The sequence below is a fragment of the Paenibacillus sp. NPDC093718 genome (assembly GCF_050279985.1).
Taxonomy (GTDB): Bacteria; Bacillota; Bacilli; order Paenibacillales; family Paenibacillaceae; genus Paenibacillus_AQ.
On the sequence record NZ_JBNNUS010000006.1, the window covers coordinates 1 to 230,686 of the forward strand.

The window sequence follows — 230,686 nt, forward strand, 5'->3', positions numbered from 1 at the left end:
CAAGTGGCATCGGGCGAGCAGTTTGGATGGGGGATTGAGATCCGGCCGATCAATTACTTTGAATCGAGAGACTAGAATCAACTGTTTTACGGAAAAGATCGTTCAATATATGAAAGTAAGGGCCATTCCGCAAGGAGTGGCCTTAAAAAGTTGCCGTTACAGTCAGTGCGGAGATCCCTTCCATAAATGACAGGTGAGGTCATTACGCTAACGGGAAACGTTAGTTGAAAAATCAATGAGCAATCTGTAGTTTTGTAGACTGCTCATTTTTCGTTGAGTTATCCATTTGTGTGTAAAGATACCAAGATCATACTGAAGTGCTCATCACGTATTGGAAGCATAAGTTTGCCATGAGTTTTTGGAAGCATAAGTTTACCAAATGGCAAACTTATGGGTTAAGTCGCACACAGTTTCTGGTAATATTCGGACAAGAGTCGCCGAAAATGTTGATTGTGATGCTATCGATCGCCATATTAAGAAGTTAAAAGGTATCGAATGGTCCTGCGATGGTCCATGAAGTATGTTAAGGGGTTGAACGGTTCAAAATCCCTTGCCTCAGAATTAAAGGAGCAAATATTGAGCTAAGTAGGGGCTGTCCCACAGTCATGTAAATGACGTAGGGCCAGCGCCATAATGTTGATTTCTTGGTAAAGGATAATTGATCGTTAAATCTGTTTGGAGAACCCCGCTTTTCAGATGGATGTTGATAAATAAAATATGTAATTGTCTAAGTTAATTTCAACCAATTAAATCAAAAAAACGAGAAATTTTAATACAGACTTAGTTATTACTATAAATAATATTTTTTCTCAAAAAAAACCTTGCATATAACAAGGAGATTCGATCCTGGTAACAACACCTGAGGGCAAGCATATTCTCATTGACGGTGGTGGGACGGTGAATTTTCGTAAGGAAAAGGATGCTTGGAAGGAAAGGAGGGCCCCGTATGAGGTGGGAGCGAAGGTGGTGGTTCCGTTGTTGAAAAAACGGGGCGTGCACCAGCTTGAGGCTGTCATCATGTCCCATGGAGACCAGGATCATATAGGCGGACTTCAGGCTGTCTTGCAGGAAATCCCGGTAAAATCAGTTGTGTTCAACGGGACCTTGACCAACTCCGCTTCCTTCCGGAAGTTGATGTTAACCGCCGTACAGCAGCGCATTCCCATATACGAGGCTGGAGTGGATCGGGAAGTATGGAAGTTTGACAGTCATACGGAAATCCAATTTTTAGCGCCTATTTTCCCAGAAAGTGGGGAAATCATAAAACCATTACCGTTGATTAAGGAGCAGAATCATGCTTCACTAGTATTTGTCCTTCAAATGAACGGCAGCCGGATTTTATTTACGGGTGACACAGACCAAGCTGCCGAACATAAAATATTGCTGTATCTGGAGGAACGTTCTTCACAAGATGATATCATTTCACGGATTGCTGCTGCCGGTGACCGCATCGATGTCATGAAGGTTGCCCATCACGGTAGCAAAACCTCGACATCCGCGCTATGGCTGAATGCATGGAAGCCGAAGGCAGCGGTTATTTCCGCTGGCGTCAACAATATGTACGGCCACCCTCATCCGGATGTGGTAGGACGGCTGGAACGTTCCTCGAATCTCATCTATCAGACCAATCTTCACGGTGAAATACAGATGAGGATCAAGGATGGACATATTGACACGCGTACGAAGCTACCTTGAATAAACAGCCCGTCCTTGGGACATCGATTCGTAGTATGATCTTTTATAGGAAAATGCAGCGGTGACTATCATCTTTATATTTGGTATAGTTAGATGAAGTTTCTAAAAAAATAATAGGTTACATACTGCAACATTTTTTTTATTCTATCCGTCTGTATGTATGCAGGGAGAGGGGGATCCACTGTGGTGGAGCAGGGACTCATAAGAGCCGCTCAATCGGGCGATCGCGACGCTCTAATCACCCTATTGCGAGAAATTGAGCAACATGTTTACCGAACTGCTTATTACATTTTAAACAATGAACAGGATGCCATGGATGCAGCCCAGGAAGCACTTATACGTGTGTATACGAAGATTAACTCCTATGAGGAGAAGGCTCAGTTCAAAACTTGGGTCCAGCGGATTGTCACCAACATATGCATTGATAAATTCCGCAGGACAAAGCCGACGGTTTCCATCGATGAACATGATCTGGTGTTTCGGGATAATCTCGATGTAGAGCGGGAAGTGATGTCGGGATATCTGGCTCAGGATATTCAGGAAGCCATTAATCAACTGCCGGACCATCATCGCACGGTCATTGTCTTAAGGTATTTGCAGGATCTATCCTACAACGAAATCGCTGATTGTCTGAACCTCCCGCTCAATACGGTGAAATCCTATTTGTTCAGGGCTAGGCAGCAGCTGCAGAATATGCTCCAAGAGCATCAGAAAGGTGGTGTATCAGGATGAATTGCCAAGAGGTGGTGGAACGTATGCACCGGTATTTGGACCGGGATCTCACGTCGGAGGAGACGGCCCAAATGTATCAGCATATTGCCATATGCCCCATGTGTGCGGAGACCTTTAATATATTGAAGTCATTGAACAGAGAGCTTGAGGATCTTCCGGCCGTAACCCCGCCTGTCAGTCTGGTAGACGCTATCATGCCTAGACTGGATGCCATTGACCGTGATCGCCAGAACCTTGTCGTACCTCCAGCACTGAAAAGCCAGGAGCCAGCCGAAATGATGCCGGAAATGCGGCGTCCGCGACGTGCGGGCAGTTGGTGGAGCACGATTGGCGGTAGAACTGCTATCGGGGCCGCCGCGGCTGTACTTATTCTTGGTGTAGCGATCTTTAATAATGAACCGAAGATGTTATCCGATGCGGAGATTCCATACGAAGAGGCTAGCACGACCAGTGCCGGGGCGAATGACGAATCGGCTGCGACGCAGAGTCAGGAAATGGCTCAGCCGTTTGCCGCCGAAGGCGGCACGGAGACGGGTGGCGAATCGAATGAGGGAAACGATGCTTCCGCAAGTCCGCGGAGTTCGCCATCGGAATCGTCATCGGAAGCCAATTCCGACACTGCCCCGGATGATACGAAGGCAACACAAGAGCCATCGGATGCGGCTAACGGTACTAAAAAAGATGTCACAGCACCCGATACTTCGGTCCAAAGGAAAGATGATGGGGAGCCTCAAGCGTTAGACAAACCTGCAACGAGCAACAATGAGGTGCCAAAAAACAATACCGCAAGTCCGTCTGACCCTCCCGCCAGTGAACCTGAGCAGGGCTCTGAGACCATGGATGCCCAGACTTCGCCTACGGAATCGGCAGATACCACGTCAGAGATGCTGCCTCCAACCAGCGATCCTTCCGGCGATGCAGGCACGGGAAGCACCGAATCATCCGACAGGTCAACCGGATCGTACCAAGGACTGGCGATGGTACCGGAACAGTGGTCGTCCCCGGACGGACTCTACCGAGCTTCGCTTGAAGCTGATCATCTGATTATCTATCGCCTGCCAACGGGAAGCCAAACTTCGCCTGAGGAGGTTGAAACGGTTGAGACGATCCCGCTCGGCGGAAGCTGGGTATCCGGTCAATGGTCAGAGGACGGCTTAACGTTTAAGTACAAGGTGCAGACCCATAACGAACTGGTTGAATCCGTTTATTCCATTGAGAAGTCTCAGTCACCTGCGTCTACGGAGCAGAAGCAACCTAAACAATAGAAATGTTCAGAGATATATATACAATCGGTGCACCAATGCCGGGAGATATGAATACACTATATATTAGAGAGAGCATGATACCAACTACCGTCGTATGACCGGCGGCGAGGTGTTTCTAGAGCATACTTGCCGGCGTTTATATAGATGTGTTGGGACGAAGGGACCTTGCCGCTGCCAAAAGCCGAGGTCTCTTTGTTTTCGTGTGGGCGATTTTATTTTTATGCTTGTCGTCTATCGCATTCAGGCACTCTTTTTTGGTATAGTGTACAGAGTAGAAAGGGGGGACGCCGATGGATGCCAAAGCGGCGGCCAAGGCGGTTAAGCAGGGAGATGTGTCTGCCGTTTATTTGTTGTATGGCAGCGAGAAATTTCAAATGAAGGAATTCGCTGAATTTCTGGAAGCCCAGCTGATCCCGAAAGAAGACCGTGATTTTGCCCTTGTTCATATGGATTTAGGGGAAGTTCCGATTCAAACCGTTGTTGAAGAAGCGGAGACGGTTCCTTTTATGGTTCAAAAAAAACTGATCATGGTCAGGGATACGGCTTTTTTTACCGCAGCAAAAGATAACGGGAAAGTGGATCATCGTCCAGAGGCTCTGCTGGACTATTTGACCAATCCTGCTGATTATAGTGTGATTGTCTTTATGGTTGGACAAGAAAAGCTGGATGAACGCAAAAAGGTAGTCAAGGCAGTCAAGAAATCGGGGGTTGCTTTGTCCTTCATGCCTTTGGGCGGGGAGGATTTGCTTCGCTGGGTGGACAAGCAGGTAAAGAAAGGCGACTGCACGCTGCGTGAAGGTGCGGCGGAGGCGATCGTGCGAAATGCGGGAACCAGCCTTCAGGCATTATCAGGTGAGATCGAAAAGCTGTGCTTATATGCTGGCGCTGGCGGAGTGATTGATGTCGCAACCGTGGATATGCTGGTGGCGCGCAGCACGGAACAGAATGTATTTGCACTTGTAGAGGATATTGCGAATCTCCGATTGGACAAGGCGCTTGGAATCTATTACGAACTGCTGAAACAGCGCGAGGAGCCGATCAAGATTGCGGCGCTGATTACCAGACAGTTCCGGATTATTCTGCAGGTGAAGACTCTATCCACCCAGAGCTACTCGCAGCAGCAAATTGCTTCCCAGATCGGATTGCATCCCTATGCGGTGAAGATTGCGGGCGAGCAGGCCCGCAAGTTTGAAACGGCGCGCCTTGAAGGCATACTGAACCATCTGGCGAATCTGGATTACCAGATGAAGACCGGGGCCGTGGATAAGGTGCTGGGCATTGAATTGTTTTTGCTGCGGCTTGGGGCTTAAGCTATCCGCAACTAGTTAAGAGCGTACGGCTGCGGGAGCAGTCGTACGCTCTTTTTCTTTAGAGATCAGAAAGCATGGATAACAGAGGCTCGCCAACCTGATCTCGCAAGAATATCCGCTATATGAGGTTGTCTACCGAGAGAGCATGCCGATCAACGTACCACAAAAAGCCCTGAGCAGCGTGAACTGTTCAGGGCTTTTTCCATGTCGTATTCAACAAACGTTACTTACGCTTGGGACGTAAGAGCGTTCAGTCTTTTCGCCAGACGGGACTTTTTGCGGGCAGCTGCGTTCTTATGGATCAGGCCCTTCGTAACGGCTTTATCAAGCTTCTTGGAAGCAGCTTGGAAAGCAACTTTAGCAGCTTCGATTTCTGTACCGTTCAACGCTACGTCAGCAGTTTTAACAGCTGTGCGAAGCGCGGATTTTTGAGAAATGTTAAGCGCGTGGCGTTTGTCACTTGTCTTTACACGTTTAATCGCGGATTTGATGTTTGGCATTACATTCACCTCCTGTAAGGCATTTCAATAGAGCGAAATGATTCACAACTTAAAATATTTTAGCATGGGGGTGGACAAAAAGCAATACTCATTCGGACTTCTGCATAATCTCTCCCGTACTCTCGCACACTACTAGCAATATGAGGAGGAGTGTGAATTTAGATGGATCTGGATCTGCAAAAATATTCGGTCCGAACGGACCTGGCGGTGGAATCAAGAGAACTGGCGGGAGGAAAAGGCAGTGCGCCCATTCCTGGAGTAATGGAGGATGTGGTGCAGGAGGACGGAATCAAGATTACAAGGCTGGACGTGGAGAACGAAGCAGCCTCTACGCAAATCGGCAGAGTGAAGGGCCATTACGTCACGTTGGAGGTGCCCGATCTTCGCAAGGGGGATACGGAGCTTCAAGATCAGGTGTCCGTTGTCTTCGCCCGTGAGTTCGAGGCATTCATGTCCCGGATCGGGATCGGACCCAAGGCAAGCGTGCTCATTGTCGGGCTTGGCAACTGGAATGTGACGCCGGATTCGCTGGGACCGCTTGTGGTGGAGAACGTGATGGTGACCCGTCAGTATTTCGAGCTTATGCCGGATCGGGTCGCGCCAGGTTATCGTCAGGTTAGTGCCGTAGCGCCAGGCGTGCTCGGTCTGACAGGGATTGAATCAAGCGAAACGGTTCAAGGGATCGTGGAACAAATCCGTCCAGACCTGATCATCGCCATTGACGCTCTGGCTTCGCGTTCGCTGGAGCGGGTGAATACGACCATCCAGATTGCGGATATCGGAATCCACCCGGGCTCTGGCGTCGGCAATAAACGCAAGGGATTGACACAGGAGATTCTTGGGGTTCCCTGCATTGCGATCGGCGTTCCAACCGTCTGCTATGCTTCTACCATCGTTAATAATGCGATTGAGCTCATGAAGTCCCATTTTGGCGAAGGTGCGCCGGAGACGGGCAAGATTATGGGCATGCTCCATGATATACCCGAAGGTGAGCGTCTTGCGTTGGTGAAGGAGGTTCTGGAGCCGCTGGGCCATGACCTTATCGTAACGCCCAAGGAGATTGACGAATTTATAGAGGACATCGCCAATATCGTGGCAACCGGCCTGAACGCAGCGCTGCATGAGGCTGTGGATCCCGGCAATGTAGGTGCGTACACGCACTAACCCGGTATAAAAGCTCCGAATCTATCGGAGCTTTTATATTTTTCATGGATCTAGTTCTATCGATTCTCCCCGGTTCATAGATTTGAAATATAAGAGATTACAGAGTCGCGGGAACGGCGGAATGATAGCCGGATAGGTCCCGGCGAACCGAGGAGGACATCGTTATGAACAATCGCAAGTTTCGCATCTGGAATATTGCCAGACTGAAACGGAAGGTCATGGAAGGTCTGAGCATGGGTCGAACGCTCATTATACTGATGCTAGGCTCTCTTATATTTTTTATTTTACTAGGGCTTGGAGGGATGGCGGAACAGCGGATGAATTCCTCGCCCGTGTCGTCAATGAAAGGATTGGCCGCTTCGTTATCCAGCCATTTTTTCATCGATATGATCGGCATGGAAATGCCGCATATGACGGCTTCCAAAGAGACCTCAAGCTTCTCCGGAGAGAAAATGTCGACCTTTGTCTTTGAACTGCTTACGAGCGTGAACCCGAGGGACCCGAAAAGCCTGCTTGCGGGCGAATTGCCCGGCATGAAGGCAAATCAACCGGTACAGCTGTCACATGGCTCCGGTAATGAGGATGGGGAAGCACCGGCGGATTACCGGCCGGATCCCGCCGAGGGGCAGGCGGAAGGCGACCCTGCCGATGCCGGGGAAGAGCCGCCGCAAGGCGGTCGGGGAAATATCGGCAATGAAGGCAATGGCGAGGATGTCCCGGATCAGGGCGCGGAGGACGAGCCTGGCAGTAAGAATGACCCTGGAAGCACCTCCAAGGATGGAAAGTCTACGAATGGAAAGAAAGCCGTGCTCATCTATCATTCGCACCCGCAGGAAGCATATAACCCGCTGCTCACGCATCCTTCCGATAATCCGGGGGCGGTATCCCCGAGCAAGAACGTCATGCTGGTGGGCAGCTTCCTGAGTAAAAGACTTGAGGCCAACGGAATTGGCACCCTGCATGATAAAAGTGACTATCAATCTACCATTGAAGGATACAATTACAACTTTTCTTATAAATACTCGCGCCAGATGGTCATGGAGGCCATGTCCCAGAACGACGGCATTAATTACCTGATTGATATCCATCGGGATTCGCAGCGTTATAACAAAACGACGGCCACCGTAAACGGCGTTAACTACGCCAAGGTTTACTTCATCATCGGACATGCGAACGAGAATTGGAGACAGAACGAGGCGTTTGCAAGCAAAATCAATGCCAAGCTGGAACAGTCCTATCCCGGGGTATCTCGGGGCGTGTGGGGCAAATCGGCGGATCAAGGGAACGGGGAATATAATCAATCCCTGTCACCGAACAGCATCCTGATTGAAATCGGCGGCATTGATAATACGAAGGAAGAATTGCAGCGGACGGCTGAAGCGTTGGCGGACATCATTGCAGATGTGTACTGGCAGGAACAAGAGGCGGAAAAAGCCAGCGTGAAAAAAGACGATGATCAAACGAAGAAGCAGTCCGTTTCGGCGGCACCCAAGAGTGGAAACAAAAAAGGTACGGAGGATCAAGCAGCCAAAGCAGGTTAACACGGCGGCAACTGCGGAGCAAGAGTGAACGGGTAAATCGGGGAGGGACTCAGTGATGTCAAGGATGGGAAAACGGATTGTGGCTCTTATCATATGGACAGGCATCGGCATATTGGTCGGCATGCAGCTTGGCGGGGCAAAGGCGCCAGTACCGGGAGACGGTACCGGAGCCGCGCAAACTGTGCAGCAAGACCATATTCAGGATCCGCAAGGCGGGGCTGCCCAAGGGAACGGATGGGGAGGGACACGCAAGAACCCTCCCGTATCAGAGTCCGCTGTTCTAGAACAAGACGCTCGTAAGACACTGTCCGAATATGAGCCTACGCCTAGCGACATCCTGCTTCCCGAACGCTCGCAGCCGCCTGCCGATGTGCTTGCCGATAAGACGGCAGGACTGCTCCAGCAGCTGTCTGACAAAAGCATACGCTGGGTCGTGTCGATGTTCGGATCAATCACGGAATAAATTCACCTTTATTCTCAGCATTGCTGTGCATCCCCTCAACTGGTATAATAAGTTGATTCAAACATCTGGTGGTTGTTGGGGGTAAGGCATGACAGACGCACAAGTTAGACAACAAAAAATTCGTAATTTCTGTATTATTGCACATATAGACCATGGGAAATCGACGCTTGCTGACCGAATCTTGGAATTTACGGGTGCATTAACTACGCGTGAAATGCAAGAGCAGGTACTGGATCAGATGGATCTGGAGAGAGAGCGCGGGATTACCATCAAGCTGCAGGCCGTTCGCCTGAATTACAAATCCGATGACGGCGAGGAGTATATATTGAACCTGATTGATACTCCAGGGCACGTCGACTTTACTTATGAGGTATCCCGAAGCCTGGCCGCTTGTGAAGGCGCGCTGCTCGTAGTGGATGCTGCACAGGGAATTGAAGCGCAGACATTGGCCAACGTATATTTGGCACTGGATAACAATCTTGAAATTCTGCCCGTCATTAACAAAATTGACCTGCCAAGCGCCGATCCCGAGCGGGTGAAGCAGGAAGTTGAGGATGTCATCGGACTGGATGCCAGCGATGCCGTATTAGCTTCTGCCAAGGCGGGAATCGGAATCAAGGAAATTCTGGAGCAGGTGGTTCAGAAAGTTCCTGCGCCAACAGGCGATTCGGAAGAACCGTTGAAAGCGCTGATTTTCGACTCCCATTATGATCCTTATAAAGGTGTCATCGTATATGTCCGCGTTATTGACGGAAGTATCAAAGCCGGCTCCAAGATCAAGATGATGGCCACCGGCAAAACCTTCGAGGTCATTGAGGTGGGGGCGTTTAAGCCGCGCATGTCCATCGTGGACGAGCTTAACGTCGGAGATGTCGGTTTCATCGTGGCTGGCATCAAGAGCGTTGGCGATACGCAGGTCGGTGATACGGTAACGGATGCCAAGCGTCCGACGGCCCAGCCGCTCCCGGGTTACCGCAAAATCAACCCGATGGTATTCTGCGGTCTGTATCCAATCGAAACGTCAGACTACAATGATCTGCGCGAGGCGCTCGAGAAGCTGCAGCTTAATGATGCATCGCTAAGCTTTGAGCCGGAGACATCCAGCGCGCTCGGATTCGGTTTCCGTTGCGGATTCCTGGGCCTGCTGCACATGGATGTCATCCAGGAGCGGATTGAACGAGAGTTTAACATACCGCTGATTACGACTGCGCCTAGCGTTATTTACCGCATTACGCTGACGAACGGAGAGCAGATCCAGATCGATAATCCGTCTCATTATCCTGAGGTGGGCAAGGTCGATTATGTCGAAGAGCCTTATGTTAAAGCAGGTATTATCGTTCCGAACGATTATGTCGGAGCGATCATGGAACTCTGCCAGAATAAACGCGGCGAATTCGTAAACATGGAATACCTGGACACAACGCGCGTCACCATTACCTATGAAATTCCGCTGTCGGAAATCGTGTATGATTTCTTCGACCAGTTGAAATCGAGCACCAAAGGATATGCTTCATTCGATTACGAGCTGTCCGGGTACCGTCGATCCAACCTGGTCAAAATGGACATTTTGCTCAATGCAGAGCAAGTGGATGCCTTGTCCTTTATCGTGCATAAGGACCGTGCATATCACCGCGGGCGGGCGATTTGCGAGAAGCTGCGCGAGCTGATTCCTCGTCAAATGTTCGAAGTGCCGATTCAAGCTTCAGTCGGTACCAAGGTTGTGGCCCGTGAAACGGTTAAAGCGATGCGCAAAAACGTTCTTGCCAAGTGTTACGGCGGTGACATCTCCCGTAAACGGAAACTCCTTGAGAAGCAGAAGGAAGGTAAGAAACGGATGAAGCAAGTCGGCAGCGTTGAAGTGCCGCAGGAAGCCTTTATGGCAGTGCTGAAAATCGACGACAAGTAATTTTGCATAGGAACGTCGGGCCCAAGAGTTAACGGACTAGGCTGTCCTACGTATATAGTCTTATGGAGTAAATGATGGGAAAGCCGATTCTCGGCTTTCCTTTCTTTCATTCCAAGAGGCATAGCGTTATAGTATAGAAGGAACTTCCGAGAAGTTACTTAAAGTAAGTCATGCCAGAGGTGTGCTTGAGGGGGCAAGAAAAGAATGACGGCAAACGATCAACGGACGGAAGCGGTGTACATCCACATTCCGTTTTGTACCAATAAATGTTTTTACTGCGACTTCAATTCCTACGTGTTGAAGGATCAGCCGGTAATGGATTATCTGCGCGCGCTGGATAAGGAAATGGAGCTGACCGTTCAGGCCAACCCGCCTGGACGAATCAAAAGCATATTTGTAGGCGGCGGGACTCCAACGGTGCTGAAGCCGAATGAAATGGAATACTTCTTGCAGAGCGTGAAACGCCATTTTCCGGAATGGTCCGATGACATTGAATTTTCGATGGAAGCGAATCCCGGCACCACGGATTTGGAGAAGCTGTCCGTCATGCGCGAAGGCGGCGTTAACCGCATCAGCTTCGGGGTGCAGGCCTTCCAGAACAGCTTGCTGACCGGCATCGGCCGGATTCATGATACGGATGATGTGTATCGAAGTCTAGAGAACGCCAGAAGAGCAGGCTTTGATAACATGTCCATCGATTTGATGTTCGGGCTTCCGAACCAAACCTTGGACATGCTTGCGGAAAGCGTGGATAAGGCGCTGGAGCTTGGACTCCCCCATTATTCAATCTACAGCCTGAAGGTTGAAGAAAATACGCTGTTCCATACGATGTACCAGCGAAACCAGCTGCCGCTTCCGGATGAGGAGGACGAGCTGAATATGTATCTTCTATTAATGGAGCGGATGCAGGCTGCCGGATATAAACAGTATGAGATCAGTAATTTTGCCAAACCCGGCTTTGAGAGCCGGCATAATATGACGTATTGGCGCAACGAGGATTATTATGGCTTGGGCGCGGGAGCGCACGGATACATCGGTCGTCAGCGACATGTGAACATTAAAGGCGTCAACCCATATAATGAAGCAGCGAATAAGGGACTTCCGCGATTGGATAGCTTTGAGGTATCAAGGGAAGAAGCGATGGAGGATTTCCTCATGGTCGGGCTCCGAGTCCTGGATGGCGTTTCGCGCAGCCGGTTCCGGCAGCAATTCGGGATTTCCATGGAAGAGGTATTCGCCGGCCCGCTGAATAAAATGGTAGGTGCGGGTCTTCTCGATTCCACGGATGACGGATATAAACTGAGCAGTAAAGGCATTCTGTTCGGCAACGATGTGTTTGCCGAATTTATAGGCAGCTTGTCAACAAATTAATCTATTGAACTTATATGCGCTCTGTTGTATATTTATTCATAACATGACGGAGCGTGTAAAGGGGAGACGGACAACAATGTCGGCGGTATGCAGAAAGGCGAAGTTAGAAGATGTCGAGCCGCTGTATCAGATGATTCAGGGTTATGCGGAGAAGGGGATTATGCTGCCCCGGTCCAAAAAAGTGCTGGAGAAACAAATCGGGGAATTCGTTGTGGCCGAATCCGAAGGGAACGTGATCGGCTGCGGTTCCTTGTGCCAGCTGGGAAATGATCTTGTGGAGATTCGTTCACTCGGCATCTCCGATGGTTATAAAGGGCAAGGAATCGGCTCCATGCTGGTGGATTCCCTTTTGGAAGAAGCGAAACGCCGCGAGCTTCCGAAAGTGATGGCCTTGACGTACGAGGTATCCTTTTTCATCAAAAACGGCTTTGCCGTCGTGGATAAGGAGATTTTCCCGGAGAAAGTGTGGACCGACTGCATTCACTGCAAGAAGCAGCATGCTTGTGACGAAATAGCTGTTCTTAAAGTACTGAACTGACTTGACAATCCTCAGGTCGGTTTGGTATTTTTGTTATATCGGTTAGCACTCGATGGCGATGAGTGCTAACGACAGTAAAATTAAGCAGTCAGCAAGGAGGGGAGCGACATGTTAACAGATCGTCAACGCATGATTTTGAATGCCATTGTGGATGACTATATCCGTTCTGCCGAGCCGGTTGGTTCTAGAAGCATTTCCAAACGCGGGGATGTCGGATACAGTCCGGCGACCATTCGTAACGAGATGGCTGATCTGGAGGAACTCGGATTTCTGGAGCAGCCTCATACATCAGCTGGACGAATTCCGTCACATAAAGGATATCGTTATTATGTTGATCATCTCACGTCGTCGTTTTCCTTGAACCCTGCGGAACTGCATATGATGAAATCCTTTTTTGCAGAAAAGCTGAACGTGATGGAGCAGATGATACAGCATACAGCCGGCATTCTGTCTCAGATGACTAATTACACTTCCATCCTGCTGGGACCGGAAGTTTTTCATACGTCTTTGCGTCATTTCCAGCTTCTTCCTCTCCATGAGGATCAAGCGGTAGCCATCATCGTAACCAGCACAGGGCAAGTCGAGAACAAGATTGTTTCGATTCCGCAGGGTGTGTCCGTTTCCGATCTGGAGCAAGTGGTAAATCTTCTGAACAAGAAGCTGGTCAACGTGCCTCTATATAAACTCAAGACCCGTTTGTATACGGAGATTGGCGAGGAAATGCAGCGGCATATTTCACATTATGAAGACCTCATGAGTATGCTGGATATCGCCCTTAACAATGAACCGGACCATCGCGGCGTATATCTTAGCGGCACGACCCACATGCTGAATCAGCCGGAGTTCAAGGATGTGGATAAGGTAAGGGAGATTTTCGAGCTTCTGGAACAGACACCCGCACTGTTGAAACTCATGGCTCCTGCTCCCGGTGAGCATGGCGTCCAAGTGAAGATCGGTACGGAAAATACGCATGAAGCGATTTCCAATTGCAGTTTGATCACTGCAACTTATTCGATAGATGGAAAAGCGCTCGGTTCGATTGGTATTCTCGGTCCTACAAGAATGGAATATGCACGGGTGATCGGCATCTTGAATGTGTTATCCCATGATCTGACGAAGCTGCTGTCACACTGGTACAAATAAAGGAGTGAGACAGATGAGCCAAGGACAACATAGCCAAGTGGACGGAGATGAACGTTATTCTACGCTATTAAACAACAGTAATGCCGTCCGGGCCGTCACGTCCGCTGTAGAAGGCACGCTTGGTCCCAAGGGGCTCGACGTGATGCTGGTAGGTCCCCGCGGCGAAGTGGTCATTACCAATGACGGGGTAACCATTCTGGATAAAATGGATGTTACCCACCCGGCAGCCCGCCTTCTTATTCAGGTGGCAAGAGCGCAGCAGGAGAAAATCGGCGACGGAACCACAACGGCTACCGTGCTTGCAGGCGCACTCGTGCAGGAAGGGGTTTCCCGCATCACCCGCGGGGTGCCTGCATCCAAGGTGGTGGAGGGGCTGCGTCAGGGAATCGAGAAGTCGATGGAGCTCTTAACAAAGCGGGTTCGGCTGATCGACGGATTGGATGATCCGCTGCTGGAACGGACGGTGTACGTTGCGGGGCGTGAACGGAAGGACATCGTGGAGCTGATAATGCAAGCTGCGCGAAAAGCGGGAATCACCCGTCTTCAGGATCCTTCCTACTCGCTGGCAGACAGTATAATTGCCCTGGAGAATGCCGAGAATGAAGTGTTTGAGGGAGTCCTGCTCCGGCAGCGGCCGATCTTCGCCCGCGAGTCCAAGTCTTATGACAATGCAAAGGTGTTGGTGCTGTTTGATTCTCTGGAGCCGGATGAGATCGATGAAGAGGCCCTCACAACCGAAGCCGGATTTGCGCAATATATGGATCTCCGAAAACTGTTCGCTTCAGATTTGGAGAGATTGTCCGAGCTGTCCGTAAAACTCATCCTGCTTGAAAAAGGCATCCACCCGGATGCGGAGCAGTTTTGCCTGGATCACGGCATGATGGTTGTGCCGCGCGTGTCCCGTGCGGATCTTCGCCGGGTAAGTGACATGACGGGAGCTACTCCCCTACGCCGCAAGGCGTTACATAAAGACTCGAAGGAGCTTGCGGTCCTTCTGGGTGATACCCCGCGTGTCGCTTATGATGAAGGCATCGAGAAAATCCGGCTGTCCTGCGGCAGCCAAGACAAGGACCGTATTGTGACGGTCATTGTTGGGGCAAGCACTTCGGAGGTCGTAGGCGAGGCGGCCAGAATCGCGGGAGATGCGGCCTCGGCACTGCAGGCTGCCGTTTCCGGAGGGGTGCTTCCGGGCGGCGGGACAAGCGAACTCGCGGTGTCCTACGAGTTGGAACGGATCCGGGAGGCTCAAAAAGGCATGGAAGCCTTCGGCATGGAAGCCGTTTCGGCGGCTCTGCGCAAGCCGATGTCGCAGATACTGCTCAATGCCGGTTACAATCCACTCGAGAAGATGGAAGAAGTGCGCGCAGCGCAAATCCGTGCCGACTCTGATTGCATGGGTATTGATTGCGACAGCGGCCGGGTTGTTGATTATGAGGAGCTGGGCGTGCTGGATCCCGCACCGGTTAAACTTCACGGCCTGCGGGCAGCCGGTGAAGTCGCAGCAGCCGTGCTGCGGATTCATCACGTCATCAAGATGAAAGAAATAGGCGAATAACGCTTAGGGTATAGAACAAATCACGGATAGACTGTTTTAGAATATGAAGGAGGTGAAGGCGTCTTGAATAATGAGCATAAGGATGCCGTTCAAGATACAGTTACAGAAGAAACGATGGAAGAAACTTTGGAGAACACGCCAAACACGGGTGAGAGCGGATCTGCGGAGGAAGCCGTAAATCCCGAACAGGAGATTCCTGTAACGGAATCGGCTGATGAAGCAGGTTCAGCAGAGCTTGAGAAGCTTCAGGCTGAGGTGCTGGAGCACCAGCAGCGTACCCTGCGAGTACAAGCGGATTTTGACAACTTCCGTCGTCGCACCCAGAAGGAGAAAGAAGATCTGGGCAAATATGCTTCTTCCAAACTGATTACGGAGCTTCTGCCCGTCATCGACAATTTTGAGCGTGCCCTTCAGGCATCCGAGGAGAACCCGGAGTTTGAATCCTTCTCCAAGGGAGTCAGCATGATTTTCCGCCAGTTGGAATCGGTCCTTGCTACCGAAGGCTTGACCGCGATGAAGAGTGTAGGCGAGCCGTTCAATCCGGAGTATCACCAAGCGATCATGCAGGTGGAAAGCGATGAATACGAGGAAGGCATCGTGGTTGAGGAAGTGCAGAAGGGGTACATGCTTAAAGATAAAGTGTTAAGACCTGCGATGGTTAAAGTGAGCATGTAAGCGACTTTCGATAGTCGTTTATCATATAAAAAATTTGATGAAGATCATGCGAGGATTCGTGTGAATGAATAAGGAGGAAATTTTTACATGAGCAAAGTTATTGGTATCGACTTAGGAACAACCAACTCCTGCGTAGCCGTAATGGAGGGTGGGGAAGCAGTAGTTATTCCGAATCCGGAGGGTGCTCGTACGACTCCATCCGTTGTCGGATTTAAGAAAGACGGCGAGCGTATCGTTGGGGATACAGCAAAACGTCAAGCGATCACCAACCCGGATCGTACCATTATCTCTATTAAGCGTCATATGGGTACAAATCACAAAGAATCCATCGACGGCAAAGACTACACGCCGCAAGAAATCTCTGCTATCATTCTGCAGAAGCTGAAATCCGATGCGGAAGCCTATCTGGGCCAACCAGTAACCCAGGCGGTTATTACGGTTCCCGCATACTTTAATGACAGCCAGCGTCAAGCGACCAAGGATGCCGGTAAAATCGCGGGTCTTGAGGTGCTGCGTATCGTCAACGAGCCGACAGCTGCAGCATTGGCTTATGGCATGGAGAAATCCGAAGACCAAACCATCCTGGTATATGACCTTGGCGGCGGTACATTCGACGTTTCCATTCTTGAACTGGGCGATGGCTTCTTCGAAGTAAAAGCAACCAGCGGGGACAACCAGCTTGGCGGCGACGACTTTGACCAAGTGATCATTGACTACCTGGTAGCCGAATTCAAGAAAGAGCAAGGCATCGATCTCAGCAAAGACAAAGCTGCTGTTCAACGTCTGAAAGACGCTGCGGAAAAAGCGAAAAAAGAATTGTCCGGCGTACTGACAACCACGATTTCGCTGCCGTTCATCACCGTTGCTGACGGCGTGCCTCAGCATCTTGAGATCAACCTGACTCGTGCTAAATTCGAAGAATTGTCTGCTTCCCTGGTAGAGCGTACGCTTGGCCCTACTCGTCAAGCGCTTAGCGATGCGGGTTTGACCGCTAACGATATTCACAAAATCGTTCTTGTCGGCGGTTCCACTCGTATTCCTGCCGTACAGGAAGCGATTAAGAAATTGACAGGCAAAGAGCCTCACAAAGGCGTCAACCCTGACGAAGTGGTTGCGCTTGGAGCAGCCGTTCAAGCCGGCGTATTGACAGGTGACGTTAAAGACGTCGTGTTGCTCGACGTAACTCCGTTGTCCCTCGGTATCGAAACCGCAGGCGGCGTATTCACCAAAATGATCGACCGCAACACGACGATTCCAACAAGCAAATCCCAAGTATTCTCCACGTATGCCGATAATCAGCCGAGCGTTGAAATTCACGTGCTGCAAGGTGAGCGTGAAATGGCTGCAGGCAACAAAACGCTGGGACGCTTCATGCTTGGAGACATTCCTCCAGCACCGCGCGGCGTGCCGCAAATCGAAGTTACCTTCGACATCGATGCGAACGGGATCGTAAACGTGTCGGCGACGGATAAAGGTACTGGCAAGAGCCAGAAGATCACGATCACGTCCTCCAGCGGCTTGAGCGATGCTGAAGTTGAGCAAATGATGAAGGACGCTGAACTTCATGCCGAAGAAGACCGTAAACGCAAAGAGCTGGTAGAAGCTCGCAACAATGCGGACCAACTCGTATACACGACCGAGAAAACACTCAAGGATCTGGGCGACAAAGTCGACGCTTCCGAAGTGGAAAAAGCGAACGAAGCGAAAGACAAAGTGAAGAAGGCCCTTGAATCCGATAACCTCGAAGAGATTAACGCTTCGGTAGAGGAGTTGACTCAAATCGTACAGCAGCTGTCCGTTAAGCTGTATGAGCAAGCAGCACAACAAGAACAGCAAGGTGCTGAAGGTGCTGACTCCGGCGCTCCTAAGAAAGACAATGTCGTAGATGCAGATTACGAGGTTGTTGACGAAGATAAAAACAAAGGTTAATCTGAATAGATTGTATGGGAAGGTCAAAGCTGCGCATCTTCGCACTTTGGCTTTCCTTATGTAAAAGAGTAATAAAGAGATTGGGGTGAAACCGTGGCTGATAAGCGTGATTATTATGAGGTGCTCGGTGTCGGCAAGGATGCATCGGACGATGAGATCAAGAAGGCGTACCGCAAAATGGCTCGCCAATATCATCCGGACGTGAACAAAGCGGCTGACGCGGAAGCCAAATTCAAGGAAGTGAAAGAGGCTTACGATGTATTGAGCGATGGTCAGAAGCGTGCGCAATATGACCAGTATGGTCATATCGATCCGAACCAAGGCATGGGCGGAGGCGGTTTCTCCGGTGATTTCGGCGGTTTTGGAGATATATTCGATATGTTCTTTGGCGGTAATGGTCGCCGTGATCCGAGTGCGCCTCAGCGGGGGAACGATCTGCAATATACGATGACGGTTGAATTTAAGGAAGCGGTATTCGGTAAGGAAACGGATATTACCATCCCGAGAACGGAGACATGCGATACATGTCACGGCTCCGGTGCGAAGCCGGGCACGCAGCCGCATACATGTTCGGTGTGTAACGGCAGCGGGCAGCAAGAAGTCGTGCAAAATACGCCGTTTGGACGTATGGTAAACCGTCGCGCTTGCTCTAACTGTAACGGAACGGGGAAAATCATCAAGGACCGCTGCTCGACTTGTAACGGTAACGGTAAAGTGAAGAAGCAGCGCAAGATTCATGTTCGCGTGCCTGCCGGTGTGGACGACGGAGCTCAACTTCGCATGACAGGTGAAGGCGAAGGCGGTTTCCGCGGCGGCCCGGCCGGTGACTTGTATATCGTCATCCGCGTGAAGCCGCATGACTTCTTCGAACGCGAAGGGGACGACATTTATTGCGAAGTGCCGCTTACCTTCGCTCAGGCTGCGCTTGGCGACGAGATTGAGATCCCGACGTTGACGGAGAGAGTGAAGCTGAAGATCCCGGCCGGTACGCAGACGGGAACCTTCTTCCGCCTGAAAGGCAAAGGGGTGCCTCGGCTTCGCGGCATGGGACAGGGTGACCAGCACGTCAAGGTTGTGGTCGTTACGCCAAGCAAGCTGAGTGATGAACAGAAAGAGCTGCTTCGTCAGTTTGCTTCCTTAGATGGCGAACAGACCCATGAGCAGGAACAGTCTTTCTTTGACCGTGTAAAAAAAGCATTCCGCGGTGACTAATACAAACTTAAGGGGTTAACCCCCCCTCATAGCTTAAAGACAGCAGCAGGCTTAAGGTGATCAACCTTCGGCCTGCTGTTTTTTTTTATTTCTGGGGACGGAAGGGAGCTTTAGGTGGTCTGCCAGCTTAAACAGCCCGGTTCCTCAAGAATAAAACACTAGACGATGAAGCAACCTAGGGGAGTTCCATCTAGGAAGTTGCAATCTTGAATAGGAAATGCAGGTGAAATGAAGTGGCAGAGAAAAATATATTGGCGTATTTTAAAAGCCCGGAAGAAGCCCAGCATGCAGCCCGCAAATTGCAGTCGCTGCGCGTTGCCGATATGTCCATCGACCGGTTTAGCGCCGATCCCGGCGGGGAGCTCAACAATCCGATGAATCCGTTGACAGGCAACATTGCAAGCTTAACAACACTGACTTTAAATGCGGAAATTTCGGGCCCGGGAGCCGGAATTCTCGGGGCGGCGGATCCGTCCGCTAGCGGGATGAGCAGCGGCGGGGAGGACGGAACCGAAGGCCGGGATATTTTGCTGACGGTTGTACTGGACGAAGATGTATTCCCGCAAGCCATGCGGTTAATCGAAGAATCCGGCGGGATGATTTAAGGTAAGTATGGCTCTGATCTTATATTTTGGAAAGGAGAACGGCATCATGATGAGACGGGTAAAAAAAGGGAAAATCTCGAGCAAAACCGAGAAAATGATTGCGCTTCAATCCGCTAAGGCGGAGGATATTGAATTTTCGGCCATGGAAGCCGATCATGATGATGTGGAAGCGCTGCGCAGAAGCGAGGCGGCGGATGAACGCCAATTGAAGAAAATTCTCGATGAAACCAGTAAAAATGTAGATTAATCGTTATAGCTGCAGCGTATGGAAGAGCCCTCTTACCTTTCTAGATACATAGGTGGTAAGCAGGGCTTTTTGTTGAAGATATAAGATAGTATAAACTTCGGAGGATAACCATCCTTATTCCGCAAGTAAAACTTCCGCCATATGAGGACTGTCTTCTGAGAAAGTACGCTGATAGACTTATTCCGCATTTGACCGATTTGTAAGTAAAGTCCTCATGGTATTTTAGTACAAACTTTGTATCCGGGGTCCTCAATATAGTACAATAATATCTATGTATGAATGAGGAGGAACAGTAGCACATGTTATGGCATGAATTAACGATACATACCACGGAGGAAGCCGTGGAGATGATTACGAATTTCCTGCATGAGGCGGGAGCCGGAGGCGTTTCGATCGAAGAATCCGGTACGACAAACAAGAAGCGGGACACATCCCTTGGACAGTGGTTTGATGAGATCGTTCCGTTTAACGATATTCCTGAAGGGCAAGCCGTTATCAAAGGGTACTTTGATGAGACGGTTACCCTGGAAGCGATCCGTGATGAGATAGCGCCGCGCGTGAATGAACTGAAGGAATTCGGAATTGATACAGGTGAAGTCAGGTATGAGATGAAGACGGTCGATGAGAATGAATGGGCAACGGCCTGGAAGCAGTATTTCAAACCGATCCGTGTATCCGAGCGATTGACGATCAAGCCGACCTGGGAAGAGTACACGCCGGAATCCGATCAAGAATCGATTATTGAGCTGGACCCGGGCATGGCATTCGGCACAGGAACGCATCCGACGACTTCGTTATGCTTGCGCACACTCGAGATGGTGATCAAGGGCGGAGAGGAAGTCATAGATGTCGGGACAGGCTCTGGCATTCTCTCCATCGGCGCCGCGCATTTGGGAGCTTCGCGGATACTGGCTCTCGATCTGGACCCGGTTGCTGTATCCAGCGCAATGGAGAATACCCGTCTTAACGGCTTGGAAGATCGGATTACGGTCAAGGAAAGCGATCTGCTCTCTGTAATCACCAATCAATCCGATCCATCGGATCTGGGCGTGACGCTGCCGGTGCAAGTTGTAGTGGCTAACATTTTGGCTGAGGTCATCCTGTTGTTTGTAGACGATGTATACCAGGCTCTTCAGCCGGGAGGCGCTTATATCGCCTCGGGCATTTACAAGAACAAAGAAGAGATCGTAGAGAAGGCGCTGATTGCCTCCGGTTTCGAAATTGCCGACATCTGCCGCGAGGATGATTGGGTTGCGTTCGTGGCGAGGAAAAACTGATTATGGAGTTTTTGGACCAACTGTTATTTTATCCGCTGGAACAACTTCCTTTTTATCTGATTGCTTTAATTATTGCCTTTACCGTGCATGAATTCTCGCATGCCTATTTTGCGAATAAATTCGGAGACCCAACGGCCAAGCTGCTGGGAAGGGTTACACTGAATCCGGCGGTGCATTTTGATTTTCTGGGGATTATTCTCTTGCTGATTGCAGGATTCGGCTGGGCACGGCCGGTACCGATCAATCGTGGGAACTTTAGCAACCCGCGCCGAATGAGCATCATTGTGGCGGCGGTGGGTCCGCTGAGCAACCTTTTGCTGGGGATACTGGGGGCGCTCATTTATGCTGTTCTGTATCAAACAGGAATGATTCCTCCAGTCGGATTAACCAAGTCGGATCAAGCGGTGCATTTGTTCTTTAATATATTCATATTGCTCAACTTCTTTCTATGTCTGTTCAATCTTGTTCCATTGCCTCCGCTGGACGGCTACCGTATTCTGGAGAACGCGCTGCCTCCGCGTCTCAGTGCGAGGATTCAGAAGTTTGAGCAATGGTCGATCCTTTTCTTCCTGCTGATCATATTGTTGCCCGTGTTCCAGGATTATACGATCAAGCCCCTGTATGATGCGGCACATGCGCTGTCTTCCAAATTTTTGGACATGTTCATTATGATGACCGGCGGTTACCGGCTCTGATTTACTCTAGTCAGTTTGCACGAAAAGTTGTATGATGGGGTTTGGCGATTTTGGAGTTAGGTGAGGTTAAAGATGCAGCGATATTTTGTGACTCCCGCACAATTCGAGGGAGACCGTGTTGAGATTACGGGCGATGACGCCCGTCATATTACCAAGGTCATGCGTGGCAGGCTTGGTGATAAATTGATTGTAAGCGACGGGGCATCCCGCGAAGCCATGGTGGAGATTGAAAGCATCGAGGCGGCCAGTGTCGTTGCCGTTGTAATTGAACCCATGGAGATGACCCAGGAACCGCGTCTGCAAGTTAGCATCGCTCAAAGCTTGCCGAAAGGCGATAAGATGGAGACCGTCATCCAAAAGTGCACCGAGATTGGCGCGGTGTCCTTTGTGCCTTTTCTATCGGACCGAACGATTGTTCAGTACGATGCCAAGAAGGAAGGGAAGCGGCTGGAGCGCTGGCGCAAGATTGCGAAGGAGGCGGCTGAACAGGCGCATCGTAACCGGATACCGTCTGTTGAACAGCCTTTGTCGTGGAAAAATCTGCTTGCAGCGTTTTCCGGCTATGATGCCGTATATTTTTGTTATGAAAAAGAGCATGGCTCCCAGCTGAGGGACGTGCTGAAGCCTTTTGTAGAGCAGGCGCTGCCGAAATCGGCCGAGAAGGCCAGCCTGCTGCTGGTCGTTGGACCCGAGGGTGGCTTTACGGAAGAGGAATGCCGAGCGGCCGAAGATGCAGGAGCCGTATCCGTTGGACTTGGAAGGCGGATCCTACGCTGCGAGACTGCCGGCATGACGGCGCTTGCCTGCGCACTATATGAATCTGGAGAAATGGGGGGCGTTTGAACATGCCATCCGTAGCGTTTTATACGTTGGGTTGCAAAGTCAATTTTTACGATACCGAGGCCATCTGGCAATACTTCAAAAATGAAGGCTACGACCAGGTGGACTTCGAACAAACCGCAGATGTTTATTTGATTAACACCTGCCACGTTACCAATACAGGGGATAAGAAGAGCCGTCAGATGATCAGACGCGCGGTTCGCCGCAATCCCGAGGCCATCGTGGCTGTAACGGGCTGCTACGCCCAAACCTCGCCTGCAGAAATTCTGGATATACCGGGTGTGGATCTTGTGATCGGGAACCAGGATCGCGATAAAATCATGGATTTCATCCATGATATTGAAAAGACGCGTCAGCCGATTAATGCTGTTCGCAATATTATGAAGACCCGGGTATTTGAGGAAATGGACGTTCCGGATTTCGCGGAGCGCACTCGCGCATTTCTAAAAATCCAGGACGGCTGCAACAACTTCTGTACGTTCTGCATTATCCCTTGGTCCCGCGGTTTATCACGCAGCCGTGATCCGAAAAGCATCATCAAACAGGCGCATCAGCTGGTTGGAGCGGGTTATAAGGAAATCGTACTGACCGGTATTCACACAGGTGGATACGGAGATGATCTTGAAGATTACAGATTGTCCGATTTGCTGTGGGATCTTGACCGTGTAGACGGCTTGGAACGAATCCGCATCAGCTCCATCGAAGCAAGCCAGATCGATGAGAAGATGCTGGATGTGCTGAACCGTTCCAGTAAAATGTGCCGCCATCTTCATATTCCGCTGCAAGCGGGGGATGATACGGTACTGAAACGGATGCGCCGTAAATATACAACCGAAGAGTTCTATAACAAGATGGGCTTGATTCGTCAAGCGATGCCCGATGTAGGCATTACGACGGACGTTATCGTTGGCTTCCCTGGCGAAACCGATGAGATGTTCCGTAACGGCTATGACCTGATGAAGGCGATTCAGTTCTCCGAGATGCATGTATTCCCGTATTCGAAGCGTACCGGCACGCCGGCGGCACGGATGGAGGATCAGGTGGACGAGGAAGTGAAGAATGCACGTGTGCATGATTTGATTGACTTGTCGGAGCAGCTGCAGCTTGCTTATGCTGAACGTTTTGTGGGTCAGATTCTGGAAGTGATACCGGAGCGAGAGTACAAGGGTGCTCCTAACGGCGGAAAGATGCAGGGGTACAGCGATAATTACCTGCAGCTTGTATTCAACGGATCGCCTGATCTCGAAGGCAAACTGTGCCGCGTAAAAGTAACCAAAGCCGGTGTAAATGAATGCGAGGGTGAACTCCTCAGCGTCATGGATCATGGACTAAAGGCAGCTGCCCAGTAATTCCAATAGCGGCCATACCAGACAAGGATTTCATTTCCTGGCTACCGGAAGTGGAATCCTTGTTGTACATGAAGGAGGAATAGGACATGACATATACACAGATTTCCGCAGGCGGCGTGGTATACCGTCATCATGAAGGGGCGCTTCAGATCCAGCTTATTTTGGACCGTTATGGAAAAACCTCGCTTCCCAAAGGCAAGATGGAAGCCGGTGAAACCGTCGAGCAAACGGCACTTCGAGAGATTTGCGAGGAGACAGGTATAGTCGGATCCATCACCTCTCCAGTGGATATTATTGCATATAAATACCATCATCCCGAGTTCGGCCAGGTGGACAAGGAAGTTCATTACTATCTGGTTAAGGCAGAAAAAGGCAGCTTAAAACCCCAAATCGAGGAAATCAACGGGGTGGACTGGTTCGAGCCTTTGGCCGCATGGAGGAAGCAGCGCAGCAACGGATATAACAACAATGATATCATCCTGCGTAAAGCGCTAACGCTGCTTGAGGTTAGCATTCCTGCGGATGAAGATATGAAACTTTAGGTCTGTGCCCGCTTGTTCCAGAAGGGCAGATAGCATAGTGGGAGCGCGATAAGCGAGCATACGATATTAAACAAGGTTTGCGCATGGGCGATTTGCCCGGCCGGATCCGCCGCTAACCATCCGGATACGGCAGTTAAGCCCGATATGAACGGAGTAAAGAGCAGGACTCCGCCGATATTCAGCCCCATATGGGACCATGCCACGAATCGCCCTGCTCGGGTACTGCCGATGGCTGCTATAAGCGCTGTGGCGCAGGTGCCGACATTGGAGCCCAGAACGATGGCAACGCCGATCTCCGGAGGCAGCGCACCGCTGGCTGCAAGCCCCATAGCCATAGCGATGACAGCGGCGCTGCTGTGCATCAGAGCAGTCAATATCGTTCCGGCTGCAATTCCCCAGAGGACGCTCCGCGAAGCGTGGTCCAGGAACCACTGGAACAAACCGAGGCTTTGAAGGGTCGGGCCGATGGATTGCATGAATTGTATAGCAAGCAGCACCAGCGAGAATCCGGCGACAGCAAGGCATAAAAACTGGCTGCGGATCAAATTGTTTTTTAACTTGTCGTAGCTCGAAGGCACGCGCTCGCTGACGAGTACGGCCCCGACCCATAGCATTAGCGAGAGGACAAGCAGGGGCATGGCGGCTTGTCCGATCTGCAGGCTGATGAGCTCAGTGGTTACCGTTGTACCGATGTTCGTGCCGAGAATAACGCCCAGAGTACCGGCGAGACTTAACAATCCGGCATTGGCGAAACCTATGGCCAGCACGGTTACGGCGGTACTGCTTTGCAGCAGAGCCGTAACCGCCGTGCTGGCGATCATGCCTTTAAGGGGTGTGGATGTCGCTTTATGGAGCCACTTATGCAGCAGCGGACCGGCCCAGCGTTGGAGGGCAACCTCCATGACCTTCATGCCGAACAGGAACAGGACAAGACCATAACAGATGGGAAACCAGAGTGAGGATAGCATGATGTTCTCCTTTTTGTGAAATAAAATGGGGATATGAAGCATCCGCTGCTGTGAAAGTCCGGCGATAAACTTTTTTTCTTAATTACGTATATGACCCTTGGCGGACATGCATGCCTATGGAAATGGCCAGGGATAACTTAAGGAGTGAAATACAGTGCCATCGGTAATTTTGGAGCGCAGTCGAAAAAAGAGACTGGAGCAGGGGCATCCCTGGGTTTATAAAAGCGAGATTGCCTCTGTCGAGGGTGAACCCAAGCCGGGGGATATCGTATCGGTACTAAACCATCAAGGCCGTTTTCTCGCCTCCGGTTATTACAACCCGCAATCGCAAATCACCGTACGCACCGTTTCGTACGAGCCCGTTGAGACGATGGACAAGGCTTTTTTCGCCGCCAGGTTTCAGGAATGCCTGAAACACCGGGAACGGTTTATCGGAGATGAGAACGCCTACCGGCTGGTATATGGTGAGGCGGATTTTCTGCCGGGGCTGATTGTGGACCGTTTTGATGACGTACTGGTCATACAGCTGCTGACGCTGGGCATGGATCGCTGCCGTGAGGACATCGTGAACGCGCTTGTCGAGGTGGTCCAGCCGAAAGGAATCTATGAACGAAGCGACGTATCGATCCGGGAACTTGAAGGGCTGGAGCAGCGTACGGGTATTCTATACGGAGAATGTCCTCGCCACGTAACGGTGACGGAGAACGGCCTGAAGATCAAGGTGGATATCGAAGAAGGCCAAAAGACGGGATATTTCTTTGATCAGCGCGAGAACCGGGCATCCATTAAACCGTTAATGAACGGTTGGGGAAGCCGCAGCGGGATCACGCTCCAGACGGTGGAACGGGACGGTGAGATGAAGTCCTTGCCGGTGAACAAAAGCGGAAAGGAAGTCACTTTTCCTTATTGGGATGGAGCCACGGTGCTGGAATGCTTTTCGCATACGGGCAGTTTCACGCTGCATGCCTGCCTTTATGGCGCCAAGAAAGTGACCTGCCTCGACATATCCGAGCATGCCATTGAAAGCGCCAAAGAGAACGTGGAATTGAACGGATTCCAGGATCGCGTGGAGTTTGTAGTGGACGATGCCTTCCAATATTTGCGCAATCAGGTAAAAGGGTTGGAGGAACGCGAGCTGCGTGCACAAGGGGATCAGAAAGTGGATACCTCCAAACCGCTGACCGCGGGAGGCGGACGTTCCTGGGACGTGGTCATTCTGGACCCGCCGGCGTTCGCCAAAACCAGGTCTGCCGTCAAAGGGGCTTGCCGCGGATATAAGGACATCAACCTTCATGGCATGAAACTGGTGAATGAGGGCGGTTATTTGGTTACGGCAAGCTGCTCGTACCATATGCGGCCGGATTTGTTCCTGGAGACCATTCAGGATGCGGCAAAAGACGCCGGAAAAATTCTAAGACTCGTGGAATGGCGTGCGGCTGGCAAGGATCATCCGCAAATTCTCGGGGTCGACGAGGGGCATTATTTAAAATTTGCCGTGTTTGAAGTGCGCAGCAAATCGAAACTTTAAAGTGCAGCAGCTGCGCGGTAGATGCGAAGGATCTTGACATGGTGGGTGAACCACGATGGCAGGGTCCTTTTTTGGTTGCCCGCAATAATTTGGAATGGGAATGAAATCCAAACGTATGTTCCATCAAACGTTACTTATGCTATACTAGTAATCAGCATCTTTTTTGATAGAGAACGAATCAAGTCAGGGATTTTATATGAATTTTGATACATTTGACTAATAGTACGTGTTCAAAAAGGTCGATTTTCAGCACCGAGAAGGTTGGATAAAGCTAGGGACGTCAGGAGCGGAGCGTACGATTTGGGTACGTGAGCACCGGAAGGCCCGGCTGAATTCAAGATTCGATGCCGAGCTGCTTCCTGATTCGCTTCGTGATCAAAAGCGGACTTTTTGAACAACCTCTAATAGATTCAAGGGCATGATTTCACCGGACACGCAGCTTGTTTTGGAAGGTGAAGGGGTCCTTTTCGGAGACGATGTAAAGGAGGCGTAGCATGAGCGTTCAATTTGTTATCGGCAGGTCGGGCAGCGGCAAGAGCACGTCGATCCGCCAAGAGATGATCGAGCGATTGGAGCAAGATCCCAAGGGGAATCCGATGATACTGATCGTTCCCGAGCAAGGGTCCTATGAAGCGGAGCATGCACTCGTTAATGCGGGAGGCATTCGCGGGATGATGCGCGCGCAAGTGCTCAGTTTCCGTCGACTGGCATACCGTGTCATGCAGGAAACCGGCGGGGCCGCGAAGGTGGCGATCAGCGAAGAAGGCAAGCGCATGCTGCTGTACAAAATTTTACGGAGGCGCAAAGAAGAGCTCCAATTGTTCGGTGCTTCGGGAGAGCAGCATGGTTTTGTCGGTAAGCTGAGCGAGCTTTATACGGAAATGAAGCGCTATTGCATTGACGCTGCCTGCGTGGAGGAGCAGCTGGGACAGATGCTGTCAGGCTCTGGGAATTCTCCGATGCTTCAGCGCAAGCTGGAGGACATCGTAACGGTCTTTCGCGATTTTGAGCTTGAGATTTCAAGGTTCTACATGGATGAGGAAGATACGCTGGCCTCACTGGCAGAGGGCGTGACCCATTCGGAGTATATCAAACGCGCAGACATATGGATCGATGGTTTCCATGGCTTTACGCCGCAGGAGTACCGGGTGCTCCGGGAAATTATGGCGCATGCCAACCGCGTGACGATTGCGTTGACACTGGACAAGCCTTATACGAACGGGAATGTTCCGCATGAGCTGGATCTCTTTCATCCTACCGCGGTGACGTACATAAAGCTTGAAGGCATTGCCGATGAGATGGGGCTGGATATGGAGCATCGTATTCTGCAACCCGATGTTCTTCCGCGGTTTCAAGAATCCCCTCTGCTTGCCCATCTCGAGCGCGGTTATGATCGGAAGAAGCGTTGGACGGAAGCTGCCCGGGACGGAGTTACAGTGAGCAATCAAGGCGGCAGCAGGGCAGGTCTTCTTCTGCATGCTGCCAGTCACCGCCGGGCTGAAATAGAAGGGGCTTTACGCGAAATGGTGCGTCTCGCCCGGGAAGAAGGAGCAAGATACCGGGAAATGGCCGTGTTTGTCCGGAATATGGGAGAATATGAGCATCTGATAGGTCCTTTGTTCAGGGAACACGGCGTTCCTTATTTTCTGGATCAGAAGCGAAGCGAGCTCCATCATCCGCTGGTCGAATTTATTCGCGCTGCCCTGGATATCATCGGACGCCGCTGGCGTTATGAGGACGTATTCCGCTGCGTGAAGACGGATCTGCTGCTGCCGCTGGACGGATCGCTTACCCGTGAGGACATGGACCGTCTGGAGAACCATGTGCTGGCTTCCGGAATCCAGGGCACGCGCTGGACGGATGGACGTCCCTGGAAGGGAATTCCAAGTCTCTCCTTAGAAGACGGGGAGAGTGAGGTACGCAATCCGGATGGGATGCAGGCGATTGAGTATGCCAGAAAGGTGATTACGGAGCCGCTGCATGCGTTTGAGAAGCGAATGAAGAAGGCAACGAGTGCAATGGATCAGAGCACGGCAGTCTACCGGCTTCTGGAGGAAACCGCTGTTCCCGAGAAGCTCGAGCTGTTAAGCCGCGCTGCTCTGGATGCCGGACGTCCTGAGGAAGCCAGGGAGCATCGACAGGTATGGGGGGCCGTGCTTGACCTGCTCGATCAGATTGTGGAGATGATGGGTACGGAGAAGTTGAGTACCGAATTGTTCACGGGCGTGCTGGGTACGGGACTTACGGAGATGAAAATGGCTCTGGTGCCTCCTTCTCTGGATCAAGTGCTGATCGGCAGCATGGATCGGACACGGACGGGCGGGGTGAAATATGCTTTTCTGCTCGGCATTAACGATGGTGTTCTCCCAGCCCAGTTCCAGGACGATGGGATCCTGACAGAACCGGAGCGTGTACAGCTCGAAGACCGCGGCTTGGAGCTTGCTCCAAGCATATCCCGCAGACTGCTGGATGAACGGTTCCTGATTTATAATGCTCTGACTTCGGCCAGCAAGCAGCTGTGGGTCAGCTATCCTGCGGCGGACGATGAAGGCAAGACGTTGCTGCCATCCGAGGTCATACGCCATTTGAAGCTGATGTTTCAGATGGAAGAGGTCCCTTTGTTTCCAAGACCGCATGCCGGGCAATCGGCCAGCGAGCAGGAGCATTATGCAGCCCGTCCGGATAAGACGCTTGCTTATTTAACGGGTCGGCTTCGTGACTGGAGGAATGGAGAGGAGATTCCGGAATTTTGGTGGCATGTGTACAACTGGTATGTTGAACAGCAGGAATTAAGGCCGCGTCTTTCTTCGATGCTCTCGTCCTTGTCCTACCGGAATGAAGCCCGGCCGCTTAAGCAGGAAACCAGCAGGCAGTTGTACGGAACGAAGCTGCGGACAAGCGTATCCCGGATGGAACGCTTTGTTGCGTGTCCGTTTTCCCATTTTGCCTCCCATGGTTTGAAGCTGAGAGAACGGCAGTTGTACCGTCTTCAAGCTCCTGACATCGGGCAGCTGTTTCATGCTGCCTTAAGCAGCATGGCCGTGAAGTTTCAATCACAGCATCGAAGCTGGGGAGACTTGACCGCGGAGGAATGCCTGCGCGAGGCGGAAGCAACGGTCGATCGGCTTGCTCCCATGCTGCAGGGTGAAATTCTACTGAGCTCCAAGCGATACGGATATATTTCGCGTAAGCTGAAAAACATCGTGGGCAGAGCGTCCGTAATTTTGGGTGAACAAGCAAGGCGCGGCAAATTTGAGCCGATCGGTCTCGAGCTCGATTTCGGTCCCGGGAAGCCGCTGCCGCCGCTGACGTTTGAATTGCCAAACGGGGTCAAGATGGAGATTGTCGGGCGCATTGACCGGGTCGACATGGCACGCGGAGAGCATGGGATTATGCTTCGGGTCATTGATTATAAATCCAGCCAGAAGGATCTGCGATTGCATGAGGTCTATTACGGGTTATCCTTGCAGATGCTGACCTATCTGGACGTGCTGCTGACGTTTGCGGAGGACTGGCTCGGCGAGCAGGCATTGCCTGCGGGTACCTTGTATTTCCACGTTCATGATCCTATTTTGCAATCCGCAAACGGCATGACGCCGGAGCAGGCGGCAGAAGAGCTGCTCAAACGATACAAAATGAAGGGCCTGCTGCTGGCAGACCGCGAAGCGGTTTCCCTCATGGATTCATTCCTTGAAAAAGGGCACTCGACCATTCTGCCCGTCGCCGTCAAAACGGACGGCAGCTTCTACAGCAGCGCGGCCGTGGCAACGCCTGACCAGTGGAAGACCTTGTTGTCCGCCGTGCGGGAGAACATGCTGAATATAGGCTCCAGAATTACGGGAGGCGATGTCGCAATTGTGCCATACCGGATTCAGCAGGAGACGGCCTGCACGTACTGTTCCTTCCGGCCTGTATGCCAGTTCGACGACGCAATTGAGGGCAGCGAATATCAGCTGCTCGGTAAACCGGGTAAAGATCAGGTTTGGGATATGCTTGGACATCCGAAGGGAGGAGAGAGCCGGTGAGAGAGATGATAGCAAAACCCGAGGGCAGCATGTGGAGTGACGACCAGTGGAAAGCCATCGCGCTCTCGGGCGATGACATGCTGGTTGCAGCTGCGGCTGGTTCAGGAAAGACCGCGGTGCTGGTTGAACGGATCATTCGCAAAATCCTCGACGATTCCGCGGGGTTCAGCGTTGACCGGCTTCTTGTGGCTACGTTTACCAAGGCAGCGGCTGCCGAAATGCGTGGACGGATTCGGGAAGCGCTCGACCGTGAGCTGGACCGGGATCCGGACAATGAGCATATCCGGCGCCAGCTCGCTTTGCTTGGCAGGGCGTCGATTACAACGCTGCACTCCTTTTGCATGGAAGTCATTCGGCGATATTATCAGTTAATACCTCTGGATCCGGGATTCCGCATTCTGAATGAACATGAAGCGGATTTAATGCGGCAGGATTTGCTGGAGGAGCTGTTCGAAGAGAAATACGGCGAGGCCGAGGGCGATTCGGAGAGCCGTTTTGTGCGATTGGCGGACTGGTTCAGCGGCGAGCGCACGGATGACGCGCTGTACCGTCTCGTGCAGCGTCTCTACGATTTCTCCCGGAGCCATTCGTGGCCGGCACACTGGCTTAGGGAAACGGCTGCCGGCTTCCAGGTGCAAGATACGGAGTCTCTTGGGCAAACGCCATGGGTTCAAAGCATATTGGCGGATGCTCGGTTGGCCTTGAATGGTGCAGCCGGGTTGCTGCAGCAAGCCAGGGCGATCGCCATGCAGCCGGGAGGACCTGCGCCGTATGTGGACAATCTGGATGACGACTTGCAGCTGGTCGCCTCCCTGCTTGAGGCCATCGATATTTCGCCGTGGGAATCGTTGTACGGCATTTTCCGCGAGGCGTCTTTCGGCAAACTCAAATCCGTTCGGAAGGATGAGGTGCTGCCGGAGCTTCAGGAACAGGTTAAGGAACTGCGCGATAACGTGAAGAAAATTGTCAACGAGCTGAAAAGTGCATTGTTTGGCCGTCCGGCATCGGAGTTTTTACAGGAACTTCACACGGCGGCGCCGCTGATGATGGAGCTGGCCGAGACGGTTATCGCTTTTGGCGAACGATACCGGGAGGCCAAGGCAGCCAAAGGCATGGTCGACTTTAACGACCTTGAGCATTATTGCCTCCATATTCTTCGCCACCCCGATTCCTTGCCGGGCCATATGATGCCTTCCGATGCGGCGATGGAATATCGCGAGCAGTTTGATGAAGTGCTGCTCGACGAATATCAGGATACGAATAGCGTACAGGAAGACATTGTTCGATTGATCTCCCGGGAAATGCCGGGCAACCGGTTTATGGTCGGAGATGTGAAGCAGAGTATTTATCGGTTCCGGTTGGCGGAGCCGGGACTGTTTCTCGATAAATATAAGACGTTCTCTTCCGACGCAAGCACGGTTCAAGCCGGTATCCGGATTGATCTGGCCCGTAATTTCCGCAGCCGGATGGAAGTGGTGGATGCCGTCAATTTGCTGTTCCGGCAGATCATGAATGAATCCGTAGCCGAGATTGCCTATGATGCCCGGGCGGAGCTTGTATGCGGCGCTTCCTTTCCGGAGCAGGAGATTCAGGGGGGCACGAATCCTTACATCCCTGAATTGCTCCTGATTGACCGCCTTGGAAAAGGGACGGAGGAGCAGTCCGAAGACTCGGCTTCCGAAGAAGACGGGGCTCACCTTGAGGTTGAGGCGATTGAAATGGAAACCGCCCAACTGGAGGCCCGCGCCATTGCCCGCAGAATCCGTGAGATGACAGGCGAAAGCGGGAAGCCGCTCATGGTGTACGATAAGGGACTGAAATCGATGCGGCCCGCGGGGTACGGGGACATGGTTATTTTACTGCGCTCAGCCATGGTATGGGCACCGTTAATTATAGAGGAGCTGCGTCAGGAAGGAATTCCGGCGTTTGGCGAGCAGAACAAAGGATATTTTCAGGCGACGGAAGTGGAGATCATCTTATCGCTGCTGCAGGTGATTGATAATCCTCGGCAGGATATTCCCCTGGCTTCCGTATTGCGCTCGCCCATCCTCGGATTATCCGAGGAAGAGATGGCACAGGTGCGCCTGTGTGCCAAAGGGACTTATTACGATGCGCTTAAAGCGGCAGTCGCGTTAAGTAGCGCCCCGTCGGTCATGGATTCGGCGCGCCCTGTGGGCTTCGTGGATGGCAAATGGACCCCGGGCGTAGAACTGGAAGGCTTGGCCGAAGCAGCAGCAGGTCATGAGCTCGTGGTTGGCAGCCTTCTTTCGAATGCTCCGCCATCAGCGGAAGGTCCGAATATCGAAATATCCCCGGAGCTTAGCTCAAAACTCGGATTTTTTATGGATCGGCTTCAGGGCTGGAGGCAGGAAGCCCGCCAAGGAAGTTTGAGCGATCTGATCTGGCGAATTTACAGTGAAACCGGCTATTTGGATTGGGTTGGCGGTCTGCCCGGCGGCAAGCAGCGTCAGGGCAATCTGACTGCTTTGTATGACCGGGCTGTGCAGTATGAACAGGATACAGCCTCCAGAGGCCTCTTCCGCTTCCTGACCTTTATCTCCCGGCTCCGGGAGCGAGGAGGGGATCTCGGCACGGCCGGCGGTACGGAAAGTCAGGGCAACGCGGTGCGCCTGATGACCATCCACAAGAGCAAGGGGCTGGAATTCCCGGTTGTTTTTGTAGCGGGACTATCCAAGAATTTCAACCAGCAGGATTTGAATTCTCCTTTCCTGATGCATAAGGAGCTAGGCTTTGGACCGAAGTTTGTGGATGAAGGCATGCGCGTTAGCTACCCGACGCTGCCTAATCTGGCCATCCGGCGCAGGTCACAGCTGGAGCTGTTGGCTGAGGAGATGCGTGTGCTTTACGTTGCCCTTACCCGGCCTAAAGAGAAAATGATTCTAGTCGGCACGGTGAAGGATTTGCCGAAGAAGGTAACTGCTTGGGCACAAGCCGACTTTAACCCGGAGCTTCTTCTGCCGGATTACGTCCTTGCCCGGGGCCGGAGTTACTTGGATTGGATCGGCCCGGCCGTGATACGCCATCCATCCGCGGGTGTGCTCCGCGAAAAGGCGGGATTATCCGGGGAGACGAGCTCACGCGTGTTGGGGGAAGATCGATCGCAATGGATATTTTCGATCGAGACGCCGGAATCCTTGGCGCAGGGCATGACCGGCATTAAGGATGACGTGCAGGCGGATAGCGACGATCGGATGAATAAGCTGAATGCCCTGCGCAAGCTCGAACCGATTGTTCCGGTGGCTGGTATCGCCGAAGCGGAAGACAAGGGTGGAGACGGTCAACGGGCAGGCATCTATGAGCGTTTGTCTTGGAATTATCGTTATGAAACGGTCAGCCAAATTTCCGCCAAAACGTCCGTAACGGAGATGAAGAAGCTGCTTGCCTTGCAGGACAGCCCCTCCCTGGATCTGCTTCAGGAGCAGGCTGTAAAACGTCAGAGCAAGGAAAATATCGGGGGAGACGCTTCCTTCACACTGAACTTGCGGCGGCCGAAATTTATGGAGTCAACGAAGCTGACACCCGCGGAACGGGGAACCGTGTATCATACGATCATGCAGCATGTGCCTCTTCAACGACTGGAGGGAGCTGCGGAACCGACGCCGGAGATCGAAGACACGATCCGATACCTTGTAGAAAAAGAAATCATAAACGGTGAGCAGGCAGCCGCGGTGGAAGCTCAGGAGATCAGCGGCCTTTTTGATTGCGAGGTAGGGAAGCAGCTGCTGACTGCAGAGGATGTCTGGCGCGAGATGCCGTTTTCATATGCACTCCCTGCAGCTGAAGCTTATCAAGGGCTCGCTTTCATGGACCAAATCTCGGACCAAGCGGGCCAAGCAGCCCCGGATGTGCAGCTCCTTCAGGACGAAACCGTCCTGATCCAAGGGGTTGTGGACTGCCTGTTCAGGCATAACGGACGACTTGTGCTGCTGGATTATAAAACAGACCGGGTGCTTGAGCATCGCGGCGGCGTTTTTGCCTTGGCCGAGCAGTACCGCTTTCAGCTGGATCTATATGCGAAGGCCTTGGAGGATATTTTAGGCGAGCCCGTTCATGAAAAATGGCTGTACTTTTTTGATGGGGGACATGCCGTTCAACTATAGTCATTTTATTGGTTTGATATGGAAGTTTGAAGCGGGAGAGGAGATTAACGATGCGTATTTTGCATACCGGAGACTGGCATCTGGGGCGCACGCTCGAAGGGCGGAGCAGGCTTGCAGAGCAGGAGCGCTTTCTGGATGAGCTGGTTAAGCTCGCAGATGAAGAGCAGGCCGATCTGATCCTCATGGCGGGGGACGTCTATGATTCGGTGAACCCGCCAGCGGCGGCAGAGCAGTTGTTTTACGATGCGGCCGCCAGGCTTACGGAGGGGGGCCGCCCTATGGTGGTCATTGCAGGCAACCATGATCAGCCGGAGCGGGTTGCATCGGTCACGCCGCTGGTTGCAACCAGGGGCATAACGCTGATCGGGACTCCTGTTGCCGATGCGGTCACGGTTGCAGCGGCGCGTACCGGAGAAACGGCCAAGATTGCGGCACTTCCTTATCCATCGGAGGCCAGGCTCAACGAACTGCTGTCGATCGATGGAGATGAGGATCAGCTCCGCCGTGCCTATAGCGAGAGAGTCGGACAACTGATGAGGAAGATGGCGAGGGATTTTTCTCCGCAGACGGTCAATCTGGCCATGAGCCATATCTATGTGCTTGGCGGCGTCGAGAGCGATTCCGAGCGACCGATTCAGGTCGGTGGAGCGTACACGGTTGACCCGTTGGCACTTTCTGTAGGTGCATCCTACACGGCGCTTGGCCACCTGCATCGTTCTCAGGCAGTAAAAGGGGAGGGGATCATCCGCTACAGCGGTTCACCGCTGGCCTATAGCTTCTCGGAAGCGGGACAGGCCAAATCGGTGACCCTGGTTGACGTATCGCCAGGAGGAGCCCCCGTGATCGAGGAGCTGTTTCTTAGCAGCGGCCGCCCGCTTGTTCGCTGGAAGGCCAAAGGCGGCCTGGAAGAAGTGTATCGGTGGCTGGATGAGGGGCGTGATCCTGAAGCATTCATCGATTTAGAGGTATCCCTAACGGAGGCCATGGGGCTTGCCGACATTCAGCGACTTCGAAAGAGCAGGGACGGCATTGTTCACATTCGTCCGGTTTACCCGGAGATGGAGGCGCTGGAGCTGGAAAGCGAGCGCTCCCGGCTGCCGCTGCCGGACCTGTTCCGAAAGTTCTACCAGCGGCAAACCGGCGGGGCGGAGCCCGAGGATCATCTGGTCGATTTGTTTCTGGAGCTTGTAGAAGAAGAGGAGCCTGACGGGACGGAGGTGAAGTCGTAGATGAAACCGATCTTGTTGAAGTTATCCGGACTGCAGAGTTATCGAGATACGCAGGAGATTGATTTTGAGACGTTGTGCGAAACCGGACTCTTCGGTATTTTCGGACCGACGGGAAGCGGGAAATCCACACTGCTGGATGCGATTACTTTAGCCATGTACGGAAAGGTGGAGCGTGCGGTTAACGGAACCCAGGGCATCATGAACCATTCGGAGGACAGCTTGTCCGTCTCTTTTACGTTTGAGTTGTCATCCGCTGCCGGACTGGAGCGATACCGGGTAGAGCGCCGATTCAAACGGGTCAATGAGCTCTCCATCAGCAATACGGTGAGTCGATTTATCCACGTTACCCCCGATGGGGATCAGGTGATGGCGGATAAACTGGCCGAAGTCACCCGCTGCGTAGAAGAGAAAATCGGACTTAAAATGGATGATTTTACCCGTGCGGTCGTTCTTCCTCAAGGTAAGTTTGCTGAATTCCTCTCCCTGAAGGGGAGTGAGCGGCGGCAGATGCTTCAGCGGCTGTTTCATTTGGAACGGTACGGAGATCAGCTTGCGATCAAGCTCAGCCGCCGCGTGAAGGATACAGAGGGTTCGCTGAAATCCGTCGAAGCTGAACAGCAAGGGCTGGGCAGTGCAGGCAAAGAAGCTCTGGCGGAAGCGACTACGGTGCTGGAAGATGCCAAGAAACATGCTGCGTCATCCCGGAATCTTCTCCAGGCCGCCATCGAAGCCCATGAAGCTATGGGGAAAATCCGTGAGCTGGATATGGAAAAACGGCGGCTCCAAGGGAAGCTGGATGAACTTGCCCTTCATGAGGAAGAGATGAAGTTGCTGGAACGACGGCTTGAGCTGACAGGGGCGGCAGCCGCTGTTCTTCCTGCGCTTGAAGTTTGGCGCGAATCCGGCAAGGTCTGGGATCATCGGAGGCAGATTGCCGAAGAACTCACCGCGCAAGCCGCATCCGCTCAGAACGCGGCGGAGCAAGCCGTCAAGGCGGATGAAGCTGCCCAGGCAGCCCTTCGGGCCGAGGAGCCGAAGCTGGTGCTTCGGGAGCAGCAGCTGGAGCAGGCTGTTTTATTGCAGCGGGAACGCGACGGATTACGCGAAGAACTGATTCGGCTGGATGCGCAGCGAGTGGACGCACGCAAAGAGCTTGATGGAGTAACGGCCCAACTGCAGAAGGAACAGGAGCTGCTCGAACGAGGGCAAAAGCGGCAGGAGGAGCTGCAGACCAAGCTGAAAGGGCTTGAGATCCGCTCTGGTGAGCGCCAGGCGCTTCATATGGCGATGCAGAAGGTCCAAGCCCTTGAGTCAGCCGGCAGACGGAAGCAAAAGGCTGAGCTCGAGTTAAAATCGCAGGAGAGAAAGCTGAAGGAGCAAGAAGCAAGCTTTATTGCCCTGCAGAAGCAGGAGCAAGAATTGCAGCGGCACTACATACAGCTCTCCGTGCAAGCTGACAGCTTGCAGCGTGATGCAGCCGAAGCCTCGTCGTTTGCCGATCGGATGGCGGCCGCGGCAGCTCAGGTAAACCAGGCGATGAACGACTCGCATCGCAACAAGCAGCTTCAAGCGCTGTCCCTTTCGCTCGCCGCCGAGCTTCGGGAGGGGGCTCCTTGTCCGGTTTGCGGAAGTGAACATCATCCTCAGCCAGCTGCCTCATCAGGGCACCCTGAAGATCATCTCGATGAGACCATGAATCAGCTGGCACAGATCACTCATCAGATCCAGGAGACCAGATTAACCCTGCGGGGGCAGCTTAACGAAGCGGAATCGCTGGCAAGCCAAACGCGTTCGCTGATTGAGCCGTATGCAGATGACGAGCTGCTTGCCGTCAAATGGGGCGGGCAGGAGCAACAAGGATGGATGGAGGCAGCAGTGTCAGCCATACCTGCAGATGATCAACCGTACGATGTAGAAAAGCTTGCTTCGGATACGGCATGGCTCATAAAAGCAGCCGAAACCCAGGCTGCAGCCATCGGGCAATGCCGTACGGAAGCGTCCAAGGTACAGCAGAGCCTCTTCACATGCCAGCAGGAGCTTATGAAACAGAGCGCCGCGCTTGAGAATGGTCAAATGACTTGGAACCAACTGCGGGATCAGCTAGCAGGGCTGGAAGCTGAAGCTGAAGGCATTTTAACCTCCTGGCAGGAAGTTAAGCCGGATTTCTCTCTGGAGGAGGCAGCCGGCCGTTTTCAGCTCATGCAAGAGAAGGATGCGGAAGCCGAGTCCATAAAGGAAGGGCTGGAGCGCAGCATTCCATTTATTGAGGAGAAGCAGCGGGCCGTCCTTCGCTTGGAGCAGCAGCTCCGTGAGCTGGAGAAGCAGCTGATTCAATGGGATGCTCAGCGAGAAGGAAAGGCGGATGGACTGAAGGATAAAGAAGAGCGTCTTCGGGCATGGATCGGCGATCGGTCGGCTGAAGAGCTGCTCGGGGAATGCCGGACCAGAATGACCATGCTGAAGGAATCCGCTGAACAAGCCCGAAGCGAGTGCAGGAAGGCAGAAGAGAAGGCTCAGCATGCAGCCAAGGAAGCGGCTCTTGCAGAACAGGCTGAGAGAGCTGCGCAGGAGCAGCACCAAGCTGCCAAGCTTGCCTGGGAGAACCAGCTGGCTGCCTCACCGTTTGCTACGGAGCTTGCCGTCCTGGAAGCCTGTTTAACCGCGGAAGAAATTGAACGATGCGCACAGTTAGTGAAAGCCCATCGGGATGGGCAGCGGGAATGGACGCTGAGGCTTCGCGACGTCGAACAGAAGCTTGGTGCCAGCCCTTTTCATGAAGAGGAGTGGGAACGGTGCACAGCCGAGCTGCAGGCGGCCCGTACAGCCGATGAGGAGGCCCTTCAGGCGAGAGCCCGAGCCGAGCGTGACTTGGAGGACCTGAACAAGCGTCACATCCGGTTTATGGAATTGGAAGAGCAGCGTCTTAGCCTTCAACGAGAGAGCGAGCGCTTGTCCAAACTGCAGTCCTGCTTGCGTGGAAACGCATTTGTTGAATATATTGCGGAAGAACAGCTGATGCAGGTGAGTCAGTCGGCTTCCCAGCGTCTTCGTTATTTGACCAAGCAGCGCTATTCGCTTGAGGTGGATTCCGGTGGAGGCTTCGTCATTCGGGACGATGCCAACGGCGGCGTCCGGCGTCCGGTATCCACACTATCGGGCGGCGAGACATTTCTGACCTCATTGGCCTTGGCTTTGGCACTCTCGGCGCAGATTCAGCTTCGCGGGCAATATCCGCTGCAGTTCTTTTTCCTCGACGAAGGGTTCGGCACGCTGGATCCGGAGCTGCTGGAAACGGTTATCACCGCCCTTGAGCGGCTCCATACCGATAAGCTGACCGTTGGCATCATCAGTCATGTGCCCGAGCTTCGGGCGCGTCTGCCGCGCAAGCTGGTCGTACGGCCGGCGGAGCAAGCGGGATCCGGATCGCAGCTTGCAATCGAATCGATGTAGCATGGTTGATGTGATTTAAATCACGGAAACAGCTACATGGCGCTGTTATAGTACAGATAAGCCGACATATAGAAGAAGCACCGGGCAGGCGCTTGATCATGAGAGATTCCAATCTTTTCCCTTGCTCTCGTGATGAAGCGCCTCCTTACTGGACAGCTGCGTTCCAGGGGTGCTTCTCTTTTTTTTTGTGTATGCCTCACTGTCATCTATTGGACGCACTGCCTAATTTCTTATATGATAAAAGCATGTAAAACGTATGAAAGGGGTAACCGTGATGGATTGTCTTTTTTGTAAAATCGTAGAAGGGGAGCTTCCTTCCACGAAAGTACTCGAGAACGATAAGGTGCTTGTATTTCAAAACATTAACCCGGAGGCGCCGGTTCATGTTCTGATTATTCCCAAGAAGCATATCGCATCCATGAACGATATTCAGGACGATGATTTGCTGCTGATCGGCGAGATGCACAAAGCGGCGAAAGAAGCCGCTGCCAAGCTGGGCATCGCGGAGAGCGGTTATCGATTAATTAACAACTGCGGACCTGACGGGGAACAATCGGTGTTTCATGTGCACTATCATCTGATGGGAGGTCGCCGTTTAGGCGCATTAACAGGCATTTCGCCCGCGCATACATAACATCAGGCCAATGAAGAAATAGATCAGCCTCGCAGCGGAACGTCGCGGCGGGGTTGTTCCAATTTCTGCGACTATTGTAAAATAGACGCCTAAGGTTGACACCTTATTTCCGTTTGCCCTATAATGAAGTTTGATGAACCGTGTTAATGCTCTTGGACGGTCTGGTCGGAGGGAGGGAAAACTGGTGTCTGAAACTAAAGTTCGCAAAAACGAGACAATTGATGCTGCACTTCGTCGCTTCAAGCGTTCCATTGCTAAAGATGGCGTATTGGCTGAAGTGAAGAAACGCAAGCATTATGAAAAGCCAAGCGTAAAGCGCAAGAAAAAGTCCGAGGCTGCTCGTAAGAGAAAGTTTTAGGAGGATCTGAACTAGCATGAATCTTAGCGAACGATTGAACGAAGATATGAAGCAAGCGATGAAGAGTAAGGACAAGTTCAAACTCTCAACGATTCGAATGGTTCGTTCGACGATAAAAAATCTTGAAATAGATTTGAAACGAAGTTTGGATGACAACGAAGTGCTTGATATTTTTAGTCGTGAAATCAAACAGCGCAAAGATGCCCTCCAAGAATTTGAAAAAGCGGGACGCGACGATCTTGCCGCCGATGCAAAAGCAGAAATTGAGCTCCTAAGCGCCTACCTCCCGGAACAGCTTACTGAAGAAGAAATTAAAGTCATTGTACAGCAGACCATCCAGGAAACCGGTGCTTCTTCAAAAGCCGAGATGGGTAAAGTAATGAGCGCTCTCATGCCGAAAGTTAAAGGGCGTGCAGATGGAAAGCTTGTCAATCAAGTTGTTCAACAATTTCTGTAACAACATAAGTGAAACACCCCTTGTTTTCTCAAGGGGTGTTTTTTCTTTTTATCCGCTGGGATATATTCCGCCTCTTGGCTATGGTTTTTTCCAAGGAAGGGCATACTTTTTGAAACGAAATCGTTTCTGATTCGTAGTAACTACCATATGAGGGCAAGTAGATACATATGCTTATGCAAAAGGCAGGTCGCTGAACCCTTATTGTCGAAGTATAGGGTACAGATGGCTTAATACGTCGAAAAGGAGGGGAACAGATGAGCAGACCGTTTTGGATCCGTAAATTCCTGACATTCACGGCAGCCGTCGTTATGGTGCTGATATCAATCGGGATGTATGTAGGTCCGATGAAATCCGCGGTGGCTGCTAATATCGGATCGGTGTATGTCATTCCGGTTAAGCAGCAGATCGAGCGCGGCTTAACCAGCTTCATGGAGCGTGGATTTAAGGAAGCCGAGAAGATGGCGGCTGGACTGATCATCCTGGAAATTGATACGCCTGGAGGTCTGGTCGACCAAGCTGGTGAAATTGCAGCCTTGATGAAGGCCAGCGATATTCCGATTGTGGCTTACATCACGGGTGATGCCGCATCGGCTGGGAGTTATATTGCGCTGAACGCAGACAAGATTGCCATGTCGGACGGCAGCATGATTGGCGCGGCTTATATGGTGGATGCCAGGGGTAATCCGATCGAGGACGCCAAGATGGTTTCCTGGTGGAAAACAAGCATGGCTAGTGCCGCTGAAGCTTCAGGTCGAAATCCGGAGATTGCCAAGGGGATGGCTGATCTCAAGATGAAGCTTGACCTACCTGAAATCGGATTGACGAAGCAACCCGGGGAGATCATATCGTTGACACATGATGAAGCGCTGAAGACGGGTTATGCGGATACGATTGTAAGCAGCACAGAAGAAGTCATCACGTGGATGGACTACTCCACGCAGGACGTATTTCGGATGGAGCAGACCTTCTCAGAGAAGCTGGCTACCTTCCTCACGCATCCCGGTGTCATGGCGCTCCTGCTCTTCATCGGTATTGCAGGTGTCATTATCGAAGTAATAGTTCCGGGCTTTGGTGTGCCGGGAATTCTTGGTGTGGTTGCATTCGTACTGTATTTCTTCGGTAACCAGGTAGCCGGATTTGCCGGCTGGGAGAATTGGCTGCTGTTTGTGATCGGTATCTTGATGCTGGCGATGGAGCTGTTTGTGCCAAGCTTCGGGATACTGGGCATCATTGGTTCAGCCAGCTTGATTGCCGGCGTTGTTATGGCGGCCTACAGCACGTCTCATGTGGCACTATCCCTAGGTATTGGGGCGGCATGTGCTCTGGTGGCTATCATCGTGGTCGCTCTCGTATTTAAGGAACGGGGAATATGGCGGAAGTTTATTCTCAGTGACAGCTTATCCAAAGAGCAGGGGTACATTCCGAATGAAGACCGGGATGTACTTATCGGGCTGGTCGGCACTTCGATCACGCCGCTGCGACCGGCTGGAACGATGGAGCTTGAGGGACGACGTCTTGATGTAGTTACCCTTGGAGGTTTTATCGATTCCGGTCGGCCGGTCCGTGTCATCAAGACGGACGGCACCAGAATTGTGGTAGAGGAAGAAAAAGGGTGAACCTCGTCACAGAATTGTGTAGTATTAAAAGGGCTAGTATTTAAACGTTCAAGTGAGAAGCGTAAATATTTTAAAAATGGAGGGTGAAGTAAATATGGATGGTTCTTTGATACCAGTACTACTAATCGGGGTTGTCGCGATCATTGTGCTTAGCGTGTTTTTCAGTTTCTTCCCGTTAATGCTCTGGATCTCGGCGATCGCTTCGGGGGTTCGCGTCGGGATTATTACGTTGGTGGCCATGCGACTTCGGCGCGTAACGCCAAGCCGGATTGTGAATCCGCTCATCAAGGCGACAAAAGCAGGCCTAGGCCTGAACATTAACCAGCTCGAGAGTCACTATCTCGCAGGCGGTAACGTAGACCGGGTGGTCAATGCCTTGATTGCAGCCCAGCGTGCGAATATCCCGCTCGAATTCGAAAGAGCTGCCGCGATTGACCTTGCGGGACGCGATGTGCTGCAAGCCGTTCAGATGAGCGTTAACCCGCGTGTCATCGAGACACCAATCGTAGCGGCTGTTGCCAGAGACGGTATTGAAGTGAAGGTTAAAGCGCGTGTTACCGTTCGAGCCAACATTGACCGCTTGGTCGGTGGTGCCGGGGAAGAAACGATTATCGCCCGTGTCGGCGAGGGTATCGTTACGACGGTAGGTTCCAGTAATTCGCATAAAGATGTCCTTGAAAATCCGGACCTGATCTCAAGAACGGTGCTTTCTAAGGGACTGGATGCGGGAACAGCATTTGAAATCCTATCCATCGATATCGCGGACGTGGATGTAGGCAAAAACATCGGTGCTTACTTGCAGACCGAACAGGCGGAAGCCGACAAGCGCATTGCCCAAGCGAAGGCGGAAGAACGCCGCGCGATGGCGGTTGCCCAAGAGCAAGAGATGAAGGCTCGCGTCGTAGAGATGAGAGCACGCGTTGTGGAATCGGAATCCCAAGTTCCGCTGGCTATGGCTGAAGCGCTTCGCAGCGGCCAACTGGGCGTGATGGATTATATGAACCTGAAGAATATCGAAGCCGACACGCAAATGAGGGGTTCCTTCGGTAAGATGGGTGAGAATAATGACAATTCCGGAGACAACAAAACCAAGTAACGATGAGGTGAGCCTATAGTGAGCTGGTTAATCGAAAATTTTTACATTGTAGCTGTTATAGGCTTCTTCATCATCTCCGCCCTCGGAAGACGCGGCAAGAACCCTGAGGAGGGGAAAAAACCCCGTATGCCGTCCTTTGGCGGCGAAGGGGATCGTCCTGCAAGACCGGGGCAGCAGCGGCCACAGCGGCCTGAAGTTAGACGGGTACAGACGACTCCGCAAGTCTCCCGTCCGGCACCTGTTCAGGAGAGCACCCGGATCGAGCGGATGGATGAAGAAGAAATGGGTACCGGCAACGGATACTCTCTGGAACATCAAGAGATTGATCGAGCCAGACGTGAGGAAGAGATGAGATCTCACTCTGATAGCATAGATCATAGAATCGAGATGATGGAGAGGGATTTGAACCGAATTCACTCGAATTTGAACCGGATGACCATCGCATTACCTGAAACGGTTGTCGAAAGCCGTGATGAAGATCGTGAACAGTCCAGGGGGAGTGGATCGTTTCTTGCAGAGCAAGCTCGAAACGGCATTGTTTGGGCCGAAATTCTGGGAACTCCGCGTGCCAAGCGTCCCATGAATCCTCGTCGTTAACTTGGCGGATTCTTAAAGGACATTCAACCCGATTACTTGAATAAAATATATGTAAAAAGATTCGATTCATAGATTCATAGAAGCGGGAGACCGCCTCGTCAGATTTTATTGACGGGGCGGTCTTTTTACTTTTGATCTCATAAAACGGCTTCTTGGGGCATAAGGTGTACAGTACAGGAAGGGGGAAAGTCTCCATATGTCCCGCATCAGCCGCAAGCTGCAGAAATGGACCCAAGAAATGCTTGATTTGCCACAGGACCTGTTATTTGATTTGCCGCGGTTGACCCTGATTGGCAATAAAGAGCTGCATATCGAAAATCATCGCGGAGTCCGGCATTTTTCCGAGGAACGACTTGTGTTGTCTTTAACGCAGGGCTCTTTGGAGATTTCGGGGGCCGGACTGGCGATTCAGGCTATTCAAAGCCATGAAGTGACCATCATTGGCACCATTCATCATATTCAATACATAGGAACGGGGGAGAAACCGTGAAGATTCCGACGATGATCCATCTTCGAGGATATTTGAAGCTCGCTGTTCGCGGTGAGCATGTGGAAGCATTCATCAATTCATTGGCGGAGGCGGGGATTCCGGTTTGGGATGTAACACCGACAGGGGCCCACTCAGCAGAGCTTAAGCTGCTGCTGAAGGATTTCAAAGGGCTCCGTCCGCTGTTAAAACGGACAGGCTGCCGTACGCGGATCAAGGGGCGTTACGGATCCCCCTTCAAAGCTCGCCGCCTGTTGAAACGCAAAGCGTTTGTGATCGGCGTTGTTGCGTTTTTTATGATCCTGCTTACGCTTTCCTCGATGGTGTGGAACGTGGAAGTCGAGGGGAATGAAACGATCGCTTCGGAAGATGTGCTTGATGCGGCCAAGTTGGAAGGCATTTATCCGTTTCAATGGATATTCAAGCTGCAATCGATGGACAAGCTGTCCGGGAATATGACCGCCCGCCTCCCGGGGACTTCATGGGTAGGGGTGGAACGCAACGGGACGCGTATTCGCATCCAGATCGTAGAGGCGGCTGTACCGGAGAAACCGCCGCTCCAGAGCCCGAGGCATCTAATCAGTACGCAGGACGCTGTCATCACCCATATTTACGCTGAGAAGGGGGTCCCTAAAGTAGGGATTAACAGCCGGGTGAAGAAAGGCGACATTCTGATTTCCGGTGTCCTTGGGGACGAGGAAAATTCGGAACGAATTGTAGCCAAAGGGGAAGTGAAGGGCCTTGTATGGCATGAATACGATATCGAAATCCCATTGGTGAAGACCCATAAGGTGTATACGGGGGAAGGAAAGAAGCGTTCGTATATCGTATTTGGCGATCGGGCCGTCCAGTTGTGGGGCTACGGGGATATCCCGTTTTCGCAGCAGGAGACCTTGACCTTCTATGATCCGCTTACGTGGAGGACGCGGGTGCTTCCGCTGGGCTGGATGACGGAAAAGATCATGGAGGTTACCGAGGTCCAGCAGACCATTAGCGAGGATGAAGCGAAAAAAGAGGGAATCGAGGGGGCTCGCCGGGATATTTTGGCGAAATATGGGACGGATTCGAGATTTGTAAGCCAAAAAATTTTGCATGATAAGAAAGAGAATGGTAAAGTTTATATGAAAGTGCTTTTTGAGGTGGAAGAGACCATCGCGAAAGAACTTCCCATAGTATACGATCAAGGAGAATGAGGCTATTTGTCACAGCAAACGACCAGCATTCAAATTTTACTTCAAAGCGCGTCAGAAGGTCTGTCGTTATTCGGACCACAAGATACATTTCTTAAATTAATCGAAAAAGAAATTCCTGCGACAATAGATTCACGGGAAGCGGTCATCACGATTCGTGGACAACATCGAAATGTGGAGAGTCTTCAGCAGCTGTTTGAAGTGCTGCTCCAGCTTGTGCGCAACGGCTACATTTTGACCGAGCGTGATATCCTTTATGCTGTAGAACTCGCCAAGGATCTGAGAGCTGATCAATTGCTGGATCTGTACAAGGGCGAAATCACGACAACCTTCAAGGGCAAGCCTATTCGTGTAAAAACCATCGGTCAGAAGCATTATGTGACCACCATCAAAAAGCGGGATGTTGTATTCGGTATCGGTCCTGCCGGAACAGGGAAAACCTACTTGGCCGTCGTTCTGGCTGTTGCCGCGCTGAAGGAAGGATCCGTCAAACGGATCATTCTGACAAGGCCGGCAGTAGAGGCTGGAGAGAGCCTGGGCTTTCTGCCGGGTGATCTGCAGGAGAAGGTTGATCCTTACCTCAGACCGCTGTACGATGCCCTATACGATGTTATGGGCCCGGATCAAACGGCCAAGGCGCTGGAGCGTGGGTTGATTGAAATTGCGCCGCTTGCTTACATGCGCGGGCGGACGCTGGATGATTCATTTATTATTTTGGACGAAGCACAGAACACCACGCCGGAACAGATGAAGATGTTTCTGACACGGCTTGGATTCGGCTCGAAGATGGTCATAACCGGGGACGTGACCCAGATTGACCTGCCGCGGGGCAAGAAATCAGGACTTATCGAAGCTAAAACGATATTAAGCGGAATTGAGGAAGTCGGATTCGTCTATTTTGCCGAACAGGATGTTGTACGTCACTCTTTAGTACAAAAAATCATCGTCGCTTACGATAAAGCAGCAGAAAACCAAGATTAAAGGGGATTGTCGCAATGGCCTCCAATGAACCATCGACGGACAAGTCCATATGGGGTAAAAACAGCGGATGGAAATATAGCGTGGCAACACGCTATATTCTGTTTTTGCTGCTTGCTTTACTCTTTTATATCAGTCTAGCATCCAAGCTTTTGCCGGAACGCTATGACATACAGGTCAATACGAAAAGCGAAAAGAATATCGTGGCGCCCGTGCAGATTGAGGATAGCAAGGCAACGCTAAAGGCACAGGAGGCGGCGGCGGAGAACGTCCAGCCGATTTACCCTCACGTTCCTCTGAAGAATGACGTTCTGGTCACGCAAATACTTGACCGCATTGAACGTTTGAATCAGGACGTCGATATCAGCTCTGGCGAAAAGGTCGAAATTTATCGTAATGAAATTCCGAGGATGGCTCGAGAATTCGTGCAAAACTTCGTGTCGGCCAACAGCACGAATGAAGCTTATTCCAAAGAGCTGCTTCAAGAAATGCAGCGGGTCATCGAAGAACAAACCTATCGGATCCCCGAGGAAACGTTCATTAAGATACCGAGGTTGAACTCGGAAGATATTATTCAGATGAAGCCTGTAGCTCGCGAGATTGTATCCAGGCTGATGCTGAATGAAATTGTGGATGCCGATACCGCCCGTACCCGCGTGGCGGAGAGAGTGAACACAAGCTCGTTGAATGATCGGACCGCCAGGGAAGTCGTTCAGGAGTTGGCAAGTTTAACAATAACGGCCAATAAATTCTATGACGAGGTTGCCACCAAGAATGCAAAGGTTGAGGCCCGGGAGAATACCCCGCCTGTATTTATCAAACAAGGGGATATCCTCGTGGCGAAGGGCGAGCTGATCACACCGGAGCTGTACGAGCTGCTTGGCAAAAATGGTCTGCTGAAGGACGACATTAACTACTGGCCGGAGCTGGGAGTTCTTCTCCTGTCTGTCCTGCTTTCTCTGGGCATACTGACTTTCATAAGGCAGTCGGAACCTGGGAAATTTAAATACAACAACTCGCAGTTGTTGATGCTGGTCCTGGTGTATGTAATCACGCTGATCCCCATGCATTTGACCGCATTTCTGCAAAGCGATTCCCAGATGTATGTTGGATATCTTGCGCCTGTTGCGATTGGAGCGATTCTGGTTACCCTGCTGCTGGAAACCTCGCTGGCCTATTTCAGCGTCATCATTTTCAGCATCATGGCAAGCGTCATATTGAATGTCCAGGGAGAATTGTTTGACTTCAAATTCGGGTTATTCGCAGCCGTCACTTCTTGCGTGGCGATCTTCTCGATTCACCGCGCGAGCCAGCGGTCGACGATGCTGAAGGGCGGCATTATGGCTTCTCTCTTTGGCGCATTGATCGTGTTTATCATGCTGCTGCTTAATAACGATACGTGGACTACGAGTGAAACGCTGTATTCAATCGGTTTTGCTATCGCTGGCGGGTTGTTAACGGCCATCCTGGTCATCGGGTTAATGCCGTTCTTCGAAGTCACCTTCGGTATTCTGTCGGCACTGAAGCTGGTGGAATTATCGAACCCGAACCATCCGCTGCTCCGTAAACTGTTGACGGAGACGCCGGGCACTTATCATCACAGTGTCATGGTCGGAAACTTGTCCGAAGCTGCGGCGGAAGCGATTGGCGCCAACGGACTGCTGTGCCGCGTTGGATCCTACTATCATGATATCGGAAAAACCAAGCGTCCGATCTATTTTATCGAGAATCAGAACAATATGGAGAACCCGCATGATTCCATTGAACCGAAGCTGAGCAAATCCATTATCGTTGCTCACGCAAGGGATGGCGTGGAAATGCTCAAGGAGTACAAGCTGCCTAAACCGATACGAGATATCGCAGAGCAGCATCATGGCACAACGTTTTTACACTATTTTTATCATAAAGCGGTTCGCCAGGCGGAGGAGCAGGGCATTGAACTGGATTTCACCGAAGATGATTTCCGTTATCCAGGGCCGAAGGCACAATCCAAGGAATCTGCGATTGTCGGCATAGCCGACAGCGTAGAAGCGGCTGTTCGTTCATTGCGTAAACCGACGGTGGAACAGGTTGAATCGATGATCGAGAAGATCATCAAAGGCCGCCTGGATGACCATCAGTTTAATGATTGCGATTTAACGATGAAGGAACTGGACATTATCGCCAAGACGTTAAAGGAGACGGTGATGGGGATTTTCCATTCCCGGATCGAGTATCCTGAAGATGTGAAGCGTCCCAAGCCGGCAGCGCCAAATGGTGATAACCCGACCGCTTCCGAGACATCGGCAACGAGTGAGGAACAGAGAAGGAGCGTATAAGAATGAGCCTGCAGCTGGCATGGAATAATGAACAAGAGGATTTTCAGATTAGCGAGGATTTGATCGCCTTGCTTGAAGCGATTCTTCAGAAGGCCGGAGAGGCTGAAGGCGTTACCGATGGCGAGGTTGATCTGACCTTTGTCGATGATGAACAGATCCATGAATTGAACCGGGAGTACAGGGGAATCGATCGTCCGACCGACGTCCTCTCCTTTGCGATGAATGAAATTACGAACGATGAGCTCGAGATCATTTATGAGCTTGAAGAAGGAGAAGAGCTGGAGAGCGTGCCGGATGTTCTGGGTGATATCATTATCTCGGTCCCACGGGCGAAGCTGCAAAGCGAAGAATACGGTCATTCCTTGGAACGGGAACTCGGTTTTCTGTTTGTTCACGGATTTCTGCATTTGCTCGGATATGATCATCAGGATGAGGCGAGCGAAGCGGAAATGATGGGCAAGCAGGAGGCTGTACTTGCAGAAGTAGGATTGACAAGATAGTGAAGCCGCACAGACAATCGTTATACAGGGCATTTGGGTGCGCGATCCGCGGCATCTTGACGGCTGTACAAACGGAACGCAATATGAAAATCCACATTGCTGCTGCCTTGATTGTATTCATCGCAGCAGCTTTGCTGCAATTGGACCGAATGAGTTGGTTGTTTTTGGTATTGGCGATTGCCCTTGTATTTATCGCGGAGCTGGTGAATACTGCGGTAGAGGCCATTATCGACCTAGTTTCGCCAGAAGAACATGTTTTAGCTCGGGTGGCTAAGGACACAGCAGCCGGTGCAGCGTTAGTTGCAGCGGTGTTTGCCGTCGTAATCGGCATTCTGGTCTTCTATAAACCGGTATGGGCATGGATACAATCAATGACAAGTTGAACATTAGGAGGAACTGGATATGGATGCAGGATTGTTAATGCAGGAAGCGATTAAAGCACGTACGCGGGCTTACATACCCTATTCAACATTTGGTGTAGGGGCAGCTCTGCTCGATTCGCGCGGAGAGGTGCATCTTGGGTGTAATGTAGAGAATGCCGCATACGGCCCTACCAATTGCGCTGAACGCACGGCATTGTTCCGTGCGATTGCCGATGGTCATGAACCAGGGAGCTTCCAGGCGATTGCCATCGTTGCCGATACAGATGGCCCGTGCACGCCGTGTGGGGTATGCCGGCAAGTGCTGGTGGAGCTGTGCAAACCGGATATGAAGGTGATCATGGGGAATATGAAGGGTGACATCAAGGAAACGACCGTCAGTGAACTCCTGCCGGGCGCGTTTGGTCCTTGGGATTTAAACAAACAGTAAGTTTGCAATTGAATAGGATTAAACCAAGGCTTTAGATCAACAACATGTAGATACAGGAACAGTAGCGGAGGAATGGTATGCAAAAAAAACAATTTAAGTCCGGGTTTGTGGCTATTATCGGAAGACCGAATGTAGGGAAATCAACGCTGATGAACCAGGTGATCGGTCAAAAGATTGCCATCATGTCGGACAAACCGCAAACAACAAGAAATAAAATTCATGGCGTCTATACGACCAACGAATCCCAAGTGGTTTTCCTGGATACGCCGGGCATTCATAAACGCCAATCCAAGCTTGGGGATTACATGAACCAGACCGCTTTAAGCACGCTGGGTGAGGTTGAAGCCGCCTTGTTTCTGGTAGACGCTTCCGAGGGCATCGGCGGGGGAGACCGTTACATCGCCGAGCAGCTGCAGAAGATCAAGACTCCGATCATTCTGGTCATGAACAAAATCGATAAAATTGAGCCGCCCGCTCTGCTCCCTCTGATTGAGCAGTATCGGAAGCTGCATGATTTTGCAGAGATCGTCCCGATTTCCGCCAAGCTCGGCAACAATGTCGACACGCTGCTTGAACAGATACAGAAATACTTGCCGCCTGGCCCGCAGTATTATCCTGAAGACCAAGTGACGGATCATCCGGAGCAGTTCGTGTGCGCAGAGCTGATTCGCGAGAAAATTTTGCACATGACAAGAGAGGAAGTTCCTCATTCCATTGCGGTTACGATTGAGGATATGCGGGTGGAGGAGAACGGAACCGTATATATTTCAGCCGTGATTTTTGTAGAACGCGACTCCCAAAAGGGTATCATTATAGGCAAGCAGGGTGCTCTGCTAAAAGAAGTTGGCAGACAAGCCCGTCAGGACATTCAAAGACTGCTCGGGTCCAAGATTTTCTTGGAGCTCTGGGTTAAAGTTAAAAAAGATTGGCGTAACCAAGAACGCGTTCTTCGCGATCTCGGATTTCACCGCGGGGAATAATAGAACCGCTGTGCAAATCGGAGGCAAATCATACACGGCAGCCGTCTGCCAACAATTGCATTTCATAAATCTGCTCTAGGCGCACATCCTAATTTTCGTAGATGCGAAACGCCATTTCCGAAGAGAGGATGAATACGATTGCGAGATTTTTCGTGGAAGTATTTTGCGATGACTGGAGATGTCGATGCGTATTTGCTGTATAAGGAAACCGAGGGTGAGTCGGTTCTTACAGCTGCATCCGTTGAAGATGAGGCGGCCCCGCATGAAGAAGACGAGTAATCATTGGTTGTTCCAGGAATGGTTGGGGGAAAGCGCATGCTATATCGGGCGGAAGGGATTGTCATCCGCAGCATGGACTACGGTGAAGGGAACAAAATCATTACACTTTGCACCAAAGAATCGGGCAAGGTAGGCGTGCTGGTCAGAGGAGCAAAGAAGGTGAAAAGCCGTCATGCTGCTCTGACGCAGCTGTTTACTTATGGAGAATATGTGTTCTTCCGGAATGGTACCGGGCTCGGCAACTTGAACGCCGGTGAGATTATGGAATCTCACCACGGGCTCAGGGAGGATCTTATCAAAGCCGCCTATGCTTCTTATGCCTGCGAGCTCTTGGATCGGGTGCTGCAGGATGAGGAGACGGGCGCTTTTTGGTTTCATCAGCTCAAGGCCTGCTTGGAAGCCCTTCAGGAGGATAAGGATCCCCAAATCATCATCAATCTGTATGAGATGAAAATTTTGCAGGCGGCAGGGTACGGGCCGGAGCTGGATGTTTGCATTTCATGCAATCAATCCCGAAAAGACGAGGATATGCTGGTGAGCCCCCGCCTTGGCGGCGTCCTGTGCCGTTACTGCAAACATCTGGATCCACCGGCAATGGCGATCTCGCCCAGAACGCTGAAGCTGCTGCGCCTGTTTGGACGCCTCGACCTGAGGCGGCTGGGCAACGTGGATGTGAAGGACGAAACGAAGGCCGAGCTCAAAAAGGTCATGCGAGCTTTGATGGATATGCAGCTTGGGCTGCGCTTGAAATCGCAAAATTTTTTGGATCAAATGGACAAGTACAACATTTGACGTAAGATATAGAATAAGGTATTATATTTATCAGTTTATTAGTTTTTTGAATACTGACATGCATTGAACGGGAAAGTAGTGAATGATCGATCCGCGAAATAGCGAGCCGGGGGTGGTGGAAGCCTGGTGGGAGATATTCATGAACAGGCACCCGGGAGCATGATGAAACGATAAAGTGGGTTTTGCTGATCGCTGAAGACTAAGATTGTGTCGGCGACGCAGCAGGGCCAAGTAGGGTGGAACCGCGGGAAGCTACAGCTCTCGTCCCTATGTCTGTACAACAGGCGTAGGGCGAGAGCTTTTTGTTGTACAGAGAATGGATATGCATGGTGGAATGAATTTGAAAAAGAATGTAAAGGAGCTAAAAATCATGAATTTCCAGCAGATGATTTTGACGCTGCAGCAATTTTGGGCGGAACAGAATTGTATCATCGTGCAGCCGTACGACACGGAAAAGGGTGCGGGTACAATGAACCCGATGACGTATTTGCGTTCGATCGGCCCCGAGCCCTGGAATGTGGCTTATGTGGAGCCTTCCCGTCGCCCGGCTGACGGCCGTTATGGGGAGAACCCGAACCGTCTGTATCAGCATCACCAATTTCAGGTCATTTTGAAACCTTCACCGGACAATATTCAAGAGCTGTATTTGGAGAGCTTGAAGGGCCTTGGCATCAATCCGCTCGATCATGACATCCGTTTTGTTGAGGACAATTGGGAAGCGCCGACGCTTGGTGCATGGGGCCTGGGCTGGGAAGTTTGGCTGGATGGAATGGAAATTACGCAGTTTACGTACTTCCAGCAGGTTGGCGGCATCGACGCAAGTCCAGTTGCTGTAGAGATTACCTATGGTATGGAGCGACTTGCATCCTATATCCAGGATAAAGAGAATGTGTTTGATCTGGAGTGGGTAGACGGCATCACCTATGGAGACGTATTCCATCAGCCGGAATTCGAGCATTCGAAGTACACTTTTGAAGTGTCCGACGTTAAAATGCTGTTTACGCTGTTTAACATGTATGAAGAAGAAGCGAACAAAGCGATGAATCAAAATTTAGTATTCCCGGCGTACGACTATGTTCTAAAATGCTCCCACACGTTTAACCTGCTGGATGCCAGAGGCGCGATCAGCGTAACGGAGAGAACGGGATACATTATGCGCGTGCGAAACCTGGCTCGTCAGGTTGCAGCCACGTATTTGGAAGAGCGCGAGAAGCTGGGCTTCCCGCTGATTAAGAAAGGGGGCGCAGACCATGTCTAAGGATTTATTGTTTGAAATCGGTCTGGAAGAAGTCCCGGCGAGATTTCTGCGCGCCGCGATGGAACAGCTTCAGGACAAATTGGTCAAATGGCTGGATGCTTCCAGAATCGGGCATGGCGAAGTAACGGCATATGCTACGCCGCGCCGCTTGGCGGTATGGGTACAGAACGTTGCGGATAAACAAGAAGACGTCAGCGAGGAAGTGAAGGGGCCTTCCCGCAAGATCGCGTTGGATGATAGCGGACAGTGGAGCAAGGCAGCGCTTGGTTTTGCAAAAAGCCAGGGCGTTGATCCCGAGAGTTTTACCTTTAAAGAGCTCGGCGGGGTAGAGTATATCTATGTGACGAAGAACAGCGTCGGCGTGGATACGATGTCGATCCTGCCCGAAGGACTTCTTGGCATTTTGACTTCAATGACCTTCCCGAAAAATATGCGCTGGGGCGCGCACGAATTTAAATTCGTTCGTCCGATTAAGTGGATGGTCGCTCTGCTCGGAAATGAGACGATAGATCTGGAAATTACGGGCGTGAAGGCTGGAAACGTGACCCGTGGACATCGTTTCCTTGGCGGAGAAGCCGTTATTCCTGAGGCATCGGCTTATCGTGACGTATTGCGCGAGCAGCATGTCATCGTGGACGTGAATGAACGCCAAGAAATGATTGTATCGCAGATCCAGGCATTGGCCCAAGAGAAAGATTGGAATATCGCAATCAAGGATGATTTGCTTGAAGAGGTATTGTTCCTGGTTGAGACGCCAACCGTGCTGTACGGATCATTCGACTCCTCATTCCTTCATATTCCGCAGGAAGTATTGATTACTTCCATGCGTGAGCATCAGCGGTACTTCCCTGTGCTGGATAAGCAGGGACAATTGCTTCCGTTCTTCGTCACGGTGCGCAGCGGGGACAGCCGTTCCCTGGACGTTATCGCAAGAGGGAATGAGAAGGTGCTGCGAGCCCGTTTATCGGATGCGAAATTCTTCTATGAGGAAGACCAGAAGCTTCAGATCAAAGACGCTTTATCGAAGCTGGAGAGCATCGTGTTCCATGAGGAACTGGGGACCATCGGCGATAAAGTCCGCAGAATCCGCCGGATTTCCGATCAGTTGTCTGCGAAGCTTAGCATTTCGGCGGACGAAGCAGATTCCGTGAGCCGTGCAGCCGATATTTGCAAATTCGATCTGGTGACCCAGATGGTTTACGAATTCCCTGAACTGCAGGGTGTTATGGGAGAGGATTATGCAAGAAAAGCCGGTGAGAAGGAGCAGGTAGCCAAAGCAGTGTTTGAGCATTACCAGCCTCGTTTCGCCGGTGACGCATTGCCTTCCACCTCGGTCGGATCCATCGTAAGCATCGCGGATAAAATCGACACGATCGTGGGCTGCTTCTCCATCGGCATCATTCCGACAGGCTCCCAAGATCCTTACGCGCTCCGCCGTCAGGCGGCGGGCATCGTTCAGATCATCCTGGAGCACAAACTCCCGGTGACGTTATCGGATGTCTTCGATGTGGCCCTGGAGGTTCACGAGAACATTCGCGTATTGAAACGCTCGACGGACGAAATCCGTAAGGACCTTAAAGAGTTCTTCGGACTTCGCGTGAAGAAGCTTCTGTCCGAAGATCAGCGTTATGATGTGGTGGATGCCGTAATTACCGCAGGATTTGATCACGTGGTGTCGGTTGTATCCCGCGGTCATGCCCTGATGAATGCTGTCGATAATGTCCAAGACTTCAAAACGACGGTAGAATCCTTCAACCGGGTCAGCAATTTGGCTGCCAAGGCCGGCAAGGCTGCTGTCAATCCTGAATTGTTTACGGAAACGGAAGAAGGCAAGCTTTACGAAGCTTGGAAGGCAATTCGCGAAGATTATCATGCCGCGCTGCAAGCTGCTGACGGCGAACGTTCATTGTCCTTGCTGGGTGGACTCAAAGAACCGATTACCGGATTCTTCGACTCCGTTATGGTCATGGCTGAGGACGAAGCGGTTCGGGCCAATCGTCTCGCACTGCTCTCCGGCATCGATGGAGATTTGAAGCGATACGCCGATTTCACGAAATTGGTGTGGTAGTAGTGACAGCATGATTTTACTAATGTTATAATGCATTGTTCAGTGAAAGCGACAGCCCGCGGTTATGCACGGGATGGCGCTTTCGCTATGAACGGCCTGAATCAAGCAAGTGCTGGGTCATTGTTTATTTGAAGAGATAAGAAAGTATAAGCTTCAGAGGCTTCCCATCCTTATCTCGCAAGAAAAACTTCCGCTATACGCGGTCTGTCTTCTGTGAAAGTACGTCGATAGACGTTTTTCTTAGAAGAAGGATTTTAATCTGCCAAAGACGTATATAATAATATACAGCATAAAGATGAATCCAAGATTAACGATAAGAGCCGGTGATGCGAATGAACGAAAGCAACTCCATTTCGATTGTAGTTGACGGTGATGCATGTCCAGTCAAGAAGGAAATCGCAGAGACAGCTCGTACATTTCGTGTGCCGGTACTGCTTGTTTCTTCCTATGATCATCTGCAGCAGGCAGAAGAGGGGGTTACGACGGTCCAGGTGGATCGGAGTGATCAAAGTGCGGACCTCTACATCGCTAACCACATATCCAGGGGGGATATCGTGGTAACGCAGGATTATGGACTGGCTGCACTTGCGCTTGCCAAATCATGCCATGTGATATCCTTTCGTGGTCGCATTTTCCATAATACGGATATCGATTTCATGCTGGATTCCCGTCACCATCAGGCGAAGGCGAGGAAGCAAGGAAAGTATGGCAAAGGGCCCAAAAAGCTGCTTGACGAAGACCGGAGTTTTTTTCAACATAAACTGACAAAACTTTTGCATGAATTGCAGGAGAATGTCCACCCGTAGCGAATACTATTTACGTGCCAAAAGAGATGAAGGTGGTTTGGATGAGTACCGGACAAGGTAATATTCCGGATGATGTCATTGAGGAAGTACTGGCCAAGAGCGATATTGTGGACACGGTCAGCAAATACGTGCATCTTACCAAACAGGGGAAATACCTGAAGGGCCTGTGCCCGTTTCACTCAGAGAAGACTCCTTCCTTTACGGTTACACCGGAACGCCAAATCTTTTACTGCTATGGCTGCGGTAAGGGCGGAAACGCCATTAAATTTAGAATGGAAATCGAAGGATTTTCTTTTCCCGAAGCCGTCAAGACAATGGCAGAAGAGAATGATATCTCGTTGCCGGAAGGTCAAGGAGTTCCCGTAATTCCTCGTAATCCGGAAAAAGAACGTTTGATTGAAGCCTATGAGCTTAGCGCCAAGCTGTACCATTTCCTGCTTAAGAACACGGAGCATGGTACGGAAGCCATGAAGTATTTACGATCCCGCGGAATGAGCGACAAAATGATTGACCAGTTCCAAATCGGTTATGCTCCAGATCGTTGGGACACGCTTGTACAGTTCCTCACGAAACGATCCTTTGACTTGAAAGAGATGGAAAAGGGCGGTTTATTATCCGCAAGAAATGAACAGGAAGGCTATCTCGACCGTTTTCGCGGACGCATCATGTTTCCAATACATGACCGCAGCGGCAAGGTCATCGCGTTTGCTGGCAGAATATTGGGGGACGGTCAACCGAAGTACCTGAATTCCCCGGAGACACTTCTATTTAATAAGAGCCGCACATTGTACAACCTGCACCAGGCAAAAACATCCATACGCAAATTGCGTCAAGTTCTGTTATTCGAAGGTTACGGCGATGTGATTTCGTCATGGGAAGCAGGACTTCACAATGGTGTGGCAACCATGGGAACCTCTCTAACGGAAAACCAAGTGGCAATCATGAAATCGGTGGCTGAAGAAGTTGTTGTTGTCTATGACGGCGATAAAGCCGGTATGGCTGCTGCGTTAAAAGTCATTCCAATGCTGGAAGGCGTTGGTCTCAGGGTACGAATTGCTTTGGTGAACGAAGGAATGGACCCGGATGATTACATCCGCAAATTCGGTGCCGAGCGTTTCAGGCATGTAGTAGAAACAGCTGTTTCAACAACAAAATTTAAACTTATATATCTGAAGAAAAACCATATACTGCTAGAAGAAGATGGTAAGATTGCGTACGCCAAAGAGGCATTGCCCATTATCGCCGTACTGAATTCCTCGACTGAGCGAGAAGTTTACTTGAGGGAATTGTCCTCCGAGCTTCATCTTTCCTACGAGAGTCTAAAGCAGGATTGCAATCTGCTACGGCAATCGATGCAAAAAAAGATGGGCGATGGGGATAATAAGGAAAAAAGGTGGAATAATGGTAGGCATAAAAAAGGGCGCCAGCCCGCCCCGGTTCTTTTGCCTGCTTACCATGCGGCAGAGCGGCGGCTGCTGTCGCTGATGCTGCAGGATGCGGAGGCCGCGCGATACGTTGGCGATCGCCTGGGAGAAGCGTTTAATATTGAAGATCATGCGGCAATTGCTGCTTATCTATATGCTTTTTACGCACAGGGTAAATCTCCGGATATCAGCCGTTTCATGTCATCGCTCCACGACGATCGTTTGGAAATGACGGTCAGCTCGATCATGATGATGGAAGCACCAGCCGAGTGGAATGTTCAAGTGCTCGATGATTGCATACGTGAGGTGCTGAAATTTCCGCAGCAGAGAGAGATCGACCAGAAAAAAGAAGAGATGATTAAAGCGGAGCGCTCAGGTGATTTTTTGCGAGCCGCACAAATTGCAAGTGAGATTATCGCCCTAGAAAGACAATGAGGCCCCGCACATTGCTGTTTCTAGGGAGGAGGGAGTCGAATGATGGCGAATGATCAGCATACTGAAATAGAAACGGAATTTACGCTGGATCAAGTCAAGGATCAGTTGATTGAACAGGGTAAAAAGAGATCCGTATTGAGCTATAAAGATATTATGGAGAAATTATCGCCATTTGATCAGGACACGGAGCAGATGGAAGAGTTCTATGAGCAGCTGGCCGACCTGGGTATCGATGTAGTTAATGAGAATGATGAAGAGGGTACTCACCGGCAATCGGGAGATTCCGAATCCCATGATAATGAGGATTTTGGGTTTGATGACGATCTTTCGCTGCCTCCTGGGATCAAGATTAATGACCCGGTACGGATGTACCTGAAGGAAATTGGCCGGGTTCCGCTGTTGTCAGCTGATGATGAGATTGAACTTGCCAACCGGATTGAACAGGGAGATGAGGAAGCCAAGCGCCGTCTGGCCGAAGCCAACCTGCGTCTCGTTGTAAGTATCGCGAAGCGTTACGTCGGACGAGGAATGCTGTTCCTGGATTTGATTCAGGAGGGCAACATGGGTTTGATCAAAGCCGTGGAGAAGTTCGATTACAAAAAGGGTTTCAAATTCAGTACGTATGCGACTTGGTGGATTCGCCAAGCAATCACGCGCGCTATTGCTGACCAGGCCCGTACCATCCGAATTCCCGTGCATATGGTCGAGACCATCAACAAACTGATTCGTGTATCCAGACAGCTTCTTCAGGAGCTCGGACGTGAGCCTTCGCCGGAGGAAATTGCTGCCGAGATGGAACTCAGTGTTGAGAAAGTCCGGGAGATTATGAAAATTGCCCAGGAGCCGGTTTCGCTGGAAACGCCGATCGGTGAGGAAGATGATTCCCATCTCGGAGATTTCATCGAGGATCAGGAAGCACTCGCTCCTGCTGATGCGGCTGCTTACGAGCTTCTGAAGGAACAGCTCGAGGATGTGCTCGATACGCTGACAGAGCGCGAGGAGAACGTGCTTCGTCTTCGGTTCGGACTCGATGATGGCCGCACGAGAACACTGGAAGAGGTCGGCAAAGTGTTCGGTGTTACACGCGAACGGATTCGACAGATTGAAGCGAAAGCGCTCCGTAAGCTTCGTCACCCGAGCCGCAGCAAGCGGTTAAAGGATTTTCTCGAATAGCTTAATCCACGGACCTTCTGCAGTAACGGCAGCAGGTCCTTTTTTTCGAATTTATTCATGGCATGTATGAGTTTCTTGGTTATGGCATTTCTTCCTGCATTTGTTTTATTGGTCTTTATTTTAGCTCTTTTCCAGACCCATTGCAAATGAACAGGCACAACGTTTTTCACCGGATTTACCGGTTTGCAGTTTGGTATCGTCTCTGTTAGGGTAAGGTATAGATCGTGATTTGGACGAAAATATGGAATGGTAAGGTGTATCAACCGTGAAATTATCAAGAAGATTAACGCAAATACTGGAGAAGATTCCACGCGGCAGCCGACTTGCTGATATCGGTTCCGACCATGCACTGCTGCCTGTGGCTGCCGTAGAGAGCGGAGCAGCCATTCAAGCGATCGCCGGTGAAGTCAATCCCGGCCCTTATGATGCTGCCGTCAAGCAGGTCATCGAATCAGGGATGACTGAGGTCATCAGCGTGCGAAGAGGAGACGGTTTGAACGTACTCTCAGCCGGCGAGGCCGACGTCATTACGATTGCCGGTATGGGCGGCAGCTTGATTGCAGCGATTTTGGACCGCGGCATCGATAAGCTGACAGGCGTGCGCAGGCTGGTCCTGCAGCCGAATGTGGGGGAAGATATCTTGCGCAAGTGGCTGTACTCCCATGGATGGGTGCTAATCGAGGAATGGATCCTGGAGGAAGACGGCAAAATTTACGAAGTGCTGGTCGCCGAGCCTTCGCATACAACAGACCTGACGAATGAGCAGGTTTACACGGAAAGGGCGATTGGGGACGGTCTCCGTTTATCTAGGGACTGGCTTTTCCGTATGGGACCTTGGCTCACGCAGTCCCCGAATCCGGTTTTCTATGATAAATGGAAATCGGAGATGGAGAAGATGGAGTATATTCTTCAATCGCTTTCGCATTCAGATCTCACCACGGCAGCCGACAAGGCGAGTGAGATTCGTTCAGATATCGAGTTTATTCAGGAGGTGCTGGCATGCTTGCCAAAGGACAAACCGTAATTCAATATATGGAGCAATTGGCCCCGAAGCACGTGGCCGAACCCGATGACCGGATCGGACTCCAGCTTGGAACATTGCAAAAGGACATTCGCACGGTGCTGATTGCTCTGGATGTCAATGATGAAGTGGTGGATGAAGCCATTGAACTTGGGGCCGATCTGATTATCGCGCATCATGCGATTATATATCGACCGCTGAAGCAGCTGCAGACGGATACAGCGATGGGCAAGGTATATGAAAAGCTGATCAAACACGATATCGCGGTATATATAAGTCACACCAATCTCGATGTAACCGAAGGCGGAATGAACGATTGGATGGCGGAGGCCTTGGGAATCGAGAATACGTCGCCTATCCATGACATGCATAATGAACAGTTATCTAAACTGGTGGTTTTTGTGCCGAAGAGTCATCATCAAGAGGTGCTGGACGCCGTGCTCGGCGCAGGTGCAGGCTGGATCGGAAATTACAGCCACTGCAGCTTCAACATTGAGGGCTTTGGCACTTACGTCCCGCGAGAAGGCAGCAACCCATTTCTAGGTGAGGAAGGCAAGATGGAACGTGCTAATGAGGTTCGGATCGAGACGATTGTTCCTCATACCATCCGCAACAAAGTGATTCAGGCGATGCTGAAGGCGCATCCTTATGAAGAGGTTGCCTATGATCTGTATGCTATGGACCTTAAGGGGAGATCCCTCGGTCTTGGCCGTGTTGGCAAGCTGAAAGAGCCTATGACGTTGGCTGAGCTGGTAGACGTGGTAAAAGAGAAGCTGGAGGTTCCTTATGTTCGTGTTGTAGGAGAGCTCGACCGCACCATCCGCAAGGCGGCCGTCATTGGGGGATCCGGAGGACGCTACATGATGAAGGCACTGTTCCGTGGAGCGGATGTGCTGGTAACGGGAGATGTCGATTATCATACGGCACAGGATGCGCTCGCAGCAGGACTTACCATCATTGATCCGGGTCATAATGCCGAGAAGATTATGAAGGTCAAAGTCGCCGAGTGGATGGAACAGAAACTGCAGGAACATAAGTATGAAACCCGAGTTGTTGCTTCCCGTATCAATACGGAGCCGTTCCAGTTCTTGTAGGAACAGAAATGTAAGGCAAGAAAAAGAGACTCATTCCGACACCGCCCGACCATGAAGAGTGCTTCGGCCAAGCTGGGAAATTAATCAGCTATTGTTAATGTTTAATGGGTTGTGTACCGCTTCAAATCACTGTATAATATATAATGTTGTCCGGAAAGTTTGACAGACAATCGCTGGCGGCTTTAAGCCGCGAGAGGAAAGTCCGGGCTCCATAGGGCAGGGTGCTGGATAACGTCCAGTCAGCGCGAGTTGAAGGATAGTGCCACAGAAATGGACCGCCGATGGCCGCCTTAGGGTGGCACAGGCAAGGATGGAACCGAGGTGTAAGAGACCCCGAGGAACGCTGGTGACTTCGTTCCTGGTAAACCCCACCTGGAGCAAGACCTAATGGGACGCAGTCTCTTTCGAGGAGACAGCCTTAGCCCGAGGCGCGTCCGGGTTGGTCGCTTGAGTCGATTAGTAATGATCGGCCTAGATAGATGATTGTCGCTCATGGTGGCAGGGTAGTTCCCGTCATGACCACGAAGAGCACAGAACCCGGCTTACGGAAAGCTTTCCCAACTGAACAACATTTAGCTTTACTAATACCGCTATGGTACAAACGCGTATTTTCTTTGGACTCCTCGTGAGGGGTGTACAGAAAATGCGCGTTTTTTAATGGTTTCGTGAAAATATTGGGAGATCATGTGCCCTGTACGGATAATCGTCCATACCAAATAGCCCTTGGGATAATAAGCTATAATCATCAACGGAAAGGAGATGCAAAAACATGTCTTGTCATAAAGAAAATCCATGTCCTCCTGTGTCACCGATTGTGTGCGAGCCGATCGTTGTCGTTAGAGACCATTATGTACCGCAAATCGTACCCGTCATTCATCCGATTAAAGTGGTGGATAAGATCCACTGCGTACCTGTAGAAAAACATATATACACGTACAGCGAAGAAGAAGTCGTGAGCGACAATGTAGGCTATGGTGGGGTTACGGTCTCCGGTAAGCGATCGAAGAAAGCTGCAGTACGTACTAGCCGTTCCCGCCGGAAGAAATAAATTGTAAGTGCTCTTTGCCTCCGATATGAAATAAAGCAGCTAACGCGATCGGGGCGGAAGCTGCTTTATTTCGTGTATTTTATTCGTTGGAGCCGTTTAATTTGCGCAGCTCCTGCTCCAGATTCTGAAGCGTTTGACCCGGCCACATTTGAAGAGGGACTTCGGGTGCGCCAACTGCTTTCAAGGATTGGAAAATATCAATCTGACCATGACCGTAATATTTATCTTTTCCTTTATCGCCAAGATCGACCGTTTGGTTTATCATGACGTCCATGACTTCCTGATTGGTCAGGTCAGGGTTAAGGGAACGAATGAGACCCGCCATGGCGGCTGCATGAGGGCTGGCCATGGAGGTTCCGGATAAAGCCGCATATTGATTCCCTGGAAACGTGCTTGCAATATTGGTCCCGGGAGCAGCCACATCGATATAATCGCCGTAGTTGGAGTATTCCGCCCGCTTCTGATTGGAATCCGTTGCGGCGACAGCCAGCACTTCCGGATAGGCGGCAGGATAACCAGGCCGCTCTGTGTTGTCATTGCCTGATGCAGCAACAAGAACAACGTCGCGATCATAAGCATATTTCACGGCATCGTGCAGGAATTGGGAGTCCGCATAGTTGCCGAGACTCATATTGATCACCTTGGCTCCGTGATCCGTGGCCCAAATAATGCCTTCCGCGACGGCATAGGTTGTTCCTGAGCCGGATCCGTCAAGCGCCTTGACCGGCATGATTTTGTTGTACCAGCTAACTCCCGCAACGCCTTCACCGTTGTTGACAAGGGCACCGATGATCCCGGCTACATGCGTCCCGTGCCCCACATCATCCAGCGGCTGCTTGTCTTTCTCAACGATGTTGTATCCTTCCACCAACTGTCCATCCAAATCGGAATGCTGAAGATCCACCCCAGTGTCAATTACGGCGATGATGACATCTTCACTGCCTTTGGACAGATCCCAGCCCCGGTTCGTCTCAATGACGGGCAGATTCCACTGATATTGGGAAAACAGCAAATCATTCGGGATATTGACTTGCGCGTTGGCTCCATCCGGTAAGGAATCCGAGTTTACCCTGGATTGAGGGGGGCGGTCATTGGTTAAATAGATGTAGTGAGGCTCGGTATATTTGGTTTTCCACTTCTGCTCGAAATAGGAGCGGAGTTTAAGATAATCCTTATCTTTGGAACGAAAAACATAGGCATAACCAAGTTTCCTCGGAGTGTCACATGATATCTCCTTAGAGATGTTGAGAAGCTGCTGCTTAGACGGCTCATTTTGAAAGGACACCACAATTTCATTTTCGTAAAAGTGACTGGCCTTTTCATTATCATGTCCCGTTTTGACGGTGATGTCGGAGAGGGTATCCGCATGAATGGATTCGACCTTGAATTTACCTTCCTTCGGGTAAGGAATTAAGCGAAGATTCCGCTTCTGGTGATTGCTTACTTCATGCAGTACGCCTTGATTAACCAACGCGGCTGCGCCATATTTGCCATCCTTGGATGGCTCGGAAACAACAAAATAAGGCTGCCCCGCGACATTGAACTTGGGTGAATCGTAAGATTCTCCCCGTTTCAGCTTCTGCTGTGCCATTTGGAAATGATGAGTGATCAGATTTTTATCTTTTTTGTTCAGTTTGGGAAGCAGACCCTGTACATCCGTCATTTTGTTTTGCTTAAGGTTATACCACCGTACTTGCTGAAAATGCTTGTGCAGCTTTTGTTCTTTTTGCGTATAGGCTTTTATTTGACCCGGGCTGCGCAGAGCGTTATTGTTCAGCATTTTGCGCAGGTGACCTTTTGCATCAATACGGTTGAGTTGATCCGTCGCATGGAGATCGCTTAGCATGGTAAAGTGCTTAGCCTTGTTCTCCTGCTGGGGCCTTAAGGGCTGTGTTGGTTCAGCCGTGGGAGCCGGCTGTTTCGAACCGGGGATGAACAGTAAGATCAGAAGCGCGCCAAGAACTGACGCTGCACCTAGGATGCTCCACAGGGTACGAGATTTCACAAGTTTTCCTCCTCGCCGCATTCATGATTGAAGTAGTCTTAGCGTGGGGAGAGTGAATCCTTTTTATGCGTTCCATATTCATGAGTAAAACGGATGGGAGCGCGCAAAATGAAATGTGCTAAAAATAACCTTGTAAGTGTATTCATGATAGGGATTTCGTTATCCCAAAATTTGTGTTAGGATAGTACATATTATAACGACCGTCAGGCTATATGACCTGTAGGGTCACGACCATTTAAGGGGGATCTATCGTAATGCCAGCAGACAATCTTCAGAATTTATGCTCGGAGTCCAGAGAAAAGTTGAAATCTGCCATTTCGATTATGGAAACGTTTTTGAATGAACATGCTTTATCTCAATTGGTAACGGAACAGGACGAGGAAACCGTTCATTTTTACAAAGGATTTCTGTCGGATGTTCGCCATTTGCTTGTGTTTTCTGAAGTTTCCTATGAGAAGCTGGGTGTTGTACAGCGTCGCCCTAATTTTGATATCGATTTTGCCGAGAAGGCTTTGTATAATTTGTATCACCGCTGTGTCAACAGTTTCTTCTATCCCAAAAATGAAAGTTATTCCGAAGATGGTCGTTACGCCTATACCGGACAGGATGCGATTCGTTTCCGGAAGAAGCCGGTTCGTCCTGCACGTGATGTCATTATGAACATTACCAAGATTTATGAAGAGCTCCGCGATGATCTTGCTTACTACGAAAGCGACTATTTGACGGAACGCCGTATGCAGTCAGAGAAAAGGCACGCATAGCATAATAAGGAACATTCAAGAGATGCCAACCATTGGCATCTCTTTTTGCGTTTTGCTGCTTAGGCACCAACTGACAATCGTTCTTGTGCATACCGGCAGTAAACTAAGGAAAAAATGTTGACGAGGTGATGCTAAAATGGCCAACGAAGCCAAACCATTAGTGAAGTGCAGTGTCAGCAATTGCCATTACTGGGGAGAACAAAACCTATGTCATGCCGAGATGATCATGATTGAAATTGACCGTCATGCGAATGTAAAACTCAATGAAGAGTATGGAGCAGAGCCTTATGTAGACGACCATCAGGATGTTGCTGACAAGTCTTCCGAGACCTGCTGTTTAACCTTCAAGCCGAAGGGCTGACGGGAAATAAGCCGGATAAAGTCCGGGTGCCGGGCACTTTAGGATGATGGAAATGGAGGAAGCTAGTTTATGGATAAAAAACATCGCAAGCATAAAATGAAGGTTGTTGAAGGCAAGCGAAACAGGGTAGACTTCCCGCGCAAGGATCACCGTGAAGAATATGCAGCCGAGGTGGCTCCCCCTGTGAATACTTCGGCACGAAGAGTGGACGAGGATAAGGCGGACGTCTCTACCGGTCGTACCGTCGGATATGTAGGCTTGGTATTAGGCATCGCCTCCTTGTTCATGTGGTCGGTAATCCTGGGACCCATCGCAGCGGTTGTTGGATATTACGCCTACAGCAAAGGCAGCAAAACGACAGGCGCCTGGTCGATCGGTCTCGGCATATTGGCAACGCTCAGTTATTTTATCTTGATTCCTTTCAGTAGATAATTCATTTTATTATGGTGAACATCGGGCGGGTCAACCAGAAAGGTTGATTCGCTTATTTTTTTGCCGAATAGGTATAGCAGATTGTTCCAGTTCCATGATAAAATAAAGGACAAGTTTGAAATTTTGCTGCAGAAAGTGAGTTAAACGATGCAAATAGATCCGATATCATGGAAGCAAATGACGGATATACCACAGATGAATACGAATTCCACCGAGTCGGCAACCGGATTTGTCAATGTGCTTAGCAGCCTGCTTACCGAAGATGCCACCTCCAAGCCGGTCGAACGTTCGATTACACAGCTTGCGCCTGGCGTAACCTTTAAGGATGGGCTGTTATGGCAGCAGCTAGGAGCTGTTGATGAATCTGCCTCGTCTCTACCAATGGAGGGGGTCGTGCATGACACAGGAGCAACAAAGCCAACGACTTTTGAGGATTTAATTACGGCGGCCGGGGAACGCTATGGCGTGCCGGTATCGCTGATCAAAGCGGTCATCGATGCGGAATCTTCCTTTAATCCAAACGCGGTGTCCTCTGCAGGTGCCAAGGGGCTGATGCAGCTGATGGATGGCACAGCAAGGGGACTTGGGGTAAGCAACCCTTTTGATCCGGCTCAGAATATCGAAGGCGGTACTAAATATCTGTCCAATCTGATTCAGCGGTTTGGCGGAGAAATGGCTATGGTACTTGCAGCGTATAATGCAGGTCCAACCCGTATCGCGAATATGGGTGTATCCAGTGATGAAGAGCTGATGTCCGTTGCTCATGAATTACCCGAGGAAACCCAGGCATACATCGGTAAAGTCATGAATGCACAATCAAAATACACTTTATAAACCCGCATGGGGATAAATAGGAAGTTGATAGAAGATCAAACGATAAGCGCCGCTTTCCGATCTAAAGATGGAGTGCGGCTTTACCGTTTGGTCTTTTTGTGTAAATATAAAGGTCTGGAATAATAAGTTTTACAACGTCCGATGCGTATGATGGAAAGGGGAAATTACCTTGATATATTGGGATCACGCTGCTACGACCCCTCCCTATGATGAAGTAGTGGACACGTTGGCAGAAGTCATGAAGATGCATTATGCGAATCCGTCAGCACTTCATCGTTCAGGCGAGGCTGCCGCTAAACTGCTGAAAAAGGCAAGAGAGGTGTGTGCAGCCGCGCTGGACGTTCAGCCGACGGAGATCGTATTCACTTCTGGGGCAACCGAAGGCAATAACATGGCGATTAAAGGGGCTGCGATGCAGTACAGCAGCCGTGGCCGGCATATCATCACGACGGGAACTGAGCATCCTTCCGTATATGAATGCTGCAAACAGCTGGAAACGCTTGGGTGGGAAGTGACTTATCTGCCGGTAGATGCCGCCGGCGTGGTGGATCTGGCTGCCTTGACGGAAGCTGTGCGCAAAGATACCGTGCTCGTCAGCATCATGCATGTGAATAATGAGACCGGGGCCGTCCAGCCGCTGACTGAAGTGGGGCGTATCGTTAAGGAGCGAAATTCACGAACGCTGCTGCATATCGATGGGGTACAGGGATTTGGCAAATTGCCGGTGACACTTTCCCAGTGGCAGGCCGACTTATACAGCCTGTCTGCCCATAAATTCAACGGTCCGAGAGGAATGGGCGTGCTGTATATTAAGCAAGGCGTGCAATTGTTCCCGTTGGTATCGGGCGGATCGCAGGAGAATGGACACCGGGCAGGAACGGAGAATGTTGCCGGAGCGGTCGCGATGTCCAAGGCCATGCGATTATCCAGAGAACGACAGACCGAGTTTTATGCAAAAATGACGGAATTAAGGGAGCTTCTGGTTCAGGGCATCCGCAAAATCCCGGGATTGGTGTTAAACAGCAGCGAGCAGAATGCCCCTCATATCATTCATTTTTCGTATCCGGGATTAAAACCCGAGGTGATGGTCCATGCTCTGGAAGAGATGGGCATGCTGGTATCGACCAAATCCGCTTGCTCCTCTAAATTAAGCGAGCCCAGCCGGGTCCTGTTAGCGATGGGGAAGGACATGAACGTAGCTTCCTCCGGAATTCGTATCAGTCTCGGCAAAGAGCATCAGCTCAGCGATGCAGCGCGGCTAGTCGAAGTCTTGGCTAAAGTTTGCGGGAACCTGCGTCCCATTATAGAAAGAGAGGGTAACCGGAGATGACTTACGATAAACTGCTGCTACGCTTTGGCGAATTTACCCTAAAAGGCAAAAACCGCAACCGATTCGAGAGATCGGTCTTGAATCATATTCGAAGCGTGCTCAAACCGTTTCCGGGAGCGAAAATCGTTAAGGAATACGGCCGCTTGTACGTCGAGCTTAACGGAGAATCTCCCGAGGCCTTGATCCATGTCCTTAAAAAAGTATTTGGCCTTGTTTCCATCAGTCCAGTTCGTGTATGTCCATCCGAACTTGACCGCATTATCGAAACCGCGGTTGATTTTGTGGGACAGAAGGAACTAGCTGACCCGTCGACCTTCAAAGTCAATGCGAGAAGGGTGTGGAAACAATTCCCTCATTCCTCACAAGAGATGAATCATTTAGTCGGATCGCCCTTGCTGCGAACCTATCCTCAGCTTAAAGTAAAGGTAAAGCAGCCCGATATGGAGCTTCGTGTGGAAATTCGGGAGAACGAGACGTATCTGTATTATGAAGTGATACCCGGCGCCGGGGGGTACCCGATTGGCACGAATGGGAAGGCCATGCTGCTCCTCTCGGGCGGGATTGACAGTCCTGTAGCGGGCTGGTCGGCAATGCGCAGAGGCCTTGAAATTGAGTGCGTACACTTCTACAGCTTCCCTTACACCAGCCAACTAGCGAAGGAAAAGGTAATGGAGTTAACAAGGCTGTTATCAGGCTACACCGGCAAAATCAAGCTGCACCTCGTTCCGTTTACCGATGTTCAGACTTCATTTGTCGGCATCGGACAGGATAATCTGATCATTACGTTTATGCGCAGAGCGATGTTGCGGATTGCTTCCTCGCTTGCTGAGCGGGAAGGGGCATTGGCGATCGTGACGGGTGACAGTCTCGGACAAGTTGCCAGTCAGACACTGCCTAGCATGAATGTGATCGGCAGAGCCACCGAGCTGCCGCTGCTGCGGCCGCTCGTTATGATGGATAAAAACGATATCATCAATATCGCGATGGACATCGGCACATTTGAGACATCGATATTGCCATATGAGGATTGCTGTACGTTGTTTGTGCCTAAATCGCCCACCACCAATCCGAATTTGAAGATTATCGAGAAGGTGGAGGCTTCCATCCCCGAGCTGCCTGCACGGATTCAAGCAGCCATTGAAGGTACGGAGACGGTGGTTATTACCCCGGACAGTAACATCGGCGAACTTGAAGAAAAGCACGCGGAGCCCGTGGTAAACGAAGACTGGTTTTAATCGAGTATCAAGCGAAGGTCAGCATCGTGTTGCGGCGAAGCGAACGAGTGTGCACCGTTCGGTTATCTGTTAACATAAAACACCCCATGGCTTCTGGGAGCCTTGGGGTGTTTTGTCGTACTTATAGATTTGGATTATGACTGGCTGGATGACTGACGGCGCCCAGCGGATCTTTTTTTCAGATGTCCTGCAGTCAGAACACCGACAATGATGGCAGCAATGAAGAGATACTTAATGATCTGGTGCGCTTCGAAATATCCCAGAAAGTGCTTTTCCTCGGTAATCATGGAGGACGCCGTGTACGCAAGTACCGCAGAACCTACATAGATAATCCATGGGAAACGGTTGATCAGTTTGATAAACAGCGTGCTGCCCCATACCACGATAGGTACGCTGATGAGCAGGCCCAGCGTTACAAGGATCATATTGTGTTTGGCTGCGCCGGCCACGGCAATGACATTGTCCAGGCCCATAGCGGCATCCGCTACAATGATGGTACGAATGGCAGCACCGAGGCTCTTGCCGGCCTTTATATTGCCGTGATCTTCATTGTCGTCGGTCATCAGCTTGTAGGCAATGCCGATCAGGAGTACGCCTCCCACAAGCAGCAGCCAAGGGATGTTTAGCAGCCAGACAACGAGGATGGTGGCAATGATACGAAGAATAACAGCTCCGGCAGTGCCGTAGATAATTGCTTTTTTCTGGGTTTCCTTCGGAAGATTGCGTGCTGCAAGACCGATTACAATGGCGTTGTCCCCGGCCAGGATCAAATCCAAGAATACAATGTTGATTAATGCAAGAAAAAATTCAGCGGTTGTGGTTTCCATGAATGTCACTCCTCTTAGAATACGGTTCCACCACTTAAACAAAGTGGATTTATTATAGGCCTATTTTTCCCGATGTGCAAGCATAGCCTGGACAATTACCACATATGTGTAGAGTGGGGGTGTTGTTCTGGTGGAGACGATTTTTTTGTTGGGACAGATCTTGATGATCAATCTTGTACTCAGTGGCGACAATGCCTTGGTCATCGCGATGGCCAGCAAAGACCTTCCCGAAATACACCGCAGACGGGCGGTCTGGATCGGGACTGCAGGGGCTGTTCTCTTACGGTGTATTCTGACTTTTTTGGCGGTTTTGCTGCTGAAAATCCCATTCCTGCAGGCTGGCGGCGCCTTACTGTTGATCTGGATCGCAGTCAAACTCATGATGCAAAAGGAGCATGACCATGCAAGCCTGGCCAAAGCTTCAACGATATGGGCCGCAGTCAATACGATATTGATTGCCGATTTCGTGATGAGCCTGGATAATGTCTTGGCCATCGCGGGGCTGGCAAAAGGCGATCTCGCCTTAATTGTCATCGGAATATTATTAAGCATTCCCATCGTTGTATGGGGAAGCGGCATGATCTCCAGCCTGCTTCACAAGTTTCCCGTGCTGCTTTACATAGGTGCCGGTATTCTAGCTTTTACAGCAGGCGAAATGCTCATACAGGATTCCCGCGTAGGGCTGCTTCTGGCTTACTGGATGCCTTATGCCCACAGTCTGCTGCCGATTGTCATTGCAGGTGCTGTCGTTCTCATTGGCGGATTACAGACGGTAAGACGGCCCCTGTAACGGGAGTTTATTTTAACAACTCTTTGGCAGAAGAGGAATGCTTAGGGAAAATGGATGACTGTCTCGTGCAGTCGTCCATTTTTTGTTGGGGGCCATACAGGTATATGGGACGGGGCAAGGTTATTTCAAGTGGAACAAGCTCGGGATATGGTTTTTTTTGTCGGTTTGGGCTAAAATTAACGTAACTGCTTCTTTTAGAAACCGCTATTTTTGGTGATACATATATTGAAGAGAGGGTGATCAAATGTCCTCCAGAAAAGATTTGGCGTTGGGTATTTTCATCGTTGTTGCTGGAGTCGTTATTTTGCTCGGTAAGCTTGGTGTATTTGGATTTTTGGGAAGAACGTTATGGCCGCTCGTCCTGCTGCTGCCGGGTATTTTTTTGCATATCATGTTTATTGGTCGCCGTGCCACTGCCGCGGTTCTGATTCCGGGCGGTATTCTTACGGTATATGGCCTTCTGTTCTTCATATGCATCATTGGGGGATGGGGACTGATGGCTTCATTATGGCCTGTGTTAATTCTCGGCGTGGCTGTCGGCTTGTATGAATATTATCTGTACGAGAGCCCGCGACCAGGCGCTGCGCTGCCGATTGCGCTTGGACTGACGGTGCTTTCCGTTTTGATTTTCTTCTTCACCTGGCTTGAGACTGGAGCATTCTACATTATTGCCCTGATCTTGATTGCAGCGGGCGTTTGGATGATCTTCGGGCGCAATCGTTCCGGGCGCAATAATAAATGGAGCAGAGGCTGGTAATTGGTAAGAGGTAAAAGTTGCTGGAAGTTTTCTGAAAAGACTTGATTTTCCCGCTCGTTTACCTATATTATAGGATGTATGTTGAAGCGTCGGCATGTCGTCCGGCGCTTTCTTTGTGGCTCATTCGAACAGAAGGGATTTGAGATATATTTATGCAATCAAGAGATCAGATTCGCAACATTGCCATTATTGCTCACGTTGACCATGGCAAAACAACACTTGTAGACCAACTGCTGCAGCAGTCCGGTATTTTCCGGGAACATGAGACCCTGCAGGAACGCGCGATGGATTCCAATGATTTGGAGCGCGAACGCGGAATTACCATCCTAGCCAAGAATACGGCTATTACGTATAAAGATTTCTTGATCAACATTGTGGATACACCAGGACACGCCGATTTCGGTGGTGAAGTTGAGCGTATTATGAAAATGGTTGACGGCGTTCTGCTCGTTGTTGACGCTTATGAAGGATGTATGCCTCAGACCAAGTTTGTGTTAGGTAAAGCTCTTGCACATAACTTGACTCCAATCGTCGTTGTGAACAAGATTGACCGTCCGGCCGCCCGCCCAGCTGAAGTGATCGATGAAGTGCTAGATCTGTTCATTGAGCTTGGAGCGAATGACGACCAATTGGACTTCCCCGTTGTATATGCATCTGCCTTAAACGGTACTTCCAGTATGGATCCTGAGAAGCAAGATGATAACATGCTTGCACTTTACGAGACCATTATTGACCATATCCCTTCCCCTACAGAGAAAGTGGACGAGCCTCTCCAGTTCCTCGTTACCTTGATGGATTACAATGAATATCTTGGACGTATCGCCGTCGGCCGCGTGAACCGCGGTGTCATTAAGCAAGGCCAACCGGTTACCGTTATGCTTCGTGACGGCTCGACCAAGAATGCTCGTATCGAGAAGCTGTTCGGCTTCCAGGGATTGAAGCGGATCGAGGTTGCCGAAGCAGGCGCTGGCGACATCGTGGCGATTGCAGGGATCAAAGACATTAACATTGGAGAGACCATTGCTGATCCACAGCATCCGGAGGCATTGCCTGTCCTTAAAATTGATGAACCAACCCTGCAAATGACGTTCCTTGTTAACAACAGTCCTTTTGCCGGGCGCGAAGGCAAATGGGTAACATCCCGTAAGCTCCGTGACCGCCTCTTTAAAGAACTGGAAACGGACGTAAGTTTGCGAGTGGATGAGACGGACAGCCCTGATGCTTATATCGTATCGGGACGCGGTGAGCTTCACCTCAGTATTTTGATTGAGAATATGCGCCGTGAAGGTTATGAGCTTCAAGTTTCCAAGCCTGAAGTTATCGTTAGAGAAATTGATGGCGTCAAAATGGAGCCGATCGAACGTCTTTTGATCGATGTACCAGAAGAAAGCATGGGTTCAGTGATGGAAAGTCTTGGAACGCGTAAGGCTGAAATGGTGAACATGGTGAATAACGGAAATGGCCAAGTGCGTCTGGAATTCCTGATTCCTGCTCGCGGACTTATCGGTTACCGTACCCATTTCCTGACTCTCACACGCGGTTATGGCATTATGAACCACGCATTCGACAGCTACGGTCCGCTTATCGGCGGTCAAGTGGGTGGACGTCACCAAGGCGTGCTGGTTTCCACGGAGAACGGATCTTCAACGTTCTATGGCATGATGTCGGTGGAAGATCGCGGAACCCTGTTCCTGGAACCGGGGACTGAGATTTATGAAGGTATGATCGTTGGCGAACATACCCGCGATAATGATATCGTCGTTAATATTTGTAAAGAGAAGCAATTGACCAACGTTCGTTCGGCAACGAAGGACGATACGGTTAAATTGAAAACACCGGTTATTTTCTCACTGGAGCAAGCCCTTGAATACTTGAACGACGACGAATATTGCGAGATTACGCCGAAGTCCGTTCGTCTTCGCAAGAAGATTTTGAACAAGAGTGAGCGCGAACGTGCAGAAAAACATCGTAAAATGGCACAAGCAAATCTATAATAGATAGAGATCTACTTGTCCAAAAGGAGTGAACCTATCATGCAAGAATGGTTTGCCTCGCACCCACTCATCTCTTATATCGTGATTTTTGTGCTGATCACCTACGTTTACAACAAGGTATTCCGGGTGAAGCAGAAGCTCCCTCTGTTGAAGGAGATTCTCCTGTATATTTTAATGGCCTTGGGTTCGGCGATACTGCTTGTATTTCAGATTGATAAGCTGCCGATTATCCAGTGCTTGTTAGTAGCAGTGGCATTGATGCTGATGGTGCGTATTCGATATTTTGTTGAAGATCGTCAGAAGAAGAAGGCTCAGACCGAGCCGAAGTCATAAGTTGATGTAGATTTTAAAAAAAGTGCCTGTATTTTGAATCCGGCAACTTTTTGTCAATCCCCTTCGTTTATAAGAGAGAGAAGTTAACCATGGTCCGGTAAATGCTTCGTAATTTGAAGCGTTTATCGGACATTCATCTAATTTGAATGAAATCAGGTGTTATGATATGAATCCTACTCATACCAATCTCCCTCCGAGAGCCAAAAGTGGGGGGAAGGGCAAGAAACAGCCAGTTCCAAAAAAGAAAAAAAGCGCATGGAAATCATTTTTTAAACTCATTCTTATCGTCTTGTTAATCGCAGTTCTGGCTGCAGCAGGTTATGCCGGCTACTTGTTCTTCAAAGGCAATGAGATCATTGAAAAAAGCGGGATCGACAAACCTGTAGCTCCAGGCCAATCTGCAAAAGAAAAACCGATCACGGTGCTTCTCTTGGGAACGGATCATCGCCCGGAAACGGGGACATACTTGACGGATGTGGTCATGGTCGCCACCATGCATCCGGAGACCAATACGTCGACGCTGGTTTCTTTGCCCCGGGATACACTCATTGAACTCGATGGATATAAAGCGACGAAGCTGAACGCCTATTACCCAAGGTTTAAAGCGGCTTACAATGCTGCGGAGAAAAAGGAACCGGGCAGCGGCATTCCGGCTGAAGAAGAAATGAAAGTCATGATGAGCAAGTATCTTGGCGTTAATATCGACTATGTAACGGTTATCGACTTCCAGGGATTCCGTGATGTGGTGGATACCTTTGGCGGCGTAGATGTCAACGTTCAATACAATATGTGTTACCGCGATACTGCCGACGGGACCGACATTAACCTCACTGTGGGTCCTCAGAAGCTGGATGGCAAGAAGGCGCTGGATTATGTTCGTTACCGTAAATCCAGTGATAGCTGTTCGCCGAGAACGAAGGAGTCAAGCGATTTTGAGCGTAATGCCCGCCAAAGCGAAGTATTACATTCCCTGCTCGATAAGATGAAATCGCTCGGAGGCGTTGCGAAGGTGGGCAATGCTCTGGATGCGGTCAGCGATAACATGACCACCGATTTCGAGCAGGAGCAGATCCGAAATTTGATTGCGACTTATTATGATATTGGAAAAGATGATGTGAAATTCATGCCGGTTACAGGCAATTGGAATAGTCCTTATGTGTATATAAGCAGCAGCGAGCTGGATGCAGCCAGACAAGCGCTGCAAGACGAGCTCGCCGGCAAGCATAATGCTGGCGCTGGCGAGCAGGGGACAGAAGCGGATTCTGCAACTCCGTGACAATTGAAGGCAAGTTTTATTGTATGCTATAATACAATGTATCAGATGGAGATCATTGTACAGGAGGCCGAAGGCATGTCCTACCTTATGATGCATACGACACACCCATTGATCTGTACTCGGCAGACGGATTACCCTGCCCATGGATTTGTGCGAGCAGATTCCATGTGGGCATGGGAGCCTTTCAGATGTCATCCTTCTGATGCCATGTCTTCTCAGGCGTGTTCATTCGACATGGGTGTCAATTCCACACCGAACAGGCAACAAAACTCTGAATATGATACGGGTCACGACGTCACTGGCGAAGCAGAAATGCTCGCTAATGGCGTTGTTATGACCTTAAAAAAAGCCCAGTGAGCTTCACTGGGCTTTTTTGTATGAAATTTGGAGACGGGTGACGGACAAACTCGGGTTATGACAGGATTTGTCTTCTTGCCTATCTATTACGGTGCGGGTTGGCTGGTGCATTACCCCGATTATTCGGATTTACCGTTTGTGCACCGTTATCTTGTGCATTACGATCACGAGGTGTTACATCTTTAGGCAGCTGAGGAATGATGCGGCCTACGATGTCAGCGAGTTCGCTGGCCAGTCCTGAAACCGGATTTCCCTCCTGAATATGTCGACCAAGATCGGCAATCCGGTTTGTAACGTCTAAATCAGCGGTAACAAGCGCATTGGCACCTGCCGGATCGGATTGAAGGGCTTCCGCGACTGTGTATTTAATGGTTCCGACTTCTGCCCGATCTAAATTTCCATCTACATTAAGTCCAACAACAGCCGTATTTCCCATGACAACACAGTTTGCGTTTTTAACACCGGGCACACTCTCTGCTAGTGATTTTAGGTGATTTGCGGTTGTAGCGTCAACTTGTCCGTTGTTATCATTTGCGTTGCCAACTTGTCCCGTATTCGTGTTATCCGGAGTCCAGCCGTCTACATTGTTAGTGGTATAACCTCTGTTCTCATTCATATTCTGAACATTGTTAGCAGTGGTTCCATTGGTTTGATTACGAGGAGAGGGTGATGCATTGTTATTGGCGGTCCCGCAGCCTGCGAGCAACAACACCGCTAGCATGATGGATAGAGCAGCTCTCATGGATTGATCTGTCCTTTCGTAGTAGAGTTCGCTAAATTACTCCAGTCGCTACGCTTATTATGTCCGGGACGGAAAGGTTTATGTGTGTACCTGATGAAGAAGCAGTGGAGGGATAAGATGAAAAAAATATTTGTGCTGGATACAAACGTATTGCTGCATGATCCTCAGTCGATCTATGCATTCGAGGAGCATGAAGTCATCATTCCTGCGGTGGTTCTTGAAGAGATTGATTCGAAGAAGCGAAATGCGGATGAAATCGGCCGCAATGCCCGCACGGTCTCCCGATTGCTCGATGGGCTAAGAGAACAAGGTCATCTTCATGACGGAGTTCTTCTGGAGAACGGCGGGACGTTGAAGGTTGAGCTGAATCATCGCAGCTTCGTCAAGGTACAGGAGTTATTTAGCGAAGCATCCAACGACAACCGAATTTTGGCTGTCGCGTTAAATTATAAATTGGAGGAGGAGCCGAAGGAGGACGGAAGACCCGTCGTTCTGGTCAGCAAGGATGTGCTTGTTCGAATTAAAGCGGATGTGCTCGGACTCACGACACAGGATTATTTATCGGACCGTACAGCCGATCCAAGTGAATTGTATCCTGGATTCTCTACCTTAAAGGTACATCCTTCGGTGATCGATGAATTCTACAGCTATCGTTATTTGCCGATTAAACCTCTTCAATTGTCTTATCCGCTTTATCCGCATGAATTTGTTATTCTGAAGGATGAGATGGGGACAGGAAAGTCAGCTCTCCTTCATGTGAATGAGGATGCAACCAGATTGGAGCCGCTCCATTTAAGCAATGAACCTGTATGGGGCATCAGCGCCCGTAACGCCCAACAGCGGATGGCGATTGAGCTTCTTCTAAACGACGATATTCCGCTAGTCACCATTACCGGGAAAGCCGGAACGGGAAAAACCTTGTTGGCGTTGGCAGCAGGCCTATCCAAGGTAGAGGATGAGCATAAATACAAGAAACTGCTCATTGCGCGTCCGGTCGTTCCGATGGGGAAGGATATCGGTTATTTGCCTGGCGAAAAAGAAGAGAAACTAAGACCATGGATGCAGCCGATATATGACAATCTGGAATATTTGTTTGACACCAAAAAATCGGGTGATATCGATAAAATATTGATGGGGCTCGGCAGCATTCAGGTGGAAGCACTGACTTATATCCGGGGCCGCTCGATACCAGGCCAGTTCATCATTGTGGATGAAGCCCAAAACTTATCCCGTCATGAAGTCAAAACGATTGTTTCCCGGGCGGGAGAAGGAAGTAAGGTGATTCTCATGGGAGATCCGGAGCAGATTGATCACCCCTACCTGGATGCTGTGAGTAATGGGTTGACCTATGTGGTTGAACGATTCAAGCAAGAAAATCTGAGCGGGCATATTACGCTGACTAAAGGGGAACGCTCCAAGCTGGCTCAGCTGGCTGCCGACTTGTTATAACCATATATTTCCCGAGAAATGATTCCTTAAAATAACTTGTAGGTTTAAGACTGTTCAGATTCATAGGACAGTCTTTTTTTCCTTCCATATCGTTACTAGTAAAATCTGGACTAGATAATTAACAAAAAAGATAGGACAAGAGTACTAGAAGTTTGGTAAAATAAGGGCATGCGACTTTTGAAGGAGTGAAGATGGGATATGAAGCGGAAGAAATATTGGTTCTTATTTGCCATTTTACTGTTGTCATTATCCAGTTTATCTCCCAGCTTTGACTTCACTCATCACACTAGACGGGAGCCCCCGGGGGATGAGCCTAATCCTCCGCAGCAGAGGCCGGAGATACCGGAGACCGATCTGGGTCCGATCAAGGTCGGTGTTCAGGTAAAGCCGGATGAACTGAGACAACTAAAAGCTCTTAATGAGCGTTTTATGGACGAGACCGGTGCTGAGGTTGAAATCTCGCTCCTGGAAACGAGTGAAACACACAAAGAGTTGTTTCTGCTCGAGATGTCCCTTGGTGAAGGACCTGATATTGTATTAACGGATTCACACTTTATTAAAGCGCTTGCAATGAGCGGATGCTTACTGCCTGTTGATGCTTCTCAGGGCACGCTGCCGGGCGAAGATATCTTGAATGGCCTTCTGCCATCGCTGCAGTGGAACGGGTATCAATGGGGAATGCCGTTTGATATAGACCCCTATATTATGACCTGGCAGACCAAGGGGAAGGGCGGCGAACCTTTTAAAGTGCCACAGGGCCGTCAGGCATGGCAGGAATATTCGGAGCTGCATAAAGCAAGCCCTGTCCTCTTATTTGATTCGAATGATCCTTACGCTTTCGGAGCGGCGGTTCATTTGCTCGAAGGTGATCCCTCCAAGCCGGATCAAGAGGTGCTTCATATGCTGATTCGCAATCTGGGAAGATGGGCAGAATCAGAGCAAGGCGCCATGGAAGCAGAGGTTAATGACCAAGAGTTGACCACCACCGATAAGACGGAAGCAGCCGTGGTCATCAAGCCGTATTCGAGCTTATCAGATCAAGATGACAACGGAATGTCGCATGCATTGGCAATGGGGAAGGCCCGTCTGGATACGCCGGTTGTCCGAACCCGAAGTTTTGCTGTAGCCGCACACACGGAATCATCGGCACTTGCCATGAAATGGATTACGTATATGACCGGCAAAGAGATGCAGCGTGAATGGAGCAGAGCGGCGGGAACGCTCCCCGTTATTTCGGAGCTGTATGTCACGGGTACGAACCTAAGTGATCGTGGCATTTGGCAAAAGGCGGCCGTTCCAGCCCAGGTGCTGCTCTCCAGGAATGAGCCGGCTGCTTTGGATTTTGGAGAGTCGGAAGGTTTCCAAACGTATAGCGAAGCAGCCAATCGATTGCTGCTTGGCGAAATCACCATAGAAGAATATATGGAAATGTACATGCCTGTTCAACCATAAAAAAGCTGCCCCAGCGAAGGGCAGCTTTTTTCTATAAATCCAGCTCCATTTTGACTACTAATCGTTGATCTTGGCTGGATACCTGCGTTGCTTTTAAGAAAGACACCAGCTGCTTGGGATAAAAGTTCATGTCAAATTCTTCCTGCAGCGCTCTGCGCGTGGTGTCAGGCAATTCCAGGCGATTGAACACAAGTTTGTCGACTTGGAACATGATGGCATTCTCCGGTTCGTTAATCACGGTGTATTTTCCTTCAATCAGAAGCGAGAGATTTCCGCTCTCACCCGAAGCTATTACTTTTCCATCGTCAAAATGGAAAGCAAAGCTGTTAAAGATTTCATCTTCGGATCTTAAAAATGTGTTGAGATCATCCTCATGGATATCTATGGTGTACTCTTTGCCGTTTGTTTTCAACATATTCTTGCTTCCCTGAACAAATTGCGGCAAATTCTCCATGGCGCTGGCTAAAGCCTGGAAGTGGCGCTTTACCTCATATAGGCCCACGTTCTCCCAATAAAGGGTGAACTCCTCAATCAATTTCTTCATGGCATCCGGGTTGCCGCTGGCTGTCAGTGCTCCGTCAACCTGCTGTTCAAGCGCCAGCACCCGTTCACGCTGCTTGACAAGGCTGTCCTTTACTTCGACGAGCTGAGAAGCATTGCGTGCGGCTTCAGTCTGGGCGGAGGCAAGGGAGCGGTACTGAAGGTTATATTCCGCAAGTGTATCCCGATCATTTTGAATAATCATATCGTAAAAGTCCATGATCCGGAAAAAACCGGCTAAGTCTTTTGCAGACAACAGCATGAAGAATAAGTTATCCCGCTCACCCATGTAATATGACCGAAGGACGGCAGCCGCCCGATCTCGCCGGTCTTCGATTCGCAAGCCCATATCCTGAATTTTAGTTTGCAGTTCGCTCTGGAGCTGCTGCAATTCGGCGATACGTTTGGTTATCCGTTCGATTTCATGATCGATCTCCACAATGGAGAGGCTGTCCTCCAGAAGTTTGCGCGCCTCTTCCGAATCAGGCATAACCGGGCTTGCATCCTGCTCGGAATATACGGAAGCGGGAGCCCCTATGAAGCAGAACAACAGGGTTATACACAGCATGACCGGGAGGAGAGGTTGTTTTATTCGTACATTCAAACGGGAGTCCTCCTTGAATGGTTGTTAGTCGAAAGGAATCCAACCGCTGTTTGTCCCTTCATTTTAACCAATATATGACGTATACGACTCAATTATCAACCTTTGGGCATTAAAAAAGCGATCCGGCAGCTAAAGCACCTGATCGCTCTTTTAAGTACTCTCATTCTCTAATTGCAAGGAAAATCCACCAGCGTGCCCCAGTTTGTCCAGGTTGAGCGCCGGCGGATCACAAACATCGCTTGCATGGTTTACCTATTAGAGTGGTTTGCCCATAATGAAGACCGTCCAATAGCTAAAGCCTGTGAAGGTCACGATCATATAAGCCCAGAAGAGAAGAATATAGGTTCTCTCCGTGAATTTCAAATATCCCAGGATCACGAAAAATGCAGTCTGCAGGAAGAAAAGCAGTGCCATTTCAATATGATCTCCGGCAAAGGCCATCAACCCGATAGTCAGGGTGAAAAAGCCAAGGACTCGAAACATCCGTGCCACGATTATATCCTCCTCTCGTATGTACGCACATAATGCTGCTATGAACATTATAGCGTTATGGGAAAAACGTGTAAACGCCTAACTCAAGAAAACCCTTTATTTTTTATTATTAACCAGAAGCAGGACATTGAATTCGTGAATAATTTGGACGAATCTTCCCTTTTGCCTTCGCAAGAGTATGATCTGTAATCAAAATGGAAATACATTTTAGTATCAAATAGATTCTATGAACTCTATGAGAGGCATAGAAATGAATTAAGCAGTTTTTATACCCTATTCAGCAGCCGATTTACGGTATTGAAGACGGTTATTTTAGGATGTCGTTAGGAGGGTTTTATGGTATGTCAGCAGTGAGACAGGATGCATGGAGTGCAGAGGACGACCTAATATTGGCGGAGGTGACCCTTCGTCATATTCGTGAGGGCAGCACCCAATTGGCTGCCTTTGAGGAAGTGGGAGAAAGAATCGGCCGGACATCGGCGGCTTGTGGATTTCGTTGGAACAGCTGCGTTCGCAAGAAATATGAGGATGCTATCAGCTTGGCGAAATCTCAGCGTCAAAAGAGAAGTTATTATAAAAAACAGCCTTCGGTAAGCGGACCGCAGGTTGCCGGTTTGGCTGCTCCGGAACTGGAGCACGATGTCTATAAGAATGATGGTGCAAGCGAAGAAACACTGTCCATCGATGCCGTTATCCGTTTCCTTCGTCAGTGGAAGGGCGGGCTTCAGGAAAGTTCACGTCAGTATAAATTGCTTGAGAAGAACTTGCGTGAAAAAGAGGAAGAGCTTTCAAGACTCCGCAGTGAGAATCAAAGGTTATTGAAGGAAGTCAGCGAAGTGAAAACGGACTATCATGTGGTCAATGACGATTATAAGGCACTGATTCAGATTATGGATCGGGCACGCAGACTTGCTTTCTTAAATGAGGAAGACGAGGAACTTAAGACACGCTTTAAAATGGACGCTAACGGTAACCTGGAACGAATCGAATAGGTAAAGATTATCTTGCTCCAGCCGTAACCCGCATTAGTGCATTTCATGCGCTTGGCGGGTTATTTGTGCGTATAGGAGATTATTCTGATATATACTAGGACTAGTACTTTGTGGTTGATTACAATAATGGGGGATTATCATGAATATCCATATTATCGGAGCTGGTTCATTAGGGCTATTATATGCGGGCAAACTTGCGGATTCAGGCTGCCGTGTCACGCTATGGTGCCGCAGCGAGGAGCAGGCGGACAAGCTTCGGGCTTCCGGCATAACCATCGAGGAGACGGGTCAGCACCAAGTCATTGACGCCCATGCATTCTCGGTCTGCCCATGGTCATCCTTTGCCGAGTCGGGTGGCGCGGCTGATGCGGATTATCTTTTCCTCATGTTGAAGCAGCAAGGGATCGAAGAGATGGCAACGGAGATGCTGGCTCTCTTTGGGCAAGATCACCGCAGACTCCTATGTTTTCAGAACGGTACAGGCCATTTGGAGCGGCTTCAGGACCTGCTGCCAATGTGGACGCTCTACGCTGCCATTACGACGGAAGGGGCCAAGCGTACAGGCAGCGTCTCCGTTTTGCACGCCGGTCACGGAACGACGACAATCGGCAAAATGAAACCTGCAGGGAGCCCATTAGATGCTTTCTCTCAGGAAGATCATGAAAATAAGCTTGTTAAACAGCTGAATAGAGCAGGATTTGAAGCTTTTTTGTCGAATGAAATGGATGAGATGATTTATCGTAAACTGCTGATAAACGCGGTCATTAATCCTTTGACAGCATTGTGGCGGATTCCTAATGGAGAGCTGTTAACTTCCCCAGAACGAGTCAGGCTTATGAAGCAGTTATATAATGAAGGGATCGCCGTATATGAAGCGGCTGGAATTCCTTATGGAAGCGGGCTTTGGGAATGGATCCTATCCGTCTGCCAATCAACTTCAGGTAACACGTCTTCCATGCTTAAGGATGTAATGGACGGTAAAACGACGGAGGTTGCCTGGATTAACGGTAGCATTGTTCGTTTGGGTCAAAAATATGGCATTTCTGTGCCAAAACACGAGCTGATCACACAGCTCATCGAGGGGATGAATACATAGGGGGTCTTTAGCATGGGGTTCTTGCAGGGGCTGTTTCACACATTAAGTCTTTTTCCGTTCATTCCGTTTTTACTGGTGTATTTCATTGTCTTGCAAAGAAATAAAAATCGAAAGCAAGCGCTGGAGCTGGCCATGGATGTAACCACATTTTTCATGCTGTTTTCGGTCTCCGCCTTGTTTAATAATACATTCCAGTCCAAATTCGGTTTCTATCTTATTCTCCTCATGCTGCTCATTGCAGCGGGGCTGATCGGAAGTGCGCAGAACCGCTGGAAAGGCAAGGTTAACGGTAAGAGGCTGCTTCGCGCCGTGTGGCGTCTGGGTTTTGTCAGCATGAGTTTTGGTTATATAGTTTTTACATTTTTTGGTCTCCTCTCCTACATAATTAAGATGATGTAAGTACAATCTAATAACTAGTATTATATGATAAATCTGTTTGATCTCTGGGTCAGGCAGATTTTTCAATTTATTGATTTCTGGATTTTTTTGACCACTGGTTGTATAATCGATAAGCATATACCTAAAATCTATGAGGGGGATACCGCAAGATGAAGAAACAAAAGAAATTACTGCTTCTCATGACGCTAGTTCTTGCTTTCAGCTCGGTTTTGGCAGCGTGTGGAGCTGACAAGAACGAAGGCGCTAATAACGGCGGAACGGCGGACAAGCCTAAAGAGCAAGTCTTCCGTATGAACCTTGCTTCCGACCCTCCTACATTGGATCCGGGCTTGGCTCAGGATAACACGTCGAATACGGTAATCAGTGCTGTATTTGAAGGTTTGGTTCGCAAGGGTGCAGATGGTTCTGAAGAGCCTGGTGTAGCCGAAAAATGGGATATTTCTGAAGATGGATTGAAATATGTCTTCACCCTTCGCAAAGATGCCAAATGGAGTAACGGCGATTCAGTAACAGCCAAAGATTTTGAGTATGCATGGAAACGCGTACTTGATCCGAACTTTACTCCTGCATCACCATATGCGTATCAGCTCTATTACATCAAAAACGCTGAAGCTTACAATCTTGGAGAGATCAAAGACGCCAATGAAGTCGGTGTAAAAGCAACCGATGATTATACGCTCGAAGTTACGCTGGCAAACCCAACGCCATACTTCCTCAGCTTGATGTCATTCCAAACCTACTTCCCGATTCACAGCTCTGTTGAAGGTAATGCTTCTTGGGCAACCAAACCGGAAACATTGATCGGTAATGGTCCGTTCAAAGTTTCACAAATGACCAAAGGTCAAAAGATCGAGCTTGTGAAGAACGACCAATATTGGGACAAGGATGGAATCAAACTTGAAAAAGTTCAAATGAGTATCGTGAACAGCTCGGCAACTGAACTTTCAAGCTATCGTAACGATGAATTGGATTATGCAGGACATCCAACAGGAAATATTCCGACGGATCAGCTCAATGCGATCAAGAAGGAATTGGGCGATGAACTGATGATCAAAGGGATTTCATCAACGTATTTCTATATCTTTAACACAACAGAAGAGCCATTTGACAACGTGAACATCCGTAAAGCATTTGCCATGGCGATTGATCGTCAGGCGATCGTAGAGAAAATCACGCAAGGTGGACAACTTCCTGCACACGGCTTTGTTCCTCCTGGTATCAAAGGTGAGTCCGACGAGTACCGCAAAGAGGTGCCGGATACTTACTTCGATGAAAATCTTGAAGAAGCTAAGAAACTGCTCGAGCAAGGTATGAAGGAAAAAAGCTACACCACATTACCGGAAGTTACTCTGATCCATAACTCCGATGACAACCACAAGAAAATTGCGCTTGCTATTGCAGATATGTGGAAGAATAACCTCGGTGTTACTGTGAAGGTACAAAACCAAGAGTGGGGCGTATTCCTGAAGAACCGTACGGATTTGAACTATCAAGTTGCCCGTTCCGGTTGGGGAGCAGATTATAACGACCCGATGACTTATATCGATATGTGGACATCCAACGGTGGTAACAACGATACTGGCTTCAAAAACGAAGAATATGACAAACTTGTGAAGGATGCTTATGCAACTAGCGATAACGCTAAACGCATGGAGCTGATGTCCAAGGCTGAGAAAATTCTCGTTGAAGAAAACCAAGTTGTAATGCCGATCTACTATTACTCCAGCGTGTCCCTGGTTAAACCATGGGTGAAGAATCTGCATCTGGATTATAAGGGTGATATCGATTTCACACGTGCATATATCGAGTAGTCTTTTGTAAAACCATTTATAAAAGGTTACGGTTCGGGATATATATGTGGGGCATTTAAACCTCATATATATCCCGATTTTTTTGTATGAGCACAAGGTTTCCAAATCTTGTGTCCGTTGGTGAAAGTTAAGGGATGCTCATTCCGTTCTAGAATAATACAATTATATAGACGGCTTGGTTTAGAACAACTGATCAGGAGGCTAGCGAAATGCTGAGGTATGTGGCGAGTAAGTTTTTTTATATGCTTGTATCGTTGTTCATACTGATCTCAGCCACTTTTTTTCTTATGAAAGCCATACCGGGCGATCCGTTTATGGGAGAGAAAAAGCCATCGCCTGAAATTTTGGCGAGGCTGATGGAGCAGTATGATTTAGATAAACCGGTATTTCAGCAATATACGAAATACTTGGGTAATATCGTTCAAGGTGACTTTGGTTTGTCTATGAAGAAACAGGGACAGTCGGTCACTGATATTATTGTTGACACATTTGGCCCTTCACTCCGATTGGGTCTTATCGCGATCGTAGTATCCGTTATCGTGGGTGTGCTGCTAGGGATGCTTGCAGCTCTGTATCACCGCAAGCTGATTGACAACATCGCCATGATCATCTCGGTTCTCGGCATCGCAGTACCGAGTTTCGTACTTGCGTCATTGTTGCAATACGTTCTCGCAGAGAAAGCGGGCATTTTCAATGTTATGGGCTTTGAAGGACCACTTGACTACGTGCTCCCTGTTATGGCCCTATCAGCTCAACCGATTGCATTTATCGCACGATTAACGCGATCCAGCATGCTGGAAGTGCTGCATTCGGATTATATCAAGACGGCGAAGGCCAAGGGTCTCAACTGGTTCGCCATTATGTTCCGTCACGTCATCCGTAACGGCATCTTGCCAGTCGTAACGTACGTCGGCCCAATGACAGCGAACATTATTACCGGTTCGGTCGTCATTGAACAGATTTTCGGTATTGGCGGCATTGGCAAGCAGTTTGTTGAAAGTATAACAAATCGCGATTATACAGTCATTATGGGGATTACCATATTCTACGGCATCTTGCTGATGCTGGCGCGTTTCGTTACAGATATCGTATATGTATTTGTGGATCCACGCATTAAATTGACCGGCGGAAAGGAGAGGTAGACATGGAGAAAGAACAAAGTATGCCTCATCCTGCGGCACTAAACTTAAAGCCTGAAGATTTTCAGAAAATTGGTCCTGATGAGAAACAATCCGAGGTAATACAGCGTGAAAGTTTGTCCTCCTGGAGAGATTCCTGGGAAAGATTGCGCAAGAACAAGCTTGCTATGACGGGCTTGGTTATTATGATCCTGATTGTCATCATGGCCATTATCGGCCCGATGATCTCGAACTATGATTATGAAACGAATGATTTGATGAATACGAATATGCCGCCTTCATCAGAACATTGGTTTGGAACCGACGATCTGGGCCGCGACGTTTTTGTTCGTACCTGGATGGGAGCTCGGATATCCTTGACCGTTGGTCTTGCAGCAGCTGCGATTGACTTGATGATTGGTGTAATATATGGCGGCATCATGGGTTATTTCGGTGGCCGTGTCGATGAGTTCATGAATAAGTTTGCAGAAATTTTGTATTCCATTCCGTATCTGCTCGTTACGATTTTGCTGCTGGTTGTATTTGAACCAAGTTTAGGAACGATCATACTAGCCTTAACCATCACCGGGTGGATTAACATGTCCTGGATTGTGCGGGGCGAGATTATGCAGCTGAAGAGCAGAGAATATGTCCTCGCTTCACGTTCGATGGGTGCGGGAACCGCGCGCCTGTTGTTCCGGCATTTGATTCCGAATGCGATGGGTCCGATTATCGTTACCTTGACCCTGTCGGTTCCAAGCGCGATCTTTGCCGAGGCATTCCTGAGCTTCCTAGGTCTTGGAGTTCAAGCACCGGTTGCTTCATGGGGCTCCATGATTAATGATGCCCTGTCCGGATGGATGTACTATCCATGGCGGATGTTGTTCCCTGCTCTATTTATCAGCTTGACGATGTTAGCATTTAACATTTTCGGTGATGGATTGCGTGATGCGCTTGATCCGAAATTGAAAAAATAGGAGGTGGGAAGGTATGGAACCGATCTTGCAGGTAAAGGACCTCAACGTATCGTTTCGTGTTCGCGGCGGTGAAGTAAAGGCAGTCCGCGGCATGAATTTTGAAGTCGGCAAGGGGGAGACGGTTGCCATCGTCGGTGAGTCCGGAAGCGGTAAAAGTGTTACCGCCCAGACCATTATGCGATTGATTCCGTCCCCGCCCTCAGAAATAAAAAAGGGTGAGGTCATTTTCCAAGGACAAGACCTTCTCAAAAAAACGAATAAACAGATGGAAGCGATTCGCGGCAAGGACATTGGAATGATCTTTCAGGATCCGATGACATCGCTGAATCCGACCATTAGAATAGGCAAACAAATCACAGAGGTGCTGATCAAGCACCAGGGGATGTCTTTCTCCGAAGCCAAAAAACACGCCATAGAAATGCTGAAGCTGGTGGGCATCAAAAATGCGGAGGAGCGCTTCAATCAGTATCCGCATGAGTTCTCCGGCGGTATGCGTCAGCGTGCGATGATCGCCATTGCGCTTGCATGTAAGCCGACCCTGCTGATTGCGGACGAACCGACAACGGCACTCGACGTGACCATTCAGGCACAGATTATGGACGTTATGAAGGAAATGCAGGAACGTTTGGGCACATCGATCATTCTGATCACGCATGACCTCGGCGTTGTTGCCGGCATGTGTGACCGTGTTATCGTCATGTATGCAGGTGAAGTGGTGGAAACGGGAACGAAATGGGAGATTTTCAAAAATCCGCAGCACCCTTACACCAAAGGTTTGCTTCGATCCATGCCGCGTCTGGATCAGAAGAAAGACGAACCGCTCATTCCGATTATCGGTACACCACCGGATCTGATTAAACCACCTGTAGGCTGTCCATTCGCCGCTCGCTGTGATGAAGCTATGCGAATTTGCGAAAGGGTGGATCCGGGCGCAACGGAATTCAGCGACACGCATATGGCGCGCTGCTGGAATCTGCATCCGATGGCGAAGGAGGCGCAAGGTTCATGAAGGATAACCACTTGATTGAGGTAAAAGGCCTGAAGAAGTATTTTAACGTGGGCAAAGGCCAGGTTCTTAAAGCGGTTGACGATCTGAATTTCTTTATTCGTGAAGGCGAAACGCTTGGTATGGTGGGAGAGTCGGGTTGCGGTAAATCCACTGCAGGACGGACGATTCTCCGCCTCTATGAGCCTACGGCCGGCAGCGTTAATTTTAACGGAACGGATATTTACAAGCTGTCTCCGGGCAAGATGAAGGCGATGCGCCGCGATATGCAGATGATCTTCCAGGATCCGTATGCCTCGCTGAACCCAAGATTCACGGTGTCGGATATTATCGGGGAAGCTCTGGATATTCACGGTATGGCCGGCAGCCGCGCCGAACGCAAGAAGCGTATTGAGGAGCTGCTGGATATGGTCGGCTTGAATAGTGACCACTCGACGCGCTACCCTCATGAATTCTCGGGCGGTCAGCGTCAACGGATCGGGATTGCCCGTGCTCTTGCGGTAAACCCTAAATTTATCATCTGTGACGAGCCGATCTCGGCGCTTGACGTTTCGATTCAGGCGCAGGTTGTTAACCTGCTGAAGGACTTGCAGGACCGACTTGGCCTGACCTATCTCTTCATTGCGCATGACCTGTCCATGGTTAAGCATATCAGTGACCGGGTAGCGGTTATGTATTTGGGTAAAATGGTGGAGCTGGCAGACAGTGAAGAGCTGTATGCAAATCCGATCCATCCTTACACCAAAACCTTGCTGTCCGCGATTCCGATTCCGGATCCGGAAATTGAGGCAAACAAAAAGCGTCTGAAGCTGGAAGATGATATGCAGGGGCCGATCTCAGCTGCCAAAGGCGAAGACGGAACGGTTCAACTGGACGTGAAGGATTCGGAATTGGTTGAAGTGTCCAAGGGACACTGGGTTGCAAAAGCATACGCTTGAATAAACGGACCTCAGTATGAGGAAGCAGCTTCAAGAATAGCCGCTGGCATCGTGCCGGCGGCTATTCTTTTCCTTTGACGCAGAATGCCAACATTCGGTACAATCAAGAAAGGCAAAATAATATAGAAGAAAATTAAATTTCAAGCACAATCTAGATTTGGTTGCGACGTAGAATAGGAGGCATACCTCATGAATATCGTTCCGGAACCATTATCCCTCGCTTCGCGTCTCGCTCAGGATTATATTCATCATTTCGACCGGGTAAGCGGGTTCTACGGTGAAGATTACCGCGGTGAGCACAGCTTTGCAGAGCGGGTACAATGGCTGGATCTTTCAGAAGACAAACGAATTCAGCGTAAAGCGCTGGCGGATTGTCTTCGGACGTACAATAAGAAACACAATGATCATCCCGCTGTACATAAATCACTCCAGCTTCTGGAGCAGCCAGGAACGGTTACGATGGTTGGTGGACAACAAAGCGGTTTGTTCACTGGACCTCTGCTTGTCATATATAAAGCAATTACCGTTATTCAAGCGGCCCGCGAGGCGGAAGAGCGCTTGAAACGTCCTGTCGTGCCTGTATTTTGGATCGCCGGGGAGGATCATGATTGGGATGAAGTAAATCATACGTACTTCCTGAATCAGGATCTGCAGCTTTCCAAGATCAAGCTTGATGCCAAGGACGGACTCAGGACGTCGGTTAGTTATACTGACGTTGCTGAGGAAGATTGGAATGCGATGCTGGCAGAGCTTCAGATTCAATTGGCAGACAGCGAATATAAGGCAGATCTGCTGAAGATGGCGAGGGAATCGCTGAACGGTTCGGCCGGGCTCAGCGAGGCATTCGCTAAACTGATCAGCTATATGTTCGGCAAATATGGGCTGATACTCCTGGATTCCGCAGACCCGGGACTTCGGGCGTTGGAAGTACCCATATTCGAATCTTTGATTACCCGCAACGAACAAACGGGACTTTCGTACCAGCAGGCTGCGAGGGATATCGCGGGTCAGGGTTATGAAGTCCAGGCTGATGTATCCGAGAATGGGGCTAACTTGTTCTACTTGCATGAAGGCAGACGCTTGCTGCTTTACCGAGAAGGGCGTGTATTCTCAGACCGGAAAGGCATCGTTTCGCTGACGGAAGATGAACTGCTTCGGGATTTGCATCAGCACCCTGAACGCTTCAGCAACAATGTGTTGACCCGTCCAATCATGCAGGATTCGCTGCTGCCCGTGCTCGGGACGATACTCGGTCCAGGCGAGATTTCCTATTGGGCGATTACGCGTTATGCATTCTCCGACTTGGGTTTGCAGATGCCGCTGATCATCCCGAGAATGTCATTCTCCATTGTAGATGGAACCGTCCATAAGCTGATGGAGAAATACGGATTGTCCTTCGAGGATGTCCAGCTTCGCTTGTCGGAGAAGCGTGAGGCTTGGCTTGCCAGCAAGGACGAGCTGAATTTGGAAGCGCGATTCAGTCAAACCCGGGAACAATTTGAAGCATTATATCAGCCTTTAATAGAAGATCTTGGCAAAATGCAAAGTGGACTGTTAAAATTAGGTCTAACCAATAAAGATAAAATATTGGAGCAGATGGATTACCTGTTAAGTAAATCCCGGAATGCATTGGAACAGCAGCATGAGGCCGCACTGGCACAGTGGAAGCGTATTGAACAGACGTTGTTGCCGGAAGGGAAACCTCAGGAGAGGGTATACAACATTCTGGAATACATGAATCGTTATGGATTGAATCTGGTGGATCGCCTGATGGATATCCCATACGCTGCTTCGGGCATTCACAGGGTCGTTTACGTATAACGATCAGGAATTCAAACATCAGATCATAGGAGGCCGTTAAATGAGCTCATCATCCATACAAACCAGCAATATTACCGACTTGAAACTGGCACCGGAAGGTCATTTGAAAATTGATTGGGTCCAGGCGCATATGCCGGTACTGAACCGGGTGCGTGAACAATTCGAGAAAGAACAGCCATTCAAAGGGTTGAAAGTCGCCATCTCCTTGCATTTGGAAGCCAAGACCGCTTATCTGGCCAAAGTCATTCAGGCCGGCGGCGCTGAAGTGACGATTACGGGAAGTAATCCGCTGTCAACTCAAGATGATGTATGTGCCGCATTGGTAGAAGACGGGATCACGGTGTTTGCCAAGTATAACCCGGATCCTAAGGAATACAAGCAGCATCTCATTTCAACACTGGAGACCAGACCGGATCTGATCATCGACGATGGCGGGGATCTCGTTACGATCCTGCACTCCGAACGTACCGATCTGCTTGAAGGAATTCGGGGCGGAGCGGAAGAGACAACGACAGGCATCCTGCGCCTGAAATCTTTGGAGAAAGAAGGCTCTCTGAAATTTCCGATGGTTGCCGTGAACGATGCATATTGCAAATACTTGTTTGATAACCGTTACGGTACCGGACAATCGGTCTGGGACGGAATTAACCGGACGACCAACCTGGTGGTTGCAGGCAAGACGGTTGTTGTTGTAGGGTATGGCTGGTGCGGCAAGGGTGTGGCCATGCGTGCCAAAGGTCTGGGTGCCAACGTTATTGTGACCGAGATTGATGCGATTAAGGCCGTTGAGGCTTATATGGACGGCTTCCGCGTCATGCCAATGCGCGAAGCGGCCAAATTGGGAGACTTCTTTGTAACCGTCACGGGTAACCGCGATGTCATCAGCGGGGAAGACTTTGATGTCATGAAGGACGGTGCCATTTTATCTAATGCCGGTCACTTCGATGTGGAAGTCAATAAACCGGATTTGTCAGAACGGTCTCAATCGGTTCGGACGGTTCGGCGCAATATCGAAGAATATCACCTGAAAGATGGCCGTAAGATTTATTTGCTTGCCGAAGGCCGTTTGGTGAATCTGGCGGCAGGTGACGGACATCCGGCGGAAATTATGGATATGACGTTTGCGCTTCAGGCACTGTCGCTCAAACACGTGAATGATCAGTATAAGAACATCGGTAACCGCGTTGTAAATGTTCCTTACGAATTGGATGAACAGGTTGCCTTATATAAACTGGAAAGTCTAGGTATTACAATCGACAGCCTGAGCGCTGAGCAGAAGTCTTACTTGGACAGCTGGGCTCAGCACTAAACAGCAGCAGCTTTAGATCATTTGCAAACCTCCTTTCCATCCCCAAGCGGGATGAAAGGAGGTTTTTTGTGCGAATGTTCTGAGAGAAAGTTCCAAAAAAACAAATGCTCGTTAGAAGGTATTTGATTCTTGACGCCGAATCTATTATCCTAAAGTGGTGGAAAGTGGTGCAAAGTGGGGAATCGGGGTTAAGGGGTGGAGTGCCTGATGTTCATGGGGGAGTTTCAACATAGCATCGACGATAAAGGGAGAATCATTATTCCTGCTAAGTTTCGTGACCTCCTGGGCACCTCGTTTATCGTAACCCGCGGATTGGACAATTGCCTCTTTGTATACCCCAAAGATGAATGGGCCATCATGGAACAGAAGCTCAAATCCCTGCCGCTCATGAAGTCGGATGCACGTGCATTCACCCGGTTTTTTTTCTCCGGGGCGACGGAATGTGAATGGGATAAACAGGGAAGGGTAAATTTGCCGGGCAATTTGCGCGAGTTCGCCAAGCTCGAGAAGGAATGCGTCGTCATCGGCGTATCGAGCCGAGTGGAGATCTGGAGCAAGGAGCAGTGGCAGAGTTACTATCAGCAGTCGGAGGAAGCATTCAATGACATTGCTGAGAAGCTGGTGGATTTTGATTTTGATTTATAACCAGCTGGGAACATCGTATTGAAATGGACAAGTTACACTTAAAATCATGAATGAGACACAATGGAGGGCTGCAGCTTTGTTCCATCACATCACAGTGCTTAAGCAAGAAGCGACAGAAGGGCTGCGCATCAAACCAGACGGTATATATGTTGACTGTACGCTCGGGGGAGCAGGGCACAGCTCGCTGATTGCTTCCCAACTAAGTTCGAAAGGTCGGTTAATCGCATTGGATCAGGATGACTGGGCATTGAATAACGCCCGGGAAGTCATGAAGCCGTATGTGGACCGGATCACGCTCGTCAAAACCAATTTTCGTGATTTGGAGGAGGTGCTCCGAAACGAAGTGAAGGTTGACGAGAACGGGCAGCCGCAAGTTGACGGTATACTGTTCGATTTGGGCGTATCTTCTCCGCAGTTCGATGAAGGGGAGAGAGGGTTTAGTTACAATCATGATGCCCCGCTGGATATGCGGATGGATCAATCCGCCGAGCTTACCGCAGCCAAGATTGTAAACGAATGGCCGGAACAGGAAATCGCGCGAATATTGTATGAATACGGCGAAGAGAAATTTTCAAGGCGAATTGCCAAGGTCATTGTTGAAAGAAGGGCACAGGGTCCTATTCAGACAACCGGCGAGCTTGTCGAAATGATTAAGGAAGGGATTCCGGCCGCAGCTCGGAGAACGGGCGGCCACCCGGCCAAACGAAGCTTTCAAGCGTTTCGGATTGCGGTAAATGATGAGCTTGGCGCATTCAAAGACGCGCTTCACCAAGCCGTGAGATGTCTTGCACCGGGAGGAAGAGTGTCGGTCATCACGTTTCACTCGCTCGAAGACCGGATATGCAAACAGATTTTTAACAGTTACATTCCCAAGTGTACGTGCCCTCCAGATTTTCCGATGTGTGTATGCGGAGGCGGCCAAGGTGAGCTGAAGTTGGTGAACCGCAAACCGCTTATCCCCTCTGCGGAGGAGATTGAGAGTAATCCAAGGGCGCGTTCGGCGAAGCTGCGGATTGCGGAGAAACTGTAGAAACATAAAATCCCTGAAGAAGGAGAATCAGCCATGGCTTACACGCGCGGCAATTTAGCCGTACAGGAGAGACAGAAGGAAACGCAGCAGTCCGCTTATCTCGAGAAGACAAAAGTCGTCAAACGTCGTTCCCAGCTTCCGCAAAAAGAAAAGCTGTTGTATTTGCTGTCCGTGGTATTTGTGGTTGCCGTCATGGGTGTCATTGGCATGAGTCATGTTCATTCCTATGACTTGAACCGGCAGATCCAGTCGACGGAAAATAAGACACTCGAAGCTAAACGAAATATCAATCAGCTTCAGGTTGAAAAGCAAACACTGGAGACGCAAATATTGGACAAGGCGAAAGAGCTGGGTTATGTCCCTATTGATGATAATAATACAATCCATCTATCACCGGTCTCGGGGTCATCCGAGACACAGAATTCGGACTCGGGACAAAATGATTGAAGTGTGAGGTTTTGACCGATGATAAAAAAAATCAAACTGCGTACCGTGCTAATAGGGGGATGTATAACCCTCTTTTTTGCTTTATTGATTGGTCGGGTGTTTTGGCTGCAGGTGATCGATAACGACTTCTGGAAGGAACAAGCTTTATCGAAATGGTCGCGTAAACAGGATCTTCCGGCCACGCGAGGAACGATCACGGATCGGGACGGCGATATTCTTGCCATGGATGCGCCTGCCTTTACGGTTATTGTGAATCCTGCGGTCATTCAGGCTAACGGCATGGAGAATGAGGTCGTTAAAGGACTGCACGAAACTCTCGGCAAGGATGAGGACAAGCTTCGTGAAATGGTTCAAGCCAAAGGCAAGGATGGGGAATACCTTAAGGGCGTGGAAGTCCGCAATGAAGGATGGAAGATTGACAAGGAGAAGATGGAAGAGGTCAAAGCGTTCAGCGAAAGCTTAAATGATAAATTGAAGGCCGCAGGCAAAGTTCCCGATTCGGGCATCGGCTTTCAGCGAGAGTCAAAACGATATTATCCACAAAAAACAGTAGCTGCACATATCTTGGGCTATACCGATCGTCAGGGTAAGGGGATCGGAGGCATTGAGCAATATTATGACGACACGCTGAAGGGAACCGATGGATTCGCTTCTTACAAGAGTGACAAGAAAGGGGTCAAGCTTCCGAGCGAGGACGATTTATACCAGCCTGCAATAAATGGGAAAAATTTAGTACTGACGACAGACGATACAATCCAGTATTATATCGAGGAAGCGATGCGCGACACTTATAACCAATATAAACCAATCAGTATGACGGTAATCGCTGCGGATCCGAACACGATGGAAATACTGGGGATGGCCAATATGCCGACTTTTGATCCCAATACATATTCGAAATGGAATCAAAAGAATTTTATCAATCATGCCGTGCGGTCCATTTATGAGCCGGGATCGACCTTCAAAATTGTTACGCTGGCCAGCGCAGTGCAGGAGAAGCTGTTTAACCCGGGCGCTATTTATCAATCCGGATCCATAAGAGCGGGTGGAAGAACCCACGAGGACATTAACAGCGTAGGCTGGGGCCCTATCACCTACCTGGAAGGTGTGAAAAGGTCGAGTAACGTGGCATTTGTAAAATTGGGCTACGAAATGCTCGGCAAGGAGCGATTTACCAACTACATTCGGGATTTTGGGTTTACGCAGAAAACGGAAATAGACCTTCCGGGGGAAATTCTAGGCACCTTAAATATGACGTATGATTACGATATTTCAACCATGACCTATGGTTACGCCGTATCCGTAACGCCTATTCAACAGATTGCGGCCATTTCAGCCGTCGCCAACGGCGGCAAGCTCATGAAGCCTCACATGGTGAAGCAGATTGAGGACCCTAACACCGGCAAGGTTGAGAAAATCGAGCCGGAAGTCGTGCGTCAGGTCATTTCTCCTGAAGCAGCAAGAGAAACCGGGACTTACCTTGAGCAGGTTGTAGCCGACCAATTAAATGGTACAGGTAAGCTAGCATATATTGACGGCTACCGTGTTGCGGGCAAAACCGGTACCGCGATTAAATCAGGCGGCGGCTATAAAGACCGTTCGAAACAAGTGGTTTCGTTCATCGGGTACGCTCCTGTCGAGAATCCGAAGATTGCCGTGCTGGTCATTATCGACGAACCGAATGTGGAACAAGGCGGCGGTAAGCTGGCAGCACCTATATTCAAAGAAATTGTATCCAAGACATTGAATTATTGGGGCGTTCCCAAATCGAATGCAAAGCAGGATAAAGAACAATCGAATTCAGGATCGACGCTGAAGGATTCCCTGAAAGCACTGGATTTTACGGGGTTGAAGCTAAGCGACGTAAAAGCCAAGCTGCTGAAGGATGGGGTGGCATTTGAGACCTTGGGCAATGGAAGCACGGTGAAGGAACAATACCCGCCTGCCAATGCGATCATTAGTGCAGGTCAAAGGATCTATCTTCTTACAGAGGATAGTCCAACGATGAAAATCCCGAATTTAGAGGGTGAATCGCTTAGGGACGCCATGGAAGTGCTCACCTTGATGAAAGTAAAGGTTAACGTTCAGGGTGAGGGCTACGTTGTTTCGCAATTGGAAGCCAAGGAGAATGGTCAGCGAATCGTGCAGTTAACGCTCAAATCGGCTCAAGAGTTGATAACGGGAAGCAGCAGTTCCGATGAAACTTCCTCCGTTGGCAGCGAAAATGCGAACGGGGAAGAAACCGATGGAAAAGAGTCGGAAGGAACTGCCGATAACGATGCCGAGGCAACCGACCAAGGACAAGGCAAGACAGAAGGGAAATAGCTTGTTCTAACCCGGGTTTGTCCCGAATACTCATGTGAAGAACGCATATCATGAGCTTTCGGGTTCAAACAGGGAGGGAAGCTTAGGTGAAAGTATCCAAGGTATCGCAGCGGAGAAGGCTGCTCTGGAGCCTGCTGCTGCTGCTCCTGCTGTTCTCAGCACTGATCATCAGACTGGCTTATGTGCAGATTGGGAAAGGCGCGGAGCTGTCGGCGAAGGCGGAGGATCTCTGGCGCCGCGACATTCCTTTTGCGGCACAACGTGGTGAAATTTTGGATCGTAACGGAACCGCATTGGTTACGAATATAACGACACCGACCATTTGGGCGATTCCTGTACAAATCAAAGATCCGGACCATACGGCCGAAACCTTGGCCGGGCTTATCAACATGAACAAAGCCGATATCAAGAAAATTATTACGAAACGTTCGAGGTTGGAACGGATAAATCCCGGTGGACGAAAAATTACGATGGAGCTGGCTCAGGAAATTCGTGATTTGAAGCTGCCGGGTATCGTTGTTGCTGAGGATAACAAACGGTATTATCCATATGGCGATCTGGCAGCCCATATTTTGGGGTTCACGGGGGCCTACAGTCAGGGACTTACCGGCTTGGAGGCCATGCATGACGACAAGCTGAAAGGCTTCGAAGGCGGAATATCCTATCTGTCCGATGCAGGCGGGAGAATAATGCCGGGCTCCTCGGAGAAGTATGTCGAGCCTCGTGATGGTCTGAATCTGGAGCTAACGATCGATAAATCGATTCAATCCATTATGGAGCGGGAGCTTGATCAAGCCATGGTGAAGTATCAGGCGAATGGGGCTTGGTCGATCGCCATGAATCCCAAGACTGGCGAGATTTTGGCGATGGCCAGCAGGCCAGGGTATTCTCCTGCCAATTACCAGGAGTTTTCAGCCGAGACGTACAACCGCAACCTGCCGATCTGGATGACCTATGAACCAGGCTCGACATTCAAGATTATTACGCTTGCCGCTGCCCTTGAAGAGGACAAGGTTGACCTGAAGAACGACCACTTCTTTGACAGTGGGGCGGTAGAGGTCGGTGGAGCGAGACTGCGCTGCTGGAAAAAAGGCGGCCATGGAAGCCAGACCTTCATGGAGGTTGTCCAGAACTCCTGCAACCCGGGGTTCGTGGCGTTAGGTCAGAAGCTGGGCAAGGAAAGCCTGTTTCAGTATATCCGCGATTTTGGCTTCGGTGCAAAGACGGGCATCGATTTGAATGGGGAAGAGAATGGGATCCTGTTCAAACTCGACAACGTCGGTCCTGTTGAGCTGGCGACAACGGCATTTGGGCAAGGAGTATCGGTTACGCCGATCCAGCAGGTTGCTGCAGTGTCCGCCGCCATTAACGGCGGCAAATTGTTTAAGCCGCATGTGGCCAAGGCGTGGGTTAATCCGGAAACGGGAGAGACGGTCGAGGAAATCAAGCCGGAGCTTGTCAGACAAGTGATCTCGGAGGAAACATCCAAGCAAGTGCGCGAGGCGCTCGAGAGCGTCGTCGCCAAAGGGACCGGACGCCCGGCCTTCATCGATGGCTATCGAGTCGGAGGGAAGACGGGAACCGCCCAGAAGGTTATTAACGGCCGGTACTCATCGACCGAGCATATCGTATCGTTCATCGGATTCGCGCCTGCCGATGATCCTGAGATTGTGGTGTACACGGCGGTAGATAATCCGAAGGGCATTCAATTCGGTGGTGTCGTGGCTGCTCCAATCGTGCAGAACATCCTGGAGGATGCGCTGCATTATATGAATGTTCCGCCGCGTAAAGACCAGCTTGCCCGTGAATACAAGTATGGAGAGACACCAACCGTGACTGTACCGAACCTGGTCGGAGCTACGGTTCAGGATCTGTATGAGGATCTGAATATGAATTTCATGCTGGCCAAGTCGGGGACCGGCAACACAGTTATTTCCCAGGCTCCGAAGCCGGGAAGCCGGGTGGAGCGTGGGTCTACCATTCGCATTTATATGGGCGAAGACCCGGAGGAATCCAAGCATGAACATTAAGGCATCATCCGGTTCACAAGCGAGGACGGATGATGCAGATATATAGAGAGAGGGATAACAATGAAATTGAAGCAATTATCATCCGTATTGGCTGCTGCTGTTATCGAAGGATCCGGAGAAGTTGAAATCACGGGGCTTGAAACAGACTCGAGACAAGTGAAAGCGGGGGATTTGTTCATTTGTCTGCCGGGCCATACGGTAGATGGACACCAGTTTGCAGCCCAGGCCGCTGACCAAGGCGCTACGGCATTGGTCGTTGAGCGAAAGCTTGAGGTCGACCTTCCGCAAGTCATCGTGAGGGACAGCCGCTTTGCGATGGCGGGTTTGGCGAACGCCTTTTATAATCAGCCGAGCTCCCGCATGAAGATGATTGGCGTAACCGGAACGAACGGCAAGACTACGACAACGTATTTGATCGAGACGATCATGAATGATTACGGTTTGAAGACCGGCTTGATCGGCACGATTCAGATGAAATACGACGGCCAGTCATTCCCGATGCCAAGAACGACGCCAGAGGCGCTGGAGCTCCAGCGTTATTTGAACGATATGGCGAACGCAGGCACCGAGTGCTGCGTGATGGAGGTATCCTCGCATGCGCTCGAACAGGGGCGGGTGAAGGGAACGGACTTCCGAACGGCTATATTCACAAACCTGACGCAGGATCATCTGGACTACCATCATACGATGGAAGAATATCGCGGGGCAAAAGGGTTATTTTTCTCCCGGCTGGGCAACGCTTTTGCCAAGGATGAACCATCACGCAAATATGCCGTCCTGAATGCGGATGATGAGGCTTCGGCTTATTTTGCCAAGCAGACGGCGGCGGAAGTGATTACCTATGGTTTGGGAAAAGATGCGGATATACGGGCAAGCAACATCTCGATCACCGCTCAAGGCACCTCGTTCCATGTGGATACCTTCCGCGGCAGTGCGGATATTTCGATTCGAATGGTAGGGAAGTTCAACGTGTATAATGCCATGGCCGCGATCGCTGCCGCGCTTCTTGAGGGAGTCCCACTCGATAATATCAAGAACAGCCTGGAGTCCGTGCCCGGCGTTGACGGCCGCGTGGAGGTCGTGGATGAAGGTCAGCCGTATGCCGTGATTGTGGATTATGCGCATACGCCCGACGGACTCGAAAATGTACTGCGCACCGTTAATGAATTCGCTGAAGGCCGGGTGCTCACGGTATTCGGCTGCGGCGGCGACCGGGATCGGACCAAACGGCCAATCATGGGTAAAATTGCCGCGAAATATAGCGATATTGTATTGGTGACTTCCGATAATCCCCGCACGGAAGATCCGGATTTGATCCTGAAGGATATCGAAGCCGGCTTGATTGAGGACGGAGTGTCAACAGAAAGCTACAAGCTCATCGTTGATCGCCGGAAAGCGATTGAAAAGGCTATTGAAATGGCAAGCCCGGGCGATGTAGTATTGATTGCGGGGAAAGGTCATGAGACCTACCAGCTGATTGCGGGCGAAGTGCTAGATTTTGACGACCGCATCGTAGCCAAAGACGCGATAAGGGGCAGACAATAGTGATCCATAAATCATTAAAGAGCATCGCCGACATGTGCGGCGGGACGCTCTCACGTAACCAAGATGACAATATTATCATTCAAGGGGTCGGTACCGACTCCCGAACCGTACAGCCGGGAAATTTGTTTGTTCCGATTGTTGGCGAGAAATTTGACGGGCATGCGTTCGCGCAGAGCGTGCTCGCCAGCGGAGCCGGCGCAGTGCTCTGGCAGAGAGATCATCAACCGATTCCCGACCTGCCGCTCATTCTCGTGGACGATACGTTAACGGCGCTCCAGTCGCTTGCGGCTTCCTATTTGTCCGAGAGCAGCGCCAAGGTGGTGGGCATAACCGGCAGCAACGGGAAAACCACCGTGAAGGACATGGTGTCAGCACTACTTGAAACCACGTTTAACGTTCACAAGACGCAAGGCAATTACAACAATCATATCGGTCTTCCGTTAACCGTACTCGCGATGAAGGAAGATACCGATATTGTCGTGCTTGAGATGGGCATGAGCGGACGTCATGAGATTGAACTTCTTTCGACCATTGCTCGTCCGGATATAACGGTGATTACCAATGTAGGGGAAGCGCATATGCTTCAGCTCGGTTCGCGCGAAGAAATCGCCCGCGCCAAGCTTGAAATTATTAGCGGCATGAAGCCGGGCGGCTTGCTGATCTACCATGGGGACGAACCGTTGATCCGCCAGGTGCTTGCTGAAGAAACTACGGTGAAGCCAGAAGGGCTTCGGACATTTACGTTTGGCAATCAAGAAACCAATGACGATTATCCGACGGGACTTATGTTCCATGCAAGAGGAATCATCTTCACTTCGAACCGGCATGCGGGTGAAGGCTTTAGCTTGCCGCTTCTCGGGCGTCATAACGTAGTCAACGCGCTTGCGGCGATGGCTGTAGCGGCCCATTTGGGAATCGGCGATGAAGCTATTCGCAGCGGGTTTGCCAATCTGAAACTGTCGAGCATGCGGATCGAAGCCGTGGAGACTGCGTTTGGAGTCACCGTGCTGAACGATGCTTACAATTCGAGTCCTACCGCGGCCAAGGCTGCATTGGACGTGCTTGGGGATATGAAAGGCTACCACCGGCGAATTGCCGTTCTCGGGGACATGCTGGAACTTGGTCAGCGTGAAGAGGAATTCCATGCCGAGATTGGAGATTGCTTATCTCCGGACAACGCGGATCTTGTGTTCACCTACGGCCCATTGTCGCTTCACACGGCGAATAAAGCGAAAGATCGCTTCCCTGAAGGGGCAGTGCTTCCGTTTACGGATAAAGAAAAACTGATCGAAGCCTTGCTGGAGCGGGTAACGGAGAAGGATATCGTATTGGTGAAAGCCTCGCGCGGCATGAGGCTGGAACACGTGGTTGACGCCTTGAAGGCCCTGCCTGGCGGCAACAACGGAGTGAGGGGGTGAGCTGATGGACTTTCAATTGCTGTTGTTGACAATCGGTGTAGCGTTTGTGCTTGCGGTGATATCGGCTCCGCTGCTCATTCCGCTGCTGCGGCGGATGAAGTTCGGCCAGCAGGTTAGGAACGACGGTCCGCAGAGCCACTTGAAAAAAGCAGGAACGCCAACGATGGGCGGCGTTGTGATTTTGCTTGCTTTTACACTGACTTATATTAAATTTTCTCCAGTCGATACTGATTTCTATGTGATGATCGTAGCGACGCTCGGCTTCGGTTTGATCGGCTTTCTTGACGACTATATTAAGATCGTATTTCGCAGATCATTAGGACTCACGGCCAGGCAGAAGCTGTTTGGACAGCTTCTGTTTTCCGGTATTATGTGCTGGCTGTTGATCTCCAACGGTCATAGCACGGCGATAAGCGTTCCAGGAATGGATTGGTCCTTTGATTGGGGGCCGTGGTTCTATTATCCGTTCATCGTGGTCATGATGCTTGCCATCAGCAACGCGGTTAATTTCACCGATGGAGTGGATGGTCTTTTGTCCGGTGTCAGCGCGATTGCCTTTGGTGCTTATGCCATTGTGGCGATCCAGTCTACTTCGTTCGCGGCGGCATTCTGCGCAGCGGCGATGATCGGTGCGGTTCTCGGTTTCCTGGTATTTAACGCTCACCCTGCCAAAGTGTTCATGGGAGATACAGGGTCTTTAGGAATCGGGGGCGCTATTGGCGCCATAGCGATCGTAACCAAGAGCGAGCTGCTGTTCCTCATTATTGGCGGGGTATTCGTCATAGAGATGTTATCCGTTGTGCTTCAGGTGGTTTCCTTCAAAACCCGAGGCAAGCGAATATTCAAAATGAGCCCGATCCATCACCATTATGAATTATCCGGGTGGTCGGAGTGGCGCGTCGTCTTTACATTTTGGGCCGTGGGACTGATACTTGCGGGACTCGGACTTTATATCAACAAGGGGTTGTAACATATGAAGCAGCTAGAAGATTATCGGGATAAGCTTATCGTCGTACTGGGACTGGCCAAAAGCGGAGTACAGGTAGCTAAAGTGCTCCATGAAGCCGGAGCTTCCGTCATTGTGAACGATAGAAAGGAAAGAGAACAGTGTCCTGAAGCTTCGGAGCTCGAGGCTTTGGGTATTTCTGTTATTTGCGGTGGACATCCCGATGATCTTATTCATCCCGGTGTGACGCTTCTTGTCAAAAATCCCGGAATTCCGTATTCCGCCCCGCCTGTTCAAAAAGCGCTGGAGCTTAAGATTCCTGTCGTGACCGAAGTTGAAATCGCCTATCACTTGTGTGAAGCACCGATCATCGGCATTACAGGCTCGAATGGCAAAACAACAACGACAACCTGGGTAGGCAAGCTGCTGGAAAGCGCTGGTCTTTCCCCGATTGTAGCCGGTAATATCGGCACGCCTCTATCCGAGGCTGCAGCAGAAGCAACTGAAAACAATTGGATGGTTGTTGAACTGAGCAGCTTTCAATTAAAAGGAACAGAGGAGTTCAGGCCGCGTATTGCCTGCCTTCTCAACATTGCGGAAACGCATCTTGATTACCATGGCGGGATGGATGATTATGTTGCATCCAAAGCCAAGCTGTTCGCCAACCAGACTGCGGATGATACCGCTGTGCTCAATTGGGATGATCCCGTGTGCAGAAACCTTGTTCCGTATATCAAGGCGCGCATCGTGCCTTTTTCGATGAGTGAGAGCCTTCGTGAAGGGGTTCACGTGATGCCGCCATATGTTGCCGGTACCCAGGACCCGGACGACGGCGATCAGGGGCGTATGCTGATCTATACAGATGGCGAAGGGTTTACGCATGAGATCATCCGTGTGGAGAACATCGGACTGCCCGGAAGATTTAATGTAGGGAATGCATTGGCTGCCTGTGCGATCGCCATAGCGGCCGGCGTTGCCCCCGATAAGCTGGAAGAAGCTTTATCCAGCTTCCGCGGTGTTGAGCATCGCCTGGAATACGTTGCCAAGCTTCAGGGCGTATCCTATTACAATAACTCGAAGGCAACGAACTCCAAGGCGACGCACATGGCATTGACTTCGTTCAAGGAGCCTATCGTATTAATCGCAGGCGGGCTTGACCGCGGGTCGGATTATGAGGAATTGATTCCTTCCTTGCAAGGACGGGTGAAAGCCGTCGTGCTTCTTGGCGAAACGAAGGAGAAAATCGCGAAGGCTGCTGCCAAAGCCGGATTAAAGGACATCTTCCTCGTCGATAATGGGAAGGACGCCGCCGCGACTTTGACCTCGGCTGTCCAGAAGGCTGCCGGGCTCGCAGAGAGCGGGGATATTGTTCTACTATCTCCCGCATGTGCGAGCTGGGACATGTTTCCTTCCTTCGAGGATCGAGGACGCATTTTTAAAGAGGCGGTGCATAACCTTTAAGTAGGGGGGTGGATAAGCCCCTACTAAGGATGTACGAGGTGGCCTTTCCATGAACAAGAACCGCCAGGCGCCCGATCTGTGGCTGCTTATCTGTATTTTGGCCCTGCTGGCCATCGGAATCGTCATGGTATACAGCGCAGGATCTGTCCTCGCATTTCATGACTATGGCGATAAGTTTTATTTTGTGAAGCGTCAGCTGTTTTTTGCCTGTTTGGGGCTTGCTGCCATGTACTTCACATCGAGGACCGACTTTCGGGTTTGGAAGAAATACAGCAAGCTTGCATTGCTGGTCTGCTTTTTTATGCTGATTATCGTACTTATTCCAGGCATCGGCGTTGTTCGCGGCGGAGCCAGAAGCTGGCTTGGCATCAGCTCGTTCGGGATCCAACCCTCCGAGTTTATGAAGCTGGGCATGATTTTGTTTCTATCACGCTGGCTCAGTAAGCAAGATTATGATATTACGTCTTTTACCAGGGGGCTTCTGCCGCCGCTTGGTTTAATCGGACTGGCATTCGGATTGATTATGCTGCAGCCTGATTTGGGTACGGGTGCCGTTATGCTTGGAGCTGCGATGATGATTGTTTTTACCGCAGGGGCACAGATGAAGCATCTGGGCTTTCTCGCATTAGGCGGGGTTGCCGGTTTCATTGGCTTGATTCTGACAGCCCCTTACCGGCTGAAGCGGATAACCGGGTTTCTCGATCCATGGTCCGATCCCCTTGGCGCAGGCTATCAGATCATCCAATCTCTCTATGCGATAGGGCCGGGCGGACTCGGCGGGCTCGGGCTTGGCATGAGTCGTCAGAAGTACGCTTATGTGCCTGAACCGCAGACTGATTTTATTTTTTCGATCTTGGCCGAAGAGCTTGGATTCATTGGCGGTTTGATTGTACTGCTCTTGTTCGCTGCCTTGGTGTGGCGGGGCATGAGGGTGGCCATCACGGTATCCGACGGCTTTGGAAGTCTGCTGGCTGTTGGGATCGTGGGCATGGTCGCCATACAGGTCGTTATCAATATCGGTGTCGTGATCGGTTTAATGCCGGTGACAGGGATTACGCTGCCGCTCATCAGTTACGGAGGCAGCTCACTGACGCTGATGCTGACGGCGCTGGGCATTCTATTAAATATTTCCCGTTATGCGAGGTGAAGGGTATGCGTGTCGTATTGACCGGCGGCGGAACGGGGGGGCATATTTACCCCGCCGTTGCCATTGCAAGACAATGTGAAAAGGAAGATCCGAAAACGGAGTTTTTATATATCGGAGGTAAGCGGGGTCTCGAAAGCAAGCTGGTACCCCAGGAGAAGCTGCCGTTTGAGAGCATCGATATCACGGGGTTCCGGCGCAAGCTGTCGCTGGATAACGTGAAGACGATCATGCGTTTTTTCAAAGGCGTGAAGCGATCGAAGGCCCTGCTGAAGGAATTTAAACCCGATGTCGTGATCGGTACCGGAGGTTATGTGTGCGGTCCGGTGGTTTATGCAGCGGCCAAGCTCGGTATACCGACCATGATTCATGAGCAGAATGCGATTCCGGGCCTCACCAACCAGTTCCTCAGCCGCTATGCGGATACGGTTGCGGTCAGCTTTGAGGGATCGGAGTCTTCTTTTCCTAAAGCCAAAAGAACGGTATATACAGGAAATCCACGTGCGACAACGGTATTATCCGCCAATCGTGAACGTGGATTTGCTACGCTCGGCATTCCGGTGGACAGCCAGGTCGTACTGATCGTCGGCGGAAGCCGGGGAGCCAAGGCGATCAATAACGCGATGATCGGGATGGCGCCGCTCATTCAAAAGCTGCCGGGCGTACATTTCGTGTTTGTTACGGGCGAAACTTATTTTGAGAACACGCGGGAATCCATTCTGTCCCAGCTCGGTACCATGCCGAATCAACTTCATATCGTGCCATACGTTCATAATATGCCGGAAGTACTTGCGGCTACTTCGCTGATTGTAAACCGTGCAGGAGCTTCATTCCTGGCGGAGATTACATCGCTTGGCATTCCATCCGTACTTATCCCTTCACCTAACGTCACCAATAACCATCAGGAGGCGAATGCGAGGCAATTGGAGGAAGCGGGTGCGTCCAGCATGATTCTTGAAAAGGATTTGACGGCGGAATCGCTGTTCGCAAAGCTTGAGGAGATCATGCCCAGTCGCGCTACCAGAGAGGCGATGTCCGCGGCTGCGAAAAAGCTCGGCAAACCGGATTCGGCTTCCGTCATGGTTCAAGAAATCCGCCGGTTAACCGGCAAACGCTAAATCGGCTGGGCGATTGTCACACACCTATGGAGCCTGACATAAGATACTCTATAATCGTGACACACCCATGAGGCCGGCATTACTGACAGCGGCCATCTCTTCATCCAGTTGAAGGAATGGCCTTTTGGTTTTGAAAGTCAAGGGGAGGTTTATTTAAAATGCAGCAGTGGAAATCGCTACTATCAGAGGCCAATATCGGAACAGTGTTATGGAATGAACCGCTGGCAAAATATACGACGTGGAAAATAGGCGGACCAGCCGATTGCCTGATTATACCTGAGAACAAGGAACAGCTCAGGGAACTGGTCACCCTTCTCCATGCCCATCACATACCTTGGACACAATTGGGCCGCGGTTCAAACATGTTGGTTGCCGATAAAGGCATTCGGGGAGCGGTCATCAAGCTGGGCCAGGGATTTGAGGGGCTTCATTTTGACGGAGAGACGGTAACTGCAGGCGGCAGTCTGTCTTTTGTCAAGCTCAGTGTTCTGGCCGGAAAAGAAGGATTATCCGGTCTTGAATTTGCCGGAGGCATTCCTGGATCGGTCGGAGGGGCCGTCTACATGAATGCAGGTGCCCATGGGTCTGACGTGTCACGCATATTCAAGTCCGCTGACATTGTACTGGAAACAGGGGAATTGGTTACGTATGCTGCGAAAGATATGGCGTTTGATTACCGACACTCCATTCTGCATGAACGAAAAGGGATTGTGACTGAAGCGGTATTTGGGCTCCGTCAAGGAGACCGCAAAGAAATTTCAGCTGTTATGGCCTCCTACAAGGACCGTCGCCGGCGTACACAGCCGCTCCAATCCGCAACGGCAGGCAGTGTTTTTCGCAACCCGCCCGGTGATCATGCCGCGAGGTTGATCGAGGCTGCCGGTCTTAAGGGCCTGCGGATCGGGGGCGCAGAAGTTTCTTTACAGCATGCCAATTTCATTGAGAATACCGGTCAAGCGACAGCAGAGGACGTGCTCGCTTTGATGGAACGTATAAAGGAAACCATCTCGGAAAAGAACGGAATTCATATGGTGCCTGAGGTGTACGTTCTGGGCGAGCGGTAAACTCGGAGGTGATACATTGGACAAATTGGTGATTGAGGGTGGAAGGCCCCTATCTGGAACCATTCGTATCCATGGAGCAAAAAATGCAGCTTTACCTATTCTAGCAGCTAGTCTTCTGGCAGAAGGGACTGTAAGATTAAGCAATGTCCCGCACCTGCTGGATATTGAAGTGATGCTCAGCATTCTCAGCCGTCTTGGCTCCAAATGCAAGCATGAGCTGGAGACGGTAACCGTGGATACCTCGTCTGCCAATTCGTTTCATGTCCCGGAAGATTTAATGAAGCAGATGCGATCCTCCATCTTTTTGATGGGACCTCTGCTGGCCCGTTTTGGTGAAGTGACGATCTATCAGCCCGGGGGCTGCGCGATCGGAGAACGCAAGATCGACCTCCATCTTCAGGGATTGCAGGCGCTTGGAGCGGAAATCGAGGAGTGTAACGATAAGATCCATTGCAGGGCAAGCCGGCTGGTCGGAACGGATATTCATCTGGATTTTGCCAGCGTAGGGGCAACGGAGAATATCATGATGGCAGCAGCAACAGCGCTTGGCACAACGGTGCTCACCAATGCCGCCAGAGAGCCTGAAATTCAGGACCTTCAGCATTTCCTGAACAAGATGGGAGCGAACATTATCGGCGCAGGAACGGATACCATTACGATCCATGGCGTGGAGCGTCTGGAGCCTTGCGAGTACGAGATTATACCCGACCGGATCGTAGCCGGCACCGTCATGATCGCAGCAGCCGTCACCCGCGGTAGTGTAACGCTTACAAAGACCAATCCATCTCATTTAACTTCCCTTATACATGTGCTAAAGCGCGCCGGTGTTCAAACCAGTATATGCAATGATATAATAAACATAAGCTGTATGAGCCGTCCTAAAGCGGTGGAACGTATCGTGACTTCACCGTATCCTTCGTTCCCGACTGATTTGCAATCCCAGGTTATGGTCCTGCTGTCCTTGGCGGACGGATTTAGCGTGATGAAAGAGACGGTATTCGAAGGACGGTTCAAGCACGTGGAGGAACTCTCTCGTATGGGAGCGGACATTTCCACGGATCTGAACTACGCGTTTATACGCGGTGTTCAGAGAATTTATGGAGCTACGGTGGAGGCAACCGATCTTCGGGCTGGAGCGGCGCTTGTCATTGCCGGTTTGGCCGCGCAGGGAACGACCGTGGTGGAGCAAGTTCACCATATTGATCGCGGTTATGATCGTATTGAAAACATGTTCCAAGGTTTAGGCGCTCGGATCTATCGTCAATCTCCGGTGCCAAAACCGCTTGATTTAGCCAATTGAGGTCCTGGGCTTCCCCTCCGAACAAGGAGGGGATAACAGGTCTTTATGGAGAGAGTGGATATGTCCAAGACACATATGCCTGTCCTGAAGCAGGACAAGCCTAAACCGAAAACAGCCAAAAAAATCATATGGATACTTTTGCTGCTGTTCGTAGCCCTGCTGACGATTCTGTTTTTCCGGTCGTCAGTCAGCCAAGTTACCGAGATTCATTTTACAGGCAATACGTTTAATACCAATGAGCAGCTTATCAAGCAAAGCGGACTCCACATCGGAGACCAGTACTTTGGCGTTGAGCCGAAAGATGTGCAGGAACGCCTGATGAAGCTCGGAACGATTAAGTCGGCTGAAGTGGTCAAAAACTTTCCGGGCGAAATCAGCATCGTGGTGACGGAACATCCTACGGTGGCCTACGAGCTGTCCGACAGCGGGGAACTTCAAGCCATACTGGCCAGCGGCACCTCGGTTCCGGTTACAGCGAGCGGTATTGCCGTTGAGAAGCCTATTTTGACCAATTGGGATCCGGGCGACCCCAACAAGGCTGTGCTTAGCGAAGTGCTTGCGGAGATTTCGGGCAGCCTGACCTCCGATATCTCGGAAATCATGCCGTCACCGACGCTATCTTTTCCGGATCGGATCAAGATGTATACACGTTCCAAATTCGAAGTTATCACTTCGGTCTCCTTGCTCCGTGACAAAGTAGAATATCTGAATCAGGTTACCGAAATGGAGCGGCCGGGTGTGATTACGATGCTGGAGGCAGACTCTTACGTGCCGTTTGTAGAAGAAGTTGGAGAAGACGCGGAAGAAGGGCAATAACCCCCTACTCAGGGATTGGAATAAATGATACAATTGAAAGTATTGACAACTTGTTTCGGCTCTTCTTTTTTGAATGACTTTTACGGCCTGTTATAGCAAATGTTGGCAGTAAAAAAAATGTTGAAAAAAGAGGGAAAGACCTGCGAGTGTTGAATAAGTAGAAATGTATTCTTTATAATCAAAATTAATTTGCTAAAAACAGGAGGTGCCAGGGCTTGAGCAACAATGACATCATTGTTAGTTTGGACATCGGTACATCCAAAGTTCGTGCTATTATTGGGGAAGTTAATAATGGAACCTTTAATATTATTGGAGTTGGATCTGCCGACTCGGAGGGAATTCGCAAAGGTGCAATTGTAGATATCGACCAGACCGTACAATCCATTCGCAGCGCTGTTGATCATGCGGAGCGTATGGTCGGTATTCAAATATCCGAAGTATATGTCGGCATTTCTGGAAATCATATCGGACTTCAATCCAGCCATGGAGTTGTGGCAGTATCGAACGAGGATCGCGAAATTGGTGAAGAGGACATCGACCGCGTGCTGAAAGCAGCGGAAGTCGTGGCGCTTCCTCCGGATCGTGAAATTATCGATGTGGTTGCTAAACAGTTTGTAGTTGACGGTTTGGAAGGAATCTCAGATCCGCGAGGAATGATCGGCGTAAGACTAGAAGTCGAAGCGACGATTATTACTGGCGCCAAAACGGCAATACATAACCTGTTACGTTGTGTGGAGAAATCAGGTCTGAAAGTGAAGGATCTGGTGCTGATTCCGCTTGGTGCCGGACAGCTGGCCTTGTCCAAGGATGAGAAAACGATGGGTTCGGTGCTAGTTGACGTCGGGGCGGGCTCAACCACGTTGGCTGTGTTCGAGGGAGGCAGCATTGCCGCTACTTCGACGCTTCCGGTTGGTGGAGATTTCGTTACGAATGACATTGCATATGGCCTGCGAACGCTGACGGATCAAGCAGAGAAGGTTAAACTGAAGTACGGGTGCGCGCTGATCGAGAGTGCCGCACAAGAAGTAACGTTTAAGGTAACAAGAATTGGAAGCAATGTGGACAAGGAGTTCACTCAGGAAGATCTGGCAGCTATCATAGAACCTCGCGTTCAGGAAATTTTCCAATTGGTGCGCCAAGAAATTAAACGCTTGGGTTACAGCGAGCTTCCTGGTGGTTATATACTTACTGGGGGCACTATGTCCATGCCTGGTGTGCTGCAGGTGGCACAAAATGAGCTGGCGACTTCCGTACGGATTGCGGTTCCCGATTTCATCGGTGTTCGTGATCCGGGATACTGCAGCGGAGTCGGCATCCTCCATAATGCAATCCGGAACGTACGTGTACGCAATACAGGAGGAAGCAACAACAGCAGCGGAAATAGCAAGAAACCGGTGAACCGCGCTAAGCAGCAAAGTCCTGTCGCAGCAACTCAGGAGACCAGCCAGAAGCCGGGATTTATTGAACGCCTGAAAAAGATGTTCAGCGAGTTTATATAGCGGATTCATTCGACTGTGGACGTGCCATCCACGCACATTGAGGGGGAGATGGATTAGATGTTGGAATTTGATTTTGAAATGGAGAGCTTAGCTCAAATAAAAGTAATCGGAGTAGGTGGCGGCGGAAGCAACGCTGTTAACCGAATGATTGAAAATGGTGTGCAGGGTGTTGAATTCATTACGGTTAATACGGATGCTCAGGCACTCCATCTTGCAAAATCCGAACATAAACTGCAAATCGGGGACAAGCTCACTCGCGGTCTTGGTGCCGGCGCCAATCCGGACGTAGGCAAGAAGGCTGCGGAAGAATCCCGGGATTTGATCATGAACACCCTGAAGGGTGCTGATATGGTATTCGTTACAGCCGGTATGGGTGGTGGAACCGGAACGGGTGCTGCTCCTGTCATTGCTGAAATCGCCAAGGAATGCGGCGCACTGACCGTAGGCGTGGTAACTCGACCATTTACCTTTGAAGGACGCAAGCGCTCTTCTCAGGCAGAGCTAGGCATTGAAGCACTGAAAGAGAAGGTTGATACGCTGATTGTCATCCCGAATGATCGACTTCTCGAAATTGTCGACAAGAAGACACCGATGCTTGAAGCCTTCCGTGAAGCGGATAATGTACTTCGCCAGGCAGTCCAAGGCATCTCTGATCTGATTGCTGTACCGGGTCTGATCAACCTTGACTTTGCCGACGTGAAAACGATCATGACAGAACGCGGCTCAGCCCTGATGGGTATTGGACTGGCTACTGGTGAGAACCGTGCCTCCGAGGCTGCCCGCAAGGCCATCATGAGCCCGCTGCTTGAAACCTCTATCGAAGGTGCGCGCGGTGTGATCATGAACATTACGGGAGGAACCAATCTTTCCTTGTATGAAGTGAATGAAGCGGCCGAGATCGTAACTTCAGCTTCCGATCCGGAAGTGAACATGATCTTCGGTGCGATTATTGAGGAAAACATGAAGGATGAAATCAAAGTAACGGTTATCGCTACAGGCTTTGAAGGCAAGCCTGCTCCAATCCCTCCTGGACGTCGTCCTGTGCCTCAAGGGGAACAGCAGCAACAACAGCAGTCGGCAACGGACAAGAGTAATGTGAATCTGAAGCCGTTTGGCAATCAGAACAGCAATGATCAGCTTGATATTCCTACTTTCCTCCGCAATCGTTCCCGCAATAATGATTAATAACGGTAAGCCTGTGCTTCGTCATCATGATGAAGACAGGCTTATTTTTGTATCGAAACTTCGTCATCTTCCTTTTATCTCATTTACAAAACCAACACCTGATGCTGTCACACTTTCACGAATAAGAGCCCAATGAGTAATTACTGTGGAATTAAAGGATATTCCCCGAGCTTTCCTTCCAAGATAGAGATCGCTGATTAAGCCAAGAGTCTGCTTTTGGTTCGGGTCTTTTAAAAACTGCCCTTCATCGACAAAAAAAGTCTGTAATCCGCCCACAGGTTTAGACAGACTTTGAATTCTATTCTTCTTATACTAGTAACATCTCCCGTTGCCCAGAAAAAAACAGAAGGATAACCGAAGTGATTCTTCGACTAGGCAGGTGAACAACCTGGTTGTTTATATTGATCTCATATTTTTGGCAAACCTCGTCATTGACGGCATGTTGCTGGCTTTGACCGCCTGGATGCGCAGGGTCAAGCCAAGGTGGTGGAGACTTGTATTATCCTCTGTGGTAGGCGCACTGTATGTCGTCATGATGTTTGTCCCGCAACTCTCATTTTTGTTTACTTTTCTCATCAAATTTGGACTTTCGTTGATCATGTTATGGATTGCTTTCGGCTTTGCAAGCTTACAGAGTTATCTGCGAAATTTGGGAGCATTTTATATGGTGAATTTTGCGGCGGCCGGAGGCATTATCGGTGTTCATTACTTGGTCCAAAATTCGGGGGAACTGTTTAGCGGGATATGGTATACGACATCGGGAGGGCTATCGTTTGAATTGAAGGTGGGATTCTGGTTTGCGTGCATTACCTTTTTTGTAGTTGTATTCGCATTTAAAGCCGTTCAGACCACGAAACGTAAAACCGAGAACCGGGAGGCCTTATTGGGAGAGGTGTCGGTATGGATCGGCAGCGCCAAAATATCCTGTGTGGGGCTGCTCGATACAGGTAACCAATTGAGTGATCCCTTAACCCGCACGCCGGTTATGGTGATGGAAGCAGCACTGTGGGAAGCCCACCTGCCCCAGGGATGGAGCAAACAGTTGATGGAGGGGGAACCGGACAAATTAATCATGGGGCTGGCGGCAGAGGAATTTGAATGGCAAGACCGTCTGCGGCTTGTTCCCTATCGCGGTGTCAACCGGGGGGCTGCTTTCATGCTTGCGTTAAAGCCCGACATGGTACGGATCGAACTGGGAGGATTTGAATATTCGGCATCCAAGGTGTTAATTGGTCTTGATGGCGGGACGCTCTCGGGTGACAGGGCATACAGGGCCATTATCCATCCGGCATTAACGGAAGGAGAAGGTACGCCGAAGATGAATGCCAATTCAAACAAGCCGGTGTCCGATGGAAGCTGCAAATCCGAGGTGGACGCTTCATCGCTCAATGGGGGAACCGGTCCGGAATCAGGTGCAGCCAAGAACGCAGGATGAGAACCATGATGCCATTTTCATAGTGTTCGAGTTTGCCATCCATACGGCGGACTCATGGATAAGTCTTTGAAAACCTTTATGACATTTCCAGTACATGCCGGACTAGAAGAATTGAAATTACGTTTATGAAGCCAGTTATCCCTACGGGAAAACGTTTAGGAGGATAAGAGATGCCCGTTAAATGGAGATTAGCATTGCAGCTGCAGTATTATCGCGTACTTTTTTTGCTAGGCCTGAAGAGTCAGGAAATCTACTATATCGGAGGAAGCGAGGCGCTCCCGCCGCCGCTTACGAAAGAGGAAGAGGAGTTCTTGCTCAAGAAGCTGCCTACCGGGGATGCAGCCACCCGTGCCATGCTTATCGAACGTAACCTGCGTTTGGTCGTTTACATTGCCCGCAAATTCGAGAACACCGGCATTAACATCGAGGATTTGGTTTCCATTGGTGCGATCGGTTTGATTAAGGCGGTGAATACGTTTGACCCGGAGAAAAAAATCAAGCTGGCTACATACGCCTCGCGCTGTATTGAGAACGAAATTTTGATGTATTTGCGCCGGAATAACAAAACGCGCAGCGAGGTTTCTTTTGACGAACCGCTGAATATCGATTGGGACGGCAATGAATTGCTCTTGTCCGACGTGTTGGGTACTGAGAATGACACCATCTACCGTAATATCGAGGAGCAGGTCGACCGGAAGCTGCTGCAAAAAGCGCTGGATAAATTAAGCGACCGGGAACGCATGATTATGGAGCTTCGTTTTGGTCTTCAGGACGGTGAGGAAAAGACGCAAAAAGACGTGGCAGATCTGCTTGGAATCTCGCAATCCTACATTTCCCGATTGGAGAAGAGAATTATAAAGAGGCTCCGCAAAGAATTCAACAAGATGGTGTAACTGGAAATCGTAAGGAATAAAATAGCCCCCCTCGGAGATAATGTACAGTAATGTTTCTCCTTGGGAGGTTAGTCATCATGACGCGAAACAAAGTTGAAATTTGTGGTGTGGATACGTCAAAACTGCCTGTTCTGACGAATGTGGAAATGAGGGAACTGTTTCATAATCTGCAGCAGAACAATGAACGATCGGCTCGAGAAAAACTGGTGAACGGCAACCTGAGACTGGTGCTCAGCGTCATCCAAAGGTTTAACAATCGGGGAGAGTTTGTTGATGATCTGTTTCAGGTGGGCTGCATCGGATTGATGAAAGCCATCGACAATTTTGATTTATCGCAAAATGTTAAATTTTCCACTTATGCCGTACCGATGATTATCGGAGAAATACGTCGATACTTAAGGGACAATAACCCGATTCGCGTCTCCCGATCACTGCGTGATATTGCTTACAAAGCACTTCAGGTCAGGGATCAGCTGACAAATGCGAACTCGCGTGAACCGACGATTTATGAAATTTCCGAAGCGCTGAACGTGCCCAAGGAAGACGTTGTTTTTGCACTAGATGCTATTCAAGATCCCGTTTCGCTGTTTGAGCCGATTTATCATGACGGTGGCGATCCGATATATGTGATGGATCAAATCAGTGATGATAAGAACAAAGATGTGTCCTGGATTGAGGAAATTGCACTCCGGGAAGCGATGCACAAGCTCGGACAACGCGAGAAAATGATTTTATCCATGCGGTTTTATGAAGGCAAGACCCAGATGGAAGTTGCGGATGAAATCGGCATCTCCCAAGCTCAAGTGTCCCGCCTGGAGAAGTCAGCGATCAAGCAGATGCAGAAGCACGTCAAAACGTAAGAAGACCAGCAATCAATCGAACAGATAACGATCCCGTTTATGGGATCGTTTTTTTAATTTTAGATAAGCTATTTTACCTAAGCGGCTCATATATTGAACAGAGGGATATGGATTGAAGATGGATGGACGGCTAACCTTCAAATACATCTAAGGTGTGATGCTCATGATACCTGATAATCAAATGGTGGGGAAAAAGATGAAAATTTCCGATTTTCAAACGAAGGATGTTATCAATATCATTGATGGCAAGCGGCTCGGACAGATCAGCGATCTGGAGCTGGACTTGCGGCAGGGCCGGATCGAAGCGATTGTGGTGCCAAGTTACGGTAAATTTATGGGGCTGTTCGGCGGCGGGAGCGACCTGATCATTCCGTGGCGAAATATCGTCAAGATTGGCTCGGATGTCGTCCTTGTCAAAATGGAGGAATTGCGAAGAACGCCCGATGAGCAGGAATCGGTGGAATACCTGGACCGGCCGGACCGGCGATCCTTCTGAACAGACGGAACCGGTTAATGTGTCTCCGGCGTGGGTTTTCTGTTACACTGGTCATAGAGGTGGGATGCGCATGGAACCGTTTGTTAGGCAAGATCAGCAGACACCGAGTCTGTTTGTGCTCGAAAAATGGAGTGGGGGATCTGGAAGCGCCGCACTCACGGCCGGTTTCACAGGCCGGCAAGGCGGCGTAAGCCGAGCCCCCTATGATAGTTTGAATTTAGCCTTTCATGTCGGAGACGAGCCGGGTGACATTGTAGAGAACCGGAAACGAACCGCTGCGGCATTGGGTTTTTCTCTGGAAGATTGGACTTGCGGTGAACAGGTCCATGATGTTCAGATTGGCGTGGTTCATGATAAGGACAGGGGCAGAGGGAGTTTGGATCGAGCCTCGGCTTTTCAAAATACGGATGGACTTGTAACCAATGTTCCCGGCGTTTTATTGACGTCCTTCTACGCGGACTGCGTGCCGCTTTATTTTTGGGATCCGGTTACGGGTGCTGTCGGTTTGGCACACGCTGGCTGGAAGGGGACCGTGGGAAGCATCGCCGAGAAAATGGTCAACAGGATGGTTGTGGAATACGGAAGTTTGCCTCAGCACATTCACGCTGCGATTGGTCCATCCATAAGCGAGTGCTGTTACGAGGTGGATGATCGGGTCATGGATCGTGTCCGCGATATCGGAATCGAGGGATTCACATCCGAGAAAGTTACAAATTCAGCTTTTTATATCGACAAGGGACACGGGAAATACATGCTGAACTTGAAAGAAATAAACAGACACATTATGATTAAAGCAGGAATATTGGCGGAACATATCGAATGTACATCATGGTGTACAAGCTGCAATCATGATCTGTTCTTCTCTTATCGCAAAGATGGAGGAACTACGGGTCGGATGGCGAGCTGGATCGGGATGAGAAAGAGGTGAGTCGTCCCTTGAGTTTGAAGGAACGTATCGATCAAGTGGAACAGCGAATAACGGAGGCTTGCGCAAGAAGCGGCAGGGACCGGAGTGACGTGAATATGATTGCGGTCACGAAATATGTCTCCTTGGATATGACAGCTTCGGTACTGGATCACGGACTTTTGCATATCGGCGAGAACCGCTGGCAGGATGCCCAGGCGAAGTGGAATGCACTCGGCAACCGCGGCACATGGCATTTCATCGGCCATCTTCAGACCAATAAGGTCCGGGATGTCATTGATAAATTTCAATATATTCATTCGCTCGACCGCTTGTCTCTGGCCCATGAGCTGGAGAAGAGGGCTGCTGCGCTGAATCTGCAGGTATCCGCCTTGATGCAGGTCAACATCTCGGGCGAGGAATCCAAGTACGGTTTGCCTCCCGAGCAAGCAGCCGAGTTTTTGAAGGAAATCAACAGTCTTTCACACGTAAAGGTGACCGGACTCATGACCATGGCTCCATACGAATCGTCGGCGGAGCAGACGCGTCCTGTATTTCGTGGTTTAAGACAACTAAGAGATGAGCTGAACAAGCAGGCGCTTACGGCGGAGCCATTGAGCGAATTGTCCATGGGCATGTCCAATGACTTTGAAGTAGCCATAGAGGAAGGGGCGACCTGGGTGCGTCTCGGCTCGATTTTAGTAGGGAAAGAGGAGGATTGACGATGGGCGTGATGAACCGGTTTATGAATTTCTTGGGACTGCAAGAGGAAGAAGAGGTTGTGGAACGCGAGGTCCTGGCCTCGCAGGAAGAGCCGGTGGAGGCAACGCCGTTTGATCATCGAAAGAACCAAAAGAGCGGCAATATCGTTAGCATTCATTCACAGAAGAACGTGAAGGTTGTATTAGTGGAGCCTCGTTCATATGATGAAGCACAGGAGATTGCAGATCATCTGCGGTCATTCCGAACGGTTGTGGTCAACCTGCAGCGTGTGAGGAATGATCAGGCGCTGCGCATTATCGATTTTCTTAGCGGTACCGTTTATGCGCTTAGCGGCGGAATCTCGAAGGTGGGCGGGAACATCTTTCTATGCACGCCGGACACCGTGGAGATCCAAGGTTCGATCTCGGAGATTCTAGCAGACGAGCATGAATATAACAGAATGAGGTGATTTAGGCTTTGACCTACGAAATTATTAGCGTTGTTACCACGCTATTCCGTATTTACTTCTACATGATTTTAGTTTATGTTTTGATGTCATGGCTTCCGAATGTGAGGGAAAGCTTTGTCGGGGAGCTGCTTGGCAAGCTGGTAGAGCCGTATCTAGCACCATTTCGCCGGTTTATCCCACCGATTATGGGCATGATCGACATTTCACCAATTGTAGCATTGTTTGTGCTCCAGTTAGCGGAGCAAGGCGTATACGCGATTCTCGGCTATCTTCTGGGGTGAATGAGCGATGAAACTGGACATCTACGATCATTTTCACAAGGATGAACGAGAGTTTGTGGACCGGGCTTGGGAGTGGGTTGTCAATGCCGGACAATATCATGAAGCGAAACTGACGGATTTTCTGGATCCTCGCCAGCGATTCATTCTGGAATCGCTCGTGAATCGTCATCCGGATGTGCATGCCATGTTTGATGGTGGACATGCTGATGCAGAACGTGTCCGGGCGTTGATCGCTCCGGATTACCGAGCGCTTGAAGGCGAGGATTTCAAAATGAAGGTGCTCAGCATTTCTTCCGGAGATCAGAAGTTTCTGGAGCTGGAGCATGGCGACTACATGGGTTCGATTTTGGGTCTTGGCATTAAGAGATCGAAGATTGGTGACATCCATGTACTCGCGGACGGCTGCCATGCGGTCGTTGCAGACGACATCAGCGCGTTTCTCCATCTGAATCTCAGCCAGGTCCACCGGGTGCATGTGATGACGGAACTGCTGCCGCTGGACAAGCTTGAGGTTGCCCGCACGAATTTTGAAACGATGGATATTACGGTATCTTCCATGAGACTGGACGGAATCGCCAGCGATGCATATCGAATCAGCCGTACGAAAATCGTGGTGCCGATCAAGGCTGGCCGATGCCGCGTGAATTGGAAAGTGGAAGAGGACCCCTCAACGAATTTAAAAGAAGGCGATGTCGTTTCCATCCAAGGCTTTGGACGGTTTAAAGTTTTGGAGACAGGAAGCCTGACGAAAAAAGGGCGGTACCGTATCAAGGTTGGGAAATATGCCTGACCTTTGAAGGAATTGCCGTTTTTTTGTCGAATGAGTACAAAGTGTCATTCAAAATAACAATGGATTTACCGATAAATCGTAAATGACCGCTATTGTCTTCACGGACGGGTGGTTTGGCTATCACAGCGGATGAACCGTCCTGTAAGGCCCATATATTTAGGAGGTGCACACCATGCCATTGACGCCGCTTGATATACATAACAAGGAATTTGCTCGTCGAATTCGGGGTTATGATGAGGACGAGGTCAACGAGTTTTTGGATCAGATTATCAAGGATTATGAAAGTGTGATCCGGGAGAACAAAGAGTTGGGCAACCAGCTGATTGCGATGCAAGAAAGACTGGATCATTTTTCGAATATTGAGGAAACCTTGTCTAAGACCATCATTGTCGCTCAGGAGGCGGCGGATGAGCTGAAGAACAACGCGAAGAAGGAAGCTCAGCTGATCATAAAGGAATCCGAGAAGAATGCGGACCGGATCATTAATGATGCGCTCGGTAAATCCCGCAAAATCGCGCTTGAGGTTGAAGAGCTGAAGAAGCAGGCTTCCATCTACCGCACTCGCTTCCGTTCCCTGGTTGAGGCGCAGCTGGAGCTGTTGAAACAAGAAGGCTGGGAGACACTCGAGAACCGGGAACCGAGTCTTGAACCAAAAGAAGTATACTAGGCGGGTATCCGGTTGACTTTTTCCGCGAAAAAGTCTATAACTAATAACATATTGTTGATTCATACAACCATTCGTTGATGGGAATAGTACGCGAAGGATCTGTCCCTCAGAGAGCCGGCAGTTGCTGAAAGCCCGGCGTTCAGTCCAAGCAGAAGATCATCCCGGAGAAGTGAAGCTGAAGCGTTTAACCGCGTGCGTAAGCTGAACCGTCAGCCGAACGTTATATCGGACCTTGCCTATTACGAACAGGCATGGACATTGAGGTGTCGCTTGGGCAGACTTCCATATTTGAAGTCGGCCGTGCGAAATTAGGGTGGTATCGCGAGAACAGGTTCTCGTCCCTTGGGGGATGAGGCCTTTTTTTATTTTCACAGAACATTTACGAAAAAGGGTGAGTTCAAAAAGGTCGGTTTTCAGCACCGAAGCTTATGCTTCCGATGTGCGTTTTTTCAAACGCTTCAGTTGGATGAAGCTAGGGAGTGAGGAGCGGAGCGTACGTAGTTTGTACGTGAGCACCGGAAGGCCCGGCTGAATTCAAGATTCGATGCCGAGTTGCTTCTTGATTCACTTCGTGTTAGATATAGAATTTATTAGTTATCAGCGGAGGCTGATGAAATTCTATATCGCAAGAAAACCTACCTATCATCGCGGTCGCTCATCCTTGAAGTGGCATCGATTAGGTTTTCTTATCAAAATCGGACTTTTTGAACAACCTCGAAAAAGGGTGAAAGGAAGATCTGTATGAACAGAGTAGACGTCAAGGAGAAGGCGCGGGCAAGAGAACTGCGCATCTTGAACAAATGGAACGAGGAGAATACGTTCAAGAAATCAATCGAGCTGCGGGCCGGCAAGCCGAATTATGTATTCTACGAAGGTCCGCCGACCGCTAACGGTGCGCCACACATCGGTCACGTGCTTGGCCGTGTCATTAAGGATTTTGTGGGTCGTTATCAGACGATGAAGGGCTACCATGTCGTTCGGAAAGCGGGCTGGGATACGCACGGGCTTCCGGTTGAGCTTGGTGTAGAGAAGCAGCTTGGCATCTCCGGCAAGCAGGAGATCGAGAATTATGGCGTTGAAGCTTTTATCAAAAAATGCAAAGCCAGCGTATTTGAATATGAGCACAAGTGGCGCGAGTTGACCGAGGCGATTGCTTATTGGACCGATCTGGATCATCCGTACATCACGCTCGAGAACAACTACATCGAGAGTGTATGGAACATTTTGGCGACGATTCATGATAAAGGCCTTCTCTACCGCGGTCATCGCGTGAGTCCATACTGTCCTTGCTGTCAGACCACGCTCAGCTCCCACGAGGTGGCACAGGGTTATGAGGATGTTAAGGACCTGAGTGCAACAGCGAAGTTTAAGCTGCATGACAGCGGTGAGTATGTGCTGGCATGGACGACTACGCCTTGGACGCTTCCATCCCACGTGGCGCTGGCCGTTAATCCGGATATGGATTACGCACGCGTCGAGCAGGAGGACGGCATCTATATCGTAGCTAAAAATCTGGTAGAGGATGTCATGAAAGGCGACTTTACCGTTCTATCGACGCTGAAAGGTGCCGAGCTGGTCGGAAAGACTTACGACCCTCCGTTCCCGTTTGTAAAAGCGGAAAAATCGAACATCGTTGTCGGCGCATCCTTTGTTACCGATGCAAGCGGTACGGGGATTGTGCATATGGCTCCTGCGCACGGTGAAGACGACTATCGCGTATGCCGCGAGAATGGCATCAGCTTCGTGAGTGTCGTGAACGGTCAAGGCCGTTATACCGATGAAGTGACGGATTTTGCCGGACGGTTCGTGAAGGATTGCGATCTGGACATCGTGAAGGCATTGTCTGAAAAAGGACTTCTGTACAGCAAGGAGAAATACGAGCACAGCTATCCATTCTGCTGGCGCTGTAAATCTCCGCTGCTCTATTATGCGATGGAGAGCTGGTTTATCGAAACAACAGCGGTTAAGGATCAGCTGATCGCGAACAACAATGAGGTAACCTGGTATCCGGGCCATGTGCGCGAAGGCCGCTTCGGCAAGTTCCTTGAAGATCTGGTCGATTGGAATATCAGCCGGAACCGTTATTGGGGAACACCGCTTAACGTATGGGTCTGCGATTCTTGTGAAGGGCAATTCTCGCCGCACAGCATTGCGGAGCTTCGCGCCAACGCAGTAGGTGAGGTTGCGGAGGATCTGGAGCTGCATAAGCCTTATGTGGATGAAGTGAAAGTGAAATGCCCTCACTGTGAAGGCGGCGTGATGGAACGGACCTCGGAAGTCATCGACGTATGGTTTGACAGCGGATCGATGCCGTATGCGCAATACCATTATCCATTCGAGGACAAGGAGAAATTCGAACAGCAGTATCCTGCCGATATGATCTGCGAAGGGATCGACCAGACGCGCGGATGGTTCTACAGCTTGCTTGCCGTATCGACTCTCTTCACGGGTAAAGCGCCTTATAAAGCGGTTATGGCCACAGGTCATATTCTTGATGAAAACGGACAGAAAATGTCCAAATCCAAGGGCAACGTCATCGATCCTTGGGAAATCATCGAGGAGTACGGCACGGATGCGTTCCGTTGGGCGCTGCTCGCTGACAGTGCGCCATGGAACAGCAAACGCTTCTCGAAAGGAATCGTCGGCGAAGCCAAATCCAAGGTTGTGGACACGCTGGTGAACACCCATGCGTTCCTGACATTGTATGCCGGCATCGACGGCTATGATCCGAAGGAGCATGACTTCAAGGGATCGGACCACAAGCTGGACCGCTGGATTCTGTCCCGACTGAACAGCTTGATTCAAGTAGTTGACAAGGGATTGGCCGTCAATGATTTCCTTAACGCGGCCAAAGCAATCGAAGCTTACGTGGATGAGCTGAGCAACTGGTATATCCGCCGTTCGCGCGACCGTTTCTGGGGCAGCGGACTCGGAGAAGATAAGCTGGCCGCTTACGGCACACTTACACATGTGCTGCTGACCCTCTCCAAACTGATGGCACCATTCACGCCGATGTTGTCCGAAGATATCTTCGTCAACTTGGGCGGCGGTGAGAGCGTGCATCTGGCCGACTTCCCGCAAGCCGACGAGGCATTGATCGACAAGGCGCTTGAGCAGGACATGGAGACGGCCAGACAGATCGTGGAGCTTGCGCGTAACGTCCGCAACGAAACCGGGATCAAAACGCGTCAGCCGTTGTCCGAGCTCATTGTGTCCATGGATCGTGAGTTTGATCTCTCCGGGTATGAAGATATCATCAAGGATGAGATCAACGTCAAAGTGATTGAGGTGGAGACCAGCGACAGTGGTTTCGTTGATTTCACGCTGAAAATGAACCTGAAGGTTGCAGGCAAGAAATACGGTAAAAATATCGGCTTCCTGCAAGGATTCCTGAAAGGCATGAGCAGTGACGAGACCCGCAAGGTGGTCCAAACGGGCGGCGTGAACGTGACATCGCCGGAAGGTGAAGAATTACAGATCACGTCCGAAGAGCTGCTGGTGGAGAAGAAGGCGAAGGAAGGCTTCGCATCCGCTTCAGGTTATGGTTTAACCGTTGCGCTTAATACGGATATCACGCCGGAGCTCGAGCAAGAAGGCTGGGTTCGCGAAGTGGTGCGTGCCGTACAGGATACGCGGAAGAAGCTGGACCTGCCGATCGAGAAGCGGGTAAACCTGACCCTCGATACGGATGAAGAGCTTAAAGTTGCGATCACCGCATTTGAAGATGTGCTGCGCGAGAATGTCCTTGTGAACGATTTGCAATTCGGGCAAAGCGAAGACATGGAGCGGGTTGAGCTTGGCGGCAAAACCATCGGCATCCACATCGCCTAAAGTCATAAATTGTAATAAAACACTGCTCTTATCTACAAGGGCAGTGTTTTTTTGTATTCTAAAAAATATCGAAATTTTTAAGGGCGTTCTCACGAAGGAATGGAATGGTTCCAATAGATGCATAATAATCAGCGAATTGAAATGTAATGTTAAGCAGATTACGAGCATACAGGGTAATGTAGCTGCTCTGGGTCTATTGTTTGACGTCGATTAGTTTAGGCAAAGGGGCGGTAGATATGGCGGAGAAGCCGGATGCTGGGGTGCCAACTGAACAAAAAAAATCACTTGAGGAAGAGCGGGATCAATTGAGCGCCATACACCGCATGACCACGGACATAGCACAGCAGCTCGAGAAGGCTCGGATCGCGGAGTATACCCAGCTGCTGAACCGCCCATGGAAGTTGATTTGGACCAATTTGCTGGCTGGGTCGGCCCGCGGCGTGGGAATCGCGATTGGCTTTACCTTTTTTGCGGCGACCATTATTTATGTCCTTCAGGCGCTTGGTGCGTTGAATTTGCCTATTATCGGCGACTACATTGCAGATATTGTCCGGATCGTTCAGCGTCAGCTTGAACTGACGTGAGTTTATCTATATGAATATGTAATGCCCGGCAGCCGCTGCATTTCATAATATGCTGCCGGTCGTAAACGCTTATTTAGCTGAAGGATTCATCATCATTATCAGGATCGCCATGGGGATCAAGCAGGTAACTTCCTTCGCCCCGGTTTAGGTAATCGACATATTGCGGGCTTCGTACGATAAACACTTCGGAGCCATCGATATTGGTTGCAACGAAATTTTCATACACTTCAACAAATCCGCCTTGATCATCGCCATTCTCGATATCCATCTCGTTATAGCTGTCAATTTCGTTGCCTTCCGCCAGCGCAGGGGAGTTGGAGTTCCCCCAGCTTTCAACGATCTGCCAAGCATCCTCGCCGTCAAACGCAGCATATTCGTGCTCATCCATACTGGATTTTCCAAAAGCGGGAGCAAGGACTTCCTCCTCAACCGGACGATCGCGGGAGACTCGTTCACGAGGCGTGTCGTTTACACAATATTGCGTATCCGGGAGAACCTCCAACCGCTCGTATGGAATCGGCTGGCCGCAGGTAAGACACACGCCGTAACGGCCATGATGAATCGCTTCAAGTGAAAAAATAACCCGCTGCAGCTCCTGATCCACCCTATCCTGAAGGGCAAGATCTTTTTCGCGTTCAAACATCTCACTTGCCAAGTCCCCGGGATGGTTATCAATATGGGACAGCTCGCCGGTCATATCTCGCTCTGATTCCCCCAGCCCATGCTGGTCGTTATATACCATGCGCCGTTCAAGCTCAACCTTTCGATCCATCAGCTTTTGTTGTAAATTATTGAGTTGCTCCTGAGTTAGATGCGACATGTCAGGCTCCTTTCATGGTCCGAAGTTGACCTTCTGGTTCATGTGTATAGAGTGCACCCATTGAGACGGTTTTACTGACGGAAAATGTTCTCGCCACTGGACAGGAATGGACGATTTCTGAGCCGCTGTGCTACAATAAGACGAGTTACTGACCGATCAGCGAGATGATCGCCTGATTGGAGAAGACAAGAACGGAGTGACATAAACAAGTGGTGTATTATTTGATTGCATTTGTTTTATTTCTTATCGACCAGGGAACCAAGTTCTTGATTGCCAAGAACCTGGAGCTTTATGAACAGATTCCTGTGATTGGAGACTTCTTCCTGATTACGTCCAGCCGAAACCGGGGAGCCGCGTTTGGCATACTTCAGGACCAATTATGGTTCTTCATTATTGTGACGCTAATCGTTGTGGGCGGGATTATCTGGTACCTGCGGAAGGTATCGAAGGAAGGACGAAAGCTGCTGCCTACCGCTCTTGCGCTTGTGCTTGGCGGGGCACTCGGAAACTTCATCGATCGCTTGTTGATGGGGGAGGTTGTCGATTTCCTGCAATTTAATTTTGGCAGCTACACATTCCCGATTTTTAATATTGCCGATTCTTGTATCGTCATCGGTGTGGGATTGATCATATTGGACACGCTTCTGGAAGGAAGACGCGAGAAGATAAAGACAACAAGTGAAGTTTCTGGCACAGAAGGGAATGAATAATGTTGCAAGAAGGCATGGATACAGGTTCGGAATGGACAGATGAAACGGGGCACGAATCGGACGCTTTCGAATGGACGGTGGATGCCGAATCTGCCAAAACCCGTATAGATAAATACATAACGGAGAACCTCGGTGAGGATGTCTCGCGCTCACAGGTGCAGTTATGGATTACGGATGGACATGTTATCGTGAATGAAGGTCCGGTTAAGTCCAATTACAAGGTGAGTCAGGGTGACCGCATCCTGCTGAAAATTCCAGAGCCATTGGCAGTAGAGATTATTCCGGAGGATATCCCGCTTGAGATCGCGTATGAAGATGCGGATGTCATTGTTGTGAATAAGCCTCGAGGGATGGTGGTCCATCCGGCTCCGGGACATTCGTCAGGGACGCTTGTGAATGCGTTGATGTTTCACTGCAAAGACTTATCGGGAATTAATGGGGAGCTCCGTCCTGGCATCGTCCATCGGATTGACAAGGATACGACCGGTCTGATCATGGCAGCGAAGAATGATAAAGCTCATGCTTCTCTTGCCGCTCAGCTGAAGGATCATAGCGTGAACCGCCGTTACTTGGCCTTGGTCCACGGCAACATCAGTCATGATCAAGGCACCATTGACGCTCCTATCGGCCGTGACGTTCAGGATCGTAAACTGTATACCGTCACAGACCGGAACAGCAAACATGCGGTGACTCATTTTACCGTAGTGGAACGGTTCGGGGATTACAGTCTTCTCGAGCTGAAGCTGGAGACGGGACGTACGCATCAAATCCGCGTGCATATGAAGTATATCGGCCATCCGCTCGTAGGTGATCCTGTATACGGCAAGAGCAAGGGAATTAAATTAAACGGTCAGGCGCTTCACGCCGCTATTTTGGGTTTTGTCCATCCTTCGACCGGGGAGTATATGGAGTTTTCGGCACCGATGCCGGATGATATGGAAGAACTGTTGACGATTTTAAGGGGCCGCTAGCGGTCCCTTTTTGCATTTACATGTTTTGGGGTCCCCGCAAAGCATTTGGAATAAGCATCGAAGCATAGGCTCCATTTTGTGGGGGTATTTCTCTTGCCATCCAAACCATGGATATGTTATAGTGACGATAACTTTGATGAAGGAGGTGAGCAGGATGAATATCGAGATGGTTAACAACCGTATAAGCCAGCTGCCTATAGCTATGGCTGGCATTGTTCATGCATTTCTCTACAACGGGAGAGGTCTGTCCAATTTTAATGATACGGTTTGTACCATCGCGAGAAGTCACCTGCCTGCCTACACGGAGTAAGCTATTTAAGGCTTACTATTCTTAAGGGTCTGCGGAGCTCGCTCTGTAGGCCCTTTTTGCGTTTGCAGTCCGGGTCTTCTCCTTAATTTATACGTTCTTCGAACAAGTTGAAATTGTTCGCAGCATACAGGAGGAAACCTAGAATGAATATGATCAATGTACAGAAACTGACGCAATACCACGGTGCTCATCTGGTACTGGACCAGATATCGTTTGAAATACAGGAAGGCGAGAAGGTCGCGCTTATCGGTAGGAACGGCAGCGGAAAGTCGACGCTGATGCGCCTGCTTGCGGGTCTGGATCAGCCTAACGAAGGGCTGCTGGCCATCAAGAAGGGGGCGAAAATCGGATATTTGGAGCAGATTCCGAGCCATATGGATACCTGGACGGTGCAGGATGTACTGGCACAGGGGTTGCGTCATTTGAAGGTTTACCGAGCGGAGATGACGGAACTTGAGGATAAAATGAGTGACCCGGACATCGCCGGAAATACAGAGCTGCTCGATCGAGTGCTGCGGAAATACTCAGCGCTTCAGGAACGGTTTGAAACAGAGGGAGGCTATGAGCTGGAAGCGACCATCGATAAAATCGCTACCGGGCTGCAAATACCCAAGAGTGAGTACGGAATGACTTTTGGTTCGTTGTCGGGTGGAGAACAGACACGTGTCGTGCTCGCATCGCAGCTGATTGTACAACCGGATTTGCTCCTGCTCGATGAACCAACCAACCATCTGGATTTAGCGCGCACGGAATGGTTGGAGGAATTCTTACGCGAATATCCGGGAACTTGCGTCATGATCTCTCACGACCGATATTTTCTGGACCGGGTTGTGTCCAAAACGATAGAGATTGAAGATGGAGAGGTTTTCACTGCTTATGGCGGCTATACCGCGTTCATGAAAGATAAGGAAGAGCGATTGCTGCAGCAGTTTGCCGAATATCAAGAGCAGCAGAAAGTAATTAAGAAAATGAAGGAATCCATCAAGCAGCTGGAGGAATTCGGCCGGATCGGCGGCAACGAGAAGTTTTTCAAACGCGCGGCTTCCATGAGGCGGGCGCTGGAGCGGATGGAGCGGGTCAAGCGACCCGTACTGGAACGAAGACAGGCTGATTTTGAACTGAACCCTCAGGATCGTTCAGGCCGCCGCGTGGCATACTTTGAACAAGTTGAGGTTTCCTATGGGAATCAGGCGGTGCTGAGGGGGGCATCCGGTCTAATCGAATTCGGCGAGAAAATTGCGCTGATGGGCTCGAACGGCAGCGGGAAAACAACGCTTTTTAAAGTGCTGTTGGGTGAGCTGAAACCCGATTCCGGTTCGCTTGAATGGGGGGCGCGGGTCGGTGTCGGTTACTTGGCTCAGCAGGAGGAACCGGACAATCCGAAGGCGACGGTGCTCGAATATTTCCGGGAGAAGGCCGGAGTTGAGGAAGGAGAAGCTCGAGGGATATTGGCAAGGTATCTGTTCTATGGCGCGGCCGTATTCAGATCGGTGGGGCAGCTGTCCGGAGGGGAGTGGACACGATTGAGACTCGCGCTGCTCATCCATCAGAAGCCGAACCTGCTGCTTCTGGATGAACCCACGAACCATCTGGATATTGCTTCCCGTGAAGCGTTGGAGGATGCACTGCAGGGATATGCGGGGACCGTTCTTGCCATTTCCCATGACCGTTATTTCGTGAATCAAGTGTCTCGCAAAGTGTGGGATTTGAATCAAGGGAAGCTGACTGTCTATCATGGAAATTATGATGATTTCCGGGATAAGAAAGAACGGCTTGAAGCTGAATTTCAGGCAAGGGATCTATCAGCGGGGAGAGAGGGTATCCCCAAACAGAAGGCGGGGCAGCAGCCCCAAGCGAAGGATAGCCCTGCTCTGCTTGCCAAACGCGTAAACCCGGATCACTCTTCCGCCGAAAGGGCCAAATGGTTGGAGGAAGAGATTGCTCGTCTAGAGACCCGCATCTGCCAGCTTGACGGCTGTCTTGAGAGAGAAGGCAACGATGAACACGAGGATACGGATCTGTCGCTGCTCGAGCAGCGCTGGAACGAGCGAGAGCTGTTATCCGCGAGTCGTGACGAACTTCTTGCGGAATGGCTGGAGCTAACTTAAGTGTGTTTTTAAATAGGAACACCATAGGATCTACCAGCTCCGCCCAGCCGAAAAAGTACAAATCATTTGATATATAATGCATGGCTCCCGTTGTGATTTTCCTGCATATTTAGGATGAGTATGAAAGCTAGAGTAGGAGATGAATACAAATCATGAGTATGGATAAATATCAGGAGTCGTACATTCAACAGAACTTTGCCAACCGGATCGGGGGCGCTAATTATGGCAAAGATACAGCCATTTATAAATTCGAGAAGATCAAAAGAGCGAAGGCAGCGGCGAAGCAGGAGCATCCTGGCACGGAGCTGATTGATATGGGTGTTGGCGAGCCGGATGAGATGGCGGATGCTGGCATCGTGGCGAAGCTGGCAGAAGAAGCGGCGAAGCGGGAAAACCGGGGCTATGCGGATAACGGCATTCCGGAGTTCAAGGAAGCAGCCGTTCGCTACTTGAAGAATGTATTTGGTGTAGAAGGCATTGATGCCGCTACAGAAGTTCTGCACTCCATCGGTTCCAAGCCGGCACTGGCGATGCTGCCGTCCTGCTTCATCAATCCTGGGGACATCACCATCATGACGGTTCCCGGATATCCTGTACTCGGTACACATACCAAGTACTTGGGCGGTGAAGTTTACAATGTGGAACTGAAAAAAGAGAACGGATTTCTGCCGGATCTCAGCTCGATCCCTGAGGACATTGCCCGCCGTGCCAAACTGCTCTACTTGAACTATCCGAACAACCCGACGGGTGCCAGCGCAACGGTCGAGTTTTTCACCGAGGTTGTCGAGTGGGCCCGCAAGTATGGTGTTGTTGTTGTCCATGACGCTCCTTATGCAGCGCTGACTTACGACGGCTTGAAGCCGCTCAGCTTTCTCTCCGTCCCCGGCGCGAAGGATGTTGGCGTGGAGCTTCATTCTCTGTCCAAATCTTACAACATGACGGGATGGCGCATTGGTTTCATCGCCGGTAACCCGCTAGTAGTTAAAGCGTTTGGCGATGTGAAGGACAACAACGATTCGGGACAATTCATCGCCATTCAAAAGGCTGCCGCATACGGTCTGGACAATCCGCAAATTACGGAGAAGATTGCTGAGAAGTATTCCCGCCGCCACAATATGCTGGTTGACGTGTTAAACGGACTTGGTTTTACGGCCGAGAAGCCGAAGGGCTCCTTCTTCCTCTATGTTGAAGCTCCAAAAGGCGTTAAAGGCGGGCGTCGTTTTGAATCCGGCGAAGATTTCTCCCAGTATCTGATTCGCGAAAAATTGATCTCCACCGTACCTTGGGATGATGCGGGACATTTCGTACGCTTCTCCGTTACCTTCATTGCTGACGGTGAGGAAGAAGAGAAACGCGTCATTTCCGAAATTCGCAGAAGACTTAGCGATGTTGAATTTGAATTTTAGTGACATGTGATAACTCCGCTTGGTACGCGACAATATTCGACTTGAATGCTGTTGACATCTCCTGTAGGGTCTGTCATAATGAATTCAATCGAATAGCACCTTTAAATCAGTCCCGTGAGGCTGGCAAGGTAACGTGAACCGAGGTTCATTAACAGAAGGCATAGCTCTGTCTGCGGATAGCTGCTGCGCTTTCCACACTATCTCTATGAGATCAACTCCTTGTCCAGCCGGGCAAGGAGTTTTTTTGTGTGTAATGAACTCACGGATCGTCTGAACTACAAAGGGCTAATCAAACGTTTAGAAGGAGGACTTAAGGATGAGCAACGAACAGCATGTGATTATGGACGAGACGGCCATCCGCCGCGCCCTAACGAGAATTGCCCATGAAATATTGGAAAAGAATAAAGGGATTGAGGACTGCGTCCTGGTCGGCATTCGCACACGCGGCGTGTTCCTGGCACAGAGAATCGCTGAGCGAATGAATGAGATTGAAGGCACGCCGATTCCATGGGGAGAGATCGATGTGACTTCCTACCGCGATGACCGAGACAGCAAAGAAGCCGCCGCAGAACGGGGAGGAGGAGCGAAGCTCAGCCTGGAACATCTGAACATTCATGACAAGAAGGTTATTTTGTTTGATGACGTGTTGTACACCGGACGGACGATTCGGGCTGCGATGGACGCCCTGATGGACTGCGGACGGCCTAGAATGATACAGCTGGCGGTTCTGGCAGACCGTGGGCATCGCGAACTGCCGATCCGGCCGGATTATATCGGCAAGAACGTTCCTACCTCCAAACATGAGGAAATTACGGTTGCATTAACCGAAATCGACGGCAAGGATGAAGTGACCATTAGCCAAAGAGAGGAACGATAATCATGACAACAGCCATTTCATTGAAAGAACGTAGCCTCTTAGGTTTGAAGGATATTAGCAGAGATGAGATTGGATCGATCCTGAGTCGGGCGTCATATTGGGAAGCACAGTCCGAGAAAGTGGTCCCGGTACTTAAATCGAAATTTGCGGTTAATATGTTCTTCGAGAACAGCACCAGAACGAGATTTTCGTTTGAAATGGCTGAGAAAAGACTCGGCGCCGAGGTGATGAACTTTGCAGCGGCAGCCTCCAGTGTCGAGAAGGGCGAGTCCATCTACGATACCGTGAGGACACTGGAATCCATGGGGATCGATGCGGGCGTCATCCGGCTGAAACCCTCCGGAGTGCTGCAGGAGCTGGCCGAGCGGATCTCGATCCCGCTGGTCAATGCGGGGGACGGCAACAACGAACATCCTACCCAGGCGCTCCTGGATCTGTACACAATGAAGAAATGCTTCGGAGAGCTTAAAGGATTGACGGTATCCATAATCGGGGACATCAAGCATAGTCGGGTTGCACGATCAGACCTGTGGGCACTGCAGAAGTTCGGAGCTCATGTGCAATTCTGCGCACCGGAATCGATGCAGGCACCAGAGCTAGCCCGGTATGCAACCTATGTCTCGATGGAGAAGGCACTGAAGGCAGATGTGGTGATGATGCTGAGGGTTCAGCTCGAACGCCATAACGAAGGTGTATTCAAATCCAGCGTGGAATACCGGCAGCAGTATGGTTTGACGGAAGAACGGGCGGCCAAGCTGCCCGGGCATACGGTGATTATGCACCCGGCACCGGTGAACCGGAACGTTGAAATCGACGATGCGGTCGTGGAAAGTCCCAAATCGATGATATTCAAGCAGATGGCAAACGGTGTGCCGATTCGCATGGCGGTTATGGAACGGGCAATGAGCTGATTCGAAATGCGAAATACGGTGTACAGGATGAATGAATATTAATATTAATATTTATACACAAATTTGAATTTTTATTATACAATATACAAAGAAGCGAACGGTGCTTCTACTGCGGAGGGGACCAAGATGCAAATGCAAGTGATAAAGAATGCCAAAGTGATCAATGAACAAGGACAGCTCGAAGATAAACATATCGTCATTGCAGACGGATTGATTCAGTCGGTTACAAGTGATCTCGCAGCTTTGCCGGAACTTGGCGATAACGTTCAGATCATCGATGCCGAGGGCAAACTGGTCACACCGGGATTCATCGATATGCATGTGCACTTGAGAGAGCCGGGTTATGAGCACAAGGAAACGATCGAGAGCGGCAGCCGCTCGGCAGTTAAAGGCGGATTTACAACCATCGCCTGCATGCCGAACACAAGACCGGTGACCGATTCGCCGGAAACCGTGAAGCTTGTGCTGGATAAGGCTAGCGAAGCGGGGCTGGCCAAGGTGCTGCCTTACGCAGCCATTACGAAAAACGAGCTGGGCCGCGAACTGACGGATTTTGAGGCCTTGAAGGCAGCAGGTGCGATCGGGTTTACGGATGACGGCGTTGGTGTACAGAACGCACAGATGATGAAAGATGCCATGAACCAAGCAAAAGCGCTGGGCATGCCGGTCATTGCACATTGTGAGGATGACTCGCTGGTAAAAGGGGCTTGCGTGACTGAAGGCAAGTTCGCTCAGAAGCACGGCCTGAAAGGAATACCCAACGAGTCGGAAGCAATCCATGTCGGACGGGACATACTGCTGACAGAAGCCACCGGCGTACATTACCATGTATGCCATGTGAGCACAGAGCAGTCCGTGCGCTTGATCCGCCAGGCAAAAGCGATTGGCATCTCGGTAACGGCCGAGGTATGTCCGCACCATCTGGTTCTCTCTGACGAGGATATTCCCGGCCTGGATGCCAACTGGAAAATGAACCCGCCGTTGCGCACCCCGCGTGATGTGGAGGCTTGTATAGAAGGTCTACTGGATGGAACGCTCGATATGATCGTAACGGATCATGCGCCGCACAGCGCGGAAGAGAAGGCGAAAGGCATGGAGCTTGCACCATTCGGTATCGTGGGATTCGAAACAGCATTTCCGCTGCTCTATACCAAGTTTGTTGTAACAGGAAAATGGGATCTAGGCTTGCTGGTGAAGCGAATGACAAGCGATCCGGCAAGAGTATTCGGTCTTGAATCTGGCGTGCTGGAAGCCGGTAGAGCCGCGGACCTGACGATGATTGATCTCGAAGCCGAGAAAGAAGTAAACCCGGAAGAGTTCGCCACGAAAGGCCGCAACACGCCGTTTACTGGCTGGAAGCTGAAAGGCTGGCCGGTGATGACTTGGGTGGATGGCGAAGTGAAATGGTCAGAAAAGAGCGGGTTCTAAGTAACACTTAGGCAATTGACTAATAAAATAAATTACACATAGATGACAGGAGTGATCGGGATGCAGGCAAGATTGTTACTGGAGGACGGAACGCTGTTCAGCGGAAAATCCTTCGGCGCGGATGCTGAAATGACCGGAGAGGTTGTTTTCAATACAGGGATTACAGGATATCAAGAGGTGCTGAGCGACCCGTCTTACTGTGGACAGATCGTGACCATGACGTACCCTTTGATCGGGAACTACGGCATCACGCGTGATGACTTTGAATCCATTCGACCATTTGTCCACGGATTCGTTGTTCGTCGTCATGAGCCTGTTCCTAGCAACTGGCGTGCAGAGTACAGTGTTGACAGCTTATTAAAGGAATACGGTATTCCAGGGATCAGCGAGATTGATACGCGGATGCTCACCCGGATTATTCGTCACTACGGTACGATGAAAGGGATTCTGACCACTTCAAACAAACCTGTGGAAGAGCTCAAGGAAATGCTCGGCGATACAACGATCGCTGAACTCCGCAACCAGGTGGCAAAAACCTCTACACCGCAAATGTTTACAAGTCCCGGCTCCAAGGAGCGGATCGTTCTGGTTGACTTCGGTGCAAAAAGCGGAATCCTGCGCGAACTGACTTCCCGCGGCTGCGATGTGATGGTCGTTCCGCATGACACGACAGCTGATGAAATCCGCAGACTTCACCCGGACGGCATTCAGTTGTCCAACGGCCCTGGGGACCCAAAAGACGTTCCGTACGCGGTCGACATGGTTAAAGAACTGCTAGGCGAATATCCGATCTTCGGCATCTGCCTTGGCCACCAATTGTTTGCACTGGCTGCGGGCGCCGATACCGAGAAGCTGAAATTCGGCCACCGCGGCGGGAACCATCCGGTAAAAGAGCTTGCCAGCGGACGCTGCTACATCACTTCCCAAAATCATGGATATACCGTAAACGAAGAATCCGTCAAAGGGACGGATCTGGAAGTTACGCATATCAACAATAACGATAAAACGATCGAAGGCTTGAAGCACTCGAAATTCCCGGCCTTCTCCGTGCAATATCATCCTGAAGCTGCGCCTGGCCCGCACGACAGCAGCTATCTGTTCGATCAATTCCTTGAGATGATAAGAGACCATAAACAGAATGAAATCCGGAAACCGCGCCAGGCGGTTCTGGCCGCAGCCGTGAAAGGAGCTCATTAATATGCCTAAAAATGATACATTGAAAAAAATCCTCGTCATCGGCTCCGGTCCGATTGTCATCGGGCAAGCAGCGGAATTCGACTACGCTGGAACACAGGCTTGCCAAGCATTGAAAGAAGAAGGTATCGAGGTTGTGCTGATCAACAGCAACCCGGCGACCATCATGACCGACACCAACATGGCGGATAAAGTATATATCGAGCCGATTACGCTCGACTTTGTTACACAGATCATCCGTCAAGAGCGTCCGGACGGATTGCTCCCGACGCTTGGAGGGCAAACGGGCCTGAACATGGCAGTTGAGCTTGCACGCGCCGGTATTCTGGAGCAGGAGAATGTGAAGCTGCTCGGAACGCAGCTGGAGTCCATCGAGAAAGCCGAAGACCGCGATCTGTTCCGTGATCTGATGCGCGAACTCGATCAGCCCGTACCGGAAAGCACGATTGTAACGACTCTGGAAGAGGCGCTTGATTTCGCGAATGAGATTGGTTATCCAGTGATCGTGCGTCCGGCATACACGCTCGGAGGCACCGGCGGCGGTATTTGCGCAACCGAAGAGGAACTGCGCGAAACGGTCAGCTCCGGACTTCGCTACAGCCCGATCACGCAGTGTTTGATCGAGAAGAGCATCGCGGGAATGAAAGAAGTCGAGTATGAGGTTATGCGCGACGCGAACGATAACTGCATCGTCGTATGTAACATGGAGAACTTTGATCCGGTCGGCGTTCATACCGGCGACAGCATCGTCGTGGCGCCAAGTCAAACGCTGTCCGATCGCGAGTATCAAATGCTGAGATCGGCATCGCTGAAAATCATTCGCGCCCTGAACATCGAGGGCGGATGTAATGTGCAATTCGCGCTGGATCCAAACAGCTATCAATATTATGTCATCGAGGTAAACCCTCGGGTCAGCCGTTCTTCTGCCCTTGCTTCCAAGGCAACGGGCTACCCGATCGCGAAGATGGCAGCAAAAATCGCGATGGGTTACACCCTGGACGAGATCGTCAACCCGGTTACGGGACAGACCTATGCTTGCTTTGAGCCTACGCTGGACTATATCGTCAGCAAAATTCCACGCTGGCCATTCGACAAGTTCATCCATGCAAACCGCAAGCTGGGAACTCAGATGAAGGCAACCGGCGAAGTGATGGCGATTGGCCGGACATTCGAAGAATCAATCCATAAAGCGGTACGTTCTCTGGAGATCGGTGTGCACCGTCTTTACTTGAAAGGCGCGAATGAACTGAGCGATGAAGTGCTCCAGCAGCGTCTGATCAAAGCCGACGATGAGCGGATATTCCTGATCGCGGAAGCATTCCGCCGGGGGTATGGACTTCAGCAGATTCAGGACCTGACGAAGATCGACTGGTGGTTCCTGGACAAAATCGAACGCCTGATCAAGTATGAAGATCATATTCGCACCGAGGCGGCACTGACTTACGAAACGCTGTACGAAGCGAAGCGACTCGGCTTTACAGATCGCGCGATAGCCGAGCTGCGCACGGAAGGCAATGCCAGCACGCACACAACCGAGGAGTCGATCGGATTCCTGCGTCGCGAGCATGGATTGCGCCCGGTTTACAAAATGGTCGATACTTGCGCAGCAGAGTTTGAAGCAACGACTCCGTATTACTACTCCACGTATGAAACGGAGAATGAAGTGATCGAATCGGCCAAGGAGAAGGTCATCGTACTGGGCTCCGGACCGATCCGGATCGGTCAAGGGATCGAGTTCGACTACTCCACGGTGCACGCTGTATGGGCGATCCAGAAGGCGGGATACGAAGCGGTTATCATCAACAACAACCCGGAGACCGTATCCACTGACTTTAATACGTCGGACCGACTCTACTTCGAACCGCTCTTCCTCGAAGATGTCATGAACGTCATCGAACAGGAGAAGCCGATCGGTGTCATCGTGCAGTTTGGCGGACAGACGGCAATTAACCTCGCTGAGCCGCTTAGCAAAGCGGGCGTGAAGATTCTGGGTACCAGCTTGGAAAGCATTGACGAAGCCGAGGACCGTAAAAAATTCGAAGCGCTTCTGTCCAGACTGGAGATTGCTCAACCGAAAGGAAAAACGGTAACCTCGGTTGATGATGCTGTAGAAACCGCGCAATCGCTGGGATATCCTGTACTGGTAAGACCATCGTATGTACTCGGTGGACGCGCCATGGAGATTGTTTACTCCGACAGCGAGCTGCTGAGTTACATGACAGAGGCGGTTAAGATCAACCCGGATCATCCGGTTCTGATCGACCGTTACATGATGGGTAAAGAAGTGGAAGTAGACGCGATCTGCGATGGCGATACGGTGCTGATTCCAGGCATTATGGAACATGTGGAGCGCGCAGGCGTTCACTCCGGTGACTCGATTGCAGTATATCCTCCTCAGTATTTGTCCCAGGATCTGAAGGACAAGATTGCGGAAATTACGATCAAGATTGCCAAAGAGCTGAATACACGCGGACTTGTTAACATCCAGTTCGTTATCTATAAAAATGAAGTGTACGTAATCGAAGTGAATCCGCGTTCTTCCCGGACGGTTCCGTTCCTGAGCAAGGTTACAGGCATCCCGATGGCCAACCTGGCAACACAGGCGATCTTGGGCGGCAAGCTGAAGGAGCTTGGATACGAGGAAGGCATGTGGCCGGAAAGCGAACATGTATCGGTTAAAGTACCCGTGTTCTCCTTTGCTAAACTACGCCGCGTTGAGCCTACCCTTGGACCGGAAATGAAGTCTACCGGTGAGGTTATGGGCCGAGACGTGAAGTATGCTAAAGCGCTGTACAAAGGTCTGATCGGTGCAGGCATGAAAATCCCTTCAACAGGAGCGATCATCGCTACCATCGCAGATAAAGACAAAGCCGAAGCTGCAGCACTGCTAAAAGGCTTCCATAAGCTTGGCTATAAAATCATCGCAACTGGCGGAACGGCAGCAGCATTGAAGGAAGCGGGTCTTGATGTGACCACCATTCATAAGCTGTCCGAGGGAACGCCGAACATTCTGGATATGATCCGCACAGGTGAAGCGAACTTCGTCTTTAACACATTGACCAAAGGTAAAACGCCGCAGCGTGACGGATTCCGAATTCGCCGTGAAGCGGTTGAAAACGGTGTGGTATGTATGACCTCGCTCGATACGGTTCGTGAGCTTCTGACGATGCTGGAGACCATCAACTTCTCCTCTGAAGCAATGCCGGTTGTTTAATCGAGAAGGAGGGGTATAGATGAGCGCCAGCTACAATGAAATGGCGGGCCGCCTGATGGTGGCCCTGGATTACCCGGATGCGAAGCGCGCAAAAGCATTGGTGCAGCAGCTGGAGGGCATCCCGTGTTATTTGAAGGTCGGCATGCAGCTGTTCTACGCGGCCGGTCCTGATTTTGTCAAAGAATTGAAAGCAAAAGGCTATTCCGTGTTCCTGGATGTGAAGATGCATGATATTCCGAACACGGTAAAGGGCGGAGCAGACAGTGTATCGCGGCTGGGTGTGGACATGTTTAATGTCCATGCCGGCGGCGGCGCTCTCATGATGCAGGCGGCAAAAGCCGGGGCGGAGGCCGCAGTGGCGGACACCCCGGGTCTTGTCATGCCTACCATCATTGCGGTAACCCAATTGACCAGTACCAGTCAGGATATGATGAATAACGAAATCGGTATCCCGGGTTCGGTAGAAGATGCGGTCGTACGATATGCGAAGCTGGCTCAGCAAGCGGGGCTTCATGGCGTTGTCGCTTCATCGCTTGAAGTGGGGGCCATAACATCCGCATGTGGACAAGCGTTTAAGACCGTTATACCGGGTATTCGTCCGGCCGGTGCGGATATCGGAGACCAGGCTCGGGTTCTTACACCAGGGGAAGCCATCCGCAAGGGCAGTCATTATCTGGTTGTTGGTCGCCCAATTACGGAATCCCCGAGCCCGAGACAAGCAGCAGAACAGATTATTGAGGAGATGATTCAAGCATGAGTACACTCGCGAATATTCCACATCAGATCGCATCTTATTTGCTGAAGATTGAGGCCGTTTCCCTTAGGCCCCATCAGCCGTTTACATGGACGTCGGGAATGAAGTCCCCGATTTACTGTGATAACCGCCTGACGATGTCTTATCCCGAGATTCGCGACTACATTGCTGAATCGTTCGCAGCCGTCATCCGGGAGCAATATCCGGAAGCCGAGGCCATTGCGGGAACGGCCACAGCCGGGATTCCGCATGCGGCCTTTGTATCCCAGAAGATGAACCTGCCGATGTCTTATATTCGGGACAAAGCAAAGGGTCATGGCAAAGAAAACCTAATCGAAGGTTTGATCAAGCCCGGTCAAAAGGTGGTTGTGATCGAGGATCTGATCTCCACGGGCGGCAGCTCGCTAAAAGCGGCGCAAGCGGTCAAGGATGCAGGGGCGGAGCCGCTCGCGGTATTGGCTATTTTCAGCTATCAGCTGGATAAAGCAGTGCAAGCCTTCGCCGAAGCTGGGATTCCGCTGCAGAGCTTGTCCAACTACGGAGCGCTGATTGAAGTTGCGCTTTCCGAGAATCGGATTCAGGAACAGGATGTGGAGCTTCTTCAATCCTGGAGATCGAATCCTGCTTCCTTTGGCGTGTAAACAACTTATACAAGCTAGGATTATTCGGCTGTCGCCTTTGTGAGTTATCGCAGAGCGGCAGCTTTTTATATTCTGTGGCCAAAGATAATCCGCGGAGGGTGCCGGGTTGACAGCGGATGGCTGGATCGTTACATTAGGACTGTACGCGGCTGCAGCCAGCCATCGGTGTCCTTATGCTGATATAGAAGGGATATAGTCTAACAGATGAATGCCAAGAAAGAAGCAGTGCTTGAAGCCGGGAAGCGGTTATTCATGGAGCAGGGGATATTGCAGACGAGCATGGAGCAGATTGCCGAAGCGGTTCCCGTTTCCAAGATGACGATTTATAACTACTATCAGAGCAAAGAGGGCTTATTGGACCATGTGGTGGACCGGATGGTCGAGGAGCTCATGGCGCTGTACCGTGATATTATGGATCAGGCAAAAGATCCGCTTGAGGCGTTAACGGTCTTCTACAGGGATCAGGACAAATTTTCGGCGTTGGTATCCCAGAAATTTGTGGCGGATCTGGCCAAATTCCCGGAGCAGATGGACAAGCTGCTTCAATTCAACCAGAAATTCGTTGTTCCGGAATTCGAAATGCTGATCTTTAAAGGCCAGCAGCTTGGACAGATACGGAAAGACATCTCTCCCCAGGTATTGGTCGCGTTCCTTACGTTTATCAAGGAATTTACGGCGCAGAACGAATGGTACCATGGTTTGGGAAGCCTGAACGCGGTCAGTGAACAGCTGATGACGATTCTGTATCACGGAATTATCCAGCAGGAAGATCCGTCTAATCTAATATGAGTATAAGAACATTCCAGAGGTGATTTCGACCCGGGAATGTTTTTTTTTGAAATTTTATTGCTGAATCGTTTGAAGATCGGCTGATTTGGGTATATGTTCCTATAAATTTAGGGCCACGACTTGGTAGAGGGGAAGGAGACGTCTCACCTATAATAGTAATGATAACCTCAGATTTAAACACAAAATAGGCGGGACTGACCGTAAGGAGGAGAGATCTTTGGAGGTTCCATCCAGGATCAAACTGACCGGCAAACAATTCTTTGTACTAACCGGCATCGTCGGTGCGCGGGCTGTCATTGGGTTAGAGGACCCTTTTCGCGGAACGCTGGCCGAGGAGATGCCTGCAGAAGTGGCCAAGATTGAGCAGGAGCTGCAGGAGATAGGCTTAATTGATACGGCGGATAACGAGCCGGTTCTTGTGCAGGAACTGCTGGAATACATAGAAGTATGCAGCCGGACCCTGTTAACGATACATATGAGGGTGTCCGGTTCCGACGAAGGGCAGAAGGAGTGTTTCATTTATTACAGTTCAAGTCTGGTTGTAAAGGCCGATATTGAAAACGGGCCTGACGGTGCGAGAATATATGTGCTGGAAGCGCTGGGAACCCCCTCTGAGGCATGGCTTAAAATCATCAGCCACCTGCAGCTGGAGGATAGGAAGAACCGGGATACAGCTCCATTGGCTATGCCTAAGGGCTGGTTCCAGCAATGGATGAGTGCCGAGCAAGGGGAGCAGGAGCCTCGGAAGTATTTGCTCGCACAGGGCTACCCGGAATCCGTTGTCTCCGCCTTGGCCGATAGCGTCAGCCATCCGGAGAGATACGCAACCTTCACAGCATACTATTGCCCGGATCTCAACTGCAGAATACAGGGAATCGAACTGTTGAGAGGACAGCATTCCAACTGGTTGATTCGCAATGAAGGCGAACAGGATCAAATTAGGGGCGTCACGGTAACGGAAATTATTCGGGAGCTTGGCGCAGTCATTGAGCGCATTAAGTGAGATAGGGCAGCATCATGATCCTGCACTCTCAAGTTTTTACCTTCTCGATCAACGATATGGAGGATTGTTAGATATGACTAAAATACGTGTGGTACCTGACATGCTGAACCAGCAAGGAGCAGCGGTATCTGATATTGCACGGGAAGTCCAGCAGCTTCAGGAGCGCATGCAGCAGCGTATCCAGAGCATGTCCTGGGAGTCGCGTCATCGTGCCCAGGTCGAACAGCGCCTGGCCCAATGCAGGGCCGCTTGCCAGTCGGTGGTTAGCCGTCTGGAGCAAAATCGAGGGCAGCTGGTGAAAAAGGCGGGTGATTTTTCGCAGACGGATCAATCGCTCGGCAGCAATCTAAACTTCGGCAAACAATCGGTTGCCCAGGTTAGTCCGCATCTGCTCCTTCAGGCCAGTCTGGCACAGAACGGGAACAAGAACACGCACCCGCCCGTGACGGCCGCGGGTGTTGAATTCAATGCGCTTGCGCCTTTTGGCGGAACGGCGGATCAATGGAAGAGTAATCCGCTAACGGCCGCAGGGGTATTGTTCGGAACGGCAACGGCATCGGGGACGATGTATAAATACTGGGATATGTACCGAAACGGCTTCGGGATCTGGCTTGAAAAAGACAGACGCGGCAATATGCGAGCCAATGTGACGAACGGGATGCTGGCTAATATCCGCAAAAAATCCTATGCTGAATACAACTGGCGGAATCACCCCCGAATCCCGAAATACGTCCTACCCGGCGCGGCTGTTAAAGACTCGCTAAGCTGGAAAGGCGGTAAGCTTGGTTATGCAGGCATCGCCATGCAAACGGTCGGAAATCTGGTGACGAATATTAACGAGAACAAAAGCGGGGCAAAAATAGCCGGAGATGCGGTGGTTGATGTGGGTGTCGGTGTGGGTACCGTCGTGGCATCCGCTGCGGCTGGCGCTAAGGCAGGCGCGCTGATCGGGACAGCAGTGGGCGGTCCGATTGGCACCCTTGCGGGTGCGGCCATCGGCTTCGGCGTATCGGTAGGCGCTTCCTATGTTATGGACGGCATCAAGTTTACGGATTTTGACGGGGACGGGAAGAAAGATACCGTAACCGAAGGATTAAAAATGGGGGCGGAGAAGATAGGTTCAACGATTGCCGGATGGTTCAAATAAAGGGAGTGTCATTGATGAGCGCAAAGATTTCAGAGGAAGAACAGTTTCATTTCCGGCTAATCCCCGCCGAGCAGATACGGGGCGGCATCGTATGTTTTTTATTCATTATGCTGATCCCTGCGCTAGTCACGCTGGCAGCGCCCATGATGTCGGTATATATGTATGTGGCTGCGGCGGTGTGGGTGGTTATGCTGCTGTGGGGAATTGGCCTGAGTGTAAATCCGTACCGGTCTGAGGTTGGTTTTGTGCTGTATTTGGGAATATACGGACTGGCGCTGGCGGTCACTTGTCAGATCGCTATACTCAAAATGATGTATGACATGGCCGGAGTTGAATCGATTCTATATGGGCTTAGCTCGGCAGCGGTGATGCTTCTGCTTCTCCTTGTGTTTTATGTGCTGCATTTTAGAGCGCTGCAGCGAGGGACCTACCAGTCTATGGAGCGCAATGGCAGCGTCGGTAAAGCGGGCAAAGCGGCCTTACTGTTTGCGGCTATAGGTTATGCGGCTTATTACTTCGTGGTGTCGATAACCGGCGGTCTCGGCGGATTTGTAATGGGCATGGCGGCTTTTTCCGTGTTGTTGATTCTCGGTCTGTACATGGCCGTTGTTTTCATTCATCGGTATATGTTCATCCAGAACAACATGGATCAGCTAAAAGCTCATTATCCCGTATTGGGATTGCCGAAAGAGCAGCGAAACGCAGCGTTTCTGAATAAAATGAATCAGGGTCGTACGCCTGCGCCGCCGCACCGGAAGAGCAAGAAAAGGAGAGGGTAGTTATGACGCAGCAACTGCTGCCGAACGGATCAATTGTCATTTTGAAAGAAGGCGAGAAGAAGCTTGTGATTTATGGTCGAAAGCAAATTCTGGCGCTTGAGCAGCCGCAAATGTTCGACTATTTGGCTTGTCCATATCCGGAAGGTTATGTCAGTCCGGAGTTTGCCTACGTCTTTAATCATGAGGACATCCAGGAGATTATATTTACCGGTTACCAGGACGAAGAGGAAGAACAGTTTCAGGCTGTATTGGCTGAGACGAAGCCTACATAACAAACGAGAAGATAATCATAAAGGGAGGAGTGAGGTAAATCCATGTCAGGACGTATAGAGGTATCCCCCGAGGAGCTGCGCCGCGCTGCGGCAGACATTCGAAGCGGGAGTGACTACGGCGGGGAACTGGTCGCCCGATTGTCCCAGGTCATTGAAACGTTGAATGCCGAATGGGAGGGCGTTTCCCAGCAGCGATTTCGTACTGAGGCTGAGGAGACGAAGGCGCAGCTGATGAATTTCATCCAGATGATGAATTCGATGGAGCAGGAGCTTATGAGCATAGCCGCCCGGTTTGCGGAGGCTGACGGCCAATAGGCGCGTTTTACCTATGATGACAATCAATTATATCCGTATCACGATGTGGTAAGGGTATGGCTGATTGTTTTTTTATCGGGAGATCAGAAGAAGTTAGTTGGTCTGTGTTTTTTTTGTGGAAGAATGGACATAATATGACAGCACTACATTATCATTCGGGTAAGGAGTCGCATAGGATGAATTGGGTATATTACGGAAAGCTGTATACTAGCAAATTTCAGGCAGGGTGCTTTGCTAAACGTTTGGAGCAGGATGGCTGGCTGTTCGGGTACCATGATCCGCGGATGGTGGAGGTTTACCGTTCCAAAAAGGGCCGCTATGGTGTGCGGTTTATGCCTTGAGGAAATTCCATTAAAACAGTACTTGACTTGATGTAGGGTTATGGTGTATATTTATTCTTGTCGCTGTTTGATACAGCATTGACGCGGGGTGGAGCAGTTCGGTAGCTCGTCGGGCTCATAACCCGAAGGCCGCAGGTTCAAATCCTGCCCCCGCAACCAATTTTTAAACGATGTATGTATGACGTCCTTATGTTTATGTGTACATGTATGTTCAGGGCCCTTAGCTCAGTTGGTTAGAGCGGTCGGCTCATAACCGACTGGTCGGGGGTTCGAGTCCCTCAGGGCCCACTTTATCGAAAACCCTTGCGCTGCAAGGGTTTTTTGCTGTTTACAGGGCTGTATAGTTCCGACCAAAACTATGGTGAAGAGAGCGTTTCTATAAATCTGGGCGACCAATTGAATTCAAGACTTGCGCTAGGACTAAAGAACAAGCACCAATTATCAGCAAAATAAGAACCATAATAATAACAAACTTCTTTCCGTTCATCATTTTCACCTCGGAAGGATTATATCAAATATTCAACTCAATTTTAAATAAGTTACGCCCTTATTTCTACAGACGGGTGCTTCTCTAAAACCTCCTTGTGCATGGTCCTCATGTACTGGTTGGTCAAAAAATCGTTATTCAAAATGGGTTCATTGTGTCCGGGACATCGATGATTCTGCCAAGCGAGATTTGTAATTGGGGGCGGCTTACGGTACATTTTAATGGAGTCGTAGGAGAACACGCTTATTTATACGGCTGCTGCTGGTTGGATGCAGCTCATTTTAGCAAATAGGATGGGGGATGAAGGTGTCAGAGTGGGTATTAAATCAGTCCTGGGGACTTCCGGTGTTGCTCGCCTTCTTGGTGATCGTATTTGTATTTGAATCAAGGAAAGCATTCAAGGCATATAAAGAGAAGAGACGGTTTGAATTGGGATGGTCTCTATTGTTTGCCTTGGTGGCTTTATTGGCGATGATTGTCCTGGTGGCCTATTAAAAATACATAATTAAAAACAAGACCCTGCCAGAAGCTTCCGGCGGGGTCTTGTTCAATGATTAGCTGTAAACGGTATGGAAGTCGTTACCTTTCGTTACCGCTCATTCATGACGGCCTCCGTAGCGGTCCAGGCTTTGCCTGCTCGCATGGCCAGGAAGAAGCAGAGGATGAGAACGATGGATGCGGAGATGTAAGGAAAGTTGATGTCCAAATCAAACAGATATCCTGCCACCAGCGGTCCCGCAATATTTCCCAGACTGGTGTACGCCGAGTTCAGGCCGGCCACGTAGCCTTGCTGATCCTTCGCCAACTTAGACATCTGCGTACCGATAGCGGGACGCAAGATGTCGATCGACAGGAATACCAAGAAGGTTACAAGGAATATGAGCCAGTATTTATGCACAAACAGGGTTAACAGGATACAGATTCCCGCGGTAAGCAAACTGAGCGTAATGACTCTTTTCTCACCGAAGCGGTTCAGGATCCAACCGAATATCGTCGCTTGGACGACGGCACCCGCAATCGACCCGAACGTGATGATCATGGCAATATCTTTAGGGGTGAACCCGAATTTATGATCCACAAACAGGCCGAACACCGTTTCATAATTGGCAAGCCCGAACGAGAGCACAAATACAATGATCAAACTTAGGAAGTAAGGTTCCTTGAAAGAACGCACCAGTTGAACGGCCAGGCTCTCCTTTTTCCGTCCCAGCACGGTAGGTGCTTCCTGCTTGGCTGATGATTCGGGAAGCAGCAGCAGCGTTACCAGCGCGGCAATACCTCCCGCAACGGCCGCGGCGTAGAAAGGAACGCGAATGCCAAACTCGGCGATAAATCCTCCGATGCCCGGTCCGATGATGAAGCCTGTCGTAATGGCAGCATTAATGAACCCCATGCCTCTGGCGCGTTCCTCATTCGAAGTCACGTCAGCCGTGTAGGCCATAACAGCGGGCATAATGAGTGCAGCGCCGATACCGCCCAGCATTCTTGAGGCAAACAGGAGCGGAGGTGTGCTGGCAGCTCCGAACAACCATTCCGATACGGCAAACACAATCATGCCGGTGATGATAATTCTTTTACGACCCATGGTGTCGGACAATCTTCCCGCAAGTGGGGAGAATAACAGCTGTGTTAATGAAAAGGCGGCAACGAGCATGCCTACCGTGCTTCCGCTGATATGCAGTTCCGTCATGTAGGTTGGCATAATAGGTATGACAAGCCCGATTCCGGTGAAGACTAGAAATATATTGAACATGAGGAGCAGAATGGCTCCATTGTTTCGCATCAGTAATGACATGATGATTCCTCCAAAACTAAAAGACGATTTAATAAAGATATGATGAAAATGATTGTAATTCGGTTATTTATATACTGAACGTTCGGTTTGTGATAGTCCATGAAAAAAGTTTTCATTGTTCATGATTTCTTTTCAATGCCATGCAGAAATATTTTGATGGCGGCATGATAAAGGGCAAGCGCATTTTCCACCTTCGTTATACGCGACATCTGGCTTAAGCCAACAATGAGGCTCTCAAAGATAATGGACAGCTGCTCCACATTATGATTCTCAAACTCCCCGCGATCCATCCCTTGCTGCAGCAATTTCTGATTGAATTCCAAATGGCTCCTAATAATCTGGACGATTCTTTGTTCTGCTTCTTCGCTGACATCACCATTGCTGTTTATAAATTCATCAAGCGCCTTAGAGAAGGGGTGGTTCAGATCATCAAACACCAATTGATCGGCTATTCCGTACAGCTTGTCAACGGTGGTGGTGTAATGCTGCTCTTTGCTGTTCCATTTCTGTTCCCACTCGAGGTCCCATTCCTCAATCAGATACAGAAACAGCCCTTCCTTGCTCTTGAAATGATAATAGATATTCCCTTTGCTGCTGCCCGTGGCTTCAACGATTTCCTCTATTGACGTTGATTTGTAACCCTTCTGCATAAAAAGCGCCTTGGCGGCTTCGGCTATTCGTCGCTTGGTATCTTCGGTTTGTTGTTGTTTTTTATTCACGCATGCACCCCCTTCTAACCCTTGAAAGCTATTCAAAATTCATATACTGAACGTTCGTTCTGTATCTTATCAAATGGAATTGATATATTCAAGAGGAAATTGGACTCTGGATTTTTCCGATCCAAGCGTCTTCAAAAAAATAACCGTTACCATCAGAAGGCAGCGGTTATTCCAGAACGTTGTACTTAACCCAATACACTAATGGTTTACTTCAATAAACTTACGCGTTTTTTCATGGTAGGAGAGCAGCTCCGAAACGGTCACAAACTCGTAGCCTCTCTTTTGCAGCTCCGGTAAAATCACTTTGAGAGCCTCTACCGTCTGAGTACTGCTTGGCACAAAGTCGTGCATCAGTACGATGTCTCCATTATGGGCATTATCCAGCACTTTTTTAACAATCCGGTTAACGCCGGGCTTTCGCCAGTCGAGCGTATCCTGATGCCATGACCATAATACGGTCAGCATACCGAAATCCTTGCTCGTGCGGACAATTGCTTCATTATAGCTGCCTCCCGGTGGACGAAACAGGACGGTTCGAATGCCGGTTGCCTGAAAGATCGCATCTTGCGTCTGGTTTAACTCACTCGTTAACTTGCTGACATTAATATTGTGAAAAGGAGGATGGGAATAAGAGTGGTTGCCGATTTCATGTCCTTCATGCAGCTCCCGCGCTACGATCTCGGGGTGTTTCTCCACCCGGCTGCCAACAACGAAGAAGGTGGCCTTTGCGTCATATTGCTTAAGCAGATCCAGAATTTGAACGGTGTTCTGCTCGTCCGGACCATCATCAAAGGTAAGAGCAATTACTTTGTTGTGAGTGGGGACTTCCCATACAATCTCGCCGCGTTCCTCATAATACCCCCTGCCCTTGGAAGCGGATGGCGCTTGGTTGGCGTTGACAACATGATGATGGCAAAGGGAGATGGAGAGAGCGATCCATAAGACGCTTGAGAGTTTTTTCATGGTGAGCGGTATCCTTTTCTCTGTTGTTCTAGTCTTCGCATATGACATTGCAAGCATATTTATCATTTGGTGATAACGGTAAAATTATTCTTTACGGAAAACAGAAGGATTCGAACGGATGAGTTAGAGCAGAGGCTCGAAGCTATCGAGAATGAGGCTTTGGATAGGGTGATGCGAAAAATTATGAGTTTCATATATTGACATCATATGGTTGGACATGGTATTATCAATTTTGTCGCTAAGACGAAATGTGCACACCTAGATATCGGAATGAGATCGCAACATATTGCGAATTCCACGCGTACCTTCGGTTATGCAAGTGAACGTGAACGACGCTAGGAACATGCGCGGATAAATATGCCGGGGTGGCGGAATTGGCAGACGCACAGGACTTAAAATCCTGCGGTAGGTGACTACCGTACGGGTTCGACCCCCGTCCTCGGCATTATAACAGCGTCTGGTAAGATGCAAAATAAGTCGGCCCCCGTATGGGTGCCGGCTTATTTTTTAAATCGACACAAGGTCAACTCATGATGCGTGTTGTTATTTGATTCAAATTGAACGGAAGATGTTGGTGTTCCGATTATAGAAATCGCATTCTTTTATGATTCCATGCTGGCCTGTGTGAGGAGGAGAGAGGAGACATGCGGATGTTTAACAATGATTGGGACCTTATTCTGCAGGGAGAAATGGATAAGCCTTATTTTCAAGCGTTGATGGAACGGGTGGACGAGGAATACCGGCGTTGCACGGTGTATCCCCCCAAGGAAGATATATTTCGGGCTCTTCAGCAAACATCGTACCAATCGACGAAAGTCGTTATTTTGGGACAAGACCCTTATCACGGTCGTAGACAGGCGCAGGGGCTGAGCTTTTCCGTCTCGCCCGGGGTTGCGATTCCTCCATCTTTACGAAATATACATAAGGAGCTTGCTTCGGATCTGGGAATCTCGATTCCCAATCACGGTTCCTTGCAATCGTGGGCGGATCAAGGGGTACTGCTGCTTAACGCAGTGCTTACGGTTCGCGAAGGCGAGCCGAACTCACACAAAGGAATCGGGTGGGAGAAATTCACCGATACGGTCATTACGAAATTGAATGAACGCGATCAGCCAATGGTTTTTATATTATGGGGAAGTTACGCACAGAAGAAAGGTTCCTTCATAGACCGAAGCCGGCATAAGGTGGTTGAGTCCAGTCATCCGAGTCCGTTTGCAGCGCATAAAGGATTCTTCGGTAGTCGTCCATTTTCAGCATCGAATGCTTTTTTAATGCAAAAGGGTATGGATCCGGTGAATTGGGACATCCCGAGCACGCCGGGCGATGGAGATGAATAATCCGCGAGAGGTGACCTTCATGAAACATTGGATTGGTCGTCATGTTGTCATTCAGCGTTTAGACGGGGCAAAAAGCACGGTTGAAGGTGTGTTGAAAGGATGGGATCCCGTTCAGGAAAAAGTGATTCTTGGCCCGGGTGAGCTTGTTATACCGTTTCGCGCCATTCATAGAATTATGCCGAGAAACGCATACCCGGCCTTGAACTCCATCGGTTATGTCGTGAACCATACCATTCAGTTCGATAATGCGGTCTATTTTGGATCTTCCGTCATGATATGGAGGGGCAATCGACTGGTGTCATCACAGGCCATCCTGACTTCACACGATGAGGATACCGTTACCCTGTCAAATGGCATGATATTGCGCAAGGACGAGCATTATTTTGTGGTTCGATCCTTGCGCGGCAATGCGTGATTCTTTAAATAAAGGATGTCCCCAGCAGCCATCGTCAAGTTGGCGGGGACATCCTTTTTTGTGCAGATGGTAATGTATGTCTCCAGTAAGCCGTGTTCATTATGCGTCTTCAACTTTTTCGGCAAGGAACAGTTCGTAAATTCGTACCACGATAATTTTGATGATCATATATGCCGGGATGGCGAGCAGGATGCCCAGCAGCCCGAAGAAATCGCCGCCTACAAGGATGAGGGCAATCGTGGTCAACGGGTGAATATCAAGCTGTTTCCCGTAGATGACCGGTGTCAGAATATTATCTTGGATCTGCTGTGCGATGACAATAACGACAACGGACCATATCGCAATGGAAGGAGATTCGATAAATCCGATAATGACGGCGGGAATGGTCGCCAGCAGCGCTCCAATATACGGGATGAAATTCAAGAAGAAGGAAATCACCGTCAAGAGCAAAGAATAGGGCAGCCCGATGATCAGAAATCCGATATAAATCATAATGCTAAGTATAAGATTCAGGATCACTTTGCCGATAATAAAATTGCTGAGTGCCGTATCGATCTCACCCAGCACCTCCTGGCCATCGCGGCGGTATCGTCTTGGCAGGACACTGAGCAGCCTGGGCGGAAGCTTGCCGCCTTCCTTCAGCATGTAGTACAGAATAATCGGAATCGTAGCAATAATAACGACAACGCTCGATACAACGGTAATCAGGTTGTTGATGGAGTTGCTGATCCAGGTAATGATCCGATTCATATACTCCGTCAGTGAGGTGGACAGCTCGGATTCCGTTGGTACATAGCGTGACCAGAATCGATTCTGCTGCAGCTGGTCAATCTGTTCCTGCACACCCTCTACCAAAAAGGGGGTATTGCTGATAAAATTTTCGATTTGTTCTCGCAGTGTCGGCCATACCACAATGCCGAAGATGGCGCAGAGACCGGCAAACACGAAATACAGCATCAGGACGCCAATGGACCGTTTGATCTTCCGCCGCTCCAGGTAGTCCACGATCGGCCTGAGCAGATAATAGAAGAAGCCGGCCATCGCGACGGGAACGATCAGCATATTGAACATGGAGACGATTGGCCGGAACAAAAAGCTGATTTCGGAACCGAGATAAATGATCAAGAGCAGTGCGATTATGCCAAAGCATGTCCTGAAATATTTGCTCTGCATCATGGGCAATCCCTCCATATACAACGATTAGTAAATACATAGTTACTATGTAACATTTGTATTTAACCAATTTGGAGGGATTTGAAATCACCAGTTTATGTTATCAGTTTCGTATGGTGACCCGGGTATGGATGGGCACGAGGGAAGCCAGCTCCGTCACATCCTCGTTGTACATCCGAATACATCCAAGGGAAACGGAGCGCCCGATGGATGAAGGGTCGTTCGTACCATGGATGCCGTAATGAGGTTTGGACAACCCTAACCAATAGGCTCCGAACGGTCCCCCGGGATTTGGCTGCTTGTTGATGATAGTGTAATTGCCTGGAGGCGTCTGTGTAGCCATTTTGCCGATGGCAACCGGGAACGTACGTACCACGATGTTGCCATCCAGCAGGTGCAGCTGATAATCGGATAAATCGACAATAATGCGGTATTGGGGCATTTTAAACCCTCTCCTTCCTGATTCATGCTATGAACCAGGGGGAATACCGGCCCCTAAATTAACCTAAAATAGGCAAATTACACCTTCATGACTTGGTAGAAATTTCATCCAATGATGACGGTCTGCCGATGTTATATTTAATATGCTACGCAGTAACAACGTTACCATCAGGAAGGGGAAACCGATGTCTCCTGCTAGGTTTTATCAAAAATATATCAAAAATAATATGTTTACCAAGATGCTGCTGTTAATCTCCCTGATTGCGGTGGTTACCATTGTCACCTTATCGTTTCTTATGTATTACTTCTTGTTTCAATCGGCCGTTCGCAGTGAACTGGACATTCAGCGAAGTGCGGTTGAGCGGGTGGAACGGCATGTGAATCAAAAATATGAGAATGCGCAGTCCTATGTGAATGAACTGTATCGCAATACCTCTCTAGGCATTGACACTTCCTATTTCCTCATGAACTCGTTTAATGAGTACATGGCCAAGCGAATGAACCGGATTGCGGGCGGCGGGCAGTCCAATTCAGACAGCGTGGTCGCTTACTTTAAGCAGAGGCTGGACGATGATCCGGATATCGAGAATATTATGCTGTACAGTGCCGAGAAGCAGTATGTGTATGTTTACAAGCAGGGCAGCATGACGAGGCTCTATCAGGCGAATGCCACGCATTCTTACATCCCCGACGTGATGGCGCTCGAAAGCCAGAGTGTCACATTGCCGAATCTATGGGTGCGTAAGCTGGCCGGAGACGTGACATTACCGTTATTCTCGATCCGGAGCCCGATTAATGATATGACTACCTACAAAAATCTGGGGCAGCTGGTTATTTTGTATCGTACGGAAGCGCTGGATGCCGTCCTGAACAGTGGCAAAGATCCATCGAAGGGATCCGTACTGGTTTTATCCGGCGATGGCCGCGTGATGTTTGATTCCTCAGGCAAATATTACGGTGAGAAATATCCTTATGCCGACCGGCTGCTGAATTCCAAAGAAACCGTGAACCTTGACGAGGAATCGTATATTACAACGGCGGCGCACAATCAGGCGGGTTATACGGTGGTCGGCATTACGCCTAAACGTGAGATCGCTGAATCTTTCCATGGCGTGCAGAGCACCATCATGATTGCTGCCCTGCTGTGCATCGTGATTGCTGTGTCCATTCCATCGCTGATGATCGTGAATTACTCCAAGCGGACAGATAACATTATCCGTTTTATGCGTAAGGTTGAGAAGGGAGAGTTCGTGGCTCGGATGCAGGATACCAAGGATGATCAGCTTGGGCAAATTGCGGGCAGCTTTAATGAAATGCTGGACGAGCTTTCCCGGTATATCGACAAGGTGTATAAGGCAGAAATTAACCAGAAGAACGCGGAGCTGTCTGCATTGCAAGCCAGAATTAATCCGCATTTTCTTTACAATACACTCGAAGTGATTCGAATGAGAGCTCTCTCGCAAGGGGCGCAGGATGTTGGCGATATGATCTACAGCTTATCGATGCTGTTCAAGAATATCGTTCAGCACAAGTCCCACTATACGCTGAAGGATGAGCTAGAGGCGTGCAGGCTCTATCTGGAACTGTTTCGCATTCGCTATAAGGACAAGTATATTTACAAAATGCACTGTGAGGAACAAATCAAGCATGTGCCGATGATGAAAATGTCACTGCAGCCACTGATTGAGAATTACATCGTTCATGGGCTGCGCAGCGACCAGGATGATAACTGGCTGACGATAAACGCGACGCAGCAGGATGGAGATGTCGTGATCGAGATCAAGGATAACGGGAAAGGGATCGAGCCGGAGCAGCTTGAGGAGATCAAATCCCGGCTGGAGATGGCCGAGTCGAGTGAAGAATCGTTTGGTCTGCGGAGTGTGAATGAGCGGTTAAAGCTGACGTTTGGAAGTTCATACGGAATGGACATCCAGAGTGAGCCGGGTAACGGTACGACGGTGACAGTCAAATTTCCGGTGGCAGAAGGGAAGCTGAATAACGATGTATAAAGTGTTTATCGTGGATGATGAGCCGTTCATTATAGAGGGATTGGTTGACGTTGTGGATTGGTCGAAGTATGGCATCGAGGTGGTCGGTCATGCGGAGAATGGTCGCCAGGCATTTGAGAAGATGGCGGTCATTCCGGTTGATATTCTCATTACGGATATATCGATGCCTGTCATGACGGGACTTGAATTGATTGAAGGCGCGCGTAAATTAAACCGTAATCTGAAGGTGATCATCCTGAGCGGTTTCGACGATTTTGCGTATTTGAAGGAAGGCATGCGTCTGGGGATCGAGAATTATTTGCTCAAGCCGATCAATCTGAAGGAACTGGAAGAAACGATTGCCAGCACAACGGATAAAATGAACAAATCCAGACGGGAAATGAGACTGGACGAGTACGACATTAACATTTTGCGGAGCAATATCCTGTACCGCTGGATCACGGACCGGATTGAGCCGGAGGAGCTGGAGGAACGGGCGACCCTTCTGGGGCTGAATCTGAATTTGCCTTACGTCATGGCGTCTATCCTGAGAGCGGATTTCACGCCGTTGGAGAGCTGTCTGTATCAATTAATGGATCAGGAGCCGGGTGTTCTGTATTTCCGGGACAATGACGGCGATCACGTGGTGATTTTTATGATGAAAGACCCGGACACGGAAAAAGCGAGAGCCATCCGGCTCCTGCAGCAGGTGCGCGAGTACTGCTATGAAGAAGAGTTGTCCATCTCGCTTGGCAGCGTGGAAAGTCTCGGCGGTAATTATAAGGACAGTTATCTCCACGCCAAGGAGGCACAGGAATACTATCTCGTTCTGGAGCAGCCCTCCTATGTGGATTATGTGGATGTTCAAGCCAAGAAGGGAGAAGCTGCGGAATCCTATTCCGTACAGTGGCCCGAATATGCCAAAGGCATCGCCGGAAGGGACAAGCAGGTGCTGTTTGATTTGATCGACAGTGATTTTGATCGGCTTCGTCATACGCAGGGCATGATCCCAACGACACTCAAGAGCATTGCGGTCGAGATGGTCATTCGCCTGAAGCTGGAGCTGAACGATATCCAATACACGGCAGCCCCTGATTTTGTGAAAAACACAATTACCGATATTATGGATTCCGTATCGATCGACGATCTGATTACGGCCGTGAAGGAAGGAGTTGGCGGGCTGGTCGATTCGCTCAACAATGACGTGAAGAGCCCTGTCATCCAGCAAATTCTGCATCATATCCAGCATCATTATAACGAGGATTTGTCACTGAAGGTGTTAGGCGCCCAATATCATATTCATCCCGTCTACCTGGGGCATTTGTTCCATAAAGAGACGGGAGAGAACTTTACGGAGTATATTAACCGATACCGGATAGAGCGAGCCAAGGAGCTGCTTCGAAACACTTCGACGAAAGTGCAGGATATCGCAAAAAATGTAGGTTATTGGGAAACCGGTTATTTCTATAAACAGTTCAAAAAATTCGTCGGCGTATCGCCGAGGGATTTTCGAGGAATGCTCTGATTAATTTAATCAGAGTTTTTTTCTTTATTTTCACCATAATACCTTTAATTTTTCGCCTATGTGAAACTGCTTTCATGGGATAACCTTATAAGTGTAGAGACACAAAGGATTCAAAAGGGAGGATAAACATGAGTAAATCGAAAAAGAAATGGCTCCTGCCGCTAACGTTGCTATTGTCTGCATCCATGCTGTTGTCGGCATGCGGAGGCAACAAAGAAGAGAGTGCAGGAAACGGTGGGGGATCTGCCGAGAAACCGGTTGAGCTGATCTGGTACACCATCGGAACACCTCAAAAGGATGTCGACAAGGTAGAGGAAGAAATCAATAAATACACTGCTGAGAAGATTGGTGTAACCGTTGACATGAAAATGATTGACTTTGGTGATTACAACCAGAAGATGCAAGTCATGGCAGCTTCCGGCGAACCGATGGATATTCTGTTCACCAGCTCATGGGCGTTTGACTATGTGCAAAATGCACGTAAAGGCGCATTCATGGAATTGGACGAGCTGATTGAAAGCCATGGAAAAGGCATTAAAGACGCGATTGACCCTGCGTTCCTGGAAGGTTCCAAGGTTGATGGTCACAACTATGCAATTCCGGCAAACAAAGAACTTCCTGCTCAAGAAGCATGGCGCTTTAACAAAACGTTGCTTGATAAATACAACCTCGATATTTCGAACGTGAAATCGATGGAAAGCTTGGAGCCACTGCTGAAAACGATTAAGGAAAAAGAACCGAACGTCGTTCCTTTGGCTATCAACAAAGACTTCGGTCCATTGCTTCCGTTTGACTACATCATCGAAAAAATGCCAATGGCCGTTTACCTGGATGACAAGGAAGAGCTGAAAGTTGTGAACTTCCTCGAAATGCCGGAAACGATGGACATGCTGAAATTGATGAACAAGTACTACAAAGCGGGATACATTTCCCCAGAAGCAGCGACAACAACTTCAACGCAAGATCTGATGACATCCGGCAACTGGTTCGCGGACCGTGCGGCTACGCAGCCGTTCGCAGACAATCTGTGGAGCCAAAGCTACGGCTATCCGGTCGTATCCACTCCGGCTGGCGACGCAACGATCTTCAACTGGTCGGTAATGGGTTCGATGCAAGCGATTTCCGCTAACTCGAAATACCCTGAGAAAGCCATGGAGTTCTTGAATCTCCTGAACACTGACGTATATCTTCGCAACCTGGTTGACTCCGGTATCGAAGGCGTGCACTACAAAAAGCTTAGCGAGAACGTAATGGAAAACTTGCCAGAATCGAAAAACTACGACATGCCTACCTTCGCGCTTGGTAATGTCATGCTGACTTACTTGAATCCTGAGGATCCTGAGAACAAATGGGAAGAGTTCAAGAAGTTTAACGAGTCCGGCCAGCCTGCTCCGCTTCTCGGTTTCAACTTCGATCCAACCAAAGTATCCACAGAGCTCGCAGCAGTCAACAACGTAAAAGAAGAGTTCTGGGCGCCGCTGATGACAGGTACCGTGAATCCTGAAGAGTTCCTGCCAAAAGCGAATGAAAAGCTGAAAGCTGCTGGTCTGGACAAGATCATCGCTGAAGCACAAAGCCAAATTGATGCTTGGAAAGCAAGCAAGTAATAACAATGCATGAAGCGGCTTGCCTGTCCTAAGGGACAGCAGTACCGCTGCAGCATGAACAAGGACGGGGCGGCGGATGTTCACCCGCCCTTCTTTTGTTCATTTCATGCACATCACGAGGAGGGGTAAGCGTGAGAGCGATCGGACAGTTTTTCAAAAATATTATGACGAATAAGGCCATGCTGTTCATGGTTTTGCCGGGGACCTTATGGTTTCTCTTATTCTCATATTTGCCCATGTTCGGGACCATTATTGCATTTAAGGAATACCGCTTTAGCCGTGACGGGTTCTGGGCAAGTATCGTTAATAGTGAATGGGTAGGATTCCAGAACTTTAAGTTCCTGTTCAGTACCAACGATGCTTACATCATTACGCGCAACACCGTTCTATATAATTTCGTGTTCATTATACTAGGTCTCATTCTATCCGTAGCACTGGCTATCGTATTGTCTGAAATCGTGAACAAGAAATTGGCGAAAGTCTATCAAACCGGTATGTTCCTGCCGTATTTCCTGTCCTGGGTTATCGTAGGTTACTTCGCATTCAGTTTCCTGAGCATGGATAAAGGGATGCTGAATCAGATTCTGGGCTGGTTCGGCATGGAGCCGGTTCAATGGTACTCCGAGGCCAAGTACTGGCCGATATTCCTGACGTTAATCAGTTTGTGGAAATCCGTTGGTTATAACAGCGTCGTTTATTTGGCGGCGATTATGGGGATCGATAAATCCTTGTACGAAGCGGCCATGATTGACGGAGCGAACAAATGGCAGCAGATCAAAGCCATTACGCTTCCGATGTTGAAACCGCTGATGACCATTTTGACTCTTCTTGCGATCGGTAAAATCTTCTATGCTGACTTTGGTCTCTTCTATCAAGTGCCAAGGGATTCGGGAACCTTGTATTCCGTAACGAACGTCATTGATACCTATGTATATCGTGGTCTGAAGACAACGGGCGAGATCGGAATGAGTACCGCTGCGGGTCTGTACCAGTCGGTAGTCGGATTTATTCTGGTTATGGTATCGAACTATATCGTTCGTAAATATGACAAGGATAATGCATTGTTTTAATCGATCAATCTACCAAGAAGGGGGTATGTGATGTGTTCAAATCTAAAAGCAAGATGAAAGATTTTCATCAGCTTTCATCCGGGTGGAATGTCGTATTCAACCTGATTGCCGGTATTTTCTCGTTCTTATGTGTATTTCCGTTCCTGTTCGTCATGATCATTTCATTTACAGATGAAGGCTCACTGGCCCGCAACGGTTACCAAATCTGGCCGGAGAAATGGAGTCTTGAAGCTTACAAATATGTATTCCAGACAGGCGATACGCTACTTCGTTCTTACGGTGTTACGATCTTTGTAACGGTAGTGGGAACGTTGATCAGTTTGTTTATCATCTCGTTATATGCCTATGCAATCTCTCGCAAGGGTTTCAGATATCGGAATTTCTTCGCATTCTTTGCATTTTTCACGATGCTGTTTAACGGGGGTCTGGTACCGACTTATATCGTTGCCACACAATTGCTCGGTTTGAAAGATTCCATCTGGGCATTGATCCTGCCATTGGCGCTCAACGCCTTCTATATTATGATTCTTCGTACGTTCTACAGCACCAGCGTTCCGGATGCCATCATTGAATCCGGTAAAATCGACGGTGCGAGCGAGTTTAAAATTTTCTACAAGCTGGTATTGCCGCTATCCCTGCCGGGTCTGGCAACCATCGGGTTGTTCAGCACCCTGGGTTATTGGAACGACTGGTTCAACGCATTGCTCTACATTGATGATCCGAACCTGGTTCCGCTGCAATCCATGCTCATGCGAATTGAGACCAGCATGCAGTTCATCCTGCAGAACTCTCAGAATTCATCCCTTAGCATGGCCGCTCTGCAGAGCATGCCGCAGGATACTTCGCGGATGGCGATGGTTGTTCTGGCAACCGGGCCGATTATTCTGGCTTATCCGTTCTTCCAGCGCTATTTCATTCAAGGTCTGACCATCGGCGCGGTTAAAGAATAAATTCTTCATGTACCGGAGGGTATGAGATGACTTATAAAGATTCCAGTAAACCCATTACGGAAAGAGTTGAACATCTTCTTGGCCTGATGAACCTGAAGGAAAAGGTTGGGCAGCTGATCCAGCCGTTCGGCTGGAAGACCTATGAAGTAAATGAAGGTCGAATTTCATTAACGGATTCATTTAAAGAGCAAGTGAAAAATGGCGGCGTCGGCTCCCTTTACGGGACCCTTCGCGCCGATCCATGGACCGGTGTAACACTTGAGACCGGTCTTTCTCCGCGTGAAGGAGCTGAAGCCGTCAACTACATCCAGCGCTACGCCATTGAGGAATCGCGTCTGGGCATCCCGATCCTGATCGGGGAGGAATGCTCGCATGGGCATATGGCTATCGGCGGCACGGTCTTTCCGGTGCCGCTGTCCATCGGGAGTACATGGAACGTGGATTTGTACCGGGAAATGTGCCGTGCCGTGGCGCTCGAAACGCGCAGCCAAGGCGGTGCCGTCACCTATTCCCCGGTCCTAGACGTCGTGCGCGACCCAAGATGGGGCCGTACCGAGGAATGCTTCGGCGAAGATCCATACCTGATCAGCGAATATGCGGTCGCATCGGTAGAAGGCCTTCAGGGCGAGTCCCTGGACAGCCCGAGCAGTGTTGCGGCGACGTTGAAGCATTTTGTAGGTTATGGCAGTTCCGAGGGCGGGAGAAATGCGGGGCCCGTGCATATGGGAACACGTGAATTGATGGAAGTGGACATGTTGCCGTTCAAGAAAGCCGTGGAGGCAGGAGCTGCATCCATTATGCCGGCTTATAACGAGATTGACGGTGTGCCGTGCACCGTGAATACCGAGCTGCTTGACGGAATTCTTCGCAAGGAGTGGGGCTTTGACGGCATGGTAATCACTGACTGCGGCGCTATCGATATGCTGGCCAGCGGCCATGATACCGCTGAAGACGGAATGGATGCTGCAGTTGAGGCGCTTCGTGCCGGGATCGATATGGAGATGTCAGGCGAGATGTTCGGCAAGCATCTTCTGAACGCGATCGAGCTAAACAAGCTTGAGGTTGCCGTACTGGATGAGGCCGTTCGCCGCGTATTGACCTTGAAGTTCAAGCTCGGACTATTCGAGAATCCTTACGTGGATCCGCAGGTAGCGGAGGAAGTTATTGGCAGCGAGCAGCATGTTGAACTTGCCAGACAGCTTGCGGCGGAAGGCATCGTCCTGCTCAAGAATGAAGGCAAGGCGCTCCCGTTATCCAAAGAAAGAGGCGTGATTGCCGTCATTGGACCTAACGCCAATCAAGGATACAATCAGCTTGGGGACTATACTTCTCCTCAGCCGCCGGCAAGCGTGACCACCGTACTGGATGGAATTCGTGCGAAACTGGGGGATGAAGCGAAGCGTGTATTATATGCTCCGGGCTGCCGCATTAAGGACGATTCCAAAGAAGGCTTTGAATTGGCATTAGCTTGTGCGGATCAAGCCGATACCGTAGTCATAGTACTGGGCGGTTCCAGCGCACGCGACTTTGGCGAAGGCACGATCGATTTGCGCACAGGGGCATCGAAGGTTACGGACGACGCTTTAAGTGACATGGATTGCGGCGAAGGCATCGACCGGATGACGCTCCAGTTATCCGGCGTTCAATTGGAATTGGCCCAGGAGATTCATAAGCTTGGCAAGCGGATGATCGTTGTGTATATCAACGGCCGGCCGATTGCGGAGCCGTGGATCGACGAGCACGCCGATGCCATCCTGGAAGCATGGTATCCGGGTCAGGAGGGCGGACATGCGGTAGCGGATATTTTGTTCGGGGATGTGAATCCGTCCGGCAAGCTCACGATGTCGATACCGAAGCATGTCGGACAGCTGCCGGTTTACTATAACGGCAAGCGGTCGCGCGGTAAGCGTTACCTCGAAGAAGATTCTCAGCCGCGTTATCCGTTCGGATACGGGCTTAGCTATACCGAATTCAGTTATTCGGATATTCAAATGACTCCAGAAGTGATCGGAACAGACGGTACAGCCGTTGTTTCCGTGAACGTTACAAATAGCGGTGACCGCGAAGGCTCCGAGGTTGTACAATTATACGTAAGCGATGCTGCCAGCAAGTATACGAGACCGGAGCGTGAGCTGAAGGGCTTCCAGAAAATTACTCTGCAGCCTGGAGAGCGGCGCAAGGTGGAATTTACCGTCGGTCCGGAACAGCTTCAATATATCGGTCACGATTACCAGCAGGTGGTTGAGCCCGGGCTGTTCCGTGTGATGATAGGCAGACACGTGAACGATACGCTGAGTGCAGATCTGATTGTACAGGAGGGTTAATGAATGGAACGCATTCGACGCTTTATACGCGAACTTTCGGAGCGGCAGTGGCTCGAGTCGACGGAGCTTCGAGATTGGAACATTGCCCGGGCCACTTACATGGTTCCGGGTGTGTATGAGGATAAGGCCCCTTATACGGAGGGGCACGACTTCAACAGGTCTCCGAGCACGCAGGGGACAACCTATTTCTTTCGGAGGAATCTTGAATTGCCTCCTCACTGGGTGAATGGATCGATCGGACTTGTGTTCCACTCCGGGGGCGAGGGCTTACTGCGCATAAACGGAGCATCTTATCAGGGCTTGGATCGTAATCATACCTTCGTCAAGCTTGATTCGAAACGCACCGGCATGAAGATGGAGCTTGAGATCGAGTTGTACGATCCGATTCCGGAGCCAGTGGACCCGCTGAATCAGCAGGCTGTCATACAGCCTCCGATTACTAGGGTGCAAAGTCTGCTGGTTAACGTGAACGTGCCCGTTCAGAGTCTGATGTACACCGCAACCGTGGTCCGGGATTCGCTTATCCTGCTCCCGGAGAGCGATATGCGGCGCATCCGCTTGATCGAGGCGCTGTATCAGGCGATGGACCGCTTCGTTAGTCTGGATGAAGCTGCGATCAAGGATGGTGCCCAGATAACCGCGATCGAGCATGATCTGAAACAGGCGGTCACAGCCATTGGCGGCCATGCCGAAGGCACCGAGCATATGGTAGGGCAATCGCATATCGACATCGCCTGGTTGTGGCCCGTCCGGGAAACGGTGCGAAAAACAAGCCGGACCTTCTCCACCATGGATGCGCTGATGAACGAATATCCCGAATTTAAGTACGCGCAGAGCCAACCTCTGCTGTACCAATTCCTGAAGGATCACGATCCCGAGCTGTACGAGAGAGTGAAGGCCAGAATCAAGGAAGGACGCTGGGAGCTGGTCGGCGGGATGTGGGTCGAACCGGACCTGAACATTCCAAGCGGGGAGTCCCTCATGCGTCAAATGCTGTACGGGCAGCGCTTCTATCAAGAAGAGTTTGGCCTGACATCTCATATTGAATGGCTGCCGGATACGTTCGGATACTGTGCATCCCTGCCTCAGATCCTGAAGCATGGCGGCATTCGTTATTTCATGACAACCAAGCTTGGGTGGAACGATACGAATGTCTTCCCTTACGACCTGTTCCATTGGGTTGGGATCGATGGAACACCGATGTTATCCTATCTTAATCACGGCGTGAACGAGAACACGCTGCCTAAAGATGTTCACGAGCATTGGCAGTCATACCGCCAGAGAGCCGTTCATCCGGAGCAGATGCTGCTGTATGGGCATGGTGACGGCGGAGGCGGCGTAACCCGCGAAATGCTGGAATATATCGACCGGGCCGAGCTGATGGTCGGTCAACCGGCCAGTAAGTACAGCACGGCGGCCGAGTTTTTCGGCGGGATCGAGGAAACACAGACGAAGCTGCCGAAATGGCTCGGGGATTTGTATCTTGAGCTTCATCGCGGCACCTATACAACGCATGCGCGGAACAAGCGTCATAACCGGAAAGCGGAAATCCTGTACCGCGAGGCGGAGCTATGGAACTCGGTGGCATTCCCGTATATGGACACCGAGAAGAAGCAGGACATCGTCAGTGAGCTGCATGACGGCTGGAAGCTGATTTTACTGAATCAATTTCACGATATTATCCCGGGCTCTGCCATTACGGAGTCTTACGTTACCTCTGAGAAGGAGTACGCAGAGGTGTTCCAAAAAGGAAATCATAGCCTTCATCTTGGGCTTCAGGTATTGGCAGATCAGGCCGATACAGAAGGGGAAGGCATTCCGTATGTCATTTTCAACGGACTTGGATGGAGCAGAGATGCCGTCATTTCGATTGAAGGAGAGCAGGGCCTTGCGCCGTATGATTCGGACGGAGAGCTGCTGCAATACGATGCCCAAACGGGAGAGAAGGGTAAAACCTCTCACCGCTTGAATGTTCATGTTCAAGGCATCCCGGCTTTGGGATACAAGACCATTTGGTTGAAGCCGCTAGCAGGAAACCAGGCGGTGGCGGAGAATTCTACTACAGTGTTCGCAGATTCCTGGGAAACGGCTTTTTATAAGGTCAGCTTTAATGAGCGCGGCGAAATCACGAGCCTGTGGGATAAAGAGGCTCATCGGGAAGTGGTCAAGCCTGGCGAAGCCGCGAACCGCTTCCACTTCTTCCATGACCGTCCAACGCTGTGGGACGCATGGGATATCGATACCCGTTACGAGGAGCAATTAGCCGGAAAGGCGGAGCTGATCGAGAAGAAGCTGGTGCATGCGGGTGAGGTACAGGATGTGCTGCGTTTCCGCTGGCGCATCCATAACTCGGAGATCATGCAGGACATGATTTTTTATCATCATGACCGGCGGATCGACTTCAAGACGTTTGTCAGCTGGAATGAATCACATAAACTGCTGAAAGTCGGCTTCCCGATTGGGGTCGTTGCCGATAAGGCTACTTATGAGATTCCGTTCGGAACCATCGAGAGACCGACCCATCGTAATACAAGCTGGGAGCAGGCGCAATATGAAGTCTGTGGTCACCGTTTCGCGGATGTGTCGGAGCATGGATACGGCGTCAGTCTCATCAACGACTGCAAGTACGGGTATGACATTCAGGACAGCACGATCCGGTTGTCCCTGCTGCGCGCGCCGAAGTGGCCCGATGTCACGGCAGACTTGGGTGAGCATGAGTTCACGTATTCCTTGTACCCGCATGAAGGAGACTGGAGAAGCGCTGGAATCGTCCGTAAAGCTGCCGAGCTCAACCATGAGCTTCCGTGCATAAGAACAACTTCGAATAAGGGTCCTCGGCCTGCTGTTCATTCGTTTATTCCGTTCGAGAGCCACCATGTAATCCTGGATACCGTTAAACCAGCAGAAGACGGTTCAGGGTATATCCTTCGGATGTATGAATCCGCGGGAGGCCGAGATGAAGCAGCACTGAGCTGGCCTTATCCTTATAAAAGCGTTCATTTATCCAACGCCTTGGAAGAAGAACTCGAACAACTGGATACCGCTGAAGGAAGGTTAACCCTTCCATTCTTGCCGTATGAGATCAAAACCATCAAATTGACTACACATCATACTTAATCAAAGGAGCCAGAACAACCATGGAACAATTCAGACTCCCCAAAATACCAATGCCGGAGCTTGAGCTGCCGCAATCGATTCAGGCGGTTCTGCAAGAGGCTGAAGAAAAGCTCGCGCACCGTCCAAAACTGCTTCAGCTGTTCAAGAACACGTTCCCGAACACGCTGGAGACAACAACCAAACTGATGGAGGATGGCACGACATTTGTGATTACCGGTGATATTCCGGCCATGTGGCTTCGTGATTCGGTAGAACAGGTGATCCATTACATTCCGTTTGCGAAGAATGATCCGCAGCTGCAGCGGATTTTAAGCGGATTGATCAAACGCCATTTTCAATATATTCATATCGATCCTTATGCCAATGCCTTTAATGAATCGGCGAATGACTGGCATTGGAACACAACCGACGAAACCGAAATGTCCCCATGGGTATGGGAGCGCAAGTTTGAGATTGATTCGCTATGCTTCTCCGTTCGTTTGGCCTACCTGTACTGGAAGGAAACCGGACTTACGGATGTGTTCGACGCCAACTTCAAGTCGGCTATGATCAAAATCATCGAGCTGTTCAAAACCGAACAGCACCATTTCGAGAAATCGCCTTACCGTTTCACGCGGGATAACGGAATTCCAACGGATTCCTTGCGCAACAATGGGCTCGGCATGCCGGTGAATTATACGGGCATGATCTGGTCCGGCTTCCGTTCAAGCGATGATGCTTGCGATTTCCACTACAATATTCCAGGCAACATGTTCGCCGTTGTCGCCCTGCGTCAAATGCAGGAATTCGCGGAATGGGTGTTCCGGGATATGAAGCTGCTCGATGAGCTGAAACGACTCGAAGCCGACGTGGATCACGGGATTCAGTTGTACGGCATCTACCGCCATCCGGAGTTTGGACCGATCTACGCCTATGAAACAGACGGTTACGGGAATTACTGCTTGATGGATGATGCGGGAACCCCTGGTTTGATGTCCATCCCTTATCTGGGGTATTGCTCTGCAGATGATCCGATCTATCAAAACACCAGACGGTTTGCGCTCAGCAAAGAGAATCCTTTCTACTACGAGGGCGCTGTTGCCAAAGGAATCGGCAGTCCGCATACACCGCCGGATTATATCTGGCATATGGCCTTGTCCATGCAGGGAATTACGGCACAGACGGCAGAAGAGAAGCTGGAGATGATTGCGCTGCTGGAAGCGACCGATGCCGATACCGGCTTTATGCATGAAGGCTTCCATGCCGACGATCCAAAAGTCTTTACTAGATCTTGGTTTGCCTGGTCCAACAGCCTTTTCTCGCAATTGGTGTATCAGGCGATGAAAGCAGGGATTCTATGAGCGGGCGTCTGATTGTATTCTATGATCCGTCCTTTCCGGCAGCAGAAGCTGCCGGTTTGCCGGCTAGCGCGGCTGCGCTGAATGCATTCGATGTGGTGTGCGGCGCAGACAATTTGGCTGAAGCGCTGGCATCAGCAAGAGGACAAGGCGCAAGCTTTGTCAATTTGCATGCGCCTTATTTCCCGAAATCAGCCTGGAGGGCGATTTTGGATTTTCTGAGAAATGGCGGCGGCCTGGTCAGCGTTGGTGGCGCACCCTTCAAGCGTCCTGTCCGTATGGAGGATGGCGCCTGGGTGGTGGAGCATGAACAGACGGCATACCACCAGCAGCTCCACATTCATGAAGTGCTGCCAGTAGACAGCGGACGCGTCGACCATTTGACTGCAAGTGACGTTATTCCGGTTATGGAGAGCTGCCGTGAGCGGTTATCCGTCCGCGATACGTGGAACCTGGTTCCGCATGTCACCAAAAGCAGTGACCTGCCGCATCAGATGGGATCAGCCGGGCCGATGGATACACGGATTTATCCGCTCCTTAAGGGAACCACGGCGAAGGGAAGAGAAGTCGCTGCTCCTGCCGTTCTGTGGGAAAACGTCGGCGGACCTTTCTTGGGCGGACGCTGGATGTTTGTGAATCAGCCTCTCTCGACCTCTTTCTGGGAACAGGATGGAGGAGAAGAGGTGCGGCGCTGGGCGGCATTCTGCGCAAAAGGAATTACCGAGCTGTGGATCAAGCCGAATTATGCGGCCTACGAGTCCGGCGAGCGTGCGATTCTGACCCTGCAGGCACAGCGTCTTGGCCGGAGCTTACCCGTACAAGAGCCGCAGAGCTGGACATTCCGCATCTCCGTCAAGCACGACCAAGATGAGTCCTTATCATGGCATCATTCCGAGACGGTGGATGTGACCGGACAATTTTATGTACAGCGTATTCCGGTTATGCTGGATATCAAACCGGGATCCTATCGGGTCGTATGTGAAGCTGAAGGACCGGATGGGGAAATCCGCCGGTTGAGACAAGGATTCTGGGGAACAGATTCCGAGCTTTTGCAGGCGGGAACGCCTGTAACCTGCAATCGGGATTACTTCATCAAGGATGGCCGCCCGCTGCCCGTTGTCGGGATGACATACATGACGTCCGATGTAGCGCGTAAGTTCCTGTTCCTTCCGAACACGGATGTATGGGACCGCGATATGGCACAGATGCGCAATGCGGGCATCAACTGGATTCGTACCGGTATCTGGACCGCATACCGCAATATTATGCAGGTGGACGGTCATGCATCCGAAGAGGTTTTGCGTTCGATTGACGCCTTCCTGTTAACGGCGAAGAAGCATGATTTGCAGGTAACATTTACGTTCTTCTCCTTCACGCCGGAGACTTGGGAGGGCCAAAATCCTTACCTCGATCCTCGAAGCGTGGAAGCGCAGAAGCGTTTCATACGTTCCATTATTACTAGACATAAAGATACGAAGAATGTGGACTGGGATCTGATCAACGAGCCATCCATGTTTGATCCGCCGCAGATTTTCTCGGATGGACCGCGTTCCGCGAAGGATCCATTCGAGAAACAAGCTTATATCGACTGGCTGAAAAAGCGCCATGGTTCGATTGAGCGTTTGCAGGAACGCTGGAATATGACAGCTGATCAGCTGCCTGGTTTTGACTCCGTGGTTCCGCCGGAGCCACAAGTCATCAATTTTGACGTTCAAGACATGCATCAAGGGAAAAAAGGCACGCAATGGCTTGATTACGTACTGTTCTCCATGGACATGCATAACCGCTGGGCCAAGGAATTATATGACGATATTAAAGAAGTATGCCCGGATCATATGGTTACCGTCGGACAGGACGAGGCACTTGGCGCACAGCGTCCATCTCCGTTCTTCTATGCCGAAGCCGTAGACTATACGACGGTCCACTCCTGGTGGTTCAACGACTATTTGATCTGGGACGGCATCTTTGCCAAAACGCCGGATAAACCGAACCTGATTCAGGAAACGGGCATCATGTATGTAGAGACACCGGATGGCCGGGCGAAGCGGAGCGAAGCCGAGCTGCGGAATCTGCTGGAGCGCAAATATGCTTACGCCTTCTCCACAGGGGGCGCAGGAGCCATTCATTGGATCTGGAACACGAATTTCTACATGGATAATGCCAATGAGTCGCATATCGGAGCCGTCCGCGCTGACGGCACGGAGAAACCGGAAGCGGATGTGTCGTATGATTTCGGCGCTTTCATGGAAGGCATCCGGGACATGTTTAAAGGCCGGAAGCTGGAAGAGACCGCGGTCATCTTCCCTTATTCGAACGATTTCTCGAACCGGAAGCTCGCTTTTGAAGCAACGACCAAGGCGACGCGCGCGCTTGCTTACGAGCTGAACGTGCCATTCCGCGCTGTCGGGGAATATGATTTAAGCTCGCTGCGTAACCATCCGGTGAAGTTCATCATTTTGCCGAGCGCGCACAATATCGACGACCAGGCGTTTGCCGAGTTGATGGATATCGTGAAGGAAACAGGAGCTACGCTGCTTCTGACAGGTCCTATCGGTCTGGATGCATATTGGCATCAGGTCGATCGAATGACGGAAGAGCTTGGCGAGCTGAAGCTGGCGAATGTGCGCCGGGAAGAAAGCTTGCGCATTGGGGATCGTATATGGTCTGCATCGTATGGCCATCGGAAGATTGCCGAGCTGAGCAAAGAAATTCCGGCAGGCAGCGGGGCGAAACCGGCCGATGTGGCCGGCGACTCTATCGTGGACGTGAAACTTGGAGCAGGGCGTCTCCTCTGGAGCCCGCTTCCCGTAGAATTGAATGATCGAATCGACACCATTTCGGCTTTATATCGGTATGCGTTGGAGCTGTCCGCTGCCGACACTGGGCTGATCTGGAATCAAGGCGGAGAACATTCCGGCGTATATGGACGCAAGGTAACGTTTGAAGAAGGAGCTCTCTTCGTATTCGGCTCGGAGCAATCGTGGGACACGAACGTTGAGGTAAAGGATCCTTCCACAGGCCTCATCTATTCATTCGTGCTGGAAGCGGATCGTTCGGTCTTGTTTGCAGTAGATGCGAGCGGTGACCTGTTATCGGTGTACCGTCCGGATGAGGTCGAAATCACGGTATCGAAGGGCTAACATAAGGGGGACTAAGCAAACGATGGATCAATCCAGAAAAGCACATATTATTTCGCATACTCACTGGGACCGCGAGTGGTATTTACCGTATGAAAAGCACCATGTGCGGCTGATCGAGCTCATGGACAGCTTGCTCGAAACGATGGGGAAGGACTCGGAGTACCGCAGCTTTTTCCTTGATGGCCAGACGATTATTATCGAAGATTATTTGCAGGTGAGACCCGAAAAGAAAGAGCAGCTTGAGAAGCTGATCACGGATGGACGCATTATTATCGGTCCGTGGTACATTCTGCAGGATGCCTATCTGACAAGCAGTGAAGCCAACGTGAGAAATATGCAAATCGGGCACCAGGATGCCGAACGTTATGGCACGGTTGCCAAAATCGGTTATTTCCCGGATACATTTGGACTTACGGGCCAAATTCCGCAGTTGATGCTGCAGTCTGGCATTGATAATGCCTTCTTCGGCCGGGGCGTGAAGCCAACGGGCTTTAACAATACCGTCTCCGACAGCGGCTATGAGTCCTCATTCTCAGAGCTGATGTGGGAAGGTCCGGACGGCTCCAAGGTGCTGGGCATCCTGTTTGCCAACTGGTACAGTAACGGTAACGAGGTTCCCGTTGATGAAGCGGAAGCGAAGGCATTCTGGGACCGCAAGCTGGCGGATGCCGAGAAGTATGCTTCCACGCCTGAGCTGCTCTATATGAACGGGTGTGACCATCAGCCGATACAGACCGATCTTCCGGAAGGCATCCGTACAGCGAAGAAGCTGTATCCGGATACGGAGTTTATTCACTCTAATTTTGACGATTACCTGACAGCGGTTCGGGAGAAGCTGCCGCAAGATCTTTCCTCCGTCAAAGGAGAGCTGCGCAGTCAGCGTACCGATGGATGGGGAACGCTCGTAAATACCGCTTCGGCACGCGTGTACCTGAAGCAGATGAACCAGCGCGGCCAGACCTTGCTTGAAAAAGTGGCCGAACCGCTTGCATCCTACGCCAGCCTGCTGGGCAAGGATTATCCGCATCATCTGTTCACCTACGCATGGAAGACGCTGATGCAGAATCATCCGCATGACAGCATCTGCGGCTGCAGCGTGGACGAAGTTCACCGCGAGATGGTTACCCGCTTTGAGAAAAGCGCACACGTGGCCGAAAATATCGTGGACGACAGCGTTCGCGTCATAGCTGATGCCGTTGACACGAGCGCCTTCGAGCAATGGGGATCCGATCCGCTGCCGCTTGTTGTATTCAATACGACGGGGTGGAGCCGCAGCGGTACGGTCAACATCGAGCTGGACGCGAAACGGCTCTATTTCCGGGAAGGTTACTCTTTGGAGGAAACCAGCCGCCGGATGAAGGAAATCGACTTGTCCGGCCGTGTGCTGGTTAACGCTCAAGGTCAAGCTGTACCTTGCACCGTTGAGGATCTGGGTCTTCAGTTCGGGTACGATCTGCCGGACGACCGTTTCCGCCAGCCGTATATGTGCCGCCGTGTGAGACTTACCTTCGAGGCAAGTGCAATTCCTGCAATGGGATTGACTACTTATGCTTGGGTGAAGAGTGAAGTGAAGCCTGCCGAGGTTGAATCCTTGATCAGCAATGCCAATGTGATGGAGAATGAGCTGATCAAGGTTGAGATCCAAGAGGACGGTTCCTTCTCCTTGACAGATAAAAAGAACGGACAAGTATACCGCGATCTGGGCGTCTATGAAAATACCGGAGATATCGGTAACGAATATATGTACAAACAGCCGGATGGCGAAGCGGCATTGACTACGAAAGGCCAAACCGCCCAAATTTCGGTTCTGGAAGATACGCCTTACCGCGCATCCATTGAAATCGTTCATAACTGGTCCATTCCGGCTATGGCTGACAGCAAGCTGGATGAAGAGCAGCATGAGCTTGTATATTATCCAAACCGCAAAGCGCAAAGATCGAGCGATATGGTGCCGATGCGCATTCGTACCGTGGTCAGCTTGAACCGCAGCGGCAAAGGCGTGGAGATCGAAGCAACGATGGATAATCAGGCGAAGGATCATCGGGTGCGTGCATTGTTCCCGACGGACCTGCAGGCATCGTCCCATAACGTGGATTCCATGTTTGAAGTGGCGACACGGGATAACGAACCTGCTGCCGAATGGGAGAACCCGAGCTATACGGCTCATCAACAGGCTTTCGTTGACGTTACGACGGCTACCGCAGGGTTGACGGTAGCTAACCAGGGCTTGAATGAATACGAAGTCCTGCGTGACGGCCGGAATACCATCGCCGTTACATTGCTTCGTTCCGTAGGCGAGCTCGGTGATTGGGGGTACTTCCCTACACCTGAGGCTCAGTGCATCGGCGTTCATACCGTACGTATGGAGGTCATTCCGCATCAGGGAGACGGCATGAAGTCAGGCGCATACGCTGAGGCTTACCAGTTCCAAATCCCATGGACGGTTGCACAGACCGGAGTCCATGCAGGCGCCGTCGCATCGACTTCTGCACCGCTTGAATGGAGCCATGAAGAACTTGCGTTCTCTTCCCTGAAAGTAAATCCGAAGACCGGTGATCTGATGCTGCGCTGGTTCAATATGGCAGGCACGGATACAGAGCTGAAGCTGAAATCTTCTCTGCCTTCCCAGGGCGTTTATAAGAGCTCTATTCTGGAAGTAGAGGGAGCGGTTCAAAGCTTTGATGATCAAGAAACCTTCACGCTTCCGGTTAAGCCTCACGAAATCGTGACACTGGGCGTTAAAGTTTCGGTCAAGTAAGCATTTATTATATAGCACTGGGAATGATGTACGTCCCAGCCCAGTAAAGCCCGATTCCGAAATTACAGGGATCGGGCTTTACTGTCTTCTATAATGATAGGCAGCATCTCAAAAATGGGGTAATGGAGGAATGACATGAAGATTCATTTTGATAACCTGGAGGGGAAATTGCTTGAAGGCATCAGCGAACTCTCGGAAATATTGGACATCCGAATCACAGAGAGAGAGGGCTTAAAGATGCGGGCCATTCAAGCGCAAGGACCGATTCAGCTGTCACTGAAGGATGGGCAGGGGACGATCCGTTACCAAGAAACCATACACTTTTTCCGTGCTATGGGTGTGTTTCTGGAACAGGCCAGGGAGCTAGCTAGCGCAATTCGAACTAACGGAGGAACCGAAGTTCGACGTTAACGCCACGATGCTCGACGTTTCGCGCAATGGCGTTCTCAAGGTCCCGGTGATCAAGCAGTTTATCCGCTACATGGCCCTGATGGGGCTGAACGGGCTGATGATGTATACGGGGGATACCTTATGGATGAGGTTCCCGGCGTATCGGAGGGAAATCACTGGATGGCCAATCCCTCGAAGTATTTGCTGTGGCAGGATCCTTTGCTGGGACTGCTGGACAAGCATGTTGAAGGTGAAGCGGAATCTGTGCTGCCTGGAGATTATGCCGAGCTGGAGAAGAGATGGAGGCACTGTAAGGAGCAGTTTCCGGCACCGTTTAGCCGTTTGTATGATTTTTATGAAAAATTGGCGTCGGTACTCATTATCAAAAGCACGTTGAGCCTTACGCTCAGAAGGCTGTACCAGTCAGGAAAAAAGGAGTTGCTGGCCGAACTTGCTAACGCAGCAGATTCCCCGTTGTCCGCATTAAAGCAGCGCATTGAGGCACTGCGCATTTCGCACCGGGCGCTTTGGATGGACACGTATAAGCCTTTTGGCTGGGAAGTGCTGGATCTCCGCTATGGAGGGCTGTTGGCACGAATCTCATCCACGAGGGACCGGCTTGCGGATTATGTGGAAGGACGCATCGAAGAGATTGAGGAGCTTGAGGAGGACCGGCTGCTGTTCGATCAGAATGGTCTTACCGACAGGTCGCTGGAGGTAAACGTGACCTATCAAGCGGCCGTGACCGCATCCTGCTTTCTATAATGAAGAAGCTGCTCTTCCTAGGTCTTTCGCGGACGGTTGGAGGGCAGCTTTTTTTTACTCGCGTATTATTGATTCTTTTCTTGGTTTTGGTCTTTCTCGTAGGCAATTAGCGTGATCTCTTTGCCTGTAAGCTCGGCAATTTTGGTCTCAGCGTCTTCAATCGCTTTCAAGGTACCTTCATTCCCATTGAGTGAGGCAATTTTATATTCCTCCGAATGGATGTCCATGGTAAACTCCCCCCTTAGATGGTTGATTCATGTTATATAATGTATAAGGTATCCTTTAGAATAAAGTTACATACCTGGGGGTGTGATTCATGATTCAATTTGAAAGGCTGCACCATGTTAGCTTGGCGGTGCGCGACCTGAAGAAAGCAAAGGCGTTTTACTCGGAGGTGCTGAAGTTTCAGGAGCTGCCGCGCCCGCCGTTTGCCTCCAAAGGCGTCTGGTACGCTGTCGGAGATCAGCAGCTCCACCTGCTGGAGCATCCGATCAGTGATACGCTGCGGGAGCGCGGAATCGATACGACGGACGGGCATTTCTCAATCTGGGTGAAAAGTTACCGCGAAACGAAGGAATGGCTGGACCGAATGGACGTTGAGTATGTGGATAATCCTGACAGCGTTGCCGGTTTTGCGCAAATTTTCGTACTGGATCCAGACCGCAATATTATTGAATTCGGAGCGGAATATGGATCGTAAACGTCAAGTTTGAAAAAAGCCAGACACATAAATGTGTTTGGCTTTTTGCGCTCTTATTTTTGGATGAGGACGGGGGTATTCATTTTCACTTTGTCGTAGAGCCAGCGTACGTCTTTATTATGCATCCGTATACAACCTGCCGACACGTACTTTCCGATCGAGTTGGCGTTGTTGTTTCCATGAATGGCGTATGCGTAGCTAACTCTGCCGTTTACTTTCACATTAATGCCGAGCCAGCGGTCCCCTAGCGGATTGCGCGGGTCTCCTCCCTTGATGCCTTCCTTGTAGTAAGGTCTGTTCTTCACTTTTTCGTGGATTTTGAACAGGCCTTCTGGCGTATAGGAGGGTTTTTTGCCTGTGGCGACGGGAAACGTTTTTATGACCTTGCCTTTTTCGTAATACGTCAGTTTGTTGGTGGATTTATCAATGACGATAAACTGTGCGTACTTGGTGTACTTACTGTCCAGCTTCTGTCCGGAAGCGCCATGGGATACGACGGGGAAAAAGAAAACCAGCAGTAAGGTGAAGATCAGTATGCGGCTGATGCCCTTAATGATGTCCGATCACCTCTTTTCGTTCTCCCCCATATATATGCAGCTTTTCGCGAATGTTGACGGAAATGTGCATTAGCAAAAAAATAGAACAAGTTGTTTTCAAAGAGAAATATAAGGAGGGGAGGGGATAACATTGTTGTGGCTTGGCTGTACGCAAATACCTCTGAAGAGATTTTATCAAGAGGCTTTTCGTGTTTACCACAGATGTTTCTTGAAAATGACATTAATGTCGTTTATGATGAAATGAATTAAAAAACGACACTTATGTCGTTTATGATGAGGTGAAGTTCGTGGAATCGATATTCATGTTAAAGGTCGGGAGAGGAATGACTTATGTGTCCACGGGTTAGTGAGGAATACAAACGGGAGAAGAAACATGAAATATTGACGGCAGCCAGACGCGTCTTTATTAGAAAGGGCTATACCCGCACGGTGATGCAGGACATTATGGATGAAGCCGGTATGTCCCGGGGGGCTGTATATGCGTATTTTGGTAATGTGGAGCATGTATTTATAGAGGTCCTGCGCTTTGATGACCAAGAGACGCTCCGTTTGTTTGAACCGGATCTGCAATACCCGATATGGAATCAGTTGATGGACTGGGTTCAGAAACAGCAGGGTGATATTTCGCTAGTCCAGCATTCGCTTGTATTGGCCAGGGCTGAATTTTTCCTGTCTTCCTCTTATGTTCATGCCAAGAAGGATTATCCCTATATAACCGAACGATATCAACTGACCGTTGAGGCCATGGGACGGGTTATTCGGAAGGGTCAGGAGCAAGGGGAGTTTCGGCCCCGATTGGAACCGGAAGCCATCGCGCGGTATATGGTCTCGTTTCTGAACGGACTCATGCTGGATACCTTCCAGCTCGGACCGACTGTGACTTGCGTGCCGGAGCAGCTGGAAACGTTCATACAATCTCTCTGCGCAATGTTAAATCCAATAATAATAGAATCATGATTATAGAAAGGGTGCTTTTTGAATGCTATTTGATTCTGCTAGATTGGCATGTCGAAAAATGACGATGAATGACGCGGAGCTGTATCATACCTGGCGGAATGATCTCGAAGTGATGCAATCCACCAGTCCCTGCCTGGATGCTTATCAACTGGAGGAAACCAAGGACTTCGTTCAGCATGTGATTCTGGGCTCTTCCTCCTCGAGGAGCTATCTGATCCTGTTGAAGGAAACGGGCAGACCGATCGGCATCATGTCATTGATTCATATCGATACCAAGAACCGGAATGCGGAGTGTATCATCGATATTGGCGAAAAGACCTATTGGGGCAAGGGGTACGGTTTTGAAGCGATGACGCTTTTACTCGATTATGCTTTTTTGGAGCTGAATCTGCACAGGGTAAACTTACGGGTATTTTCCTTCAACCATAAAGCGATCAAGCTGTATGAAAAAATCGGATTTGTCCACGAAGGCAGCTCGAGACAGAGCTTGTACCGGAATGGGGTCTGGCATGACATTGTGCATATGGGGATATTGCAGAGCGAGTATGCGTCAAAAGGTTGATTTTCCTCTACTTCCATAATAAGGTAGGTATGTGAAGACAATGAGAGAATGGGAGATTAATATCATGTCCGAAAATGAAGTGTTATCGATTGAAGACCTGCGCATGAAATATGATAACCGTTATGTATTGAACGGAATTGATCTGAAGGTCAACCGCGGTGAGATGATAGGCTATATCGGTCCGAACGGGGCCGGAAAGAGCACGACGGTCAAGATCATGCTCGGGCTGGTTGAGGGGTACACGGGGACCGTCCGCATATTCGGTCAGGATATTTCCGACGGGGATATCGATTATAAACGGAGAATCGGATATGTGCCCGAGGTGGCGGAATTGTACGATCAGTTAACGGCTGCCGAGTATTTGACTTTTACAGGCGAGTTGTACGGACTTACATATGATGCAGCGGATTATAAGGCGAAGCAATTGATGGACTGTTTTGACATGGAAAAGGCCTATCACTCACGGATCGCTACGTTTTCAAAAGGAATGCGGCAAAAGGTGCTGCTGATCTCGAGCCTGCTGCATGACCCTGATCTATTGTTTCTGGATGAGCCCTTAAGCGGGCTGGATGCGAACAGCGTGATGGTGGTCAAGGAAGTATTGGCCCAACTCTCGGCCCAGGGCAAGACGATTTTTTACTCCTCACATATTATGGACGTTGTTGAGAAAATCAGCAGCCGGATCGTTCTGCTCGCAGACAGCCGGGTGGTGGCCGACGGAACGTTTAAAGAGCTGCAGCAGCATTCCCATGAGGGGTCGCTGGAAGAGGTGTTCAATCAGCTGACGGGCTTCAATAACCATGCCAGCATCGCTGAACGGTTCGTATCGATCGTTCGGGAGGGAAGTTGATATGGGGGGATCTGAATCATCATTTCGAATGCTGAAACTGTTGGATCGATTTCAAGGGGTTATTTCGAGAATGGGCGTTGACTATGAAAAGCTGCGGCGGATCCTGCATGTCAAGCTGCTGATGGACTCGAGGCGGGCACCCGTCATATTATCTTCAAACAGCCGGAAGGCGGAAGATCAGGACAAGAATCTGTTTGTCAGTTCCCTCTGGTTATATGGCTTAATCGGGCTTGTCCTGACGCCGTTTGTGTTCTGGAGCGATCCGGAATATTTAATGCCGATGAGCATCCTGTCCGCCATTCTCATGTTCCTGATCATGACCTCTATGATTTCGGATTTCTCATCCGTGCTTTTGGATGTGCGCGACCGCAGCATTTTGATGACGAAACCGATCGACGGCCGCACGGTCGGATTGGCTAGATCGATTCATGCCGGAATTTATTTGCTGCTGCTGACCGGGGCGCTATCAGCAGGTTCGCTGGTCGTTGGATTGATCAAGCATGGCGTGCTGTTTTTACTGATATATATTCTGGAGTTAATTTTGATGAATATGCTCATTCTGGTGAGCACCTCTTTGGTTTATCTGTTGCTGCTCAAGTATTGGGATGGAGAGAAACTGAAGGATCTGATTAATTATGTACAGATTGGACTTTCGGCCATGCTGGCCATCGGCTATCAGTTCGTGATCCGTTCGTTTGATCTGATCGATTTCAATTTGGTATTTACGACGGCCTGGTGGCAGATTTTTCTTCCGCCCGTCTGGTTTGCGGCTCCATTTGAATGGATGTTCGGCGAGGGGGACGGGTGGCTGATGGTTCTCTCCTTACTGGCCGTGTTTGTTCCGATCCTGCTTATAATGGTGTACCTCCGTTATATTCCATCCTTCGAGCAGAATCTGGAAAAGCTGGCTCACAGCGAAGCGGGAAAAGGGCGGGAGCGTGGACGGTTTGACAGGTTTTTGGCCAAAATCGTATGCCGTTCGCGTACAGAGCAGGCATGTTTCCGGTTATCTGCCAGCATGTTGAAGAACGAGAGAGAATTCAAGCTGAAGGTGTACCCTACGCTCGGATTGTCCGTACTGCTGCCCTATTTGTTCTTTTTCTCCACGATCCGTAATTCCTCTCTGGAGGAAATCGGTAGGGGATCTTCGTACTATGTGCTGCACGTCATGCTCATCATGATTGTTACGGTCGTGATGATGCTGAAATTCTCAGGAAAGCCCAAGGCTTTCTGGTTGTTTGGGTCAGCCCCAATGCCAAGCATGAGTCCCTTATACCAAGGTGCTTTAAAGGCTTTTGCCATAAAAATGTTCCTACCGTTGTTCGCTGTGAATGCGATTCTGTTCCTGATCCTGTTCGGTATCCGGATTTTCCCGGATGTTCTCATTATATTTCTTACCGGCTTGGTGTTGATTCCTCTAACAGCCAAGGCAATTCTGCGCAATCCACCGTTCTCTCAAGCGTTTAATATGGCTCAGCAGAAAGACGGCTGGTGGGTGTTGCTATTCGTGATTGTAGTGGGTGGATTATGCGGTTTGCACTATGTAAGCAGCACGTTTCCCTATGGTATGTTGGCATATATCCTGATGCTGCTCGTTGCCAATGGCTTGGCATGGACCAAGCTGTATAAGTGAATCGGGGAATGACAGGAAGAGCAGGGGAAGATTAGTGGGTTACGCTAAGAGGATGAAATATGGACCAGCTGCCGGGTAAAGAACCATACCGGGTGCAGGGTTATGTGAATTAGATCGGGCAGTGAGGACGGGGCCAGGCTGATTCCCCAGTCTCCTTCGCTCCACCCGGATAGCATGGCTGGAGGCCCGGGAGCTTCCAGGTTATAGCATTTTCAGTTTATAATTAACATACACAAAAACATATCTGCTAACAAGCATCGGTACCTATCTTTTAAGGATTGGTGGAAGGGAAGGGCACCCGAGATTGGGATACCTCTTCTTTCATTTTTAGATTGTAAACGGTTGAACGAGAACGTAAGTTCGTATATAATAGCGGTGTAGCAAATTAACTTCCTATTTCATCCTTCACTTCATAGATCCATGATGGATTCCCCCACTTATGTATTTAATTACCTGTTGTTATGCCTTCCGGGCCTTATATAATCAACTTAGATGATGTCAGGATGTTAATATAGTAGAAACTGAGTTTATTCTGGCTTAGTCATTTTCGCAAGGTCGTGGATTCTTGATAACTAATGCTTGATTTTCGTTTGGTATATGGATTGAACGTTGCAGTGATTAAATTCGTTTTGGCGTATAAAGTTCTAAGTTGTTCTTTTTTAGAATTTTTGGGCCAAGTCGGAGACATAAACGACGTTAATGTTTTTGCATTTTCCATCACAGTTTCCAGACATATAAGAAGTGGCAGGCGCCATCGGAATTGACCTCAAGAACATGCATCATTAGACGACTCGATAGAAACTGAGGGTCTGTCGGTATACCGTTTATTTATGGACGTTATAACCATCAGTGTAATCAGGATAAATCGGGAAGTGGCGTAGTACACATTTTAACCATTTCTTATGGTGCTAGGGAGGAAATCTTTGAATGGAAGTTATTTGGTTTATGGTGTTTTCAACATTTGAAACACTGGCGATTTATTCACTAATCATGACATTGCTTAGATTCAAGACGACAGAGTACATATGGCAGGCGTTGATTGTCATGATCCTTGCCAACTTACAAAGTTTCATCATGCGCAACGAACTTCAATTGGATTTTCTAGCCCCTCTTATTACCGTGCTAATCTTCGTTTTCTTATTCTCAGCCATTATTAAGATCCCAGTCATCTGGTCGGCTATCTGCACCATACTTGGTTATATGTTTTATGCATTAATTCAGGTCTTTTACATGCTAACTTTGTATGGCTCAATAGAAGCCACGCACAACCATGAAGTAGATGGCTATGTACTTCAGCTATTATCATCAGTAACGGGTTTACTTATTTCTTGGATTATGTATAAGTATGCAATAGGTTTTACATATGATCTCGAAAAGTTGCGTATTAGATTTGAACACATCTTACTAATCTCCCTCATCGTAGTTGTTTTGATATTATTGGCGATATTATTTTATCTTAATCGGTTATGGCTTCTTCTTCTCTTTTTTGGTATAACTTTTGGTATTTTCTTATTCTATGCGATCCAAACAAAGGAGTGACAATTAATGATTGAAAGAGCCGCCCTTTGGATATCGGAAGGCATTAAACGACAAGTACCTGAACACCCTTCATCTGTTGGTGTTTTAAAGCATGCTATTGCCATTCTATTAAATATATTATTTATTGTTACGTTTACTTTATTAATATCAATTTATACTGGACACATGAAGCAGGCTACTATAGGTTTGATAGGTTTTGCACTGCTAAGACAGTTCTCAGGAGGAATCCACGTTAAGACTGGCGCTGGTTGTATTGCTATTACTACAACTTTGTTTACTGCAGCTTCTTTTGTTGATTTAGGAGAACTGCCTACACAAATTATCAACATCCTAAGTTTGTTGCTAGTAGTTTTATTTGCCCCCAGTAAAATTGCCAAGCAATCAAGAATACCAAGAAAACATTATCCTAAACTTCGTCTAATCAGCTGTATTATTGTTGGGGTAAACTTTTTCATTCAGTCACCAACCTTATCCTTAGTATTTTTTATCCAGGCACTAAGTCTAATTCATTTGAAGGGAGGTGAGACTAGTGTCGGTAATCAACAAATCTAAGCAAAGCTTATTTTCATTTATTGCATCTGCTCTTACGTTGGTAGCTGTATTCTTTGTTAATTCTGCAAGTCCTGTATTTGTGTATAGTGGTGATACACCTGAAGAGCTTTTGAAATAACCTTTCTAAAATATGAATACGTTTTATTCTGTTAATTGGTTTCCGGTCCCTACTAGGTGCCGGATTTTTCTTTTTTTATCTTAAGGTCAACATCAACATAGTATTTTAAGGCTTATTAAACTGTAGTTATGATTACCAGGAATACTGCTTTCTCCTTTTATCAAGTGAAGTCAGGGTAAAATTGACATTGTTAGAAGAACGAATGTTCGCATATAATACAAACAAACGTTCTAGTCTGAGGTGATTGCATTATGTTTGAGAAGTACCTGGAGCAAATTATAGAAATCATTTATGAAGACCGGAAAGGGAACATCACCCAACGAAAAATACAGATTCACAGTATTCGGGATCAGCGCATTCGGGCAACGTGTCTGGAGACGGGAAAACCTCGAGTGTTTAATGAACATAATATTCTGTCCTGGAGACCCGAGAAAGGAAGGAGGACGTATGCATCCTAATCTGGAACGAAAATGGCTCCGAATTTTGATCAACAATGGCGTTTCGCATCCATGTCCCGATTTTGTCCCCCCAATTCGTCCCCTATCGGTGAAATTCAGCTAGCTAATCTAAAGAAGGGAAAAAGAAAAAAACCTTGACGCCAATGGCATCAAGGACTCTCGGTTATGATCTGTAGTGGGCTCGAACCACTGACCCCTACCCTGTCAAGATAGTGCTCTCCCAGCTGAGCTAACAGATCATGAAATATTTAAAAAGGTAATTCATATATTACCAGCAGATAATGCGACTGTCAATGGTTTTCTCGTTATAAAAAATCACATTCCGGTTCAGACTAAATACAGCATGATTTTGCCAGTGGAGGAGCGTGAATGGCATGGCAGGTGGGAAAACCCATCATTTCAAACGAGCCGGACTTGTGCTCTCGTTGCTGGGGGTAACTGTACTAGGCAGCGGTTGCAGTATCCCGGAGAGAACGTCGGTGCAGCTGGAGCCGCTCCATGGATCAGCAGCGCCTGTAATGCTCGATGTTTACGGCCGCTCTGTAGATCAGGACGTGTATTCCAAGCAGGGAAGCGGGGCACTGGAGCCGGTACCGCCGATGGATTCGGTGGACACATTACGTGATCTCCAACCATAAAGGGATCCAGCAATAAATCCGTAACAGATCGGTCTTAGAAAATGTCTGTATCCTTTGCCTCTAACAATGAGCAGAGCAAACCGTCGGCTGGCAGGCTGGCGGTTTGCTGTCAAACGGCCGATGTTATTCCTCATCCCATTTGCGGGAATAACCTTTTTTAATCGCCCAAAAGATAGGGTAGATGATAATGGCTGAGATGATAACAGCCCAAAATATCGTGGTTCCCATGCCCATAAAGGCCATGCTCCTTTCAAAAAAACGTTAGCTTATACTATACAGGAAAACGATTATTTTGTATAATATCTCGATCTGCGATATCACTAGGAATTGATTCTACATAAAGAGGTGTTGAAATGGCAGCAGAAATCATAAATGTATCAACCGAAGAGCAATTGCAGCAGGCGCTGGATATCCGGAAGGATGTCTTCGTCCTTGAACAGAAGGTGCCGATTGACCTGGAGATTGATGATTACGATCGTCTGGAATCCGATGCTTTTCATGTCCTGATCAAATCGGAGGGACAGTACGCGGCAACCGGACGTATCATCTATTACAATAAAGATTCCGCCAAAATGCAGCGAATTGCGGTTCGTAAGCCCTTCCGTTCCAAAGGGATTGGCCGCGTGCTGATGATGGCATTGGAAGCGCAGGCGCGTGAATTGAAACTGCAGTATTCCGTGCTGGATGCGCAGGTGCAAGCGGAGGCATTTTATCGCAAGCTGGGGTATGAAACGATTTCGGACGAGCCGTTTGATGATGCTGGCATTCCCCACGTTCGTATGAAAAAGGAACTGTAGGCTTCTTACCATATTAAGGTGCTAATGATCCTTTACTGTTTAAAAAGAAAAGACCTCGAGTATAGACTCGAGGTCTTTTTAGTCATGAAATTAAAAGTTTGGCAAATTGTCCAGGTTGTTGCTGGGATCGCCATCCGCATTGGAGCGAAGATGTTCGTCACCGTCACGTCCACGGAATACGTTCAGGTTTTTGATTTCTTTATTCTTGGCCATTTGTTGTGCTGTCTTGTAGTCAACGACACTGCCGTTATCCAGCTTAAGTTCGATGATGTCGCCATCTCCGTTTTTACGGACGCCTACGACTTCTTGTTGTGTATTATCCATATGAATCGCCTCCCGGTATTAGTGTTCCCAGGAAACCTCATAAACTATTCATCTATACTGAACTACAATTCGTATACCCGCTGCTGCTCCACAAATTCCATGATGCCGGTCTTGCCAATGAAAGCTTCGACCTCATCGCTGTAATGCATGAGATAGGTGCGCTCCTGAATTTCTTGTGGCAGGCTAAGCAGCTCATCCAGCGTCGTATGAACCTCGCCGGGGCCTTGCAGCTGACATTCATGCAGAATCACTTCACAATCCCGCTCATTCACCAATTGGTTGAGCAGTATAGGATCGAATACCATGTCAGCACTGTAAAAAATCCGATCATTCAAATAAAGCGAATAGCTGTCCTTGCCGGGAATATGCTGCGTATGAATCAGTTCTACCGAGATACCGGATGAAATATCGGTCTTCACTCCCGGTTTTAGTGGGTGTACGTCAAATACATCATGCAGGGAGGAGATATGTCCCTGTTGATATAAGCCGCCTTTAAGTGTGTGCTCCCATATCGGTTCCACCAGCGTCTCGGCAATATAGAGTGGGAGCTTACGGTTGTATTTCATTTTCATAATAAAAGCTAGTTCCTCAAGTCCGCCTACATGGTCGGCATGAATGTGAGTGATAAGCACGGCATCCATATCGTTAAACGTCTTATTCAGCTGATGAAGCGCCAGAGGAGCTGTGATGCCGCAGTCGATGAGAAGTGTGAAATTTCCGTCATGGATCAGTGCGTTATTGTTATAGTAATTCTTGGCAAACGCACTGCCGGTGCCAAGCATTTGCAATGTCAGTGTCAATGGATGAAACCTCCTGATGATATGATGTGTAGTCCCCGTATGCTAATGTATATTTTAACGAATTCCAAATTGATTTACACGGATTATATGATCGAATCGGGGCCGAAATGCAGTATAATTCGTGGTAGGACCAAACCTTAACGCACGAGGAAAAAATTTTACCACAAAGTGCAAAATTGTCCGCAACTTGTTTTTTGACATGTAGTATACACATATAACAACAAGATGAGCCAATGGAGGGAATTGATTATTATGAAGTGGAAAAAAGTGATGGCATGTATGCTAGTGCTCTCTTTAATGGGTGGCAGCACCCTTTTGTTCGCAGATTCCGTTAATGAGCGTGTCCGTGTCTGGCTGAACGGTCATGAATTGAAGGATGGCGGATATTTAATTGATGGCAAAACCTATGTGCCGGTTCGGGAATTTGACGGGGCTGTGGATTGGAATCCCGCGAATGGACAAGTTCAAGTCATCAAGCCGAACGTGCATATTTTTTTGTTTAAAGGAGATACTGTATTCGGCAACGTGAACAAGGGGAAGCTGAAATTCAATGTTTTTAGCCAGGTCGACAGTTTAAACACCGATATTCATTCAGTGAAAGTAGCGATTGAGGATCCCTCGGGCAATATCAAGGATATTCAATCCGAGGTTGTGAAGGACCGCAAGGATAATTTTTGGTTCCGAACCTATGACTTCACGTACGATTTTAAAACAACAGGTAAGTATTCGGTTGGTTTTTATGTGAAAGTAAAAGCGGATTCGGATTTTGTGAAAATTGCCGAAAAGGTCATTACAACGCTCAATTGACAGGCCTTTTGGCGCCCTGGTAGAAATTGACCTGAGGAAGCTATCCGTGATACGATACGAAAGTATGATAATTTAACCGAAGTGAGGTTTTTTCAATGAGTGAACACAAACATGAACACGGAGATGCTTGCGGCTGCGGTCACGACCATGACCACGACCACGACCACGAGCATGAAGAGTTTGTGCTGACATTGACGGATGAAGAAGGAAAAGAAGTAGAGATGGTTCTTGTGGAGACATTTGATGTCGGCGAGAAACTTTACGCGCTTTTGCTTGAACGCGAAAATCCGGAAGCGGACGGCGTCATTCTACGTATGGAAGAAGAGAACGAGGAAATGGTTCTTTACAATATTGAGGACGAAGAAGAATGGAATGAAGTAGAGGCGGTTTACAACGAACTGGTCGCTGCTGCAAACCAGGAATAAGACTCCTAAGCAATAAACCCGGTGCGAACCATTCGCACCGGGTTTATTGTATTTACAGCTGTCATTTTAGAATATAGGATCCGTTTCCACGATGACTTTCACATTTTGGATGCTGCGGTCTTCAGGACCTTTAACCGGAAGGCCTACCTCGACATGATCGATAATGTAATCGATGTTTTCCTGGGAAATCACTTCGCCCGGAAGCAGAATTGGAATCCCTGGGGGGTAGACATAGATGAATTCGGCAATAATGCGTCCTGCGGATTCCTTGAAAGGCACAACTTCCGTATCTCCGTAAAACGCATCGCGAGGGATCAGCGACAACTGCGGAATTTCCGGTGTCTTCACAACCAGCTCGTTAATCTCATTCACATGCATGTACTGATTCGAAAGCTCGCGGAGCGCTGTCAGCAAAATATCGATGGTCTCCCGATTGTCCCCCGGTGTAATGAGGCACAGAATATTGTACATATCACTGAGCTCCACCTCAATATTGTAGTGATCCCGCAGCCAGTTCTCGGTTTCATATCCCGTAATGCCGAGGTGGCGTACATGGATCGTCAATTTGGTTGGATCATAGGAGTACGTCGCTTCCCCGCCTAATATTTCTTTACCGAAGCTGTACAAACCTTCGATTTTATTGACTTCATGACGTGCATATTGCGCCAACTCAATCGTCCTTGCAGCCATTTCGCGTCCATGCAGCGCCAAACTGCGGCGTGAAGTATCAAGCGATGCCAGCAGGATATAAGAGGTGGAGGTTGTGGTCAGCATGCTGATGATCGTCTGTACGCGATAAGGATTGATGTATCCGTTCTTGGTATTCACGTTCAGTACGGAGCTCTGCGTCATCGAGCCGCCGAGTTTGTGGACGCTGGTCGCGGCCATATCGGCTCCCGCTTCCATGGCGGACATCGGGAGTTCTTCATGAAAGTGGATCAATACACCGTGGGCCTCATCCACGAGAACGGGCACATTGTAGCTGTGAGCCAAATCCACGATTTCCTTCAGATTGGCGCTTACCCCGAAGTATGTCGGGTTGATGACCAGTACGGCTTTGGCGTCAGGGTGACGTTTTAATGCTTTTCGGACCGAGCTGATGGTGATTCCGTGATCGATTCCCACATTGGAATCCTGGGCAGGCGATACGAATACTGGCTTGGCCCCGGTGAAAATGATGGCGGAAAGCACGGATTTATGGACGTTGCGAGGTACGATGATTTTATCGCCAGGCGAACATACCGACATAATCATAGTCATGATCGCTCCGCTTGTCCCTTGAACACTGAAGTAGGTGTGATCGGCACCGAATGCGTCGGCGGCCAGCTTTTGGGCTTCCTCGATGACGCCTGTAGGCTGATGCAAATCATCCAGCGGCGCAATATTAATCAAATCTATAGAAAAGGCGTTATCCCCTATAAATTCCCGAAATTCGGCATCGGTGCCGAGGCCCTTCTTATGCCCCGGAATGTGAAATTGCACGGGGTTTTTGGCCGCATGTTCTTTAAGTGCGGTGAAGAGCGGTGTACGACTGTGGTCCATGGACGTTGTCACAACCTTTCCTTATGTTTATTTTGTTATGATTTGTTGATTTCTGTTTTTATATAAACAAAATTGAGTATAGCAAAATAGGGGGGGAATGCAAGGAGATTAAACGGCTTTTTTTGCTATGTCCCATAACGCTTCAAACTTTAGACATATTATAAGGGAGCAACATAGATCTTCATCGTTCCTTCATTAAAATATCATCCATAAGAAAAACGTCTATCGACGTACTTTCTCAGAAGACAGACCGCGGTTAAAGGAAGTTTTTCTTGCGATTATAGAATTGTTCAGCTTCGCTGAAAATTTATAAATTCTATAATCTAAAAAAAGAGCTGCAACAGCAGCCCTTTTCATTAACATATCATGCTCATTAAAACGCCATATTATAAAGCGGAAGCAGTGCCTCAAACGTTTCCTGCACTTTTTGCACCAGCTTGTCCCCTTCAAGCTTGACGGCTTCCTCGCGCGGGATGCGCAGTCCGCACATGACCTCAGCCTTTTTCACCTGCTTTAGCTTCTCAATCAGACGCGTGAAATCCTCCACGCTCATATCCTGATGAGGAGTGCCGGCCGGGTTCATGTGATCCATGGACCAGTAGAAATGTTTAGGCAGTGCCTTCGCTGTTTTCTTCAGCTTTGCTTCCAGGTTGCCGGCAAACACGGTCTTGTTGGGACTTTCGTAAATAATCGCGAAGATAACAAACAGATGGGTTCCGAACATGCCCACCTCAAAATGAGGCAGTGCTTTGTAGCCGCGTTTGCTGGCAGCCCAAGCGACCCAGGTGTCAATGGGAGGATTGACAGTGCGTCTTGCATGCTTCGCCACATGCACAAACATTTCTTCCCCAGCCAATGCCGATACATAAGGTGCCAATTCAGCCCCTAACGCCTCCAGCTTGGGTCTTACCCGTTCAATGAGAACCTCCATACGGGCTTCAAGCCCGGGAACGGAGAATACGTCGAAATCTTGATCTGTAAATCCGGTAACCGTCATAGGATGTGATGGCCTCCCTGTTGTTGATGATATCGTTACTAAACTCGGTTTTTGGATAACTTATTATACCACAAGGCGAATGGACATCACGCATTGCCCAGAAAAGCTTCACCGTATGTTCATGTGGGTTAAAAATAGTCAATAAACCAAGTTACCGTTACATAAGATGGAGTATAAGATATAGATAAGACAACATCAAAAGCAGCCATGGGGGAAATCTTCACCGCCGTTTAATGATCGGTAGTAAACCGGAGGAGGGAGTGCCGTGAATAAGAGCGAGGAAGTGGAGTATTGCAACCTGGAGCTCCGGTTTGATCGCCGGCATATCCAGGACCTAATCAAGGAATTGATCCAGGAAGGATATTCGCTTTATTGGAGCGAGAATGATACGCAGTTTGTCATTTCAATCCGAACAGGTCGCAAGCTGGTAAAGCTGCGGTTTCAACGAACAGGAAGCGGTTTTAAACTGGTAGGCGATTATATGATTCGTGATCCCAAACTCGCGGAATGGATGGAGAAATTGATCGAGAATACCCGTGGCCATGCTGTCGTCAAACGTTTCAAGGACAGGCAAATTTTGATCGAGAATATTTTGTTCGGTGAGGTCATAAGGCTCGTGGAAATATCCGGTTACCGGCAGCGGGTGCTGTTTCAGAAGGGGACGCCGATGACGGAGCAAGAAATGCTGCGGCTGTTTGAATCGGATGTAGGGGAACAGCGATTGCTGCTGTCGAGGCTGGAAACCGATGATGAGCTTGAGAAGCTCCATGCGGCGCTTCAAGAGGGGAACGAAGACAAAATTTCGGCTTGCAAGCAAAGGCTCCGTGAGCTTTCCTTGGAGCTGATGAGGCTGGAGTGGTAATGACTTCAACCCGGATACAAGTTTAAAGCACGAACAACACTCCGAAACAGAAGGGGTGTTTTCGCGCGTGTTCTGATTTTGTGACAGGGGTTCACTTGTCAAATGAAAAACGTTAATATAAGATTATTGCAAATCATCTCGGATAGGGATGGGTTGTTTAAAAATATATTGGAGCAAAGGATGGAGAACCAGATGTCAAAACAACAAATCGGTGTGATTGGCCTTGCTGTAATGGGAAAAAACCTGGCCCTGAACATCGAAAGCAAAGGCTTCACCGTTTCCGTATATAACCGCTCTCCGCAAAAAACGGAAGATATGCTGAAGGAAACCGAAGGCAAGCAAGTGAAGGGGACGTTCTCGATCGAAGAATTCGTGGATTCCCTTGAAACTCCTCGTAAAATCCTGATCATGGTACAAGCGGGACAAGCTACGGATGCTACGATTGAACAGCTGATTCCACATTTGGACAAAGGCGATATCATCATCGACGGCGGTAACGCTTATTTCCCTGACACACAGCGCCGCAGCAAAGAACTGGCTGAAAAAGGCTTTAACTTTATCGGTGCTGGGGTTTCCGGTGGCGAAGAAGGCGCGTTGAAAGGTCCATCGATCATGCCTGGCGGACAAGAAAGTGCCTACAAGCTGGTTGAGCCTATTTTGACAGCCATTTCCGCTAAAGTTAACGAAGAGCCTTGCTGTACATATATCGGACCAGACGGTGCCGGCCATTATGTAAAAATGGTTCACAACGGTATCGAGTATGGCGATATGCAGCTTATTTGCGAAGCTTACCAATTGCTGAAGGACGTACTCGGCCTCGATGCGAAGGATCTGCACGGAATCTTCACTGAGTGGAACCAAGGCGAACTCGACAGCTACCTGATCGAGATCACGGCTGACATTTTCTCCAAATATGATGAAGAAACCGGCAAGCCGATGGTTGACGTGATTCTGGATACCGCTGGGCAAAAAGGAACAGGCAAATGGACAAGCCAAAGCTCCCTGGATCTGGGCGTGCCGCTGTCCATGATCACCGAATCCGTATTTTCCCGTTTCTTGTCCGCAATGAAAGAAGAGCGTGTGGCGGCAAGCAAAATCCTGAATGGTCCAAAAGCAGCTGCATTTGACGGCGACAAAGCCGAGTTCATTGAAAATGTGCGTAAAGCGCTGTTTGCAAGCAAGATCGTATCCTACGCTCAAGGCTTCGCACAGCTTCGCGTGGCTTCCGATGAGTACGGCTGGAACCTGCAATACGGCAACCTCGCTAAAATCTGGCGCGGCGGCTGCATTATCCGTTCCCGTTTCCTGCAGAACATCACAGATGCTTATGAGAACAATCCTGAGCTGAAGAACCTGCTGCTGGATCCGTTCTTTACTGATATTATTGAATCCTATCAAGATGCATGGCGTAAGGTTGTTGCTTCTGCGGTATCCTTGGGCATCCCGGTTCCTGGGTTCTCCAGCGCACTTGCATACTACGATAGCTATCGCACCGCAAACCTGCCGGCGAACCTGCTGCAGGCTCAGCGTGACTACTTCGGAGCTCACACGTTTAAACGCGTGGACAAAGAAGGAACCTTCCACTATAACTGGATGGATTAATTCTGCTTTTTATGGCAGTATAAATCCCATCCTCCCTGGATGGATTAATTCTGCTTTTTATGGCAGTATGAATCCCATCCTCCCTGGATGGATTAATTCTGCTTTCCTGGCAGCATGAATGGAGCAATTTCACTCTGGGGAGCTAGAATGATTTCCGTTCGTCGGGGGAGAGCTCAGAGTTTCAACCGTGCGGGCTTGAGAAGGGGAGTGCGCCTCCGCCAGCTCAGGAAGTCCGTGCATGGCTTCTATGAGACAGGTGCGGATGTCGTGGTTCTTGGTATGGATGTGGTTTCCGCTTCCGAGCAAGAGCAGCGCGGCTTCGCAGTAACTGTTGAAATTTTGCAGCAAACGTGGCTTTGAAAGATCCAGCAGTGCAGGATCCTTCAGAGCCACTTTTTTTTGGACAAAATGAAGCACCCAGATCACATCTTCGCGGCAAAGCGGGTAGGATGGGTCGAGGATCCGGCGGATGCGCTTGGCAGCGGATGAGAGACCGATTGGACGAGAAGACATAATGAAATTCTCTCCTTTCTTTTAATCTTGTATTCTTGTAATTAGTATATGACAATAGGGAACCAGATAGACTCGATAATATTGGAGCTTTACTTTGGGGGTTACTCGCATAAGAACAATTTAGAGAGTCAGGTCCATTGTCGAAAGATTTGGGGCTGTGGTATGATATGAGCAACCTTTACAGTGAAGCAGCAAATGGGGTGTCGAATTGGAAAATATAGGTAGGAACATCATTCTGATCGGGATGATGGGTACGGGCAAGTCAACCGTAGGGCGTCTTCTGGCAGACACGCTCGGCTACACCCTGATCGATCTGGATGCGGAAATTGAGAGGATGGAAGGCAGAACGATTTCCGAGATGTTTAAAGCAGATGGAGAGCCGTACTTCCGTGAGGCTGAATCTGTTGCACTGCGCAGCGTTTTACAACGGAAAGGCATTGTCGTAGCGTCCGGCGGAGGAGCCGTGCTTCGTTCCGAGAATTGTGACGTAATGAAACGTGATGGCTGGGTCGTTGCTCTTACAGCCGATGCTGCCAGCATCGTCGAACGGGTACGCGGTGATGCCAATCGGCCGCTGCTTGCGGGGGATGTCGAAGATAGAGTTCGGCGTATCCTGGATGAACGAAAGGACAAATACCTGTTTGCGGATGTCATCGTGGATACGGTTGGCCGATCCGCGGGGGAAGTAGCGACTGACATTTTAACGCATTACCGCGGCTAAGATGGTCAGCAAACGGCCTAGAGGCGATGATCATGAATCAGTCTCTAGGGGTGAATCTGTAGATTCTACTTGGGTCGGATCATGCAAAAAAGGCGGAGATCACGATCATCCCGCACCTTCTTCATGGCTTGTTTATTCTTCATCGTCATGCCATTGAAGCATGCCGCCCTTCATGTTGATTACATTAGTCAAGCCCTGGTGATTCAAAAATTCGCATACATGTTGACTGCGACCGCCGCTGCGGCAGATGAAGACGACCTCCTGATCGCGCGGAATTTCGTCCATACGATTCGGAATCTCGCCCATAGGAATATGCTTGGCGCCGCTGATCATGCCGGCTGCAACTTCCTCGTCCTCGCGGACATCAATCATGTACACATTTTCGCCGTTTTGAAGCCGGCTTCTAAGCTCCGATGTTTCCATTTGAGGGATCGGTTTCATCATATAGACCTCTTTTCTGATAATAAATGATTAAGATCCTAACGATCTGAATATCCAGTTCACATGAACTATGATAACCAAGCGGTTCTTTCCCTGTCAATTTATCCTAAGGGAGATTTTAAGGTTGGTTAATCATAACCTAATATATACAAGGAGAGATACATACCATGGATGTAATCGTCAAGCCTACGCCTATATTAAACGGAGAGATTGGAGCGTTATCCTCCAAGAACTATACAACACGTTACTTGCTGGTAGCTGCACTTGCCGAAGGAACAAGCACGATTTATTACCCAGCTCATAGCGAGGATAGCGACGCCATGCGACGCTGCATCCGGGATCTCGGAGCCGTGATCGAGGAGGACGAGGAGAAGGCGGTCATTACGGGCTTTGGCAAATCGCCGCGGGATGTGAAGGAACTGAACGTCGGTAACGCCGGTGCCGTTTTGCGCTTCCTGATGGGCGTCACAGCGTTGTCTAAAGAGGTTACCTTCGTCAATACCTATCCGGAATCACTGGGCAAACGTCCTCATGATGATCTCATTGAGACGCTTGGTCAATTAGGCGTGGAAGTGGAGCATAACGAAGGCAAACTGCCGATCACGATTCGTGGCGGTCAGCCGAAAGGCGGAAAGCTTACCGTATCTGGCGAAGTGAGTTCGCAGTACTTAAGCGCACTGTTGTTCTTAACGCCACTGCTTTCAGAGGACAGCGAGATTACCGTTACCGGAGATTTGAAATCCAAGGTTGTTATCGGTCAGACCCTGGAAGTGCTGGAGCAAGCAGGCATTACGATTCACGCAGCGGATGATTATACTCTCTTCCGGGTTCCTGGCGATCAATCCTACGAAGCGAAGACCTATACGGTTCAAGGCGATTATCCGGGCTCTGCTGCCGTCCTGGCGGCGGCTGCGGTCACGCAGTCGGATGTAACCATCCGTAATCTGTCAGAGGACAGCAAGCAGGGGGAACGGGCTATTATTGACGTCCTTCGGATGATGGAGGTTCCCCTCACGCACAAGGACGGAAATGTCCATGTCCAGGGCAACCGAACCCTGAAGGCTTTGGAATTCGACGGAGATGCGGCGACGGATGCGGTACTTGCGATGGTAGCGGCAGCTGTGTTTGCGGAAGGAACCTCCCGATTCTACAATGTGGAGAATCTCCGCTATAAGGAATGCGACCGGATTACGGATTATTTGAACGAATTGCGCAAAGCCGGAGCGAACGTTGAGGAACGCCAGGCCGAGATCATCGTACACGGCCGTCCGGAAGGCGTCGAGGGCGGCGTGGAGATCAATGCCCATTATGATCATCGGGTCATTATGGCCCTGACTGTGGTCGGACTTCGCGCACATCAGCCGATACGGATTAAGGATGCGCATCATGTGGCCAAGTCGTACCCGCAATATTTTGATCACATGAAGGCGCTTGGAGCCAATGTAGAATGGGTAAAATAAAGGAATAGCCAAGCGGCTCGTCTATTACGAATGGAAAGGTGGTCATGAAGCATGGCATTTGAAAATCCTACGCGCGAAGAAATCGCGGATATATTGCGAAACGCAGGCAATATCGCTGTTGTCGGTCTGTCTGACCGGCCGGATCGTACTTCCCATATGGTTTCTGCTGCGATGCAAATGCGCGGATACCGGATTATCCCGGTTAACCCTGGTGCAACAGAAATACTTGGGGAGAAGAGTTATCCATCCCTGAAGGACATTCCGGAGCCGATCCATATCGTCAATGTGTTCAGACGCAGCGAATATTGTGCCGATGTGGCGCGGGAGGCTGCCGAGATTGGAGCCAAGGTGCTCTGGCTTCAGCAGGGCATTATCAGTGAAGAGGCGGCGGCCATCGCGGAGAAGAGCGGCATGATTGCCATCATGGACCGCTGCATTAAGGTCGAGGATTCCATCGCTTTGGGCGGACGTTAAGATTTGAGTTGGTGAATTGGAATTAGGAGCAAGCCTTATGTTGAAGCAGCCGCGGCAGACTGGACACGATCCGGGCTTGCCGAGGCACTGCTCGTGAGGCTTGCTTTTCTATGTGGCATTTGCCCTGATTTCTTTTTGACAAAAACAGGCGCAGCGCTTACCATCAAGGATAGAAAGGAGGGCTCGCCTTGAATTGGTTGGGATCATTACAACAGCTGGGCAGAGCAGTTATGCTCCCTACAATGGCGCTTCCGGCGGCAGCTCTCCTGCTTAGCGTGGGGAGTCTGCCATGGTCGGCGTGGGGCTTCGGTACCTTGGGCGAGATTGCCCAGGCAGCGGGGCACGGCGTATTTTATTATATGCCGTATTTATTTGCCATCGGTGTCGCATGGGGGCTCTCGAACCAGGGAGGACCCGCAGGCCTTGCCGCTCTGGCTGGCATGTTCATCTACGATCAGGTTATATCCCGTCTCGGGGACGGGAGTGTACAGCCCTCGACCTTGATTGGTATTATCTTTGGGGTAATGTCCGGTTACGTTTATAACCGGTTCAAACATATTAAGCTTCCTGAAGCTATACAGTTTTTTGGGGGCTCCCGATTCGTGCTTTTGTTCATGGGACTGTTCTCCACGATATTTGCATGGATCATGCTGGGGATGGCTCCCATGGTACAGCGTGGCTTAGATGCTTTTTATGATCTGACCGTACATATGGGGGCATTCGGATTATTTCTCTACGGCATTTTGTACAGGGTACTGACGGCATTTGGTCTGCATCACTTGTTGAACAACGTATATTGGTTTCAGCTAGGCTCGTACGAGACGGAAGACGGTACCGTTGTTCAGGGGGATCTGCCCCGATTCTTCGCGGGTGATCCGACAGCGGGCGACTTCATGGCCGGGTTATTCCCGATTATGATGTTTGCCCTGCCGGCGATTGCATTTGCCATTATTCAAGAGGCACGGGAAGATTTGAAGCCGAAAGTGAAAAAAACGTTTATGCGATCCGCGCTTGTCTGTTTTTTGACCGGGGTATCGGAGCAGATTGAATTCGCATTCTTATTTGCGTCTCCTTATCTGTATGTGCTCCACGCCCTGATGGCCGGGTTCGCGATGGTGCTTACCTATGCGTTTGATATCCATCACGGGTTTTCATACTCGGCCGGATTTATTGATTATGTACTCAATTTTCACTTGTCGCAGAACGCCTGGATCATCATACCGATCGGGGCCGTATACGGCATCGTTTACTATTTTCTGTTCCGTTGGGCCATTCGCACCTTCGAAATCCCGACACCCGGGCGTGAAGAAGGCTCGGCGCTGGAAGGCCGGGCAGGAGACATTCCCTATCAGGCACCGCTTATTCTGGAGGCGCTTGGAGGGAAAGACAACATCGTTCAGGTCCAATCCTGCATGACGCGTCTTCGATTGACCGTATACAATGACCGCCAGATTGATTCGGACGCACTGAAATTGCTCGGTTCTGCAGGCATCATCAAGCTGGGCGGCGGTAATGTCCAGGTGGTATTCGGGACGTATTCTGAGCTCATCCGCGAAGAGATAAATAAGCTGATGCAGCAAGATTTACCGCGCGTTCTGTTCAGCGCGCCCGTACAGGGACGCATGCTTCCGATTGACGAAGTGCCGGATGATATTTTTGCCGCCAAGCTTGTCGGCAACGGCGTTGCGTTCATTCCGGAAAAAGGGGAACTTGTATCTCCGGTATATGGAACCGTGATGCATGTCTATCCGACGATGCATGCCATTGGCATTTCAACGCCGGATGGACTCGAGGTGTTGATTCATATCGGGATCGATACCTCTCAACTGAAAGGACCGTTTTCAGCTGTGGTAAGTGAAGGGGATACCGTTGAGCCGGGGCAATTGCTGGTCAAGTTCGATCTGGCATATTTAAAGACACATGCCGCATCACTGGCCACACCGATGGTGATCACCAATCCCGATAAAGTAAGGTCTTGGAGCTTTGCTCCATTCAAGTCCGTTAAGAGAGGACAGTCATCTGTCATGTCCGTCGTATTAAATGAGAGTAATGCTGGGGGTAGAGAATCATGATACAAGGCATTGGCGCAGCAACAGGCGTAGCGATCGGTAAGGCTTTCGTACTGCCGCATTGGGAGCTGGACCTTCCGGATTCCGAAATGGATGCTGTCGATTTAGCCAAAGAGTTCGAGCGCTTATATGAAGGCATACGAACCTCCAAGAATGAAATTGAATATATCAAGAACGAATTCAAGGAAATGGTGGGTCACGAGGAGTCGCAGATCTTTGATGCGCATCTGGCCATACTGGAGGATCCCGTGTTCATGAACGAAATTCAAGGGATCATCGAGCGTCAGTACAAGGCTGCCGAGGTGGCGGTTAAAGAGGCCATCGATCATTTCGTATCCATGTTCGATTTGCTGGACGACGAGTATATGAAGGAGCGGGCGCTGGATATTAAGGATGTTGGCAATCGGCTGCTCAAGCATCTTCTCGGTGCTCCGGAAGTCAAGCTTCCGGCTGATACGCAGCCTTATATTTTGGTTGCGAAGGAACTTTCTCCGTCTCAGCTTGTGCACCTTAACCCTTCCCACGTTCTTGGCATCGTGACGATGACGGGTGGCAAGACCTCTCACTCGGCGATTATGGCCCGCGCTCTCGGCATACCGCTCGTATCCGGGATTGAGAACAAGCTGGATAACCCGATCCAGACCGGACAGCATCTAGTTGTGGATGGGGATGAAGGCTTGCTGTATTTGGAGCCCGACACGCTGGTTGTAGAGCGTTACGAAGGGATCCGCGAGCAGCAACGGAAAAAGAAAGAGCAGCTGCAGCTCCTGGCAACCGTTGATGCGGTTACGAAGGATGGAACCTATTTTAATCTGGCTGCGAATATGAACTCCGTTAAAGAAATGGAGATTGCGCTGAAGAACGGCGCACAGGGAGTCGGATTGTTCCGGACGGAATTTTTATATATGGATCGCCACAACTTCCCTTCGGAAGAAGAGCAATTTGAAGTGTATAAACTGGTTGCGGAGAACGCAGGTGAGTCCTCGGTCGTGATCCGTACGCTGGACATTGGCGGCGATAAGCAGCTGGATTATTTCGGGCTGCCGGAAGAAGAGAACCCTTTCCTGGGTTACCGCGCCATCCGCATCAGCCTGGACCGCACAGAGCCGTTCCAGACCCAGCTGTCCGCCATTCTGAGGGCCAGCGCTTTTGGTAACGTCAAAATCATGTATCCGATGATATCCTCGATAGAGGAAGTCAAGCAGGCTAATGCCGTGCTGCGGCGTGCGATGGCCGATTTGGACCAACGCGGCATCGCATACGATCCAAACATTAAGGTCGGCATCATGATTGAGGTGCCAGCAGCAGTCACCATCTCGGATTTATTGGCTGAGGAAGCTGATTTCTTCAGCATCGGGACAAATGATCTTGTTCAGTATGTGCTGGCGGTCGACCGAATGAATGAGCAGATCGCGCACATGTACCATCCGTTTCATCCTGCGGTCTTGCGCATGCTTCGGACGACGGTGGAGGCTGCGCATGAGGCAGGCATACCGGTCAGCGTGTGTGGAGAAATGGCCGGGGACGAGCGGGCGATTCCGATATGGCTGGAGCTTGGCGTTAAGGATCTAAGCATGTCGCCGCAATCCTTGCTTCGCGTGAAGCATCGTATCTTGAATACCAATGCGGCAGAAGCGAAGGGGGAGGCAGCGGCATGCTTCAAATTGCGTACCAGCTCCGCTGTCGAAGAGCGACTCAGCGCCTTTGCCGAACGCAGCAGTTATCTGAACGGAACTAACGGTACGGACAGCACGGCCTCTTAAAAAGCCAACCTGAAGAAGAAGGATGACGTTACAATTTTCATGTTTCTTTTTTGAGTGGACAAGCAAAGCTATACCCACATCAAAAACAGCTGCCTATCACACCAGGAGTCCTTCTTGGTGAAATGAGCGGCTGTTTTTGTGTGCAGTGGAGCTTTTAGCCTTGCAGTGCCAGAGCATCGCAAAAGGCTTTGCCGTACGGCGGCAGATCCGGTGGACGGCGGGCGGAAATAATATGACCGTCGGTCACGACCGCTTCATCCTTCCAGATTGCACCGGCATTTTCCATATCGTCGCGGATTCCCGGTGTGGAAGTAACCGTAATGCCGTCCAGGATTTTGGCGGAGATGAGTACCCATCCGGCGTGGCAGATCTGTCCGATCGGTTTTTTGTCCGCATTCATTTCTTTAACCAGTTGCAGCACTTTATCATAACGCCGCAGCTTGTCCGGCGCCCAGCCGCCCGGAACGAGAATTCCATCATAATCCTTGCTGTTCAGCTCTTCAAATGAATATTCAGCTTGAGCGGGAACACCATATTTGCCCGTGTAAGTTTTTCCTTTTTCAAACCCGGCAAGATGGACTTCTGCCCCTTCCTCACGGACCCGGTAAACGGGATACCATAGTTCCAGATCCTCAAATTCTTCGTCTACAAGCGCTATTACTTTTTTTCCAGCCAATCTCATGATTGATATAACCCCTTTCTCGCAGATATCCTGATGTATCCGTATCACGACCGAATACGTTACCTTGACTTACTTAGTGTAACAAAAATGGAGGGCAGTTTCATAGGAATGATCAAAGAAAAAAAACATTCGGAAACATATCTGGTAAATAAAGCATTATCACAAATTAGCAGGATTCTTTGGTATGATAGTCGAATAGAACTAGTTTAGGTGACAGATTTGTGACATAGGCTGTTGGGATTAGATTACGTGATAGGATTTGGGGTGGGCATTTTGTTCAAAACCTGCAACTGTGGACAATGGATGAAGTTGGAATTAAGAAAGCTGATTCATGAAAGAAGGACTCGAATATATCATGTTCCTGTTTATGCCTGTCAGGCTTGCAAGAAGTATGAGCTTCTGCCTCTTATTAAACCGGATTTACTTCGCTATCTCGCATCGATTAGCAAGGAGACCGGACGAATACACGTTTCGTTCGCGGATGTTAATGAGTCTGCATACGTACTTCGAGAAGTGTTCCGTACATACGATGATGATTCGTCGGTAGAATGGCAGACACGCTGCATGGAAGTTTTTGACGAGCGGATCAATATGCTGTTGGATCTATTTCGTTATGCCCAGAGCCTAGGCGACGGTGACTGGATGAGACAAATTGAGGGGCGTCTCGAGCAGTTAAGCACGATTAAATCTCTCGTTCCTGAAAATTCGGGAAATTATGCAAGATAATTTTCAGAAAATTTTCGCGGTTGTTGGATTTTTCACGCACTTTTTGTTAGGATAGAGGATAGGAACTTCAATACAATGAAGGGAATGTATATCCTATGGCGACGTTGACGAAAATGACTACTATAGAAGAGTTGCGCAGCACCCTTGAATCTTCGGAGCAGAGGCCCTTGCTGTTGTTCAAACATAGTACCAGATGCCCAATTAGTGCCGGAGCCTATAAGGAAGTGCAAGCTTACCTGGAGGACCAGCCGAACGGGCGGATCGACTATGTATGGATCGACGTCATTGCCGACCGTCCGGTGTCGAGTCAAGCTGCGGAAACTCTAAGCATACAGCACGAATCGCCACAAGTTATTCTTGTAAAAGAAGGAGCGCCAGTCTGGCATACATCCCATTCCCATATTACGGCTGAAGCGCTGAAAGCTCAATTGGACGGCATCTAATGCCGTGTCGTTGCACAAAGCAGTAATTTGTCGTATCATAAATTCAATTGGTATTGAACGAATGAAAATCTATTGGCAATGGAGAGAAGGAATTTGACGGTAACCATTTACGATGTTGCGCGCGAAGCAGGCGTTTCCATGGCGACGGTATCACGGGTTGTAAACAATAACCCGAACGTTAAGCCTCAGACCCGGAAAAAAGTATACGAAGCGATTGAACGTTTAGGGTATCGTCCGAATGCGGTAGCCAGAGGTCTGGCCAGCAAGAAGACCACAACCGTCGGCGTTGTGATCCCTGACATTTCGAACTCGATCTTTGCGGAGATTGCCCGTGGTATTGAGGATATTGCTAACATGTACCACTATAATATAATTTTGTGTAATGCCGACAAACGTAAGGAAAAAGAAATCCGCGTTATCAACACATTGCTTGAGAAGCAAGTGGACGGTTTGTTGTTTATGGGTGGAACGGTGACGGACGAGCATATCCAGGCGTTCCAGACATCGGCTGTGCCGATTGTTCTTTGTGCGACAAGTGACGAGAGAGGTTCTTATCCTTCCGTTGACATTGATCATGAACAGGCTGCGTTTGATGCGGTAAACACGCTGATCCGGCACGGGCACCGTGAGATTGCCATGATCAGTGGCACGCTTCAGGATCCGGCGAACGGTTATGCACGTTTCCAAGGCTACAAGAAGGCACTGGAAACTGCCGGCATCGAGTATCAAGAGGATCTGGTGCGTATTGGTAACTATCGCTATGAGTCTGGCGTGGAAGCGATGAAATACTTCCTGGGACTTAAGAAGAAACCGACGGCTATTTTCGCTGCTACCGATGAGATGGCAATTGGCGCTATTCATAGCATTCAGGATGAAGGCTACAAAGTGCCGGATGATTTCTCTATTATCAGCGTAGATAATATTCGGATGGCTTCGATGGTTCGTCCACAGCTGACAACGGTAGCTCAACCGATGTATGATTTGGGAGCCGTAGCTATGCGCTTGCTTACCAAGCTGATGAAGAAGGAGAATGTGGAGAATCCTCGCGTGATTCTGCCGCATGAAACGATTCTTCGGCTTTCGGTTAGTCATGTGAACGAGTAAGAAGTGTGAATGAAAGCAATTTAGACATCTATTGATTTGAAGAAAGCTCCTGGTTTTAAGGGGCTTTTTTCTGGTGGGATTATTTTGTGGTCTTGAATTCAGGAGGGATATCGGTATGACAAAACAGGTTATCGGCCTCATCGGGGCCATGGACGAAGAAGTGGAAATGCTTCTCAGTCAACTGGAGAATAAAGAAACGGCAGTCCGTGCAGGGGTTACATATGCTTCGGGAACGATTCATGGCAAGAGCGTTGTTGTATGCAAGAGCGGAGTGGGTAAGGTGAATGCCGCGGTTACCACGCAAATCTTGATTGATGCCTATGGCGTTACCAAAATATTGTTTACCGGCGTAGCGGGCGCGCTGCATCCGGAGCTGAACATTGGCGATATCGTCATCTCTTCTTCCTGCATGCAGCACGATATGGACGTGACGCCGCTCGGCTTTGCGCGCGGCGTGATTCCGTATCAGGCAGTGTCTGATTTTCCTGCTGATCCCTCGTTGATCGAGCTGGCAGAGGAAGCGTGCAAAGAGCAGGCGGCGAATCATTACGTCATCGGAAAGGTTCTTTCGGGCGATCAGTTCATTGCCAGTCGCGATACAGTACGGACGCTTCACGAGGATCTGAACGGGGTTTGCGCGGAAATGGAAGGTTCTGCCGTTGCCCAGGTATGTTATATGAACGGTGTGCCTTATGTGGTGATCAGATCCATGTCGGATAAGGCTGACGGTTCTGCGCATGTCAACTTCCCTGAGTTTACCGTGAAAGCTTCCAAGCGTTCACACGAAATCGTGAACTACATGCTGGGCAAACTTTAATAAAAACTTTGTGGAATTGGTAGGTATGCATATCCAGTATGCGCCTGCAGATAGACAAACTCCCCAAGGGCTTGCCCTTGGGGAGTTTGTTTTTATTTATTGGATATCGACTTAATACATAAACCGCTGTCTGAAACGGATACGATCGAATTGTTCTTGTGACGAAAGCGGTACGTGCCGCCCAATTCTGACCATGAGACAGTTGGCGGGATGGGAGCAGATTTCCGGGTCATCGGTTGCGTACCACTCCATATCCACGATTTTCATTAAGCGTTCCATCATTTTACGATAATCCCATACGTTAAGGCCGCTTCCTTTAAGATCCCAATGCCAGTAGTACTCGGTCGTAAACACGATGTAACGCTCCATCTGTTCTTCTTCAAATGCAGTCTTGATCATCTGCTGCCCAAGTCCCAGAGAACGGTAATCTTTCGCTACCTCGATGGCACCAAGTTCAATCAAATCTTCCATATTGCCCTCTGACCAGCGTTCCTGCTCATCCGGGTGATGAAACGTTACATATCCAACGATCATATCTTGGTCTCTCGTGATGATGATTCTGCCTTCGGGCAGGCCTGCAATTTCCACCAATGCCTCATGCTGCTCCGCAGGACGACGAAATGCCTTGAGATCAGGGTGCATGGTTAGCTCGGATAGTTGCTCAGGAGGTACAGGTCCTTCGATGATCAGGCGGCGGTCTTCAGGGAACAAAACATGAGACTGGTATACCTTGCAGTGTTCCATCCGTTACGCTCCTTTCAATTCCATACCCTACTTATAGCAAAAAAATAAAAAAATGAAAAGCAATGACAGGCAAACGAGAGCTATGATATAATCTTTTCGACATAAAATCTTCACATTTGTGTCGTACTTAACGATATGTTTCCTTGCGAATTCAGGGGTTAATGACTCGATGACTGCGACAACGTGACGACCCACCGCAATGTGTAAAATGTATGTTTCATTCAATCATTTTGTAAGCGCTGTCCACTATGAGGAGACCGATTTGAGAATGAGGAGGATGTTATCATGAATCAAACGCATAGCGAAATATTGCCAAGTGAAGTTTCACATTCCAATATGAAGAGTTACGAGCAAGCACGCTCCGAGTTTTCATGGGACGAAATCGAGAGACATTTTACTTGGTATGAGACGGGCAAAGTGAATATGGCCTATGAAGCTATAGATCGTCATGTGGCAGAGGGGCGAGGAGATAAGGTAGCTCTCCTGTACAGTGACGCCAATCGTGAGGAATCTATTACTTATGCGCAGTTGAAAGAAAAATCCGACAAGTTCGGTAATGTACTCCGTAAATATGGCGTTGGCAAAGGTGATCGGGTATTTATCTTTATGCCGCGCGGTCCTGAGCTCTATGCCGGTCTGCTGGGCATTCTGAAGGTTGGCGCCGTGGTCGGCCCATTGTTCGAGGCTTTTATGGAGACAGCTGTAAAGGATCGTCTGGAGGACAGTGGAGCTGTTGCATTGATTACGACGCCTGCACTGTTGTCGCGTGTGAAGAGGGATGAGCTGCCCGAACTGAAGCATATTTTTGTCGTTGGCGAAATTGAGGAGGAGGACCCGCAGCTAGTAAGCTACCACGAGGAAGTAGAGGCTGCATCAAGTGAGCTGGAGATTGAATGGCTTGAGCGGGAAGATGGATTGATCATGCACTATACATCAGGCTCTACCGGGAAACCGAAGGGCGTGTATCACGTGCAGAATGCCATGATTCAGCATTATTATACGGGCAAGGTTGTATTGGATTTAAGGGAAGATGATATATATTGGTGCACGGCGGATCCGGGCTGGGTAACCGGTACGTCCTACGGCATTTTTGCACCGTGGTTGAACGGGGTTACCAATGTTATTCGCGGCGGCCGTTTCAGTCCGCAGGATTGGTATAGCACTTTGGTAAACAATAAGGTAACGGTTTGGTACAGCGCCCCGACCGCATTCCGCATGCTGATGGGTGCCGGCTCCGAGCTTATCGACCAATATGATTTGAGCCATGTACGGCATATTTTATCCGTTGGCGAGCCGCTTAATCCCGAGGTGGTGCGTTGGGGACACAAGGCTTACAAGCAGCGTATCCATGACACATGGTGGATGACAGAGACTGGCGGACAGTTGATCTGTAATTACCCGGGCATGGCGATCAAGCCAGGATCCATGGGGCGCCCGGTGCCGGGTATTACAGCGGCTATCCTGGACGATCAAGGGAAAGAAGTGGCTCCGTACACGATGGGGAATTTGGCAATCAAGACACCTTGGCCGTCCATGATGAGAGCGATCTGGAATAACGAGGCGAAGTATGAAGAATACTTCCGAATTCCGGGCTGGTACATTTCAGGTGATTCGGCATACATGGATGAAGAAGGATACTTCTGGTTCCAGGGCAGAATCGACGATGTGATTAATTCGTCCGGTGAGCGAATCGGACCGTTCGAAGTCGAGAGCAAGCTGGTTGAGCATCCGGCTGTTGCTGAAGCAGGCGTGATCGGTAAGCCTGATGTAACCCGTGGCGAGATCATTAAAGCCTTTATCTCCTTACGCGAGGGGTATACACCCACTCAGGAGCTCAAGGATGAAATCTACCGATTTGTGAAGGAAGGACTTTCCGCTCATGCTGCGCCTCGTGAAATTGAGTTTAAGGATAAACTTCCGAAGACGCGCTCCGGTAAAATCATGCGCCGCGTACTGAAAGCGTGGGAGCTGGATCTTCCGACAGGCGATCTGTCCACCATTGAGGATTAAACCGTAATCAAGAAAGGACTGACAATGAAGATGGTGACGACCATTTTCATTGTCAGTTTTTTTAGAGACAGGCGTTTTTTTCTTCTACCAAAAAAGATGAACTATACTAGAAGTTTCTGCTTAAGCAAAAATAAAGCCAGCCCTTCCAACAGACGATCTCTGTAGAGGGGCTGGCTTTTTAATATTTTAATCTATTTTTTCTCGAAATATACGGCCGGTGAAGCAGCAGATTCACCGATTGGATTTACGGCAGTTACTCTAAAGGTACCGCCGATTGGGTTACCGGAGGAGTAATAGAACTCCGTACTCTTACTTGAGCCAAGAATCTGGTAATTGCCGTCACTATTTGGACTGATGTAGATGTTGTAAACCATAACCTCTTCCTCTGGAGCATTGCCGCTCCAGGTGGCCTGAAAGCCCTCAGGGGTAGCTACGAGGGTCGGCTGACCTGGTGCAGACGGTACGGTAGTAGCACCTTCATTCCCAAGTTCCAGGTCGAAATCGGGATCTCCCTCAGTCACGCCGTCACCAGGGTTATCGATGTCGTCATCCGGATTCGCTTCGTTGTCGCCCGGAACTTCAAATCCAGGCGCTGTGCCGCCCACAATGGCGCTTGGCTCAGATATTTTGCCGGCTACGTCAACGGCGACAACGTAATAGGAAGTAAACATCCCGTCAGCTCCAAGTCCCGAGAAGACAAGACTCTCGTCGCCAAGCACGACCTGCCCTTGATGTGTATACGGACTGCCGTTAACGGACTTAAAGAGCCGGTATCCGACAACATCAGGAGATCCGCTGGCATTAAAGCTGATCGAGCCGCTGCCCATCGAATAATGAACGTTTTTCGGTGGAGTAGGGGCTTTGCCATCATCCGCTCTAGGGTCGAGCCTGCTTGGCATCCCTTTCTTCGCGTCCTGCGGCAGATAAGATTCCAGTGATCTCTTTTCACCTTTCATGACCTTCAGGGCGTTCTGCAGCTCTATAATCAGCTCATCAATGGGCTTCTCACGCTTGATTACGATTTGTTCTCTCAACATATCCAGAGGCGTCGCTTCCTGTGGAATGTAATTTACACCCCGATAGGTAATATATTTCGCTTTAGCGATGCCATCATCGCTTTCGGTAGGCACAAACTTCACATTAAACAGATCCGTTACGAATCTGTCCGTTAAGGCGGTCGGCAGTTTGCCGCTGTATGCCGAAACCGTTTTGGAGGTTATGCCTTCAGGCTTCTCAAACGTTTTGGTTGGGAACAGATCGGGCTTAACGTCGGTTGCTTCGTTCATGATTCTTGCCCAAATGGCCTGGGCGTGCTTGCGCTGGTCTCCAACGAGCGTATTTTTTTGTTCTTTGTATCCGACCCATACGCCAAGCGTAACATCAGGCGAGTATCCCATGAACCAGACATCCCCGTAGTTCTGGGTAGATCCGGTTTTACCTACGACCGGAACCTCATTGAATTTCTTGTATGTGTCCCTGACCTTGCTGCCTGTTCCGTTCGTGATGACGGTACGGAGCATATCCGTCATAAGATACGCTGTCTGCTCGGAGAATACCTGCTCCGGTTTTACTTCATGTTTATAGACAATATTACCTTTGGAATCCACGATTTTCTCAATCATGAAAGCATCCGTGAATTTGCCTTGATTTCCGATGGAACTGTATGCATTGGTGAGTTCTTCTACTGTCACGCCGTAATGAAGCCCGCCGAGTACACCTGTTGAAGCGTTATAATCGTCTTCCTCCAAGGTCGTGATACCCAGCTTCTTGGAAAACTCCCAAGCTTTCTCGATTCCGACCGTGTTGTTAAACAGTTTGAGGGCCACCGTATTGGTCGAATCGTTCAATGCCTGTCGTGCCGTCATCAATCCTCTGTACCCGCTGTACGAGTTTTTGGGAATGTGGAACACTTTGCTGTAGTCCTTTAAGATGATCGGTGAATCGTCCACCACGCTGGCAGGCTGAATTGCTCCCGAATCGAGTGCCGGTAAATAGGCGGCAATAGGTTTCATAGCTGATCCAGGTTGTCGTTTCATTTGCGTAGCATAGTTCATTTGTTCTGTGTTAAAATCCCTGCCCTCAATCATGCCGAGAATGGCGCCGGTTTTGTTGTCGATCATCATCGCGGCGGTCTGCTCCATTCCTTTTTCCTGGCTGTCAGGCAAGTAGTTGCTGTCATCCTCCGCGATGGATCGCATGGTTTTGTATAATGTCCGGTCGATGGTGGTGTAAACACGGTAACCGCCGGTACTGAGCTGGGCCCGGGAAGCATCCATCAGATGAGAGTTCGCTTGCGTGCCTTTTGCGTTCTCTTCCGCTTCCTTGCCCAACTGCATCAGGATATTCGATGCTTGGCGTTCTACTTCCATCATGAGATAAGGATAAGTCACATAGGCCTTCTGCGTGCGAGGAGCAAGCGATTTTTTGATATCGAATGCCTTGGCCTCTTCATACTCGGCTTGAGTAATTTTACCTTCTTCCAGCATGCTTGCCAGCACGCGGTGCTGGCGGTTTATTGCCCGGTTGAATGATTTCTCGTCAAATTCCCCCTTGCCGTTGAAAGCAGAATAGGAGGACGGTAGCTGCGGAAGACCTGCCAAATATGCAGCTTGAGCCACGTTCAGATCATTCAGATTGTTAATGTTAAATATACCTCTTGCCGCAGCCTTGATCCCGAACAATTGGTATCCGCTGGAACCGTTGCCGTAAGGAACCTTGTTCAAGTAGGCTGTTAAAATTTGGTCTTTACTCAAAAAGCGTTCCATCCGCATGGCAAGCAGCATTTCTTTTACCTTGCGGTTGTCCGTTTTGTCGCGACTTAAAAAAGTGAGCCTGGCGAGCTGCTGCGTCAACGTGCTGCCGCCGGTTTGAACCGGATCGTTCAGGACGCGTTCCTTTACGGCGCGAGCGGTACCTTTTATGTCAACACCCTTATGTGTATAAAAACGGTTGTCTTCTATGGATACGACGGCATCCTTAACAAGCTGGGGAATATCCTTGAATTCCACAGGTCGTCTGTCTTCTTCGGTTCTAAGCTGCCCGATCGGTGAGCCATCCGCGAAGTAGGCGAAGCCCGTTATGGCATTGTCGTTCACCGTATTCTCGATGAGAGCCCTGGATCTTACCGGCTCATTCTCAACAATAGAGGTCACGTAGCCTGCTACGGCTCCTCCAGCGAACAAAACGCCCATCAGACCCACCACAAAGAGCCATCCGATGACGGATCCGAGCACCCGCAGAAAGGACCGTTTACGCGGTTTCTTCTGTTTTTCAGGCTCTTGTTTTTTCTCCTCAACCATGAATGTATACTCCTCCTTTTAACGCACCTATTATAGCATAAATCGAAGGTTTTGAATCATGTGTCCCTATATAGCGTGTCCTTTTTTGAGGAAGATTGACTTTTGCGGAAAGCATGTGATACAAATAATGGAAAGTTCATATCGTGAAAAGCTTTGAAGGACCCCAGTAGAAGGCGGAGCCTTTCGTTTCCAGAGAGTCGGTGGGTGGTGCAAACCGATAACGAGCCCCTTTGAATTACCGTCCGGAGCTGACCGGGGGAAAAGAGCCGTACACCTGAGAGGCTGTTACAGTAGTCCGGTTCCGGGATGACAACCCGTTATGGCAATGAAGTGAGAATCCGTTCCAGAGATAACGGATTCTAATTAGGGTGGTAACGCGAGCGCTCCTACTCGTCCCTTGGGATGAGTAGGAGCTTTTTTGCGTTCATAAATAGAGGGAGGCGTGCGGAAACATGAAATGGGATGTTTTATCGAACGTTCAGCAGCAAGAGGTGGAACGGCAGATGGAGGTGATCTCCCGTGGAGCGGTGGAGATCATCCCGGAAGAAGCGATGAGGCAGAAGGTGATAAAATCGGTTGTAACCGGCGAGCCGCTGCGCGTGAAGCTGGGGATGGACCCGTCAGCGCCCGATCTTCACGTCGGGCATACCGTCGTGCTGCAGAAGCTGCGTCAATTCCAGGAACTCGGACATGAAGTACAGCTCATCATTGGGGACTTTACCGGCAGAATCGGAGATCCGACAGGCAAATCCGAAACGCGTAAGCAGCTGTCGGAAGAAGATGTTAGACGGCATGCGGAAACGTACAAAAAACAAATATACAAGGTATTGGATCCTGAAAAAACGAAGGTATATTACAACTCCGAGTGGCTTGCGCCTATGACTTTTGCCGATGTGGTCAGCTTATCGGCAAAGGTGACGGTGGCGCGGATGCTGGAGCGCGATGATTTTACAAAACGTTACCAGGGCGGGCTTCCGATCAGCATCCACGAGTTTTTTTACCCATTGATGCAGGGGATGGATTCCGTGGCGCTTCAGACCGATGTCGAGCTTGGAGGGACGGATCAGAAGTTTAACTTGCTGATGGGGCGCACCCTGCAGAAGGAGTATGGCTCAGAGCCTCAGGTTGCGATCACGATGCCGCTTATCGAAGGACTTGACGGCGTACAGAAGATGAGCAAGAGCTTTGGGAATTACATCGGTATCGATGAAGAGCCAAATGAGATCTACGGTAAATCCATGTCCGTTCCGGATGAGCTCATGCTCAAATACTTCAGCTTGGCCACGGATATGGCAAGTGAGGAAGTGTCCGGATTGGAGAGGGGGCTTCGGGAAGGAATCGTCCATCCCCGGGATGCCAAGATGAGTTTGGGGTACACACTCGTTCGCATGTATCATGGGAGAGAGGCGGCGGATGCTGCACAGCAGCATTTTGTGACCGTATTCCAGCAGAAGGCACTTCCTGAAGACATTGAGGTTTACATGGTACCCGAAGGAGAATTGAAGGAAGGAAAGATTATGCTTATTAATCTGCTGACACTGCTCGGTTTTGCCGCTTCCAATGGCGAGGCCAGACGGAGCATCCAGCAGGGGGCCGTAAAATGGAACGGAGAGAAATGCAGCGACATTTACAGTGAGATCGTCCCTCAGGATGGGGATGTGGTTCAAGTGGGCAGGCGTAAATTTGCCAGACTGAAGCTTTCTTAAGCTTATTGAACCTGGGGAGGATTCAGTTAGACAAAAAAAACCTGAAGGCCAAGGCCTTCAGGTTTTTTGGGTTCCGAGTTAATCTTAACGGTTGTAGAATTCGACGATTTGTTTCTCATCGATATCTTGGGAAAGTTCGGAACGTTCTGGAAGACGGATGTATTTCCCTTCCATTGCTGCTTCATCAAACTCGAGGTAAGCTGGAAGATGAACACGGTTAGCCAAAGCTTCCTTGATGGAGGAAAGGCTGCGGCTTCTTTCACGAAGACCGATTACATCGCCAGTGCTTACAGCGTAAGAAGCGATATCGACTTTCTTGCCGTTCACAGTCACGTGACCGTGAGCTACCAATTGGCGAGCACCCGCACGGGAGTTGCTGAAGCCAAGACGGTAAACCAGGTTGTCCAGACGGCTCTCAAGCAGGAACATAAAGTTCTCACCAGCGATACCTTTCATGCCCGTTGCTTTGTTAAACAGGGTTTTAAATTGCTTCTCGCCCAAGCCGTACATGTGACGCAGCTTTTGCTTTTCTTGAAGCTGCATACCATAATTGCTGACTTTTCTCCGTTGGTTAGGACCATGCTGACCTGGAGGGAAAGGGCGTTTAGCCAATTCTTTACCTGTACCGCTCAGGGAGATTCCCAGACGACGGCTTAATTTAAATTTAGGACCGGTGTAACGTGCCATGTTATATAGACTCCTTTTTAATTAAAGTTTCATTAGGGCTCTATTTGCGCCGTATTTGTTTGCTCTACCGTAATTGCCGGAAGATCTGCCAGGAAAGTTCAGCCGCTGTCCTGTCAGTAACAAATAACGTGAGGGTGACACAACCCGCCCAAATTCATGGAATGCATTGCATTCTTACTCAACAATAAATATTATATGAAGTAATGATATAAAGTCAAGTTCAACCTGCAACTTACTATAACTTGGATTTTGTCTAATTTTGTCGATAGGTCCATGGACCTAAAAATATCGTGAAAAACGCATAAATTTTAATGCAAAAATGGGTAGAAAAGAGTAAGATGATATTGGATTGAGTAGTCTCATTTATCTAGTTACATATTGTAACATTTATCTGGTGTTTATGTAGCACCCTCCCAACATGTTGAACAGCTGGGTTACCGCCATTCATGCGGCAGCCAAATGGATCCTTACATTATGAATCGGAACGCCAGTCTTGGATAGGCCTTTTATAATGGTGCAAAGGAGCGCCCAATATGTCAGAAGATCAACGGAAAGTGTATGAAAGCTCTCCCGGTTCTGCAGTTATGTTTCATGATGCCGGGCCAATTCCTGGAAACGAGCCTTGCTTTTGGCTTCAGAGCTTGGATATTACACCTCATGATTTCCCTTATATTCAGCCTCTCATATCAAACAGCTATCTGGAGTGGCTAAGAGAAAGCGCAGGCACACAGGCGATGAAGAAATTCAGCTGGGCCCTTCTTTCTCATGAGGGAGCTTGGCTGACAGGGGCTTCCGATATAACGGAATACCTTAATGTAAGTAAAGATGAGACATTATCGCTTGCTTTGAACTCCAAGGAAGCGGCCCAAGGAATGGGAAAGGGTTCGTTTGAGGGAAGTGTACTGTGCGCTGTCCCGCTCTTCACTCGGATTCATGGTGATGTTTTTGCGGTGATGGTCAGTGTTTCCTCGCAGGCAATGGAGCCGGAACAATCACTTATGCTGACAGAAACCTACGCCTTATTGTTTCGTTCCTGCTTCTATCGGAAGCTGGAGTACGTGTTTGCTGATGATCTGGAGAAAGTCCACACCCAAGCTGAGCGTGAGGTGCACAGGCGTTCCATCATGTTTCAGTATGTCAAACGGATGCATGTCCAGATTAATGTGGACAGCGTGCTGGTGGAGGCTATCGACAGTGTCCTGGCGCTGTATCCCAAGGCCAAAGTCGAATTGTTTATGTCTCAGGACCATGAGAGTGGACATCCGCTTGTACGTCCTCTGCTGCTTCATCATTGGCAGAAAGAGGTTTATGTCCGGACATTTATGGAGGGTACCCTTACGATTGATGAACATGAGGAATCCGATTCGATCGTGGAAATCGGGATTCCCATGGGAGGCAAGCAGGGCGTTTATGGCGTACTCCATGTGGAAGTGGACAAGTCCGAGCTGCCCGATATGGATCTGGAGCTGCTCGGGATGATGGCCGACGCTGCCGGCACCGCGTTTGAGAATGCCAAATTGTACGAGCAGTCCAATCTGATGATTCATGAGCTCCGTATGATTAATGAACTGACACAGCGGTTGAACAAAAGCCTGCATTTGGCGGAGATATTTCAATTTGCCAACCATGAGCTGCTAAAGATTCTTGAGGCCGATTACTGCTGCATTTTGATTTATAACGAGGAGCTTGGCGGTCTTGAAGTGGTATCCTGCAACGCCGAGTGGCTTGCCAAGGAGGTCTTTGAGAAGGATTATGGTTTGGGCGGCCTAGTCTATCATTCGAAGGAGCCCCTCATCCTGTCAGACTATCACGAAGAACGTCCGGCGGAATCCAGGCTGATGGAGAGCACCCATTCCAGCTCGATGATTGCTACTCCGCTAACCGTAAACGGTGAGGTACGGGGCGTTGTTCTTCTCACCCATGCGAAGCCGCATTATTTTTCCTATGACAGCTATCGGCTGCTTCAAGCTCTGACTAGCCATATTGGTCTGGCTATCGGGAATGCTTTTCTGCATGCGGAAGTGAGGAGAATGGCTAACCGGGATATGCTGACTGAACTGTATGCGAGACATTATCTTGACGAAATGATCCATGAATGTCAGAACCGTGATTTTTGCGGTTCTCTCATCGTTGTGGATATCGATGAATTCAAGCAGGTCAATGATACGTTCGGTCACCAGCGGGGGGACAAAATTCTGAAGCAGGTCAGCAGCATCGTGAAGACAACGATACGGCACAGCGATATTCCAGCCCGCTGGGGCGGTGAAGAGCTTGCCGTGTATTTGCCGGGACTCGGCATTCAACAGGCGATGCAGGTCGCCGAACGGATTCGCATAAGGGTATCGGAAGAGACCGATCCCCGCGTAACGGTGTCCTGCGGAATTTCCGAATGGAACTGGACCAATGACAAGATCAGCGTAGAGTCTCTCTTCTATCGAGCAGATATGGCCCTTTACGAAGCGAAGAATGGCGGCCGCAACCGGATTGTTGTGGAGAGGGCCGAAGCTGAAATCGGATTGGATTAAATACCCTGCAGCTATTTAGTGGCTGCAGGGTTTTTTCTGTAATCTGCATAATGTAAGGGGCCGCGGATAGCCTAAGAGCAAGATCAACGAGGGGCTGATGATTATGAGAATGAGAAGATCACGGAGCGTCATCGGAATGGTTTTGTTCGTCTTTTGCTTAACCGGATGTGCCTGGCAGGAGCAGTTGTCTGCCGAAGAGTCGTTTAACCGTGCCCTGTCGGGGCTGTCGGGCGTTGATAATTTCTCTTTTCGGGGAGAAGCCGCGATTCGGAGCGGAGAAAACGGACCGTTTCAGCAAAGTTTGGCATTTGAAGGCAATCTGCAGCATCATACAGATCTGACACTATCATCAAGGGACAAAGGCACAACAATACAGAAGGATAAGGTGTCAGTTGATTCAGTATATAAATCGGATGGACTTACAGTGGCACTGAAACGCAAAGAAGGCAAGTGGAGCACGCTGTCATCGGAACATGCCGAAGAAATGTGGATCACCCGCTTGAATCCGCTGGAACTGCTGGAGTATATCGGAAAGTCGGAGAAGACGGTGACACAGGAACTGGGGGCGGCAAGAGGAACCAAGGTGCTGCGCATCGAGCTGTCACCCGAGGCGGCTGCCAATATGGTCTATGGATCGCTGGATGAGCAGATGAAGGCGCTGGCTGCGCGGATCGAACGCAAAGGGGATCCGCTGTACAGTGAAGATCCGAAGGTTCGCAAACGACTGAAGGCCGTCTGGGAGCGGGATTATAATGAAATGAAAAACATGCTCAGCAAGGCGGATGCCGTTTCGGTCTCTCATGTAACGATTAACAACAAAAAACAGCTTCCTACCAAACTGACTATGGAACGAACGTTGTTTTTTGTTGACGAGCAGGGCAGAACCCGCACGGAAACGCTGCTGTCCGATGTTACATTTACCGGTTATTGAAGGATTAGCCATGAAAATTTTTTTAACGATGAACGCTGACTTCGTGTTGTTCGCATGCTACAATAATTTATAAATTTACCGCTGTTCAATTCATTTGTAGGGAACAGTCATCATAAGGAGGATATGACATATGCGTGATCCCAGAATTCAAAAACTGGCTCAAAATCTCGTGAACTATTCGGTAGATATGCAGCCAGGCGAAAATGTGCTCATCGAAATGATCGGATCGGAGCGCGATCTGCTGAATGCCATCATTGAAGAGGTTTCGAATCAAGGTGGCCGCCCCTTCGTGCAATTGACAGATCGCACGGTTCAACGGGCAATGCTGAAGAACGCAAACAAGGAGCAGCTTGAGCTGTGGGCTGAGCTGGATCTTGAGCGCATGAAGAAAATGGATTGTTACATCGGTATTCGCGCAGGCGAGAACGTCAACGATATGGCTGACGTGCCTGAGGAAAACATGAAGCTGTACAATGCACTTTACTCGCATCCCGTACATAGCGAAGAGCGCGTCAAGCGTACGAAATGGGTGGTTCTCCGCTATCCTAACGCCAGCATGGCGCAGCTTGCCAACACCAGCACGGAGGCGTTTGAAGATTTCTACTTCGATGTGTGCAATCTGGACTACTCCAAAATGGACCGCGCGCAGGATCCTTTGGCCGAGCTGATGAGGAATACCGACAAGGTTCGCATCGTGGGACCGGGAACGGACCTCAGCTTCTCGATCAAGAACATCGGCGCGGAGAAATGCTCCGGCCAGAAAAACATTCCGGATGGCGAGGTATACACAGCGCCTGTTCGTGATTCGGTTAACGGAACGATCGCTTACAATACACCGACTCTTTACAATGGCGTGACCTTCGAAAATATTAAATTCCGCTTTGAAAACGGAAAAATCGTCGAAGCAACAGGCAGCGACACGAAGCGGCTGAACGAGATCCTCGATGCGGACGAAGGTGCAAGATATATCGGCGAGTTTGCCATCGGCTTCAACCCGTACATTTTGACACCGATGAAAGATATTCTGTTTGACGAGAAAATCGCCGGAAGCCTGCATTTTACGCCAGGTCAAGCATATGATGTAACAGACAACGGCAATCGTTCCTCAATTCACTGGGATCTCGTGTTGATCCAGCGTCCGGAGTACGGCGGCGGGGAAATCTACTTTGACGACCGCCTGATTCGCAAGGATGGTATATTTGTTATTCCAGAACTGGCAGCGTTAAATCCGGAAAATCTTAAATAGATTGGAAAAAATGTTGCATAAGAAAACGGATTCAATGTATCATGAAGGTGCAGTGATGAGCTTTATTCAGATCCTAAAGTTACGGAGGGATTCGTATGTCCAATAACAATCAATCTATCGTAGAAATTTCGCAAACCGCCAGCCAGTTCTCATCCTCCATCGTTTTACAGGCGGAGAACAAGTACATTGATGTTAAGAGCATCTTGGGTCTGTTCACAACGCTTGTCAACAGCCAAAGCTATGAACTGCATGTACATGGACCTGATGCTGATGCAGCTAAAAAAGCAATGATCGACGTATTCACCAAGCATGGTTTGAATGTATCCGTCGTGGCTGAATAACAGTCGCCAAAAACACCCTTCCATAGAATGGAAGGGTGTTTTTTCGTAGAGAAAGGGTCTATTTTGTTCAGGTCCTTGTATTGAGAAACGATTTCGACTAATATTAAAGATAGTAACTGTGCTGTGATTTTTGACATAGGGGGGAAGATCATGACTTCATCTGATTTACAGGAACAGCTGAATCTCAAAGCGATCAGTCTTCTTCATGAAGATGCAGATAAAATCCTAAAGCTTATTGAAGTACAGATGGAGAATCTGGCGACCCGTTATTGCCCTCTCTATGAGGAAGTGCTGGATACCCAAATGTACGGTTTTTCAAAAGAGGTTGATTTCGCGGTGCGGGCCGGGCTTCTTCCGGAAAGTACGGGAAAGCAGCTGATCAGCAAGCTTGAACGCAATCTGGCGGTCCTGTACGAAGCCATGAATCAATCCAAATAGCCTGTACTCGTACAGGCGCATACATAGAGAAACGCATGTCGCACTCAGGCGGCATGCGTTTTTTTCTTGTGGATAGGATGGCATCGCGCACGATGTATGCAGTTGTGCGGGCGGATCGTTTCCTACGCTTAGACGAGGAAGAACGAGACGCCCAGTATGATGTATACCGCGAGCAGCAGAAGGCCTTCATACCAGTTGGAAGCACCGTCCTGCGTAATGGATCTGGCAATGAATACGGCGACGCCGATGGCGACCAGCTCCAGCGTGGTGAACACGAGATCCATCGTATCCCCGAGGAAGAAGCTGATGAACACGAGCACGGGAGCAACGAACAGGGCGATCTGCAGGCTGCTGCCGACGGCAATTTCAACGGCGGCGCCGATTTTGTTCTTCATCGCCAGCATGATGGCTGCACTGTGCTCGGCGGCGTTACCGATAATCGCTACCAGGAAGGCCCCGATAAACAGCTCGCTGAGGCCATACTCGTGACTAATAGGCTCAAGGACACCGACAAGCCATTCGCTGACAAACGCGACCATGACGGTGGCGACGACAAGATACAGAATCGAGCGTTTCTTGGACCAGGTGGGGCCGTGCTCGTGCGGCAGCGCATCCTGGTCGTGATCGTCGCTGACATCCGCCAAATAATTTTTGTGGGTAATCATTGAGAATCCAAGCCATGCGATGTAGGACACGATAAGAATTCCCGCTACAATGAGGCTGAGCGTCTTGGTCTCACCCTCCGTAATGGAGTGGGTATTCAGAAAGACCGCGGGGATGAACAGTGCGATAATGGCCAGCGTCATCAGGGATCCATTCAGACCTGCCAGCGTCACATTGTATTTTTGGATTTTAAACTTGAGGCCCCCGGCAAACAGGCTGAGCCCGAGGACGAGCAGCAAGTTGCCGATAATGGAGCCGGTGATGCTTGCCTTCACCATATCGTACAAGCCTTCCTTGATCAGCAGGATGGCGATGATCAGCTCTGCCGCGTTACCGAAGGTGGCGTTGAGGAATCCCCCGAGTCGCTGACCCGCGTAATGCGCAACGCTTTCGGTTGCTTTGCCTAGAAAACCGGCGACAAAAATAACCGCGATAGAAGACAAAATGAATTGGAGCGTGAAGTTCCAGTTCGCAAAGTGCCCCAGCGCGCTAAGTAAAAAAGTGCAGATGAGAAGCGCGGGATTTAGCCATTTTTTCATAACCGACACCTACCTTATGGTTTATGTACTGATGAGTTCTTGCGAGTGGAAACGACGATTCTCGCATCGCTTTCTACAATATACCCAAATTTTTCGAAAAATTATCCCTGTTTTCTGAAGCGAGCATTTGCTTTTTGGGTCCGATACGATTTACAATAACGGATAATGAGGTGAAGGAGGATATGGCATGACGGAACAACTTCAACTGGATAACGGTTTGATTCGAATATCGGATGATGTCGTCTCGAAAATTGCCGGATTGGCTGCCTTGGAAACCCCAGGTATTGCAGCCATGTCCGGTGGATTGTCCGAGGGCTGGGCTAAGAGACTGAGCGGCAAAAATGTGCAAAAGGGTGTTACCGTGGAAGTAGGTCAGCTGGAAGCGGCGATCGATCTGCGGATTATCGTGCTCTATGAGACACCAATACATGAAGTGTGCCGCATGCTTCAACAGAATGTCCGCGAAGCCGTCGAGAGCATGACAGGGCTTCGTGTGGTTGAGGTCAACGTGAAGGTCGAAGGCGTAGCGTTTAAAGACGATGAAATCGACGATATTCAGCTTCGAGCCAAATAAGACGAACCATAGGGGATCGTGCCCCGCTAATTATGAAAAAAATCGAAAAAAAAAAAGACTACCGGGTTGCCCGGTAGTCTTTTTTAATTACGGATTTAACCTGCTCCTCTTTCATCGGACGGTTGCTGTCCCTGGATATGCTAAGCACGATTCCCATACTCAGCATCATGACCAGCAGCGAGGATCCGCCATAACTGATGAACGGGAGGGTAACGCCCGTTATCGGGATGGTATTGGTCACCCCGCCGATATTGATGAAGGCCTGGATGGCGATCAGTCCCATGATGCCGACGCCGGTCAAGGTACCGAAGGGATCCGAGCAGCGAAGCGAAACAATGATCCCTCGCAGGATAAAATATAAGTAGAGCAGGAGGAATATCGCGGTTCCGATAAAACCGAATTCTTCGCCGATGACCGAAAAAATAAAGTCGTTATAAGGATTCGGCAGGTAATGCAGCTTCTGCACGCTCTCCCCGTAACCGGCTCCGGTGACACCGCCCTGGCCGATGGCGATCAGCGATTGAACCAAATTGTAGCCTGTGTCGGACTCATCGTGGAAAGGGTCCATGAAAGCCTCGATCCGGCCCATCTTATAGTTCTTGGAAGCCTCTTCCTGATCTCCGCCGGAGTTAAAGAGCGATCCGACACCCAGTGTGAGCACCAGGCCAAGAGCGACAAGCGAGATACATCCGAGGATATGCTTGAGGCTGGCGCCGCCGGCATAGATCAGCAGCCCGCTGGTAGCCACGAGGATGAAACAGGAGCCCAGGTCCGGCTGAAGCATGATCAGTCCCGCTACGATCCCTACAATAATGAGTACGGGGAAGAAACCGCCCTTCCATTGACGGATTCGTTCCCCTTTTTTGGTGATCAACGCTGCCAGATAGACAATGGTCGCTATTTTGGCCAGTTCGGTCGGCTGGATGCCGAATTTCCCCAAGTTAAACCAGCTTGTGGCTCCGTTGGTTGCGGAACCGATGATCACCACAAGAATCAGCAGCATCAAGGTTAAAAAAAACACCGGTATGAATAGCTTTTTGTACTTCTTATAGTTGATGTTCATGGCAACAAACATAACGAAGGTACCAAGGATGGCAAATGCGACTTGCCGCTTTGTAAAATGCAGCGGATCGTTATTGAATTTTTCATTGAAAACGGCCAAGCTGGAGCTGGAACTGAACACCATGATCAGTCCGAATCCCACTAACAGCAAGGTAAGGATCAGCAGTTGAAAATCAGGCGTCCCTCTCTTCGGCTGAGGTTTGGTCGTATTCATAATGTTCGACCTTATGCTTCCAGAAGAGCTTTGAGCTCTTGAAGCTTCTTGGTGGCCACATTCATAACGGGCTGTGGAGCCATGGATTCATACTCGAGTCCGTGCGGGAACGTGGCTTTACCCAGGTATACCGCTTCGATTTTGAGGATGGTATCCGGTTTTTCGAGCTTGCCTTCAACAGCGCGGGTGTTAATGCGCAGGAAGTATTCAGCCTGATTTTTTTTATCTTCGATTTTCAAGTCATATGTAGCGCGGTAGTATTCCCACTGCCAACGAATGAAGCCTACTTTTTCGGCACATTCATCGAGGTAAGCTAAATCGCTGTGCAATCCGTCCAAGCCTGTATTTTCGAAAATCATGTGGTCGTAACCCCCTTAATAGTCCTTGCAAAGTTCTTTAATATGATAGTATGTTTCAGGAACTTGTGCAAGCCTGTACCGCCCGTCACGCTTCAATTGAGACCTTTTATCCAGATGAGTTTTTGATAACGACAGGCATTCTTCTTTTCTGCTAAAATAAAAGCAAGTGAAAACATTGTGAAATGTACGCTTTCCATTCCGGTGGTTATATATTCATAGGACTTCAATTCAAGCGAAGGGTGGATATGGCCGATGAATCGCGTCGTTTACCGCACGGATTATTATGTAGTGGAAGAGAACGGACAGAAGGAAATTGTCGTGATCGACCGGATTCCGGAATCGGCAGCGGTTGTGGCCGTTTATCAAGGGTGTCTGCTCTTGGTATGCCAGCACCGGGAAGCGGTGGACGAGATCACTTGGGAGCTCCCCGGCGGAACGGTGAAACCCGGTGAGGAACGGAAGCTTGCCGTGAAGCGGGAGCTTGAGGAAGAGGCAGGTGTGCTGTGCAAGGACTTGTCCTACATGGGCAGCGCTTATCCGATGGCTTCTCTGGCCAACCGGAACGTTCATTTTTATTTCACCGACGATTTGAAGGTGTCCGGCAGCCAAGAGTCGAATCAAGATGGGGACGAAGATGTTAGAGCTATGTGGGTCCCGCTCAGGGATGTGTATCGCAAGATGAAGGAAAGCGGCCGAATGGATGCCATGGTTGGGCACGGGCTGCTGCTGAGCAAGCTTCACGGATTTCTTGCGATCGATTGAGCCGCATATAGCGGGGAAGGATGATGGAACTTGATGAAGGAAGCATTTTGGGAACAATGGTATCCACAGATGGTGGAATGGCGGCGTCATTTACATATGCACCCGGAACTTTCGTTCCAGGAGAAGGAAACTTCGACATTTATAGCAACCCGGCTGCAGGAGCTTGGTCTGGAGGTCAAGACAGGCGTGGGCGGACATGGAGTGATAGGAATTCTAAGAGGAGATAAACCCGGCAAGACCGTTGTCCTGCGCTCCGACATGGATGCGCTGCCGATTGAAGACGGCAAGAGCTGCGAGTACAAATCCCGGGTGCAAGGAGTGATGCACGCTTGCGGGCATGACGGGCATGCCTCCATGCTGCTGGGGGCCGCGGCTTACTACAGCACGTACCCGGAAGAAGTCCAGGGCGAGATTCGGTTCATGTTTCAGCCGGCGGAGGAAGTCTGCCCCGGCGGTGCGGTAGAGATGATCAAGGATGGAGCGCTTGACGGAGCCGACGTTGTCTATGGTCTCCACTTATGGACGCCGTTGCCAGTAGGTACCGCAGCGAGCGCGCCGGGTCCGCTGATGGCTGCTGCGGATGAGTTTTTCATTGATATTACGGGGCGCGGGGGGCACGGCGGTATGCCGCATGTAACAGCCGATGCCCTGGTAGCGGGGGCAGCGCTGGTCATGCAGCTTCAAACCATAGTAAGCCGCACGGTAGATCCACTGCAGCCTGCCGTGGTTACGGTAGGAACGATGCAAGCCGGAACGGCGCAAAACGTCATCGCTTCCTCTTGCCGGATCACGGGAACAGTACGCACCTTTGACGAACCTACCCGGACGTTGATCCGTGAACGGATTGAGCATATGACCCGGACGGTTTCGGAAACCTACGGCACGAAAGCAGCGGTTCGATATCTCGTAGGTTATCCACCCTTGGTGAATGATGAAACCGAAACCGCGCGCTTCTTCCGTACGGCGCCTAAAGTATTCGAAGCGGATCAGGTCAAGCTCTCGCCCAAACTGATGCCGGCAGAGGATTTTGCATACTACTTGAGGGAAATTCCGGGCTGCTTCATTTTCGTTGGAGCCGGTAACCCGGACAAGGCGGCAATCTATCCGCATCACCATCCGATGTTCGACTTTGATGAAGATGCCATGCGTTATGGGGCGAAGCTGCTGGTCGAGATGGTGTCGAGTTATCAGAACGGGGACTAGACTTTAAGAAAATCGCAATTATCGCGCATGAACGCTCGTAATTTGGAAATCCTATAGATCATAGGGGAAGTTCAGATCCATGGACATGGATGTGGGCTTCTTTTTTTTAGGAGAACCATACGTTACGAGGAGGGAATAGGGTGCATAACAAGCCATGCATCGTCCAGCGGGATCGGACCATATTGCTTGAAACCGCTCATGCCGATGCTGAGGCCGCACGCAAACAGCTGGCCCAGTATGCGGATTTGATCAAAAGTCCTACGTCTTTTCATACATATCGCCTCACCCCGTTATCCTTATGGAACGCCGCTGCCGGAGGAATGACGGCTGAGTCGATTTGTTCGAGCCTTCAGTCGCTGTCGCGATGGGATGTGCCGGCAGCTCTGCTCGAAGAGGTTCGCCAGCTCGTTGGGCGTTACGGACAGCTGTCGCTGCTCCCGCATCCGACGCTTGACCGTTCACTGCTGCTATCTAGTCATGAGGAAGCCTTGATGCAGGAGCTGATGTCCCATCGCTCCCTGAAGGAAATCGGCGTTCGATTGATTTCGCCGACGGAAGCAGAAGTGCCTTCAGACCGACGTGGTCTATTGAAGCAGGAGTTGACCCGGCTCGGCTATCCTGTGCTGGACCACGCGGGATATATGGACGGGCAATATCTGAACATTCTTTGGCGTGGAGAGAAATCGGACAGTGGGGATCTTGAAGACTCGAACGGCGGATCCAACAATCAGCGCTTTCAGCTCCGCGACTATCAGAGGAAGGCTGCCGAATCCTTCAGGGATATCGGCGGTGAAGGCGGCAACGGGGTGCTTGTCCTGCCTTGCGGTGCCGGGAAAACGGTCATTGGCATCGCTGCGATGCGCGATCTGCAGTGCGAGACTCTGATCCTCACCTCCAACACAACGTCTGTAAGGCAGTGGATTGCCGAGCTGCTGCAGAAAACCTCGCTGTCCGCGGAGGAGATCGGTGAATACTCCGGTCAGCGCAAAGAGGTGAGGCCGGTAACGGTCGCCACCTATCACATCCTGACCTACCGACAAGGCAAAGGGGATGAACAGCAGCATATGAAGCTGTTTAATGAGCGTCGCTGGGGCTTAATCATCTATGATGAGGTCCATCTTCTTCCGGCACCGGTATTCCGTGCGACGGCCGATATTCAAGCGACCCGCAGGCTTGGACTGACCGCCACCCTGGTTCGAGAGGATGGAAGGGAGCATGACGTGTTCTCGCTGATCGGCCCCAAACGATATGAAATGCCGTGGAAAAGGCTGGAGGCGCAGGGCTGGATTGCTTCGGTGGACTGTACGGAGATTAAGGTGCCGCTGCCGGATGAGATCAGAGCTGCCTGCGAGACAGCGGGCAAAAGGGAGCAGTATCGGCTCGCTGCCGAGAATCCATCCAAGCTCCACGTGATTCGGCAGCTCGTGAATTTCCACAAGGATGCACAGACGCTGATCATTGGGCAATACCTGGATCAGCTTCACGCCATTGCCGAGGAGCTGCAGGCCCCTCTCATTGCGGGGCAGATGACGCAGGATCAGCGCAATGAATGGTATAAGGCTTTCCGGGAAGGAACCGTCCGTGTACTTGTCGTTTCGAAAGTGGCTAACTTCGCCGTTGACCTGCCTGATGCCTCCGTGGCGATCGAGGTTTCAGGCAGCTATGGCTCGCGGCAGGAGGAGGCGCAGCGTCTTGGTCGCTTGCTGCGGCCGAAGCAGGGGGAGAATCGGGCTTATTTTTATGCATTGGTAACGGAGGAGAGCCGGGAGGAGATGTTTGCGATCCGGCGCCAGCTGTTCCTGATTGAGCAGGGGTATGAATATCACGCAATTCAAGCGAAGCCCCCGGCCTCCCTTGACCTGGCATCGATGCGGCATACGCATCGCCTGCAGATTCCTGACGGGAAGGAGGCCTCGTGGAGATGATGGAACAGCAGGACGTGGCGGATGCCATATGCGTAGATCGGCTTCTTCCGAAGGAGCGATCGGTCCTTCATCATATCTGGAGCCGTTTTGCCGGGCAGCGATTTGATGACGACAAACTTCGCTCGCTGCGCGTTCGGCGCTTGAGCGGCGTGGAAGTGCAGCTCGCCTTCTTATCCTTGAGGCAGCAGCGATGGGTTAAAGCGATGAAACAGGGCTGGGGCGAGAGGCTGTATTTCATCCCTTTTGATAAGCTTCAGATTCTCCAGGAGGCCTTTGGCGATCTCGAGGCGGGTTCCGTTCCCGCTGCTGCCGTGAAGCTCCAGCAGGAGGGAAGAAGCGGGATAGCAGTCGATATGTTCAACGTTCTCGTATATGTCGCCAAGAACCGTGTGGCTGTGACCGCTAAAGGGGTTCTGCATAAGAAGTTTATTCAGAAGCTGGGGAGCGTGGTGGGATTATCGCCATCCGATGTTGAGGGGCTCGCTCTTCAATATGATCACGCTGATGTTTACCCGCCACATGTTGCGGTTGTATTGGATCTGCTGTTTTCGTTTGATCTGGTCGTCCTGGAGCAAGGGGAGCTTAGACTGAATATAACCGCATTGCGCCATTGGCTCGCACTTACGCGCGAAGCGATGGAACGATTGGTTCTTTTGCGCATGATGCAGCGCTATGTTCCGGGTTCGGCCGAGTATCAGCATTTCACATGGCGAATTTGTCACTCCTCACGGATCGGCGGGATATGGTACTATGCTCAGCACACATCGGCATACGGCGAGGAGCCCCAGAACTTGGAACCTAGCAGCGGAAGGGAATTGTCCGCAGAGGACGCAGTTTCATGGCTCCGTTTATTGACTGGCTGCGGTTACACCGATCTTGGCATGGATCACGATGGTCGATTCCTGTTCCGGTGGCGTATGGATCCCTGCTCCTTGTTGAGTGGGAGCGGCCAGGATAACACCGGATCTTCGGGGCTGTTTATCCAGCCGGATTTTGACATATTGATTCCGCCTGACGTGCCTTACACGGTCAAGTTTACGGCCGCCCTGTGCACGGAGCGCATCTCGGATGACGTAATGACGGTCTATCGTCTGACCAGGGATTCGGTAGCTCAGGCGGCGACGGCAGGAATGGGGCTGGAAGCGATCACGGCATTTTTTACGGAGTATGCTGCGGCGGGAATTCCGGAGAACGTGTATGCTGCCTTATGTCAGTGGGCCAAAGAGCTTGAAAGAACGGGTGAGGATGAGCTTTTACGATTTACCGGCGCAGCTCCGAAAGATAAAACGGAACCCGGGGCCTGTGATGAGAAAGATAACCGTTACGCCTTGCCGGGTTATCCTGGCAGCCCATCCTGCGGTTTGATTCGCCCTGCGCGCAGCGAGTTTGTTCTTGAATTGGACCACTGCCTTCCGGATATAACGTCAATCGTTCCGGATATGAACCGGATTCCAATCATGTGGACACGGGATTGGCGCTCTTATCACGGTTCGACGGCCAAGCAAATGATGGAGCAGGCGCTTGAATTGTCAGCCAAATTAGAGATTGCGGTCGACGGCAGACGGATGGAGTTTATTCCATTTCAGCTCGAGCGGCAGCCATGGAAAATTTCGGGAGCGTTATACGATCCGGATTCCGAATCCGATTCCGAAATGACGGAAACCGTGGTGCAGCTAGGCGAAGGGGAATGGAAGGAAATGCGGCTTGTGATTCCGTAAAAGCGTATGAATTCCCCCTTCTTAAGATACGAGCGTTATGCTATGATGAAAGAGTCCACGACAAAGCGTGGGCCAAACTAATAGAAAAGCGGGATGAGTTCATGAGCGTATCGGAAATAAACACGGTCGATATGGCCGAGGTGCTCACCTATGCCTATGAAATAGGCGACATGATTAATGCTTCCGTCGAAGTGGCGGATTATCTATATTGGAAGCAGGCAGTTGAGGGTGATCCTATGATTCAGGCTTTGATCAGAAAGCTTGAATCCAAGAAAGAGCTGTTTGAAGAGACTCAGCGGTTCGGTCACTTTCACCCGAACTACCATTCGGCCAAGGATGAAGTAGCCGCAGTGGAAGCGGAGCTTGAGGCTTTCGAGCCTGTAGCCCGGTTCAAGCAGGCGGAGAAGAATCTGGACGATCTGTTGCATTCGATGTCGGAGAAGATTGCTTTTTCGGTTTCGGAGAGCATCAAGGTTCCGGGCAACGATCCTCTTCCCAAGAAGGGGTGCGGCAGCGGCGGAGCTTGTTCGTGCGGATAATAGGAATAGACTAGAGATAGAGACGAAAGTGAGGCGAGGAGCTTAGGATGTTGGCTGAACGGACCGGTTTTATTATATGGGTCAGCGATGTGAAGGCAGCAAGGAATTTGGAGAAATACGGCAGCGTGCACTATATATCGCGCCGCATGCATTATGTTGTCATGTACGTCAATGCTGACCGCGCCGAGGAAACAATGAAGAACATCCGGAGATTGTCCTACGTTCGTAAGATCGAGCGCTCCTACCGGAATGAGATTAAGACGGAGTACAGCAGCAAAGGGCCGGATAAAGCGAAGTTTTACGGTCCTTAGCATGATGTGCCTGATCGAGAATCTAACGCAAATCGCATAAGTCAGCGAGAAGAGCGTAAAGCGGCCCCCGAAGGGCCGCTTTTTTTAAGTTATTGGAAAGTATAAAATTGGAGCATGGGCATGGGCCTTATAAAGTTAATTATGGATTGATGACGATAGATTGGCATAATTCGGAATCTTGTTTGATAAAATAGTATAAGTAAGGTACAATTTACATTTTAATCAAACCCATCATTCCATTCGGACGTCAGCGCCTAAACGCACAGGATACAACTAGAGCAATTTCTAAATTTTCGGTGATTGTTCACAAGAAGCGAGGTTTCAATCTTGTGAATGCCAGTGGAATGATGTAATATGTTGGGTATATATACATAGATACAAAGACCCATTTGGTGGAGAGTGATATTCCATGCGCGACAAAGGGACTGAGCGGTGGAGCACCTATGAGCCGTTTTATATTACGTTAAATGATAAGAAGGTCGCCGACATCGTCATTACCAATCATGCGAAGAGCCGTTATACGGACCGGGTTCAAGGTAACGACACGTCCCATGAGGAAATCGGGACTTGGATGTGGGAGTGCCTGAAGCAGGACCGGATCGTGCCGTATTACCGCAACGAACAGGATGTCTATCTGATTGACGACGATCTGGTTGTTGTGGCGGAGTTCTCGGAGCTGGAGCATGAACGTGATCTGATTGGCAATCCGCTGCATCGGATGATTATTGTAACTTTTTTGGGACGTATGTCAGAAACCATTGAGCTTCGAGACCTGAAGTCTTATTACTCATGGCTTCGGCATTCACGTCGCATGACACTGATTAAGAACAGCCGCAAACGTAAATAAAGAAATAGAGTCATTATATGGCATGCGAGCGCAAGCGCGGATGTCTTTTTTGTATGCTCCGCCTTGATCCGTTACAATGATAAATACAATAGTGGCAGCGAGAGGGGAACCGATGCTATGAACTTTCATCAGCTACATATTTTTTACACGGTAGCAGAGCGCGGGAGTTTTTCCGCTGCTGCCCAGGCGCTGCATATGAGCCAGCCGGCTGTAACGATGCAGGTACAATCGCTGGAGGAGTATTTTGGGACAAAACTCCTCATACGTTCCACCAAGCGCATGGAATTGTCCGAGGCCGGAAGGACGCTGCTTCCTTTTGCCCGCAAGAGCCTGGAGTTGTCGCAGGAAACGGACGCGGCGATGGCGGCTTTCTCTAATAAGCTTCAGGGAAGGCTGCAGCTGGGGGCAAGTCTGACCATTGGGGAGTATGTGCTGCCCCGATTGCTGGGGCCCTTCGGCCGGGAGTATCCGGATATATCCATTATGCTGAAAGTGATGAATACCACGCAGATTCTCGAGGAAATCGCTGGCCATCAACTGAATTTTGGGCTGATCGAGGCACCTGTGGAGCATCCGGATATGGTCCTCGATTCGGTCATGGAGGATGAGTTGAAACTGATCGTTCCTTCCGGCCATCCTTTAGCAGCAAGGGAGGATGCGATATATTTGGAGGATGTGCTGAAGTATCCGTTTGTGCTTCGCGAGAAGGGGTCTGGCACACGGAAGGTGATGGAGGATGTGCTGCTTATGCGGGGGTATGATCCCGAAAGCATCCAAACGGTCATGGAGCTTGGGAGTACGGGAGCGGTGAAATCGGCGGTAGAGGAAGGGCTCGGCATTACGATGCTGTCGACCTCAACGGTCAAGCATGAAACCGCGCTCGGTTTAGTCAAAATGATTGATATTGCGGATGCCTCGTTTAAGCGGAATTTTTATTCCATTCAGTTGCGGTCCGCGCTGCTGCCGATGTCGGCGATGACGTTTTTGGCCTATTTAAGGGAACGTCAGCAAAACCAGCGATAAAGCACACCCGAACTTACAACGAAAGGGGATTGATTGTCATAGATAAATCGATGAATCGGACAGGCTGCGACCTCCATTCCCACACCCAGGCGTCGGACGGGATGAACACACCTTCGGAGAACGTGCAGCTTGCTTTCGAGCGGGGACTTGGGGCTCTAGCTATAACGGACCATGACACGGTAGCCGGTGTCGAGGAGGCGCTGCTAGCCGGAGAACGCCTGAACATGATCGTGGTCCCTGGCGTAGAAATCAGCACCATGGCAGGCGGGACGGATATTCACGTCCTGGGCTATTACATAGATTACCGGGACCCTGTATTTCTGGAGCGGCTGGCAGAGCTCCGTCGTACGAGGGAGGAGCGCAATGAGAAGATCATGGCGAAGCTAAGAGGGCTTGGCATCGAGCTGACGATGGAGGAAGTGATCGGAGGCTTGGGGCGGCCGCTGGAACCCGATGAGAGCATCGGCCGCCCGCATATTGCGGATGCGCTGGTTCTTAAGGGGCATGCCCTCGATCTAAGGGATGCCTTCGACCGGTATCTCGCACAGGGCGCAGCTGCTTATGTGCCGCAGCCGCGGATTCATCCCAAGGAAGCCTGCGAATGGATACGTCAAGCCGGGGGCGTGCCGGTGCTTGCGCACCCTGGACTCTACGGCGATGATGTATTGGTGAGAGCGGTCATTGAAGAGGCTGCTTTTAAGGGGATTGAAGTCTATCATTCGGACCATGGGACAGCGGAGGAGAAACGCTACTTGGCGATGGCCGAGGAATACGGTTTGATTGTGACCGCCGGATCGGATTACCATGGCGAGAGGCAGGGCCAGGTATTCCATGGGGATATCGGCAGCCGTCAGGTATCCATCCAGGTGTTGGAGCAGCTTCAACAGGCGCGGGCAAGGAGCTAAGATCGACAACACTGCACGGGTTCGAGCAGATTAAGTTTGTGCTGCTCCGGCGGATTCGTATAGGAGAATCCCGGCATGACAGTAAGAAAAAACGGGTAACCCGGCTGGTCATTTGACCTTTCGGGGCACCCGTTTTTTAGTTGGATTAGCGATATATCGATGTCTCTGTTCAACTTAATTGCGATTGTTTTTTACCGAATTGGGCATCGCCTTGATCCGCTGCTCGTCCGGAGTGACGAACAGCGTTTTTTGATTGTCATAAATGACAAACCCGGGTTTGGCTCCATTCGGCTTGCGTACATGGCGAATGAGCGTGTAGTCGACAGGCACGCTGCTGGATTCTTTGGCCTGGCTGTAATAAGCCGCCAGCTGTGCCGCTTCCTGCAGCGTTGCATCCCCGTAGTCGCTGCTTCGGATGACCACGTGGGAGCCCGGGATATCCTTGGTGTGCAGCCATGTATCGTTTGAGGAAGCGAGACGGTTGGTTACGTACTCGTTTTGAAGGTTATTTTTGCCTACATAAAGCTCGATGCCTTCGGATGAAGTATAGACGTGCAGCGTCGGCTTGTCGTTTTTCTTCTTTTTCTTCGTTTTACGATTGCGGTCTCTCAAATATCCCTGCTGGATCAGCTCGTCCCGGATTTCATCGATGTCATTGAGGGAAGCATGCGACAGCTGCTGCAGCAGATTCTCGATATAGTTGATCTCTTCGCGGGTTTTGATTAACTGTTCGTCGATGACCGCGAGGCTGTTTTTGTACTTGTTATATTTTTTGAAATAGCGCTGCGCATTGTCCGACGGAGTCAGGAGCGGGTCCAGCGGGATGGTGACGGTCGCCTGCTCTTCATCATAGAAGTTGACCAGCTTGGCTTCACGGTCGCCCTTCTGAATCTGGTGGAGCGAAGCGAAGAGAAGCTCGCCAAAGATCCGGTACCGGTCGGCATCCCCGGCTTCTTCCAAGTCCTTGTTCAGATTATCCAGCTTCTTGATGTTCTTCGTCCGTTCATTCTGCAGGAATCGGAGGAGGTCGCTTACCTTCTGTTTTACCGTATCCCGCTGCGCCTTATCCCCGTAATAATCCTCCATGCATCGACTGACCGATTCATACGTTGTGGTCTCGTCCACCAGCAAGGTCAGCGGAATGACGGAGAATACCGACTTCCCCTTGGCATTGACGCCTGTAACCGGCGTATATTGATGGTTGCGAACTTGTTCCATGACCTCATCAAATGCGCTCCACAGGCTGCCGCAATCTTTTTCCCCTTCAAGCCCGCCTGGACTGCTTCCCCCTGCGCGGTTGGCAATTTCCTGGGCGGCGAGCGGACTGAGGCCGCTGAACGAGCCGACCAGCCATGGAACGGCCTGCTCCTCGTTCATCAGACAGGATTCCCGGAAGGCTTCCTGCCCGATTTCGAGCGGATTCAGCTTGTGCTGCTCCGGTGGATTCGTATAGGAGAATCCCGGCATAACCACACGGTAGCTGCTGATGGCGGGCGTCACATGGTTGATGCCGTCCAGAATGGTGCCGCTTGCGGGATCGAGCAGAATAATGTTGCTGTGTCTGCCCATGAGCTCGACGATGATTTTCTTGGAGGAAATATCCCCAAGTTCATCACGCTGCCGGATCGTAATATGGATAATTCGTTCCATCCCCACCTGCTGGATGTCCTCGATGATGCCGCTCTCGCAATGCTTGCGCAGAATCATGCAAAACATAGGGGCTTCGGCCGGATTCAGAAAGGTCTCCTGCGTCAGGTGCACCCTGGGATACGTGGGGTTTGCGGATAGCAGCAGCTTGGCGTTTCCCTGCTGGGTGCGTATATGAAACACGATGTCCCGATCGTTCGGTTGATATATTTTATTGATCCGTGCGCCCCGGCATGCTTGAAGCTCATGCACGATCGCACGCGTGACAATGCCGTCTAATGCCATCCTTCATTCTCCTATCTGTCTGTTACCCTTCCTATCGTACTTCTCTATGATGCCATATTTCCCTCAAAAACTTAAGGCCCCTTCTGTGATAATTCAGGACCTGTCCGAATACATTTACGTAGAAAGGGTGGAAAAGCTGTCATCCGCCGGAGCAAAACAACCGGGAGGGAAAGGAAGCATGGAACAAAAGCAATGGCATCAGATGGATACGGATGAATTGCAGCAAGTGCTGCATATGCATCCGGAGCAGGGCCTCACGGAAGAGGAAGCCGGGGAGAGACGAAAAAAAAGCGGCTATAATGAGCTCTCCGAGGGCGTTAAAATTTCTCCATTTGTTCTGTTCTTGAATCAATTTAAGGATTTCATGGTGCTGGTCCTCCTTGGAGCCACCCTGGTATCCGGTCTGCTGGGCGAGTATCTGGATGCCGTAACGATTGTGGCCATCATCCTGATCAACGGGATCCTTGGTTTCGTCCAGGAATTCAGGGCGGAACGGTCGCTGCGGGCTTTGAAGCAGCTGTCCGCGCCGACGTCCAGGGTCATCCGGGACGGCAAAGTGGTACAGGTTGCTGCTAGAGAACTCGTACCTGGCGATGTCGTGCTCGTGGAGAGCGGAGACCGCATTCCGGCCGATGTTCGCTGGCTCGAGATCAACAGCTGCAGCGTCGAGGAGTCGGCCTTGACCGGCGAGTCCCTGCCGGTGAACAAACATGCCGAGCCGATTCGCGATGCGGATGTTCCG

Annotated in this window: 208 protein-coding genes, 4 tRNA genes, 1 other RNA gene and 1 other annotated feature (1 of these 214 cut by a window edge); of the genes, 183 read left to right on the plus strand and 30 right to left on the minus strand. The window is 50.0% G+C overall.

The features are described 5' to 3' along the window. The first annotated feature begins 843 nt into the window (after positions 1–843). The 4 genes from ACQKPA_RS18345 to holA all read left to right on the plus strand — a co-directional run bounded on the left by ACQKPA_RS18345 (position 844) and on the right by holA (position 5,002). Positions 844–1,695, plus strand: a complete 852-nt coding sequence (locus tag ACQKPA_RS18345; RefSeq protein WP_427494353.1) for a ComEC/Rec2 family competence protein — start codon at positions 844–846, stop codon at positions 1,693–1,695. 183 nt (positions 1,696–1,878) lie between these two features. Next, positions 1,879–2,427 (plus strand): RNA polymerase sigma factor, encoded by a 549-nt coding sequence (locus ACQKPA_RS18350; protein WP_036644490.1) that lies wholly within the window; start codon positions 1,879–1,881, stop codon positions 2,425–2,427. Next, positions 2,424–3,692: a zf-HC2 domain-containing protein gene (locus tag ACQKPA_RS18355; protein WP_427494007.1), complete on the plus strand. Its 1,269-nt coding sequence runs from the start codon at positions 2,424–2,426 to the stop codon at positions 3,690–3,692. Before ACQKPA_RS18350 ends, ACQKPA_RS18355 begins: the two co-directional genes overlap by 4 nt. A gap of 290 nt (positions 3,693–3,982) precedes the next feature. After that, positions 3,983–5,002: a DNA polymerase III subunit delta gene (gene holA / locus ACQKPA_RS18360; RefSeq protein WP_427494008.1), complete on the plus strand. Its 1,020-nt coding sequence runs from the start codon at positions 3,983–3,985 to the stop codon at positions 5,000–5,002. Positions 5,003–5,229: 227 nt separating this feature from the next. On the opposite strand, the gene rpsT is transcribed toward holA, so the two are convergent. Beyond that, the gene (gene rpsT / locus ACQKPA_RS18365) at positions 5,230–5,502 is read right to left on the minus strand and encodes a 30S ribosomal protein S20 (RefSeq protein ID WP_053489175.1); all 273 of its coding nucleotides are present in this window, start codon (positions 5,500–5,502) and stop codon (positions 5,230–5,232) included. Between the two features lie 162 nt (positions 5,503–5,664). Between rpsT and gpr the strand changes: the two genes are divergently transcribed. From gpr to ACQKPA_RS18455, 18 genes are all read left to right on the plus strand, one after another. Further along, positions 5,665–6,666 (plus strand): GPR endopeptidase, encoded by a 1,002-nt coding sequence (gpr, locus tag ACQKPA_RS18370; RefSeq protein WP_113058322.1) that lies wholly within the window; start codon positions 5,665–5,667, stop codon positions 6,664–6,666. 164 nt (positions 6,667–6,830) lie between these two features. Continuing rightward, positions 6,831–8,207, plus strand: coding sequence for a stage II sporulation protein P (locus ACQKPA_RS18375; RefSeq protein WP_427494009.1), 1,377 nt, complete (start codon positions 6,831–6,833; stop codon positions 8,205–8,207). A gap of 55 nt (positions 8,208–8,262) precedes the next feature. Further along, positions 8,263–8,670: a hypothetical protein gene (locus ACQKPA_RS18380; protein WP_427494010.1), complete on the plus strand. Its 408-nt coding sequence runs from the start codon at positions 8,263–8,265 to the stop codon at positions 8,668–8,670. Positions 8,671–8,758: 88 nt separating this feature from the next. Next, positions 8,759–10,576 (plus strand): translation elongation factor 4, encoded by a 1,818-nt coding sequence (gene lepA, locus ACQKPA_RS18385; protein WP_127592130.1) that lies wholly within the window; start codon positions 8,759–8,761, stop codon positions 10,574–10,576. A 204-nt stretch (positions 10,577–10,780) separates the two neighbouring features. Continuing rightward, positions 10,781–11,947 carry a radical SAM family heme chaperone HemW gene (hemW, locus tag ACQKPA_RS18390; protein WP_427494011.1) on the plus strand — a complete coding sequence of 389 codons (1,167 nt, stop codon included), beginning with the start codon at positions 10,781–10,783 and terminating at the stop codon, positions 11,945–11,947. Between the two features lie 76 nt (positions 11,948–12,023). Beyond that, positions 12,024–12,485 carry an N-acetyltransferase gene (locus ACQKPA_RS18395; RefSeq protein ID WP_427494012.1) on the plus strand — a complete coding sequence of 154 codons (462 nt, stop codon included), beginning with the start codon at positions 12,024–12,026 and terminating at the stop codon, positions 12,483–12,485. Positions 12,486–12,593: 108 nt separating this feature from the next. Further along, on the plus strand, positions 12,594–13,628 hold the full coding sequence (hrcA, locus tag ACQKPA_RS18400) for a heat-inducible transcriptional repressor HrcA (RefSeq protein WP_071222916.1): 1,035 nt from the start codon (positions 12,594–12,596) through the stop codon (positions 13,626–13,628). Positions 13,629–13,641: 13 nt separating this feature from the next. Continuing rightward, positions 13,642–15,183: a TCP-1/cpn60 chaperonin family protein gene (locus ACQKPA_RS18405; RefSeq protein ID WP_427494013.1), complete on the plus strand. Its 1,542-nt coding sequence runs from the start codon at positions 13,642–13,644 to the stop codon at positions 15,181–15,183. 63 nt (positions 15,184–15,246) lie between these two features. Beyond that, complete coding sequence (grpE, locus tag ACQKPA_RS18410; protein ID WP_427494014.1) at positions 15,247–15,858, plus strand: nucleotide exchange factor GrpE; 612 nt, start codon at positions 15,247–15,249, stop codon at positions 15,856–15,858. Between the two features lie 87 nt (positions 15,859–15,945). Continuing rightward, a complete protein-coding gene (gene dnaK, locus ACQKPA_RS18415; protein ID WP_113058331.1) occupies positions 15,946–17,787 on the plus strand; it encodes a molecular chaperone DnaK in 1,842 nt (613 codons plus the stop codon). A 93-nt stretch (positions 17,788–17,880) separates the two neighbouring features. Continuing rightward, complete coding sequence (gene dnaJ / locus ACQKPA_RS18420) at positions 17,881–18,999, plus strand: molecular chaperone DnaJ (protein WP_427494015.1); 1,119 nt, start codon at positions 17,881–17,883, stop codon at positions 18,997–18,999. A 233-nt stretch (positions 19,000–19,232) separates the two neighbouring features. Further along, on the plus strand, positions 19,233–19,604 hold the full coding sequence (locus tag ACQKPA_RS18425) for a hypothetical protein (RefSeq protein ID WP_427494016.1): 372 nt from the start codon (positions 19,233–19,235) through the stop codon (positions 19,602–19,604). 46 nt (positions 19,605–19,650) lie between these two features. Beyond that, positions 19,651–19,851: a YfhD family protein gene (locus ACQKPA_RS18430; protein ID WP_427494017.1), complete on the plus strand. Its 201-nt coding sequence runs from the start codon at positions 19,651–19,653 to the stop codon at positions 19,849–19,851. A 299-nt stretch (positions 19,852–20,150) separates the two neighbouring features. Next, on the plus strand, positions 20,151–21,128 hold the full coding sequence (gene prmA / locus ACQKPA_RS18435; RefSeq protein WP_427494018.1) for a 50S ribosomal protein L11 methyltransferase: 978 nt from the start codon (positions 20,151–20,153) through the stop codon (positions 21,126–21,128). Between the two features lie 2 nt (positions 21,129–21,130). Then, a complete protein-coding gene (locus tag ACQKPA_RS18440) occupies positions 21,131–21,823 on the plus strand; it encodes a site-2 protease family protein (RefSeq protein ID WP_427494019.1) in 693 nt (230 codons plus the stop codon). A gap of 72 nt (positions 21,824–21,895) precedes the next feature. Next, the gene (locus tag ACQKPA_RS18445) at positions 21,896–22,666 is read left to right on the plus strand and encodes an RsmE family RNA methyltransferase (protein WP_427494020.1); all 771 of its coding nucleotides are present in this window, start codon (positions 21,896–21,898) and stop codon (positions 22,664–22,666) included. A 2-nt stretch (positions 22,667–22,668) separates the two neighbouring features. After that, positions 22,669–24,012, plus strand: a complete 1,344-nt coding sequence (gene mtaB / locus ACQKPA_RS18450) for a tRNA (N(6)-L-threonylcarbamoyladenosine(37)-C(2))-methylthiotransferase MtaB (protein WP_194541629.1) — start codon at positions 22,669–22,671, stop codon at positions 24,010–24,012. An 86-nt stretch (positions 24,013–24,098) separates the two neighbouring features. Further along, positions 24,099–24,554 carry an NUDIX hydrolase gene (locus tag ACQKPA_RS18455; protein WP_427494021.1) on the plus strand — a complete coding sequence of 152 codons (456 nt, stop codon included), beginning with the start codon at positions 24,099–24,101 and terminating at the stop codon, positions 24,552–24,554. Here the strand turns inward: ACQKPA_RS18455 and ACQKPA_RS18460 are convergent. Beyond that, entirely contained in the window at positions 24,551–25,522 is a 972-nt protein-coding gene (locus ACQKPA_RS18460; protein ID WP_427494022.1) for a Na/Pi cotransporter family protein, read from the minus strand. The genes ACQKPA_RS18455 and ACQKPA_RS18460 overlap by 4 nt on opposite strands. Before the next feature lie 154 nt (positions 25,523–25,676). Between ACQKPA_RS18460 and ACQKPA_RS18465 the strand changes: the two genes are divergently transcribed. The 30 genes from ACQKPA_RS18465 (at position 25,677) to ACQKPA_RS18610 (ending at position 63,294) form a co-directional block, all read left to right on the plus strand. After that, positions 25,677–27,050, plus strand: a complete 1,374-nt coding sequence (locus ACQKPA_RS18465; protein WP_427494023.1) for a class I SAM-dependent rRNA methyltransferase — start codon at positions 25,677–25,679, stop codon at positions 27,048–27,050. Between the two features lie 494 nt (positions 27,051–27,544). Next, the gene (gene addB, locus ACQKPA_RS18470) at positions 27,545–31,075 is read left to right on the plus strand and encodes a helicase-exonuclease AddAB subunit AddB (RefSeq protein WP_427494024.1); all 3,531 of its coding nucleotides are present in this window, start codon (positions 27,545–27,547) and stop codon (positions 31,073–31,075) included. 5 nt (positions 31,076–31,080) lie between these two features. Then, complete coding sequence (gene addA, locus ACQKPA_RS18475; protein ID WP_427494354.1) at positions 31,081–35,196, plus strand: helicase-exonuclease AddAB subunit AddA; 4,116 nt, start codon at positions 31,081–31,083, stop codon at positions 35,194–35,196. 50 nt (positions 35,197–35,246) lie between these two features. Then, positions 35,247–36,425 (plus strand): exonuclease SbcCD subunit D, encoded by a 1,179-nt coding sequence (locus tag ACQKPA_RS18480; protein ID WP_427494025.1) that lies wholly within the window; start codon positions 35,247–35,249, stop codon positions 36,423–36,425. After that, a complete protein-coding gene (locus ACQKPA_RS18485) occupies positions 36,426–39,875 on the plus strand; it encodes an AAA family ATPase (RefSeq protein ID WP_427494026.1) in 3,450 nt (1,149 codons plus the stop codon). It abuts the gene before it with no gap. Positions 39,876–40,149: 274 nt separating this feature from the next. After that, positions 40,150–40,509: a histidine triad nucleotide-binding protein gene (locus ACQKPA_RS18490; RefSeq protein ID WP_427494027.1), complete on the plus strand. Its 360-nt coding sequence runs from the start codon at positions 40,150–40,152 to the stop codon at positions 40,507–40,509. 184 nt (positions 40,510–40,693) lie between these two features. Beyond that, positions 40,694–40,867 carry a 30S ribosomal protein S21 gene (rpsU, locus tag ACQKPA_RS18495; RefSeq protein ID WP_005547957.1) on the plus strand — a complete coding sequence of 58 codons (174 nt, stop codon included), beginning with the start codon at positions 40,694–40,696 and terminating at the stop codon, positions 40,865–40,867. Positions 40,868–40,883: 16 nt separating this feature from the next. Continuing rightward, positions 40,884–41,324: a GatB/YqeY domain-containing protein gene (locus tag ACQKPA_RS18500; RefSeq protein ID WP_006209020.1), complete on the plus strand. Its 441-nt coding sequence runs from the start codon at positions 40,884–40,886 to the stop codon at positions 41,322–41,324. A 254-nt stretch (positions 41,325–41,578) separates the two neighbouring features. Continuing rightward, a complete protein-coding gene (locus tag ACQKPA_RS18505; RefSeq protein WP_427494028.1) occupies positions 41,579–42,940 on the plus strand; it encodes an NfeD family protein in 1,362 nt (453 codons plus the stop codon). 94 nt (positions 42,941–43,034) lie between these two features. Further along, positions 43,035–44,036, plus strand: a complete 1,002-nt coding sequence (floA, locus tag ACQKPA_RS18510) for a flotillin-like protein FloA (RefSeq protein ID WP_427494029.1) — start codon at positions 43,035–43,037, stop codon at positions 44,034–44,036. Between the two features lie 18 nt (positions 44,037–44,054). Beyond that, complete coding sequence (locus ACQKPA_RS18515; protein WP_427494030.1) at positions 44,055–44,633, plus strand: hypothetical protein; 579 nt, start codon at positions 44,055–44,057, stop codon at positions 44,631–44,633. Between the two features lie 196 nt (positions 44,634–44,829). Further along, positions 44,830–45,123, plus strand: coding sequence for a sporulation protein YqfC (gene yqfC / locus ACQKPA_RS18520; protein WP_113060207.1), 294 nt, complete (start codon positions 44,830–44,832; stop codon positions 45,121–45,123). Further along, positions 45,120–46,313, plus strand: a complete 1,194-nt coding sequence (yqfD, locus tag ACQKPA_RS18525) for a sporulation protein YqfD (RefSeq protein WP_427494031.1) — start codon at positions 45,120–45,122, stop codon at positions 46,311–46,313. Before yqfC ends, yqfD begins: the two co-directional genes overlap by 4 nt. 6 nt (positions 46,314–46,319) lie before the next feature. Continuing rightward, positions 46,320–47,291, plus strand: a complete 972-nt coding sequence (locus ACQKPA_RS18530) for a PhoH family protein (protein ID WP_113060209.1) — start codon at positions 46,320–46,322, stop codon at positions 47,289–47,291. A gap of 14 nt (positions 47,292–47,305) precedes the next feature. Continuing rightward, complete coding sequence (locus ACQKPA_RS18535; RefSeq protein ID WP_427494032.1) at positions 47,306–49,606, plus strand: HD family phosphohydrolase; 2,301 nt, start codon at positions 47,306–47,308, stop codon at positions 49,604–49,606. A 2-nt stretch (positions 49,607–49,608) separates the two neighbouring features. Beyond that, entirely contained in the window at positions 49,609–50,106 is a 498-nt protein-coding gene (gene ybeY, locus ACQKPA_RS18540; RefSeq protein WP_427494033.1) for an rRNA maturation RNase YbeY, read from the plus strand. Then, positions 50,106–50,489 (plus strand): diacylglycerol kinase family protein, encoded by a 384-nt coding sequence (locus ACQKPA_RS18545; protein WP_427494034.1) that lies wholly within the window; start codon positions 50,106–50,108, stop codon positions 50,487–50,489. The genes ybeY and ACQKPA_RS18545 overlap by 1 nt, the downstream gene beginning before the upstream one ends. Positions 50,490–50,508: 19 nt before the next feature. After that, positions 50,509–50,916 (plus strand): cytidine deaminase, encoded by a 408-nt coding sequence (gene cdd / locus ACQKPA_RS18550; RefSeq protein ID WP_427494035.1) that lies wholly within the window; start codon positions 50,509–50,511, stop codon positions 50,914–50,916. A gap of 77 nt (positions 50,917–50,993) precedes the next feature. Then, positions 50,994–51,896 (plus strand): GTPase Era, encoded by a 903-nt coding sequence (gene era, locus ACQKPA_RS18555; RefSeq protein WP_071222943.1) that lies wholly within the window; start codon positions 50,994–50,996, stop codon positions 51,894–51,896. A gap of 138 nt (positions 51,897–52,034) precedes the next feature. Beyond that, the gene (locus ACQKPA_RS18560) at positions 52,035–52,175 is read left to right on the plus strand and encodes a YqzL family protein (RefSeq protein WP_074961956.1); all 141 of its coding nucleotides are present in this window, start codon (positions 52,035–52,037) and stop codon (positions 52,173–52,175) included. A 36-nt stretch (positions 52,176–52,211) separates the two neighbouring features. Further along, entirely contained in the window at positions 52,212–52,967 is a 756-nt protein-coding gene (gene recO / locus ACQKPA_RS18565; RefSeq protein WP_427494036.1) for a DNA repair protein RecO, read from the plus strand. A gap of 370 nt (positions 52,968–53,337) precedes the next feature. Next, a complete protein-coding gene (gene glyQ / locus ACQKPA_RS18570) occupies positions 53,338–54,225 on the plus strand; it encodes a glycine--tRNA ligase subunit alpha (RefSeq protein WP_427494037.1) in 888 nt (295 codons plus the stop codon). After that, complete coding sequence (gene glyS, locus ACQKPA_RS18575) at positions 54,218–56,293, plus strand: glycine--tRNA ligase subunit beta (protein ID WP_427494038.1); 2,076 nt, start codon at positions 54,218–54,220, stop codon at positions 56,291–56,293. Before glyQ ends, glyS begins: the two co-directional genes overlap by 8 nt. Before the next feature lie 326 nt (positions 56,294–56,619). Next, a complete protein-coding gene (locus ACQKPA_RS18580; protein ID WP_326094031.1) occupies positions 56,620–57,099 on the plus strand; it encodes a YaiI/YqxD family protein in 480 nt (159 codons plus the stop codon). 41 nt (positions 57,100–57,140) lie between these two features. Continuing rightward, positions 57,141–58,958 carry a DNA primase gene (gene dnaG / locus ACQKPA_RS18585; protein ID WP_427494039.1) on the plus strand — a complete coding sequence of 606 codons (1,818 nt, stop codon included), beginning with the start codon at positions 57,141–57,143 and terminating at the stop codon, positions 58,956–58,958. Positions 58,959–59,000: 42 nt separating this feature from the next. Then, positions 59,001–60,131 carry an RNA polymerase sigma factor RpoD gene (gene rpoD / locus ACQKPA_RS18590; protein WP_427494355.1) on the plus strand — a complete coding sequence of 377 codons (1,131 nt, stop codon included), beginning with the start codon at positions 59,001–59,003 and terminating at the stop codon, positions 60,129–60,131. Between the two features lie 265 nt (positions 60,132–60,396). After that, the gene (locus ACQKPA_RS18595; RefSeq protein WP_427494040.1) at positions 60,397–61,155 is read left to right on the plus strand and encodes a tRNA (adenine(22)-N(1))-methyltransferase; all 759 of its coding nucleotides are present in this window, start codon (positions 60,397–60,399) and stop codon (positions 61,153–61,155) included. Continuing rightward, a complete protein-coding gene (locus tag ACQKPA_RS18600) occupies positions 61,131–62,246 on the plus strand; it encodes a Nif3-like dinuclear metal center hexameric protein (protein WP_427494041.1) in 1,116 nt (371 codons plus the stop codon). Before ACQKPA_RS18595 ends, ACQKPA_RS18600 begins: the two co-directional genes overlap by 25 nt. Before the next feature lie 154 nt (positions 62,247–62,400). Next, positions 62,401–62,806: RNase P RNA component class A (gene rnpB, locus ACQKPA_RS18605), an RNA gene on the plus strand. Positions 62,807–63,015: 209 nt separating this feature from the next. After that, on the plus strand, positions 63,016–63,294 hold the full coding sequence (locus ACQKPA_RS18610; protein WP_074961960.1) for a hypothetical protein: 279 nt from the start codon (positions 63,016–63,018) through the stop codon (positions 63,292–63,294). 79 nt (positions 63,295–63,373) lie between these two features. Here ACQKPA_RS18610 and ACQKPA_RS18615 read toward each other — a convergent pair whose 3' ends face one another. Beyond that, positions 63,374–65,299: a S8 family peptidase gene (locus tag ACQKPA_RS18615; RefSeq protein WP_427494042.1), complete on the minus strand. Its 1,926-nt coding sequence runs from the start codon at positions 65,297–65,299 to the stop codon at positions 63,374–63,376. A gap of 254 nt (positions 65,300–65,553) precedes the next feature. On the opposite strand from ACQKPA_RS18615, the gene ACQKPA_RS18620 reads away from it, so the two are divergent. From ACQKPA_RS18620 to thiI, 6 genes are all read left to right on the plus strand, one after another. Next, positions 65,554–66,060: a YpuI family protein gene (locus tag ACQKPA_RS18620; RefSeq protein ID WP_071222952.1), complete on the plus strand. Its 507-nt coding sequence runs from the start codon at positions 65,554–65,556 to the stop codon at positions 66,058–66,060. Positions 66,061–66,196: 136 nt separating this feature from the next. Further along, on the plus strand, positions 66,197–66,421 hold the full coding sequence (locus ACQKPA_RS18625; protein ID WP_006209042.1) for a DUF1540 domain-containing protein: 225 nt from the start codon (positions 66,197–66,199) through the stop codon (positions 66,419–66,421). Between the two features lie 69 nt (positions 66,422–66,490). Continuing rightward, a complete protein-coding gene (locus ACQKPA_RS18630) occupies positions 66,491–66,853 on the plus strand; it encodes a hypothetical protein (RefSeq protein WP_427494043.1) in 363 nt (120 codons plus the stop codon). A 147-nt stretch (positions 66,854–67,000) separates the two neighbouring features. Then, positions 67,001–67,687 carry a lytic transglycosylase domain-containing protein gene (locus tag ACQKPA_RS18635; RefSeq protein WP_427494044.1) on the plus strand — a complete coding sequence of 229 codons (687 nt, stop codon included), beginning with the start codon at positions 67,001–67,003 and terminating at the stop codon, positions 67,685–67,687. A 169-nt stretch (positions 67,688–67,856) separates the two neighbouring features. Then, entirely contained in the window at positions 67,857–69,017 is a 1,161-nt protein-coding gene (locus tag ACQKPA_RS18640; protein ID WP_427494045.1) for a cysteine desulfurase family protein, read from the plus strand. Beyond that, positions 69,014–70,252 (plus strand): tRNA uracil 4-sulfurtransferase ThiI, encoded by a 1,239-nt coding sequence (gene thiI / locus ACQKPA_RS18645; RefSeq protein WP_427494046.1) that lies wholly within the window; start codon positions 69,014–69,016, stop codon positions 70,250–70,252. Before ACQKPA_RS18640 ends, thiI begins: the two co-directional genes overlap by 4 nt. Positions 70,253–70,386: 134 nt before the next feature. Here thiI and ACQKPA_RS18650 read toward each other — a convergent pair whose 3' ends face one another. Then, positions 70,387–71,079: a TerC family protein gene (locus tag ACQKPA_RS18650; RefSeq protein ID WP_427494047.1), complete on the minus strand. Its 693-nt coding sequence runs from the start codon at positions 71,077–71,079 to the stop codon at positions 70,387–70,389. Between the two features lie 130 nt (positions 71,080–71,209). Between ACQKPA_RS18650 and ACQKPA_RS18655 the strand changes: the two genes are divergently transcribed. The 6 genes from ACQKPA_RS18655 to ACQKPA_RS18680 all read left to right on the plus strand — a co-directional run bounded on the left by ACQKPA_RS18655 (position 71,210) and on the right by ACQKPA_RS18680 (position 76,586). After that, positions 71,210–71,869: a TerC family protein gene (locus ACQKPA_RS18655; RefSeq protein ID WP_427494048.1), complete on the plus strand. Its 660-nt coding sequence runs from the start codon at positions 71,210–71,212 to the stop codon at positions 71,867–71,869. A 244-nt stretch (positions 71,870–72,113) separates the two neighbouring features. Next, positions 72,114–72,626 (plus strand): hypothetical protein, encoded by a 513-nt coding sequence (locus ACQKPA_RS18660; RefSeq protein ID WP_427494049.1) that lies wholly within the window; start codon positions 72,114–72,116, stop codon positions 72,624–72,626. Between the two features lie 152 nt (positions 72,627–72,778). Beyond that, positions 72,779–74,620: a translational GTPase TypA gene (gene typA, locus ACQKPA_RS18665; protein WP_427494050.1), complete on the plus strand. Its 1,842-nt coding sequence runs from the start codon at positions 72,779–72,781 to the stop codon at positions 74,618–74,620. A 39-nt stretch (positions 74,621–74,659) separates the two neighbouring features. Then, positions 74,660–74,953 carry a YlaH-like family protein gene (locus tag ACQKPA_RS18670; RefSeq protein ID WP_076320612.1) on the plus strand — a complete coding sequence of 98 codons (294 nt, stop codon included), beginning with the start codon at positions 74,660–74,662 and terminating at the stop codon, positions 74,951–74,953. Between the two features lie 166 nt (positions 74,954–75,119). Next, positions 75,120–76,229, plus strand: a complete 1,110-nt coding sequence (locus ACQKPA_RS18675; protein ID WP_427494051.1) for an LCP family protein — start codon at positions 75,120–75,122, stop codon at positions 76,227–76,229. A 75-nt stretch (positions 76,230–76,304) separates the two neighbouring features. Further along, the gene (locus ACQKPA_RS18680) at positions 76,305–76,586 is read left to right on the plus strand and encodes a hypothetical protein (protein WP_427494052.1); all 282 of its coding nucleotides are present in this window, start codon (positions 76,305–76,307) and stop codon (positions 76,584–76,586) included. Between the two features lie 79 nt (positions 76,587–76,665). Here the strand turns inward: ACQKPA_RS18680 and ACQKPA_RS18685 are convergent, their stop codons facing one another. Continuing rightward, complete coding sequence (locus tag ACQKPA_RS18685) at positions 76,666–77,328, minus strand: YhcN/YlaJ family sporulation lipoprotein (protein ID WP_427494053.1); 663 nt, start codon at positions 77,326–77,328, stop codon at positions 76,666–76,668. Between the two features lie 117 nt (positions 77,329–77,445). Between ACQKPA_RS18685 and ACQKPA_RS18690 the strand changes: the two genes are divergently transcribed. Both ACQKPA_RS18690 and ACQKPA_RS18695 read left to right on the plus strand, forming a co-directional pair. Next, positions 77,446–78,777 (plus strand): PhoH family protein, encoded by a 1,332-nt coding sequence (locus tag ACQKPA_RS18690; protein ID WP_194541654.1) that lies wholly within the window; start codon positions 77,446–77,448, stop codon positions 78,775–78,777. Positions 78,778–78,975: 198 nt separating this feature from the next. Further along, complete coding sequence (locus tag ACQKPA_RS18695; protein WP_427494054.1) at positions 78,976–80,229, plus strand: extracellular solute-binding protein; 1,254 nt, start codon at positions 78,976–78,978, stop codon at positions 80,227–80,229. Between the two features lie 31 nt (positions 80,230–80,260). On the opposite strand, the gene ACQKPA_RS18700 is transcribed toward ACQKPA_RS18695, so the two are convergent. Together ACQKPA_RS18700 and ACQKPA_RS18705 are read right to left on the minus strand one after the other, a co-directional pair. Then, complete coding sequence (locus ACQKPA_RS18700) at positions 80,261–81,373, minus strand: coiled-coil domain-containing protein (protein ID WP_427494055.1); 1,113 nt, start codon at positions 81,371–81,373, stop codon at positions 80,261–80,263. Between the two features lie 255 nt (positions 81,374–81,628). Continuing rightward, the gene (locus ACQKPA_RS18705; protein WP_006209059.1) at positions 81,629–81,865 is read right to left on the minus strand and encodes a DUF2626 domain-containing protein; all 237 of its coding nucleotides are present in this window, start codon (positions 81,863–81,865) and stop codon (positions 81,629–81,631) included. Between the two features lie 341 nt (positions 81,866–82,206). Here ACQKPA_RS18705 and ACQKPA_RS18710 point away from each other — a divergent pair, with 341 nt between their 5' ends. The 38 genes from ACQKPA_RS18710 (at position 82,207) to ACQKPA_RS18895 (ending at position 125,217) form a co-directional block, all read left to right on the plus strand. Continuing rightward, positions 82,207–82,857, plus strand: a complete 651-nt coding sequence (locus ACQKPA_RS18710) for an RsfA family transcriptional regulator (protein ID WP_071222968.1) — start codon at positions 82,207–82,209, stop codon at positions 82,855–82,857. Between the two features lie 139 nt (positions 82,858–82,996). Beyond that, positions 82,997–83,953, plus strand: a complete 957-nt coding sequence (locus ACQKPA_RS18715) for a ketopantoate reductase family protein (RefSeq protein ID WP_427494056.1) — start codon at positions 82,997–82,999, stop codon at positions 83,951–83,953. A gap of 12 nt (positions 83,954–83,965) precedes the next feature. After that, a complete protein-coding gene (locus ACQKPA_RS18720) occupies positions 83,966–84,352 on the plus strand; it encodes a DUF3397 domain-containing protein (protein ID WP_194541658.1) in 387 nt (128 codons plus the stop codon). Positions 84,353–84,501: 149 nt separating this feature from the next. After that, on the plus strand, positions 84,502–86,163 hold the full coding sequence (locus ACQKPA_RS18725) for a peptide ABC transporter substrate-binding protein (RefSeq protein WP_427494057.1): 1,662 nt from the start codon (positions 84,502–84,504) through the stop codon (positions 86,161–86,163). 209 nt (positions 86,164–86,372) lie between these two features. Further along, a complete protein-coding gene (locus tag ACQKPA_RS18730) occupies positions 86,373–87,305 on the plus strand; it encodes an ABC transporter permease (protein ID WP_071222972.1) in 933 nt (310 codons plus the stop codon). Positions 87,306–87,307: 2 nt separating this feature from the next. Next, positions 87,308–88,258: an ABC transporter permease gene (locus ACQKPA_RS18735; protein WP_071222973.1), complete on the plus strand. Its 951-nt coding sequence runs from the start codon at positions 87,308–87,310 to the stop codon at positions 88,256–88,258. 13 nt (positions 88,259–88,271) lie between these two features. Next, the gene (locus ACQKPA_RS18740) at positions 88,272–89,267 is read left to right on the plus strand and encodes an ABC transporter ATP-binding protein (protein ID WP_076320625.1); all 996 of its coding nucleotides are present in this window, start codon (positions 88,272–88,274) and stop codon (positions 89,265–89,267) included. Next, positions 89,264–90,202, plus strand: a complete 939-nt coding sequence (locus ACQKPA_RS18745) for an ABC transporter ATP-binding protein (RefSeq protein ID WP_071222975.1) — start codon at positions 89,264–89,266, stop codon at positions 90,200–90,202. The genes ACQKPA_RS18740 and ACQKPA_RS18745 overlap by 4 nt, the downstream gene beginning before the upstream one ends. Before the next feature lie 189 nt (positions 90,203–90,391). Beyond that, entirely contained in the window at positions 90,392–92,023 is a 1,632-nt protein-coding gene (gene bshC / locus ACQKPA_RS18750; protein ID WP_427494058.1) for a bacillithiol biosynthesis cysteine-adding enzyme BshC, read from the plus strand. 40 nt (positions 92,024–92,063) lie between these two features. Continuing rightward, entirely contained in the window at positions 92,064–93,332 is a 1,269-nt protein-coding gene (locus ACQKPA_RS18755) for an adenosylhomocysteinase (RefSeq protein WP_427494059.1), read from the plus strand. A 207-nt stretch (positions 93,333–93,539) separates the two neighbouring features. Further along, positions 93,540–93,977: a division/cell wall cluster transcriptional repressor MraZ gene (gene mraZ / locus ACQKPA_RS18760; RefSeq protein WP_427494060.1), complete on the plus strand. Its 438-nt coding sequence runs from the start codon at positions 93,540–93,542 to the stop codon at positions 93,975–93,977. Between the two features lie 76 nt (positions 93,978–94,053). After that, positions 94,054–95,007: a 16S rRNA (cytosine(1402)-N(4))-methyltransferase RsmH gene (gene rsmH / locus ACQKPA_RS18765; protein WP_427494061.1), complete on the plus strand. Its 954-nt coding sequence runs from the start codon at positions 94,054–94,056 to the stop codon at positions 95,005–95,007. A gap of 33 nt (positions 95,008–95,040) precedes the next feature. Further along, positions 95,041–95,454 carry a cell division protein FtsL gene (locus ACQKPA_RS18770; protein WP_071222979.1) on the plus strand — a complete coding sequence of 138 codons (414 nt, stop codon included), beginning with the start codon at positions 95,041–95,043 and terminating at the stop codon, positions 95,452–95,454. 18 nt (positions 95,455–95,472) lie between these two features. Further along, entirely contained in the window at positions 95,473–97,779 is a 2,307-nt protein-coding gene (locus ACQKPA_RS18775; RefSeq protein WP_427494062.1) for a penicillin-binding transpeptidase domain-containing protein, read from the plus strand. Positions 97,780–97,865: 86 nt separating this feature from the next. Then, entirely contained in the window at positions 97,866–99,809 is a 1,944-nt protein-coding gene (locus ACQKPA_RS18780) for a stage V sporulation protein D (RefSeq protein WP_427494063.1), read from the plus strand. A gap of 60 nt (positions 99,810–99,869) precedes the next feature. Then, positions 99,870–101,354, plus strand: coding sequence for a UDP-N-acetylmuramoyl-L-alanyl-D-glutamate--2,6-diaminopimelate ligase (locus ACQKPA_RS18785; RefSeq protein WP_427494064.1), 1,485 nt, complete (start codon positions 99,870–99,872; stop codon positions 101,352–101,354). Continuing rightward, entirely contained in the window at positions 101,354–102,772 is a 1,419-nt protein-coding gene (locus ACQKPA_RS18790) for a UDP-N-acetylmuramoyl-tripeptide--D-alanyl-D-alanine ligase (RefSeq protein WP_427494065.1), read from the plus strand. Before ACQKPA_RS18785 ends, ACQKPA_RS18790 begins: the two co-directional genes overlap by 1 nt. A gap of 4 nt (positions 102,773–102,776) precedes the next feature. Then, positions 102,777–103,742, plus strand: a complete 966-nt coding sequence (gene mraY, locus ACQKPA_RS18795) for a phospho-N-acetylmuramoyl-pentapeptide-transferase (RefSeq protein WP_216533902.1) — start codon at positions 102,777–102,779, stop codon at positions 103,740–103,742. A gap of 3 nt (positions 103,743–103,745) precedes the next feature. Beyond that, positions 103,746–105,179, plus strand: coding sequence for a UDP-N-acetylmuramoyl-L-alanine--D-glutamate ligase (gene murD, locus ACQKPA_RS18800; protein ID WP_427494066.1), 1,434 nt, complete (start codon positions 103,746–103,748; stop codon positions 105,177–105,179). 49 nt (positions 105,180–105,228) lie between these two features. Beyond that, positions 105,229–106,326 (plus strand): stage V sporulation protein E, encoded by a 1,098-nt coding sequence (spoVE, locus tag ACQKPA_RS18805; RefSeq protein WP_427494067.1) that lies wholly within the window; start codon positions 105,229–105,231, stop codon positions 106,324–106,326. A gap of 5 nt (positions 106,327–106,331) precedes the next feature. Further along, the gene (murG, locus tag ACQKPA_RS18810; RefSeq protein ID WP_427494068.1) at positions 106,332–107,441 is read left to right on the plus strand and encodes an undecaprenyldiphospho-muramoylpentapeptide beta-N-acetylglucosaminyltransferase; all 1,110 of its coding nucleotides are present in this window, start codon (positions 106,332–106,334) and stop codon (positions 107,439–107,441) included. Positions 107,442–107,599: 158 nt separating this feature from the next. After that, positions 107,600–108,505: a UDP-N-acetylmuramate dehydrogenase gene (gene murB / locus ACQKPA_RS18815; RefSeq protein ID WP_071222988.1), complete on the plus strand. Its 906-nt coding sequence runs from the start codon at positions 107,600–107,602 to the stop codon at positions 108,503–108,505. Positions 108,506–108,521: 16 nt separating this feature from the next. Then, on the plus strand, positions 108,522–109,805 hold the full coding sequence (gene murA, locus ACQKPA_RS18820; protein ID WP_427494069.1) for a UDP-N-acetylglucosamine 1-carboxyvinyltransferase: 1,284 nt from the start codon (positions 108,522–108,524) through the stop codon (positions 109,803–109,805). 60 nt (positions 109,806–109,865) lie between these two features. Then, on the plus strand, positions 109,866–110,621 hold the full coding sequence (locus tag ACQKPA_RS18825) for a cell division protein FtsQ/DivIB (protein ID WP_427494070.1): 756 nt from the start codon (positions 109,866–109,868) through the stop codon (positions 110,619–110,621). Between the two features lie 215 nt (positions 110,622–110,836). Continuing rightward, positions 110,837–112,120 (plus strand): cell division protein FtsA, encoded by a 1,284-nt coding sequence (gene ftsA / locus ACQKPA_RS18830; RefSeq protein WP_427494071.1) that lies wholly within the window; start codon positions 110,837–110,839, stop codon positions 112,118–112,120. Between the two features lie 57 nt (positions 112,121–112,177). After that, positions 112,178–113,305 (plus strand): cell division protein FtsZ, encoded by a 1,128-nt coding sequence (ftsZ, locus tag ACQKPA_RS18835; protein ID WP_427494072.1) that lies wholly within the window; start codon positions 112,178–112,180, stop codon positions 113,303–113,305. Positions 113,306–113,693: 388 nt separating this feature from the next. After that, the gene (spoIIGA, locus tag ACQKPA_RS18840) at positions 113,694–114,740 is read left to right on the plus strand and encodes a sigma-E processing peptidase SpoIIGA (RefSeq protein ID WP_427494356.1); all 1,047 of its coding nucleotides are present in this window, start codon (positions 113,694–113,696) and stop codon (positions 114,738–114,740) included. A gap of 170 nt (positions 114,741–114,910) precedes the next feature. Further along, positions 114,911–115,633, plus strand: coding sequence for an RNA polymerase sporulation sigma factor SigE (gene sigE / locus ACQKPA_RS18845; protein ID WP_071222992.1), 723 nt, complete (start codon positions 114,911–114,913; stop codon positions 115,631–115,633). A gap of 77 nt (positions 115,634–115,710) precedes the next feature. Further along, entirely contained in the window at positions 115,711–116,493 is a 783-nt protein-coding gene (sigG, locus tag ACQKPA_RS18850) for an RNA polymerase sporulation sigma factor SigG (RefSeq protein ID WP_427494073.1), read from the plus strand. A 163-nt stretch (positions 116,494–116,656) separates the two neighbouring features. After that, entirely contained in the window at positions 116,657–116,989 is a 333-nt protein-coding gene (locus ACQKPA_RS18855) for a YlmC/YmxH family sporulation protein (protein WP_427494074.1), read from the plus strand. Positions 116,990–117,059: 70 nt separating this feature from the next. Continuing rightward, on the plus strand, positions 117,060–117,917 hold the full coding sequence (gene pgeF, locus ACQKPA_RS18860; RefSeq protein WP_427494075.1) for a peptidoglycan editing factor PgeF: 858 nt from the start codon (positions 117,060–117,062) through the stop codon (positions 117,915–117,917). Positions 117,918–117,925: 8 nt separating this feature from the next. Further along, positions 117,926–118,615 carry a YggS family pyridoxal phosphate-dependent enzyme gene (locus ACQKPA_RS18865; RefSeq protein WP_427494076.1) on the plus strand — a complete coding sequence of 230 codons (690 nt, stop codon included), beginning with the start codon at positions 117,926–117,928 and terminating at the stop codon, positions 118,613–118,615. Between the two features lie 2 nt (positions 118,616–118,617). Then, positions 118,618–119,064 (plus strand): cell division protein SepF, encoded by a 447-nt coding sequence (locus ACQKPA_RS18870; RefSeq protein ID WP_009589651.1) that lies wholly within the window; start codon positions 118,618–118,620, stop codon positions 119,062–119,064. A gap of 8 nt (positions 119,065–119,072) precedes the next feature. Continuing rightward, positions 119,073–119,345 carry a YggT family protein gene (locus ACQKPA_RS18875; protein WP_427494077.1) on the plus strand — a complete coding sequence of 91 codons (273 nt, stop codon included), beginning with the start codon at positions 119,073–119,075 and terminating at the stop codon, positions 119,343–119,345. Between the two features lie 7 nt (positions 119,346–119,352). Continuing rightward, complete coding sequence (locus tag ACQKPA_RS18880; protein ID WP_427494078.1) at positions 119,353–120,135, plus strand: RNA-binding protein; 783 nt, start codon at positions 119,353–119,355, stop codon at positions 120,133–120,135. A gap of 172 nt (positions 120,136–120,307) precedes the next feature. Further along, the gene (locus ACQKPA_RS18885) at positions 120,308–120,802 is read left to right on the plus strand and encodes a DivIVA domain-containing protein (RefSeq protein WP_071222998.1); all 495 of its coding nucleotides are present in this window, start codon (positions 120,308–120,310) and stop codon (positions 120,800–120,802) included. A 741-nt stretch (positions 120,803–121,543) separates the two neighbouring features. Next, a complete protein-coding gene (gene ileS, locus ACQKPA_RS18890; RefSeq protein WP_427494079.1) occupies positions 121,544–124,633 on the plus strand; it encodes an isoleucine--tRNA ligase in 3,090 nt (1,029 codons plus the stop codon). Between the two features lie 236 nt (positions 124,634–124,869). Further along, positions 124,870–125,217, plus strand: a complete 348-nt coding sequence (locus tag ACQKPA_RS18895; protein WP_071223000.1) for a DUF5665 domain-containing protein — start codon at positions 124,870–124,872, stop codon at positions 125,215–125,217. A 73-nt stretch (positions 125,218–125,290) separates the two neighbouring features. On the opposite strand, the gene ACQKPA_RS18900 is transcribed toward ACQKPA_RS18895, so the two are convergent. Next, positions 125,291–126,037 (minus strand): TraR/DksA C4-type zinc finger protein, encoded by a 747-nt coding sequence (locus ACQKPA_RS18900; RefSeq protein WP_427494080.1) that lies wholly within the window; start codon positions 126,035–126,037, stop codon positions 125,291–125,293. 209 nt (positions 126,038–126,246) lie between these two features. On the opposite strand from ACQKPA_RS18900, the gene lspA reads away from it, so the two are divergent. From lspA to ACQKPA_RS19010, 22 genes are all read left to right on the plus strand, one after another. Continuing rightward, positions 126,247–126,747: a signal peptidase II gene (lspA, locus tag ACQKPA_RS18905; RefSeq protein ID WP_427494081.1), complete on the plus strand. Its 501-nt coding sequence runs from the start codon at positions 126,247–126,249 to the stop codon at positions 126,745–126,747. Between the two features lie 14 nt (positions 126,748–126,761). Further along, complete coding sequence (locus tag ACQKPA_RS18910) at positions 126,762–127,718, plus strand: RluA family pseudouridine synthase (protein WP_427494357.1); 957 nt, start codon at positions 126,762–126,764, stop codon at positions 127,716–127,718. A 154-nt stretch (positions 127,719–127,872) separates the two neighbouring features. Further along, positions 127,873–128,028, plus strand: a complete 156-nt coding sequence (locus ACQKPA_RS18915; RefSeq protein WP_427494082.1) for an RAxF-45 family protein — start codon at positions 127,873–127,875, stop codon at positions 128,026–128,028. 143 nt (positions 128,029–128,171) lie between these two features. Next, on the plus strand, positions 128,172–130,136 hold the full coding sequence (gene abc-f / locus ACQKPA_RS18920; protein ID WP_427494083.1) for a ribosomal protection-like ABC-F family protein: 1,965 nt from the start codon (positions 128,172–128,174) through the stop codon (positions 130,134–130,136). Between the two features lie 152 nt (positions 130,137–130,288). Next, on the plus strand, positions 130,289–131,542 hold the full coding sequence (locus tag ACQKPA_RS18925) for an LL-diaminopimelate aminotransferase (protein WP_427494084.1): 1,254 nt from the start codon (positions 130,289–130,291) through the stop codon (positions 131,540–131,542). Between the two features lie 316 nt (positions 131,543–131,858). Further along, positions 131,859–132,419 carry a bifunctional pyr operon transcriptional regulator/uracil phosphoribosyltransferase PyrR gene (pyrR, locus tag ACQKPA_RS18930; protein ID WP_427494085.1) on the plus strand — a complete coding sequence of 187 codons (561 nt, stop codon included), beginning with the start codon at positions 131,859–131,861 and terminating at the stop codon, positions 132,417–132,419. Further along, on the plus strand, positions 132,419–133,330 hold the full coding sequence (locus tag ACQKPA_RS18935; protein ID WP_427494358.1) for an aspartate carbamoyltransferase catalytic subunit: 912 nt from the start codon (positions 132,419–132,421) through the stop codon (positions 133,328–133,330). The genes pyrR and ACQKPA_RS18935 overlap by 1 nt, the downstream gene beginning before the upstream one ends. 126 nt (positions 133,331–133,456) lie before the next feature. Continuing rightward, entirely contained in the window at positions 133,457–134,758 is a 1,302-nt protein-coding gene (locus tag ACQKPA_RS18940) for a dihydroorotase (RefSeq protein WP_427494087.1), read from the plus strand. A 60-nt stretch (positions 134,759–134,818) separates the two neighbouring features. Next, positions 134,819–135,955, plus strand: coding sequence for a glutamine-hydrolyzing carbamoyl-phosphate synthase small subunit (carA, locus tag ACQKPA_RS18945; protein WP_427494088.1), 1,137 nt, complete (start codon positions 134,819–134,821; stop codon positions 135,953–135,955). Position 135,956: 1 nt separating this feature from the next. Beyond that, a complete protein-coding gene (gene carB, locus ACQKPA_RS18950; RefSeq protein WP_427494090.1) occupies positions 135,957–139,166 on the plus strand; it encodes a carbamoyl-phosphate synthase large subunit in 3,210 nt (1,069 codons plus the stop codon). A gap of 19 nt (positions 139,167–139,185) precedes the next feature. Continuing rightward, positions 139,186–139,923, plus strand: coding sequence for an orotidine-5'-phosphate decarboxylase (gene pyrF / locus ACQKPA_RS18955; RefSeq protein ID WP_427494091.1), 738 nt, complete (start codon positions 139,186–139,188; stop codon positions 139,921–139,923). Next, positions 139,920–140,561, plus strand: a complete 642-nt coding sequence (gene pyrE, locus ACQKPA_RS18960) for an orotate phosphoribosyltransferase (protein ID WP_427494093.1) — start codon at positions 139,920–139,922, stop codon at positions 140,559–140,561. The genes pyrF and pyrE overlap by 4 nt, the downstream gene beginning before the upstream one ends. A 204-nt stretch (positions 140,562–140,765) precedes the next feature. Next, positions 140,766–141,350 carry a TetR/AcrR family transcriptional regulator gene (locus tag ACQKPA_RS18965; protein ID WP_427494094.1) on the plus strand — a complete coding sequence of 195 codons (585 nt, stop codon included), beginning with the start codon at positions 140,766–140,768 and terminating at the stop codon, positions 141,348–141,350. A 217-nt stretch (positions 141,351–141,567) separates the two neighbouring features. Further along, a complete protein-coding gene (locus tag ACQKPA_RS18970; RefSeq protein ID WP_427494095.1) occupies positions 141,568–142,353 on the plus strand; it encodes a hypothetical protein in 786 nt (261 codons plus the stop codon). Between the two features lie 73 nt (positions 142,354–142,426). Beyond that, entirely contained in the window at positions 142,427–143,500 is a 1,074-nt protein-coding gene (locus tag ACQKPA_RS18975) for a WXG100 family type VII secretion target (protein ID WP_427494096.1), read from the plus strand. Positions 143,501–143,514: 14 nt separating this feature from the next. Next, the gene (locus tag ACQKPA_RS18980; protein WP_427494097.1) at positions 143,515–144,279 is read left to right on the plus strand and encodes a hypothetical protein; all 765 of its coding nucleotides are present in this window, start codon (positions 143,515–143,517) and stop codon (positions 144,277–144,279) included. A gap of 2 nt (positions 144,280–144,281) precedes the next feature. After that, the gene (locus tag ACQKPA_RS18985) at positions 144,282–144,551 is read left to right on the plus strand and encodes a DUF4176 domain-containing protein (RefSeq protein ID WP_260064213.1); all 270 of its coding nucleotides are present in this window, start codon (positions 144,282–144,284) and stop codon (positions 144,549–144,551) included. 42 nt (positions 144,552–144,593) lie between these two features. Next, the gene (locus ACQKPA_RS18990) at positions 144,594–144,866 is read left to right on the plus strand and encodes a WXG100 family type VII secretion target (protein ID WP_071223018.1); all 273 of its coding nucleotides are present in this window, start codon (positions 144,594–144,596) and stop codon (positions 144,864–144,866) included. A 176-nt stretch (positions 144,867–145,042) separates the two neighbouring features. Continuing rightward, on the plus strand, positions 145,043–145,207 hold the full coding sequence (locus tag ACQKPA_RS18995; protein ID WP_164817394.1) for a hypothetical protein: 165 nt from the start codon (positions 145,043–145,045) through the stop codon (positions 145,205–145,207). A gap of 82 nt (positions 145,208–145,289) precedes the next feature. Beyond that, positions 145,290–145,366: transfer RNA gene (locus tag ACQKPA_RS19000), tRNA-Met, on the plus strand. Positions 145,367–145,421: 55 nt separating this feature from the next. After that, a tRNA-Ile gene (locus tag ACQKPA_RS19005) sits at positions 145,422–145,495 on the plus strand. Between the two features lie 505 nt (positions 145,496–146,000). Next, positions 146,001–146,189 (plus strand): hypothetical protein, encoded by a 189-nt coding sequence (locus tag ACQKPA_RS19010; RefSeq protein ID WP_071223022.1) that lies wholly within the window; start codon positions 146,001–146,003, stop codon positions 146,187–146,189. Between the two features lie 94 nt (positions 146,190–146,283). Here ACQKPA_RS19010 and ACQKPA_RS19015 read toward each other — a convergent pair whose 3' ends face one another. From ACQKPA_RS19015 to ACQKPA_RS19025, 3 genes are all read right to left on the minus strand, one after another. Continuing rightward, positions 146,284–147,489 carry an MFS transporter gene (locus ACQKPA_RS19015; protein ID WP_427494098.1) on the minus strand — a complete coding sequence of 402 codons (1,206 nt, stop codon included), beginning with the start codon at positions 147,487–147,489 and terminating at the stop codon, positions 146,284–146,286. Positions 147,490–147,608: 119 nt separating this feature from the next. Then, the gene (locus tag ACQKPA_RS19020) at positions 147,609–148,208 is read right to left on the minus strand and encodes a TetR/AcrR family transcriptional regulator (RefSeq protein ID WP_427494100.1); all 600 of its coding nucleotides are present in this window, start codon (positions 148,206–148,208) and stop codon (positions 147,609–147,611) included. A 198-nt stretch (positions 148,209–148,406) separates the two neighbouring features. Continuing rightward, positions 148,407–149,171 (minus strand): polysaccharide deacetylase family protein, encoded by a 765-nt coding sequence (locus tag ACQKPA_RS19025; protein WP_427494101.1) that lies wholly within the window; start codon positions 149,169–149,171, stop codon positions 148,407–148,409. Between the two features lie 359 nt (positions 149,172–149,530). Between ACQKPA_RS19025 and ACQKPA_RS19030 the strand changes: the two genes are divergently transcribed. The 3 genes from ACQKPA_RS19030 to ACQKPA_RS19040 all read left to right on the plus strand — a co-directional run bounded on the left by ACQKPA_RS19030 (position 149,531) and on the right by ACQKPA_RS19040 (position 150,923). Beyond that, positions 149,531–149,616: transfer RNA gene (locus tag ACQKPA_RS19030), tRNA-Leu, on the plus strand. A 205-nt stretch (positions 149,617–149,821) separates the two neighbouring features. Then, positions 149,822–150,508 carry a uracil-DNA glycosylase gene (locus tag ACQKPA_RS19035; protein WP_427494102.1) on the plus strand — a complete coding sequence of 229 codons (687 nt, stop codon included), beginning with the start codon at positions 149,822–149,824 and terminating at the stop codon, positions 150,506–150,508. Between the two features lie 19 nt (positions 150,509–150,527). Next, positions 150,528–150,923 (plus strand): hypothetical protein, encoded by a 396-nt coding sequence (locus tag ACQKPA_RS19040; RefSeq protein ID WP_194545109.1) that lies wholly within the window; start codon positions 150,528–150,530, stop codon positions 150,921–150,923. 99 nt (positions 150,924–151,022) lie between these two features. On the opposite strand, the gene ACQKPA_RS19045 is transcribed toward ACQKPA_RS19040, so the two are convergent. Together ACQKPA_RS19045 and ACQKPA_RS19050 are read right to left on the minus strand one after the other, a co-directional pair. After that, entirely contained in the window at positions 151,023–152,099 is a 1,077-nt protein-coding gene (locus tag ACQKPA_RS19045; RefSeq protein WP_427494103.1) for an AI-2E family transporter, read from the minus strand. Positions 152,100–152,199: 100 nt separating this feature from the next. After that, positions 152,200–152,538: a L,D-transpeptidase gene (locus tag ACQKPA_RS19050; protein ID WP_194541700.1), complete on the minus strand. Its 339-nt coding sequence runs from the start codon at positions 152,536–152,538 to the stop codon at positions 152,200–152,202. A gap of 184 nt (positions 152,539–152,722) precedes the next feature. Between ACQKPA_RS19050 and ACQKPA_RS19055 the strand changes: the two genes are divergently transcribed. The 12 genes from ACQKPA_RS19055 to ACQKPA_RS19110 all read left to right on the plus strand — a co-directional run bounded on the left by ACQKPA_RS19055 (position 152,723) and on the right by ACQKPA_RS19110 (position 173,508). Continuing rightward, on the plus strand, positions 152,723–154,546 hold the full coding sequence (locus ACQKPA_RS19055; protein ID WP_427494105.1) for a cache domain-containing sensor histidine kinase: 1,824 nt from the start codon (positions 152,723–152,725) through the stop codon (positions 154,544–154,546). After that, a complete protein-coding gene (locus ACQKPA_RS19060; protein ID WP_427494106.1) occupies positions 154,539–156,050 on the plus strand; it encodes a response regulator in 1,512 nt (503 codons plus the stop codon). Before ACQKPA_RS19055 ends, ACQKPA_RS19060 begins: the two co-directional genes overlap by 8 nt. Positions 156,051–156,178: 128 nt before the next feature. Further along, positions 156,179–157,657 carry an ABC transporter substrate-binding protein gene (locus ACQKPA_RS19065; RefSeq protein ID WP_427494107.1) on the plus strand — a complete coding sequence of 493 codons (1,479 nt, stop codon included), beginning with the start codon at positions 156,179–156,181 and terminating at the stop codon, positions 157,655–157,657. A 140-nt stretch (positions 157,658–157,797) separates the two neighbouring features. Next, positions 157,798–158,727: an ABC transporter permease gene (locus tag ACQKPA_RS19070; protein ID WP_175320733.1), complete on the plus strand. Its 930-nt coding sequence runs from the start codon at positions 157,798–157,800 to the stop codon at positions 158,725–158,727. 53 nt (positions 158,728–158,780) lie between these two features. Then, positions 158,781–159,677, plus strand: a complete 897-nt coding sequence (locus ACQKPA_RS19075) for a carbohydrate ABC transporter permease (protein WP_071223071.1) — start codon at positions 158,781–158,783, stop codon at positions 159,675–159,677. Between the two features lie 26 nt (positions 159,678–159,703). Further along, the gene (locus ACQKPA_RS19080) at positions 159,704–162,001 is read left to right on the plus strand and encodes a glycoside hydrolase family 3 N-terminal domain-containing protein (protein WP_427494108.1); all 2,298 of its coding nucleotides are present in this window, start codon (positions 159,704–159,706) and stop codon (positions 161,999–162,001) included. A gap of 3 nt (positions 162,002–162,004) precedes the next feature. Continuing rightward, on the plus strand, positions 162,005–165,118 hold the full coding sequence (locus tag ACQKPA_RS19085) for an alpha-mannosidase (RefSeq protein WP_427494110.1): 3,114 nt from the start codon (positions 162,005–162,007) through the stop codon (positions 165,116–165,118). Positions 165,119–165,138: 20 nt separating this feature from the next. Continuing rightward, on the plus strand, positions 165,139–166,458 hold the full coding sequence (locus tag ACQKPA_RS19090; RefSeq protein ID WP_194541705.1) for a glycoside hydrolase family 125 protein: 1,320 nt from the start codon (positions 165,139–165,141) through the stop codon (positions 166,456–166,458). Then, complete coding sequence (locus tag ACQKPA_RS19095) at positions 166,455–169,595, plus strand: beta-galactosidase (RefSeq protein WP_427494111.1); 3,141 nt, start codon at positions 166,455–166,457, stop codon at positions 169,593–169,595. The genes ACQKPA_RS19090 and ACQKPA_RS19095 overlap by 4 nt, the downstream gene beginning before the upstream one ends. 22 nt (positions 169,596–169,617) lie before the next feature. Next, the gene (locus ACQKPA_RS19100) at positions 169,618–172,353 is read left to right on the plus strand and encodes an alpha-mannosidase (protein WP_427494113.1); all 2,736 of its coding nucleotides are present in this window, start codon (positions 169,618–169,620) and stop codon (positions 172,351–172,353) included. A 135-nt stretch (positions 172,354–172,488) separates the two neighbouring features. Continuing rightward, entirely contained in the window at positions 172,489–172,764 is a 276-nt protein-coding gene (locus tag ACQKPA_RS19105) for a hypothetical protein (protein ID WP_427494114.1), read from the plus strand. 120 nt (positions 172,765–172,884) lie between these two features. Continuing rightward, on the plus strand, positions 172,885–173,508 hold the full coding sequence (locus ACQKPA_RS19110) for a hypothetical protein (protein ID WP_427494115.1): 624 nt from the start codon (positions 172,885–172,887) through the stop codon (positions 173,506–173,508). Positions 173,509–173,573: 65 nt separating this feature from the next. Here the strand turns inward: ACQKPA_RS19110 and ACQKPA_RS19115 are convergent, their stop codons facing one another. Continuing rightward, complete coding sequence (locus tag ACQKPA_RS19115) at positions 173,574–173,735, minus strand: hypothetical protein (protein WP_427494116.1); 162 nt, start codon at positions 173,733–173,735, stop codon at positions 173,574–173,576. An 89-nt stretch (positions 173,736–173,824) separates the two neighbouring features. Here ACQKPA_RS19115 and ACQKPA_RS19120 point away from each other — a divergent pair, with 89 nt between their 5' ends. After that, the gene (locus tag ACQKPA_RS19120) at positions 173,825–174,208 is read left to right on the plus strand and encodes a VOC family protein (protein WP_427494117.1); all 384 of its coding nucleotides are present in this window, start codon (positions 173,825–173,827) and stop codon (positions 174,206–174,208) included. A 53-nt stretch (positions 174,209–174,261) separates the two neighbouring features. Here the strand turns inward: ACQKPA_RS19120 and ACQKPA_RS19125 are convergent, their stop codons facing one another. Continuing rightward, entirely contained in the window at positions 174,262–174,765 is a 504-nt protein-coding gene (locus ACQKPA_RS19125) for a L,D-transpeptidase (protein WP_427494360.1), read from the minus strand. Between the two features lie 330 nt (positions 174,766–175,095). Here ACQKPA_RS19125 and ACQKPA_RS19130 point away from each other — a divergent pair, with 330 nt between their 5' ends. From ACQKPA_RS19130 to ACQKPA_RS19165, 8 genes are all read left to right on the plus strand, one after another. After that, the gene (locus ACQKPA_RS19130) at positions 175,096–175,722 is read left to right on the plus strand and encodes a TetR family transcriptional regulator (protein ID WP_427494118.1); all 627 of its coding nucleotides are present in this window, start codon (positions 175,096–175,098) and stop codon (positions 175,720–175,722) included. Positions 175,723–175,744: 22 nt separating this feature from the next. Beyond that, on the plus strand, positions 175,745–176,284 hold the full coding sequence (locus ACQKPA_RS19135) for a GNAT family N-acetyltransferase (protein WP_427494119.1): 540 nt from the start codon (positions 175,745–175,747) through the stop codon (positions 176,282–176,284). Positions 176,285–176,348: 64 nt separating this feature from the next. Further along, on the plus strand, positions 176,349–177,134 hold the full coding sequence (locus ACQKPA_RS19140) for an ABC transporter ATP-binding protein (protein ID WP_427494120.1): 786 nt from the start codon (positions 176,349–176,351) through the stop codon (positions 177,132–177,134). 1 nt (position 177,135) lies between these two features. Next, positions 177,136–178,767 carry a hypothetical protein gene (locus ACQKPA_RS19145; RefSeq protein ID WP_427494122.1) on the plus strand — a complete coding sequence of 544 codons (1,632 nt, stop codon included), beginning with the start codon at positions 177,136–177,138 and terminating at the stop codon, positions 178,765–178,767. Between the two features lie 927 nt (positions 178,768–179,694). Then, entirely contained in the window at positions 179,695–180,306 is a 612-nt protein-coding gene (locus tag ACQKPA_RS19150; RefSeq protein ID WP_427494123.1) for a hypothetical protein, read from the plus strand. A 6-nt stretch (positions 180,307–180,312) separates the two neighbouring features. Then, positions 180,313–180,858, plus strand: a complete 546-nt coding sequence (locus tag ACQKPA_RS19155; protein ID WP_427494124.1) for an accessory gene regulator ArgB-like protein — start codon at positions 180,313–180,315, stop codon at positions 180,856–180,858. After that, positions 180,836–180,976, plus strand: a complete 141-nt coding sequence (locus ACQKPA_RS19160) for a cyclic lactone autoinducer peptide (RefSeq protein ID WP_216535636.1) — start codon at positions 180,836–180,838, stop codon at positions 180,974–180,976. The genes ACQKPA_RS19155 and ACQKPA_RS19160 overlap by 23 nt, the downstream gene beginning before the upstream one ends. Before the next feature lie 251 nt (positions 180,977–181,227). Continuing rightward, positions 181,228–181,434 (plus strand): hypothetical protein, encoded by a 207-nt coding sequence (locus ACQKPA_RS19165; protein WP_427494125.1) that lies wholly within the window; start codon positions 181,228–181,230, stop codon positions 181,432–181,434. Positions 181,435–181,600: 166 nt separating this feature from the next. Here ACQKPA_RS19165 and ACQKPA_RS19170 read toward each other — a convergent pair. Continuing rightward, positions 181,601–181,673: transfer RNA gene (locus ACQKPA_RS19170), tRNA-Val, on the minus strand. A gap of 135 nt (positions 181,674–181,808) precedes the next feature. On the opposite strand from ACQKPA_RS19170, the gene ACQKPA_RS19175 reads away from it, so the two are divergent. Together ACQKPA_RS19175 and ACQKPA_RS19180 are read left to right on the plus strand one after the other, a co-directional pair. Continuing rightward, positions 181,809–182,072 (plus strand): hypothetical protein, encoded by a 264-nt coding sequence (locus ACQKPA_RS19175; protein WP_427494126.1) that lies wholly within the window; start codon positions 181,809–181,811, stop codon positions 182,070–182,072. A gap of 353 nt (positions 182,073–182,425) precedes the next feature. Beyond that, on the plus strand, positions 182,426–182,869 hold the full coding sequence (locus tag ACQKPA_RS19180; protein ID WP_427494127.1) for a GNAT family N-acetyltransferase: 444 nt from the start codon (positions 182,426–182,428) through the stop codon (positions 182,867–182,869). Positions 182,870–182,959: 90 nt separating this feature from the next. Here the strand turns inward: ACQKPA_RS19180 and ACQKPA_RS19185 are convergent, their stop codons facing one another. Continuing rightward, positions 182,960–183,193 (minus strand): DUF3892 domain-containing protein, encoded by a 234-nt coding sequence (locus tag ACQKPA_RS19185; RefSeq protein ID WP_071223047.1) that lies wholly within the window; start codon positions 183,191–183,193, stop codon positions 182,960–182,962. A gap of 62 nt (positions 183,194–183,255) precedes the next feature. Next, the gene (locus tag ACQKPA_RS19190; protein ID WP_427494128.1) at positions 183,256–183,993 is read right to left on the minus strand and encodes an MBL fold metallo-hydrolase; all 738 of its coding nucleotides are present in this window, start codon (positions 183,991–183,993) and stop codon (positions 183,256–183,258) included. Positions 183,994–184,245: 252 nt separating this feature from the next. On the opposite strand from ACQKPA_RS19190, the gene ACQKPA_RS19195 reads away from it, so the two are divergent. Further along, positions 184,246–184,800, plus strand: coding sequence for a copper amine oxidase (locus ACQKPA_RS19195; protein WP_426198524.1), 555 nt, complete (start codon positions 184,246–184,248; stop codon positions 184,798–184,800). 95 nt (positions 184,801–184,895) lie between these two features. Then, entirely contained in the window at positions 184,896–185,225 is a 330-nt protein-coding gene (locus ACQKPA_RS19200) for a DUF1292 domain-containing protein (protein WP_427494129.1), read from the plus strand. Positions 185,226–185,291: 66 nt separating this feature from the next. On the opposite strand, the gene ACQKPA_RS19205 is transcribed toward ACQKPA_RS19200, so the two are convergent. Together ACQKPA_RS19205 and ACQKPA_RS19210 are read right to left on the minus strand one after the other, a co-directional pair. After that, complete coding sequence (locus ACQKPA_RS19205) at positions 185,292–186,767, minus strand: aminotransferase class I/II-fold pyridoxal phosphate-dependent enzyme (protein ID WP_113057154.1); 1,476 nt, start codon at positions 186,765–186,767, stop codon at positions 185,292–185,294. Positions 186,768–187,140: 373 nt separating this feature from the next. Then, positions 187,141–187,764 carry a DUF1054 domain-containing protein gene (locus tag ACQKPA_RS19210; RefSeq protein ID WP_427494130.1) on the minus strand — a complete coding sequence of 208 codons (624 nt, stop codon included), beginning with the start codon at positions 187,762–187,764 and terminating at the stop codon, positions 187,141–187,143. Between the two features lie 265 nt (positions 187,765–188,029). Here ACQKPA_RS19210 and ACQKPA_RS19215 point away from each other — a divergent pair, with 265 nt between their 5' ends. Together ACQKPA_RS19215 and gndA are read left to right on the plus strand one after the other, a co-directional pair. Next, positions 188,030–188,626, plus strand: coding sequence for a hypothetical protein (locus ACQKPA_RS19215; protein ID WP_427494131.1), 597 nt, complete (start codon positions 188,030–188,032; stop codon positions 188,624–188,626). A 192-nt stretch (positions 188,627–188,818) separates the two neighbouring features. Continuing rightward, positions 188,819–190,228, plus strand: a complete 1,410-nt coding sequence (gene gndA, locus ACQKPA_RS19220) for an NADP-dependent phosphogluconate dehydrogenase (protein WP_181469719.1) — start codon at positions 188,819–188,821, stop codon at positions 190,226–190,228. A 129-nt stretch (positions 190,229–190,357) separates the two neighbouring features. On the opposite strand, the gene ACQKPA_RS19225 is transcribed toward gndA, so the two are convergent. Beyond that, entirely contained in the window at positions 190,358–190,741 is a 384-nt protein-coding gene (locus ACQKPA_RS19225) for a hypothetical protein (protein WP_427494133.1), read from the minus strand. A gap of 208 nt (positions 190,742–190,949) precedes the next feature. Between ACQKPA_RS19225 and ACQKPA_RS19230 the strand changes: the two genes are divergently transcribed. Next, positions 190,950–191,462 (plus strand): shikimate kinase, encoded by a 513-nt coding sequence (locus ACQKPA_RS19230; RefSeq protein WP_427494134.1) that lies wholly within the window; start codon positions 190,950–190,952, stop codon positions 191,460–191,462. A gap of 132 nt (positions 191,463–191,594) precedes the next feature. Here the strand turns inward: ACQKPA_RS19230 and ACQKPA_RS19235 are convergent, their stop codons facing one another. Then, positions 191,595–191,903: a rhodanese-like domain-containing protein gene (locus ACQKPA_RS19235; RefSeq protein ID WP_427494362.1), complete on the minus strand. Its 309-nt coding sequence runs from the start codon at positions 191,901–191,903 to the stop codon at positions 191,595–191,597. A 167-nt stretch (positions 191,904–192,070) separates the two neighbouring features. Here ACQKPA_RS19235 and aroA point away from each other — a divergent pair, with 167 nt between their 5' ends. The 4 genes from aroA to ptsP all read left to right on the plus strand — a co-directional run bounded on the left by aroA (position 192,071) and on the right by ptsP (position 197,669). Then, positions 192,071–193,363 (plus strand): 3-phosphoshikimate 1-carboxyvinyltransferase, encoded by a 1,293-nt coding sequence (aroA, locus tag ACQKPA_RS19240; RefSeq protein WP_427494135.1) that lies wholly within the window; start codon positions 192,071–192,073, stop codon positions 193,361–193,363. Positions 193,364–193,414: 51 nt separating this feature from the next. After that, entirely contained in the window at positions 193,415–193,837 is a 423-nt protein-coding gene (locus ACQKPA_RS19245) for a CoA-binding protein (RefSeq protein WP_071223669.1), read from the plus strand. A 188-nt stretch (positions 193,838–194,025) separates the two neighbouring features. After that, complete coding sequence (locus ACQKPA_RS19250) at positions 194,026–195,909, plus strand: glucose PTS transporter subunit IIA (protein WP_071223670.1); 1,884 nt, start codon at positions 194,026–194,028, stop codon at positions 195,907–195,909. Then, positions 195,906–197,669 carry a phosphoenolpyruvate--protein phosphotransferase gene (gene ptsP / locus ACQKPA_RS19255; protein WP_427494136.1) on the plus strand — a complete coding sequence of 588 codons (1,764 nt, stop codon included), beginning with the start codon at positions 195,906–195,908 and terminating at the stop codon, positions 197,667–197,669. Before ACQKPA_RS19250 ends, ptsP begins: the two co-directional genes overlap by 4 nt. Positions 197,670–197,823: 154 nt before the next feature. Here the strand turns inward: ptsP and ACQKPA_RS19260 are convergent, their stop codons facing one another. Further along, a complete protein-coding gene (locus ACQKPA_RS19260; RefSeq protein ID WP_427494138.1) occupies positions 197,824–198,351 on the minus strand; it encodes a type 1 glutamine amidotransferase domain-containing protein in 528 nt (175 codons plus the stop codon). A 303-nt stretch (positions 198,352–198,654) separates the two neighbouring features. Between ACQKPA_RS19260 and ACQKPA_RS19265 the strand changes: the two genes are divergently transcribed. The 4 genes from ACQKPA_RS19265 (at position 198,655) to ACQKPA_RS19280 (ending at position 201,441) form a co-directional block, all read left to right on the plus strand. Continuing rightward, the gene (locus ACQKPA_RS19265; RefSeq protein ID WP_427494139.1) at positions 198,655–199,077 is read left to right on the plus strand and encodes a hypothetical protein; all 423 of its coding nucleotides are present in this window, start codon (positions 198,655–198,657) and stop codon (positions 199,075–199,077) included. Between the two features lie 95 nt (positions 199,078–199,172). Continuing rightward, entirely contained in the window at positions 199,173–199,520 is a 348-nt protein-coding gene (gene ytxJ, locus ACQKPA_RS19270) for a bacillithiol system redox-active protein YtxJ (protein WP_427494140.1), read from the plus strand. 93 nt (positions 199,521–199,613) lie between these two features. Continuing rightward, positions 199,614–200,624, plus strand: coding sequence for a catabolite control protein A (ccpA, locus tag ACQKPA_RS19275; RefSeq protein ID WP_071223674.1), 1,011 nt, complete (start codon positions 199,614–199,616; stop codon positions 200,622–200,624). A gap of 115 nt (positions 200,625–200,739) precedes the next feature. Beyond that, positions 200,740–201,441: a 5'-methylthioadenosine/adenosylhomocysteine nucleosidase gene (locus tag ACQKPA_RS19280; protein WP_427494141.1), complete on the plus strand. Its 702-nt coding sequence runs from the start codon at positions 200,740–200,742 to the stop codon at positions 201,439–201,441. A 111-nt stretch (positions 201,442–201,552) separates the two neighbouring features. Here ACQKPA_RS19280 and ACQKPA_RS19285 read toward each other — a convergent pair whose 3' ends face one another. Continuing rightward, complete coding sequence (locus ACQKPA_RS19285; RefSeq protein ID WP_071223676.1) at positions 201,553–202,185, minus strand: GNAT family N-acetyltransferase; 633 nt, start codon at positions 202,183–202,185, stop codon at positions 201,553–201,555. Positions 202,186–202,470: 285 nt separating this feature from the next. Between ACQKPA_RS19285 and acsA the strand changes: the two genes are divergently transcribed. Continuing rightward, positions 202,471–204,195 (plus strand): acetate--CoA ligase, encoded by a 1,725-nt coding sequence (acsA, locus tag ACQKPA_RS19290; protein WP_427494142.1) that lies wholly within the window; start codon positions 202,471–202,473, stop codon positions 204,193–204,195. 191 nt (positions 204,196–204,386) lie between these two features. Here the strand turns inward: acsA and ACQKPA_RS19295 are convergent, their stop codons facing one another. After that, positions 204,387–207,494 (minus strand): transglycosylase domain-containing protein, encoded by a 3,108-nt coding sequence (locus tag ACQKPA_RS19295; RefSeq protein ID WP_427494144.1) that lies wholly within the window; start codon positions 207,492–207,494, stop codon positions 204,387–204,389. Between the two features lie 144 nt (positions 207,495–207,638). Continuing rightward, positions 207,639–207,895: a binding site (T-box leader), on the plus strand. A 51-nt stretch (positions 207,896–207,946) separates the two neighbouring features. Between ACQKPA_RS19295 and tyrS the strand changes: the two genes are divergently transcribed. Beyond that, a complete protein-coding gene (tyrS, locus tag ACQKPA_RS19300) occupies positions 207,947–209,200 on the plus strand; it encodes a tyrosine--tRNA ligase (protein ID WP_427494145.1) in 1,254 nt (417 codons plus the stop codon). A gap of 84 nt (positions 209,201–209,284) precedes the next feature. Here tyrS and rpsD read toward each other — a convergent pair whose 3' ends face one another. Beyond that, positions 209,285–209,887 (minus strand): 30S ribosomal protein S4, encoded by a 603-nt coding sequence (gene rpsD, locus ACQKPA_RS19305; protein ID WP_100536080.1) that lies wholly within the window; start codon positions 209,885–209,887, stop codon positions 209,285–209,287. Between the two features lie 533 nt (positions 209,888–210,420). On the opposite strand from rpsD, the gene ACQKPA_RS19310 reads away from it, so the two are divergent. The 5 genes from ACQKPA_RS19310 to ACQKPA_RS19330 all read left to right on the plus strand — a co-directional run bounded on the left by ACQKPA_RS19310 (position 210,421) and on the right by ACQKPA_RS19330 (position 215,368). Then, complete coding sequence (locus ACQKPA_RS19310; RefSeq protein ID WP_427494148.1) at positions 210,421–212,412, plus strand: sensor domain-containing diguanylate cyclase; 1,992 nt, start codon at positions 210,421–210,423, stop codon at positions 212,410–212,412. 103 nt (positions 212,413–212,515) lie between these two features. Beyond that, positions 212,516–213,343, plus strand: a complete 828-nt coding sequence (locus tag ACQKPA_RS19315) for a hypothetical protein (RefSeq protein ID WP_427494149.1) — start codon at positions 212,516–212,518, stop codon at positions 213,341–213,343. A gap of 130 nt (positions 213,344–213,473) precedes the next feature. Then, positions 213,474–214,589: an aminopeptidase gene (locus tag ACQKPA_RS19320; protein ID WP_071223683.1), complete on the plus strand. Its 1,116-nt coding sequence runs from the start codon at positions 213,474–213,476 to the stop codon at positions 214,587–214,589. A 95-nt stretch (positions 214,590–214,684) separates the two neighbouring features. Beyond that, positions 214,685–214,930 carry an HPr family phosphocarrier protein gene (locus tag ACQKPA_RS19325; RefSeq protein ID WP_071223684.1) on the plus strand — a complete coding sequence of 82 codons (246 nt, stop codon included), beginning with the start codon at positions 214,685–214,687 and terminating at the stop codon, positions 214,928–214,930. Between the two features lie 150 nt (positions 214,931–215,080). After that, on the plus strand, positions 215,081–215,368 hold the full coding sequence (locus tag ACQKPA_RS19330; RefSeq protein WP_009589686.1) for a YlaN family protein: 288 nt from the start codon (positions 215,081–215,083) through the stop codon (positions 215,366–215,368). Between the two features lie 128 nt (positions 215,369–215,496). Here the strand turns inward: ACQKPA_RS19330 and cax are convergent, their stop codons facing one another. Then, positions 215,497–216,570, minus strand: a complete 1,074-nt coding sequence (cax, locus tag ACQKPA_RS19335; RefSeq protein ID WP_427494151.1) for a calcium/proton exchanger — start codon at positions 216,568–216,570, stop codon at positions 215,497–215,499. 187 nt (positions 216,571–216,757) lie between these two features. Here cax and ACQKPA_RS19340 point away from each other — a divergent pair, with 187 nt between their 5' ends. Further along, complete coding sequence (locus ACQKPA_RS19340) at positions 216,758–217,144, plus strand: Asp23/Gls24 family envelope stress response protein (protein ID WP_009589611.1); 387 nt, start codon at positions 216,758–216,760, stop codon at positions 217,142–217,144. A gap of 58 nt (positions 217,145–217,202) precedes the next feature. Here the strand turns inward: ACQKPA_RS19340 and ftsW are convergent, their stop codons facing one another. Beyond that, a complete protein-coding gene (gene ftsW, locus ACQKPA_RS19345; protein ID WP_427494152.1) occupies positions 217,203–218,420 on the minus strand; it encodes a putative lipid II flippase FtsW in 1,218 nt (405 codons plus the stop codon). A gap of 11 nt (positions 218,421–218,431) precedes the next feature. Beyond that, positions 218,432–218,779 carry a YugN family protein gene (locus tag ACQKPA_RS19350; RefSeq protein ID WP_009589628.1) on the minus strand — a complete coding sequence of 116 codons (348 nt, stop codon included), beginning with the start codon at positions 218,777–218,779 and terminating at the stop codon, positions 218,432–218,434. A 252-nt stretch (positions 218,780–219,031) separates the two neighbouring features. On the opposite strand from ACQKPA_RS19350, the gene ACQKPA_RS19355 reads away from it, so the two are divergent. From ACQKPA_RS19355 to ACQKPA_RS19395, 9 genes are all read left to right on the plus strand, one after another. Continuing rightward, a complete protein-coding gene (locus ACQKPA_RS19355) occupies positions 219,032–219,541 on the plus strand; it encodes an NUDIX hydrolase (RefSeq protein ID WP_427494153.1) in 510 nt (169 codons plus the stop codon). 33 nt (positions 219,542–219,574) lie between these two features. Then, a complete protein-coding gene (locus ACQKPA_RS19360; protein WP_427494154.1) occupies positions 219,575–220,744 on the plus strand; it encodes a M20 family metallopeptidase in 1,170 nt (389 codons plus the stop codon). Between the two features lie 140 nt (positions 220,745–220,884). Further along, positions 220,885–222,669, plus strand: a complete 1,785-nt coding sequence (locus tag ACQKPA_RS19365) for a DNA repair helicase XPB (protein ID WP_427494155.1) — start codon at positions 220,885–220,887, stop codon at positions 222,667–222,669. Then, entirely contained in the window at positions 222,666–224,387 is a 1,722-nt protein-coding gene (locus tag ACQKPA_RS19370; protein ID WP_427494157.1) for a helicase-associated domain-containing protein, read from the plus strand. Before ACQKPA_RS19365 ends, ACQKPA_RS19370 begins: the two co-directional genes overlap by 4 nt. A 101-nt stretch (positions 224,388–224,488) precedes the next feature. Next, the gene (locus tag ACQKPA_RS19375) at positions 224,489–224,926 is read left to right on the plus strand and encodes a YlbF family regulator (RefSeq protein ID WP_427494158.1); all 438 of its coding nucleotides are present in this window, start codon (positions 224,489–224,491) and stop codon (positions 224,924–224,926) included. A gap of 47 nt (positions 224,927–224,973) precedes the next feature. Continuing rightward, a complete protein-coding gene (locus ACQKPA_RS19380) occupies positions 224,974–225,237 on the plus strand; it encodes a YlbG family protein (protein WP_006209210.1) in 264 nt (87 codons plus the stop codon). Positions 225,238–225,646: 409 nt separating this feature from the next. Continuing rightward, on the plus strand, positions 225,647–226,084 hold the full coding sequence (locus ACQKPA_RS19385) for a hypothetical protein (protein ID WP_071223691.1): 438 nt from the start codon (positions 225,647–225,649) through the stop codon (positions 226,082–226,084). Between the two features lie 117 nt (positions 226,085–226,201). Next, the gene (locus ACQKPA_RS19390; RefSeq protein ID WP_427494159.1) at positions 226,202–227,107 is read left to right on the plus strand and encodes a selenium metabolism-associated LysR family transcriptional regulator; all 906 of its coding nucleotides are present in this window, start codon (positions 226,202–226,204) and stop codon (positions 227,105–227,107) included. A gap of 50 nt (positions 227,108–227,157) precedes the next feature. Then, entirely contained in the window at positions 227,158–228,012 is an 855-nt protein-coding gene (locus ACQKPA_RS19395; RefSeq protein ID WP_427494363.1) for a PHP domain-containing protein, read from the plus strand. A 174-nt stretch (positions 228,013–228,186) separates the two neighbouring features. Here the strand turns inward: ACQKPA_RS19395 and ACQKPA_RS19400 are convergent, their stop codons facing one another. After that, entirely contained in the window at positions 228,187–229,944 is a 1,758-nt protein-coding gene (locus ACQKPA_RS19400) for an Rqc2 family fibronectin-binding protein (protein WP_427494160.1), read from the minus strand. Positions 229,945–230,122: 178 nt separating this feature from the next. Between ACQKPA_RS19400 and ACQKPA_RS19405 the strand changes: the two genes are divergently transcribed. Then, positions 230,123–230,686, plus strand: partial view of a calcium-translocating P-type ATPase, SERCA-type gene (locus ACQKPA_RS19405; RefSeq protein WP_427494161.1) — the beginning only. Its footprint extends 2,232 nt past the window's final position; only the first 564 of its 2,796 coding nucleotides appear in the window; its start codon is at positions 230,123–230,125; its stop codon lies beyond the right edge, outside the window.

Bases quoted from the DNA above. Each gene is read 5' to 3' on its own strand.
- ACQKPA_RS19075 (WP_071223071.1), top strand. From the start codon at position 158,781: ATGAAAGATTTTCATCAGCTTTCATCCGGGTGGAATGTCGTATTCAAC.
- pyrR (WP_427494085.1), top strand. From the start codon at position 131,859: ATGAGCAACGAACAGCATGTGATTATGGACGAGACGGCCATCCGCCGC.
- ACQKPA_RS19060 (WP_427494106.1), top strand. From the start codon at position 154,539: ATGTATAAAGTGTTTATCGTGGATGATGAGCCGTTCATTATAGAGGGA.
- ACQKPA_RS19200 (WP_427494129.1), top strand. From the start codon at position 184,896: ATGAGTGAACACAAACATGAACACGGAGATGCTTGCGGCTGCGGTCAC.
- ACQKPA_RS19085 (WP_427494110.1), top strand. From the start codon at position 162,005: ATGGAACGCATTCGACGCTTTATACGCGAACTTTCGGAGCGGCAGTGG.
- ACQKPA_RS19350 (WP_009589628.1), bottom strand. From the start codon at position 218,779: ATGATTTTCGAAAATACAGGCTTGGACGGATTGCACAGCGATTTAGCT.
- ACQKPA_RS19050 (WP_194541700.1), bottom strand. From the start codon at position 152,538: ATGCCCCAATACCGCATTATTGTCGATTTATCCGATTATCAGCTGCAC.
- ACQKPA_RS19130 (WP_427494118.1), top strand. From the start codon at position 175,096: ATGTGTCCACGGGTTAGTGAGGAATACAAACGGGAGAAGAAACATGAA.
- ACQKPA_RS19400 (WP_427494160.1), bottom strand. From the start codon at position 229,944: ATGGCATTAGACGGCATTGTCACGCGTGCGATCGTGCATGAGCTTCAA.
- ACQKPA_RS18785 (WP_427494064.1), top strand. From the start codon at position 99,870: ATGAAATTGAAGCAATTATCATCCGTATTGGCTGCTGCTGTTATCGAA.
- ACQKPA_RS19100 (WP_427494113.1), top strand. From the start codon at position 169,618: ATGGATCAATCCAGAAAAGCACATATTATTTCGCATACTCACTGGGAC.
- ACQKPA_RS18940 (WP_427494087.1), top strand. From the start codon at position 133,457: ATGCAAATGCAAGTGATAAAGAATGCCAAAGTGATCAATGAACAAGGA.
- ACQKPA_RS19095 (WP_427494111.1), top strand. From the start codon at position 166,455: ATGAGCGGGCGTCTGATTGTATTCTATGATCCGTCCTTTCCGGCAGCA.
- ACQKPA_RS18630 (WP_427494043.1), top strand. From the start codon at position 66,491: ATGGATAAAAAACATCGCAAGCATAAAATGAAGGTTGTTGAAGGCAAG.
- ACQKPA_RS19145 (WP_427494122.1), top strand. From the start codon at position 177,136: ATGGGGGGATCTGAATCATCATTTCGAATGCTGAAACTGTTGGATCGA.
- bshC (WP_427494058.1), top strand. From the start codon at position 90,392: ATGAATATCGTTCCGGAACCATTATCCCTCGCTTCGCGTCTCGCTCAG.
- ACQKPA_RS18775 (WP_427494062.1), top strand. From the start codon at position 95,473: ATGATAAAAAAAATCAAACTGCGTACCGTGCTAATAGGGGGATGTATA.
- ACQKPA_RS18355 (WP_427494007.1), top strand. From the start codon at position 2,424: ATGAATTGCCAAGAGGTGGTGGAACGTATGCACCGGTATTTGGACCGG.
- ACQKPA_RS18885 (WP_071222998.1), top strand. From the start codon at position 120,308: ATGCCATTGACGCCGCTTGATATACATAACAAGGAATTTGCTCGTCGA.
- rpsT (WP_053489175.1), bottom strand. From the start codon at position 5,502: ATGCCAAACATCAAATCCGCGATTAAACGTGTAAAGACAAGTGACAAA.
- dnaG (WP_427494039.1), top strand. From the start codon at position 57,141: ATGAGTACCGGACAAGGTAATATTCCGGATGATGTCATTGAGGAAGTA.
- prmA (WP_427494018.1), top strand. From the start codon at position 20,151: ATGTTATGGCATGAATTAACGATACATACCACGGAGGAAGCCGTGGAG.
- ACQKPA_RS19065 (WP_427494107.1), top strand. From the start codon at position 156,179: ATGAGTAAATCGAAAAAGAAATGGCTCCTGCCGCTAACGTTGCTATTG.
- ACQKPA_RS18825 (WP_427494070.1), top strand. From the start codon at position 109,866: ATGTCCAAGACACATATGCCTGTCCTGAAGCAGGACAAGCCTAAACCG.
- ACQKPA_RS19115 (WP_427494116.1), bottom strand. From the start codon at position 173,735: ATGGACATCCATTCGGAGGAATATAAAATTGCCTCACTCAATGGGAAT.
- ACQKPA_RS19370 (WP_427494157.1), top strand. From the start codon at position 222,666: ATGATGGAACAGCAGGACGTGGCGGATGCCATATGCGTAGATCGGCTT.
- sigG (WP_427494073.1), top strand. From the start codon at position 115,711: ATGACGCGAAACAAAGTTGAAATTTGTGGTGTGGATACGTCAAAACTG.
- ACQKPA_RS18660 (WP_427494049.1), top strand. From the start codon at position 72,114: ATGTCCTCCAGAAAAGATTTGGCGTTGGGTATTTTCATCGTTGTTGCT.
- ACQKPA_RS19320 (WP_071223683.1), top strand. From the start codon at position 213,474: ATGCGTGATCCCAGAATTCAAAAACTGGCTCAAAATCTCGTGAACTAT.
- ACQKPA_RS19040 (WP_194545109.1), top strand. From the start codon at position 150,528: ATGAAACATTGGATTGGTCGTCATGTTGTCATTCAGCGTTTAGACGGG.
- recO (WP_427494036.1), top strand. From the start codon at position 52,212: ATGCTATATCGGGCGGAAGGGATTGTCATCCGCAGCATGGACTACGGT.
- ACQKPA_RS18490 (WP_427494027.1), top strand. From the start codon at position 40,150: ATGGATTGTCTTTTTTGTAAAATCGTAGAAGGGGAGCTTCCTTCCACG.
- hemW (WP_427494011.1), top strand. From the start codon at position 10,781: ATGACGGCAAACGATCAACGGACGGAAGCGGTGTACATCCACATTCCG.
- ACQKPA_RS18670 (WP_076320612.1), top strand. From the start codon at position 74,660: ATGCAAGAATGGTTTGCCTCGCACCCACTCATCTCTTATATCGTGATT.
- ACQKPA_RS19310 (WP_427494148.1), top strand. From the start codon at position 210,421: ATGTCAGAAGATCAACGGAAAGTGTATGAAAGCTCTCCCGGTTCTGCA.
- ACQKPA_RS18395 (WP_427494012.1), top strand. From the start codon at position 12,024: ATGTCGGCGGTATGCAGAAAGGCGAAGTTAGAAGATGTCGAGCCGCTG.
- rpsD (WP_100536080.1), bottom strand. From the start codon at position 209,887: ATGGCACGTTACACCGGTCCTAAATTTAAATTAAGCCGTCGTCTGGGA.
- ACQKPA_RS18985 (WP_260064213.1), top strand. From the start codon at position 144,282: ATGACGCAGCAACTGCTGCCGAACGGATCAATTGTCATTTTGAAAGAA.
- typA (WP_427494050.1), top strand. From the start codon at position 72,779: ATGCAATCAAGAGATCAGATTCGCAACATTGCCATTATTGCTCACGTT.
- ACQKPA_RS19055 (WP_427494105.1), top strand. From the start codon at position 152,723: ATGTCTCCTGCTAGGTTTTATCAAAAATATATCAAAAATAATATGTTT.
- carB (WP_427494090.1), top strand. From the start codon at position 135,957: ATGCCTAAAAATGATACATTGAAAAAAATCCTCGTCATCGGCTCCGGT.
- murD (WP_427494066.1), top strand. From the start codon at position 103,746: ATGAAGCAGCTAGAAGATTATCGGGATAAGCTTATCGTCGTACTGGGA.
- ACQKPA_RS19210 (WP_427494130.1), bottom strand. From the start codon at position 187,764: ATGACGGTTACCGGATTTACAGATCAAGATTTCGACGTATTCTCCGTT.
- carA (WP_427494088.1), top strand. From the start codon at position 134,819: ATGCAGGCAAGATTGTTACTGGAGGACGGAACGCTGTTCAGCGGAAAA.
- ACQKPA_RS19035 (WP_427494102.1), top strand. From the start codon at position 149,822: ATGTTTAACAATGATTGGGACCTTATTCTGCAGGGAGAAATGGATAAG.
- ACQKPA_RS19325 (WP_071223684.1), top strand. From the start codon at position 214,685: ATGTCCAATAACAATCAATCTATCGTAGAAATTTCGCAAACCGCCAGC.
- dnaK (WP_113058331.1), top strand. From the start codon at position 15,946: ATGAGCAAAGTTATTGGTATCGACTTAGGAACAACCAACTCCTGCGTA.
- ACQKPA_RS19140 (WP_427494120.1), top strand. From the start codon at position 176,349: ATGTCCGAAAATGAAGTGTTATCGATTGAAGACCTGCGCATGAAATAT.
- ACQKPA_RS18625 (WP_006209042.1), top strand. From the start codon at position 66,197: ATGGCCAACGAAGCCAAACCATTAGTGAAGTGCAGTGTCAGCAATTGC.
- glyQ (WP_427494037.1), top strand. From the start codon at position 53,338: ATGAATTTCCAGCAGATGATTTTGACGCTGCAGCAATTTTGGGCGGAA.
- ACQKPA_RS18900 (WP_427494080.1), bottom strand. From the start codon at position 126,037: ATGTCGCATCTAACTCAGGAGCAACTCAATAATTTACAACAAAAGCTG.
- ACQKPA_RS19195 (WP_426198524.1), top strand. From the start codon at position 184,246: ATGAAGTGGAAAAAAGTGATGGCATGTATGCTAGTGCTCTCTTTAATG.
- ftsW (WP_427494152.1), bottom strand. From the start codon at position 218,420: ATGAATACGACCAAACCTCAGCCGAAGAGAGGGACGCCTGATTTTCAA.
- ACQKPA_RS18610 (WP_074961960.1), top strand. From the start codon at position 63,016: ATGTCTTGTCATAAAGAAAATCCATGTCCTCCTGTGTCACCGATTGTG.
- ACQKPA_RS18500 (WP_006209020.1), top strand. From the start codon at position 40,884: ATGAATCTTAGCGAACGATTGAACGAAGATATGAAGCAAGCGATGAAG.
- ACQKPA_RS18855 (WP_427494074.1), top strand. From the start codon at position 116,657: ATGATACCTGATAATCAAATGGTGGGGAAAAAGATGAAAATTTCCGAT.
- ACQKPA_RS19110 (WP_427494115.1), top strand. From the start codon at position 172,885: ATGGATGAGGTTCCCGGCGTATCGGAGGGAAATCACTGGATGGCCAAT.
- ACQKPA_RS18635 (WP_427494044.1), top strand. From the start codon at position 67,001: ATGCAAATAGATCCGATATCATGGAAGCAAATGACGGATATACCACAG.
- ACQKPA_RS18620 (WP_071222952.1), top strand. From the start codon at position 65,554: ATGCCAGCAGACAATCTTCAGAATTTATGCTCGGAGTCCAGAGAAAAG.
- ACQKPA_RS18730 (WP_071222972.1), top strand. From the start codon at position 86,373: ATGCTGAGGTATGTGGCGAGTAAGTTTTTTTATATGCTTGTATCGTTG.
- rpoD (WP_427494355.1), top strand. From the start codon at position 59,001: ATGGCGAATGATCAGCATACTGAAATAGAAACGGAATTTACGCTGGAT.
- ACQKPA_RS19105 (WP_427494114.1), top strand. From the start codon at position 172,489: ATGAAGATTCATTTTGATAACCTGGAGGGGAAATTGCTTGAAGGCATC.
- ACQKPA_RS18975 (WP_427494096.1), top strand. From the start codon at position 142,427: ATGACTAAAATACGTGTGGTACCTGACATGCTGAACCAGCAAGGAGCA.
- ACQKPA_RS19120 (WP_427494117.1), top strand. From the start codon at position 173,825: ATGATTCAATTTGAAAGGCTGCACCATGTTAGCTTGGCGGTGCGCGAC.
- floA (WP_427494029.1), top strand. From the start codon at position 43,035: ATGGATGGTTCTTTGATACCAGTACTACTAATCGGGGTTGTCGCGATC.
- abc-f (WP_427494083.1), top strand. From the start codon at position 128,172: ATGAATATGATCAATGTACAGAAACTGACGCAATACCACGGTGCTCAT.
- addA (WP_427494354.1), top strand. From the start codon at position 31,081: ATGATAGCAAAACCCGAGGGCAGCATGTGGAGTGACGACCAGTGGAAA.
- mraZ (WP_427494060.1), top strand. From the start codon at position 93,540: ATGTTCATGGGGGAGTTTCAACATAGCATCGACGATAAAGGGAGAATC.
- murG (WP_427494068.1), top strand. From the start codon at position 106,332: ATGCGTGTCGTATTGACCGGCGGCGGAACGGGGGGGCATATTTACCCC.
- ACQKPA_RS18375 (WP_427494009.1), top strand. From the start codon at position 6,831: ATGAACAATCGCAAGTTTCGCATCTGGAATATTGCCAGACTGAAACGG.
- sigE (WP_071222992.1), top strand. From the start codon at position 114,911: ATGCCCGTTAAATGGAGATTAGCATTGCAGCTGCAGTATTATCGCGTA.
- ACQKPA_RS18965 (WP_427494094.1), top strand. From the start codon at position 140,766: ATGAATGCCAAGAAAGAAGCAGTGCTTGAAGCCGGGAAGCGGTTATTC.
- ACQKPA_RS19045 (WP_427494103.1), bottom strand. From the start codon at position 152,099: ATGATGCAGAGCAAATATTTCAGGACATGCTTTGGCATAATCGCACTG.
- ACQKPA_RS19260 (WP_427494138.1), bottom strand. From the start codon at position 198,351: ATGAGATTGGCTGGAAAAAAAGTAATAGCGCTTGTAGACGAAGAATTT.
- pyrE (WP_427494093.1), top strand. From the start codon at position 139,920: ATGAGTACACTCGCGAATATTCCACATCAGATCGCATCTTATTTGCTG.
- ACQKPA_RS18715 (WP_427494056.1), top strand. From the start codon at position 82,997: ATGAATATCCATATTATCGGAGCTGGTTCATTAGGGCTATTATATGCG.
- ACQKPA_RS18915 (WP_427494082.1), top strand. From the start codon at position 127,873: ATGAATATCGAGATGGTTAACAACCGTATAAGCCAGCTGCCTATAGCT.
- ACQKPA_RS18990 (WP_071223018.1), top strand. From the start codon at position 144,594: ATGTCAGGACGTATAGAGGTATCCCCCGAGGAGCTGCGCCGCGCTGCG.
- ACQKPA_RS18725 (WP_427494057.1), top strand. From the start codon at position 84,502: ATGAAGAAACAAAAGAAATTACTGCTTCTCATGACGCTAGTTCTTGCT.
- ACQKPA_RS18995 (WP_164817394.1), top strand. From the start codon at position 145,043: ATGAATTGGGTATATTACGGAAAGCTGTATACTAGCAAATTTCAGGCA.
- era (WP_071222943.1), top strand. From the start codon at position 50,994: ATGCAAAAAAAACAATTTAAGTCCGGGTTTGTGGCTATTATCGGAAGA.
- ACQKPA_RS18485 (WP_427494026.1), top strand. From the start codon at position 36,426: ATGAAACCGATCTTGTTGAAGTTATCCGGACTGCAGAGTTATCGAGAT.
- ACQKPA_RS19315 (WP_427494149.1), top strand. From the start codon at position 212,516: ATGAGAATGAGAAGATCACGGAGCGTCATCGGAATGGTTTTGTTCGTC.
- ybeY (WP_427494033.1), top strand. From the start codon at position 49,609: ATGAGCCTGCAGCTGGCATGGAATAATGAACAAGAGGATTTTCAGATT.
- cax (WP_427494151.1), bottom strand. From the start codon at position 216,570: ATGAAAAAATGGCTAAATCCCGCGCTTCTCATCTGCACTTTTTTACTT.
- hrcA (WP_071222916.1), top strand. From the start codon at position 12,594: ATGTTAACAGATCGTCAACGCATGATTTTGAATGCCATTGTGGATGAC.
- ACQKPA_RS18535 (WP_427494032.1), top strand. From the start codon at position 47,306: ATGGCCTCCAATGAACCATCGACGGACAAGTCCATATGGGGTAAAAAC.
- ACQKPA_RS19205 (WP_113057154.1), bottom strand. From the start codon at position 186,767: ATGGACCACAGTCGTACACCGCTCTTCACCGCACTTAAAGAACATGCG.
- ACQKPA_RS18685 (WP_427494053.1), bottom strand. From the start codon at position 77,328: ATGAGAGCTGCTCTATCCATCATGCTAGCGGTGTTGTTGCTCGCAGGC.
- ACQKPA_RS19165 (WP_427494125.1), top strand. From the start codon at position 181,228: ATGTTTGAGAAGTACCTGGAGCAAATTATAGAAATCATTTATGAAGAC.
- ACQKPA_RS19265 (WP_427494139.1), top strand. From the start codon at position 198,655: ATGAAGTTGGAATTAAGAAAGCTGATTCATGAAAGAAGGACTCGAATA.
- ACQKPA_RS19150 (WP_427494123.1), top strand. From the start codon at position 179,695: ATGGAAGTTATTTGGTTTATGGTGTTTTCAACATTTGAAACACTGGCG.
- ACQKPA_RS18680 (WP_427494052.1), top strand. From the start codon at position 76,305: ATGTCCTACCTTATGATGCATACGACACACCCATTGATCTGTACTCGG.
- ACQKPA_RS19025 (WP_427494101.1), bottom strand. From the start codon at position 149,171: ATGAAAAAACTCTCAAGCGTCTTATGGATCGCTCTCTCCATCTCCCTT.
- gndA (WP_181469719.1), top strand. From the start codon at position 188,819: ATGTCAAAACAACAAATCGGTGTGATTGGCCTTGCTGTAATGGGAAAA.
- ACQKPA_RS19395 (WP_427494363.1), top strand. From the start codon at position 227,158: ATGAATCGGACAGGCTGCGACCTCCATTCCCACACCCAGGCGTCGGAC.
- cdd (WP_427494035.1), top strand. From the start codon at position 50,509: ATGGATGCAGGATTGTTAATGCAGGAAGCGATTAAAGCACGTACGCGG.
- ACQKPA_RS18925 (WP_427494084.1), top strand. From the start codon at position 130,289: ATGAGTATGGATAAATATCAGGAGTCGTACATTCAACAGAACTTTGCC.
- ACQKPA_RS18755 (WP_427494059.1), top strand. From the start codon at position 92,064: ATGAGCTCATCATCCATACAAACCAGCAATATTACCGACTTGAAACTG.
- thiI (WP_427494046.1), top strand. From the start codon at position 69,014: ATGACTTACGATAAACTGCTGCTACGCTTTGGCGAATTTACCCTAAAA.
- ACQKPA_RS18455 (WP_427494021.1), top strand. From the start codon at position 24,099: ATGACATATACACAGATTTCCGCAGGCGGCGTGGTATACCGTCATCAT.
- mraY (WP_216533902.1), top strand. From the start codon at position 102,777: ATGGACTTTCAATTGCTGTTGTTGACAATCGGTGTAGCGTTTGTGCTT.
- ACQKPA_RS19080 (WP_427494108.1), top strand. From the start codon at position 159,704: ATGACTTATAAAGATTCCAGTAAACCCATTACGGAAAGAGTTGAACAT.
- pyrF (WP_427494091.1), top strand. From the start codon at position 139,186: ATGAGCGCCAGCTACAATGAAATGGCGGGCCGCCTGATGGTGGCCCTG.
- ACQKPA_RS18745 (WP_071222975.1), top strand. From the start codon at position 89,264: ATGAAGGATAACCACTTGATTGAGGTAAAAGGCCTGAAGAAGTATTTT.
- glyS (WP_427494038.1), top strand. From the start codon at position 54,218: ATGTCTAAGGATTTATTGTTTGAAATCGGTCTGGAAGAAGTCCCGGCG.
- ptsP (WP_427494136.1), top strand. From the start codon at position 195,906: ATGATACAAGGCATTGGCGCAGCAACAGGCGTAGCGATCGGTAAGGCT.
- ACQKPA_RS18735 (WP_071222973.1), top strand. From the start codon at position 87,308: ATGGAGAAAGAACAAAGTATGCCTCATCCTGCGGCACTAAACTTAAAG.
- ACQKPA_RS18690 (WP_194541654.1), top strand. From the start codon at position 77,446: ATGAAAAAAATATTTGTGCTGGATACAAACGTATTGCTGCATGATCCT.
- ACQKPA_RS19135 (WP_427494119.1), top strand. From the start codon at position 175,745: ATGCTATTTGATTCTGCTAGATTGGCATGTCGAAAAATGACGATGAAT.
- ACQKPA_RS18405 (WP_427494013.1), top strand. From the start codon at position 13,642: ATGAGCCAAGGACAACATAGCCAAGTGGACGGAGATGAACGTTATTCT.
- ACQKPA_RS19355 (WP_427494153.1), top strand. From the start codon at position 219,032: ATGAATCGCGTCGTTTACCGCACGGATTATTATGTAGTGGAAGAGAAC.
- ACQKPA_RS19375 (WP_427494158.1), top strand. From the start codon at position 224,489: ATGAGCGTATCGGAAATAAACACGGTCGATATGGCCGAGGTGCTCACC.
- addB (WP_427494024.1), top strand. From the start codon at position 27,545: ATGAGCGTTCAATTTGTTATCGGCAGGTCGGGCAGCGGCAAGAGCACG.
- ACQKPA_RS19245 (WP_071223669.1), top strand. From the start codon at position 193,415: ATGGCATTTGAAAATCCTACGCGCGAAGAAATCGCGGATATATTGCGA.
- ACQKPA_RS18600 (WP_427494041.1), top strand. From the start codon at position 61,131: ATGCTTGCCAAAGGACAAACCGTAATTCAATATATGGAGCAATTGGCC.
- gpr (WP_113058322.1), top strand. From the start codon at position 5,665: ATGGATCTGGATCTGCAAAAATATTCGGTCCGAACGGACCTGGCGGTG.
- pgeF (WP_427494075.1), top strand. From the start codon at position 117,060: ATGGAACCGTTTGTTAGGCAAGATCAGCAGACACCGAGTCTGTTTGTG.
- holA (WP_427494008.1), top strand. From the start codon at position 3,983: ATGGATGCCAAAGCGGCGGCCAAGGCGGTTAAGCAGGGAGATGTGTCT.
- ACQKPA_RS18980 (WP_427494097.1), top strand. From the start codon at position 143,515: ATGAGCGCAAAGATTTCAGAGGAAGAACAGTTTCATTTCCGGCTAATC.
- ytxJ (WP_427494140.1), top strand. From the start codon at position 199,173: ATGGCGACGTTGACGAAAATGACTACTATAGAAGAGTTGCGCAGCACC.
- ACQKPA_RS18720 (WP_194541658.1), top strand. From the start codon at position 83,966: ATGGGGTTCTTGCAGGGGCTGTTTCACACATTAAGTCTTTTTCCGTTC.
- spoVE (WP_427494067.1), top strand. From the start codon at position 105,229: ATGAACAAGAACCGCCAGGCGCCCGATCTGTGGCTGCTTATCTGTATT.
- ACQKPA_RS19360 (WP_427494154.1), top strand. From the start codon at position 219,575: ATGAAGGAAGCATTTTGGGAACAATGGTATCCACAGATGGTGGAATGG.
- ACQKPA_RS19180 (WP_427494127.1), top strand. From the start codon at position 182,426: ATGGCAGCAGAAATCATAAATGTATCAACCGAAGAGCAATTGCAGCAG.
- aroA (WP_427494135.1), top strand. From the start codon at position 192,071: ATGGATGTAATCGTCAAGCCTACGCCTATATTAAACGGAGAGATTGGA.
- ACQKPA_RS18430 (WP_427494017.1), top strand. From the start codon at position 19,651: ATGATGAGACGGGTAAAAAAAGGGAAAATCTCGAGCAAAACCGAGAAA.
- ftsZ (WP_427494072.1), top strand. From the start codon at position 112,178: ATGTTGGAATTTGATTTTGAAATGGAGAGCTTAGCTCAAATAAAAGTA.
- ACQKPA_RS19385 (WP_071223691.1), top strand. From the start codon at position 225,647: ATGCGCGACAAAGGGACTGAGCGGTGGAGCACCTATGAGCCGTTTTAT.
- ACQKPA_RS19090 (WP_194541705.1), top strand. From the start codon at position 165,139: ATGGAACAATTCAGACTCCCCAAAATACCAATGCCGGAGCTTGAGCTG.
- ACQKPA_RS18880 (WP_427494078.1), top strand. From the start codon at position 119,353: ATGAAACTGGACATCTACGATCATTTTCACAAGGATGAACGAGAGTTT.
- ileS (WP_427494079.1), top strand. From the start codon at position 121,544: ATGAACAGAGTAGACGTCAAGGAGAAGGCGCGGGCAAGAGAACTGCGC.
- lepA (WP_127592130.1), top strand. From the start codon at position 8,759: ATGACAGACGCACAAGTTAGACAACAAAAAATTCGTAATTTCTGTATT.
- ACQKPA_RS19285 (WP_071223676.1), bottom strand. From the start codon at position 202,185: ATGGAACACTGCAAGGTATACCAGTCTCATGTTTTGTTCCCTGAAGAC.
- ACQKPA_RS19330 (WP_009589686.1), top strand. From the start codon at position 215,081: ATGACTTCATCTGATTTACAGGAACAGCTGAATCTCAAAGCGATCAGT.
- ACQKPA_RS19340 (WP_009589611.1), top strand. From the start codon at position 216,758: ATGACGGAACAACTTCAACTGGATAACGGTTTGATTCGAATATCGGAT.
- ACQKPA_RS18910 (WP_427494357.1), top strand. From the start codon at position 126,762: ATGGATACAGGTTCGGAATGGACAGATGAAACGGGGCACGAATCGGAC.
- ACQKPA_RS18895 (WP_071223000.1), top strand. From the start codon at position 124,870: ATGGCGGAGAAGCCGGATGCTGGGGTGCCAACTGAACAAAAAAAATCA.
- ACQKPA_RS18870 (WP_009589651.1), top strand. From the start codon at position 118,618: ATGGGCGTGATGAACCGGTTTATGAATTTCTTGGGACTGCAAGAGGAA.
- ACQKPA_RS19380 (WP_006209210.1), top strand. From the start codon at position 224,974: ATGTTGGCTGAACGGACCGGTTTTATTATATGGGTCAGCGATGTGAAG.
- ACQKPA_RS19235 (WP_427494362.1), bottom strand. From the start codon at position 191,903: ATGAAACCGATCCCTCAAATGGAAACATCGGAGCTTAGAAGCCGGCTT.
- ACQKPA_RS19175 (WP_427494126.1), top strand. From the start codon at position 181,809: ATGGCAGGTGGGAAAACCCATCATTTCAAACGAGCCGGACTTGTGCTC.
- ACQKPA_RS18480 (WP_427494025.1), top strand. From the start codon at position 35,247: ATGCGTATTTTGCATACCGGAGACTGGCATCTGGGGCGCACGCTCGAA.
- yqfC (WP_113060207.1), top strand. From the start codon at position 44,830: ATGTCCCGCATCAGCCGCAAGCTGCAGAAATGGACCCAAGAAATGCTT.
- ACQKPA_RS18650 (WP_427494047.1), bottom strand. From the start codon at position 71,079: ATGGAAACCACAACCGCTGAATTTTTTCTTGCATTAATCAACATTGTA.
- ACQKPA_RS18445 (WP_427494020.1), top strand. From the start codon at position 21,896: ATGCAGCGATATTTTGTGACTCCCGCACAATTCGAGGGAGACCGTGTT.
- tyrS (WP_427494145.1), top strand. From the start codon at position 207,947: ATGAAATGGGATGTTTTATCGAACGTTCAGCAGCAAGAGGTGGAACGG.
- mtaB (WP_194541629.1), top strand. From the start codon at position 22,669: ATGCCATCCGTAGCGTTTTATACGTTGGGTTGCAAAGTCAATTTTTAC.
- ACQKPA_RS18580 (WP_326094031.1), top strand. From the start codon at position 56,620: ATGCGAATGAACGAAAGCAACTCCATTTCGATTGTAGTTGACGGTGAT.
- ACQKPA_RS18695 (WP_427494054.1), top strand. From the start codon at position 78,976: ATGAAGCGGAAGAAATATTGGTTCTTATTTGCCATTTTACTGTTGTCA.
- ACQKPA_RS18740 (WP_076320625.1), top strand. From the start codon at position 88,272: ATGGAACCGATCTTGCAGGTAAAGGACCTCAACGTATCGTTTCGTGTT.
- ACQKPA_RS18380 (WP_427494010.1), top strand. From the start codon at position 8,263: ATGTCAAGGATGGGAAAACGGATTGTGGCTCTTATCATATGGACAGGC.
- ACQKPA_RS19015 (WP_427494098.1), bottom strand. From the start codon at position 147,489: ATGTCATTACTGATGCGAAACAATGGAGCCATTCTGCTCCTCATGTTC.
- ACQKPA_RS19295 (WP_427494144.1), bottom strand. From the start codon at position 207,494: ATGGTTGAGGAGAAAAAACAAGAGCCTGAAAAACAGAAGAAACCGCGT.
- ACQKPA_RS18770 (WP_071222979.1), top strand. From the start codon at position 95,041: ATGGCTTACACGCGCGGCAATTTAGCCGTACAGGAGAGACAGAAGGAA.
- ACQKPA_RS18440 (WP_427494019.1), top strand. From the start codon at position 21,131: ATGGAGTTTTTGGACCAACTGTTATTTTATCCGCTGGAACAACTTCCT.
- ACQKPA_RS18460 (WP_427494022.1), bottom strand. From the start codon at position 25,522: ATGCTATCCTCACTCTGGTTTCCCATCTGTTATGGTCTTGTCCTGTTC.
- ACQKPA_RS18505 (WP_427494028.1), top strand. From the start codon at position 41,579: ATGAGCAGACCGTTTTGGATCCGTAAATTCCTGACATTCACGGCAGCC.
- acsA (WP_427494142.1), top strand. From the start codon at position 202,471: ATGAATCAAACGCATAGCGAAATATTGCCAAGTGAAGTTTCACATTCC.
- murB (WP_071222988.1), top strand. From the start codon at position 107,600: ATGCAGCAGTGGAAATCGCTACTATCAGAGGCCAATATCGGAACAGTG.
- ACQKPA_RS18710 (WP_071222968.1), top strand. From the start codon at position 82,207: ATGTCAGCAGTGAGACAGGATGCATGGAGTGCAGAGGACGACCTAATA.
- ACQKPA_RS19225 (WP_427494133.1), bottom strand. From the start codon at position 190,741: ATGTCTTCTCGTCCAATCGGTCTCTCATCCGCTGCCAAGCGCATCCGC.
- ACQKPA_RS19280 (WP_427494141.1), top strand. From the start codon at position 200,740: ATGACAAAACAGGTTATCGGCCTCATCGGGGCCATGGACGAAGAAGTG.
- ACQKPA_RS19185 (WP_071223047.1), bottom strand. From the start codon at position 183,193: ATGGATAATACACAACAAGAAGTCGTAGGCGTCCGTAAAAACGGAGAT.
- ACQKPA_RS19390 (WP_427494159.1), top strand. From the start codon at position 226,202: ATGAACTTTCATCAGCTACATATTTTTTACACGGTAGCAGAGCGCGGG.
- ACQKPA_RS18675 (WP_427494051.1), top strand. From the start codon at position 75,120: ATGAATCCTACTCATACCAATCTCCCTCCGAGAGCCAAAAGTGGGGGG.
- ACQKPA_RS19155 (WP_427494124.1), top strand. From the start codon at position 180,313: ATGATTGAAAGAGCCGCCCTTTGGATATCGGAAGGCATTAAACGACAA.